The following is a 230,686-nucleotide window of genomic DNA, read 5'->3' as shown; positions in this document are numbered from 1 at the left end:
TTCTCTCGCAATGTGCTCAACCACTTCAAAGAGATATTCCCAGTCGCAGCGAATGTCACTATGTTATCGATTGGCGCGACAATTTATCAGCTGCTCTACACGCAACTGAATATCAATGCCTATGTAGCGATTACTTTGGTGATGCCGTGGATACGAGCAGGTACACAATTTATCACTGCTTGGGCGCACTCATCTGCTATCACCATTAGCCAAGCCATTGGTTCTAAACAGATGGCAGATCTCAGAAAGAACGTTGACGTGAGTATCGATATCGCTGTGATCATCTCTATTCTATCGATGCTCTTTTTTGTCGCTTTGAGTCTCTTTATTGGCGACATCTACCCCGATTTAGACAGCGCGACTTATGATGCTTTGACTGTGATAGCCCCACTTTATATATTTTTGCCTTTCGTACGTGGCTACAACACGGTTCATGGCCACGTGTTAAGAGCGCTAGGTAAGACCACAGCAGTATTCAAAATCAACTTCACAGGCCAGTGGATCATATCGATACCATTATGCGCACTGATCATAGTTGGCTTTGATGGTTCGATATTTTGGGCGTTTGCTATTCAACCTTTTGAAGAGATCGTTAAAGCACTGCCGTTTAGACACTTGGCGAGAAAATCACTGAATGAATTTGATGAAGAAAAAGCGAAAGAGTTGATGTACGACTAGAAAAAGACCGTCCTGCCCTATCACACAATGATAGGGCATGTCGTTTATGCTAGGTTTAGATTTGGACGGATCAAGTTGTAAAGATAAGCAAGCTCATCAGGGATACTAAACCGACGATTAATAACACCACCCGCCATGTGTGGATGCCCTCCTCCAAAACCAATACCACTATCGTTAAGCGCGCTTCGTACGACTTCAGCAACATCATTGTCCTGACATTCAGATCTAAGAGAAACATAAGTCCTTTGATAAAATCTCGCGCTCAGCACCACGACATCAATCTCATCGACTGTTAGGAGAAAATCACCGAGAACTCCAAGCATATTCTTAGGACATCCTTCCGGTAATGTAGCGAACGCGCTATTTTTGTCGCGCTTCATTGAGGCCAACATAGAATCAAAGTATTCCAGTTCTTGATACTCAATTTGGTTTCGGCAAATACCGTTTACAGTCACCATATCAGCGCGTCTCTGAAGTTGGAACAGCGCCTTGATATCCGCCTCACCTATCGACTGGGTGAAACTCCCCGTGTCAAACGTCAACCCCACCAGTAACGCAGTAGCAATTTTCTTAGGAATAGGCATCTTATAGTAGTTAAAGTAGTCCACCATAATCGTTGCCGTCGAACTACACTCAGTGCGTACATCTGAATACCAAACGTAACTCGGCACTTTCACATCGTGATGATCAATCACCGCTACTTCTAAGCCAGGTAGGTCCGTAACATTCTCTTCGCCGATACAACCGTCAATCACAATAATTTTGTCACTAGGCTTTAAATCTAGTTGGTGCGACTTTACGATTGGAATATCTAACCAACCAATCAGGTTGTGCAGTGAAACTCGGTCGATAAATCCCTGGTATGAAAGAAAAGGCTTAAATCCTTTTTGGCTAAGCAAATAAGCCATAGCATAGGCAGACGCGATCGCGTCATGATCAGGGAAATCATGAGCCTGAATAATGACTCGGTCTTCGGTATCTAACAATTCTAAAAATTGGTCAAACTTCTTTAAGTCCATTAGTCTTCTTAAAACCATCCTGTATTTTGCATAACCGACTCATTCTAAAAGTGAAAAACTGTCATTTCGCTCTAGATCCAATCCATTAAAACGCGTCAACCTCAAAATTGCAAACTGCTGTAAGAACAATTTCCCAGTCATCGATTTACAGAACTATAGATTTATTGATACCAGGGCCATATTAAACAAAAAGAGCGCCTATCACTGGCGCTCTTTCTCTATCTTATTGCTGAATCGTTTGATCGATGCTGTTATCGGCCTGAGTAGTACATACAGATCTTCACACCATCAAATTCGCGGATTTCAAATGGAATTTCATAAATTGACTCCATAATTTCCTTGTCAATAACCTCATCCACTTTGCCAGCTTTGATCACTTGTCCACGCTTCATCGCAACAATGTTATCTGAGTAACTCGAAGCAAAGTTAATGTCGTGAATAACAATCACCACCGCTTTATTAAACTCATGAGCTAAACGGCGCAGGGTCTGCATGATTTCGACCGAGTGCTTGATATCTAAATTATTAAGCGGCTCATCAAGAAAAACGTAGTCTGTGTCTTGTGCGACGACCATAGCGATAAACGCCATTTGACGCTGACCACCACTCAATTGATCGAGATATTTATCTTGGATATCAGTAATACTCAAGTGTTCCAGAGCTGTATCCACCACCTTATGATCATTGTCTTGCATTCTCCCTTGAGAGTGAGGGAAACGTCCAAAGCTGACAAGTTCACGCACAGTAAAGCGCATATTGATGTTGTTTGACTGTCTCAATACCGCAAGGTGCTTCGAAAGTTCTTTGGTATCCCACTCGGCAAGAAGTTTGTCGCCAATCAGAACTTCACCTGCATCACTATCTGTAAGGCGACTCGCCATTGAAAGTAGCGTACTTTTACCCGCACCATTGGGACCAATAATGGAAGTCACCTCCCCTTTCGGGAACAGAGCGCTAGCGTCATCAACAACGGTTGTCTTGCCATACTTCTTACTTAATCCTGTTAACTTAATCACTTCTCACTACCTTTATTGAATTCTGGTGCGTAACAACAAGAACATAAAATACAAACCACCCACTAGGTTGATAATAACGCTAACCGTGGTTCCAAAGCTCATCACTTTTTCTATGAACCATTGCCCTGAGACCAGCAGTGCAACCGCGAGCAAACTACTCGCAATAATGAGCACACGATGTTGATAAGACTTAAACATCTGACGAGCTAAACTCACGGTAATCAACCCAAAGAACAAAACAGGACCAACTAACGCTGTAGAAACGGCGACCATAATCGACACTACGACCAAGACGTATTGTGTTAAGCGCTTGGTATCCACGCCTAAACTGGTTGCGTTATCAACGCCAAGCCACAACACGTCAAGCTTCGGAGACATCCACCATAGCGCCAGCAAACACGCCCCCAAAGGCACAATGCTTAAGTAAACCAACTCCCCTTTTACATTGTTGAAGCTCGCGAACATCACATTCTGCAATACCGCAAATTCATTCGGATCGATAAGCATTCCTAGGAAGTTCGATAAGCTACCGAAAACACTACCGCAAACAATACCGATAAGAAGCAGCGTGAAGACATTGTTGCGTTTACTTTTGAAATAGAAATGGAACAAACCAAATGAGAAAAGCACCATGATGCACACGGAAAGTGTAAAGTTCGCAACCGCATCAACTACCCAAAAACTCAGGCTCCCAAATACAAACAACAACGAGACTTGCACTAACATATACAGGCTATCGAAGCCCAGAATCGACGGCGTCAGAATGCGATTATTGGTGATGGTTTGAAAAACCAAAGAAGACGTTGAAATGGCAATCGCAGCCAACACGATTGACAAGATCTTTGGTGTACGTAACTTTAGAAAAAACTCGTAGTTATCCCATGTAAGACCCTGTCCGATAAACACCCCGATCATCACGATGCAGACAACAGCCAATAGAGCCATTTTAATAGAATCACGCATTGGACTTGTCTCTCAAAATTAGATAAATAAAGATCAAGCCACCGAAGATGCTGATAACCATAGAGATCGGAATTTCAAAAGGGAAAATGATCACCCTTGCGAGCAAGTCACACGCTAATACCAGAATCACGCCCCAATACGCAGTCCAAGGCAAGATCTTCTTCATGTTGTCGCCCATCATCAAAGAGACAATGTTCGGTACAATGAGCCCTAAGAAAGGGATAACGCCGACGATCATCACAACCGACGAGGCACAAACTGCCACTAACGCAACGCCAATTGCGACAATTTTTTGGTAGTTTAAACCGATATTGCGGGCGAAGCTTTCACCGATACTGGCGGCACTGAATTGACTTGCAAAAATGTACGCCAAAATACAAGCCGGGACTGCGAGGTATAAGATCTCGTAAGTGCCCTGTAGCACAGTGGCAAAGTTCGCCATCGTCCACGCAGACATCGTTTGTACAAGATCGTATTTGTATGCAATGAAGGTGGTAAGAGACGAAACAACATTGCCATACATGATGCCGATCAACGGCACCAAAACCGCGTTTTTAAACTTCAGGTGCTGTAAAAAACGCACCAACAACATAGTGCCCAGAACAGCGAACGTGAAAATGAACCCCAAATAGTGCCATTGCGCTGCGCTGCCCAAGAAAACTAAACCGACAATATAGCCAAGCATCGCACAATCAATGGTGCCCATAGTCGATGGTGCAGCAAATTTATTTTGCACGATCTGCTGCATGATCAGGCCAGAGACACTCAATCCGGCACCAGCGAGGACAATAGCGAGCAAACGAGGAATTCGGCTTACGACATAAATAGAGTTAGCGTGGTCATTTCCGTTGAAAAAATCACTAAAGCTGATTTCAGCCACGCCGATCATCAAAGAAGCAACACATAGCGCAATCAGAAAGACAGCGGCAGCAATGGGTTTAAACATAAAAAATATTACTAAGGAAGGGTGAGATTAACCCGGAGCAAAATTTAAAAAGGGCCTATAAGAAAAGACTTATAAGCCCAATAGTTAAATGACGACTTATTGTTTAACAGTACGGTCGATGTCATTCAGCATACGTTGAGTCGCTGTTACACCACCACCAGCTAAGTACCATGCGCTTGAATCAATAAATACAATGTTGTCTAGCTTGGCAGCTGGAGTCTCAGCCACAAGCGCGTTGTTAAACAGTTGTTTAGCGCGACCTTCAGAAAGGCCAATCGCTTGTTCACGGTCTAATACGTAGATCACTTCTGGTTTCGCATCAGCGATGTATTCGAAAGAGATAAGGTTGCCGTGGCTGCCTTTGATTGGTGCAACTTTTGCGCTCTTAGATTCAACGAAACCAAAGTCGTCAAAGACAATAGAAAAACGACTACCTTTGTTAAACATAGCGATGTTGCTACCATTATTCATTAGCATCATTGCTGTCGTTTCGTCTTTGGTTACTTTCTGATTTACCGCAGTAATTTGCTGTTGAGTTTTTTCAATCAGCGCTTCTACTTCAGGTTGCTTCTCAAAAATATCACCTAATGTGCGCCAGTTTTTTTGTGTATCAGACCAGTACTTATCACCTTCCACGTAAAACATGATCGTTGGAGCAATTTGAGCGAGCTGATCGTAAACCTTAAGCATACGGTTTTCAGCAATAATCAAGTCAGGCTTAAGCATGTAGATGGCTTCGAAATCTGGTTCACTTAGAGAACCGGTATTTGTCGTCGTTTTTGCGTACGATTTTAAGTAGTCAGGCAATAACATATGTGATGCACCGACTGGAGCCACACCAATCTGATCCAAAACATCTAAGCTACCATAACCAAGAACAACAACACGTTGAGGTATACCCGAGACCTCCGTAGTACCCTTAATGTGTTCTACCGTCACTGTTTTTGCGTGAGCTGTCATGAATACCGACGACGCCAACACCAGAGTTAAGCCAGTCACTAGATTGCGAGCTGAGTTTAGTATTTTGTTCATTTCTATTCCTTTGCTGTTATGACGATTTTCTATCAAACACACGAAAGCGATTGCCGTGTCATAAACCGTACAACTGCGAGATAACGATTATTTAAAGTATGTCATTAACTTGACAACAAATTTGTAACGCAAGTGAGAATTATTATCAATAATATTCTCGAAAAGTTTGGTCTACAACAACTTTGTCATTTAGAAATGTAAATATGAGTATTACAAAAAAGAATAGTGCCTCTCTTGATCATACTTTTACTCGAGCAAGGCATACTTAAAGGAGAGAAGCTAACTCAGAAAGAATCTCAGGATTTATATTGAAAATAATCGAAATAATGCTTGAAATTTAGAAATCGAGGCGTATATTACACCACCTGGCTCAAAACATGAGCTGTTAATGCAACATCCCAGGCCAAGTTCCACAAAGACAGTTCGCGATACCTCGTTACACCGCCTCTGCGTCAGCTTTACTTCGATAGTCATTCAATAGCGTCATTTTTGTTCCAACACCCCAGTTAGTTTTTGTTTTAGCAGATCCTCGATCGCCAGCAAATCTATCTGATTAATTTCAATATTAATGTAATAAACACAAGGCACAGTTATGTCTAGAAGAACAACACGACAAATCCATTGGTATCAACTAACTCGCGAGAAATCGCTCAATAAATTTAAAGGTCATAAATGCTCAAAATCAAAATAGACTTATTAAAAGAAAACATCTCTTGGGTCACGGAGATACGACAATTAAACAGTGACATTTTGCATCGCCACATACTGCCAAGGCTACAGCACTCAAGTTATCTCATCGACTTCGAGTTTGATGAAAGAGAGAGTATCGGAACCATTATCTCGAACAGTGGACAGAAGCTAGGACATTTCACAGTCCTCTAGAGCAGCATCACTCTACCCTCCACTAGAAACATCGCCACGTTTCACTCGTAGCAACAACGCCAGACAGACCTAGTCATTTGCATTTCACATCGCGGCTTTTCGCTAACTAGGTTGTTATTGCCAGTCCTCTCAATACTAATTTCTTGTAGTCTCTGATTTATCACGAATCAGAAAACACCAATTAAGACAAAAATCCGAATAAAAAAGGGCGTCCGAAGACACCCGATTCATCGTTATTCGCTGTTTGAGCTATTAAAGCTTAGCGAATGCACCTTCCCATGAGTAAGTCTCACCTGCGAACTCAACTGTATGAGTTGCTTGCTGAACATCTTCAGCTTGGTTCGAGATACCGTAGTGGTAAGTGTTGCCAGAGGTGGTCTGAATGCGAACAACAGTCCCGACACTGTTATGGCCCACAACAGACACAGATTCTACAAGACCACGAGCGCCAACAGAGGCTTCGATAGACTCGTTAAAGTAACCGTGTGTTTCTAGTACAGAAGCGAACACATGGTTTTGACCCGATTGGCGCAAGATAAGTGCAGGCTCGCTCTTCAGGTTGAAGTCTGGATCGTTAGCGCCAGTACGAGCAAAAATCACTTCACTGCCTTCGTTAGCACTTGTTACTAGGCTGTAGTAGCTGCTGTCATGCAACCAGCTAACCAAAGAGCTACCGCTAACCTTGCCTGAAGCCACGTTCCATAGGTGCTGGTAACCGTTATCTTCGCCAAGTGGTTTAAGCGTTTTTTCGATGTTGTAATCGAAGTCAGTACGGATGATTTGGCCAGAATGGTGAACTGGTAAGTCGTACTGATGTTCAGCATCTGCTTCAATGCGGTACACATCAATCACTAGTGGCTTTTCAAACTCAGGAAGCTCCGCAAGAATCACACTGCGCTGCATATCAACACCTGTGTAGTACTCAGAGATTGTGCCGCTCATGCCTTGTAGAGACTGATCGTCTGCCACAAAGAAGTGCTTCTGACCAAACTTAGACTCAGCCAATGCTGTATCGAAGTTGTTTTGAGTTTTTTGGTCAACCGTTACTGTGTTATGAGCAACCGTCTGCTTACAGTAAGACTTGTTCTCTGGGATGTAACGACCGCCAAACTTAGGCTCAACGTTTACCCAGCGACCGAAGCCGTAATCGTGCAGAACTTCGTGACCGCGGTTGAACACACTTAGGTGTAGGCCATCGTAGTGACCGTGGTCTAGCGCAGAGTGGTACTGATGGTCGCTGCCATGCTGACCAAACCAAATCAAAGCCATTGTGTCATCGTCTTGCTCATCACGGTGACGAAGGATGCTCACGCCGCCTTTCTCACCTTTCGGACCATCAGTCACAAACAGGCTACCCCAGTTGAATGGTTTGATTTCGTCTGCTGCTTCAACCGCGTTTGATAGTGTTTTACCTGAGATATGAACCCATACGTCTTGCTGGTGATCAGCCATGCCAAGTAGCGTTTCAGTTTGCTCGTAGCGGTGGTAACACACAGATGTTGCCATGATCACGCCTTCATCGTTGATAGAAATCGTCTTCGATGAATCGTTCAGCGCTGGTAGCGTACCGTCTGGGAATGCCGTCTTAAATACCGCATAAGAGGTTGTCTTGATTACTGAATCGTTGAATTCATAAATACCAAGCTCAGGTTGACGACGCTCGATTGCCTCTGCGAACAAGTAGATTGGACGCAGTGAGAAACGGTGGTAGTAAGGACCTTCCATGTAGTAACCGTCTGGCGAGAACAGTTGGTCTAGCTGTGCTAGGAAACCGCCGCTCACTTTATCTAGCTTAAGGCCGTAAAGCGCTTTATCTACCGATTCTTGATCGTTAATTGCGTAGCCACAGATACCTACAGCCGCTACTGCCCATAGACCGTGGTTGTGCACGATGTCGAAGTCGTGACCGTATGTCACAACGAACAGCTCGATCATCTGCTTGAATAGGTCGTTTTCGATCAGCGTTTTTTCATCTTCAGAAATCGTGTGGTAAACACAGCTGTATGCGCACGAAGCGTATAGCATCCACATGTTTTCGTTCAGTGTTTGGTGGAAGATCTTACCCGGTGGGTTTGAGTCACGGCTAGTGTTGCTCTCTAGCGATGGGTACACCTTCGCGTAAGCCGTTAGCATATCTACGATGTAATCACGGTATTTTGTCTCTTCTGTGATAAGGAATAGACGACCCGCTAGATCCATATGGATGTAGTTTTGCTTATGACGGTTGTGTTCGTAACCGCCGCCCTCGCCGTGACCCGGAACTTCAATACCTACTTCTGCCATGTAAGCGTCAGTTTGGTTGATATCGCGAGTAAGTGCTTTTCCTAATAGGCTATCCTTGCCAAGTTCTTTACGAAGCTCTGCTGCTTCTTCAAAGTTCAGTAAAAGTGGTTGATAGCTCATTATTATTTCTCCTGACCAGCTGCAGTTGAGTCAATTAGGTTCTCTTCTAGAGAGTAGAAACCTGTCCAGCTGTACGTTTTGCCATTTAATTCGACTTTGTGTTCAGTAGTGTCAGTCGCACCCAGTTGGTTGCTGATCATCACTGTCACACGAGAGGTATTTGTTTCAATTTCAACAACAGAGCCGATGTTGTTGTGCGCAAGTACTTTAATGTCTTGTACTTGACCGCGAGCGTTTACTGATTGCTCAAACTCTTCGTTGAAGTAACCGTGCGTCTCTAAAACCGAAGCAAACAGCGTAGTTTCGCCTTTGCTACGTAGAATGAACGCTGGCTCTGAACGTAGGTTGAAGCTTGGGTCATTCGCGCCAGAACGAGTAAAGATAACTTCACCGTTGTCGTTCGAGCTTGTACCTAACCATGTGTAGTAAGTGTTGTTTTGTAGCCAGCTCACTAGTGCTGTCTCGTTCGCTTCGCCACTTGCTACATTCCATAAGTGTTGGTAACCGAAGTCGTCACCTAATGTGTGTAGCTCTTTGTTTGTTTGGTAATCGAAGTTAGTACGAACAATCTGCCCTTCATATTGGTGAGAGTAATCGTATTGATGCTCACCTTTTTCTGAATCTAGGCGGTATAGGTCTAATAGTAACGGAGATTCTAGGCCTTCAAGGTTTAGCATGAACACACTGCGTTGCATGTCAAAACCATCGTAGTGATCGTTCGCAAATGCGCTCATACCGTTGATTTTTTGATCTTCTACTTTGAAGAAATGAGGCAAGCCGTGAACAGAATCTGCACGCTCAACATCAAAGTTGTTCTGACATTTCTCATCAATCGTTACTGCGTTGTGCGCAATAGTTTGACGTGCGTAAGACTTGTTTTCGTCTAGGTAACGGCCACCGAATTTTGGCTCAACGTTCACCCAACGACAGAAGCCGTATTCACGCAGCACTTCTTGACCACGGTTGAAGAAGGTAATACCCAGTGTATCGAAGTTGCCGTGACCCATGCCGTGTTGGCCGTAGTTCATCACTAGCTGCGACACATCACCTTTGCTGTCTTGCATACGGATGAAGCCTTGCGCACCGTTGTGACCTTCTGGGCCTTCATTCAACTCAACACTTGGCCAGAAAGGCATACCAATTTCTTTTTCAGCCGTTGCCGCTTCATACGCTTTAGAAAGCTCTAGACCACAAGCATGCATCCATACTGCGTCTTGAATTTTCGCCATACCTAGAATGTTTTCGTCAACCTTGCCATCCACTGCATAGTGTTTGCTGTAAACACTAACCGCGACTTGTACACCCATGTCGGTAATGCCCATCGTACGTGAAGCATCGTTCAGTGCTGGGAATTCACCATTAGGGTAAGCTGTTGAAAGCATTGCTTGTACTGTATTGCCGATCACGCCACCTTTGTAGTTGTAGATATCTACTTCTGGCATATGACGGTGAATCACCTCTGCGAATACACACGTTGGGCGAATCGCGTAACGGTGGTAATAAGGACCTTCCATGTAGTAACCAGAAGGTGCAAACAGTTGAGAGATTTGCGCTAGGAAACCGCCAGTGTCGTTACGATCAAGACCGTATACAGACATCTCTAGGTACTCGCGTTTACCCAGTGCTAGACCACAAATACCCACAGCTGCGACAGCCCAGATACCATGATTATGGATGCGGTCAAAGTCATGTGCGTACTTAACCGTGAACATCTCAAGCATAGGTTCGAAGATACGAGACTCGATATTGTCACGCTGTTCTTGCGTCAAAGTAGACTTAACGCACGAATACGCCAAGCTAGTGAACATTAACCAGCAATGTTCGTTTAGAATTTGGTGGAACAAGCGACCCGTTGGGTTCGTGTTCTTTTGAACATGAAAATCAAACGTCAGGTATTTATCTGCGTATACTTCCAATAGTTCAGTAACGAAATCAGCGTACTTCTGCTCTTTAGTGATAAGGAACAAACGACCAGCTAGGTTCATGTATGTGTAATTTTGTTTGTGACGGTTGTGCTCGTAACCACCCGCCTCGCCATGCCCTGGCACGTCAATAGGCAAGCGCATGAAGGCTTCCAGCTCTTTTTGATTCGCTGCGATCGTCTTGCCCATTAAACTTGGACGACCAACTTCTAAATGAAGTGCTTCAATTTCCGCGTCCGTTAGTAGTATTGGTTGTGTAGTCATGTTCTTTATCACCCTCGATGAAGAGTTTCTATATTTGAATTTCAATCTAATTCTTAAACTTTCATATAAAGTAATACAATATGAGGTTTAATCCCACCTATTCATCGTGAAATGATGAGCAGAATCACATAAATCTCACTAAGCCCTTGATCTAAATAGCCAATGATAATTACCAGAGTTCTGTTAAGTCTTTGATTTTACAACGCTATACAAAGTAGCGCTTGATCAATATCACACATTTCTAGATATATTGTATTACAATTAAACCTAATCACTTATGATGGATACAACTTAATGAACACATAAAAAATTACACGCTTTGGAGACACACAATGAACGCATTCTTTATCAATAACGAGCAACCTTGGGAAGAGTTAGGCGGCGGTATTAAGCGTAAGATCGTGGCGTACACTGACGATCTAATGGCTGTACACCTATCTTTTGACAAAGGCGCGATTGGTCACCCTCATACTCACGAAATTCATGATCAAATTGGTTATGTAGTTCGCGGTAGCTTTGAAGCTGAAATCGAAGGCGAGAAGAAAGTCCTAAAAGAAGGTGACGCATACTTTGCACGTAAGCACATGATGCACGGCGCTGTTGCTCTTGAGCAAGACAGTATTCTTCTTGATATCTTCAATCCTGCTCGCGAAGACTTCCTAAAATAATTAATAGCGCAACCTCAGTTGCTAAGGTAAGCACATGAAATCATTTAATATCGCGGTCATTGGCGAGTGTATGGTTGAGCTACAGAAAAAAGATGATGGGCTTAAGCAAACATTTGGTGGTGATACACTTAATACGGCTTTGTACCTATCTCGCTTAACCCAAGATCACAACATTAAAACAAGCTATGTTACCGCACTGGGCAATGATCCATTCAGCCAAGATATGCTGGATAAGTGGAATGCAGAAGGCATAGACACGAGCTTGGTCAAGCAGATCGATGACAAGCAGCCTGGTCTTTACTACATTGAAACCGATGAAACGGGCGAGCGTAGCTTCTACTATTGGCGCAATGACGCAGCAGCAAAATACTTGCTTGACGGTGACGATGCATCATTAGTGCTTGATAAACTCTTCTCTTACAACGCGCTTTATCTAAGTGGTATTACATTAGCGATTCTGACAGAGACAGGTCGTACCGCCTTATTGACGTTTGTGGAAGAGTACAAGAAACAAGGTGGTCAAGTTATTTTTGACAACAACTTCCGTCCAAAGCTTTGGAAAAATGAAGAAGAAGCGCAATCTTGGTATCTACAACTGCTTAAATTCACGGACATCGCGCTACTGACTTTCGATGATGAGCAAGAGCTTTATGGCGACACATGCATTGAGCAGTGTATTGAGCGCACAACGAAAAGCGGTGTTAAAGAGATCATCATTAAACGTGGTAGTAAAGACTGCCTAGTAGTTGAGGCGGATGCTGCGCATTATGTTGCTCCTAACCCAGTAGACAACGTTATTGATACCACAGCTGCTGGTGACTCCTTCAGTGCTGGTTTCTTAGCCAAGCGCTTCTGTGGTGGCAATGCCCGTGACGCTGCGTTTGCAGGCCACTGTGTCGCAGGCGCAGTGATTCAGCACCAAGGTGCGATTATTCCAAAAGAAGCTATGCCAACACTGTCTCTGTCTTCTTAACTTGGTGTGAGCATGACGTCATGAAGCGTCATGCTATGCTCAATTAAAGCCGAAGATTAGACTGAACAATAGATTTTAAGGCACTGATAATTAAAAATTTATCGGTCAATTTATACGTGAGATATTATCCATGACGACATTAAATGAACAACTGGCTAACCTGAAAGTTATTCCTGTAATCGCTATCAACCGTGCTGAAGACGCTATCCCTCTAGGTAAAGCGCTTGTTGAAAACGGCATGCCATGTGCAGAAATCACGCTACGTACAGAATGCGCAATCGAAGCGATTCGCATCATGCGTAAAGAGTTCCCAGACATGCTAATCGGTTCTGGTACTGTTCTGACTAACGAGCAAGTTGACGCATCTATTGAAGCGGGCGTTGATTTCATCGTAAGCCCAGGTTTTAATCCACGCACGGTTCAATACTGTATCGACAAAGGCGTTGCTATCGTTCCTGGTGTAAACAACCCAAGCCTAGTTGAACAAGCAATGGAAATGGGCTTACGCACACTTAAGTTCTTCCCAGCAGAGCCTTCAGGAGGCACAAGCATGCTTAAAGCTCTAACAGCGGTTTACCCTGTTAAATTCATGCCAACTGGTGGTGTTAGCTTGAAGAACGTTGACGAATACCTATCTATCCCTTCTGTACTTGCATGTGGCGGTACTTGGATGGTTCCAACCCAACTCATTGATGAAGGTAAGTGGGACGAGCTTGGCGCACTTGTACGTGACGCAGTGAATCACGTCGCAAAATAATTCATTTGATTGCATATTATCTTCAAAGCGAGCCTATTGGTTCGCTTTTTTGGTTTAAGCTACTTCTGATTCATACTTCGATAGGATGACGATGTTTGAAGTCACGCGCCTAAGGCTCTTGTTTTTAGTCGCTTTAAGAACCACCGCAACCTACTTTTTTTAAGAACAAACTTCTAATCCAAAATGGATAATCATTATATATTCTCAACAACGAAGTCACACTCTTAACATCTAACTCTATGATTTAAAATGGAACCAATGGTATTACAAATTATCACAAACAAAAGACATTAGTTTTGTAAATCAATCTTTACAAAATCATTTTTAAAGCCCCGTATGTCATGGCTTTGTCAATATTTTCATGTATCAAAAAGCTCTTGGTTTGGATCACAATAAAAGCATATTGTAGTACAAATATACCTATAAAAGAGTAATCTAGGAGTCAGTTAATGATCACACTTAAAAGGCTGAAAAAATGACTATTGATACTCTTGTTGTTCTTGCCTACTTCTTCTTTCTTGTAGCCATTGGTTGGATGTTCCGTAAGTTCACAACATCGACAAGTGATTACTTTAGGGGTGGAGGCAAAATGTTGTGGTGGATGGTTGGTGCAACCGCCTTCATGACACAGTTTTCAGCATGGACGTTTACAGGTGCCGCAGGACGCGCGTTCAGCGACGGTTTCGTCGTTGTAATCCTATTCTTAGCCAACGCATTTGGCTACTTCATGAACTACATCTATTTTGCTCCAAAATTCCGCCAGCTTCGTGTTGTAACAGCAATCGAAGCAATTCGTCAGCGTTTTGGTAAAACTTCAGAGCAGTTTTTCACTTGGGCTGGTATGCCTGACAGCCTGATTTCAGCGGGTATCTGGTTGAACGGTCTTGCAATTTTCGTTGCTGCTGTATTCAACATTCCAATGGAAGCAACCATTGTGGTAACAGGTCTAGTTCTCATGTTGATGGCGGTAACTGGTGGTTCTTGGGCCGTTGTTGCATCTGACTTCATGCAGATGCTTGTTATCATGGCTGTGACAATCACCTGTGCAGTCGCAGCATACTTCCACGGTGGCGGCCTCAGCAATATCGTTGCGAACTTCGATGGCGACTTCATGGTTGGTAACAACCTGAACTACATGAGCATCTTCATTCTGTGGATTGTATTCATTTTCATTAAACAATTCGGTGTAATGAACAACAGCATCAACGCTTATCGTTACCTATGTGCAAAAGACAGCGAAAACGCACGTAAAGCAGCGGGCCTAGCGTGTGTGTTAATGATTATTGGTCCACTGATTTGGTTCCTACCTGCTTGGTACGTAAGTGCATTCATGCCTGACTTCGCAGAACAATACGGTTCAGTTGGCGCAGATGCCGCTTACCTAGCATTCGTACAAAACGTAATGCCAGCAGGTATGGTTGGTCTTCTAATGTCAGCAATGTTCGCAGCGACCATGTCTTCTATGGACTCTGGTCTAAACCGTAACGCAGGTATCTTCGTGATGAACTTCTACAGCCCAATCGTTCGCCCACAAGCGACACAAAAAGAGCTGGTAGTAGTAAGTAAAGCAACAACGGTAATGATGGGCTTCATCATCATCGGTATTGGCTTGTTCATCAACTCACTGCGTCACCTAAGCCTATTTGACATCGTACTGAACGTTGGTGCATTGATTGGTTTCCCGATGCTTATCCCTGTACTTCTAGGTATGTGGGTTCGTAAGACTCCAGACTGGGCTGGTTGGGCAACACTGATTGTAGGTGGCTTCGTTTCTTACATCTTCGGTATCTCTCTACAAGCTGAAGACGTACAGAACTGGTTTAACCTAGAACACGCACTAACGGGTCGTGAATGGTCTGACTTGAAAGTAGCACTGAGCTTAGCAGCACACGTTGTGTTCACTGGTGGCTTCTTCCTTGCGACAACACTGGTTTACAAAGGTCGTACACCGGAGCGTGAAGCGGAAGTTGAGAAGCTATTCGAGAACTGGAACACACCGGTTGTGGCAGAGTCTCAAGAGCAACAGAACCTAGACACAAAACAGCGTTCAATGCTTGGTAAACTAATCTGTACTGCAGGTTTCGGCATTCTGGCAATGGCTCTGATTCCAAATGACATCACTGGTCGCGCTCTATTCCTACTGTGTGGTTCGATTGTACTGTCAGTCGGTGTGCTACTGGTTAACGCCGCTCGCGGTGGTGTAAAAAAGCTCGATGAGCCAGCGGCAATGAAATAGCATAATTCTTAGGTAAACATTACCAATGAAATCAAAACGCCCAAGCAGAAGTGCTTGGGCGTTTTTTATCGTTTCTTAACTCTTAACTCTTAACTCTTAACTCTTAACAGTGAAGAGCGTTTCTTTGCCATGAAACAAAAGACATTTATGGGTTAGGGCCCTATTGTGTAAGTGCCTTCGCTCTAAGCTTTTGGTCTAATTCGTACAAGTGTTCTGCGGCTTGCATATGTTGATGATAATCCGCAAATTTCTCACGCTGCTCCGGCGTCATCTTACAAGTTTCATCCACCAGCATTAGCGTCCAATACAACTTAGTCGTGCGTAGCATTGCCAGTAGTGGTTTCAACACCTCTTTTTCGTAGACTTGAATCAGCTGTTCGATCCACGCTTCACGTTCGTCTTCAGTTGAAATTGAGCCTTCAATCGCGGTAATGACGTTTAAATATTTTGTGTTCGCCTTGAGCTTGTCCATGACGGATTCCGTCTCTTTGGCCAGCTCTTCGAGCTCTTCTCTGATCGCAGCGATCCAACTCGCCTGAGTGAGTGCGTCAGCGTCAATTGTCTCAATATCAGATTTAATACGACGCTCAACGTCCTGCTGTGTTTGCTTAACGACAGAACGGACTTTTTGAAAAGGAAGTTGGTACTCCTTACCCAGCTCAGTGATCAATGTGTGAAAACCACCATTGGGTAAATGTAGGTTCTCCTTAAAGGTCGCCAAAGCTGCCTCTTGCTTGGATGTAAGGTTACTCATTCTCTGTCCTTTAATCTCTTCTTACTCTCGACGGACTGCCAAGCATAACATCATCCGCCCACTGTTTTGGAGAGAGCCTTTCTATAAGAACCTATTATCTCTTTAAGTGACGAGATAATAGGCACCCTAAGTATTAAATGGTATAACTCATCACAACGAATCGTCGATGCTACACCTGCTCCTGCGAAACAGGCTCGGGTGATAATTTCGCAACTGCTCCAACAACGAACTGTTTTCTCAAATCACTATGATTGGGATTTTTGCAATAGCTTTGTGTTATACCAATCTCAATTTAAAGCTTCATTGATTTCGTCATACCCGCTTCAGCGTGCCCTTTAAAGTTGCACGCAAATTCAACGTTATTGTCACCGTGGAAGTGCCACATAAATTGACGAGCCTTTTTAAGTTCTACGACAATAGAGTTCTTGGTGTCATGTTCCATACCCGCCATTGCTGCCATCATTTTGCGGTGACTCTCTAGTTCTTCCTTGCTGCCAATCGAGAATTCATGAGGCTCATTGCCTGCATTCATTACCACAAACTGCACCACATCGTTTGGCTCGATCTTAACTTCTTTTTTGAAAGTGATGGTTTTGTCGTCATTGAGGACCACATGAATCACTTTGTCTGGTTTAGCGCCATTCGCTGGCATCCCTACACTAGATGTACGTTGCATTCCCATCATACTCGAGTGATCCATAGTAGAATGGTCCATCATTTCATGATTCATCGAGCTGTGATCCATCTTTCCATGGTCCATTTTAGAGTGGTCCATCTCTGCAAAAGTAGAAGAAGTGAATAGAGTTAAGCTCAAAGCGATAATTGTCTTTTTCATAATATTTCCTAATGTTGTTTTGACCCAGCGAAAGTCGCACTGGGCCATTTAATTCAATAATTCAGAGAGAACCTATTTCAGATCTCGCTGTTTCCACAAAACAAAAATGGCGGGGATCACCAACAGAGTCAGAAGTAATGCTGAGGCCATGCCTCCTATCATTGGGGCTGCAATTCTCTGCATGACTTCAGAGCCTGTACCCTGCCCGAACATTATGGGAATCAAACCAATGATTACCGTCAGAACCGTCATCATTACAGGACGAACTCGTAAACCAGCCCCTTCACGAATCGCATCCAGCAGATCGTTGTGCTGCAGCGGTGTGTGCGTATTCTCGTGGTCTAGTTTTTTGAAATTCCACGCTTGGTTGAGATACACCAACATAATCACTCCTATCTCCACTGCAACGCCAGCCAAGGCAATAAAACCAACGCCTACGGCTATCGAGAAGTTGTAGCCGAGGTAATGCATCAACCACACCCCGCCAACCATCGCGAGCGGTAAAGTCAGCATGATTACCATGACTTCTCCAACACGTCGGAAACTCAAGTAAAGTAAGAGCATGATGATTGCAATAGTGATTGGCACCACAATGCTCAAGCGCTCCTTCGCTCGCTCCATATATTCGTATTGCCCAGACCAAGCCAACGAGTAGCCAGCAGGAAGTTCTAGTTGTTCTGCCACGGCACGCTTGGCATTTTCGACATAAGTTCCTAAGTCACGCCCTGCAATATCGACAAATACCCAACCATTTGGACGCGCATTTTCCGTCTTGATCATTGGCGGACCATCTTCGTAACGCACGTCAGCGACGTCGGCTAACGCGATGCGCGCACCATTCGCCGTTATTAAAGGCAGGTTTTGCAACTTGATCACCGAATCACGATACTCTTGCGGGTAACGAACATTAATCGGATAACGCTCTAAACCTTCTACCGTCTCACCGACATTCATCCCGCCTACCGCTGTTGATATCACTTGCTGTATTTCAGCGATGTTTAGGCCATAACGCGCAGCGGCTCGGCGATCAATGTCGATAGTGACATAACGACCACCGGCTACACGCTCCGCATAGACAGACGCAGTTCCCGGTAAGTCATTAAGAATAGGTTCAATATCTGCCCCTATCTTCTCGATGACTTTCAGATCAGGTCCTGCAATCTTGATCCCGATTGGAGTCTTAATCCCTGTCGCCAACATATCGATACGAGTTTTGATTGGCATTACCCAAGCATTGGTTAGGCCCGGGAATTGAATCAGGTTATTGAGCTCATCACGCAGCGATTCCGGCGTGACACCGTCACGCCAGGTGTCTTTCGGTTTAAACTGAATCACCGTCTCGATCATGGTTAGTGGCGCGGGATCGGTCGCTGTTTCTGCTCGGCCAATCTTGCCCCACACCGTTTCGACTTCAGGAATGGTTTTAATCAACTTGTTGGTTTGTTGGAGTAATTCACGCGCTTTACCTATCGAGATACCCGGATAGGTCGTCGGCATGTACATCAAATCTCCTTCATCCAGCGGTGGAATAAACTCGCTGCCTAGCTTACTGGTTGGGTAATACGCAGATGCCATCAAAGCCAGTGCGACCACGATGATCGTTTTCGGGAAACGCAAGCTTAGATTAAGCAATGGGCGATATAGACCGACCAAGCCTTTATTGATTGGATTCTTATGCTCAGGGAGGACCTTACCGCGAATGAAGTAACCCATAAGCACAGGCACTAAGGTAATCGCTAAGCCCGCAGACGCCGCCATTGCATACGTCTTAGTAAACGCCAGCGGTGAGAACATCTTGCCTTCTTGACCTTCTAGAGCAAACACAGGCACGAAACTCAACGTAATAATAAGCAGTGAGAAGAAAAGCGGTGCCCCCACTTCTTCAGCAGCTTTACCTATCACTTGCCACCGATTGTTATCATTCAGCGGCGTGCGCTCAATGTGTTTATGCACGTTCTCAATCATCACGATCGCGCCATCAACCATAGCGCCGATAGCAATTGCGATCCCGCCTAGAGACATGATGTTGGCGTTGATTCCTTGCCAGTGCATCACGATAAATGCCGACAAAATACCAACTGGAAGGCTCAATGCGATGACTAATGATGAGCGAATATGGAATAGGAATAACGCACACACGATAGCAACCACCAAAAACTCTTCGGCAAGCTTCTGCCAAAGGTTTTCTACTGCCGAATCAATCAAGGTTGAGCGGTCATAGGTCGCAACAATCTCAACCCCATCCGGCAGGCTACGTTGTAACTCATCAAGCTTGGTTTTTACTTGTGCGATCACCTCACTGGCGTTCTCACCAAAGCGCATAACGATGACTCCGCCAACGGCTTCACCTTCACCATTAAGCTCTGAGATACCACGACGCATTTGAGGGCCAAGATTCACGTCAGCAATGTCACCAAGTAATAACGGTGTACCTTTAGCGGTCACTTTCAAAGGCAGTGCTTTGAGATCATCAATACCACTTAAATAGCCCGACGTGCGCACCATATGCTCAGCTTCTGCCACTTCAATAACCGATGCGCCTGTTTCTTGGTTACCGCTTTGAATAGCACTATTGACCTGCTTCAGTGTTAGGTCGTAGGCACGCAATTTAGCGGGATCAATTTGCACTTGATACTGCTTAACCATGCCACCAACCGTCGCCACTTCAGACACACCATTGACGGTTTGCAGCTCATACTTTAAGAACCAGTCTTGAAGGCTACGAAGTTCCGCCAGATCATGCTGACCAGTTTTGTCTTGTAGAACGTAACTGTAGATCCAGCCCACACCGGTCGCGTCTGGGCCAAGTGTTGGCTTAGCACTGGCCGGCAGCTTAGGCGCGACTTGGCTGAGATATTCCAATACCCTTGAACGTGCCCAATACATGTCAGTGTCATCGTTGAAAATGATATAAACGTACGAATCACCAAAGAACGAATAGCCCCTAACGGTTTCCGCACCGGGTACTGCGAGCATTGCTGTAGTAAGCGGATAGGTCACCTGATCTTCTACCACTTGCGGCGCTTGTCCCGGATAGCTGGTTTTGATGATAACTTGCACATCAGAAAGATCCGGAATGGCATCGACGGGCGTATTCTTCACACTGTAGAGGCCACCTAAAGTCAGAGCGATAGTGGCGACAAGCACCAAGAATCGATTGCTGATCGACCAGCGAATAATTGCATTAATCATCACTACTCCTCAGCCGACTCAATTTTTTTCAACACGTAATCCGTGCCTGATTTCACCACCAGGAAACGCACTTTTTGTCCCTCTTTGTAATCATCAAGTGGAATGTCATCGCTAGCGGTGAAATTCATCTCTCCGGCTTGCCACTGCCACTCATCAACAGCTTGGTGATTGACTGTGATCATGCCAAAATCAGCCATCAGCATGGTGATATCGCCTTCGACCCAGACTTCCGTCGCCAATGTGTTATCACTTTGGCTCACTTCGGTGACTTGGAATTGCCCTGAATCCGTCTTCTCCATTTTAAAATCGATCGCCTGACCGTTCGCTAAGCCAGATAAATCAACCTCATCAGAGAAGGTAAAGTCCATTACCATTCCTGGCCAATCCCACTCTGGAACCGGTTGATGCTCAATAGTTGCCATGCGGTGCCCCACCATTAGATTAGTGATATTGCCTTTTGCCCACACGGAATCGCTCATCTGCATTGGCTCTTCATTGATTGAAGAGATTCGAGACAAATCTGCGGTTTGGCTAGACTCAGAATCCAACATGAAGTGAGCAGACGTAACGACGCTCACACCCTGCTCGAGACCTTCAAGTACTTCGACACGATCGCCCGCTTCGCGCCCTACACGAATACGATGTGAGCGATATTTGCCATCACCTTCAGACAACACCACTCGCGTCATGCCACCCGAGTGAATCACCGATGAGCGTGCTACTGTCAGGACTTGATCGTCACTTTCTGGTTTGAGCGTGATGTTGGAGAACATATTGGGCTTTAGCTCACCATTAGGATTGGGGAACTTAAGCCGCACTCGCAGTGTTCGAGTGGTTGGATCTAGGATTGGGTAAACGTAATCCACTCGACCGCTCCATTCGCCACCCGGAACCGCATCTAACGTCATCGAAGCTACAGTGCCTTGCGAAATCCAATGTGCTTGACGTTCAAACACTTCTGCATCAACCCAAACTTCTTCCAACGGGCCGGCGCTAATGACCGCTTGAGCAGGAGAAAGATAACCACCCTCTCGAATGTTTAAGGTTGCGATAACCCCATCGGCTGGCGCTTTTATCTCTATGGTTTGCGATGCTTTGCCACGTCTCACGATTTGATTGATCTGTTGTTTATCAACCCCCAAAGAGACCAGTCGTTCCTTAGCACCTGAGATCATACCTTTACGACCCGTTGTGTAAGCGCTCAACAGCTCTTCTTGTGCCTTAACTAACTCTGGAGAATAGAGTGTAAACAGCACCTCACCCTTAGATACCGTTTCACCTACCGCATTAATAAATAGGTCTTGAACCCACCCCGCCGCACGGACGTTGGTCTGCCACAGACGACTTTCATCAAAGGCAACGTAGCCCACCGTCTCTATTTTTGGCGTCAAAGGTTCTAACATCACAGACTCGGTTTTTACCCCAAGGTTGTTCTCCACTGAAGGGGCAATGGTGACCGTTCCCGGTTTATCTTTTTTACCTGCCAAGTCATCAGCATAAACAGGAACTAAGTCCATCCCCATTGGTGACTTACCCGGCTGGTCTCGTTGATAATTCGGATCCATCGGGGCAACCCAATAAAGCGGCTCATCTGCGGTTTTTTCTGACATTTCTCCACTCATAGCAGCGTGGTTCATCGGGAAAAATTGGCTCGCACCAACACCGATTGCTGCGCCAACGACAAGAGCAATACTTGCGACTGTAAATGATTTCATGATGTTTCCTTATTGCGCTTGTGGCGTTGTCTTTGATGATTGAGAAGGCTGGTGATATGAGCCACCAATAAGCGCAGCCAATTGGCTGTTAACTATGTTTAAATCGGTGATTAATCTCTGCTGTTCTAGCTCGATATTGAGCGCGTTAGTCATAGCAGTGATCACGTCATTAAATTGCGCAGTGTTATTTTGATAACCGCGTTCAACGGCCTTTGTGGTTGCATCAACTTGAGGAATAAAGCTGTTTTGATAACGTTCGATACGCTGAGATAGGTTGTCTCTATCCACTAAGAGCGCATTCACTTTAGCGTTCATTTGACTAAGAAGCGTCTCTTTCTGAGCTCGGGCAGAGCCCACTTGGTACTGAGCAGCTTCAACACTCTTGTCTTGACGATTACCCGTGAATAGCGGGATATCCATGGTCACAAAGGCGCTGACCAAATCTGACGCCGGATTACCTTGCATATTATTCGCTTGTCGATAGGCATACATCACCTCGACACCGAACTGCGGTAGATACGCTTGCTCTGCAATCTCTACTTGCGTTTCGTTGACGGTGATAGCCGTATCCGCAGCACGAACCATAGGGTGTGATTGCAATAAAGCGTAGTATTGGGATTGACCAACGTAAGGCTTCAACTGGCCTTCTAAAGCACGCCAACTCAAGGCGTTACTGGCGTGAATAGATTGAGGTTGTGCGCTTGGTTGTGACGCATCGGCAGCAACATTTGCCTGTGATGAACTCAACCAGTCTGAACCCAACCACTCAGAAAGCTGAGCGATAATTCGACGCTGCTGTTGCTGATTTGCTTGCAACTTTTCATCAAACTTAGCAACATTCAGTTGAGCGTTGAGCAGGTCCTGAGCTTCGCTGTTACCGATCCCATAATTGGTCTCAACAAAACGCTCAAGCTCTACCATTAAACGGCGCGTTTCTAACAAGGTTGAACGTGCAGCTTGTTGATAACCCAGCTCCAACCATAGTGTGGTAATGGTGTTGGTGATTTCTCTCTCTCGAACAGCAACTTGCAAGTCAATACCATCCGCTTGCTGACTTGACTGGCGCGCCTTTAAATCCAAAGTCGATCCACGTTCAAACTGCTGCATTAATCCGACCGAAATATTGGTCATTGGATCTTCGTCGAACTTAAAGCTATCGACAGGAAGACCGCCAAAACCCACTTTTAGTTTTGGATCACTGAGGGTAGCTGAAGCGACACCCGCATGACGAGTCGCTTGAGATTGCGCGATGATCTGCTGACGTCCGCTATCACGCTGCAAGGCTTGGTCAATAAGCAATGCTAACTGGCGCTCTTGGGCTTGTAGAGTCTCTACTTCGCTCGCAAGTACTGCACGACTTCCGTTTGTAGAGGTATCTGCCTCATTTGACGATGCTGCCATCACAAATGCAGGCATCGCTATCAAGCTGGTGCACATTGGCAGCACCAACCATCTCGATTCAATATTCACAAGAATAAATCCATTTTGTGGCGTTAAAACAACGCATAGATCGCACCTAGGCTCAACCTCGTAGGTTGGTCATAGGTAATGAGATTTGGGAATTGTGAATTAAGCGGAAGGCGGTCTTAGAATAGACTGAATGCGCGCAACTTTATTACCAATAATCACAGAGTGATAAGGGGCAAGCGAGTAGGCAAAACTAGATAAGGAATTGATAGGTTGGATTGGATAGGACCAACTTAGGCAGATGGACACACAGCAATTGGCGCCCATATCCCCACCATGTGAGCAATGAGAAGTCTCATGTTGTCCCATATCATGCATAGATTGATCATCACTAGAAACATCGCACATTGAAGACATTGCATGAGTCATCATACTCGCGTGATGGCAAGACATCGTCTCTTTATCCATCATCTGCATTTCCATGGTTGACGCACTGGAGACAGACGTCGACATCAACATCGCAAAGATGCTGAAGATCGTAATCCAAAATGTCTTAAGTGAATGCGTCATAACCAATCCATATATTTTGAACCGTCACTATAAAGGTTACCCCAAGGGTAAGGTCAACGATTCTTTAGAGAAATATAGCCCTAATATTGATTGAACTCCCTTAAACACCTATCGTCAACTTCACTGATTGTTAACTCTGACACCATAACAATATGTTACTAAGCACACATCAAACCACTCAAAAACTCTAAAACCAGTACTCAAAGACAACAAAACGCCTACAAGTGACACATTAATGTTACATTTTACATGCTCTTACATCTTAAATGTGAAATACTCTACGAGTACTTACAGGCAAGAATACAGTGAAACGCGGATTATAAGGATGTATATGCGTCAACTATCTATCTCTTTAAGAGTGAAACTGGGTTATGCGATCTGCTTACTCTTTTTCATCATCTCGGGCTTTGTTAGCTTTCAAGGGATCCAAACCCTGTCTAACGGTTTTAAACACTACAGTCTATTGAGTGGGCAAGCGGCAGAATCCAGCAATATTGAGACCCACTTTTTACAAATGCGCCTCACCTCCGAGCGCTACCTAGCAACGCTTGATGACCAATATCAGCAAGCTTATCTCGCCAATAAAAGCGACATCGACCAACAACTGCAATCTTTACTCAGCCAAACTCAACACGCCGATAGCTTAGAACGCCTGTCTCAGGTTCAACAGAGCATTACTGCCTTTGACCAAGCTTATCAATTGATGAGTCAAAGCCAGCAATTAATCCACCAGCTAGTCACGGTTGAGATGGTGAAAAGAGAAGAGAACGCGCTCAAAGCGGCTCAGAGCCTACTTTACGAGTCTTATAATAACGACGACTCCAACGCGAGCCTATACGCAGGGATGCTGATGGAGAACTTCTTAGCCGCGAAAATCGCAGTGCTAAGCTACTCAAACGACGGTAATCCAAAGACCTACGAAACAGGCCAAGATCTGTTTGAATATGCCCTACCCGGCATTGAGGGTGACATCCGCTCTCTAGAGTCATCAGATTACCAAGCAGAATTAATCGATAGCTTCACCGCTCAGCGCGAAGCCTACGCAACGGGTTTTGAGCAAGTCCACCAACAGAAACTTGAGAACGCACAGCTTCAAACCCAGCTAACCAGCTTAGGTGATACCCTCGCCATTGCCGTATTAGATGCACAATCTATCATCGAGCAACAGAAAAACGCACTTATCCCAGAGCTCGAACTCAGCGAAGAGCGTTCAATTCAGATCATCGTGTTACTCACAGGCATTGCATTATTGGTTGGGACTACGAGTGCGATTCTTGTCACTCGCTCTATCAACAAGGGGATCGCTCAGGTTAAAGAGATCACCAATGAGTTGGCACAAGGTAACTTGAGTGTTGACGTTAAAGTCACTGACCAGAACGAAATTGGTCAGTTGCTGGAGAACATGAAAACCACCATCGAGTCGCTGCGCGATATCGTTCAGCAAGTAAATACTTCCAGCTTGCGTATTGGTGAAATGTCAGAGTCACTCGACAGCGTGACCACAACGGGTTCAAACAACGCATCGCGACTCAATGACGAAATCATCAACATCTCATCAGCTGTGTCTCAGCTCGCATCAAGCACATCAGAAATCGCATCTAGCGCTAATCACGCCTCTGAAGTAGCAAGCCAAGCGACTTCAAACGTTGCGATGGGTTTAACAGAAGTAGACAAAACCCTGCAAGAGATTGGTCAAGCTGACGAGCAGATGCAGCTGAGCAGCCAGAAAGTGAGCGACCTGCATGCTGAGTCGATGAACATTGGCGCAATTTTAGAGGTGATTCAGGGCGTAACCGAGCAAACAAACCTGCTCGCACTGAATGCTGCGATTGAGGCTGCGCGAGCTGGTGAACAAGGTCGTGGCTTTGCCGTGGTTGCAGATGAAGTACGTACTCTAGCGAAACGTACTCAAGAGTCTGCTAGCCAGATCAATGATTTGATCACCTCATTGCAGCGCGGCGCTAAAGACGCTCTCGAGTCGATCAAAGAGAGCCATGGCACAGTATCTCAAGCTTCGACGCAGGCGCAGCAGGCCTCTCAAAACTTGCATGTGATTAACCAACATATTCAAGACCTTAACCAAGCAAATAGCCAGATTGCAGCTTCGGTCGATGAGCAAGATAGCCTAACTCGCTCTCTAGGTGACAATGCTCAAGGCGCGAATACCATCGCCCAGAGTAACCAAGAATCTGTGGCTAAAATTTCGGAAGCGGCGAGCGATCTTACTGAGGTCGCACATCACCTTAAGAGCCAAGTTGACCGCTTTAAAAGCGCCTAGCTTGTTCCTTAATCACGGCCAGTTGAATCTATACCAATAAAAAGAACCCCGAGTTGATAAGACTCGGGGTTATTGTTTTTGGCTTCAGAGTTCTTTTAATCAGTTAAACTGTAAGCAAAGTAATCAAGCTTTAGACAAGCAGTCAGCATCGCTTGCATCAAGTCCTTGCTGCCAAAACGCCACTTCCATGCGTGTCGCCGTTTTAAAGATGTGAATCAAGTTCTGTCCACGTTGGCTATTGATATCAATTTCCGCCAATAGCTGGTCGAAATACTCAGCTCCTGCCGCTACGCCACTTTGGAACTCTTCGCCACCGTATAACTCAATCCAGCTGCGGTATGGATTACCTTCCAAGACTGTTTTAGGGTCTTCCAGCAGTGCTTTGCCAATCACTGCATAACCAATAGAGCATGGTGCCAGTGCTGCGTAGAGATCAACCAAATCGCCCGTCATACCGGCATCCAGCACATAGCGTGTATACGCGACAGTCCCAAAGTCTTCCGGCTCATTTTCTAAGTCCGATTCAGTCAGCCCCCACTGCTCGCAGTAAGTCACGTGATGACCAATTTCAGAATCCAGCAGTGCATGCACACTTGGCAATGCACGACGCATATCCGCCAGCGTATTGGCTTTGTAAATCGCTAACGCATAAGCACGGGCATACTGTTTTAGGAATAGAAAATCTTGCTTCAAGTAGTGAAGAAAACACGGCTGAGGCAGAGTACCTTGAGCCAGCGTTTGCACAAACTCATGTTCGGTATAGTCCTGCCAATCTTGCTGACAAGCTGTGATTAAATCTTGATATTTCATAATGCTCCTTATTCAAACGTCGGTACGTAGTCAGCCGCTTTTGGCAATGATTTGATGATGCCTTTGTCGTACATAAACTGTGCGTAATCATCGTAACGCTTAAGATCGACGGCCGATGGGCGAAGTGCAAAACGCGTTAGAGTGTCGTTCCATGCACGCTGGTTCAGCTCGTTGTTAAGAGTGTCTGGCGAGTAAGCTACAAACTGTTTCCAAGATTCGGTTGGGTGGTTCACGATGTAGGTCGTCGCTTGCTCTAGCGCTTTGTTGAACGCTTTGATCGCCGCTTCATCACGTTTGTTCGCGTTAGCAACAAAGATCAGCTCGTCGTAAGCAGGTACACCGTGCTCTTCTGGGAAGAAGGCTTTTGCTTTGTAGCCTTCCAGAGCCAGTTGGTTGGTTTCGAAGTTGCGAAGGCCGCCCCAAATCGCATCTACTTTGCCTGATGCCAGAGAAGAAGAGAGTGCCCAACCCACATTGATGGTTTGAACGTCGGTAAACGCAACGTTTTCCTGCGCTAGCATAGTGCCGATCGTCGCTTCTTCGTTACCCGCAATAGCAATACCAATCTTCTTACCTTTAAGATCGGCCAGTGAATCATTCTTGCCATTGTCCAGAACCATTAGCGTGTTCAGTGGTGTTGCGATAAGCGTAGAGGCTCGCACTAATGGAAGACCTGCTGCCACATCCATCGTTAGGCTCGGCTGGTATGTAACGGCAAGATCAACGCGCCCTGCGGCAACCAGTTTGGCTGGGGTGCTTGGGTCTGCTGGCTCTTGAATTTCAACTTCTAAGCCCTGCTCTTCAAAGTAACCACGTTCATGAGCAATCACGATAGGCCCATGGTTCGGGTTTACAAACCAATCTAGCATTAGCGTTACTTTAGTTTCATCTGCCATAACATGACCTGAAACCAACGAAGCCATTAGAGCAGCTGCGCTCATAAATTTACTGTTTTTCACGATTAACCTTTCCTTTTGAACTTTCTATTTTTATAGATTTTGTTTAGTTGTGGCTTTCCCAAGGGATCGCCTTTTTTAGTAATTTGTCTGTGACAAAGTAGAGTGAGATAGAGAGCACAGCTAAGATAAATAGCGCAGCAAACATCTCATCAATAATCATTCGTGCGTTAGCTTGTAGCATCAGGTAACCAAGCCCTTCACTTGAACCCACCCACTCACCGACAACCGCACCAATTGGTGCAATCACTACAGCCACACGCACACCTGATGCCAAAGTCGGCAGTGCCGCTGGCAGCTGAATATGACGTAACCTTTGCCATTTGGTGGCGCCCATAGTTTGAGCCAGATCGAGATAACCACGTGGGGTATTGCGTAAACCGTCGTAGCAGCACGTAGTCACTGGGAAGAAAATAATGATCGCCGCCATCACAACCTTCGAAGCGATACCGTAGCCAAGCCACAGCATCAGTACCGGCGCAATTGCAAAGACAGGAACAGCCTGACTTGCGATAAGAATAGGCAGCAACCAACGCTTAAGCGGTTCGAATAACAACATTTGCAGTGCGAAGAACAATCCCATCGATAAGCCAAGTAGCAGCCCCAGCAGGATCTCTTGGGCGGTCACCCATGTGTGCTTCAACAACACGTCATAGCGTTCAAGCAGCTTGTTAAACACTTCCATCGGAGCTGGCAAAATAAAGCTCGGCATTTCAAACACCACAACCACCAACTGCCACAAACCCAGAATAATTGCGGTGCTTATCACGACACGCAGTAACGGGCTCATAGAGCGATCCTTATGGTTCAATACCGATTGAGGCTTGGTTAGCGCTTGGGAACTATGCATAGTCTTGCTCCAACTGCTCTAATATTTTCTGCTGAATGCTCGCGCACTGACCATCTATGGTTCTTGGGGGCAATGTTGTCGGAACTTGCAGTGATTGAGCAGATGCGGGTGAGCCTTGCAGCATGTAAAGGTTGTGTGCCAAGCGCACCGCTTCTTGTGGGTCATGAGTAATCAAGACCACGGTTTTATCTTGCAGCAAGTGAGCCGCTAAGGTTTGCAGTTTGTGCCTTGTTACCGCATCTAACGCGGAGAAAGGCTCATCCATCAATACGATAGGTTTGTCTTGCATAAGCGTTCGCGCTAATGCAACACGTTGACGCATGCCACCAGACAGTTGTTGTGGCATAGCGTGAGCGTAATCAGCAAGCCCAACCGATTTCAGCAAAGACAAAGCTCTTTCGTGGTTGTCTGCATCGCTCGAAGCACCTTCCAAGCTTTGAGTGTCTTTCCCAGCAAAGCGCTGGCTTAGACATACGTTATCAATCACCGATAACCAAGGCAGCAGCAGATCTTGCTGTGCCATGTAGGCAACTTTGCCCTCTAGTGATTGACCATCACTCGTCTTCACAACACCTTGCCACTCAATGTTCTCACCCAATAGACCAGCGAGATAACGTAAAATGGTGGTTTTCCCGCAGCCACTTCTGCCCAATAACACGGTCCATTGAGATGCAGGAATCGATAAGCTCAGGCCTTGTAACGTCGACTGTTGGTTATCGAGATAACGAATGCTGGCGCTGGTGATCTCAACGCCAAAAGATTTAGCGGACATCAGCATGACCTGCGTAGAAGTGATTCACAGGTCCGTGCCCTTGACCGACATTTAACTGATCTGCGTGGGCAATCGCTTCCGAGATATAGCGCTTACCAAGCTCAACGGATTGAGTCAGCTCATTCCCTTGCGCAAGGTAAGAGGCGATAGCAGAAGAAAGCGTGCATCCCGTTCCGTGAGTGTTCTTGGTTGGGAAGCGTTTTGCGCTGATGAGAGCAGTGCTTGTTGGCAAAATCATTAGGTCATTGCTGTTTTCGTCTTGCTCTAAGTGGCCACCTTTCAACAGCACTGCTTTCGCACCCAACGCGCGAAGTTCTTCAACCATATCTTGCATGTCGGCTTCGCTTTCAGGAACAGGTTTCCCAGTCAATGCAGCACCTTCCGGCAAGTTAGGTGTAATGATGTCGGCAAGTGGAATAAGCGTTTCTTTCAAGGTACTGATGGCTGACTGCTCAAGCAACAAGTCGCCACTGGTCGCAACCATTACTGGGTCAATAACCAGATGTTTGGGTTGATACTGCTTAATCTTATCCGCTACAACCTTGATGATGTTTGAATCTGCCAACATGCCGACTTTGACCGCAACGACGTTCAGGTCACTGAATACTGCATCAAGCTGGCTTGCAACATGATCTAATGGAATCGGAAAGATGGCGGAAACACCTTGTGTATTTTGCGACGTGATTGCAGTGATCACTGAACATGCAAAACTACCGGTCGCAGACATGGCTTTGATATCGGCTTGAATACCCGCGCCGCCGCCACTGTCTGAACCCGCAATGGTTAACACAATTGGAGTGCTTGAAGAAATGGACTGAGTGTCGATTTGGGTGCTGGAATGCTGTGTCATGGTCGCTCCTACCATCTAAAAGACGCAGGAGAACTGAACTAAAACCGAGATGGCAGGCACCAGAGATCGAAGGATCGATGGAATGAAAGTCGGTACCGCATAGGTTTTAGTATCAATAGTTCCCTACGCCAGTACTAACTGAATCAGGTTCAACGGGTCTCGAAATTCGATCTCAGCAAATACAACATGGTGTAATTGCCCCCCGACTATTTGCGTCCATACTAACAGCACTCTTGAGAGTGAGGTAATCATTTTGCAGATTATTATTTACTAAAGCGTGAACGAAATCGTTTTTGTGCGCAAATTCGTCAGGTATTTTGCGTTGTTCACTTTTTATCTCTTATCTTTAATCAACACTTCGAGCTCGTCGTTGTGCGCCTCAATTCGGTTTCTACCTCGCCAATAACGGCAAACGACTTTATCTACTCTAGATTTGTTCTCCTTTAACGGCCTTCAAAAACAACCTGATTGAAGTCGATCCAGCCATTAGTAAGAAGATCCATCGCATTCACCTTATGAGAGATTCTCATATCTTGCGCGCATTGAAAAAGAGGAATATAGATCGCTTTTCGAATCAATTCGCGCTCAATTCGCTGATAACCTTGTACACGCTTACTTTCATCAGATTGAGCCAAATTATCAAAGACTTGCTGTTCGAACCAAGTCTTTGATTGCTTATTCAGAGTCGCCGTCACGGTGTTAGTGCACAACAACCATCCGAGCCAGGAACTCTCTTTATGTTCACCAAACACCTCACCAGAAACAATAATATCCGCTCTCGATTGTCGCTCGAGTTGGTCAAATTCAGGGTATGGCAGTACGGTGAGGTTTGAGTTTAAACCATACTGACACAGCAGCTCAGTGATGTTTTCAGCCGCTTCAATATGCCCAGGCAGCTGATAAGTTAACACCTCAAGCGGTACCTGATTCGCGAAAGACAAGTCCACTGCTTTACCAAGTTTTAAGGGTTCAAGGCTTGTCATTCCTGAGGCTCGTCGATAAATCATAGTGTCTCTCACACCATTCATCGGCAAGAATTGCAGCAACTGTTGGATGTATCGACGATGCTTTGCCAACGTCATCCATGCGTTGTTTGCACTGTTTAAACAAGCGTAGATACAGCCCTCTTCCCACTGTTGTACCTGTGTGAATTCATCAGCAATATCCGGGGCAGAGCTGCCATGCACAATATCGCAATGCATTTGAAAATCATTTGCAGATAAGCCCATGTTCCAGATTTCTACGCCATCTAGCCAAGGTCGATAGCCATGATAATGAGGAGACGCAGTCAGTAGCGTTCGATAATCGGTTTGCTCTGCCAATCGAAACGCTCCACTTCCGACTATCGAGCCGTCGCTGTTCAATTTGGAAACGGATAACGCGCCATGCGCCATCAACCTTGGCAGATAGTGAGACAAACGCTTAGAGCGGATTCGTAAGTTGTGCTCGTCGACCACAGAAAACTCATCAATGAGTAAGAACAGACCTCGACTCACCGAGTTTGACGAGATGATCGACTCATAAGCTTTCTTCACATCATATGCGGTAAGTGCAGAGCCGTCCCAGAACTTAAGTGATTTACGCAGTCGAACCTTCAGCGTATCACCTGTATGCACCCAAGTTTGTGCGAGATCCCCCTCCAACTGGCTTGTATCTCTATTGAAGCGCAACAGGTTCGCATAGAGGTAGTCAGCAATGTGCCGTTCAGTACGTCTAGATATTTCACAAGGGATCAAGCTGTGGGTCGCTCGATAAAAAGGGATCATGAGGATGTCTCGATTGCTATCTTGCTGTTGGTATTGACTCACAAACTCGGCAATAAACTGATCACGATCTTTACTTCTTATTAGGTTCAACGCCTGATCAGCTTTTCCCTCATTCATCCAAAACTTAGCCTGTTCGATTAATGTGGTGTGTACCGACTCTTTAAGGAGAAGTTGAGGCAAATTACCTCTGCCAACACCCGATTTCCAATCGATGATCGACTCTTCCACCAGCCTTTTGATGACCAACTGAGCGTTACGACGTGTGCAGTTCAACGCTTTCGTAATGTCATCCAATGAAATCGGTGTCCATCGACCTATCTCAAATCCAAAATCTCGCAAAAATACCAAAGCTAACCAATAGCGCATAAAGGTGAAATCCTAAAATTATATTTCTATTTTTCTTCATCTTTTATTTTCAAATAATAGCCGTGTTACAAAAAATAAAAAGGATATTTAGATGAATACGTTAGCTGAGTCTCATGGCTCTATCTGGAAGAATAGAACCTTCGTTACACTATTTAGCAGTGCTCTGTTTGTTAGCTTTGCAAGCCAAATCTACACACTTGCATTACCGTTGTTAGTGTATGAATTGACCCAGTCCTCTGAGTGGATGGGTTGGATGAGAGCCATGGAGTTTCTGCCCAATCTATTGCTGGCTCTATTTATTGGCGTGTGGGTTGATCGCAGTGATAAAAAGCAGTGGTCGCTGAGCATGTTACTTGGTCAGGCTATAACGGTGTTTATCTCGTTCCTGGCGGTTGAGTTCCTAGCAGAGCCATTATGGGTTCTGTTTCCATGTGCGTTCTTAATGATGGCGTTTAACTACGGCTACCATAATGCGCGTATGTCGATTCAGAAAAGCGCGCTTTCCCATGAAACTCAAAATGTGGCGACAGCTCGAATGAGCTCCTTGGGCAGTTTTATGGAAACCGTTGGGCCAGTTCTTTCAGGGGCTATCATGTTGCTGGCGACCATTCATAACGTCTTCATCGGTGTTGCGCTTTTGATGCTATTGGCTTTTTGGCAGCTCAAAAGGCTCGACGTAAAAACACCCATCAACAGAGACAAACAAAGCACTTTCAGCGCCATAAAAGAGGGGTGGCAAGCACTACGCAATGAGCAGAACATGTGGCTAATTACTCTTGCAGTCATGATCATCAACACAACAGGTGCCGTATTCTGGATTCAGGCTATCTACTATGCCAAAGCAAATTTAGGATTGAATGCGGTGGGAGTCAGTTACCTCATCGTCGCTTCTGGCCTTGGTGGTCTCATTGGTGCATTCAGCGCCGACAAATTACGCAAAAAATGGGGGCTGGGATGGCTTCTCATTATCTCTATCGCACTCGAATCCATCGGGTTTGTTATTCCACTGGCCATGGAGAATCAAACAGCACTTATTGCCGGGTTCTTTTGGGTGTCCGCTGTGGGTTTATATAGCAGCATCTGTATCTGGAGTTACCGCCAAGAAGCCTTTGATGTCAGCGTTCTCGGCCGAGTAAACGGGTTAACAGGCTCGCTATTCAAACTCCTAATGCCATTTGGTCTTGCTGGTTCAGGCTATTTAACATCATTGATTGGTATTGAATGGTTGTTCGTCGGATGCTTTGCCACACAGCTACTAACCGCATTCTGGTTAATGACGACCAGCGTCCGTTCTATCCGTTGATGGTATAATCAAAGGCAAAACGCCCAAAACGAATTTCGCTTTGGGCGTTAAACAGGTACATTGCGCTAATAACTAAGGCTTTTAGTTTTGATCAATTTCTAACTAGACTCACCTTAACTCAATAGAGGCTGATGTTATTAATGAACCTTGAAGACCTCAATCGCACTTCGTAGGTCTGTGGTTTGTTGATTCACAACCTCCGTCGAGCGCGTATTGTCAGACACGCCTTCAACATTAGTAGTTGTCGTATCTCGAATTACCACAATATTCTGCGCGACTTCATTACACACCATACTCTGCTCTTCCACCGCTGCTGCAATCTGTGTGCTGCTGTCCAAGATTTTCTGCATCTCGTCCATCACGGCTTCAATTTGTTGGTATGCCACTTGCGAGGATTCTACGCTCAACGTGCCTTTAGTACGACAACCTTTCATAGTCGACACAACCGCTTGAGTTTGGCTCTGCACTGAAGTGATGATGCTCGAGATCTCTTCTGTTGACGTTTGGGTCCGACTCGCTAGGGTTCTTACTTCGTCTGCAACAACCGCAAAGCCGCGGCCTTGCTCACCGGCACGTGCTGCCTCAATCGCAGCATTCAGTGCTAGCAGATTTGTTTGCTCCGCAATTTCATGGATCACACCGATAACAGAGCTAATTTGAGAAGAGAGTGCTGATAAATGCTCGATCTCACTCTCTGCCGATTCTAACTCATTAGACAGCTCTGTCACCGTCTGCTTGGTCGATTCAATTTCAACTAAGCCCTGCTGCGCAACCGTAAACCCTTTTTGTGTGTTGCTCGCTGCATGCTCTGTCGTAGCTGCAACTTCCTTGATGGTTTCCCCCATCTCAGTGATGGCGGTTGCAACGCTGTCAGTTTCAAGCTGTTGTTGTTGTAACGAAAGTTCTGTTTGATGACTGTTAGATCTAAGCTGCACCGATACCGCTCCTAGGTTCTCGACACTGCTTTGTACCTGAGTAATCAGACTCTCAATACTCACAATCAGCGTATTCGTACCCTTAGCAATATCACCGATTTCATCGTTAGATTCTGTTGCTCGCAACGTTAAATCATGATCGCGTGCCACTTGGCTAGTAATGAGATTTAAATTAGAGATACTGCGTTGAATGCTGTTGATCAAGCCGTAAGACAACAGAACAAGTGTAATAATGACGAAAGAGAGCGAAATCAAAATAAACTGGTTAATCGAAGACTGTGCAGACTCAATCTCTTGCTCAAACTGCCTCTCGACACTTTCGAAAATACGGTAGATATCATTGTAGAGGTAATCAGACCGAGCGATGATGGTTAAGGCTTTGGTTTCGTCCACTCCATAAATCGGCACTAACGACTCAAACCCTTGTTGGTATTGCGTTATTTCTTTCAGCAGCTTTGGCATATCATCCACAACAACCTCAAGTTCAACAAGGTGAGCGAGTAAAGACTGTGAAAGCGCATTGAAACGATCGTACTCCGTTGAAAACAGAGCAGACAAACGAGTATCAGACGAATTCAAAAACTGAAGCTCTATCCTTTTCATCTCTTGTAGTGAAAGCTCTAAATCTTTCACCTCAATCAAGGTTTTTTCTAGTTTTATCAGTTTTAAGTTACTGATTTCAGTGATCAATACGATAACGATAAGCGCACTGCTCGCTAGACCAGTCAGGCCAAAAAGTTTATGTTTTATTTTCATCAAGCAATTCCAAAGCAGCAATACCGACAGAAGCATCTATTATTTATATTCTTCGCTTCTTTAAAGACCACCCGGCCAAACGTTACTACTTTATAAATTTCTTGTTACATTTATTCAACCATTTAAAATATGAATGTGTTTCATTTTTGAGAACAGTGCTAAATAAACGTTTGGATTCTGAATAACTTTTATTTTTTCGAGTTACTACTCAAATTTTTAATTGGGAATATCAGCCATTAAACGGGAAGGGATTTTATCGATTTGAATAAAAAACCACTTGTCGAGTGCAAGTGGTTTAGAGTGTTCAATACCATTTCAACGAGCTTTGTTACTTGTCATCCAATCGACTTTTAAACTCAAAGACTTTTTCTGCACAGACATCTACACAGCGACCGCAACTGATGCAGTTTTGCGACATTATTCGTCTATCCCCTTCTTTCAAAGGTTGGCGAAGTATCTCTGGCTCGGGACATACATAAATACAGTCCATGCATTTATCGCAGTCTTCGCGACGAACTGCTTTTACGCGAATCACACTCTTACGACCAATCACACCGTACATAGCACCCAATGGGCATAAATGACCACACCACCCGTGTTCAACGAGCAGTAAATCGACGATAAACACTAAGACTATGAGAATCCATCCTGCCCCCATACCAAACACTAAGCCTCGATGCAGGGTCGCCACTGGATCAAGCCACGCCCATAAAACCGTGCCAGTGACTGCGCTGCCCACCAGCAACACACCGATTAACCAGTAACGGATTTGCGGTGACCAACGGTAACTCGCTTTCAAGCCCATTTTTCTGCGAAGCCAAGCAGCGGCATCGGTAACAATGTTCATTGGGCAAACCCAGCCACAAAAGAGGCGCGGCGCTGCGATCAAGTAGAAAGCAATCACTATCCCCGCCCCCGTCAGAACCGTGAGTTCAGGGATATGACCCGCTGCTATGGTTTGCATCACAATCAAGGGGTCGCTTAAAGGCACGGTGCCTAAAAGCAGGCTTGATGATAGGTTACCTTGCAGGATCCCCCACGTTGGACCAGCGATAAAACAGATCATAACCGCAATTTGACATAACCGTCTGAGAACAAGAAACCGATGTGCTCGCCACCAGCCTAAAGTCTCGATCGCTTCTTTACCTGCATTCTTTGCTAGATTCTTAGCCATTATGATTCCCCTTCTTCAAGGAGTTTAGAGACTCAAGTGCATCAGTGGGAATCACATCTTCAACCGGCGCGTTGTTGAGATCTCTATCGACCTCTTCCCAGCCTAACTGGTAATGTTCACCTAACTTACCCATAGCTAAGTTGGTCGGAATCACCTTAATTGCAGATACGTCGAGGACACAAGCCTGCTCACACTTACCACAGCCAGTACAAGCATCAGAATGCACGGTCGGTATCAACTTCGCATGGTATCCGGTTCGATCATTGCGGACGTGCTCTAATGTGATCGCTTTGTCGATTAGCGGACATACTCGATAACACACATCGCAACGCAAACCACGCCAGTTAAGGCAGTTCTCATGGTCGATCAATACCGCCGTACCCATTCGCGCATCATCGATATCTTTAAGTAGTGGGTCCAATGCACCGGTTGGGCATTCCACCACACAAGGGATGTCTTCACACATCTCGCAAGGAATATCTCGAGCATTAAAATAGGGAGTCCCAGAATGGAGTGGCGAAAGCAGTGTTGCCAATTTTAACGTGTCGTAGGGACAAGCTTGAACACACAAACCACACCTCACACAGGCCGATTCAAACGCTTCGCCCTCTAATGCGCCTGGCGGTCTCACTGGAAGACCGGTTGTATCTCGCGCTTTGCTTTGCATGGATTGCAACCCAAGTACAGTTGCCGCTGCGCCGACACCTGCCGCGGTTCTTGCGGTGTCACGCAGAAAGCGGCGACGACCTTCAGAGAATTTTGGTTTCGATGACTTCATATACCACCCACTACGTACAAAGGTGTAGCAACCTTGCTCGTTATTGTTTGTTATCCATAGACTCACCTTACGAGCCTTTTCAGTAAAAAGCCCATAGTCTGTAGTCTTTGGTAATTGGGTTATCTATAAAGGATGGTATGAAAAAGCCATTGACTCAAATCAATGGTTCACAATTAATACACAAAAGTAGTAGGGATATTTGTCAGCATGATCACATAGTTAACGACAGGTTGAGGAAAAATAATTTCTACGCCTCAACCAATATGCACTAAAGTTTATAAAGGGAATGATTTTATTAGATGGGAGCGCTAAATGGTATCTCGGAGACGTTTGCTACAATTTTTTTCAATTGTATTAGCCGTTGCTATTTTGTACTGCATTCCAATCTACAATAAACAGAAGCCGGAGTTATATACAATAACCGTGGCCGTTTCTGAGACCCCACTAAGCGCTCCATTTTTTGTCGCACAACAACAAGGTTTTTTCAGAGATAACGGACTAGATGTAAAAATAGTCCCTTGTTTTGGTGGGGTTAAATGTGCTGATCTACTGAAAAACAAATCGATAGATTATGCTACTGCTTCTGAAACCGTCGCTCTATTCCAGTACGACAAAAACAGCAATGTAGAGATTGTATCAAGTTTTGTTAAATCTTATAACGACATGAAACTCCTGACACTTGAACCTGTTGGATTAAGAGAAATAAAAGATCTATCCAACAAAAAAGTGGGAATAGTAAAAGGTAGCGCTAGTGAGTTTTATTTTGATCTACAGTTGATATCGCAGTCATTGCAAGAGATTCCTGTTGAACGGGTTTATTTGGAACCGAATCATGTAATACCTGCTCTTTTGTCCTATCAAGTAGATGCAGTTTCAATTTGGGAACCTTATGGATTTTTGTCTAAAGTGAAGTCTACCGTGCCCGTAAACAATATAGGGGTGAGTAACATTCATCAGCTATCTTTTAATCTAATCAGAAAGAAGAAGGAAATCTACGATTTAGATAAAGAAGTGGTGTTGCTACATTCATTATCAAACGCTATAGACTGGATGAACGATAACAAAGAACCCGCTATTTTGCTAGTTTCTAAGAAATTAGAGGTCAACATCGAACAAATAAGATGGGGATGGGACGATTACCTATTTTCACTAACGAATGATATTTCACTGATTTCAAACATTCAAGCTCAATATAGATGGTCGATTATAAATAAAAAGTTGAATAGTAAAAATCTAGATGTCAGAAATATTATCACGAGAACAAGTTATGATATTTATCAAAAAAAGGTTTATGAATGATGAAAAAATCACTTCTTGTTAAAATGCTAATTTTTTGCAGTCTGAATATTTTATTAATATGTAACCTAGCTGTAGTTTTGGGTTATCAATATAAAACCAATAATGAAAATAACCTTAACCATTTATTAATCATAGAACTTCAGTTGGATGTAGACCTTTTAAGGTTATACCTTCAAAATTATGCCTACTACCAAGACGCTAGTAGTTTAAATGAACTGTTAGAGTTACAGGAAAGATTGAGCGTATCATGGAATCAAAAGGATAAGTTTGTATCAAATAACCTCCACGATAGACTAGATCAATTAGAAGATTTACTTAGCAACGAAGTTAGCTTCAATAAAGAAAAACGAATAAAACTAGAAAAAAGAGAACTAGTCGAGAGAGATAGCATAATAAAATCTAGGATGAATATTCTAGTTCAAGAGATGCAGCAGTTTTTAAACCAATCACATAAAAAATTGATCAAAAAGGAAAAGTCGCAACTGGTCAGCATTATGAAGTACTACACCCCCGCTTTGATAGTACTTTCGATAACATCAGTCATTGTTGCTTTCTTGCTTCTCAAGAGCTTCATCAAAGGCTCCAAATCTTTAAATCTGGGCTTTAAACACTTAAGAGATGGAACACTGGATTACAGCATAGATAAAAGTGGATTAGACAAAGAATTCCAAGAAATATGCAATGAATTTAATGAGATGACAAGATTACTGCATCAGAATGTCGTCAGCAAGCAATCAATGCGTTTGGAAATAGAATCGCAAACAAAATTACTCAAACAACAAAAAAGAAGACTTCAATTACTGGCAGAAAAAGACCCTTTGACAGGCGCTTTAAACAGGCGGGTATTGGAGCGTGAGCTTGTTAAGTCGATGGACAAAAGTGATCGCACAGGGTTAAACCTAGCCGTGGTTTTCATTGATTTAGATAGATTTAAAGAAGTTAACGATACTTATGGGCATGATGCTGGCGATATAATCCTACAAGAGGTATCGAAAAGGCTGATTGAAAGCACAAGAAAAACAGATATTATTAGCCGTTTTGGAGGGGATGAATTTGTTGTTGTATTGGATTTGCTTACATGTGAAGAGAAGACAACTAAAATAGTATACAAAATTCTTTCGGAAATTTGTAAGCCAATTGAATATGATGGAAACCAGTTATCGGTAGGTGCGAGTATTGGCGTTGCTTTCTACCCCAAAGATGGAAGAGATGTGTTGAAGCTTGCTGATAAAGCGATGTATGAAGCAAAATTAAGCGAGCAGTCTAAAGTCGTTTTATATAAAGACGATGAATTAGGTTACAATCAGGCAATTTAAAACAAGAATGCCCGTCTACTTCTCTGACTGGCACTCTTTTTTATCGCTTAATTGTAAACGGTTTGGTGTCTCAAATTATTTGAGTTACATCTCGGAAATAATCCAGCTAAGTCAAATCAATCTCTAAACGACACAGCCGAATAGCCTCTGTTCGACAAGCGTTTGAGGACAAAATAACTCATACTGAACCCACACCCTGCTATGAACAATGTAATCACGATACTCGCACCACTTGGCAAGTCAAAATGAGCAGATGCAGCAATGCCTGAAAGAATACCGACAGCGCCAATTAATGTGCTAGCGATAAAGAACTTAGCGCCTTTTAAAGCCGCCGCACACAAGGCAGGTATAACCAACAGCGCAAACTCTAAGTAAATACCGGTAAGCTTGACTGTAATCGGCATTAAGATAGCAAATATTAGATAGAAACCACTGCCTTCCATAAACTGGGGTTTCCACCAAATGAGCAGCACTATGGCTATGGTCATTAACGCTAAAGGAACGACGTCATCCCAAGTAGCCCACAATAACTGCCCATTTAGGATGCCTTGAATGAAATCGGCACCGTGCGGATCTTTACTCACAAGCAAAATGGCAAGTGAGGCCGAAACCACAAACAAGCTGCCGATCATGGGTTCTAGATGTTCTTGATAACGCTTTTCCATCAGGGCGATAGATCCGCAAAGTATCAAAGACATGAGCCACGGACCAAGCATTTCACCAACAAACGACCCGGATAGAAACGCATATTGGTTGAGCCAATAGTGACTCAGAGCAGCACCTAATGCAGCGACTTGTGCAACAGCGAGATCAATAAAAATAATCTGTCTTTTTAGCACTTGTTGACCAAGTACCACATTGCCAACCAATGCAATCAACCCACACAATACGGCTGGTAGTAGCCAGTTGTAATCTGCCATCATTTGTCTGCTGCCTAACTGTTAATTTATCTATTTCGCCACTAACTTGTCGAGTAGTTGATCGATCACTTTGTCGATCAGCTCGTCAAGGCTTTGGCCTTTTTCGACGCTCAAAGGTAACTCAATCACTGGTTTACCTGTGTGCTGGTGCAGCCAATTTGCCGGACGCTTATCTTGGTGCGAAGAATAAACAATAGCATCAAACGAATCAGCATCCAGTTTAGTCAGAGATTGCAGATGCGAAGTAGTTGGCGAGATCCCTGGTTTAGGCTCGAGATCGCCCACTTGCTTCATACCTAACCAATCGTATAGATAACGATAGGTTGCGTGATAACCGACCACATGCTTGCCTTCTAACGGCGCCGCTTTTTCACTCCATTCTTCTAGCTTTTTACGCCATTCTAAACGGAATCGCATACCATTGACTTGATATTGTTGCGCGTTGTCAGGGTCGATGCTTTGCAGCCGCTTAGTGACCTCACGAGACAGTGGGATCATATCGGTTACCGCAAATTGAACATGCGGATTACCATGAGCGTGAATGTCACCCATACTACGGTCAACGTGGTTATGCGTATCGAGCATGCGAACGTAATCGGCAGCATAGATCATCGTTGGTTCACCGTTTTGCACTGCGCGGTTACTGCTACGTGTCTGCAACATGGGCAACCAACCCACTTCAAGCTCAGCACCAGAACACATTGCCATATCGGCTTGACGCATTTTGGCAATAAGCGAAGGGCGAGCTTGCACATAATGCGGATCTTGCTTAGCAGTTGTGGCAGAGTAGATCGTCGCTTCTGGAGCGTGACTATATATGAAAGCTTGCCACTCTGGTTCGCAAACGAAAATATTGAGTGCGAAAACATTAGACGAAAAAATGGCAGCTCCTGCTGCCATTAACGCCTTACCTTTTAAAGACCAAGACTGATTAGAATGCATGTGCGCCGTGAGCTCCGAATGTCATGTTGTACTGTAGAGTGAACACGTTGTCAGTGCCTTGAGATCGCCCATCCTTGATGCCTTCAACACGTGAGTATTGTGCGCGAATCGTACCAAAGTGAGATGAATCCCAAGCGATCATTAGGTCAACTTCACGCTCTTGCGTATCGTGGAAACCAATATCAGGTCCGTGGTTATGAGTAGTGCCATGATGGTGATGCTCATGACCGTAGTAGCTGCCCGCTTCGCCATAACGGATACCTGCTGACCAGCTTGGATTAAAGCGGTAAACACCAGACACATAATAAGCATGCAGATTATCAGCAGCGTCATGGTACTGCTCGTCTGCAAGAGCATCCAGAATCATGTATTCCGTCGCGAGTGTGAAGTTATTGTACTTGTAGTTACCGTCTGGCGCCCACTTCCATACAAAATCTGCTCCATAAAGGTTTTTACCTGTTACTGCGGCACCATGACTGTGATCATGGTCGTGCTCATCACCGTGCGCATGATGGTCGTCAGCGAAATCATGCTTCATACCATTTCTGTTGTGTAGGTAACTTAGGCCGAACTGCCAGCTTGATGAATCAGAGATATCGTCACCGATTTTGAATGTCGTCGTGAACACACCAACATCAGATCCATCACCATCTGCTTGCATTTTTTCGCCAGTCAGAGCTTCAGCACCAAATTTCACATACATATCTGTTGGTAGAATTAAGTTTGCTTGAACACCGTCATCGTAGTAGTGAGAACCCAAAAAAGTACGGTAAGCCGCTGGGCGTTCAACAAAACTGTCTGTATGTAGGTGTTGGTTATTTAGGTAACCAAAATCTGACAGGAAACGACCCGCACGCAAGCTAAGGCCATAAGGCATCGCAGTTGTTTGAACAAAAGCTTCTTCAAGCAGTAGCTCGGTGTGATCGCCGTGGCTTTCGATTACAGTCGTTAGGTTACCGTAAAACTTGTCATCGATGTTGGCAGACATGTTTAACTCTGTGTGACCAAGGCCAAAACCTTCACCACGCTCAGAATTATTACGTTGGCCGTCTTGGTAATACCCGTCTAGTACGATACCGATCTCTGGATTAGACAACGTGTTCGCAAATGCTGAAGACGCTAATAAGCTGCCAACAATCAAAGAGCAAATTTTCAATTTCACAGGTTTGATTCCTCTAATTTAATACATTTGTACAAGATTGCGGGCAATACTAATTGCAATGTTATAACATAACAATACTATTTATCTTTGTAATTGTTTCAATTTGTAAAAATATCAAGTTTGAGTTTTGATACGTTGATATCTACACAAATTTATACAAGATTGATTGCTATTAATTGAGCTCTGTACAAGACGAATTAAATTGGTGCGTCTGGCCCTTGGTTCTTCATGATGAATAGCGGCAATATTTTGTTGCTACGAGATACCCTAGGCCAAGCCGATATCAGTGTGACAATTCTCACTTCGCGCCTGATCACCTATCTGAAGCAATTCTCCATAACCCTCTTTCAAATCTGTAACCTGCCGCCACAAATTTTTTTAGTCGGCTGTCGCCACTCACCAAATTTCAGGTAAAAAAAAAGGTTCATCGCGGCTTTCCGGGGAAAGCCGCTTTTATCTTCAAGAAGAAGTAGTCAGTATCTCGATAACCATATCCCATTCGCTTAATTAGCTTTATCTTGTTGTTTATCCCTTCAAGCGTGCAGGTATTTAACGGATAACTTGCCGATGCGATAACCCCGTGAAGATATGGTCTGAGTTTTCGTGCGAACTCTTTTAATGGCTTAATCCCACTCTCTTGCACTTGTTCCCACCACGCGTCCCAGAGCCCCTTAGCGTGCCCTTCTGATTCACAATACCAAAGCTCTTTGAGTTGTGCTCCGAGTATATAAGTGGTCATTAAGTCCTTATTGATATTCAATATTTCACTAAGATAGCTTTCTTGGCGTGTATTTAAGTTGCCTCTATTTTTCAGCAGTACCCAGCGTGAACGCTTCACCCATTGCCTCGCTTTTTTGTCTTGCTTAAGTTTGTTAGCTTGGTCGACTCTAACTCTATCCATCACCTCGCGACCGAACTTAGCGACAACATGGAATAAGTCGTAAACGATTTTTGCGTTCGGACAGTGCGCTTGAACTTCAAGATCGAAAGCCGTATTCATGTCCATCGCGACGGCTTCGATATTTATCCCATGCTCGCCTAATTGCGCGAAGAACGGTCGTATGTCTTTGCGGCTACGACCTAATCCTATCCAAATGACTTGGTGAGTTTTAGCATCAGCGATGACCGTGGCATATCGATGTCCTTTAAAGATGGCGAACTCGTCCATGACGAGTTGCCTTAGATCTTCCCATTTTATTGACGGTACAACTTGTCTAAGCCGGCGTTTATCTATCTCTTTAATTGTGTGCCAATGAACGCTCGTTAACTGGGAGATATGCTTAATAGGGAGAAGAGGTAATAGTTGTTCTATATAGCTTTTTAGGCGCTTCGTTATGCGAGCATAAGGCTCTAACCAAGATAGAGACTCTGTTTTTATGCCGCAGTCGCGACACTTAATCCTTCGAGTTTGAACGGAAAGTTCAACTGGAACACCGAGTAACATGGCATCCTTTACATGACGCCATTGATACTCATGGATAGCTTCGGCTTCAAGACCACAGAGGCATTTAGCTTCAGAGTTAGGTTTAAGAGTAAGGGTAATAAGTGTTGCTGTCTGGTGAGACTTTACTATTTGAAAGCCTTCCCAGAATGAAGATAGGAAAGTATGATTCGGCATGGAAACGGTAGTTTGTGTATGATTTTTGTTTGGCGACTAAACCATATCACTTACTACCGTTTTTGTTTTAAGTTCCCGCTAATCCGCGATGAACCAAAAAAAAGCCACTCCAAAGTGGCTCAATTCTTACAAATTAAAACAATCGTTTTAAACGTTACTCTTTACCGAATACGTTGTTCTCTTGCTCTTGTACACGGATGAAAGTTGTACGCTTAGTTAGCTCTTTAAGCTTTGCTGCGCCTACGTATGTACAAGTTGAACGTACACCACCAAGGATGTCAGAGATAGTGCCGTGAACAGAACCACGGAATGGAAGTAAAACAGTTTTACCTTCAGCTGCGCGGTACTTAGCAACACCACCTGAGTGCTTGTCCATAGCAGATTGAGACGACATTCCATAAAATTTCATGAACTTCTTACCGTCTTGCTCTACTACTTCACCGCCTGACTCTTCGTGGCCTGCTAGCATACCGCCTAGCATTACGAAGTCTGCGCCGCCGCCGAATGCTTTTGCAACATCACCTGCACATGAACAGCCACCGTCACCGATGATCATACCGCCTAGGCCGTGTGCTGCGTCACCACACTCGATGATTGCAGAAAGTTGAGGGTAACCAACACCGGTTTTAACACGTGTAGTACATACTGAGCCTGGGCCAATACCCACTTTAACGATGTCAGCACCCGCTAGGATTAGCTCTTCACACATGTCACCTGTTACAACGTTACCTGCAGAGATAACTTTGTTCGGGAATTCAGCACGTACCTTTTGCACGTACTCTACTAGGTGCTCTGAGTAGCCGTTTGCGATATCAACACAGATAAAGATCAACTCTTCAGATAGCGCCATGATCTCTTTTGTTTTCTCGAAATCAGCGTCAGAAGTCCCTGTTGATACGAAAACATTGTTTAGCGTCTTCTTGTCTGCTGATTTTACGAAGTCAGCCCACTGCTCTACTGTGTAGTGCTTGTGTACCGCTGTCATTACTTCGTGTTCTGCAAGAGCCGCTGCCATTTCAAAACTTGCAACAGAATCCATATTTGCTGCAATAACAGGAGTACCAGCCCATTGACGACCGCTGTGCTTGAATGTAAACTCGCGGGTTAAATTTACTTGAGAACGACTTTTTAGTGTTGAACGCTTCGGGCGAAACAGTACATCTTTAAAGCCTAACTTAAGTTCTTGTTCGATACGCATGGTGTTTTTCCTTGATTCATAAATGTATGTGTCACTCGCACGGTGCGTTGTAAAGTCGTTGGCAGACGAGTTTACTTTTCTTCGGACACAAAAAAACCGGAGCGTTGGCAGACGCTCCGGTTTTCAGCATTATAGGTCGTGATTTATTTACAGCAAGTCTGATATTTCATTTTTTTTTATGCTATCCTCTCAAAGATTCCATATCCGAAACTCCCTCTCTTTCTCAATATTTCAGTTATTTACTTAGATATTAACCACTTAAGCGCACAACATGACGCAAACTTATGCTTCTTTGCGCAAACGTTTCCTAAGCACCCATTGCAAGATTGTCATCTTATTTACATTTCTGTGAGCTAGACACGTCAACAAAGTCATTTTCCAGCCAGAAAATAGATGTCAAAACGCAGTACTTTTCTTAACTTTCTTGTTTAAATGTCGAAAAAACCATCACTGTACAGTCGTTCTTTTCACTACACGATCGTTTGTAAAAGTCGTTGTTAAATGAAGATGGTGAAATTTCAGTGTATGGACGGGTTCAATGACACGACCGACCTATACATAATAGGTAGTAAATGGTGTTAAATGATAAACGTAGCTAACAACGACAAAGGCACGCATGATCGCGTGCCTTTCTTTACAGGTCTTGTATATGGCTCTTTTAAATTGAAACTAAATGCTCTTTTAAACTGAACAGCCCTATAAACCGAAGGTCGTTACTGACGAGCAACCAAAGCTTCTGCCGTCGCATCTTGAATAGAAAGAAACAGAGATGTTACTTGACCAGTTGGAGAACGCATCGGGTTCAGTGTCACGTTCTGGTACATGAAATCTGCTTGCTGCGTAACAGGTCGTACGTTGCGACACTTAAATAGATATGGGCGTTGTTGCCATGTAATGAAACTACGACAGCCAAGATCATAAACGGGTTTCGTTTTGAGACGGAACCACTCTTCTGGGATCTCAGGAAACAGTTCAAAGATCGATTTGCCAATCGCATCATGAGACTGTTTACCACTGTGGTGCGTCATAAAGCCATTCCACACTTGCACGTTGAAGTCTCGGTCGATCACAACAAGCCCCATGTCGACATTTTGAACCATATCAACCATCCAATGGAACTGCTCAAACTCTGCAGGTAACTGAAGCATATTAGAACTCCTCCATTAGGTAAGACAGCTTGTTATCTAGTAGCGGTAACGATTCATCTACAAACATAAACAATAGGTCGCAGCGAATTGAGGTGCCTTCAATGTTGTAGCTTACCTCAAAGGTCATGGTCTTCTTAAACGAGCCACTGGTATTGGCAATCACAGATTCGATTGGAATATGTTGCCCTAGCAGTACTGGAGAGCTCTGGAAGAAGCGAACTTCAGACTGTTCACCTAGGCCATTTAAGAAAGAGCCGACAAGAATGTTGGATACATCCATAAGCAGCTCTAACTCTTCAAGCTCTTCACTGTCCGTTGGCACTTTCATCAGCTTCTTGAGATCATTTACACTCGAATCACTCAAAAGAACCAATGCTTCTCCAGCGATACCCTCACCGCTGAAACCTTGGCAAACACCCGATACCTGATCATTGTCGGCAAGATCACGCAGTGCCATGTGAAGTTCACTCACTTCAAAGATATTTACGTTAGGCAGTGGTAGATGAACAAATACATCAAAGTGACGGGCTAGCGCGTCTGCGGCGCGACCAATTGCAACGTTTGCCACTTCCATGTAGATATCGCGTCTGCGCAGAATAGGAAGCTCTAGCGGAGCTGGTGTCACCAATTGTGGTTGCTTAGTTGGCTCAACCAACTCACGAAGAATGGCTTTTAGCGCTTCTTGGTCGATTGGTTTTTGCAGGAAAGCTTTCGCCCCAAGATCCATAACTTTCTGTTTGGCTTTGGGCTGAATATCACCAGACACAACGACGACAGGTGTCGTATTACCCAAACGCTGCATCTCTTCTAATGTCCCATAACCATCCAACTCAGGCATGGTCAGGTCGAGGAACATTAATTTAAACTCATTACTCGCTAATTCTTCGAGTGCATTTAACCCATGCACTGCGAAGGTTATGTCAGCATTTAAAGATGGCGGTAAAGAGCGAGCCATCTGTTTGCGGGCTAAGGCAGAATCATCACATATAAGAACTGGAAACGACATTAATGTACCACCAATGATTGAAGCGAATAACAGCGAGTGTAACAGATCCTTATAGTATAAGGTACGGGTTGAATCTATTAATATGGTGATTGCAAGTCAGATAACCAGAAGTTTTTGCTATGTTTGTGAGATCAAGATATGCAGTCAGAAACCCTTAATATAAAAGGGTTTCTTATCAAATCGAACGGCGTCAATTAAACAGGAAAGTTAAGCAATAGTATTTGATAAATAGAGTCAAACCGCTATCAAGGTTGGTGATAAAATCGGTCAACTAAAGTTGATACGTTGGCCATAGAATCAGTAAGGCAAAACGTAAAATGACAGCAAAAACCAGAAGCGCAATACCTAAGCGATACCACTTATATTCCGAGACACTCATAGGAATACGTTTATAGAACATGGTAATCACACCTTTCCAATCAGAACTGCGCTTCCCGTATTGCATTACACTCGTCAGTACAAAAAGAGCCCCAAGTACCAACATCCCTTTCTCGGCCCAAAACAACCCTACTTCCATTTGTACAACCTCTTTCCTTAAGTCCTCCATACAGTGTAATCAGCTTATGCGAGGGTTTCTGTACGACGTTGGTCTAAGTTGTACAAACGGGATTAATGCGCCAACTGTGCCGAGCAATCTAAAATGCGCTGCTTTCTGAGTTCAACCACCAGCAGGATCAGTAATAAAATCCCTGTCACGCCAAGGCCGATACCAATACCGCCCCAGATACCCGCAAGCTGATAGTCCGGCATCAGATACCACGCCGCTGGTAGACCAAACACCCAGTAGCCAATCGCTGTCATCACCGTTGGCATAGAGACGATTTTCATACCTCTTAGCAGGTTAATCGCCAGCAACTGCCATGCATCAACAATAAAGCAGAGAGCCACCACCCAAATCACCGAAGTTAGCAGCGTCGACATGGTGTCGGTGCCGTCATCAAGTTGGAATAATTCCGCAATGGCTTCAGGCCACGCAATAAAGACACCGCACAACACCAAGCTCAACAGCGAGACCAGAATAAAGCTCTGAACTGAGGTTTTCTTAATGCCTTCAATATTACCCGCACCAAAATCACGACCGACCAATATTGCAGCTGCCTGAGAGAAACCAAAGTTGAAGTTCCAAGTAAAGCTTAGGCACTGAAGTAGAATTTGGTGCAATGCTAATGAGGCGATACTGATGGTCCCTGCCATGAGCGTGCCGCCATAAATAAGACCATGCTCCAGGATCGCCGCGACCGCGATAGGCAAGCCCATCAATAGCAGCGGAGCCATCAACTTGACCGAATACTCATCCAAGTGCAGCCAAGGGGCGAACGGTTTAAACTCGTCACGCTGAAATACCCAAAACGTATAACCTATCATCACAACAAGAGCTGCAATCGCGGTACCTAAACCAAGCCCCGTCAATCCCATACCCAACTCGAATGTCATAAAGTAGCTCACAGGCACATTAAGAATGACAGTGGCTATCGACATGATCAAAATAGAGCGTACGTTACCAAAGGCGCTGGTTAATCCACGCAAAACCAGTAATAACAATGATGGCAACATCACCCACTTAAGTGCATGAACGTACTCCATCGCAAGAGTAATCACCTCTGGCGGTTGCTTAGCCATTTTAAGGATTTGAGGCGCAAACCAGAAGCCAGACATCAAAGCAGCACTCATGACAAACGAAAGCATGACTGCGCCTTTTACCGCCAGGCGGATCTGTTGGTTACCAAAGTCTGGACGCGCGACTCTCTGTCCGTACGCGATAGCAATTAAGTTTGCGACGCAGCCGACGGTGCTGCTGGCAATAAGAAAAATAAAGAAGTAGATCGAGGCACCCAAACCACCTGCAGCCAGCGCAGATACGCTAATTCGAGACATCATCCATACATCGGTCAAAACCAATGCCATTGATATCAATTGTGAAATGATGAGCGGGAATGCAAGTGCGAGTATTTTTTTCATGAGAGCCTCTTAAGATTTCCACAAACCCTAAGGCTTTTATCACTAGCCTTCAATTGATATATCTGCCACTCTTACATTCCAAAAACTCATGCGAGTATTTTATGACCCCATATCCGAATCTGCCCTATTCTCACAATGGACTACGCGCCTTTGAGTCTGTCGCTAGGCTTATGAGCTTTACGCTGGCTGCAGACGAGCTCAATGTCACCCAGAGTGCAGTAAGCCGACAAGTGAAACAGTTAGAAGACGAGCTAAAAGTGTCGCTGGTGCGTCGCAAGCATCGCGCGATTGAGCTGACACCACAAGGCAATGAGCTATACCTTGCGCTACGTGAAGGTTATAGCAATATTGAATCTGTACTTGCCAGTTGGAAAGAGCCTAAGCAGAAACGAATCGTCATCAAAGCGGCGCTCAGCTATGCCACGCGCGTGTTGATCTCTAAAGTTAGACAGCTTAATGAGAGATACCCTGATTACGAGATCGTGATTATTCCTGTTATCGAGGAGGATGAAGCGCTTAACTACACCGATTACGATTTGTTGATTTTCCACACTCAATTGAAGAACCACTACGACAACAAACCCGGCATCCGTGTATTGCGCGAAGAGTTTATGGCACCAGTCTGCTCGCAAAGCTTAGTGACGGATGATCTTGATTTGGACTCAATCCTAACCTTGCCTAGGTTACACCCGACTCTTGATCATACAGACTGGAAAGCATGGTTGTCGGACGTGGCGTATCCACCGACAACGCCTGTCAGAAATACTAGCTTCCTCTCCCTTGATTTGGCATTGAACGCCTGCCTCTCTGGACAAGGTGTTACCGTCACTGACTTGTTGTTGATCATCCCTGAGTTAGAACGTGGTTTCTTATATTGCCCGCCAAACGCAAAAATTCAGCACAGTGCATGGACGTACTACCTGCATCAAAATACCAAGAGTGCGGTCATTGATGATCTGATTGAGTGGCTTATTGAAGAGAATGAAAACGAGCTGACCAAGTTAGAAAATCTCGCTCAGAAGAATAATTGGTATGGTGTGATACAGAGGTAGAGATATAGTGAGGTAGCAACAAAAACACCCACAAGCTGTCATCAATGTTGATGTAACTTGTGGGCGAGAGTTATTTGAATAAATCGCTCAATTTTGGAGTGTTAAGCCACTTTCTTACTCACCTCAAAGCGACCGATGAGTTGCTCCAGACGGCCTAAGGCATTCCCCATCAGAGTCACACGACGCGCCAATTGCTGAGTCGAGGTTTGCAGGTCGGAGATTGAACGTTGAGCTTTGTCTGCGGTATGGCCGTTCTGTTGACTGTTTTCGTCGAGTTTTGACATGGTCGCAAACAGCTCAGCAACAGCGACCCGCATCTGCTCACTTCGAGCACTGGAATCGACCATCAAGTTCCCTCGACTGACGTTTTCTACTCCTTGCTCCATAGACGCTACAGCACTGCGTGATTTGGCATGCAGCTCTTTCATCAGATCGCCTATGTGGTTGGCCGCCTGTGAAGTACGATCAGCTAGGGTTCTAACCTCTGATGCCACTACCGAAAAGCCTCGACCATGCTCACCCGCTCGCGCAGATTCAATCGCCGCATTGAGAGCTAATAAATTGGTTTGTGCCGTGATATCCGTAATGATGTTGATAATATCAGAGACCTTACTCATCTCGTTATTCACTTCGTTAACACTGGTCGCTGAGCTTTCGACAATATGGCGCACAGACTCCATCCCTTGCGCCGCCTGCTTGTACTCCTCTTCAGCGCTTTCAACAGCATGTTTCATCACCGTATCCATTTGAGTCGCTGAAACCGTCGCATTTGTGATTTCACTCTGCTGGTGCTGGCTCAACTCCAGCATATTGTGTAGTGAATGCGAGGCGTCATCACTAGCTTGATTCATCACCACACTGCGCCTAAACATCGATTCTGACACTTGGCGAACCTCACTGCTGGCATGGATCAGTTCACTGATGATCCCATCAAGATTGTCGATAAAGCTGTTGGTCCAACGCCCTAAACTGCCTAATTCATCGCTGCTGAAGGTACTGGGATCGAGTCGACGACTGAGGTTACCGTCCCCTTCAGCCAGTGTCTGCATTACCATCGTCATCTTGCTCATTTTATTGACCAGCGGTTTAGCACTAAACGCTCGAAACAGACCAAGGCTCAACAACATACAAACAACCATTAAGCTTGCCTGTATAAAAGGAGATAAATCAAAAAGGTGAGTCAACAACAGAGGTAGGAAAAGGGTGAAAAGCATACTGCCAATAAAGTGTTTCGATAACGTGTAGCTAAGGCTTCTATCGCGGTACACCTCTTCCAAATCTGACTCACACATCATGCCGAACTTATCTGGTGAGCCATCGAGCTGAAAAGTAACGCCCTTACCGATCACAGGAATGTGTCGGTAATCGGAATAACCGGGGTACTCAACAAAGACATTATTACCTTTCTTAATCGTCTCTCTTACTCCTGGGTGCAACTGCTTGGTCGCGGGATCAGTAAAACGAATTTCAAACTCGGTATGATGCTGAACTTTCACCACCCCCCAATCGGTATTGATACCCTGCTTGAGGTTTTCACCATGTGAGAAAGTGTTGTCTTCAAATCGAGAACGGGATAGTGCGACACCAGCCTCAATACGTGGATCGTGATTCGACTCCACCATAAAGATATAGTTGTCCCCAGACTCACTATAGATGTGCCCCGCTTCACGCTGGATAATATCGCCAATCACATCGTTTGGTACTCGCCCGCACAAACATAATCGCTTGCCATCTTCACGTGAGAACGGTACATAAAACATCAGTGTTACCTGGTCATGAAACGACGAACTTGAAGCACCAACTGATAACGTTCGTTCATCGACATAGGGACCATGAAGGTAGCGCTGCTTTAAACCTTGGTTAAGCGCTTTGGGGTCGGTGAGCGTGTAACCAACATGATTACTGTAGCTCGATGCTTGGGCAATGCCTCTCTCGTCCACGACCGCAAGTTCTGATATGTCTGGACTACGATTGAGGAGTCGCTGTAAAGTTTCCGCCGTTTGCTGTTCCGTTCTACTGGCTACATACAACGCAGCATCTTCGAGAAAGTCCCATTGGTTCTTTACCCAATTGTTTAGTAACTGTACCCGTGTCTCCGCAATACTTTCGAACGTCTGCTCTAACTCCCTAGTGCGCGTTCGATTTAAAAAACAGGCCTTTCTCATCGCAATCTTACCCGTTGAGCCAAACCATTTAAGCCAATGACGTTCCTGATCCGTAAGGTTCATCTACATTCCTTGTTTTGTTTTACATCTATATGTAACAAAGCAATTTATAGACCATATGAAAAAGATGGCTTTGATTAACTTGTATGATTAATTTACATACAGATCAAGCAATTACACTCCCTATTTTAGTGCAACGCGATCACCAAACTGGTGCATCGATGGAAAAGTTCGCCCGAAATATATAGAAAAAAACAACTCAAAAATTGGAACGCTAATTCCATTTTTATGACGAATAAATGACATTTAATCGATAAACTTCACAGCTAGCTTATTTAGATGCTATTCATATTGATCCATATCAAACCATGTTAAATTTCAATTGGTTAAATAATGACTGCCGTCAATTTATTGATAAGGCATCATTTTGACACTTATAAGATAATACGCGCCTTATAAAACAATAAATTCTTATAACAAATACAAGGCAGTACGTAATGAACAATCATGATGAAAGAGTTCGCTTTTCAGATACGGATAGTCTTATTTCGACCACCACGCCAGAAAGTAATATTACTTATTGTAATGAAGACTTTTACCACGTTGCTGGCTACAGCGAACAAGAGTTGTTAGGGCAACCTCACAACCTTATTCGCCACCAAGACATGCCTAAAGAAGCTTTTGCTCAGCTTTGGCAGTACATCCAATCGGGGAATAGTTGGATGGGTTTGGTGAAGAACAAATGTAAAGACAAGGGTCACTATTGGGTCTCTGCGTTTGTTACGCCTATTCGTAACTCGGATGGATCGGTACATGAATACCAATCAGTAAGAACACAACCCACTGACGGCCAAATTGAGCGCGCTAAAACGCTTTACGCTCAAATGCACGCTGGAAAAGTTAAAATTCGAAGAATGCGCTGGCTTCTTAGCTCATATGCTCTTTTGGGACTACAAGCACTACTGGGGGTAGCACTTATTGCTAACGTGATCCCAACAACGGTGGCTGCTATCGCACTACTAAGCACAGTCCTGGCTCAAGCAGGTTGCGCAGCGATGTTTAAACAACGTCTATCAACCATCCATAAGCTCGCCAAAGAGCATTACGATAACCCAATCATGGAAAAGCCCTATACCGGTTACTGTGATGATCTCTCTCCTATTGAACTCGCAATGCAGATGAAAAGCGCAGAGCTACGCGCCGTGACATCACGCGCTTCGGAAACCTCTACCGATCTGATTGATTCAGCCAAACAAGAGCTGGCGAACCGCCGGAGTATTGATAATGAGTTGGGTGAACAAGATCTCGCAACGGATGCGATGGCAGTTTCAGCTGAAGAGATGTTAGCATCGATCGATGAAGTTGCTCATCAAGCCAAGCAGAGCGCTGATTTCGCGATCAACGCACAAGATCAAGCGCAACAAGGTGCTTCTACTGTAGAAGAAGCCGCACAAACCGTGCATGAACTTAGCGAGCACTTAACAGGCTCTAAATCCGCACTTGAGCAACTTTACAATGACGTGGATGGCATTGAAGCGATTCTGTCAATGATTCAAGGTATTGCCGAACAGACGAACCTTCTCGCACTCAATGCTGCAATTGAAGCCGCACGTGCGGGTGAACAAGGGCGCGGGTTCGCCGTGGTTGCTGACGAGGTTCGAGCGCTTTCTGGCAAGACAAGTTCTTCCGTTGAAGAGATTCGCTCGCGTATCGAAATTCTGCAAAACACGGTCAATCAAACAGGTCGCTTTATCGAAGAAGGTATCCACTCATCTGAGGTTTGTGTTGAAAAGTCCCAGCAAAGCCGCGCCTCTTTTGAAGCAATTGTGAAAGATCTTATATCGATCAACGAGCAAAGCGCTCAAACCTCTCAAGCGATTGAGGAGCAAGTGCAAGTCACTCACGGGATCAATGACCACGTAGTGCGAGTCAAACAAGCGATCATCGAAACTCGTGAATTATCCTCGACTTCAGTAAGACGCGCAGAATCTCTCGCGACACACCTACAAAGTCTCAAACGCCTAGTGAATCAATTTAATCATTAAGGTTGAATCGCATAGATTAAAGGCTGATATTCTAATGAACATCAGCTTTTTTTTGTTTGGTAGCCAACTTAAGCCGCTTTATCACTCTCGTGTACTTATCTAAACCTCAACATTTTATGTATGTGTTGATGAAGCTCTATTCGTTCGACACGAGCGCGTTTTATAGTCATGCAACCAGCAACAAAGTAGACCAATACAGAGCCCCCAAAAGGCGCTACCGATTCCCATTAGGTTGATGCCAGAGGCAGTAAATAAAAAGGTAAACAGTGCGGGTTCTCGATAGTTTTCATCCGCCATTGATACTGACAAACAATTTAGTAAGGTCGGCATCACGGCCAAGCCAGCTATCGCAATCACTATCGCTGTAGGTACTGCACTGAACAAAGACACCAAGGACATACCTAGGACTGCTGCCAGAAGATAAAACACGCCCATTGAAATGCCTGCCATATAGCGCGTTTTAGGATTGTCATCCGCATTAGGGCCCATACAAATAGCCCCCGTAATTGCCGCTAGATTAAACGCAAATCCCCCCAAAGGCGCGAGTAAAAGACCGGTCACACCCGTCGTGGTAATGACCTTTGAGGAATCCACTTGATAGCCATTGGCTTTTAATACCGCGAAGCCCGGCAAATTTTGCGACGCCATAGTGACAATAAACAACGGGATACCAACACTGATCAACGAAAAGAATTCGAAATCAGGAAAAATTACTACAGGGACCGTCAAACCAATGGAAACGTCACTCAAATCAAGCTTCCCCATCACAACACACATACCCAAAGCCACGGCAAAAATTGTTGGGATCAGCAAATTTCCTAACCAAGCTCTTGCCAAAATAAACATGGTGAGCATCACTAAAACAATCTCAACTTCTTTAATGAGAGAGGTAAACAAGCCCAAACCAAATTGCAGAAGAATACCCGCGAGCATCGCTGAAGCGATCGATGTTGGTATCTGCTTAAGGATCTTCTCGAATAAACCCGCCATTCCCACTAAGGTGATTAACAGTGAGCTAAAAAGAAACACTGCGACGGCTTGATTCATACTCAGCCCTTCAAGGGACGTGATAAGTAACGCAGCGCCAGGTGTCGACCAAGCCGTGACGATCGGCTTCTTATAGTAAAATGAGAGCAAAATCGTCGTGGCTCCCATTCCGATCCCTAATGCCCAGAACCATGATGCGACTTGCTCATCCGTTGCGCCTGCGCTCATCGCGGCCTGGTAAATGATTGCCGCGGCGCTCGCATAGCCAATGAAAACCGCAATAAAACCGGTCGTGACATGCGAAAGTTTTAGCTTAGTCATGTTATTTATTCCCTACGTGCGTTATAACGTCCATAGGATTAATCTAGCACTTGTGCGTTATAACGCACAACTTATTTATCGAAAAAATTTGTTGAGAAAGTATGCAATCAGAGATAAAGGTGGGTGACAACCTAAGGCGCCTTCGCAAAGAGAAAGGTTGGAGCCTAGATAAAACCGCGCAAGCGACTGGGGTGAGCAAGGCCATGCTCGGACAGATCGAGCGTGGAGAATCGAGCCCAACCGTGGCAAAACTGTGGCAAATCGCGTCGGGTTTCGAAGTTTCATTTTCCAGCTTTATTACCACTAGCTCGAACAATGAACTGACGAGTCTCTTTAGAGATGCCAACGAACTGAGACGTGAAGAGTACAATATCGGCTTTTTCGTCAGTCTATTGTTCCCGTTCGAGCCAGCCTTAGGCTTTGAGGTCTTCGAACTCACTTTGGCACCTGAGTACCAACATAAGTCTGACCCACATAACTTGGGTGTTACCGAACATATCCTATGTATTTCTGGAGAGATGGCTGTCTTTTTTGATGGAGAGTGGCATTCATTGCAAGCGGGTCAAGCCGTTCGCTTCAATGCCAATCAAATACATGGCTATAAAAATACCGGTCAAGACAACGCTGTGTTCCACAACATTATCCATTACCCAGATAGTAAGCAGTAACATCGAATATATTCGTTGAGTAGAGCCACGATTAAACCATTCGTGGCTCTACTTTTTATGCTTCACAAGCAGACTTGGATTGTCGCAATGTCCGGTGTAGCACGACCAGCACAGGTAACAAGAGAAAGCCTGTCGTCACGATCGCAGCTCGTAGTGTGAAATACGTTCCTATCGCACCAACGGCTGGCCCGCCAACCATTTGCCCTAAAGCATTAGTTTGCCCTTGTATCGACAAAACAGTCGCTCTGACGTTAGACTCCGCATGTTGGTTGATCCAAGTCTGTAGCAACGGGGTAAGAAGCCTATGAACCATGCCTACAATCCAAAATGCAACCAGCCCTGTAGCTAAACTCGTCGTCATCCCGTAAAGGACGATTCCTACAATAAGAATGCCGTAGAGACCCATAAAGGTTTTAACAAGCGATGATTGGCTATCAGTGTTGATATAACGCCGAATGACCTCCGTGACACCTATCGCTAGCAGCATAGAGACAGCACTGATTAAACCAAACCAAACGATAGGATCCAAAGGTCCAATCGGCGGTAGTGTGATATTTTCAAGCAAGTGCGGTGTCCAAAGCCTATCCCAACCTTCACCAGCTAACCCCATAATCAAAGCAATCGCTAAAATCGCAAGTAATGTAGGTTTTCCGCGAACAAGTTTTGCTCCCTCTCTTGTGGTTCGTATTGTCGCTTGCCAGGAGTCGCGTTCTGCTTTTGGCGCAGGACAAAATCCGTTTTCTGGCATAAACAAACAAAGAAAGACAGCAAGCAGTAGGTACAGAGTCCCACCAAGGATAATCGGCCAAGTAATATTGAAACTCGCTAAAAGTATACTTAGACCAATCCCAACCAATCCCCCTACTTGAGCCATTTGATTTCCACGCAAAAACACGTGGCTTAAACTAGGTCTCTTCCCATCTGGCAGTAGTGTTGTCTCGTCTGCAATCCAAGCTTCCGTCGCTCCGCTGAGGAAAGTCGAACCGATCCCCCAAATCACCTGTGCCAACAATATCATTTCAAATTGAGGAAAAGCCCCTTCGATAATAAATCCGACACCAAGTAATACAGTCCCAATAATGACGGATAAGCGTCGACTATAAACATCTGCAATAACGCCGGTTGGAATTTCAAACAACAACACACTGGCTTCAAGCACCGTACCAACCAAGACCAGTTGTAACGGAGTTAGACCCACCACTGTCGTATGGTAAACCAAGTTCACGGTGACAATGAGTGAGAAAAACAGCCCTGTCGACCCTTTCATAATGAGATAGACGGAATAGGCTTTTAGCGCTTTCATAAGTACGTCAAACCCGTAGCGATAAACTGGCCGTGATGACGGCTTGAGAGCGCGAGTATCTTTTTCATGAGTCAGATCCTGTGAGATATTTAAGACCACCCCCGCAGTGCGAGGGCGACGGGCAATACTAATGAACCAGTACTGACGAATAAACTGCATATCAGTAACTAAATAATTTACTCATGGTAAACAATAGAACTTTAGTCAGGGTCGACGTCTTCTTATACTCACAAAAACAAAAAGCGAGCTCTAGGCTCGCTTTTAACTATATGATTTTATTGTTTATTACAGCAATTCAACCGACTGCTTAGCAATAACAAATTCTTCGTTGGTTGGGATAACCATTGCTACTGCATCCAGCATCTCTGACTTCGCGATGATACCTGCAGCACCAAAGCGGGCATCTTCGTTGCCTTTCTCGTCTTCAACAAAACCTAGAAGTTTTAGGTTTGCTAGGATTTCGCGACGAATTGGTAGAGAGTTCTCACCGATACCACCTGTGAAGATAACAGCGTCTAAGCTGCTTAGTGGAATCATGTAAGAACCGATGTATTTTGCAACACGGTAAGTAAATACTTCAAATGCTAGCTTCGCACCTTCGTGACCGTTCTCCATCGCCTCTAGGATGCCACGTGCATCAGAAGTTAGGCCAGATACGCCAAGGAAACCAGACTTCTTGTTTAGCGTTTCGAATACTTTTTCAGTCGTCCAACCTTTCTTGATTAGGAACTCGATAACACCTGGGTCTAGGTCACCAGAACGTGTACCCATCATTAGGCCCGCTAGTGGCGTAAAGCCCATAGATGTATCGACTGATTTGCCATTTTCAATTGCACACACTGATGCACCATTACCTAGATGAACAGAGATAAAGCTCGCCTCTTCAACCGGCTTGTTCAGCATTTTTGCTGCTTCACGGCTTACAAAGTAGTGGCTCGTACCGTGGAAACCGTAACGACGGATACCGTACTCTTTGTAAAGCTCACCAGAAATCGCACCTGTAAATGCTTTTTGAGGCATTGTTTGGTGGAACGCTGTGTCAAATACAGCAAATTGAGGAAGATGAGGGAACGCTTGCATAGAAGCTTCAATACCTTTTGCACCTGCTGGGTTGTGCAGAGGTGCTAGGTCAGACAGGCTTTCGATTTCTGCCAATACTTCATCGTTAATACGAACTGTAGAAGTAAATTTCTCACCACCGTGGACAATGCGGTGACCAACAGCAACAAGATCGCTAGAGAAACCAAGTGTTTCCATCAGTGCAACGATACGAGTAATTGCATGTTGATGGTGGTTGTCAGGAGCAGTAATCGCTTCTTCAACTTTCTCACCATTGTGTTTCCAACTAATTACCGCTTCTGGAAGGCCAAAACACTCGCCTAAGCCACTAACAACTGCATCACCTGTTACGGAGTTGATAACAGCGAATTTAAGAGAAGAACTACCTGAGTTAATAACCAGAACAAACGAATTAGACATTGGATATGGATCCTGTTTCAGTACGAGTTTGATGAAGATTTTACTTCAATTTTATTTAAGCCCATTATTCAATAATTTTTGAATTTATCAACTTTTGTTTTGGATATTTAACTAAATTAACACAAATTAGTTGATCCGAGTCATTAACTGGTTTTTTTTAGGCCTAAAAATTAAAATATAGTTGAATACAACCAAGTGTATATATTTATAAATTATACGCATTGCACTCAAAAACACTCTGCCTGTTATTAATATTCCCAAGCTAAATAGGTCACATATCCAACAATAGATTAGACAATGTAGCGTGAGTAAATGGTAGGCTTGCTCAGCGTAGATCACCGCTCCATTCGAGATTTTTCTATAGATATCCGATTGTTTTTCAGTCTTTGAAAGGGATAAAACTCAAACCGACAAAGTAACAGGTACAAAAAAGCCGAGCTAGATGCTCGGCTTCCTCTAATTTATACGAGGTAATCTCTAAGATTAACCTTCGCCACGGTCATTGCGACGACCACGGCCGCCATTGCCGTTACCATGGCCACGTTCGCCACGGTAGTTACCACGGTGATCGCCACCACGGTTACGGTCGAAACGACGCTCGCCATCACGGCCGCCTTCGCGGTTGCCGTCACGGTTACCACGGTAGCCGCCACGTCCGCCTTCGCGGTTACCATCGCGATTGCCGTCACGGTTGCCACGGTAACCACCGCGACCGCCATCACGACCACCACGGCCGCCGTTACCACGACGTGGCTCACGGAAATCGTTGAAGTCTACAACCACTGCGCCCGCTTCTTTTTGACGGATGCGTAGTTTGTTTAGCTTACCAGCAGTTTCAGAGTTCATCGCTTTTGGAAGCTGAACGTAAGTTGCTGCTTGGTCTAGTTTGATAGCACCGATAGAACCTTTAGTTAGGCCTAGTTCGTTTGCTAGTGCGCCAACGATGTCTTTAACTTGAACGCCTTGCTCGCGACCAACTTGCAGTTGGTATGTATCCCAATCTTGGCTGTTGAAGTCACGACCACCACGGCCACCGTCACGATCGCGGTTTTCACGACGCTCTTTGCGACGGTTCTTATCGCGCTCGATTGCAGCGATCATTGGGTCTTCGCCAATGTAGAACAGTGGGCGCTTACCTTGTTGACGCTTAAGAAGCATTGCAGCAAGAGTCGTTGGGTCGATCTCTAGGTTTTCTTGTAGCTTAGCAACTAGCTCAGCGAAGTTTTCTAGAGACTTATGCTCTTTCTCAGCTTCAAGTTCTGCACCTAGCTTAGCTAGACGAGCTTCAGCGACTTTGTCACGTAGAGGAAGTTGGATTTCTTCCATTGATGACTTAGTTACGCGCTCAATAGTGCGAAGCATACGGATTTGGTTAGTGCGAACTAGAAGGATCGCTTTACCTTTACGTCCAGCACGGCCAGTACGACCAATACGGTGGATGTAAGATTCAACATCGAATGGGATGTCGTAGTTGAATACGTGAGTAATACGTGGAACGTCTAGACCACGTGCAACAACGTCAGTTGCGACTAGGATATCGATAACACCTTCTTTGATGTGATCAACAGTACGCTCACGTAGCGACTGAGGAATGTCACCGTGTAGTGCAGCAGCTTTGAAGCCACGTGCAGATAGCCAATCAGCTAGACGCTCAGTGTCTTGACGAGTACGTACGAATACGATTGACGCGTCAGTCTCTTCAGTTTCAAGAAGACGAGACATCGCTTCGTCTTTCTCTACACCTTTCACAACCCAGAAGTTCTGCGCTACTTTATCAACTGTGTGGTTAGTACCAGCAACGTCAACTTTCGCTGGGTTACGTAGGTAACGATCAACGATAGTCTTAACCATTGGAGGCATAGTTGCAGAGAATAGTACACGTTGTGCAGATTCTGGAGCTTGTTCAAGGATCCAAGTAACGTCATCTACGAAGCCCATTTTTAGCATTTCATCTGCTTCATCAAGAACAAATGTGTGTGCTTCATCTAGGTGTAGACGGTCACGAGTTAGTAAGTCTTTAACACGACCCGGAGTACCAACAACAATGTGAGCACCGCGGCTTAGAGCACGCATTTGGTCAACGATTGAAGCACCACCGTAGATTTCAATAACCTTAAGGCCTTTAATGTCACGACCAAGGTTTTTGATTTCCGCAGCAACTTGAATCGCTAGCTCACGAGTAGGAGCCATGATGATTGCTTGTGGTTTATGTTGGTTTAGGTTGATTTTGTTCAGTAGAGGCAGAGAGAATGCTGCTGTTTTACCAGTACCTGTCTGTGCTTTACCTAGTGCGTCTTTACCTTCAAGAAGAAGAGGAATTGCTGCCGCTTGGATTGGAGTTGGAGATACGAAACCCATGCTATCAAGAGCTGAAAGGATGTTTTCGTTAAGTGCTAATTCATTAAATTGAATTACAGATTCGGACATTGGGATCCCACTATATTAAGTAAACAAAAGGTCCCGGGAGCTCTACCAATTCCAATACTGATCCTATCAGATACTGATTCCGTTCAGTTGCGAAGCAGTAATAAAACGCATCAAGCCATTAGGGACGTCTAAGGGAGGCGGATTATTCCTTAAATGCATAAAAAAAGCCAGAAAAAATTGAAATACATCACATATTTTTCTGATTTACTGAATTTTTGGCTATCTTGTCATCAAAATTTGACGTTAACCCATTCAAATGAGGGGCTATCGTGCAAAGTCACCCACATTCGTTGTCACCATTTAATTTGCGCTGTCACGTGCTTTAAGTAGTAATCAGGCCTCGCAATGATTATAGTGTGCTCAATTGTTCTCGTAAGATAAAAGTAAGATGTTTCAAGATAACCCTCTACTCGCTCAGCTTAAACAACAAATCCAAGAAACACTTCCTAAAAAGGAAGGCACAATCAAAGCAACAGAAAAAGGCTTTGGTTTTCTAGAAGTAGATAGCAAGACTAGCTACTTTATCCCGCCACCGTATATGAAGAAGTGTGTTCACGGTGACAAAGTGGTCGCGATCATCCGTACAGAGAAAGAACGTGAAGTCGCTGAACCAGAAGAGCTAGTAGAACAAGGTCTTACTCGATTTATCGCTCGCGTTAAGCTTTTCAAAGGCCGTCTAAACGTTGTACCTGATCACCCTCAGCTTAAAAAGCTGCAACTAAAAGCCAAGGCGAAGAAAGGCCTAAACCCTGAAACGCTAAAAGAAGGCGACTGGGTTGTTGCTCACATCGTTCAGCACCCATTAAAAGGTGATAACGGCTTCCTTGCTCAGATCTCAGAAAAGATCACCGATGCCGACGACAAAATCGCACCTTGGTGGGTAACGCTTGCTCAAAATGATCTACCAAACAGCGAACCTGAAGGCATCGATAACTGGCAGATCAATGACGATGCGGATTTAGAGCGTATCGACATGACGCACGTACCTTTCGTGACTATCGATGGTGAAAGCACCAAAGATATGGATGACGCTCTGTACGCGAAGAAAAAAGAGAACGGCGATTTCGAACTGACGATTGCCATTGCCGACCCAACGGCTTACATCTCACCAGATGATGAGATGGATAAGGTGGCACGCGATCGCGGCTTCACGATTTACCTACCGGGACGCAACATCCCGATGTTGCCACGCGATTTAGCAGACAACCTATGTTCACTGATCGAGAACGAAGAGCGTCCTGCACTTTGCTGTACAGTGACTGTCTCTAAAGACGGTGTGATTGGTGACGACATTAAATTCTTCGCTGCCAACATCAAGTCTCATGCTCGCCTAGCTTACGACAACGTGTCCGATTGGCTAGAAACCGGCTCGTCAGAGAAGTGGCAACCAAGCGAAGAGATCGCAACCATTGTTGCTGACCTACATGAGTTTGCTAAAGCTCGCTCAGCATGGCGTGAAGCGAATGCTGTCGTATTCCCAGACCGCCCTGACTACCGCTTTGAACTAAGCGAAGACAATGACGTAGTAGCCATTCACGCAGACATGCGTCGTAGTGCGAACAAGTTGGTTGAAGAAGCAATGATCAGCGCGAATATCTGTGCTGGCCGAGTGCTAAAAGATAGCTTCAATCAAGGTGTGTTTAACTGCCACGCAGGATTTAAAACAGACAAACTGGCAGACGTGCTTGAGCTAGTAAACCCACAAGCGGAAACACCGTACACAGAAGAACAAATCGCTTCTCTGGAAGGTTTTGCAGCTCTGCGCCGCTGGTTAGGTTCACTTGAGAGTAACTACTACGACAACCGTATTCGTAAATTCCAAGCGTACAGTGAAATCAGCAATGAACCAGCGCCACACTATGCGATGGGCCTAGATATTTACGCAACCTGGACTTCTCCAATCCGTAAGTACGGCGACATGATTAACCACCGTATGCTGAAAGCACACATTCTAGGTAAAGCACCTATTCAAACACCTGATGAAACGGTCGGTGAAGAACTAGCACTGCATCGCCGTCACCACGGTATGGCAGAACGTAACGTTGGCGATTGGCTATATGCGCGCACACTTGCTAATGCCCCAGCAGAAGAGACCCGTTTCCAAGCGGAGATCTTCGATATCAACCGTGCCGGTATGCGTGTACGTCTGCTTGAGAATGGCGCTGCTGCGTTTATCCCTGGCTCGCTCATTCTCGATAACAAAGAAAGAATTGAGTGCAACGGTGATATGGGCACTGTATCTATCGATAAAGAAATGGTATACAGACTGGGAGACGTATTAGAAGTCGTTCTCTCTGAGGTTAACCAAGAAAACCGCAGCTTAGTCGCTAAACCAACTCAAATCTTCGCAGATCTACCAAATAAAGAAGAAGTGAGCGAACAAGAAAGCTAATCCTCATTGAACAACTCTTCTAAAGGCGCTAATGATTAGCGCCTTTTTTATCGCCGTTTCTCAAAAATAACAAAAAGAGCAAGCTAGTTTTGCACATAATAATAAGCCACTTTTGCATACTGTTGCAGAAAGAGCATTTAAGCTATTAGAACGCCAAAGAAGTGTATATGCCATCGATCAATGTCACTCAATTTAGAAACTTTACGCCTAGGAAAAGGGAAAGGTACCCCGCTTCAAGAAATGGTATTTTTATCGTTCGCCAAGGCAGTATCTCTTTTACCTCCCCCAATGGCAATCAAGCTTCTCTCCAAGCTGGTGAATTCGCACTCTACAATTCGGGTGAAATACAAAACGTTTCAGTCCATACCGAACATGGCGAGTTCAACGCTACCTGTTTAGATTTCGACCTTTCTATCTTCCAAAAATTCATCAATCAATTTGATGATCTTGAATCAGTAAAAGCACCTGAGAAATACATCAAGTTCAACAGCGAAGAGCGCGAATTAGACCAGCTCAAAGAGACACTCTTAACGCTAGCGAGTGCGCCGAGTAAAAATGATTACGCAGTCACTCAACTAGGCTTGGCTTTACTCTCGTTAATGGTTGAGTTACATCCGCCCCTACTCGCAGTGATTAGCAGAGCTTCGAAGCTAACAGTGACGCAAAAGGTCATCACTTATATTGAGCAGAATATCGAAAACAATATCTCTCTCGATACCGTGGCAAGCAACATGGGAATGTCACCTGCAACCTTGAAGCGACGTTTGTCTGCAGAAAATCTCTCATTTTCAAACCTACTGAAAATCAAACGAATTACGCACGCCGCGACGCAACTGAGAATATCGACCAAATCGATCACACAGATTGCCTATGAGTCGGGATTTAAGAGTGCCGCACACTTCAGTACCGCATTTAAAACGTATCACGGGAAAACACCCAAGGATTTCCGTGCACTCATTGCACAAAGTCGCTTAAAGAGCACATGCGTTGAGACTTAAGGGACATAAGTCGGATTTAGAAAAGTCTTAAGCAGCTATGATAATAATTAGACCCAAAAGTAAGTTTTTGGGTCTTTTTCTATTTCATGGAGAATCAATTCCAAATCCTTGGAACGCGATAGATACGGATAAGGCCCCCAGAGAACCGAATCACCCTGCACTCCCTCGTCTAACGGCACTTCCACCAGCCAAATCGAGTCAGTAGTATCGAATACGACACGCGCGACATCATCTGTGTAGTCGCTATGGGATGAGTCGAGTAGGTAGTGAGCTTTCGAAAAAACGACACCACCCTCGCACTCTTCAAAGTGAGACTTTCCAAGCTCAACGGGCAAACTTTGGTTGCGTGATGTGCATAATTTTTCAGCACCATGTAGAAGTCGACTAAGCTCTATTTGTACTACCGACATCCACTCCCTCCTTGACACCCTTCATTTGGCGAACCGCCCTAAATAAAGCTTAGAACTGAACTCTTGGTTTGGCGAACAAGAGTTTATCAAATGTGAGCGCACATTTATGAATGTGTGAACCAAGCTACCATGACTTAACCGCATCTAATTTCACAAAAGTGTCATATTAGCTACCTATGATAGGCGGCAAATGTAATCCAATAGGAGTTGTATATGTTACGAGTCGCTCTTGCCTCTCTTTTATCCCTAGCTTTGTCTTCTCAGACCGTTCTGGCGCAAGAAACCACAATTTCAGGCTCGACCTCTGTCGCTCGTGTTATGGACGTCTTAGCCGAGGAGTACAATAAAACACACACCGACAACTACATCGCGGTTCAAGGTATTGGTTCAACAGCTGGTATCACCATGGTGAACAAAGGCGTTTCGGACATTGGTATGAGCTCACGTAACTTAACCGTTCAAGAGCAAACAGATGATTTAACGGTTAAACCTATTGCCTACGACGGCTTAGCTGTTGTGGTTAACCGCTCAAACGCTATCGCGAATATTACTCGTGAGCAGCTGTTTAATATCTACAAGGGTAAGATAACGAACTGGAAAGAGGTTGGTGGCGCAGATCAACCTATCGCGGTAGTGACTCGTGAGGCATCTTCTGGCTCTCGTTATAGTTTCGAAAACCTAATGGGACTTACCAAAATCATCAACGATCGTCTGGTTTCAGACATCAACCCAAACAACTTGGTTGTAAACAGCAACAGCATGGTTAAAACCATTGTAAATCACAACCCACACGCAATTGGGTTTATATCGGTAGGCTCAATCGACCGCTCAATTAAGGCGATATCCTTTAACGGTGTAGAAGCAAGCTCCAAAAATATCGCTAATCACAGTTATGAATTGGCTCGTCCATTTTTGATTCTTTACAAGAAAGAGTCGGTTTCAGATAAGAGCAAAGACTTTGTTAAGTTTATAACTTCAGAGCAGGGCCAAGATCTTATTGAAGAGTACGGATACACTCGAGTGAAATAATTCGAGCACAAACGAGAAAGAGAGAGCTAAGGCTCTCTCTTTTTTTTGAATCTTGTATGACGATTAGAAGTGAAGCTGAATTACTGACACGACAACCGCACCTGGTCGGCGTACGCCTTCAATCTCAACGCGAATTTCACGTTCAATCTCAAGACCTTTACGAATTGGCGTCACTTTCGTCAGAGTACTCTTAGCACGTACGTTATTACCTGATTTTACAGGATAAGGGAAACGTACTTGGTTCAAACCAATGTTCACCACCATTTTCGCCGTCGGAAATTGCGACTTATCTGGATCAACACTGTCTGTCAGACGTGGTAATAGAGACAGCGTGAGAAAGCCGTGCGCGATAGTTGTTTTGAATGGCGAGTCAGATTCTGCTTTTTCAGGATTTGTGTGAATCCATTGCATATCTTCCGTTACTTCACCAAACTGGTTAATACGATCTTGGCCTACATGAATCCAATCACCAGTATGGATCACTTCACCGATCTGAGCAGACAGCTCATCGTAAACCGCTTGTGCTTCAGGTTTTAGCTCGATCGGTTTCTCAACCGGTGCAGCTGGCTGGATCGGCGCATCTTCATTGACGGCTGGTTTATGGTGGTCGCGTACCCATGCAAAAAAGTGGCTATTTTGCGTGCGGTTCAGAAAATCGCCCCAGTACTCTCTTAGAGTTGGAGACATCCATTGCATAAACTCTGAGTGTTGTGGCGAAACACTTTCACTACGGTGTTTAAATAAATCAATGACCTTCATAAGAACCTCAATGCACAAAAATAACTTAACTTAACCCGCTAATTTTGAAACACTTCACAATATTGTGCAAACATTTTCGAGCATACACACGTTCACCGAAATGCATAATCACATTAAATATCAATGATTTATTTAAAAAACGCTATTTTATTAGAAGATCATGTTTAGAGTATAAACTCAATGATACATTTGAATAATTGGTATATAGAGCTCAATTTATATTCTTTTTGGATATAAAAAAGGCTTAGCAAATGCTAAGCCTTTTGTTTCATGTAGTTAATATCAACTCGCGTTATTCATCATCGAGAGGAATAAGTTTGGTATTTCCGCCATGGGCTTTCTCACGTCTGCGCTGAACAAACGCATAGAAACCAGGAATGAGGAACGTACCTGCTAACAACACACATAGCAGACCGCCAATCAATGAAATACCCAGCGAGTTTTGACTCACGTGGCCAGCTCCCGCCGCGAAGATCAATGGGAAGATACCTAAGATAAACGACCAAGAGGTCATGTTTACCGCGCGGAAACGCAAGGTTCCTCCTTTTACTGCCGCATCATCAATAGGCACATCTTTCTCCTCGCGCTCAACTTTCGCGAATTCCACAATCAAAATAGCGTTCTTCGCCGCCAGTGCTATCAGTAGAACCAAACCTATCTGAGCGTACAAGTTAAGTGGCGTGCCTGTGAGGTTAAGTGCTAAGAAAGAGCCCAACGTGGCCACTGGCACCACCAATATAATCGCAATCGGAATTGTCCAACTCTCGTACTGCGCAACCATGAACAAGTAGATGAAGATCAGTGCCAAAGCGAACGCGAAGATAGCTTGGTTACCCGCTAATACTTCTTGATACGCCATGCCTGTCCACTCGTACTGGTAACCCTGTGGAAGGACTTCTGCAGCAACTCGTTCCATTGCGGCAATCGCATCACCACTTGAGTAACCTGGAGCTGGTTGACCTTGAATCACAGCACTACGGTACATGTTGTAACGCCACGCTACATCAGGTTCAAAGATCTGCTCATGCGTTACCAGTGTACTCAATGGGATCATATCGCCCGATGAGGAGCGAACATGGAAGCGTTGCAGGTCTTCCATACTATTTCGATGGTCACTGTCGGCTTGCATGGTTACGCGGAAGTTCTTACCAAACATGGTGAAATCGTTCACATACATTGAACCTAGGTTACCTTGCAATGTTTGGAAGATTTCAGACAGAGGGATACCTAACTGCTGCGCTTTTTCGCGGTCAATGTCCACGTAGTAGTGCGGAACGTTGGCACGGAAAGTACTAAAAGTACGTGCAATTTCAGGCTGCTGGTTAGCTTTCTGAATGACGTCATCCATTACCATCGCAAGATCGCTTCGGCTACGGCCTAATGTATCTTCTAGTACAAACTCAAAGCCAGATGCCGCGCCCATACCTGGAACTGCCGGAGGTCCCATCGCAAAGACTACTGCTTGTGGCAGTTCCAGTGCAGCGCGACCGTTAATTCGCTGAGAAATCGCTTGTGCTGAATGCTCTCCATCGAGTGCATTACGCATATCCCAATCGTGCAGTTTGATAAACAGCGACGCACCATTTGATGCTGATGCACCCGTCATAAAGGCGTAGCCGTTTACCAAAGTAACACCATCCACTCCAGGCTCTTGCTCTACCATTTCCAGTAGGTGCTCAGTCACCTCTTGTGTTCGAGACAAAGAAGCAGCATCAGGCAATTGCACATTAACCAGCAAGATACCCTTATCTTCCTGAGGAACGAACGCTGTAGACGTTGTCTTCGAGAAGTAAGTGACTGCAGCCAATGCCACAACGAAGAAGGTAAACAACAGTACGCCTTTCTTAACAAGGAAGCCTGCGACTTGACCGTACTTCTTGGTCACGCTTTCTAGACCACGGTTAAATGCTTGATACCAACGCGCTGTGTTACCGCCACCCTGTTTCAGAACCAGAGAACACAATGCAGGAGACAGCGTCAATGCGTTGATAGACGAAATCACAACCGCGATACAGATAGTCAGTGCAAACTGGCGATACATGATCCCGGTGATACCCGGAAGCATTGCCACAGGGATAAATACCGCTAACAGTACCAAGGTAGAGGTGATTATCGGCCCCGTTACTTCTTTCATCGCAATCAGTGTCGCTTTGCGAGGAGAGATGGTTGGATCTTTAGCCATTGTGGTATCGACATTTTCGATAACCAGAATCGCATCATCCACCACGATACCAATCGCAAGGATCAAACCAAATAGGGTAACTGTGTTGATGGTAAAACCGGTCATCTGCATCACTGCAAAAGTACCAATTAAGGATACCGGAATAGCAACAACAGGAATCAAAGTCGCACGCGCACTACCCAAAAATAGATAGGTTACAGCGATAACCAGTAAGATAGCTTCAATAAGCGTTTTAACAACACCTTTTATCGATTCAGCAACGAACACTGTGGTGTCGTAACTCGCCTCGTAAGCAACACCTTCAGGGAAGTTTTTACTTAGATTCTCCAGCATCGCCATGACCGCTTGGCCACTTTCTAACGCGTTAGCATCTGACTGCAGTGACAATGCTACGATTGAAGCGTCTTGACCACGATATTTGCCGTTACCATCGTAAAACCTTTTACCTAACTCTACACGCGCAACATCTTTCAAATAGACCGTTGAGCCGTCTTTATTTGCGCGAAGTACGACATTTTCAAACTCATCAACCGTTTCTAGTCGGCCTTTTGTTACCAAGTTGAACTGCACTTCTTGTGCGTTGTTATAAGGCGCTGCGCCAATGCGACCAGCCGCGACTTGAACATTTTGTTCCGCCAGCGAACGATTCACATCTGAAGTAGTGATATTGAGGTTAGCCATTTTTTCAGGATCTAACCAAACACGCATTGCGTATTCACCACCACCAAGCACATTCACTTCACTAATACCAGTCACACGGGCTAACTGGTCTTTCACATTTAAGTTGATGTAGTTGATCAAGAACTGATCGTCATACTCACCATTTGGCGAGTAAAAGTTCAATACCATCAACAGGTCAGGTGAACGCTTTTTAACGGTTACACCTACCATTCTAACTTCTTGTGGAAGTTTCGATTCAATCTGGGCAACTCGGTTTTGTACGTTAACCTGAGCCATATCTGGATCAGTACCAACATCAAAGGTCACGTTAAGGTTGTACGAACCATCGTTGGCACTTTTAGAAGACATGTAGATCATATCTTCTACACCATTAACCGAAGTTTCTATGGGGTCGGCTATCGCCTGTTCTACAACCTCAGCACTCGCGCCTGTGTACGATGCAGATACACTTACCGAAGGTGGGCTAATTTTTGGGTACTCTGCTACAGGCAGAATGGCCAAAGAAATTGCCCCAGCCAGTGTCAGAATAATCGAGATAACAAGGGCAAATTTGGGCCTTTGAATAAAGAAACGACTTAGCATAGTTGTGTCCCTTACTCTGTTTTCTCAGAAGCTGAAGTCTGAATACTCACTGGCATTCCATTTCTTACGCGCTGTAGACCTTGCGTGATGATCGCATCGCCCGTTTCAAGACCAGAATGCACAATCACGCCGCCTTCAACCTGACGACCCATATCGATATTACGACGCTCTGCCACTGGCGCACCCTCGCCTTCAACAAGCACCATCACAAAGTCACCTTCAAGGTCAGTCTGAACAGCGCGGCGCGGAATAGTCACGACGTCGATCTCTTGCTTGTCACGAAGGTTGACACGCACATGTTGTCCCGGCAAAAGTTGCTGATTCGGGTTATCGGCAATCGCACGCATCGCGATAGTCCCGGTATTAAGGTTAATACGGTTACCTAAGAAATCTAGCTTGCCTAAGTGCTCAAACGCCTCACCATTCTCAAGAATAATTTGCACTTCAACACGGTCACTATCACTGCTGCCATCACCTTCAATACGGTCCATACCCAACGCCAAGCGTTCACGTTCGCTAATGCTAAACGATGCATGTACTGGGTCTAGACTTACCAACGTAGTCAATACGCCAGAAGATGGAGATACGAGATCGCCGGTGCTCACTTTGCTGTCGCTGATACGGCCTGCAAACGGCGCTTCAATGCGGGTATGAGAAAGCTGAACATTCGCTGAGTTCAACTGAGCTTTACTCGCTTCAAGCTGTGCCTGAGCACCCAAAAGCGTAGCAGTAAGAGCATCGAATTCAGATTGAGAAATACTGCCTTTCGGAAGCAGGTTTTTACCGCGGTTGAAGTCGAGTTCAGCTTTTTTAAGGTTAGCATTCGCTTGTGCTACCGAGGCTTTCGCACTAGCTACTTGTGCTTCAAAAGAGGAAGGCTCGATGGTGTAGAGCAACTGACCTTTCTCAACCATTTGCCCTTCTTTGAAATGACGGTTTTGAAGGTAGCCTGAGACCTGAGCTGTAATCGCTGTGTCTTCTACGGCTTCAATACGACCAATATAAGACTTGCTTTGTTGGTGAGGAATAACATTAACATCCTGTACAGCTACGAGAGGTAAAGGCGCTTGTTGGGCGTTTTGGGCATCTTGCCCACAGCCGACAAGGATCATAGAGCTGGCCAGAGCGGTCAGGAGTAGCTTTTTACGCATTGGTATACCATCGTTAGTTAAAAATAGAACAGTATAAAATCTACGTAACACAATTGCGACCATTGTCCGAGGAATATCAATTATCACCGGTCAAAATGTTTCAACATGTAAATTGCAACCAGATGCGCATAAATAGCTTACAATTACGCTACATTTTCCCTGAAAATCTTAGGCTTATACTTTTAGTCTGCCGAGATATTGTCTAACATGATGACTCTTCATATCTAAAATATCTCTTATTGATCGTTAAGGTAATGTACATGATTTCAAAATGGGCTAAGCGTTTTTACCAAATGGCCGAATTGGTCGGCTCATGGAGCAAGGATCCTTCGACTCAAGTAGGTGCCGTAATCACCAAGCACAACCGCATTGTTTCTGTTGGCTTTAATGGGTACCCACATGGTGTCTCCGATAGTGCTGACACCGATGCACGTGAGATGAAATACCTGAAGACACTACACGCTGAAGAGAACGCAATTCTGTTCGCCAAGCGAGATCTAGACGGATGTGAAATTTGGGTGACACACTTCCCGTGTCCCAACTGTGCAGCGAAGATCATCCAAACAGGTATTGCTGCCGTTCATTGCCCAGCTCAAAGTGAAGACTTTTTGTCACGTTGGGGCGACAAGATTAAAGTTAGCCAAGATATGTTTGAACAGGCCGGCGTACAAGTAGATTGGTTGCCGGTAGAAGAACTCAATTAACTCAGAACAGAGTTTAATGATTCAGGTTACTCACCAATATTAACAAGCCGATGATTGAACAGCCCTCCAATAGTTGGACACCAATTATTGGAGGGCTTTTTATTATTCATTAAGCAGAGGCTTTTCTGGAAACGCTTGAGCATAGCTTTCCATGAAGTCACGACGAATCTCCTGCTCTATATGGGAGGCTTGTTCTGTCGGACAGAAAATAATGAAATGCACGACTTGTTCTCCCGTGGCTCCACTCGAGACATGAATATGTGGCTCAGGCCCCGGAAGATCTACCCCAGCATGACGTTCAATTACAGCATTGTAACGGCGTGCAACTTCAAAAAAGTGCTCACTGTGCGCTTCAATCTGTTTGAGCAGTCCCGGAAACAAGGGGTACAAGTTGACAAAATCTTTCACCACAATAGAAAAGTCGTGATAAACATAGCGCTTCATAAAGTTGAGGTTCTTTACTGGATAAGTAAAAAACATACTGTTAGGTAGCGTGGCTGTTTTGCCCGTATATTGATATTGTCCGTGGTGCAGGTCAATTTCCTGAATCACGGTTGCCATCATATTGTGTTCAATCACCTGACCACTGATTTTGCCTACTTCGATCCAATCACCAATTCGAAAAGAGCGCGAACTTGCCCTCTGGATTGAACCGGTAAAACAGAGAATAATCTCTTTCGATGCCACAACAATTGCCACCGCAATCGCAGTTAATGACAACGCGAACTCACTGATTTCCGACTGCCAAAGAATAAACAAGATAACCACTAGCAGGGTAAAAGTGCCATTCTTTGTGCGAGACATCCAGTTACGCTGATTTTCAGAGAGAAAAGCAACGTCACCTCTGATTTGAGATAGCGTTATTCGACGAATAATTAAAACAACAGCGATAATTAATGCACTGAACAGGCCTTTGTGTGATAACAAAAAATCGACCACTTGCCACATTTTTTCCATTACAACTTCCTTTGGAATGATGATGACTTAAGCTAATAAAAACGCCCATTATCTGAGCGTTTTTGTTCATAAGACACAGCGCCTTTTAGGCTATCATTTTATTTTTGCCGAAGTAATAAACTCGCCAAAAGTTTCAAACCAAATCACAACCAAAGAGATAAAGCCGTCATTCTTATTCTATTTTTGATATTGAGCCGCGGTATTTTGAGACAACTCTACAATCACTTTAACAGCGAGCTCCATACCCTGAACCGTAATGAACTCGTGAATACCATGGAAGTTGTAACCGCCAGTGAAAATATTCGGGCATGGCAAACCCATAAATGAGAGCCTTGCACCATCCGTACCGCCACGAATTGGTTTTATCATCGGCTCAACGTCACAAGTGATCATCGCCTGTTTTGCTAATTCAATAATATGCTGATGCGGCTCAACCATCTCTTTCATGTTGAAATAGCTATCGGTTAGCACAAGCTCTACGCTACCCTTCTCTAAACGACTATTTAGCTCAGCAACTTTTTGTTGCATGAAGGCTTTACGTTGCTCTACGCCCTCGCGCTCAAAGTCACGAATAATGTAGCCTAACTCTGAGCGCGCGACACCCATCTCCGCAGATTTGAGGTGATAGAAACCTTCATAACCTTCGGTGCATTCCGGTGTCTCTTCCGCTGGCATCATCAATTGAAATTGCGCTGCGATGTTCATCGCATTGACCATCTTTCCTTTCGCTGTGCCTGGGTGAACGTTAACGCCATGACAGATAACATCCGCACTTGACGCGTTAAAGTTCTCAAACTCCAGCTCGCCTACGGGACCACCATCAATGGTGTAAGCCCACTCAGCACCAAACTTTTCTACATTGAACAAGTTTGCACCACGACCGATCTCTTCATCAGGTGTGAAGCCAATGCAAATGTCACCATGTTCCAATTCAGGATTCGCTTTTAGGTAAGCAATCGCTGTAATGATCTCAGCAATACCTGCTTTATTGTCGGCACCAAGCAACGTCGTACCGTCAGTCGTAATGAGATCGTGACCGTGCAATTTGTTGAGGTCTGAGTACTGCTCTGGGTCTAAACACTCGCCATTACTACCAAGTTGTACCACACCACCTTGATAGTCACGTATTAATTGTGGAGCTACATTGGCACCCGATGCATCAGGTGCGGTATCCATATGCGCTACAAAACCAATCGCAGGTACTTGATGGTCAACATTAGACGGTAGTTTTGCCATCAAGTAACCGTTACTGTCTAAGCTAACATCACTCAGCCCTAGTGCAATCAGCTCTTCCTTTAACACCTCTGCAAAGGTCATTTGACCACTGGAGCTTGGGCACTGTGCATTCGAAGGATTAGATTGAGTATCGTAGGTCACGTACTTTAGAAAACGTTCAACTAACTGTTCCATAACTTGTGCTCGCCGCGGTTTTATTGAATTGATTCATCAACATGATTGGGATTCAGGTAGACTAAGACTTGAGAAAAATTGTCTTGAAACTGTTGATGCATGAACGCTCATCTTACGCCTCTAAGGGATATGCGATTTGCTCCAAATCATTTTTCTGCGAAATGAACTGAGTACCCTATACTCTAAACCAGAGGGTTTCGTCAGTTACTTATTGCAAGAGGATGATAAACGGTCGTTTTGTTCGTATTCTACGCCCTCCGCTCTCAGCCTAAAAAAAGAACAAGACGGATGATGATCACAGTTTATCCTTCAAGCAAACTATGTCATACGTTACATGAGGGTTCGATTATGACTATCAATAAGTACTATGTTTTTGCTCCTCAAGCGACTGAGGAACAAGTTAATACGGCATCGACAGACAAAGAATCTCAAAGACTGGAAGCTTTAAGACAGGTTCAACAACAAGGTGGCATGAGTACAGAGGACTAAAGCAGTCTAAAAACTACTCATTCACTTAGATCCGTATCACGCCCTGACTTATCCATGCAGGGCGTTAGTTTCTCAACCTTTTGCCTTGATTCAAATAGCTTTTCTCTAAATTCAATCGCGTAGACTTGTCCCCTCTTACGCTTCATTCAACCACTCTAAACATTGTTAAAAACCGTACCCGAACGTGTTTTTTTATGTTACTACTTTGTATTCCAACTCACGCCACTCGCAATTTATTCTTCGTCAAAATTCTCATCTGCGGTGGACGTATAACAATAGGAATCCAGCAATCAATGGAATATTCAAAGTTAGGAAGCAGCCAAATTCCAGTTTCCCGCATCTGTCTTGGGAGCATGACATGGGGCCTGCAAAATACGCAACTGCAAGCCGACCAACAGATCGAGTATGCACTTAGCCAAAGGATTAACTTTATCGATACCGCTGAAATGTATGCGGTCCCGCCGTCTCCAGAGACTTATGGCAAAACAGAAGAGATTATCGGCGACTGGTTATCACGCAACCCTCAGCGCCGTAGTGAATTGATCATCGCAACCAAGATCGCCGGTGCAGGCCTGCCTTGGGTCCGTGGTGGCGGTCCTATTACTGGAGAAGCGGTAATTGCCGCTGTCGATGCGTCATTGAAGCGACTCAACACCGATTATATCGACCTCTACCAACTACACTGGCCAAACCGCGCAACACCGCATTTCGGTAAGCACTTCCCAGGTCACATTTCGTTTAGTGATATTGATCGCCAAGAACACGAAAACCAAATGCTAGAGATCCTTCAGGCACTAGCAAGCTGCATTAAAGCAGGAAAGATTCGTCACTGCGGTCTGTCTGACGACACAACTTGGGGGATTAATACCTATCTCAAGTTGAGTGAAAAACACGACCTACCACGCATGGTGTCGATTCAAAATGAGTTCAGCTTACTGCACGCAAAAGATTGGCCATATTTGATTGAAAACTGTGTTCATGAAGACGTCGCTTACCTACCATGGTCACCACTGGCAGCAGGTATGCTGAGTGGTAAGTACATTGATGGAGCGCGCCCTGCGGGCAGTCGTTGGACATACATGCAGCGTAAAGGCATTTTCCGTGACACTGAAATCGCTAACTCGGCAGTGAAAGAGTACGTGGAAGTGGCGAAGACCCATGGCTTTACTCCAAGCCAACTTGCTCTAGCATGGTGTAACCAAGTTGATGGTGTTACATCGACGATTATCGGTGCAACGAATCTAGACCAGTTGAAAGAGAACGTGGCGGCGTTCAGTAAGCCTCTGTCGGAAGAAGTGTTAGCTGATATCAACACCGTATTTAGACGCTACCCAGTACCTTACTAATTCGCGGTCACGTCACCCTACGTGGTGACAACAAAGCTAAAATGAAACCGAAAGTGCATCGAGAGGTGCACTTTTCTTTTTAATCTCGCGAGCATTTCACTCTCCCACTTTGTGTTCCCTAACCTTTGCTCTATAATGCGCGGGCTTATATCTAGGATAAAAACATGATTTCAAAAAACCAATTAAAACTCCTTCGCGCCTTAGGTCAAAAGAAGCAACGTAAAGCACACGGCTTGTTCCTTGTTCAAGGAGAAAAGAATGTGCTTGAGCTAATCGACAGCGATCTAGTGGTAAAGAACGTTTTTGCCACAGCCGAATTTCTGTCACAAAACCAAGCAGCACTGAGAGAGTTCGATTGCGTTGAAGCTTCCCTAGATGAGCTAACGAAAGCCAGCACATTGGTGAGCAACAATGCCGCTATTGCAGTTGTTGAGATTCCATCATTCGAACTTCCAAAAGCAAACGGGCTGATGATCGCACTTGATGGTGTCTCTGACCCGGGCAACCTTGGCACCATCATTCGTGTTGCTGACTGGTACGGCATTAAACACATTGTGGCGAGCAGCGATTGTGCTGATCCTTACAACCCAAAAACCATCAGTGCAACAATGGGGAGTTTTGGTCGTGTGCAAGTGAGTCAAACCGATCTACCAAGCTACTTGGAACAAGCGAACCTACCGGTATACGGCGCATTTCTTGAAGGTGAGAGTGTACACCGCACTGAGTTTTCAGCTAACGGTATCCTATTGATGGGTAGCGAATCTCACGGCATTCGTGAAAAAGCGGCTCAATTCGTGACAGACAAGATCACGATTCCAGCTTTTGGTGGTGCAGAGTCTCTTAATGTAGCGATGGCGACCGGGATCATTCTCGACAACATGCGTCGTCAGCACAGTTAACTTAACTCAACGACGTCTCGTATCTCGTATCATGAGATAGTAAAAAGGGTTGGCATTTTCATACCAACCCTCTAAATCATTCTGTTTTCTATTTCTCTAACATACCTAGTTTATCAGGTACACCATTCCACTTCTCAGCTTCATCCATTGCAGGCTTCACTTCCGTCTGCACAGGCCACAGCTCGGCTAATTCTGCATTCAACTCAATGTAGATTTGCTGATCTTCTGGCACTTCGTCCTCTTGGTAGATCGCTTGGGCATCACATTCCGGCACACATAGGCCACAGTCAATACACTCAATTGGATTGATGACCATGAAGTTTGGGCCTTCATGAAATGCGTCTGCGGGACAAACCGCCACACAGTCAGTGTATTTACATTGGATACAGTTATCGCCGACGACAAATGCCATGATGCTCTGCTCTTAAGTTAGTCAAAATTGAGGAATGGGGATAATACTCATCCCAAGACAAAATTCAATATCATCGCAAGGGAATATCATCTCTAATTCGCTTCTGCTTTCAATTTATTATGACAGAGAATTCAATTTCTCGTAAAATGCGCGCCATTGTGAGCGAAGCACTCTCTCAACAACTATGATGAGATCCGCAATGCCAAGCTAAGACACCTATAAAAACGAGACATCTATACATGATACGTTTAACCGAAATTAAACTTCCACTCGACCATGAAGAGCACGAGATCCAAGACGCAATTGAAGCGAAACTGGGTATCACTGCTGATCAGGTTATCTCTTTTAATATCTTTAAACGTGGCTACGATGCTCGTAAGAAAACAAAGATCCTTCTTATCTACACTCTCGATGTCGCTGTAGAAAACGAAGAAGCGCTACTCGAAGAGTTTGTGAGCGACCCTCACGTGAAAGTAACGCCTGACATGGCTTACAAGTTTGTTGCACAAGCGCCTGAAAATCTAACTGAACGCCCTGTCGTTATCGGTTTCGGTCCGTGTGGCCTATTCTCAGCGCTTATCCTAGCGCAAAGCGGCTTCAAGCCTATCGTTGTTGAGCGTGGTAAAGAAGTTCGTGAACGAACTAAAGATACCTTCGGTTTCTGGCGTAAACGTACTCTCAACACAGAATCAAACGTACAGTTTGGTGAAGGTGGTGCAGGTACATTCTCTGACGGTAAGCTATACAGCCAAGTAAAAGATCCAAAACACTACGGTCGTAAAGTTATCGAAGAGTTTGTTGCTGCTGGCGCACCTGAAGAGATCCTATACGTAAGTAAGCCGCACATCGGTACTTTTAAACTGGTGACCATGATCGAAAAAATGCGTGCGAAAATCATCGAACTTGGTGGCGAAATTCGCTTCAGTACACGTGTTGACGACATCCACATGGAAGATGGCCAAATCACAGGTCTGACGCTATCTAACGGCGAAGAGATCAAATCTCGCCACGTTATCCTAGCGGTAGGCCACAGTGCTCGCGATACATTCGAAATGCTGCACGAGCGCGGTGTCTACATGGAAGCGAAGCCATTCTCTGTTGGTTTCCGTATCGAGCACAAACAATCAATGATTGATGAAGCGCGTTTCGGTCCAAATGCAGGTAACCCAATCCTTGGCGCTGCGGACTACAAACTGGTTCACCACTGTAAGAATGGTCGTACCGTTTACAGCTTCTGTATGTGTCCAGGCGGTACTGTGGTTGCCGCAACTTCTGAAGAAGGTCGCGTTGTAACTAACGGCATGAGCCAATACTCACGCGCCGAGCGTAACGCGAACAGCGCTATCGTTGTTGGTATCGACCCAGATCGTGATTACCCAGGTGACCCACTGGCAGGTATCCGCTTCCAACGTGAATTGGAAACTGGCGCATACGTACTAGGTGGTGAAAACTACGATGCCCCAGCACAGAAAATTGGTGACTTCCTGAAAGGTCGCGATCCGAGTGAGTTAGGTGATGTTCAACCATCATTCACGCCGGGTATTCACCTGACAGATATCTCTAAAGCGTTGCCTGATTTCGCAATCGAAGCAATTCGTGAAGCAATCCCAGCGTTCGATAAGAAGATCAAAGGCTTTGCGAGTGCAGATGGTCTACTAACAGGTGTTGAGACTCGTACATCTTCGCCTGTTTGCATCAAGCGTGGTAAAGATTACCAAAGCATCAACCTGAAAGGCTTCTACCCTGCTGGTGAAGGTGCCGGTTACGCAGGCGGTATCTTGTCAGCGGGTATTGATGGTATTAAGGCTGCAGAAGCATTGGCTTTATCTATGGTTGATCAGGCATCTAAAGACAACGCTTAGTCTCCCTATTAACCAATTCGCTGAAAAGGGCTCAATGAGCCCTTTTATTTTTCTAGATTCAGTTAAAATAGAGTCGTTCCATGACTCTACTTTCATAAATACAGAGGCTCCTATGCCATTTTCCAAACTTGGATTAAGCTCCCCAATTGTTAAAGCCGTTAATGCACTCGGCTACGATAAACCGACATCTATCCAAGAAAAAGCAATTCCTATTGTTCTTTCTGGTCGTAACCTTATCGCCGCAGCACAAACCGGTACTGGTAAAACCGCGAGCTTCGTGTTGCCGATTTTGGAGATGTTAAGCAAAGGGACGACTCAGCGTAAAAAACGCATTCGTGCTGTGATCTTAGCGCCAACTCGTGAGCTAGCCGTTCAGGTTGATCGCAACATCAAAAAGTATGCGAAGCACCTTAACCTAACCTCATTGGCAATGTACGGTGGTGTTGAGTACAAGCATCAGAAAGAGCGCCTCATTGAAGGTGTCGATATTTTGGTTGCGACGCCAGGTCGTTTGATCGATATGTACGGTCAAAAAGCGGTGTACTTTGAAGAAGTAGAAGTGTTAGTTCTTGATGAAGCAGACCGCATGCTAGACATGGGCTTCATTGAAGACATCAACAAGATCATCGCACGTCTTCCTCAAGACGTACAAAACTTGCTGTTCTCGGCTACTCTATCGAACCCAGTTAGAGATCTTGCTAAGAGTGCTATTCAAGAAGCGGAAGAGATCTCAATTGCTAAGCATGCCGCATCGAAGGCCAACATTGAGCAGTGGTTAGTTACTGTTGATAAAGACCGTAAATCAGCACTCCTAAGCCATATGATCCAAGAAGGAAACTGGGAACAAGTACTGATCTTCATTGAGACCAAACATGGTGCAGCCAAGTTAGTTTCTCAGTTGGAGAAGCGCGGTATCCACGCTGAGTCTTTCCATAGTGGTCGCAGCCAAGCGATTCGCGAGAAAGTCCTAGCTGACTTCAAAAAAGGGAAAGTAAAGTTCCTTGTAGCAACTGGTGTAGCTGCTCGTGGTATCGATATCGACAACCTGACTCGCGTAGTCAACTACGACCTGCCGTTCCCAGCGGATGACTATGTACACCGCATTGGTCGTACTGGCCGTGCAGATGCTTCAGGTGAAGCGATCTCATTCTTATCAAAAGATGATTTCAAGAACCTATGTATCATTGAAAAGCGCCTCGGTCATTTGATTGAGCGCCGCGTGATTGAAGGCTTTGAGCCGCGTAAGCCTGTGCCGATTTCTGTATTAAACTTCGTGCCTAAACACAAAAGAGAACAACAGAAGTAACGCAATCAGTAAGAAGCGAAGTCATTTGGCTTCGCTTCTGTTTTTCCTTCTAGCGTTGATTTAAGGAAACACTATGATCACTCCAATAGCAGTTAGGCTAACCCGAGGCCAAGACCTCAAACTGTCGATTCAAGAATTGGTTAACCAACACCAAATATCAGCAGGTACCATCGCCTCTTGTGTCGGTTGTGTCTCAGCCATCAGCCTTCGACTCGCCAACGCTGACCAAACTCTACAAATTGACGCGCCATTTGAGATAGTTTCGGTAATGGGAACTCTAACGCCCAACCACCAGCACATTCATATCTCAGTAGCAGACGAGCAAGGAAAGGTCATCGGCGGGCACCTGCTAGAAGGCACACTTATCGCTACCACGGCTGAACTTGTCTTACACACACACCCTGAACTCGCATTTACCCGTGAACATGATGAGTCGACCGGTTATACCGAACTTGTCATCAAATAAAATCGTTACTAAACCATTTTCATCAGGAACCATTATGCCGTCTTCTTCTGCCCAGGGTATTACCAACCCCGATTTCGCTTTAATGCAGAAGATCTCAAAAACCAGCAAAACCGCTGTATCAAAACTATTGGCAAACCAAGTGAGCTAGCCCTTCATTCATGCTTTTGACTATTCAGTCACGGGCACCAAACTACTTCTGTAAGTCGATTAGAGTGGACTTTAATGTACTCAGTTCATCCATAAAATATTGCCATTGAGTGTCGTTACTTGATTGTGCAATGAGCATTAAATACTTCGCTGAAATGGCACTATTCTTCTTCAATTTTTCAGGTAATGTGTCCGGGTAATAAGATTCATTGTTCAGCAGCAATTGCATGATTGTCACCTGAACAAATGGTAAATCGACTTTTTTCTCGACGAGTTCTGATAGTGCTTGATAAGTATTCTTCTGATATTGGTGCCAATCAGGATTTGTATTTACCCACTCGTTAGCCCAATTTTTAATGATGGTATCTTGCTCTGAGTTTATATCTCCGAGCCAGCGCTTCATCCTCTTTCTTAATCGTTCGGAATAAAACTCGCGAGCCGCTTTATCATCCAAGGATAAACGCTCATCATAATATTCCTGTTGCTTCGCTTTAAAGTTTTTCAAAAACTCTTGGTCTTGTTCCGATGACAGCTGCAAGCTTAGTGCATACAGGTCTGGCGAAAACTCAGTCACGATAGCTCGAATATGCGTTCTAATTTCGTTGCCTTGTTGTTGAATAAAATCAGCGGTGATTGATTGCCGTCTTTGTTGCTGAATATTATTGAGTTGCTGAATATACAAAGGAAGCTGAGTAGACTTGTGCCACTGCTGTAAGTCTTGTAGGCGACTCTCTAACTCTGATTCCTGAGCGGAGCTTAAAGGGACGAGGTCTTCAATATACGAGATAATGAACCAATCAATATTGTTGTAGGCAAATTTAGTGGCACACCCAAATGTGGCAAGGCTTGCCAATATAACCGCTAAATATCGATGAACTTTCATACAACCCCTCTGTTCGTAACGTTTACTCACAGACAGTTTAGATTGTTGTGCCCCATTTAGCCTGATTTATAAAGAAATTAAGAGATGTACTTGCCAAGTGCTCTATTTGGGTAAATGCTTAAAATAAAATTAATCGTTGGCAGTGATGATTTTCGTAATTTATTGACTAATAGATAAGCAATCAAGTGTACAAAAAGGTACGTTATTTGCATAAAATCTCGAAGGTCAGTATTTGGGAGGCAATCTATGGCCGCTATTCCTCATTATTCGAGCGAAATAGAATATGAGCTTTGCTATTTTGAAGATGGAAAAATAACCACAGTAAGGATATTAGCGAACAATCGTCAGGAAGCTATGAATTGGTATCTTGGTGAAGGTAAGCATATCAACGATCTCTATTCAATCCGCCCAGATGAATAGAGCTATGTGGAGAGTCTTAACGGCACTTTGAACCAAAGTGCCGTTAAGGCGTTACAATACTATGGCGTTCGAATTACTTGAGGATTCGAGCTCGGAACTGTCTTCCCTTCATCTTTCCAGATTCAATCTTACGTAACGCTTTCTTTGCTACTGACTTTTCAACTGCAACATAGGCACGCATTGGGAAAAGGTTAATCTTACCGACCGACTTACCTTCGATACCACCTTGACCTGTCAATGCACCCAAGATATCGCCTGCACGTAACTTCGCTTTTTTACCGCCGTCGATCTGAATCGTCACCATGTTTGAGTAGTATGGCTTCGCGACTGGCTTAGCTGGCAGATCAGATGGCTCAATCGGCATATCCATGTACTCGTCGATTTGAGCAACACGATACATCTCTTTCTCACTGAAGAAGCTACAAGCAACACCCTTACTACCTGCACGGCCAGTACGCCCAATACGGTGTACGTGTACTTCAGGGTCGCGTGACAATTCGAAGTTGAACACCGCGTCTAGGTTATCGACATCCAGACCACGAGCTGCGACGTCTGTTGCCACTAAGATCGAGATACTCTTGTTTGAGAATTGAACCAGTGCTTGATCACGTTCACGCTGCTCCATGTCACCATGTAGCTCAATCACACTGAAACCGCGATGTGCTAGTTCATCTGTTACGTTCTGAACTTCTTTCTTAGTGTTACAAAATACAACCGCTGACTCTGGCTGATGATGAAGTAACAATAACTCGAGAGCATCGTCACGCGCTTCTGTACCCTCTAATTTATAGAAATGTTGCTGAATGCTTGAATGATCGTGTGTCGACTCGACTTTCACCATCTCAGGGTTATTCATAATACGATCAGCAATAGACTTGATCTGTTTTGGGAACGTCGCACTAAAGAGTAAGGTTTGACGCTGTTTCGGCGCTGCATCAATCACTGCGTCAATTGCATCTTGGAAACCCATTTCTAACATGCGATCAGCTTCATCTAGAACCAAGGTATTCAGCTCAGATAGATCGATACGACCACGCTCAAGGTGATCAAGAATACGACCAGGTGTACCGACAAGAATGTGAGCACCATGCTCCAGAGAGCCAATTTGAGGTCCCATTGGCATACCACCACAAAGCGTCAGTACTTTGATGTTATGGATACCACGAGCCAGTGTGCGAATCTCTTTCGCCACTTGATCAGCCAATTCACGTGTTGGGCATAGCACCAGTGATTGAACACGGAAACGCTTAACACGAAGGTTTTGTAGCACACCTAAACCAAAGGCGGCGGTTTTGCCTGAACCCGTTTTACCTTGGCCGATGACATCTTTACCACCAAGAATAGAAGGCAAGCTCAGTGCTTGGATCGGTGTCATTTCGGTATACCCCAACGAATCCAGAGTTTGAATAAGTTCTGGTTTTAGGGCAATTGAAGAGAATTTTGCAGTGGTCACAGGACAATTCCAGCTAATGAAAAACAGAGTGCATTATGAGTGTTTTGAGAAAATATTCCACTCAATAGTAGCCGTTGTTAATTTACTGGCCAATAAAGAGGGTGAACGTACTTAAATTCTAGCACCCTCCCCCTTCCATAAAGCTTATCGCGCTTCTGGATACTAAAAAGTAACGAAAAAGCCAGCTTTGAGCGCTGGCTTAGTATACGACGTCAGTTTCAGTCTATGGCACACCGTGACCTTTCGATGCTACCCAAACTCGATACCACTGTTCTCTTGTCAATTCGATGCTCAACGCATCAATCGCCGTTTGGACACGCTCAATTTTTCCTGAGCCGATAATAGGTAGTGGTTTTGATGGTAGGCGACGAACCCACGCATAAATCACTTGATCGATACTTGCTGCACCAACCTCTTTGCGAATTGCTTCCAGTTCATTCCGAACTCGAACTGCTTGCTCGCTCTTACCTGTAAACAGTTCACCACCAGCAAGGCAAGACCAAGCCATTGGACGAACACGGTTCATCTGAAGTTGATCGAGTGTACCGTCATGAGCCACTTCGAAGTTAAGTGGATTGATCTCTACCTGATTGGTCACCAAGTGCTTACCAAGGCGCGATTGCAAAAGCTCGAACTGACGAGGGGTGAAATTAGACACTCCAAAGTGTTTCACTTTACCAATTTTATAAAGCTCGTTGAACGCTTCTGCCACTTCATCGGCATCCATCAGTACATCGGGTCTATGGATAAGAAGGACATCAATTTCATCAACGCCTAGACGCTCCAAAGAGTTGTTCACTGACTGATAAATATGCTGAGCACTGGTGTCGTAGTGATTGATCTTACGATCGGGAGTATGGCCTCCACACAAATTAATGTCGCATTTAGTGACGATCTGAATTTGTTCACGCACGCTTGGGTCTAAAGCCAGCGCTTCACCGAACAACTTCTCACACTGGTAACCACCATAAATGTCTGCATGGTCAACCGTTGTTATTCCGAGATCGATATGCTGCTTAAGGAAGGTAAGACGCTGCTGTGGAGTCATGCCCCATTCGGCCAAACGCCAATATCCTTGAACCAGCTCAGAAAAGTCTGGACCTTGTGGCGCAATTGTTACTTTTGTAACCATAGGTTATCTCCTATATCAGTAATAACCGTATCCTATGCTTATTTAATTATAGCCTCAAATTAATAAAGACTTTGCCGATATGACCCACTACAAAAATGTGAGCTTGTTACAAAAACTTCGTTAAAAAGCGATAGAACTGTTTATCGCTTAAGCCTGCTTTTTGTGAGTTCGATGACGATCTCTTGATCTCGATGGCTCATCATCACAACCGCCGATGCATTGCCCGGCCAATACCAAATCATGGATTTGTTGTCTAACATCGAATTCGATGATGGCGCGACGTTAAGGAACGTCACCAATGCGTGATCGACACTGTGTGGACTATTTCCTTGCTCATGGGCCAGCTCAAGCTCCTTCAACACATCGAAGGTAACACCGTCGATGGTGGCGGACTTAAGTTGTAAACCATCTTTACGCAAATAAAGTTGCGCCTTGGTATCATTTAGCTGAGTCTTAGGGAAAGAGAGTCTGGTAGAAAAGACCTTTCCTTCCATCAACTCAAGTTCAACGAATACTTTTAGATCATAGTAGTTCGTCTCATCACTGCACAACAAAGTCCCCTCGACTTCACCACAATCAAACAACTCAGCATCGTGCATCAAGCTTGTTGCGTCTGGAGCGCTAGGGTCACTATTAAATACAGTTCGAAACCACCAGGACTCACCAGCCAGTGTTACATGACTATAGAGAAGTGAGAAAGAGAGACAAAAAATTGAAATGAGTTTCACGGAGAACTCCTTATCTAAGATTCCCCCAATTATACGTTGCTAAGGGTTAACTATGTACTAAACACAGAGAAGCACAACGCTATTCGTTCGCTCCTTCGGCTTCAGCCAATGCAAACTTAATCTCATCAGAAGAGAAACCTTTACGAGTGAGCATAGCGTATGCCTTGGCTCTCTCTTTATGATCACTCACATCATAGGATTTCTTTTGCAGTTGTTCTAAACAGCTCGAATAGAAATCTAACTGATCCTCATTGACCAGCCTGTCGACAAGTTCGGTGATGCCACTAGTATCTATTTGACGCTGCTTAAGTTCTTGCTTAATCGCTGTTAGACCTTTGCCTTTACGAGCATACTTCAACACCTCCTTTTCCAAATCCGCCTTTTCCGCCTTTATCTGAATGTTGGTTTTCAGGTTCGAGCTATTCGGGTGTTGGTCGATGGCGATCTTAACTTGTTGATAGCTAAATCCACGCTTTTGCAAAGTCGATACTAGCTTCTCACGGCTCATGTTGAAGTCACTGTAGTAATTGTTGATTCGATCATTGAGTAGCGATTGTTCGTCAATATTCTTGTCACTCTTAACCTTATTGATCGCATCGTAAATATCGGAGTCTTTCAGTCCTTTCTTCTTTAGCTTTTCAACAATGTAGGCTGAGCCGAATTCACCGAAAAACGACTGCTCAACAAACTGCTGAGCGAAGTCTTGATTTGATTTCAGATACCCAAAGTTACGCAGCCTTTGAAGCACTTCGTCGATCCACTCTTGATTATCCGTTTTAACCTTCAACTTTGAGACAAGCTCATGCTCTGTCATGTCTCTCTGAGTAAGATGCCACATCGCAGAGTTCATGACACTCTCAATGCGTGTCGCTTTTCTGATTCGAGGTTTTTGCTCTGAATTGTCCATGTCGCCGTTCTTTACTGATTCAATCTACGGCTATCATACCGAAGTTTTTGGCCTAACAGTCATTTATCGTCTGGCACTCACAATCAAAAAAATAGACGCCAACTTAGGCGCCTATGGTGATTTTCATTTTCAACCGCTCGATCTAGCTCTGCTCATGATTATAAATATGCACATCGCGTTGAGGGAATGGAATGGTAATGCCTTCCTCATCGAATCGTTTCTTGACAGTTTCTGTCACATCCCAGTACACATCCCAGTAGTCGTCGGTTTTTACCCAAGGTCTAACTACAAAATCCACTGATGAGGTGTTGAGTGTATGCAATTTGATCATATGCTCTGGTTTTTTCAGTACTTTAGGGTGATTGATGATGATGTCATTCAACACCGATTTCGCTTTATCGATATCATCGGAATAGCCAATCCCGAAGACCATATCTACACGACGCACACGTTCTGCTGTGATGTTATTGATCACATCACCCCAAATTTTATTATTCGGAATCACTAAGCGCTGATTATCAATGGTCTGAACTGTGGTCGACACTAGGCTCATGTCTTTTACTGTGCCTTGCACTCCGGCCACTTTCACCATATCGCCGACGTCATAAGGGCGATAGATAAGAATCATCAACCCAGAAGCGAAGTTAGAGAGTGTGTCTTGCAATGCAAAGCCGATAATCACACCTGCAACACCAAAACCGGTTAACAAGGGGGCAAGTTCGATACCAATTTGAGATAGCGCAATCAGCAAGCCAATGAAGACAACCGCTTTGGACGCGATTGAGACAAAGAAATCTTGCATCAAGACACTGAAGTCCATCTTTGAGTGAGAGACGCTCTTTCTCACTGTTTTTCTAGCTAACTTGGCAAGTAAACTCGTCGCGTAAAGAATCCCCAAGAACAGCGCAAGCTTCACCACAAACGATGGAGTATTCTCAAACGCCCATGAACCAAAGTTTCTTACCCAACCTTCTAGCAATTCACGAGCAACACTCCATTCCAACACATCCGCGTTAATATCACCGGTCGTCGCTAATAGTACTCGTTTGAACGACGTAACATCGACCCCATAAGGTTCCATGAGCGAGATGGTTTCTTCGAGACTCGCCACCATCACACTAGTCCGCTCACTAAATCGCTCTAGCTCGCTATTGATAGTTGTCTTCTCGTCCGCGCTAACGAATCCAAGACGTTTTTCCAAATCTTGGCGTTGCGTATCCGTGTACAAAATAGCATTGGTTAGATATTCAGACCGAACAATGAGCGCGTTTTTCAACTTCTCTTTCGACGCCGTTACATCAATTCCACGCTCGCTCGACCAAGTCAGTGTTTTGGCGAGTTGACGATAGTAGTCATCCATCATTCCGATACGCTTCTGAACGACTAATTCTATACTCTTTTTCTCCTCGCCCTCTGTGGTTCGATTCTGCTTACTCAAAGTTACGATCTTGGCTTCATTCATTTCGAGCAGTTGCTCCAGCATCGCCACTTGCTGCCCAAGAACCTTGTCCACCAACTCTTTGTTATCCGAAGACAACTGACTAAAAAGTTCATCACGTAATGCCTGGTTCTTGCGTCTCAATATATCTTCTAAAAACGGCTTCTCTGCCTCATGAGCAGACTGCAGTTCCGTTAACTCCACCATTAACTGGTCTTGAGTTTCTGATATTTTCTCGATGCTTTCTGCAAAACTCACAGACGTTACCAGAGCCAGCACCAACAATAGATATCGCCAAAAAATTATCATCCTTAACCTCTAATAAAGATCGAAAACCACTTTTAAGAGTAGTGAAAAGAACATAGATAACAATTATTTAAATGGAATTAATTCAAATATCATTCAGAATTACTAGAGAGTTCAATAATTTGAGAGTTTCAATCTAAGCAGATGATCTGTAGAGTAGCGCCCAGCAAAAAAACGTGACTCTATGACAAGCTATAATAGAAGTCGCTAAACAGTAAAATAACGAGTAATGAAGATGAACAACGAACTTGAAATTATTGATTCTTTGGAAGAGCTAGAGAAGTTTCTAATCGACGTAGAATCTGGCGGTCTGGGCCTAGAAGGTGTTGAAGGCGTAGGTATGGCAACTAACAACTCTGACGGTCGTCACTTCGTTGCTGCGTTCAACAGCAGCCACCAAGTTCTGTTTGCTCGCTGGATCACTGATGATGTCTACGAAACGGGCAAAGATTTAGTGCGCAACGGACCACGCCGAGCTCACTAAATTAAACGTTTAGAGCCAGCCTAAGGGTTGGCTTTTCTATCCCCCCTCGATAAATTCTCTCTTCAAAACCATCGTTTTTTCAGTCAAATACCCTATCCATTCAACTTGTTACATTTGTTCTACGCGTTAAACACGATTATGACTTGTCGAGTGTTCATTTATTCACTACCCTTGTTCACTCAATTTTATAATGTGCAGGACTCTCCTCTGTCTGTTTTACCTAACTATCATCAAACCCAGCAGCGCTCCCTTTGGGCTTTAATGCTAACCGGGTTAGTCATCATGACTTGCTTGGCGTTTGGTCTATCTCAAGGTAAATCATTCTCTAAGCCTGTACTTTCAATGGCTGATTCAGCTCAAGCTCCGTCATCTGTTGAATCCACCTCAGAGATGCAGTCGCTGTTCAACAATGTATTTGGACCTGAGGCTTCTAAGTCTTTAACTTCTCCCGATAAGAGCAGTTGTAGTCAGTCCAAAAGCCTACCTTCTTTTTCAGCGCCACTGACTGGCTGGGTTCTGCCCCTCACTTTCTTACTTGTTATTGCACTCGTTAGTGCGCCAAGATCATCTCGAATCCCAGCGAATCATGATCGAACTGCAAGAACAGTTAAAAACCGTATTCATTTAGAGCACTGTATATTTAGAGAGTAGATAGAGGGCCTCTCACCCTTTTTATTTACTTTTTGGAGATACATTTGTGTACAACACACGAACCCATAGCGTTGCTGCACGTTTAGCAACCCTCACTCGTACATGCGTAAAATTTCTGACTACGTTGTTAGTACTGCTGCCTATGCTGGCTTCTGCTCAAAGCACAGGCTGGATAAGCGCACCTGAGCATCCACCCGTAAAAATGCGGATGATGTCGACAGGTGAACAATCTAATGACGGCAAAATCATTCAAACCGTCCTCGATGTCGAACTGTCTGGAGACTGGAAAACCTATTGGCGTAGCCCTGGTGAGGGTGGTATTCCGCCAAGTTGGGACTGGTCAGAGTCCAGCAATATTGAGTCTGTCGAATGGCATTGGCCGATTCCGAAATATTACGAACAATTAGGCGTGATGACGCTCGGGTATAAAAAGCACGTCAGCTTCCCTGTAACACTGGCGCTAAAAGATCCGAATCTACCTGCGCTGTTTCGTGCCAACCTGACGTTCCCATCGTGCACGACCATTTGTGTACTTCACGACTATGCGATCGAGTTGCCAATAGATGGTCAATCACTCGCACTTGATGAGCAAGCCATGTTCTTGTTTAACCAAGGCATGAGTCGCTCACCTAAATCTGCTTATCACGTATCTAACGAACAACTTTTCTGGGACAAAGCCAATCAGCAGCTAGTTGTTCAACTCGACAACGATCAAGCTTGGGATAAGCCACAAGTCTTGATTGACGGTGAGTCTGTCATTGATGATTTCTTCGCTCAACCTGCTGTGTACATAACAGACAACACTCTAACCGCAGTGTTTGATGTTTCTAACTGGTTAGGCGAAGTCGACCTAACTGAGCGAATTGTTAACGTAACCGTTGCAGATACCAGCTTCGCAGAAGAGTTGTCAGCTCGCGTGGGAGCCCAACCTATAGTGTATGAAAATACCATTCAGGGCTTCTGGGTTATGGTCGGCTTTGCGCTGATTGGGGGCTTGATTCTTAATATTATGCCTTGTGTTCTGCCCGTGCTTGGCATGAAGCTCAATAGCATTGTCCAGAACCAAGGTGCGCCTAACAAGCACATCCGACTATCCTTTATCGCATCGGCTTCAGGCGTCATCACATCATTTGCGATTCTCGCCACTGGAATGACGCTACTCAAACTGGGGGGCAATGCCGTTGGTTGGGGTATTCAGTTCCAGAGTGTTTGGTTTATCGCTTTGATGCTGACGATTACATTGTTGTTCTCACTCAATCTACTCGGCTTATTCGAAGTCAGACTGCCATCGCGCATGAACACTTGGATGGCGACCCAAGGGGACAACTCGCATTTCGGTCACTTTGTGCAAGGCATGTTTGCGACCTTGTTAGCGACACCTTGTAGTGCGCCGTTTTTAGGAACTGCCGTCGCTTATGCGCTTGGTGCGAGCTACATTGAACTGTGGGCAATCTTCTTAGCCTTGGGCTTGGGTATGAGTTCTCCGTGGCTACTGTTCGCGCTGTTCCCAAGCCTAACCAAGTTGCTGCCAAAACCGGGCAATTGGATGAATCACGTCAAGCTTCTGTTTGGCTTAATGATGTTTATGACCAGTCTTTGGTTAGCAAGTCTGCTCAAGCCATTTATCGGGTTGTTTCCGACCATTGTGCTCTGCACGACTATTTTCATCGCAGTGCTGATCTGGGTAGGAATTAAGCTCGGACGCAAAGTAATGGTGCCCTTAATTGCGATCACGACCATACTGTCTGGCGTCGGCTTGATTGCCGGAAGCGTGACGGCTGAACACTGGAGAACACCTATTGTTGACGATCTTGCTTGGCAGCCACTGGATGCTAAGCAGATTCCAAAGCTAGTCGCTCAAGGGAAAACCGTGTTTGTTGATGTCACAGCTGATTGGTGTATCACCTGTAAGGCCAATAAAGTCGGCGTGATTTTACAAGACCCTGTCTACCCTCACCTACAGCAACCAAACATAGTATTAATGAAAGGAGACTGGACCACACCAAGCGAAAGTGTGACGGGATACTTACAAAGCAATGGGCGTTACGGCGTTCCATTCAATATTGTATATGGACCGAAGGTTCCAACAGGTATACCACTGCCAGTTATTTTGAATGGGGATACTGTGGTTCAAGCGATTAACACTGCGAGGTAATCATCATGACTAAATCAAACCAATCCAAGCAGGGTGATCAAACTGAAAATAATGAGCAGAAATGCCTAGGTCAGCGCATCAAGCGTTGGTCAAAAGAGCTGCTTTCGATCTTGCTGATTGTCGGCGTGATCTCGGCGGCAATGGACTTCTATCGGTCACAATCCATGCCTCAAGGTGACGCTATTGCTATGGTCGGTACATCGATTCAAGGAGAAGAGATCGACTTGATAGAGTTGAGTAAACAGGGAGAGCCAGTGATCGTCTATTTTTGGGCAACCTGGTGTGGTGCTTGTAAGTTCGTCAGCCCGAGTGTCAATTGGTTAGCTAAATCTCGCAATGTCGTCTCGGTCTCTCTGTCTTCAGGTCCTGATGAGCGTGTCTCTCGTTACTTGCAAGCCAAGGACTACAGCTTCGATGTGCTCAACGACACCAGCGGGCAAATTGGCCGTGACTGGGCGATCAGTGTTACACCGACCATCGCCATCATAAAAGATGGAGAGATCAAAAGTATTACAACAGGTGTCACTACACCGATAGGTATTTGGCTGCGTGCTGCTTTGGCATAAATCAACCAAACCGATAACAACGCCACTCTTGCTAAACTGAGGAGTGGCCTCAAAAAAGAGAATCAATAATGAAGAAACAACTACTGGCTAGCATCGTTCTGAGTGCTCTGTTTTCAACGACGGCACTGGCAGCACTTAGCCCTCAGCAAGAGCAACAACTGGAAGAGATCAATACCTTTTTAAAAGATAACCCAGAAACAATTGCGGGCCTGCACACTAGCCTACAACAGTACTTAGCAAGTAAAGAGCAAGCAGAGAAGGCACAAGCAGATAGTCAAGAATGGCTCTACAATAATCCGGCTCACCCGATTATGGGTAATCCAGAGAGCAAAAACATCATCATCAACTTTACTGACTACAACTGTCCTTACTGCAAGCGATTAGAGAAAGCGCTTGGACAACTGGTAGAAGAGGAGAAGGACCTTAAAGTCATCAACGTTTACGTGTCGTTCAAGCAACAAAAGCTCGACAAGATAGAAACCAACTCTGCACTCTATGCGATGAACGTTTGGCAACAAAAGCCCAAAGCATACACCGAAGTTCATGACCTGCTTGTGGCAAAGAGCGGCCTGCATACTACCCGCTCTTTAGAAGCAGTAGCGAAACGCACAGGCACTGAAGAGTTGCTGAAGTCGACACCGGATCTTGATTCGGCTCTGGCCTCCAATCATCAGATATTTTCAGCGTTGGGCTTAACGGGTACACCAACAATGATCATTAATGGGCAATTCCTTCCGGGATACATGCCTTATGACAAGCTTAAAGACGTCGTAGACCAAGCGTTTTAAGCAGGCATAAAAATGGAAGCAAATCCCGCTTCCATTTTTCGTCATCTCAATGCAATCAAAGTGGTTTCAAAGTGTCATCATTAGTCCACATAAATTTCACTTACAACGACTAACTTAAAGGGTGTTGAGACAAAGAGCTCAACACACATGCCTACTCTATGGCCACTGTCCTTTAACCGAGCGCTGCTCGGTTTTTTTTCTGCTTGGTGTACGCTTTCTATCTAACAGAGTAAACGAGCAACCAGAGCACCCGGCTCCCTTAGAGCATCAACATTGTAGCTCAATACATGCCCTTTCGAAGGTGATAGGTAGCGGCGGCATTCATTGCCGAACGCATCGTATTGAATCGCTAACAAGTCACCTGCGACAACCTGTTGTAACAGAGAAACTTGAGGCAATACAAAGCCACCAATATCTGCACGAATAGAGACGACGCTGTCACCTGCAACCCAATCGATATCCGGTAAGGCTGCAACGTCACGATTCTCGCTCAACATATCGTAGTAGCTGAGTATGTTGAACACGCCATCTACAGCACGCTGAATCATCTCTGGTTGAGTCACTTTACCCATGCCCACTTCAACAGTGATACTTGGAATGCCACTGCGGTTCCAAACCGTTTCCAAAATACCTGGATCACCCGGGTCGTTCAGAACACAATCCGGTTTCATTAGGCGCGCCATTTCAACACACTGATCAATACGATAGTCAGCAAATACGTACAATGGGTAGACTGCACCGCGGGTTTGAGTGTGAAGATCAACAGCAAACGTCGCATTATGTTTGAGTAGATGCTCCCACAATGACGCAACAAATCGTTCAGCCGCCAAGCCATGTGCGTCACCGGGGAATAAACGATTCAAATTGGCAGGGCACGACCCCGGGTCCGATGACACGAAGTCGCGACTATGATTCAGCAGGCCCGGTAAGTTGACCGTTGGCACGATTGTTACCGTTCCTTTCAACCCCTTCCCTATCAATTCTCGAATAATCTGTTGTGCCGCGAGCACGCCATTCAGTTCGTCGCCATGAATCCCCGCGGTTATCATCAACTTTGGCCCTTCCTGGCTCCCTTTGAAAACAGACACTGGCATGTTTTTAGGCTGACCGAGTCCATCACTGGTCACTTGAAACCAAAACTGATGCTCTCCAACCGGGAGATCATCAACATTAAGAGAGGTAATTACCTGTCTTCCTTGTAACACATCTCCTAAGTACTCTGTTTTCATTCGGTTTCCCCGCTGTTACGCCTAATTAATCCATTTACTACAGTCTGAATCATAACCTAATCGATCCGCAGAACAACCCTTAATTCTGTGAATGAATTGAGCTATAACAATAAGTTACCTATAGCGTCGATCGCCACCTTAGATGCGAATCACACGTCAAAATCCTTGATGAATAATCGACTAACCGTGCACGGACAAAAATAGAAATGAAATAAAAATGCAATGAAATTAATAACTAACGAAAAGTTCCCTATTCACGAAAATGTAATTTTTCAGAAATGAAAGCTTAATTTGGCTGCTCTACATTAACCCCATCCCGAAAAGAACGAGCACAACGCTCACGGAATTTACAATACAAGGTAAGTGATTATGAAAAAGGCAGTTCTAGCTTCTGCAGTGGTAGCAGCACTAGTTTCAGGTTCATCTTTGGCAGCAACAGTTTACAGCTCTGACGGCACTGAACTTAAAATCGGTGGTCGTGCGGAATTCCGCGGTGATTTCATCGGTTCAGGTGGTAAAGAAATCGACGGTACGATGAAAAACAAAAGCCGTTTTCGTTTGAATGTTGGTGGTACAACTGAAATCACCAGTGGCTTATCTGGTTTCGGTTTTTACGAAGCCGAGCAAGGCGTAAACTCCTCAGCTGACAACGATGAAACTGATAATTTTAAACAACGTTACATGTATGCAGGTTTTGAAGGCAACTTCGGCGCAGTATCTGTAGGCCGTCAAGATACAGCTGCAGCTCAAATCTCAGAAATGTCGGATGTTACTATCTACTCTGGCGACCAAAAAGCATTCATCAATGCAGGTGACGAGCAAATCAATAACACGTTTGTATACGCATACGATGCTGATGCTCTCTCTTTAAAAGCAAGTTTAATCGCTGGTGAAGAGAAAGATACTGACGGCTATGGTATTTCTGGTATCTACACTCTACCAATGGGCTTAGGCTTCGGGCTTGGTTACTCAGGTAACGACAATGGTGCTGGTAATGGCTCTGCTACAGCTGTAATTGCTGGTATCAACTACAAAATGGATGCTTTATACCTAGGCGCTACCTACACAATGGGTGACTTAGACGACAAAGCAAAGACTGAATTCTCTGGTATAGAAGTTGCGGCTAAATACAAGCTAACAGACCAATTTGAACTGGCTGGTTTGTACCAAAAACAAGAAAAAGATTCAGCACAGAACGTAACGGTAGACACAGCTGACTTCTTTGAATTAACGGGTACTTATAAGTTCAACAAGTCCATTCGTACTTACGTTGCTTACCAACTAAACAACCTTGATGATGTAAAAGTTGCAGGTCTAGAAACACAGAGCGAAGATTCACTTCGCCTAGGTGTCCGCTACGACTTCTAATCTAGTCTTCTAGACAAAACCTCTAAAAGCTGAGCAAGTGCTCAGCTTTTTTGACTTCTTCAATTAATTTGACCAAGTTCATCAATGCTTTTTCTGGTTTCATTGCGTTAAATCCGTATCATACGTAAACCACATCAATGAACCAGAAACATTATGTCTCAACATCACCCGATTCAAGGCGCAAGCTGGATGCTAACCGCTGGCCTTGCATTCGCGATCATCAACAGCTTAACTCAAATCGCCAGTATTCATTTTGGACTCGCTTCGACTACTGTTGCTGTAATTCAATACGCTATTGCATTCTTTGCGATTCTTCCTTACTTGCAAACGTTAGGGATTCGCAGAGCCCTGCAAACCAACAATCTTAAAATGCACATCGCACGCGTATTCTTATCAGTTATTGGCATTCAATTATGGATATGGGCCCTCGCTTACCCCGTCCCTATTTGGCAAGGTATTGCACTGCTGATGACCTCCCCACTGTTTGCGACTGTGGGTTCAGGGCTGTTCTTAAAAGAGAAGGTCGGCAAAGCGCGCTGGGGCGCGACGCTCGCTGGCTTTGCTGGTGCAATGATCATTCTTGAGCCGTGGGCCGATGATTTCAGCTGGGCAACACTATTACCCGTCGGTGCCGCATTTTTCTGGGCATGTTACTCGCTGATGGTGAAAAAGCTATCTTCTGACGATAGCCCTTCGACGATGGTGGTATACCTGCTACTGCTTATCACACCATTTAACATTCTTTTGGCAGCACCTGAATGGCAAATGCCGAGTGGCTTTAACATTTGGGCGATTCTTGTTGTTATCGGGGTACTAACTGCGTTGGCGCAATGGGCAATAGTAAAAGCGTACTCAGTTGCCGATGCGTCTTTCGTTCAACCTTTCGATCACGCAAAATTACCTCTTAACGTTTTGGCTGGTTGGATTGTGTTTAGCTGGGTGCCACCTGGTCGCCTCTGGCTAGGTGCTGCGATCATCATCGCCTCCGTCGCTTTCATTACCCATTGGGAAACCAAGAAAGAGCGATAAAACAGAGAAACACCAATATATTTAAATTTCTTGGGAAGAAAAGTAGGAGCTTATCGTTCTATATTTACAAGAGATTTGAAACGAGGATGTCACGATGAGCAAACCAATAAAAATAACCTTGTATCGTTGGGGTGGAAGCTGGGGACCGTTTAAGGTCAACATCCCTTGCGGTGAATGTACCCTTACGAAAGATATTCTGCAGGACACATTTGATAATGAATTGTCCGATGTTGATATCGAACTAGAGGTGAAAGATTGGCTGTCTCACTGGTGGGAGCCTTTGAGATATGGTGCTTGGCATGCGCCAATACTTATCGTCGAAGGTAAAGTCGTGAGCCAAGGTGAAGCACTCAATCGCGGTGTATTAGTGCAGTCTGTGATCAAAGAGTGGACTGAGCGTGACACGCTGAAAGGCAACATTGTTTATGGTAAAGCGACCTGCCCTTTCTGTGTGAAAGCGAAGAAAATGCTGGATGAAGCAGGTATCGAATACCAGTACCACGACGTTGTAAAAGAGAGTGCTGCACTGTACCGGATGATCCCTGAAGTGAAGGCGCACATTGGACAGAAAACCCCCGTTACCGTGCCTCAAATCTGGCTAGACGGTCAGTACATTGGTGGTGCTGACAACCTAGAAGCTTGGATGAAAGAGAAAGGGCTAGATGCCATTCCAAACAATGTGGTTGATCTTTCTAACCAATCTACAGGCTAACATCGAATCAAAAGATCGCGTTTAGCATTTTGTGTCCATCCACAGAGAGACGTATCAATAGTGATGGCGTTTAAACTGATGCTATGTTGAATACGCAAAAGGCCTTAAGCATTTCGCTTAAGGCCTTTTAAAATCCTTTAAGATCAATGGCTAGTTCGCCATTTTCTTCATCATTCGTTTAACGAATGAGATTTTCTTCTGTTTTGGTTTGCCATGTAGCGCTTCGTGCATCATGTTTTTCGCCACAATATGACCCACGTAAACATTGCCTAATTCGTAACTCATAATAATCACCACAGATGTAATAAAATTTCTTTATGTGGTAATTTTACACCTAAAAGACCCAAAAACAAGATTTAAATCACATTTTTTAGTAATTTATTTACACAGCCGTGATTAATCGGCTCATCTGTATCGACAAAAAAACTCTACCGAAGTAGAGCTTCATTTTTAAGCTATTTTTAGGCCAGACCCGTATAGATAGTCTCGATTAGCTGCGTTTAGGTTGACGGTACGTTTTACCTGCCGTTTGATACGTTTCTTTCTGCTTAACACCAAACATTGAGTCAAAGAACCACGCTGCGAATTTGATCAGATCGTCGCCTTCATTAATTACATGCTCAACAAACTCTTGCTCTTCACCCTGCTCATTCTCTTGTTGAGTAACATGGTAAATACGCTTTTCGTTCTCAACTTCAGCCAGCGCAAATTGACCGCTTAATGACGCTGCTGCTTCTGCCACTTCACTCTCTTCGCTGCTCTTTAGCAACTCTAGAGCTTGAGGAAGCGTCTCAAGATCACAGATAGCCTTTACCAATGTTTCGAATTCTTTATGCTGCATGATTTATTTACCTATTAAATGAACCCGCACATTGTAAGAAACAGCGTCGTTAAACTCAATCATTACGATGCATACTGCTTCGAACGGCTACTCTGTTCGACACCACGCTTACTTGAGGTAAACAATACTAAACCCATCACACTGCCTGAGATCAAATAGAACCAACCGAGTTGAACATGAGTCGTGACCCAAGTTTCAACCAAGTGCCCGCCTAACAACCCAGCCAAACACATCTGGATTGAGCCTGAGAGTGCAGATACCGCACCCGCTTGTTTTTTGTGGGGCTCAAGAAGCATGCTGATCGATAGTGGAAAAGAGAGCCCTTGTGCGATAGCCAACCAAGTAAATGCCCACACTAGATTAAAGATCGTCAGTTCACTCATCAATAACCAAGTTCCAGCAGCAAAAATGATCGTGATCGCTACAGCCATCAGCTGAGAAGTTGAGAAGCGCTTGTTGAAGATATTCAATAGCACGCTCCCCATCATCAACCCAGCAGAAGGAATGATCATCAGAGAGCCGTAATCCGCTGTACTCAATCCAAGTTGCTTTTGCATCAAAAACGGGAACAGAGACAACGTTACTAAGCTCGCAAGATAACTCACCCAGTTATAACTCGCACTGCCAACCACTTGGCGATTTAACAGCAAACTTCCGTAGTTCTTAATCACGTTTTTCCATTCAAAGCGACTCTTACCATAAGGCAAGGTTTCTGGCAGGACAAAGTAACCCAAGGTGTAAATCGCAGACAGATACATCAATACAAACAAAAACACCGACTCCCAACCTAAATGAAATGCAATCCAGCCCCCAAAAACAGGTGCAATGATTGGAATAATGGAAGCCGTCAGTGAAATGTATGAGAGCGCTTTGGTCAGTTGCCCGCCATCGTAACTGTCTCTGAGCACACTGCGCCCCAATACCGAGGCACTACCTGCACCCAAGCCTTGTAATAGACGGCCAAATTCTAGCGCAGCAACGCTATCTGAAAAGAAAAAACAGATCACCGTACCAGCCAGGTAAACACCTTGACCAAGCAAAAATATTGGCCGACGACCGACCGCATCAGACATAGGACCGTAAAAGAGCTGAGATGTACCAAAACCCACTAGAAAAAGTGTCACAAGAAGTTGAACATCGACCTGAGAAATATCCAGATCCGATGAAATGAGTGGCAATGATGGTAAGTAGATACTCACACCCACTTGCCCAGTAGCGATGATCATCATCGCAAGAAGCAGTGGCGTCTTTTTAAAATCAGATGCGTTCAATATCGTTCCTTTTCAGTTAAATTTTTCCCTATAATGAGTCTACATTCAAAGCTGAGCGATGATAATTAGCCAATTTGGAATTAGATTAAGTCTTACTGGGAACGAATATGGATTGGATACTAAACGTTAAAAGTTACATAAAAGTGGTTGAAGAAGGCAGCTTCAATGGTGCGGCACGTTCACTGAACACCACCAGCTCCGCCATCAGCAAGCGCGTTAACTGGTTAGAAGATCGTATCGGAACTCAGCTCCTTAAACGCACTACTCGTTCTATTAGCCAGACAGAAGCTGGAGCGCTGTTTTATACTCGCTCAAAAGCACAATTAGAAAACTGGCAGTCCATCGTTGACGAGACACGCTCTGTTAACCAGACCCCAGCAGGTTTATTAAAAATCGGGGCCACCATTGCAGTGGGTTCTAAGTTTTTGGTGCAATATCTTGATGATTTTTTGGAGAAATACCCGGATATCAAGGTCCAACTTATCACCACAACTCCCGGTCAAGTACCGGAACTCAGACTAGATTTAGTCATTAGCCGAGAGCTAGAACAGCTCAACTCACTTGCGTTTAAAAAATCCCCACTGTTTGAACACAAAGCCGGCTTCTATGCAGCGCCGAACTACTTAGAAAAGCACGGCACTCCACAAGACATTGGCGAACTAGAACGGCATAATTCGTTAGTTTGGGGGGAGCGCATAGACCGAGAAGTAAGGCTAGCAACAGGTAAACGAATTACCCTTAAAGGAAACTTTGCGACCACCAACCCAGAAGCGCTCTTCCATGCAGCAAAACGGGGGATTGGTATCTTGCTAACGAACAGCACTATCATCAAAGAGGATCTTCAACAGGGCAACTTGGTTCGTATCCTACCAGACGTCACTGCGGATGAGCTGATGGTTTATGCCTACTACCCGAAACTCGACTACTCTCACACTCTGACCACACTGTTTTTGGATCATTTAAAAGATCGTTTACGACAAGAGGGAAGCCCTCTTTATTAGCCACTCCACAACCCAACGGTTAGTGAGAAAAATTCTCAACACTATTTGAAATCTGATTAATACGCACCATACTAATCAATGTGCATATACTGAAATTAATAAGCTACGGCTAGGAGGTGCATATGGCATACGTCCATAATCGCACTGAAATTAAGCTCAACACGGTTGGTCAACTCCTCGAACTCGACGGATTGGATCTTCTAGAATCTGCCGTTTTGAGCCTTCACAGCGCTTACGATACCGAGTACACAAGCCTCGTTGAACGTAAGTATTTTCCTGATCAAATTTCACCGATGATCATTGCCCACGATCACCACATCCATCACGACAGAATTAACCCTCTACATCGTGAATTGTATCAAGAAGCCGTTCGCCATCATCACCCAGATAGTCATGCTGCGAGACACATCGTTAACCTTCTACCATCAGAAGCTTTTACACAAGTCGTTAAGACAAGCCATTTATTAGCAATCCCGACCAAAACACCAAGCGGTGAAGTCATGGGGGTATTACTGTCCATATTTAAGACTCCCGTAGACCAAGATCACCAGCAAAAGGTGATTCAGCATCATCAGCTCTTTGCCAACATCATGACCCATACTCTCAGAGAGATGTGGTTCAATGATCGCTCAGAACAACTCGTGCACCAGCTCAGTTACGAAGTCTCTCACGACAGTCTCACAGGTCTGCTCAATCGCTCTTGTTTAGCGGATACATTGGAGTCGATTACTCAACAGAATAACCCGTCTTTCACCTTAGCAATTCTCGATATCGATAGCTTTAAAGCCATCAACGATACGCATGGCAACTACATTGGAGATAAAGTTTTGCAGAAGCTGGCAGACATTCTGAAAGCGGTCGTGCCAGAGAAAAATCTAACTTTCCGCACCGCAGGCAATGAGTTCGCCTTTATCACTTATCACTCCGACCCTTTCTGTGTTTGCGACGCCATACTCAGAGAGCTTAAACACAGTCGAATTGGCAGCTCGTTGCAACTTGATTTCAACATCAGTATTGGTTTAGCTCGCTCTCAAGACGGAATGAAGGACATTGAGCAACTCATCTTTAATACCAGCCTTGCGTTGAAAGCATGTAAACAGACGCCGAATACCCGTGTTAAGTGTTACGACACACACCTCAGTGCAACTTATCACCGTAAGGCAGAGCTTGTAAGTGCGCTAAAAAGTGAACTTTCTCAACCGATTGATCCGCGTTCAGAACAAGGTTTATATGTTGCGGTTCAGCCAATCGTCAGTGCTCAATCCCAACACTGGGATTATTTTGAAGTCCTCGCTCGTTGGCACACGGAAAAGCACGGCAATGTTTCTCCCGTTGAGTTTATCAATGTCGCTGAAGAGTCGGGGCTGATTGTCGAACTGGGTGAAAGAGTCATAGAGCTCGCGTGCAGAGCGAAAATGCTTTTAGAAAAAGAGTTAGGGTATCCAGTGAAGCTCGGTATTAACTGCTCAGCACACGAATTACATGACAGCCAGCGCTATCTCAGCTACTTAACCAAAATGATCAAACATTTTCATTTCGATAAGCGCGATTTTGTCATTGAGCTAACAGAAACCGTGCTTCTCTCCCCGACCGAAGAGACAAAAAATGTGCTCAGTGTTATGAGGCAGCAAGGCTTCACCATCGCACTCGATGACTTTGGCACGGGCTACTCAAGCTTGAATTACATTCATAGTTATCCAATTGATTGTATCAAGATTGATGCGACCTTCATCAAAGGGTTACTGACCAGTGACACCGCAGAGAGCGTGGTTTGGTTGATAGTACAATTAGCAAACCGCTTAGGCGTATCGCTAGTTGCAGAGGGCGTTGAGCATAAAGAGCAGCTTGAAAAGTTATACGCTATGGGATGTGATCAGATACAAGGCTTTTTCTTCTCTTGCCCCCTACCTGCACACGACATGATCGCTAAAATCCACGCGTTACCAACGACGGATTGCGCGACCAATTGACTAGGTGATATTGAATCGAAGCAGAGACGAAAACGTAGAGAACTTATACAAATAAGCCGTGAACAGTTAACTATTCACGGCTTACATTTGAGCTGCCCATGACTTAAAGGCTAGCTTGTTGCTTTAGCAAAGCATCTGCTTTGTCACGCAGTGCAAAAAATTCCGCTCTCTCTTTTTTTGGCACTGAGTTTGCCATCGGAATATTCGCTTTCATTGCATCAACTGGGCGACCACGTTCAATCAATTCATAATGAAGGTGAGGTCCCGTCACGCGACCTGTCTTACCCGATAATCCAATACGCTGCCCACGTGACACTTGCTGGCCTTTACGCACCAAGATCTTACTAAGATGGAGGTAACGCGTTTTATAAGTGCTGCCGTGTTGAATCACCACATAGTTACCCGCATACGGGTGCTTACGAGTCATAATAACAACACCGTCACCAGTCGACTGCACAGGTGTACCAATGGGTGTCGCAAAGTCAGTACCATTATGAGGTGAAATACGCCCAGTTACTGGATGCAAACGCTTAGGATTAAACTGCGAGCTCAGGCGCCAGTTTCGACTCACCGGATAACGCTGAAAAGCTCTTTGTAGGCTATCACCCTTGGCATCATAATATTGGCCATCGCTGTGTAAATAAGCAGAGACTAAACGCCCGCGGTTAACTATCTTCACCGCTTCAATTTCGCGTTTACCTGTCGCGACACCGTCAACATATTGCGCACGTTGTAGTACCTCAAAGGTATCACCGGCGCGTAAGTCACGGCTAAAATTAAGCTTGTCTTTTAAAAGAGAGACAACTTGGTCAATCTCAACGCTACTTAAACCGAGTTTATTAGCTGACGTTGAGAAGCTTCCATGAATAGCACCCACCATTGGCTTCTGCTTCCACTCACCAGGGATAGAAATATCTTCAAACTCATAACTGCCGTCTTCAAGGCGGCGATATACAACCTTATCGGCAACGTTGAAGCTTAACTCCATCTTATCCAGGTTATTCGTCTCCTCATTTCGCCAAAAGCGGAGCTGATTACCCGGCTTTAGCGTATCAAGAGCAAGATAGTTTAGATCCGTCTCCATCACACTCATCATCGACTGATAAGAGAAGCCTAACTGAGTGAAAATGCCGCTCAGACTATCACCAGTTTGAATCTGATATTCAAATGTCGGTGGCTCAATCACGTTATGAGATGGAGAGAGAATTGACTCAATCACAGTCGAGTCTGGTAAGTTGAGTTCAATAGTTCCGGTTAAACTCGATTGGGACGAGTTGATCGCGACGCCAATTAAAGCGAATACAGGCAACCCCAAAATGGTTATCTTTTTTACGGGCGAAAGCGCAGTAAACGGAGATGAAAATAATTTTGAATACACGGTAAACAGGTCTTTCTACGATATAAAGGTCATAGGATATGCTTTTCAAACGCATAAATCATCAATACATTGTCATAATATGATGGGAATCTTACTCGATCATGCTAAGTCATTGAGTTATTGTCGCCGAACTCGTCTGTATCCATTCATTACAAAAATAAAAAAGCAGAGACATTTCAGCCTCTGCTTTATAACTCATTAAAGTGTTGATCCCAGTTATGCGCTCGCCGTCGATACTAAACAGTTATCTTCGCCAAACTCGTTCGGGATATAACTGTCAGCATTGGCATCATTGACCCACTGCTGGTCGTCTACTAGATAGCGGAACTGAAACTCTCCGCCCTTTGGTAGACGGGTCTTAAACTTGTAGACTTTTCCTTTTGCCAATTTCTTCATCGGCGTAGCCTTCCAGTCCAGGAAATCAGCGACAATAGACACTGAATTCGCCTCTTGAGCCTCTAGTTCAAAGGTCACTTCTACTTCGTCTTTGGTTTTAAAAAAGCGTTTGTTAATCATTCGCAAGCTCCATTTGTAAAAATCGTCCAACACAAAACCGATTTGTGTCTAAATTTCAGTCAACTATCTAAGATAATATGTAATTTAGCTCACATAAACAACAAAACAATGCACGATTAAAACCTTTAATGCAGTTCAATTGATTGCTTATTTACTGTAAAGCTCGATATCACTTTCTCATCTGGCGCCTCTGCGTAGGATTGTTGAGCACTGTGTTGGTTAAAGCTCACCAGCCCCTGATAACTGTTTTGAGCTTCGCCAGCAGCATTTGTGATATCCAGTGTTGCTAATTGGATGCGGTCACCTAAAAGAAGCTCATCCACCAACACTACACGACTGCGTGCTTTATCAAATTTAAACAGTGCTAAGTAGTGGAACACGCCAGAGCCTTGATTGGAAACCCACATCGGTGCGACAAACATCTGATCTTGTCCAACAACGAGTGCAACAATCTTATCTGTAGCCACTTGCACCGTGCCGCGCTCCGCCCCAGAATCGTATCGACCAGAAGCGATTTGCTTTGAATCCATATATTCATCAATAAAAGCAAAAGCTTGAGTTTCTGGTACTTTAATTGTCCAAGGGTTGGTTGCTTTTAGATCAAACACCCGCTCAACCACAGGATCGTAGCTCACTTGAGATGAGGGGAATTTGGCCAGTATCTCTTCATCACTCAAACTAAAGCGATAAAGACCCGCGACAATCACTACCACCAGCATCACAATCGGGATCAACAGGATCAGTGGAATTGGTAAAATTTTCTTTTTCATGAACTTCTATTCTTTGATTTTCATCGACTTGTGCAGACCTTAAATCGCTTTAGTATAATTAGCAATATGAGCTTAACTAGAAAGCGAGTTGTGCATGAATACAAACAAAGCAAATGATAAAGCGGTAAGAAGTTGTGAATGTCGTTGTGGTGCTACCAGTTTGGTCTGTCGCGGCGAGCCACTCAGAACCTCAGTATGTCATTGCTACGAGTGCCAAAAAAGAACAGGAAGTGTGTTTGGGGTACAAGCTCGATTTGCCAGCGAACAAGTCACTCTGAGTGGCGAAGTCACCAGTTTTTCACGCATCAGCGATAGCGGTAATGAAGTCTACTATCAATTTTGCCCAAAATGCGGCACCACCATGCTATTGCAAACCACTGGAGCTCCCGATGCCTTTATCGTTCCACTTGGCCTTTTCAAAGAGCGGGACTTCCCTATTCCCAGTTTCTCCGTCTACGAAGAGCGCAAGCACGGCTGGGTTAAATTTGATTGTGAGATAGAACGTTTTAACTAAATCGCGATTGATTGCCTAAGATCAAACTCTCTTTAGGGACAACGCTAGCGTTACATTTTGCTAGCGTTATAATCCGCCTCTTCTTTCATTCATCAGGCCATACACATGATCTCAAAACTCCCTCGCTGGATCGAATATGGAGCACTTCTGCTTGCCGGACTGGCAGGCAGTGTGAACGCAATTGGCCTGCTTGGATTTCAACATCAAGCGATTTCACACATATCGGGCACTCTCTCTTTGTTTGGGAGCAGCCTACTCACCCCATCATTGATCTCTTGGCACCTGCTGTTAGTCATAGTCAGTTTTATGCTTGGCGCTGCGTTTAGTGGTTTCTTTATCGAGAATCAGGCTCTTAAACTAGGCAGACGTTACGGCATAGCACTATGTATTGAAGGGGCGTTGCTATTCACCGCTTTGTGGTCATTGCTAAACGGTTACGCTTACGGTCAATACTTCGCGTCAGCAGCATGTGGACTTCAGAATGCAATGATCACCACCTATAGCGGCGCTATCATCCGCACCACACACATGAGCGGCATCATTACTGATCTTGGCATTATGATCGGCGCGCGCTTAAAAGGAACACCTTTCGATCGCCGCAAAGCAAAGCTACTGCTCTTTATCGTAATTGGCTTCTTATCAGGCGGTCTAGTGGGTGCTTGTCTGTTCCAAAAGTTCGAGATCACCGCATTGGCCTTTCCTGCTTCTTTTTCATTTGTGATCGCGTTTGTCTACTGGCTGTATCTGTACCGCCAAACGAATAAGCTAGATATTTTATAAAAAACTAGCAACATAACTAAAACAAAAGTAACATCTACGAAACTTTATACTAGACTTTCTGGCAATGGCAGCATGCTGGTGGTGAATATTTACCGATCCACAATGAATAGTATTGCAAGTTGTTTTAATACTATGTAGTCTTGCCGCCAATGAGAGAATAAGGATGTTTAGTGCATAAAAATGCCAAGGATGTGGCTTTTTACGAGTAGATATACGAGAACTATACAATGTCTAACAACATGAACACTGCGAATACTGAAAAATCAAAAAGCAGTTTCTGGATTTTCTTAATCCCATCGCTCATCGGTTTATTCTTATTCATGGCGCCTATCAGCTATGAAGGTGATCTAACCATCCCTGTTGCAATCCTTGCGAAATCGATTCAAGCCGTTTTTGGCGATGTTTTGGTACCTGCAATTACAGCGATTGTTGCTTTTATGGCGTTCGCGTCCATTTGCACTAAACTTTTCAAGCCCGCGTTTATTCAATCTAGCCCATTCTTGAACGGCCTATTCAACCCTTCGCCTTTATGGTTGGCGGTACGCGTTATCGGTGGGGCGGCTGCGGTAATGACTTTCTTCCAAGTAGGCCCAACGGCGGTTTGGGAAGAGAACACTGGTGGACTAGTACTCGAGGGGCTACTGCCGACACTATTCTCTGTTTTCATCTTTGCAGGCCTTCTACTGCCTCTACTACTAAACTTTGGTCTACTAGAGTTATTTGGCACACTACTAAGTAAAGTAATGCGCCCTATCTTCAACCTACCAGGCCGCAGTGCGATCGATTGTATGGCATCTTGGTTGGGTGACGGCAGTGTCGGTATCTTGCTAACCAGCAAGCAGTACGAAAACAAGTTCTACACGCAGCGCGAAGCGGCCGTTGTTGGTACGACGTTCTCTGCGGTATCTATTACTTTCAGCCTTGTGGTTATCGCACAGGTAGAGCTAGAGCACCTGTTCCTACCTTTCTACGCAGCGATCTGTTTAGCCGGTTTCGTTGCGGCAGTTGTGATTCCTCGCCTACCACCACTAAGCATGAAAAAAGACACATTTATTGATGGTTCAAAACCACAAGAAGATGCTGATGCTATCCCTGAAGGTCACAGTACTTTCTCTTGGGGTCTTGAACTCGCGGTCAATAAAGCGTCTCAAGTGAAATCAGCGAAAGGTGTCTTCGGTGAAGGCGTTCGCAACGCAGTAGACATGGTATTTGGCGTACTGCCAGTTGTAATGGGCCTAGGTACTATTGCTCTTATTATTGCCGAGTACACCTCTATCTTCGCTATTCTTGGTCAGCCTTTCATTCCATTCTTGGAGCTACTGGGTGTACCTGAAGCCGTTGCAGCGTCTGAAACTATTGTGGTTGGTTTTGCTGATATGTTTATCCCTGCAATCCTTGCCGCTTCTATTGATAACGAGATGACACGTTTCGTGATTGCAGCAATGTCGGTCACACAGCTCATCTACATGTCTGAGGTCGGTGCACTATTACTTGGAAGTAAGATCCCAGTTAACATTTTCGAACTGTTTATTATCTTTATTCTGCGTACCTTAATTACGCTTCCAGTTATTGCTGGTATCGCACATATGATATTCTAATTACGAATTATGCAAATAGACTCAAAGCCTCACTTCACGTGAGGCTTTTTTATTTCCCCGCCCAAATCAAACCACTTGCATATTATTTCACCAAAGTTTCATTTATAAATTAAATTATTTTGAGTCACATTTAATTCCGCTCTCCTTACCACTCGGGATAACCACCCAAGCCTTATGCATCATACCTATACAAACGGTTAAAAAACTTCGAATACAAGCCTATGAACTTTAATGAAAAAATATTTTGGCCCATAGAATATTAAGTTCTACTATGTTTATCTCGCTGCCACTTTGTAATATTTTTGTGAAAATATCTTCAAGTAAAAAATCTATTTGCCGATATATATAGAACAATAAAAACAATAGTTAATTTAGTCTTCGCAAAGCCTGTGAGAAGGGGAATACTCAATGAAATTTAGCCATAAGGTGGTCGCTGCATCATCGACCTTACTGCTAGTCACAGTATCGCTACTGTCTATCCAACAACTATACACTGTTCGAGATGCGGTCGAGAATCATGTCAATGCCAGCCTCAAGGAGATGGTTGCAGGTGTGAAAAATACCGTTGTATCTGAAATGACGGCCAAAAAAGCACTTGCCCAATCGACAACCGAAGTTATCGAAATTGCACCGCAAGATCGTGACTACGTGAAAACTATTTTGGAAAAACCAAAACTAAAGAACAGCTTTTTGGCAGTGGGCTTCGGTTATGAAGCCAACGGATTTGTTATCGAAAATGATGACGGTTGGGATGCAGGTCCAGACTACGATCCTCGCGTTCGTCCTTGGTATATTGATGCGAAAACAAAGAACTCTCTTGTTGTAACAGCCCCTTACGTAGATGCATCAAGCAAGAAAGTGATCATTTCTGTAGGTACCCCCGTTAAAGATAATGGCCAGTTCACCGCTGGTATGTTCTACGACCTAGAACTGACCAACTTAGCGACATTGGTGAACAAGGTGAACTTGTTTGACGCGGGTTACCTATTCCTAGTAACAGCAGACGGCACGACCATCGCGCATCCAGAAGCGAAAAATAACGGTGAGAAGCTATCGAGCTACCTACCACAAGCTTCTATTCGTGAAGGTTCACAGAGTATCGAGATTAATGGCAAGTCTTACCTAGTAAGCTTCACGCCAATCCCAAGCGAAAACTGGTACGTAGGTGCAATCCTAGATGAAGAAATCGCTTTCCAGACGGTTTCTGAGCTGAAAAATAGCTCTATCATCTACTCTTTGATTGCTGTTGTCCTAAGCGTTATCGCGCTAACCGTTCTGATTCGTGTGCTAATGCGCCCTCTGGACGCGCTCAATGAAGCGATCAATGACGTGGCAAGCGGCCAAGGTGACCTGACTAAGCGTCTAGATACCAACACGGATAAAGAGTTCTCTGAGCTTGCGAAAGGCTTCAACACCTTTACCGAGAATCTTCAAAAACAGATCATTCAATCAAAAGCAATTGGTGTTGAAATCAAGTGTGGTACTGAAATCATCGTCCAAGGTGCGAAAGAGTCTGCACACGCGATGGGCACACAATTACAGGAGCTCGAACAGCTAGCAACTGCAATGAACGAGATGGCGGTAACGGCCACTGAAGTCGCAAATAACGCGCAAGGCGCAGCAGCAGCGGCTCGTGAGGCTGATGAAGCGACACTTGATGGTACTTCAGTCGTCAGCGATACAACGCAAGCGATTGGCAACCTATCTTCGCGTATTGACCAAGCGGTAGCAGAAGTAGAAGTGCTTGAATCTGCAACTGCCAACATCGAAACGATTTTGAAGGTAATCAATGAAATCGCCGACCAAACGAACTTGTTAGCACTGAACGCGGCGATTGAAGCGGCACGTGCCGGTGAGTCTGGCCGCGGCTTTGCCGTTGTTGCTGACGAAGTTCGTACACTCGCGCAGCGCACACAAGAGTCGACCACTGAAATCCGCAACATGATCGAACAACTTCAGGCGGGTGCAAGCTCTGTATCGAACGCGATGAATCAGAGCAAAGACACAGCAACCGATGCGGTTGAGCGCGCCCAAGAAGCGAATTCTGCACTTGAGCGTATCCGTGATGCCATTCAACGCATCTCTGATATGAATATTCAAATCGCATCTGCGGCTGAAGAGCAGAGCTTAGTAGCGGAAGAGATCAACAACAACACTGTTAAGATCAAAGACCTATCAACTCAGGTATCCGAGTCTTCACAAAAAGCGAACGAAGCGATGCAAGTTCAAACGGATAATGTTCGCCAACAAGATGAGCTATTGAATAAGTTCACCGTGTAATATTGGCGAATAGACAGCGACCCCATTGTTTTTGTTATGTCTCGTCCTCAATGTGTAAACACATTTCAGGACGAGACATTCAGCAAAAAAGGCCGGTTTGAAAGATTCAACCGGCCTTTTTAATGTGAAAAAATGGTACAGGTGTGTGGCTAACCCTGCTTCCCTTTCGGGTTGGTAAGCAGCATCAAACAACTATTGGCCTCTACTTTGAGCTTCAGCATTTTCTCGTTGCTCTCAAATACCTTGGCCGAAAGCGTGTCAGTCACTGAACCACACCAAGTTAGATTGGCGTTTTTACTGCGCTTTGACTTGTTGATCACCACGATACCTTTATCGCCACGAACAAACACCAACAAGTCGTCATTCGCTTCAACGACACGCATCGTTTCTCCATGGGTACAGTTGTGGAACTGGATCATGGCACGCATGTATGGGGCCTTCCAATCATTAAGCCAGCGAGGGTGTCCATTTCTGTCTTTAATACCACTGGTATCAAGTTCGCTGTAAATCAGAGGCACACCTCCATCACGTCCCAAGATGAATGCGGTCGCCAACTTCTCAGCATCTTCATCCATCACGTACTCTAAGAACACGTCATTATTTGGGATATCGTGTGTCACCACAAAGGTAATCGCTCGCGTATTTGAGAGAGCTTGCCCGAAACAATATGGGTTAATCAACGACTTAAAGCTTCCCTTTTTATCAAACGCTTTAAAGATGGTGTTAAACAACGGGAAATCGTAAGCGCCTAGACGAGTATGCTTGAGATATGGCTCTAGAAACAGCTCATACTCTTCTTCTGTCGCACCGCCATCGGTAATGATCTCACCAAAGATATGCATATGCTCACAAATATCTTCCGTCCATACCTTACGCAGATGCGCTAAGGTCATGTGTTTAGCTGCGTCGATACGAAAGCCTTTTACACCCATGGCTTTCAATGCCTTCAAGTAGCTACGCTGTTGTTCAACAACATTTTCATTATCCAACAAAGTTGGTAAGCCTGGATCGGTAGGACCGCCAGTAATACGGCCATTTTGAACTTCCCACTTATCGCGCCAGTTCTTAATGCCGAATGCTTCAACAAAGTCATTCTCATCAAATAGTGGCTTTGATAAGTCACCGAAAAGGCGAATCGATTCGTAGTACTCTGAATGTTTCTGGTAATCGTCGCGATCGTTTTGATTTGGGTACGTCAAGTCACTACGAATACTCGACTCATTGGCCATATGATTAAAGACCACATCAACGTAGGTTCTGAGGCCATGCTGTCTTAAGGTATCGACCATTGCAGCAAAATCTTGGGTATCACCCAACTGGTTATCAATGACACGGTAATCTTGGGGTTGGTAGCGCTGCCACCATTGGGTTGGTTTCTGTTGTGGTTTGTTCCTGTCGCTACGCAGCGACTTCATTGCTGGTGAAACCAATACTGATTTATAGCCTAATTCTTGAATCAGTGCAGCGTTATCCGCGATGTCTGCATAACGCCAATCGAAGGCGTGTAAAATAACATCCGTAGCTGGTTGGTTTAACATTGCTGAACTCTCCATGTGGTTCTCCTACCAAACTCAGTCGCAACCTTAAACTACAGAGTAAAAGACGAAGGTTGCAGATAAATTCTCTCTAAGAATGGCGTTCATTATATTGCTATGCCTAAGATTTCCATCCTCCTACCTAGCAAGGGCTTAGGGGGATAACACAGGGCGTAGCCTAAAATATCGCATAACATTAGGGATGAAGAACTCCGCCATATTTGAGTAAAACTGGCTTCAGGTATCAAAAAAGGAGCGTATTTACGCTCCTTTATATTCCATTACATGCTTAATGACTAGGTACGGTACAACACTTTAATCTTCTGTCACTTTCACCAAACACGAACTGATGTACATACACACTCCTTACGGCGTAGCTCCTGAGTCTGAGCTTCGATAACCGATAAAGAGACCTTAAACGTATGTGTGTATGTGTTCTGGTTCAGCGTCTTAAGACGGACGTTAAGGGAGAAGTCTCACTCTCTCTTAGATAAACTGGCTTTATGAGCATGGTTCCTGTGTCTACCATATGACGCAGCCATATAGCAGGGTACGCTAGAGAAAGTTACTGCCTGATAAACCGAACAAGTTCTGCCACTAAGAGACAATACAATTACCAAGGCGCATTAGAGGCATGGTGAGATACTGAGGGGGTCGCTTGACAGCTCCCTGTTTATTTCCCATGCTCTTACGTCTTGATGAATAGTGTCTTGAATTTGTTGAGGATATTCACACATGACCCATTTATCAGAAGAATCACGAAAGAAGATGCTCAAGAGACGCAGTGCTAGGCGCAAGAGCAGGAAGCTAACTGATGAGGCAAGACGCCTTAAACTGGATGCTACGTACTGGATGAAGCTATCTAACAAGGAGCGTGAAGAAATACGCAGGGCAGCACGCAGAGCAGCAAAGGTTAGAGAGCAAGCAATACTCAATGACCCAGCTTACATTGAAAGACGTCTCGATATGGCACACCTGAAATACATTCAGAAGCACCACTACTAAGAAACTGCACAGCGACCACTTACAGGCTCTCTGATTGACGTAGAGAGCCTAACTTAAGCCAAGACACCTGATTGTACCAAGGCAAACACACAAGCCCTCAAAGAGCCTTACAGAGAGCCATTGTTTATAAACCACTCAGCGTCTCAATTCTTCTCAAATCAAATATAAAAAACACTGTTCATAAAAATGAGAACTCCTAGAAGTACACCAAATCAGACGCATATAGTTACCTTGAGGTATGCTGCATGTCATTGTGATGGCCGTACAGCCAACCTGATGTATTAACTAAGAGTCCTATTCAATTGTACGGGCTACTCGTTACGGCATCTTCTGAGCCTCAAGAGCATTCAACCCATAAGTCGCCAGCTTCGACACCCAAGATGTTGGGAGATCGTATTCCAGAGCAACCGTTGAAATAGCCTGTAGCTGCAAAGCCTTGTATCGTTCAGGGTTCTTCACCGCATACCAATGGTCGTGCTGAGTAATCCTGTCGAACTCTCTCAATGCAGGCAATGCGTTATCGCGCACAGCCTTAGCAAGACCATCCAGTAGCTCTGGATTCACCGTGTTCTGACCAATGATGTACATTCCACGTTTACGAATTGATGGGATTACTTCCTTGCTTATCCACTTACGAAACGGCTTAGCTTTCTTCTTGCGACTGCGCATGAGTCCTTCATATAGACCCGCCTCCGTCAGAACTGAAGTGCTTTGGTCACCCCGAACCGTACCATAAATAATGGTATCCTTTTCGTCATCATCTACTACACGAGTGAACTGCTCTGCATCCCGATAACCCAGAGCCTTTGCTACGTCTGTCGCTATGAACAAGACCTCGCCGTTCTCAGTTGTCGTTGTTCTTAGAGTACCGTATGTGTCACTTAGAAAAGGCATAATGCTGGTGGTTGTTTCTTTATAGTTTTCTTTAGAATTAGTCATTTTGTGGCGTTCTCATTAGGATAAACCCCTAGACGCCCCTAAGACGCCACGCCACATGGCATAAGCGCCTAGAGGTTCAATCTAATAAGGTCTTAGTGGAGTTAAATTTGATGCTCAAGGTACATAAACGGTGATGGAATAATTAGCTTTTGAGCCTCCACCAAGACACAAGATGTACCCTAAGTTTGATAGCTTTTTCAGGTAAGAACGGACAGTCTTGTCTGAGACATTTAACATCTCGCATACGTCTGATAAAGACACAATCATTCGATGTCTGTCTCCTTGGTTCTCCCTGAGCACTTGATAGCTGTAACGTAGACGCTGAGGGAGTGCTTGAGGGTCTAAATCTGGCTTACGAAGTGGAATGCGGAGGTGTTTAGCTAGCCTGCTCTGAATCTCACAGATCGCGTAGAAGTAGTTCTCAACGTGAGACTTACTCATTGGTTGCCCATAGATAGCAATCTGGCGAGCATTCAACGCTTCAGATAAAACCTTTTTGTCTTGGTTCCTTTCATTCTTCCAAAGACTGAACAAGTGAATTGACGGGACACTGTGCCTCCGAGCTGCATCTTTAAAGACCTGGCGGATATCGAAACACTCTCCAGAACTCACGTCGCATGCAAACTCTGGTAAATCGCGTAATTGATAACAGTGGCGAAGAGCATCATGCACTGACTTAAATTCCTTGATTGGTAATACGCTCTCATAGCTATATGGCGTAGATTGCCCCATCAACTCTCGCTGACGTTTTCGATAAGCGTATTCCTCTTTCTGCGTAAAACGCGAGCGGTCTATAGCCGTAAGTGAATAATTAGAGCACTGTCGTTTCTCGCTCAGTTCTGTAGACGCGATGTCGCCTACCATTTCAAGTTGCATGGCATAGTATTCATAGTCTTTCATTTGTGGCGTTCTCTAGGATTCGTAATGGTGACGAAGAGATACCTATCGGCTCACTTAGTCAGTTAGCTAGAAGAGTTCGTAGCGTTGGGTTGATTTTTTTTTATGGGTGAAAAAGAGACACTGTCACGATAAAGCAATCAACTTTTCACTAGTCGTTAGTGGGAATTGTTTGTCTTTCTCTTAAAGGGTGGGAGTAATAGCTCTTTGCAACAGAGTATTATCAATCATGAACTCAAACATTCTTCTTAAAGGGGTAACTTAGTGAAGTTTGTTAACAGTGAGCAAAAGTAAAATAGCCATAAACGCAGTATTTATTCATGCCGAAAAAAAGCGAGCCTCTTTGTGGGAGACCCGCTCTTATATGAACGCTGTGTAGCTACCAGTTCAACTTAATCTTCTTCCTCTTCTTCCTCATCATCAAAGTCGATGTCATAAGGGTACAGAACAACCTCATCTTCAGGGATTACAGGCTCACACGCTTCAAGCTCATCCTCATCAACAAAAGGTGTTGCCATGATGACATTCTTGAAGTTGTTATCTGTTATCCACTCCGAGTTCCATACCTGCTCGTGAGGGTCTGCATGTAAGCCAGACACAATGGAACAAAGCGTCTCACGGTACTGAATGTCGTCATTAATATGGTATGAAATACGCTGCAACCAGATATCTAAAATCCCAGTACCCAAGATCGGTTCGAACTTGTCTTTTACTAACTCTATCAGCTCAATCTTCTCGTCATCTTCTTCAACGAACCTTAGAACATTACTCAAGACCAACGCACAAGAAGCAAAGGTTCTTGGGTTATGGAGCATCATGTCTGCAATGATACTGACTATAGGACGGACATCTTCTTTCAGCTTCTTCATTCGCTCAAGGCGCTTGTTTATCTTCGCAAGGTATCTATCTAATTGACCCGAGTTCTTGTGCTTCCTAGAGAAAATAGCGAGCTTTAAGAGCGTCTTCTGGATAGTGGTAGCTGCCACTGTCTTACCAAACACCATCAAAGCCTCTTGTTTATCAGGCTTCATAGAGTTGAAGATGACGTCCTCAGATAAAGAAGTCTTAGACGCATTAAGCTGTAAACCAAGACCCTGTAGGATAACCGTAAGATGGCGAGCTATCGCCTCAGCGTCCTCCTTACTGTTCGTGAAGACACGGTAATCATCACGGTATCGAATGATGTGATAGTCGTCGATGCCCTCATCATCCAGCTTCTCTCCTAGCAATTCATCAGCATACCCAAGGACAATCTCCGCAATAAAGTCCATCAAAGCGGAGCCTTGAGGAATACCGTTAGTCTGACCCCAGCGCATCTGTCGTAGGGCATAATCTATACGGTTTCCAAGGTTGGCATTGACACCTCGTATAGGCTTAGCGACTTCTTTGGTGTGAATAGCCCAAGGAATCGAATGCGTGTAGATAGACGGATAAAAACTAGCAATATCAGTTGTGAAAAGGTACTTGAACTCAAGAGCCTTATTAATTGACTCTTGCTCTACATCTCGCCACCAACCATTTACTGTTTCAGCGGTATCAGAAGTGTCTTCATCGTCTGACTCCCTAGGTAGGCTGACACAAACAATCTTCTCATTACCTTGGAACTCATCGAACCTTTGTACCAACTGTTCCCATTCATCATCTTTTGTAATTTCATGGGTTAAGTGAGCGTATATAGCTGGATGGATTAACTCAAAGGGACGCCATGAGTAGTGACCGTCTTTGTTTGTCTGTAAGGTATAGTTGGCACCCTCAAAGTTACATGCGTCTTTGTAACCAATATCTTTGATGCCGTTTGGTTTTTGATTTAGGTCGGCACTTACAGCCTCTAGGAGTGGCTCGAAGTCGAAGTAGATTGGTAGTGGGAAGCTACAATAACTCTCGTGCTTAAGAAAAAAATCTTTAGCTTCTTCCGCTGTCATTTCTGTTACTAAAGTCATGATTCTGGTCTCGAACTTGAAAATACCGACACACTTTAATATTCATTCAGTAGCAATGTCTCATATTGCATTATCAAAACGAGTTAAAGCTCAAATATCTAGGCAATCAAGACATGAAAAGGCAGGGAATGAGAGCGAAGATAGACGCCCAGTAAAATAAGCGGGAACATAGGGTCAACATAAAGGCAGGCGTGTACAAGTCCTCACATACCAGAAAGCCCCACGATGTGAGGCTCAATGTATATCTAATTCGGCTAATCAGTTATCAAGCAGTCGATAGACTGTCGCTCGACCAACTCCCAGACGCTTTGCAATTGCTACCATGCTTAACCCCTCTCCTTTTAAACGCTCAACATCTTCGCGAGTAGCTGTCGTAGCTTTAGGGCGTCCTAAGTGTTTACCCTCAGCCTTGGCTGCTGCGATGCCTTCTCGCTGTCGTTCTCTAATAAGTTCTCGTTCCATCTGAGCAACACTCGCTAGAATGCCCAGAACGCCACGCTGAGCGGCTGTAAGCTCTCCGTCAAAGCGCATACCCTCTTTATGGAATACAATGCTTACGTTGCGTTCTGTGAGTTGTTCTACCAGTGTGACGGCGTCTCCAGCACCAGAACGGCAGACACGGTCAAGACTATGAATATGTAGAGTGTCTCCAGCTCGTAGGTACTCTAAGCAAGCCTGAAGTTCAGGACGCTCGACTGTCTTCGCTGATAACTTCTCTTCAAACACACGGTCAAGCTCTACTCCTTGAAGCTGTCGCGCAGTGTTTTGGTCTACAGTGGAAACACGGATATAACCTACGTTCTGCCCTCTGGAGCCATGTGTCTCAATACTCTTCTCGTCTAAAGAGTTAGAAGACTCCGCACTCTCCCACTCTTCCAGATACTTGCGAGCATGAGACGCACCACAACAGAAAGACTCTCCTGTCCATTCGTTTGTAGCAGTGAGTGAGCCAGTAGGTAGCTTCTCAAGTACAACCACTAGGTCATTGTCCAGAGTGATAGTTAATGGTGAGCCTGCTTTGATTTGGTTAGCGTTGAAGTATGCAGCCATGATGTGTGTCTCTTAATGTGTCTCATAATCTCTAAGAGCTTTTAGATTAACAGTGTCCGAAATTAAAAGTCAACCTTTTGAGACACAAAAAGACAGACCGATGAGACAGTCTCCAAAGGTGTACTTATGAGACACTGCCATTAAATAGAGGATGACATTGTGCTTTAGCCTTTGTTACACCAAGGGTGCTCGTTAAGTGAGTGCCCTTTGTAAATACTCAGGATAGGAATGATGTCCCCCTTAATCTAAACAATGGGCGTAAGCATTGGTTATATCCTTAAGATGCATAGGTAAGGCTAGGGGCTTAGTGATTTATAGGAAGACATACCCAGAAACGAGTAACATCAACGCTGTGTCTAGCCCAGTGTCAGGTTGTCTACCACCTCCCCGTCAACATTCTTCAATAAGCAAGCCCATCCCCCGCAAGTCGAGCATGGGTGTACCCCAAAGGGCGTATGGGGGAGATAGGGACGAAATCGTATATCTACATATTGCGCTTAAATTTTTAACAGTATTTTCATTTAGGGTCTTTGATATACCCAGAAAGTCGATGAGAAGACCAAAGGTGTTCAATTTTAAATACCCATTAGCAGTTCCTCTCGTAAAATCTGGAAGACTGTCATAACCAAAGACCTTTAGATTTCACAAGGAACAATGTTCGTTATCCGTAGCACAGCCACTAACGGTCAAATAACAAGCAAAACTTCCAAGAGACCCAAGCTATAAGAGACACCAACAAGTTCCTGCCCTGAGTTCGCCATTGAGTCCCTACTTTGAGTTAACACAAAATTCCTTACTGCAAGACTTCCTATTTCTTCTGTCTCCTTAAAGCAAATACTACTTAGAGCCGACTTAGTGTTAGACCTATGTACATAGGAGACACTAAGCTCTTACTGTATTGATTATCCTATAAGAAGAATAATCTTCTTCAGTTGAACATAGATAAGGAAGTCTTATTTGAACTCGAAGCAAGACACTGAAATAGTGAGGGTCTTCGAGCTGACTAAGAGTAAGAACTCAATGTGGGTGTCCCCTATATAGCTTGGGTCTCTTGGAACTTTTGCGCAAAGTTTAATCAGGAGGAAGGAACCCAGTGTGTGCGCCCTATATAGCTTGGGTTCCTTGGAACTTTCGGTCAATCTTTAAGCAATAAGCCTTAAGACAGCCTAGGTGTGATGAAAGGATAATGTCTTTTTAAGAGTAGAATTCTTCTAGGACTTTATCAGCCTCATTCTCCTTGTCTGCCAGTCTCTTCTGCTTGTACTTATCATGCTCTATCACGAACTCAGTGAATGCACCGTCTACCCACTCAAAGCTCTGCTCATAGCCCGAGACCACCTCAACACGCTTAGTCTCTCCGGTAGTCAACTTGATGTCGATAAAGCCTTGGAACTCTGCGTCTTGGAACTCAATGAGCTTCTGTGTCTCATAATAATCAGCTTGACCAAGAGTTATGCTTTCTAATCTTCTATTGAGAAGAGCATTCACTCGGTATCTGGAGTCTTCATCGTTACCAACGTCTTCCAGCACTTGCTGTATCTCGTCAATGTGGTCACGCATAGCTGAGAGCTTAATGTCCTCTGCGTGTATCTGAGACTCTAGCTGACATACAGACTCTTCAAGACCTGCCTTTCTCTGTTCTGCTGCATTAAGTCTCTCCGCCAGAGCTTTGCTGGTGGGTAGAAGTAGCAGAGCCTCTAGCGCATTCTCAGTTTCCCTAGACACCTGCTCAAGCTCAACCATAGCAAGACTTAACGCCTCCTCAAGGTGTTGCTTTGAAGTCTGAACATGTGTGGAGCTAGATGTCTCCCAGTCAAGTTGGCGTAACGCAAGCATTGTGATTGTTTCAGTCGCCTTATAGTGCCAATTCTTAGCCACACAATCCGAAGAGCGCAACTGAGAACAACGGAGGCTACGGTATGTCACCCCTTTAACTGTCGAGCTATTCAAAGCTAACCCAGAACCACAAGAACACTTCAGAAGACCCTTGAACAAGTTCACCATAGCACCGTTTGAATGACGTCCTTGCGATGTTGCCTTGCTTGACTTCAAGGTATGACACTGAGCATAGAGTTCTTTCGATATGATTGCAGGATAATAGTCCTGAACCTCACCTCCGTCAGGTACATCTCGTCCATTCTCACGCTTCAAAGGCTGCATGATGCCAATGACTGATTTCTTATTTAGAAGATTACGAACAGTCGTATGTGTCCAGCTCTTAGACTTACCCCAGTATGGGACTCCTAACTCATTCAGTCTTACAGCAATAGGCTTAAGGCTCATACCCTCTGCGTACCACGTAAAGACATCTCGGACGATTTGAGCTACGTCCTCGTTTATGATGAAGTGAGTTTTGTCATTTGACACGGTGAGCCATTCAGGACACTTTCGGGAGACGATGACACCTTGGCGCATCTTGTCTTTGTTCCTGCTCTTAGCATCACGAATGCGCTTGCTCTTCATCTCGGACTCATCATGAGCACGCTGAGCCGTCATAGCCCATACCATGAGGTCAACCATTTGGTTGTCGGAGTCTTTGGTGTAGAGTCGCTGGTCACTTAGCGTAAAGATGGAGACACCGAGGTCAATAAGTTCAAGCATTAACCTGATGGACTCATTAACTTCCTGTCTTGATAGGCGGTCTATATTTTCAACGATGAGAACAGAGTGAGGCTCAACACCCCCACTCTTAGCTAACTGGATAAACTCACTTAGAGCACCAGTGTGACGGTTAGAGCCTTTCCAAGCACTAACCCCTAAGTCACTGTAGTTCTTATCACTTAAAGTCCAACCACGGGCATCACAAACTGCTTGAATTGCTTCTTGCTGTCTGGTCGCACCGTAGCCTTTAAGCTGTTTCTCCGTTGACAGTCGCGTATAACTGTATGCTACTATCACATTCGGCCTCAGTCTGTTGTTTAGGGAATGCGATAGAGTACCTTGACTACATGCCAACCAAATTTGGTTTTCACTAAGTGAGGTACGAGTGTTTCTCCGGTAAAGCACACTTTATCGAACTGAGGCACCATTTGGCCCTTTTTGAACTCACCTAAGTCGCCGCCTTTTTTACCTGATGGGCAGGTTGAATACTTCTTAGCAAGAGTCTGAAATTTAGCACCTTTTTTCAGTTGCTTAATGATGTCTTCTGCCTGTTCTTTATGCTTCACTAAAATATGAAGCGCTGCTGCGGTTCTTGCCATGATCTTTCTCATTGTGTTGCGATGTGGTGATTTTAACTCAAGACTGACCATTCTTCACTTCATTAAGCTAAGCTAAGCCCAAAACAAGGGTAAAATTGATTAAGTCCCTTGCCGCAGTGCGTGATTCCCTTTACATTGCTTTTTATAAATAAAAAAACAACGACGAAATCAGGAGACAACAATGGCGAAAACGATCAGTAAGGCGAGCCAGTCTCAGGGGATGCTTATGTTTAAGCTATCTTTGACTCAGAGTTTTGCAATCGGCACGTTGAAAGTGAGAGAGATCGTTCCTTTTCAACCAATGACTCAGCTGCCCTACTCACACCACCATGTTATCGGGACTGTCACTATTCGTAATCTGACTGTTCCTGTCATTGATATGTCGGCTGCGGTAGGCTTTCGTCCAATTTCACCTCAAGAGTACCAAAGCTGTGTTTTGATCGTCACAGACTGCTTGAGAACCGTTGTTGCCTTCTTAGTCCGTTCTATTGATAAAATCATCGAGTGTGATTGGCGTAGTATCGAATCGCCGCCGTCAAGCGTTGGTCAAAATGTGTTTGTGACTGGTATTACACGCTATCAAGATCGCATCGTACAGATGCTGGATGTCGAACTACTGCTATCAAAAATCTACCCAGAATATGAGAACGCTCAGATCCCAATGTTGACAGACGTTGAACGTGAACGGCTCAAAGCGCTCAATATTCTTTTGGTTGATGATTCACTCATCGCCAGAAAACAGCTCTCTGATGCACTAGATAGCATCAATATTCCTTATAGCATCTGCAATAATGGTATGGACGCGCTGAAAATGATGCGTGAACAAGCGCAACGTGGGCACGCGATAGACCTTCTGGTAAGCGATATCGAGATGCCTGGACTCGATGGCTATGAACTTGCGTTTGAAGTGCAAAATGATGATTCGCTGCGCCACGCTTACTGTATCTTGCATACTTCACTGTCGAGTGAAATCTGTGTGGATAGAGCTCAGCAGGTAGGTGCACACGAAGCGCTAGAAAAGTTCAATGCAGGTGAACTGATCGAAGCGATGCTTAAAGGCGCAAAATCGTTAGAAAAGGCACCTAAAAAGCAGCAAATTACGATTTAACGGTGGAAATCAGCCCATCGCTATCCTGAGTTTTATTTCTTCGGCATTGTGTAGCTTTTACTCACAAATTCTACCTCTTCCACACCTTCGATGAAATTGGTTAGCGACGCTAAAGCATAAAGAGTATTGGCAACTAAGTTGGCGTATTTGAACAAGATATCAGCAGGTGATTTTTTGCCGCTGTGTTCGATCGCCACCAGCGCTCTGACCACTTTCTTTGCTTGGCAACGCGCTAAGTGCAACTCACTGGCAACTCGGCAACCTCCCGGCAATACAAACCCTGAGAAACCGCCCTCTAAACGCTCACGTATCGCATGATAGTCGACTTTAAGTTCACTCAACTCTAACTCAGTGATTGCCAGCTTTCCTCGAACCGAACCATTCAAGTGATAAACATTCGGCTGCAGGCGAGTTAATACGTCGCGAACCTGTGGTTCGAGATCCATGGTAAGAACTAAGCCTATGCGACAACAAAGCTCATCGGAAAGGATCTCAAAGTCGCACGCTGGACTCTCTTCGTAAATAAACGGATAACAGAACTCATCCCAATCTCGGCTTACTGGTTTCACTTAATGCTCCTAATAGGTATCTCGCGCACACTATTAGATAATACCTTGGCAAAAGCAAACATAAACCCAACCTTAGGCGCATAAAAAAGGCCCTCACCACAAGCGAGAGCCATTTACCAATCAAGCAAAAGTTCAGACTATTCGTTCGGTACTTTTTTGTGACCTTCTTGTAGGTGAACGAAGTCCACTAGATCATCGCCAGATACTTGGTATGCTTGACCAAAGCCTTTAACGAACAGGCCGTTTTCAGCTTTAAGGTTAAACAGTGAGAAATCTTGAAGTTGGCTTAGACCATCAATGATCTCCCCAAAACGGTCCTTCATTTGTGCGATAACTTGAGTCCAAAGTTCACTCTCACGCTCAACGACTGATGCCGTTGCATCAAACGTGAGACGCTTGCGCGCATAAAGCTGCTTTGAGCTCTCTTCGTCTTCAATCATCATCAAAGACACGTTCGGGTTCGCTTTTAGGTTACGGGCATGACGTGCAATATCAGAAATTAAAACAAAATAGCCCTCTTGGTTTTGAACGAACGGCGCATAGCTCACGTTTGGGCGACCTTCTTCATCAACAGTAGCCAGCTGTAGCGTACGACGCTCTTGACGAAACTCTTTGATCTCTGGACCTAAGCGGCCTTGAAGACGTTCTTGTTTTACTTGCTGTTCCATGGTGATTCCTTATTTACTTTCTCTAAATTATTATATTCTTAGCCAAGGAGAAACTCCGATGTCTCTTCTTGGCTCGCTCTAATCGTTGCTTATCTCAAGTCGCGAAACATGATAATTAGCCTCGCGCTTTCAACGCGTTGAAGCGTTCTACTTGGTCAGCAATAAGCTCACGTTTCTCATCACGGCCTAAGTAAATCTTAAAGATGTTTTCGCCAGTCTCGCTGAAGAAACCAAAGTAGTGACTCTCGCGCCCCATGAATGGTTTGCTCACCAACGCCACATGTTTAACGTTGTCTAGTTTAAGGTGACCATGAAGCTCGCCCTCTTTGCCCATTAGGTTGTAGTAACCACGAGCCACTTTACCTTTAGGGAAAGGCGCTTTAACTTCAAAGATTGAACCGAACGAGTGAACGATCGTCGTTACTGGGCCCCAACCAACAAGACCTTCAAGGATCTCTTGAGCACGAGAGCCGTCTAGCATCACAGACATATCGCCTGGGAGTGCAGCGACGACTTCTGCTTCTGTCACGTTCAGCTTTTCAGCAATAGCTGTAGGGAGTAGCTTGGGTTCTTCTTCGAGAATATGAGCGACGCTTTGCTCTAATGTTTCGATCATCTCTACCGTTGTATCTGTCATTGAATTCATTTCCATTATTAATTATGCGTGTTTCTTTACAGCATGAGGGTGATGAGCAGGACGCGACTGTCTTGCTTGTGGATTCGCTTCAAAGTAATCCACATTCAAAACTTGAATAACGCTTTGCACTAATGTCACAGCCCAAAAGCTGCCTGCAATGGTTAAAGTTAAGTAGTCTTCAGACAATTCGACCAGTCCGTTACTTTGCCAATGCGAAAATAGAGGCTTTAAATAATCAAACGTGTCTTGTCCCATGAAGGTCGCCAGTAGGCTTCTGCGTACAACTCCGGAATCAAAACCCGCTTTCAGTGAAGAGAAAATAGGTTCAAGTTCGCTTTGCTTGGTCATCATGGCGATTGGACGCTCACCACGCTTAACCGAGTCCATGTAAGTCTCTAGCGTTCGATGTTGCATGATGCCGTGACCACCAACATTACCACCGGCACCACAACCGACAGGCAGTACTTCGGCGTATGTCTTAGCTAAGCTGTTGTAGATACTGCGTTCACGATTGTCACGAGCCCAATGATTCACACTGAGTTTCTTAACTTTGTGTTTTTCCATAAACTCGACGCCAGCCAAATACATGCTTGCTTTATCAGGGGTTGTCGCAGGAGGCGGAATCTTACCTTTATCAACCAAGTTCAGCATTGGTGCATCACCACCCACGATCAGTTGGTATAGGTCAATACCGTGTGCGCCAGTCGATATGTAATCGTGCAAGTCTTGCTCAAACACATCCATGGTTTGGTGTGGCAAACCATAAAGTAAGTCGAGTACGATTGGGGCTTGCTCAGTTTTACTTAATGAGCTGATTCTCTCTAGAACCACTTCGCGATCATCTAGTCTTTTTGCGCTGCGACGGACTTTGGTATTGAAGCTTTGAATTCCAAAAGAGAATCGGTTAAAGCCACCCTCTAGCGCTCGGTCAAACATTTCATCACTGAAACGGTTAATTCTCCCTTCGAGAGTCATTTCCACATCGTTCGCTAATGGGAAATGCTCACGAATCGCTTTGCCCAACAGCTCAACTTGCATTGCAGACAAATCCGTCGGAGTGCCTCCACCAATGTAAACCGCATGGAAAAGGCCAGATTGAGCCCAAGGTGTTTTTGCTTTTTGCTTCAACTCAAAAAGCAAGGCTTCAAAATAATCGTCAACAAGTTTGCGGCTAGCAGCGTTCTGGAAAAAATTACAAAAAGTACAACGTACTCGGCAAAAAGGAATGTGGATATACAAACAACGTTTATCCTGTTTCTTTCCTTCTTTTAGCATCAATTCGTCGAACAAATTCAACTTCTTATCTTGAGCAATGGGAGTCGCACTTCCACCAGCGTGTGCCGAGTGCTTTTTTGCAAACGCAAAACGCAGCGAGGCTGGCGTTGAAACACCCAAAATAGATTGGTCAAATTTATAAATATCGAGAGTCATATAAATTACCTAAACGCTTACCGAGCCAAGCTTGGAAGACTATTCGCTAAAAACTGAGAGAATCATAAATAGCCTGAAATGATAATGCAATTGATAATTGATCTTATTTAGATTCTAAGCAATAATCGGTATTAGATTTTCGTTTAGGTGAAGGGTTAATTGTGAACGTTCCAAGGTATGTCATAGCAGGGGGAGCCTCATTGGTGATTCATGCTGCGTTGTTGTTTGTCGCGCAAGAATCAAAGGTATTTGCTATGCCAGCTGGCGCAGAATCTAAAACTGTTGCTCTTAACTTTAAGCCACAAACTCAACGGTCCGTGAAACGTGAAAAAACGGTCACCGAACCCGTTGAATCAGAAGTCACTCCTGAACCTGAAATAACAGAAACGCCTGTAGAACCCACACCACCTCCAGTAGCAGAACCGAAAAAGGTTCAGCCGAAAAAAGAAGCAATCACTAACAAGCCAAAACCTGAGCCAAAAAAAGATCTCGTCAAAAAGCCTGAACCTAAACCGCCAGTTGAAAAACAGGTAAAGAAAAAACCTGTACAGAAAAAGCCCATAGAAAAAAAAGTGGTAGAAAAGAAACCTGAGCCGGTTAAGCCACAACCTGACAAGAAAATCGCCGAAAAAAAAGTCGAACGTAGCGAACAGAATAAAGCGCAGCCGCAGCCCGTAAACCAAGGTGTAACGAATGTAGAGCCAATATTAATCACTAAACCAAGTTTCAGTGCTCGACCGGTGCCGCCTAAATACCCAAGACAAGCGAGACGCCGTGGCGTTGAAGGGGTTGCGACTTATGAGATTTGGCTTGATGAAGACGGCAAGCAAGTTAAGCAAGCGTTAGTGAACTCTTCAGGTGCGCTACTTCTCGATAAGGCCGCACTCGACGCAATCAAAAAATGGCAATTTTCACCACACACCGTAAATGGTCGAGCAATCGCTCACCGTGTACAAGTACCTGTTCGTTTTAAGTTGGACTAAGACATGCAACAAATCAGTTATTTACAAGAGCAATTAGGCCTAATGACGTGGCCATTGCTTATCTGCTCAGCGCTTACTGCAATGATCATCGTTGAGCGTATTTTCCAAGTGATGTTAAGTATCGGTGTTGGACGTCGCGCTATTCGTAAGGAGCTTCACCAGATCTCTCCAACCGACACTCATCAAATTGAAACACTCGCTGTAAATTTGTCCAATAAGCGCCCACTGCTCTATAAAGGTGTTTCGATGGTGCTGGCTCATCACTCTTTTTCTAAGGGGTTACGTGAAGACGCTGCGGGGATCTGGCTTCAAGAGAAACGCCACCAGCTACATGCGGGGTTACGACTACTGGGGTTGATCGGCGTTATCAGCCCACTGATCGGCCTACTGGGTACGGTTCTTGGTTTAATCGAGATGTTTAAAGGCGTTGCTGCCACAACAGGCAGTATCACACCCAATGATCTAGCCGATGGACTTGGTCTTGCAATGCGCACCACCGCGGCAGGCTTGATCATCGCTCTTCCTGCGATTTCAGGTGCACAACTGCTAGGTCTATGGGCCGACAGAGTATTGGCTAAATTGGAGCACACTCTGAACTACGTCAACGTGTGGCTAGAGGGTATGTCGATGCAACCAACCACGACTCAAGTTACCGCATCACAGCAGACCGCTACAACGGAAGGTGCGCGCTAGTCATGATCAAAGTCTCTCAGAATCACAATGCATCAAGCTTAACGCCTGATCTGACACCTCTTTTGGACATCATCTTTATCGTAATGGTGTTCTTGCTTCTTACTGCTTCCGTGAAGTTGGAGTCATTGGACGTTGAGTTACCGAGTAATGACAGCAGCAATGTGTCTGAGGTGCACAAAGACTCGATCAGCGTAAACCTGCTTAACCGCGAACCCTACTGGGCAATCAACGGCAAAGAGTACATTGATTGGGAGAACTTTAAGTTGGCGCTACTTGAAGAAGTCGGTTCTGGTGATAGCAAAAAGCCAATCATCATTGGTGCGGACAAAACCGCGGATGTGCAGAACCTCGTTAAGTTGCTCTCCTTCCTACAGGACAACGGTATCCCTGCAACGCAACTGCTGACTGAAGGCGAATAAGCAGCCGACGTTAAACGGAAAGCTTCAAAGGCGTGGGCACCAATCTACGCCTTGTAAACATTTCAAATCATGTCGGCCAAATATGCGGACCGACAAAAACAGACAATAAGAATAGAATTATGAATACAATTAAAGAGCTCAATCACAATCACTCAGTCAAAAAGCCGCTTAAGAAGGGGCTACTTTCGATGGCAGCGCTTTTAGGTTTCTCTCTCGCGACTCATTCAGCGATTGCAGCCGACGATGCGCACCAACAACGTATTATCAGTGCCGGTAGTGCTGTCACGGAACTTGTATTAGCTCTTGGCGCCGACGATCAACTGGTCGCAATTGATGTTACTAGCCGTTTCCCGCAATCAGACAAACTTCCTAAAATTGGCTACCACCGTAATCTATCAGCAGAAGGGCTTATTGCTCTGCAACCGACCACTCTGATCGGCTCTGATGAAATGGGTCCAGATACGGCAATTTCTCAACTCAAATCAGCAGGTGTTGCTGTTGAAATCGTTAACACAGAAGCAAGCGTAGATGGTCTACTTAAGCGTATCGACCAAATCGCAAAGATCACTCACACGCAAGAGAACGCGACAGCGGTCAAAGAAGAAGTAAGTAAGAAGATCGCTGCGCTTAAAGCGAACCAAGTTCCTCAAAACGAAGCTAAGAAAGTTCTGTTTCTATTGATTCACGAAGGTCGACCAGCCAATGTTGCTGGCAGTGAGACCACTCCAAACGCGATCATCGAGCTTGCGGGTGGTATTAACCCAGCGGCTGAAAGCTTAACGTCTTATAAACCACTATCTATGGAATCTATGGTTGAGATGCAACCAGACGTTATTCTTGTCAGTGGCCGTAGCTACCAAAAAATGGGCGGAGCAGACGCTATTTTGAATTCATTACCAATGCTAGCGGCTACGCCAGCGGGTATGAATAAGCAGATCATCACCGTCAACGGTAGCGCACTAGTTGGTGGTCTTGGCTTAGCAAGTCTTGCCGAAGCAAAACGTTTAAACGCACGTATTTATCCACAATAACTGATTGTGCGTTTAGTTTAAGGCTCTCATTATGCTGTTAAGAACCATACCTTTAAAAACATCAATGGTAGGCTTTGGTATCGCCCTAGTCTTCATTGCTCTGTTTTCGATTACTGTTGGACCAATGAACATTAGCTTGAGCGACAGTGCGGCAAGCTTGTTTAATCCAAACAATGAACTCGCGCCTCACATCAATCTGGTGATCCAAGAAATTCGATTGCCACGAACCATTCTGTGCATGGTGATTGGTGCCATATTGGCGCTATGTGGCGCAGTGATGCAGGGGCTGTTTCGAAATCCACTCGCAGAGCCGGGAATCATTGGCGTTTCCGCAGGAGCGGCATTAGGGGCAGCATTGGCTATCGTTATGTTCTCTGAGTTGAGCCTTAACTACCCAGGTTTCATGAACTTTGCAGCAGTACCAGTGTTCGCCTTTCTTGGCGGCGCATTAACGACACTCTTGGTTTATAAGCTAGGTACAGGTAAGTTCGGAACTTCCGTGACCATCATGCTGCTGGCAGGTGTGGCGATCAGTGCCCTTTCCGGTGCTGGTATTGGCTTTTTAAACTTCCTAGCTGACGATCAAATGCTTAGAGATCTCTCATTATGGTCAATGGGTTCATTGGCAGGCGCTAAATGGTCTGGGATTGTATTGGCTCTTATGACCTTGGTTGTGCTGTTTATCTTGTTCTATCGCCAAGCGATGTCGCTAAACGCACTTCTCCTTGGTGAGTCAGAAGCGCAACATTTGGGTATTCCCGTTCAGAAACTAAAACGCCAGTTGATCTTACTAACAGCTGCAGGTGTGGGTATTACCGTTAGTCTCTCAGGCATGATTGGATTCATTGGCTTAGTGATTCCTCATCTTGGTCGCATGCTTGCAGGTCCTGACCACCGTGTACTGCTCCCTCTATCTGCAGTCCTAGGCGCACTATTGCTGACAGCCGCTGATATGTTCTCGCGTGTGGTACTGGCACCAGCCGAGCTGCCGGTAGGGATCGTAACGGCCATTATCGGCGCACCGTTTTTCCTATATCTACTATTTCAACAAAAAGGGAGGATTCTGTAATGCACTCCCCAGCCATCAAAGCCAGCGAGATCCATGTAAAGTTTGGTAGTAAAGTAATTCTCGATAATGTATCCATTGAGATTGAAGCGGGAAAAGTGACAACACTTCTTGGCCCTAATGGTGCTGGAAAAAGCACCTTGCTCAAAGCATTGTGCCAAGAAATCGAAAGCCAAGGTCACATCGAGTACTTTGGCCAAGAGAGAGCCCTTTGGTCACCGAGCACGCTAGCGAAACATGTGGCAATGCTCCCACAACACAGTACGCTCACTTTCCCATTCCTTGCAAACGAGGTCGTAGAACTTGGCGGTATTCCATTGCAAGAATCTAACCGAGCAGTGACTAAAATCGCACAAGAAAAGATGAATACGGCAGACGTGTCTCACCTAGCTGATCGTCTCTACCCATCACTGTCTGGTGGTGAGAAGCAGCGCGTGCATTTAGCGAGGGTGTTGACTCAACTGCATCACTCAGGTGTTCAGACTGTATTGATGCTGGACGAGCCCACCTCGGCACTCGATCTCGCTCATCAACACAACACATTGAAAGTTGCGCGCAAAATGGCAGACGAACAAAACGCAGCGGTGATTGTGGTGTTACACGACTTAAACCTAGCCGCGCAGTATTCGGATCGTTTATTAGTGCTGAAAGATGGGCAATTAGTGTGTGATGGGCCCCCCTGGGACGCACTAACACCTGAGATGGTTGAAGAGGTCTATGGTTATCGAAGTATTATTGAAAAGCACCCTACGATGAACTTCCCTCAAGTCCACCCTGCTGGCTAAAAACACGAAGAGCACCCAAAAGGTGCTCTTTTTAGTTTCTAAAGGCTTAAAACGTCATTCACGTGCATTTAAGCTATTGTTCAGTTCAACAATAGATATTGTTACTGTAGATTTCGATAATCCCGAATGATTACTTGTAACAAATTCAATCGTCCGCCTCGTTGCTTCTGGAACCACGGTGAGAGCCAAATAACGATGGGTTTCAAAAGCAGCAAGCATAAAAAAGCTCCTTAAGAGGAGCTTTATTTCGGTGGACTATTTGCTCATTTGAATGAGAGACTTACCAATTAACCACTCTAGTTCTTTGCCGCTTGTTTCGCCAAACTGAGTTTCAGTCAGTTTGTACAGGCGGTCAATACCGTTTGCAGCGAACTCATGTGCGCTCTCAGAAGTAACGATGTGGTGGAACAGCAGACGTAAGATTGCTAAGAACTCAGCATCTTCCAAGGCTTTGATCCAGCTTTTAGAAAAAGCATCTAGACCATTTTCAAAATCGATATGTTCCATGAACATTTTGAATATACGACCATCAAGCGCTGCCGTAAAATCTGTCTTCTTTGGAAAGTGGTGGCTAATACCAGTACGAGAAACACCCGTTTGTTGACTCAACGTCGTGTAGGACATCTTGTCATAACCCAGTCTCAATAACTGGTCAACTACGGCATCCATAATTTTCTGGATAGTGATTTCTGTATCTTCTTTACTACGCTTTGGCATATTCAGGCTCTTCTTTTTGTAAATCCATCTAACTCATCAAATGAAGTCAGAATGAAAATCATTATCAGCATTCTGCAAGCAAGGGGCTTATCATGAGTACTTACACCTAAAAGCACGAAAGCACTCTATACAACTAGTTTTATATCATTGCGTCTTTGCGCACTTTATTAACTAGTCTTCGTAACCCACCTTACCGTTCTAAAGCAGTGTGTAAAAATAACTGCTTAGAATATGAAATACGAAACAATAAATTCATTATATAAATAACTATCAAGCGATAGATACTCTTATAAAATCATTCAGGGTGCAACTAACTGAATGATGTTCTGACAAATTAATGACACTAATTTTCAGAAAAATATGAGATTGATCACACCCATATTCACATTTATAAAACGTCATGCTCATTGACTTCCTTTACAAACAACATAGCATACCAATGCGATATAGGCCAAAGGATTTAATTTTTGTAGATACAGATCAAATTGCTCGGTAAAATAACCTCAAATTTTGTAAGAGGATTAGTTATGAACCAAGATGTTGGCACTAATGATGTGTGCGAAGCTTGCGGTTGTGCAGGTGAAATGGGCTTCATCATTAAAGAAGGCGACGATGTAGCAGAAGTTGTGATCTACGGTAACTCGAAAGACGCGATGGAAGCAGAGCTAACTAAGTACATTGATTTGGCTAAACAAGTTTCAAGCAGCGTTGAGTTTGAATCAACAGAGCTAACAGAAGAAACTAGCGAACTGCGTACTCGTTTCAAGTTTGAAGTGAGCGCAGAGAAAATTATCTTTGAACTGAAAACACGTTCAATTGCGCGATAATAACGCACTCTACTCTAGTGATTAAGACGAGCCTATTGCTCGTCTTTTTTTTCAAGCGTTTTCCATGATAGTGCGCCATTTGTCTCAAAGTCATTCTGTTTAGTACATTGAATGACAACACCGGAAATTTCCAGAACGGCCCCAAGACTATAGGTCTTGTCATCGTAATAGCAGACCCTTGGGTGCGTATTCTTTTGTGAAACAATCACTGCCTTTTTTGCGGGCACTGAAATAATATTATCGGCGTAAACGTTTGTATTCATCCCAAATAGACCCGATATTACTGTCAAAGATATGACTTGAATTGCATTTAATCTTTTCACTTATATTTCGCTCTCTGTTTAATTGGCTAAATTTAACAATTATCGGCAATATTTCTGGGCTCGTATTCAATTTCCGATATAGTAAGCGCAACTCTGTTAGAAGATCGCCATTATGCTCAGAATTGTCACATTGCTTGCGTGTTTACTCACCATACCAAATAGTATCTCCCAACCTCTCGATCACTATCAAATATTGAATCATCTCGACAATTACGGAAATCTGTACCTGCGTAACAAACCTTACACCGAGCTACCAGCAGGGTTAGTTGTCAAAGGTAATTTAAATATAGAGAAAACCTCAATCAAACAACTGCCGAAAGAACTAGAAATTGGCGGCAGTCTGAAAGCAGCGAATAGCTTGCTCAGAAGTGTGCCTACAGGAACCTCTATCAAAGGTTACGCTAACTTGCTAGGAAGTCAGATCCAGAGTTGGCCAAAGGGTGTCAAAGTTGGCGGCTTTATCAACTTCACCGATACTCCTCTGACAAAACTACCGAATGGTTTTCGTGTTAAGGGTGACTTGAGTTTGATTCGGACCCCTCTAACCGAACTGCCAAACGGCATCGTGGTTGAGGGAAATCTCTATATTGGTGGTTCTTCGATTACACAGTTTCCAGACGTGATGACGGTGAATGGCAATATCTATCTTGGTGGTAATACCATAAACAAATGGCCAACGACGTTGAATCTAGGTGGCGCGGTAGCGCGCTAGTCACATTGGAGCTTGAGACTTTGCCATGTAAGGCGATCAAAAAAGGAGCATCACGCTCCTTTTTAGTTTTGCCCTTGGCCGTCAAACTCTTAGGCTGAACTTAACCGACGTTCTTTACTGGGTTAGCATAGCTATCAATTAGGTACTGATGCGCACCTTGAGGAATGCTGGATAGTTTTTCTTCAAACTCACGCTTCACTGCTTCTGTAATGCTGTCGTCTTCTTTGCCTGCTGCAAGAAGATTGACAGGGAACAGTTTATAATTCTCGTGAATTTGACGGTCAATCTCTTCCGCCAATGCTTCTGGCGTCTCAAAATCTTGGTCGATCACAGAGCCAAAGCCAACGTGCACATGGCCTTTATTGCCCACAATACCTTGAATGATGCTTTCGATATCTTCAAATTCACCTTTCTCGTATGAGCCATTAACGTCCTTTTCAAACAGCTCTAGTGCTTTTGCCGTATCACAAGGGTCATTTTCATAAGAGATCGCAACCGGTACAATCTTCAATGATTTCACATATTCAGCGAAAGTAACTTTCTGTTTACGACCTTCGACATGGAACATCTTTAGGATTGCTGGATCAGTAAAGTCGTTACCATCTTTTGCACGCCCCTCTTTCTGCGCAATCCAGATAGAGTTGCCCGTATCTAGAGAGTGCTTGATATAAGAAGAGAGTTGGCCAAGCGCTTTCATCATCTCACGCGGGCCTTTTAAAGAGCGCTTAACAATAAAGCTTTTGTTTAAACGCATAAGCTCAGTTGCACATGGCTTCTTAAGCAGATTATCACCAATCGCAATACGGCATGTATTGTGGTTTTGCTGATGCAGTGCATAGTTCACCAAAGCCGGATCCATAGCAATATCACGGTGATTAGAGACAAACAGGTAAGACTGATTTTGTTCTAACGCTTCAAGCCCTGTGTAAGTCACACCTTTAGTTGTGTTCGCTAAGGTATCACGAAGGTATTTCTTCACTTCGATCTGGATCGCTTCAACGCTCTGTAACTTACTCCACTTCATTTTTAAGTAAACACGCAAGATTGGGCTCATGATCGCTTGGAACCAAGCTGCGTGGTTAGAAAAACGATAGTTTAAGATCGCGCTGATGAACTCTTCATCATTAATTAAGCGATCAAGTGCCGCAGGAATTTCGTCGTCATTATAAGGACGGATATCAATATATGGATCGGTCTGAGAAGTCATTTTTCACTACATCTAATAAAAAGCTGGCTCATTCTACGCATTGTTTTGCTTTCTCGCAGCTACAGAACCCATACTTTTGACAAGGTCTGACCAGAAACATGAGTTTTGCCAGCATTATTGTTGGCATCTGAGAAAATTAACGGTAACCTAAGCGGTCGCAAAACTAAGGACCTTCTATGAACTTCGCTATCGAATACACATCGGCTCACTACTCCCACCTAGAAATAACTCCTAGAAAAAAAGCGGTAAAACATAGCCTTGTATACGTTGAAAGTGGATTAGTTTTAATTAAGGTCGGTAAGCAGGAACACGCAATTGAGCCAGACCAAAGCATTTGGATCCCGTTTGATTGTTTGACTTCACTCACCTACTTTCCGAATACGCAAATCGCCCGTGTCGACTTTTCTGTACGCCTGACCGATGCGTTCCCTAAACAAGCGGGCTACGTTAACCAAACACCACTTTCACAAGCTCTATTAGATAAGTTAGCGACCTTAGCATTTAAAAACAAAGACACCAATAATACGTCTTCAACATGTAAAGAGCTGTTAGCAGTAGTTAAGCAGGAAGTGTTGACCTTTAAACCATTGCTGTGTGAAAGCGAATTATCGCAACGCTTCAACCGTTGGAACATTGAAGACTCACCACTATCTCAAGAGCAAACCTTAGTGATGGTGATGCGTGAAGCGAAAAAACGTATGCAATCTGGTCAGAAGAAAGAAAAGGTAATTGATGAGTTGTTCTCGGGTCAAACGGAAGAGTTCGAGCAACTATGTATGTTGGTGTTTGGCGATACGCTATAAGCTGACATCAGTTAGCCCAAACAACGAAAAAGCCGCGAACTGTCCAACTTTATGTGGTAACTCAGTGTCGCGGCTTTTTTAATTCGGCGTGTTTTTCGAGGTTTATTTGCTAGAGACAGATTTTCTAGAATCTTGGTTACAGGGATGGACTCGACTAAAACGGAAACTCAATCTGCATCATCATGTCGGCTTCTCTTGCATCATGCCAACGATAATCAAATCGCATACGCGGTTCGCCTACTGACTTCTCACCAAACCCGATGCTCAGTTGCAAACCGTGATTTAAAAGCCACTCTTCTGTGGTCATGTCGTACTTTTTGTCTTCGAGATCTTCTGGAAACCACATGCCCAACCCAACATAGTTCGAGCTAATACTTTGAGTGATGATGGGTGAATCTTTAGTTTGCAGTACCCAATCAGTCCAGTAGTCGTTTGAAGATGCTTCTGTTTCATCATTAAACCCACTCAGGAGCAGCATTGTTTGGCTGAAGGTTTCGAGGCTATCCGAAAAATCGAGGCACGTTGTTTGGTCATCCGAGTCGAACATTATTGAGTCTAAGCTAAATAGGTCACACTCAGCATGCGCATGCAAGCTGAAAGTAACGACGAAGCTAGTCGTTAAAAGTGCTCTTTTTAGCATAGTGCTCTGACCTCTTAGAGTGAAGAATTACATTGTCTTATACAGCCCACCGTCTTGCAAGATATTTGTAACTGACTTTGTACTCAAATTTGTAAAATCGTCACCATTTATAATCGCATTACGGATATCGGTACTACGAACCTTAACTTTTTCTGGGCAAGCCATCACAGACCAACGCTCAGTTATCTCGTCAGACTTATAAAAAGACGAGAACTTAAAAAAGTTATCTGGCCCGATGACAAAAGTTATATCGGCCGTTGGATGACATTCTTGAAGCTTTTTTAACACTGCATACGTCGTGACACTCTCACCCGGGGTATACAAACTTTGCTCTACTAAAGATAGTTCAACTTGCTCAATAGCCAAGTCATTGATAAATGCCTCAACAAGCTGACATCGAATATCATAGTCCAGCATAGCTTTCCCCCACGCGTGAGCAATGCTCGGAACAAGTAAGATTCGGTCGAAGTGCACCAAAGACTCAATGACACTTTTATGCCCTAAACTTGGTGGGTTAAATGCACTACCAAAAACCGCTATTTTTTCCATCGCTTGTCGCTGCCTTCTTTTATCTCACTGTGTAAAGAGGTTTTTATCTCTCTTGATTTCGGTATGATAACACTAGATTTCAATTTGCTTGCAGGAAAGGAATACTAATGGAACAGTTAATTCGTGATGAAATGCGCGTTCTACCATCAATTGACGCTCAATTTGAAGTGGATCGTCGTGTCGAGTTCATCAAAAACAAATTACAACAATCAGGATGTAAGTCTCTTGTACTGGGTATCAGTGGTGGCGTTGATTCAACAACATGTGGCCGACTCGCTCAGCTAGCAGTAGACAGTCTTAACGAATCAAGCAACAGCAACGATTACCAGTTTATCGCCGTTCGCCTGCCTTACGGTGAGCAAAAAGACGAAGATGAAGCACAGCTTGCGCTCTCTTTCATCCAACCATCTCAATCTGTATCAGTAAACATTAAAGCGGGCGTTGATGGCCTGCATGCCGCGTCTCATGTTGCGCTTGAAGGCACAGGTCTTCTTCCTACTGATTCAGCTAAGATTGATTTCGTCAAAGGCAACGTAAAAGCTCGTGCTCGTATGATCGCTCAATACGAAATCGCAGGTTACGTTGGTGGCTTAGTTATCGGTACTGACCACTCGGCAGAAAACATCACTGGTTTCTACACAAAGCACGGTGACGGCGCATGTGATCTTGCACCACTGTTTGGTCTAAGCAAACGTCAAGTTCGTGAGCTGGCGGCAACACTAGGCGCACCAGAACTTTTGGTGAAAAAGGTCCCTACAGCTGACCTTGAAGAACTGGATCCTCAAAAAGCAGACGAAGATGCACTGAACCTGACTTACGACCAGATCGATGACTTCCTAGAAGGCAAAGAAGTGTCTAAAGAGGTCTCTGATCGTCTAGTAAGCATCTATCAAGCGACGCAGCACAAACGTCAACCGATCCCGACGATCTACGACTAAGCTCAAATTGGTCACGCCGTATTTTGCGTGCCTAATTAGCTCAAAACTCGCAAAGCAAAAGGCCGACGGTGAAGTTCACCGTCGGCCTTTTCATTATGTTTTATCACTAGGGCCTATTGATACCAATCGTAGTAAATAACTGCTCACCCTAGCTTGTTAAAATGCTCGATAACTGCGTTAGAATTTTTGATTGTAGAATAACTACTTATCGAAAAATGCTGCCTTGTTCTCAAGCCTTTTTCCTGCGCTATTTTTGATCACTTACTTACTGTGATTGGTATGACCAATTAGCAATTAAGCCACAACCTAGTCGACTACTTCGATGTCGGTTTGTGGTACGCAGCAACATGCCAATACTTGCCCCATATTACGCTCATGATCTTGCAGCGCTGGAACATCAGGTTGATGCACTTGCCCAGATTCTAGAGTCACCTTACATGCTCCACAGAATCCAGCTCGGCAGCTTGAGGCAATGGAAACACCCGCCGCTTCCGCTTGGTCAAGCAAAGTACCTTGGTTGTTGCCCTCAAACAGATAACCATTAACGCTTAACTGCAGAGTTTTCACCACTTCTTCCGTTGCGTGGTTAACACCAAACGCTTCTTGATGGTAATGCTGTGGATTTAAACCCATTTGAATCAGCATCTTTTTAGCATTGTCCATAAAGCCATCTGGGCCACAAACAAATGCTTGGCGTCGATGCAGGTCATCGATCTTCGCGATATGAGAAACGCTCAAACGCCCTGACAAACCTTGCCAACCTTTAGCTGGCTGACTTAGCGAATAGATCACCTTTAGGCCTGGGTGCTTATCCGCAATTTCCTGAATCTCTTGTTGATAAGGGATATCCAACTCGCTGCTGCACTGATGATAGAACACCACGTCTTCTACTTGGTTGTGGTCGGCAAGATAACGCAGCATTGAAAGCATAGGCGTTACACCGCTACCTGCAGAAAGCAGCAGCAACGGATGATTGGGATTCTCTTCCAGATAGAAAGCACCATCTGGATTTTGCGCGACCAACGTATCGCCGACTTGAAAATGATCATTAAGCCAATTTGAGATTCGGCCATCATTGACACGTTTTACCGAGATTGCAAGGCGACCGACGCGTGATGGGCTCGAAGACAGCGTATAACGACGAGATATCTTTTCGCCATCGATGGTCATCTCAATCGGTAGGTGCTGACCCGGCTGATAGCTAGGTAGAACTTTGTCGCCTTTGGCAGGCTCTAACCAAAACGTTGTAAAGTCGCGCGCGATCTCTTCACGCTCGACACAGGTAAGATGCAACGACTCGACCCACGTATCTTCATACTGCTCTTTAGGTTTGGTTTCTAGCACTTCAATCTGATCGCCTTCCTTAATCACACCTTCGTTTTTCGCTACAAGATTCTGGCCAAAGAAAACACCACCAGTTTCATCTGCGCGGAATTGAGAGAAGGTATTCAGTGGCTCTTTTGAAGGGCGGAACTCACCTTTATCTACATCAACCGTGGTTAAAATACAGCGCTGACACGGTTTCACCGCTTCAAACTCGACTTCGCCGATTCGAATGCGCTTCCAACCATCTTCACCAAATGCTTCGGTATTCGAGACGACTAAGTTGGTACGAAATTGATCCATAGTATGCAGCTCTGGGCTACGACGGTTTAGCTCGGCCAACGACGCTTCGCTGATAATCAGAAGTGGATAACCATCAGCAAAGCTCACGTTATGTCCGAGCTTCTCACGCACACGGTTAGACTGTTCACCAGTAAACAGTAACTCGACACGTTGTCCAAGCACGTCACTGAACCAATCATCTGCGGCATCATTGGTGGTGTATGCGGTGAAGCTATCCTTCCAAACCGTCGCTGGTGTTTCCTGCATCTTGAACTCGCTATATTTCACACGCAGTGCAGGCTTACCTTCACAGGTGAAAATCAAGCCATCCGGTTGCAAGCTAGAAGACACTTTCACCATTTGCGGATACTTACGAGCCGTTACCATTGAGCCATCCGCGAGCGCCAACATAAAGCGTCGGTCAAAACTCAAACCTTGTTTTTCTACCCATGCACTTGATAGCGAGATCCCGCCAACTGATTTAACAGGATAAACATTCACCTGAGAGAGATAAGGACTTTGAGCTTCCGGGGACTTTGACATAACGACTCCAATGTTATTAGATTTTTAACAATGCTAACAAAAGCGCCCTGTTTTAGGAACTCACTCACGCTAAACACTTGATACTCAGCTATTATATTGAGAAGTGATCAAAATACGCTTTTCCCCCTCAACTGTTTCATAAGTTTTGTCTCCTTGTGGATGTGTATATTTATCACGCAGCGAGACTAAACTTTGAAACGTCATTGAATAGAAAGGAATTATCATGAATAAGCTTCTCGTCATTATCCTGTGTGTTCTTCTTCCACCGCTTGGCGTTTTCGTCGCTCGCGGTGCTGGCAAAGACCTAGTGATCAACATTATTCTCACGATCTTCTTTTGGGTCCCGGGAATGATCCACGGCTTGTGGGTCGCGACTCGATAATCGTATGCCTTTAATACAAATCAACGCGTTAATCAGAACGTATCGAAGGGTCTAGCGATGAAATAGTAAAAATAGGATGAAATAAAACGGCTTTTCCACTATCATCCTGTCGCCTAAACGTAAGCGATTGCTTTCACAGATTTCGCACCGTTTAGGCTCCAACTACATAACATTTCAATTGGTGGGAGCTTTCAATGACACAACTTACGATTACTCGTCCTGACGACTGGCACGTTCATCTACGCGATGGCGAAGTACTGAAAGATACCGTTCGCGATATCAGCCGTTACAATGGTCGAGCGTTAATCATGCCAAACACTGTCCCACCTGTAACTGATACAGAAATGGCGCTGGCTTACCGCGAGCGTATCATGGCAGAAAAGCCAAGTGAGCAGTTCGAGCCACTGATGGCACTTTACCTAACAGACAATACAACTCCTGACGAGATCCGCAAAGCGAAAGCGTCCGGTGCAGTAGTGGCAGCGAAACTTTACCCAGCTGGCGCAACAACGAACTCGGATTCAGGTGTGACGTCTGCAAAGAACATCTACCACGTACTAGAAGCTATGCAAGAAGTAGGCATGTTGCTATTGGTTCATGGTGAAGTAACCACTCACGACGTTGATATCTTCGACCGTGAGAAAGAGTTCCTAGATACCGTTCTAGCACCTATCGTTAACGACTTCCCTAACCTTAAGATTGTTCTAGAGCACATCACAACCGCTGATGCGGCGACATTCGTTAAAAACGCCAACGAGAACGTGGCTGCAACCATCACAGCACACCACCTACTGTACAACCGTAACCACATGTTGGTTGGCGGCATTAAGCCACACTTCTACTGCCTACCGATTCTTAAGCGTAACACCCACCAGCAAGCGCTAATTGAAGCAGCAACAAGTGGTAGCAAGAAGTTTTTCCTAGGTACAGACTCAGCACCTCACGCAAAAGGCGCGAAAGAATCAGCGTGTGGCTGTGCAGGTTCATACACGGCGCATGCTGCAGTAGAACTTTACGCAGAAGTGTTTGAGCAAGAAGGCAAGCTTGAAAACCTAGAAGCTTTTGCGAGCCATAACGGTCCTGATTTCTACGGTATACCTCGCAACACTGACACTGTGACTCTTACCAAGGAAGAGTGGAACGTTGCAGAAACGATGCCGTTCGGTTCAGACATCGTCGTACCAATCCGTGGCGGTGAGACGATAGCGTGGACAGTCAAGTAACCGATTTTGGGTTTGCCCCTGTCTAAAGGGGAAATCACATAAGATCAAAAATGCCGCTGACTTTTTTTGAACAAAGTCAGCGGCATTTTTAATGAAGCTAGAAGCGGCTGAGTAACCTGGCAACCCATTCAACTTTGCCATACTCCAACAAATCAAATGCCGTGAAAAAGATGGCGCAAATCACAGCAAGCTTTAACAGCCGAATAAGAATTAACATGATTTTTCCTTTGGGATCCCCTCCCATTCTAAATTCTGCGGATAGAATAAGTCTTTTGTGTCAATTGTTCATCAACATCTTCCTAATTGATTGTTTTACTGCTTATTGCCCTTTATCCTCTACACATAATTAGGTCAAATTACAGGACATGGATATGCAAACCACTTCGACTTACCCTATCGGAATTGCTGGACAAAAATGGGGCGAAGCTGAACGTCAACAATGGCGTGAAAGCCAGACAGTCAAACGTGAATATCAACAAGAAGTCGTGCCTAAGATCAAAGCACTGGCTGAACGTTTCGACGTAGAGCAATACGGCACACTCAGCTATGACGAAGCACGCTTTCCTCTGTTCGCAATCAAAACCAAATCTTGGGACGAAAATAAGCCAACGGTACTGGTTACAGGTGGTGTACACGGCTACGAAACCAGCGGTGTTCATGGCGCGCTGAAGTTTGCAGATACACAAGCTGAACACTACAGCCAATACTTCAACATCGTTATCGCACCTTGTGTGAGCCCTTGGGGTTACGAAGTGATCAACCGTTGGAACCCAAACGCTGTCGATCCAAACCGCTCTTTCTACGACAATACGCCTGCAGAAGAGTCAGCGAACTTACGTGCACTCGTCGCTTCTCTTCCACAAGAGGTGTTGATGCACATTGACCTTCATGAAACCACAGATTCTGACGAAACTGAGTTCCGCCCTGCTCTAGCTGCTCGTGATGGTCTTGAATACATCGAAGGTATGATCCCAGATGGTTTCTACACCGTGGGTGATACAGAAAACCCGCAGCCTGATTTCCAGGCAGCCGTTATCGCTTCTGTAGAAAAGGTTACTCACATCGCACCAGCGGATGCTGACGGCAAGATCATCGGTTCAGAGGTGACTCAACACGGCGTAATCAACTACCCAATGAAAGAGCTTGGTCTATGTGGCGGCGTAACCAACTGCAAGTACGGTACAACAACCGAGGTTTACCCAGATAGTGACAAAGTGACTGACGAAGAGTGTAATGATGCTCAAGTTGCGGCAATCGTGGGTGGCTTGGAGTATGTGATTAAGCATGAGCTAAGCGCTTAGTTTAGTGCCTAGAATAATAAAAGAGCGACTCGCATAAAATGCTGTCGCTCTTTTTTGTCTCTGCTATTCAGGATTATCCTTTATCGCTAAAGTCACTTCACAGTGCGAAACTAAACCCTAGGCTGTAATCATCGCCGTTTTTTGCTGTGTATTCTTTGTCTTCGCTGCACGCAGTTGGTCGGCCTTTCTCATCACCTTGTACCAAGCTAACCCAGTGTCTGATGCCTGAAGAGTAGCTCTCTTCTGACTGACCAAATGTGGTACATGTTTCTAGCTGAATATCTTCGATATTTACAAGTTCTAGACGACCAGTGCCAGCGCGAGCGCCAATCGTAACCTCTACGTGTGTGCCGCTTTCGTCACGGAACAGGATTGCTGAAGGCTTAGATTTGTCGCCTGCGTAAGCCACAAAGTGCTTCGCTCTTTTCAGACCCGTGTGTTCACCGTTCTTAAAGTAGACTTGAACGTGACGGTAATCGATCTCATAGCTCACTGCATCCTCATGCGAACCGCTCTCTAGAGGGAAAAGCGTGTCTAGCAGTTGCTTCGCCATGCGTTGTTTTTCCATCTGTTTGTCCGCTTTAACCATTTCGACAGCAAAGACAGCTTCAGCGATAAAGGTAGAATGGTTTCTGTGTAGTTCTGTTTTATCCAATGTAAGCATGTTCATAGTCTTTCCCTCGTACGGCTTTAAATTCCATCTAGATCAAAAAGCTTAATCGACCCGTTTTTAATTGATTATTGCGTTGTGATTTGCAGTAACTAAAGACTACATCGATTTTAGAAACAATTTCACAACAAAAACTTCACAGTGTTAATTTTACAGATTTTGTCAATTTTACAGCGCGAGATCATCCTAATCAGAGAACCTAAAACTGATTCAAAACCCTTCCTATATCACTGAAATTAAAAACAAAAAAAGCCGCACTAATGAGTGCGGCACCTTGGGCTTGGTTAATAACAGGGATTTTACAGTTTCACTTTTGTGTGAAATTCGTTTTATTAGATTTCTGTTATCTGGTCGATTCCTTTAACTTCAAGCGCATTGCATGAAGGACAGGTTCAGTGTAACCACTCGGCTGAGCACAACCTTCAAAAACCAACTGACAAGCAGCTGAGAACGCAATGCTGTTTTCAAAATCATCCGCCATGTTACGGTAATTTGGGTCACCTGCGTTTTGCTCATCAACCACAGCAGCCATTCGCTTCATTGTTGCCATCACTTGCGCCTCATCACAGATACCGTGACGAATCCAGTTTGCAATGTGCTGACTTGAGATACGCAGTGTTGCGCGGTCTTCCATCAAGCCAACATCATTGATGTCTGGCACCTTAGAACAACCAACACCTTGGTCAATCCAGCGCACCACGTAACCCAGAATACCTTGGGTATTGTTGTCAAGTTCACTCTGAATATCTTGAGCAGTCAGCTTTTGGTTACCTAGCAATGGAATCGTTAGAATGTCGTCGACACTCGCCCTTACACGCTCACGAAGCTCTTTTTGACGACTCGGTACGCTCACTTGGTGATAGTGAAGTGCGTGCAGCGTTGCTGCAGTCGGTGATGGAACCCATGCTGTGTTCGCACCCGCTTTAGGATGACCTAATTTAGCTTCCATCATCTTGGCCATGTTGTCTGGCTCTGGCCACATGCCTTTACCAATTTGCGCCTTGCCTTGTAGGCCACACGCTAAACCGAGATCGACGTTTTGATCTTCGTACGCGCCAATCCAAGTCATGGTTTTCAACTGTGCTTTTGGAGCAAACGGGCCCGCTTCCATGCTGGTATGAATCTCATCACCTGTGCGGTCTAGGAAACCGGTATTGATGAATACCACACGGTCTTTCGCGGCACGGATACACTCTTTCAAGTTAACCGAGGTACGGCGCTCCTCATCCATAATGCCCACTTTAATCGTGAAACGCTCAAGACCTAGGGCATCTTCAATTCGACCAAACAACTCATTGGTAAACGCCACCTCTTCAGGGCCATGCATCTTAGGTTTTACGATGTTAATGCTATTGGCAGTCGAGTTTTGGTATGGGCTGTTACCCTTCAAATCATGCATTGCGATAAGCGAAGTAATCATGCCATCCATGATGCCTTCTGGTACTTCATTACCGTTTTCGTCGATGATTGCTGGGTTAGTCATTAGGTGCCCAACATTACGCACAAACAGCATGCTTCGGCCTTTCAGAGAGATCTCTCCGCCGCTAACACTGGTGTACTGACGATCTGGGTTGAGGCTGCGAACAATAGTCTTACCATTCTTCTCAAGCGACTCTTGTAAGTCACCTTTCATCAAGCCTAACCAGTTTCGGTAAGCGAGTGCTTTATCTTCACCATCTACCGCAGCAACAGAGTCTTCACAGTCCATAATGGTCGTGAGTGCCGCTTCAACCAGAACGTCTTTAACCCCAGCAGCATCTACGCTGCCGATAGGTGCACTCGGATCAATTTGGATTTCGATATGAAGGTTATTGTGTTTAAGAAGAATACAAGAAGGTGCACTTGCCTCACCTCGGTAGCCGATGAACTGACTGTGTTCGATAAGCGTAACTTCTTCACCATTCTCCAGCGTTGCGGTAAGAGTATTACCTTTGCTGACATTACTGATGCTGTATTTAGTGACGTCTTTGTGGGAAACACCGTTTAATGGCGCTGCTTCGTCTAGAAATTCGCGAGCATACGCAACTACCTTGGCACCACGTACTGGGTTGAAGCTACCCCCTTTCTCTGCGCCATCTTCTTCGCTGATCACATCCGTGCCGTAAAGGGCATCGTATAGGCTACCCCAACGTGCGTTTGCTGCATTAAGTGCAAAACGCGCATTCATAATAGGCACTACAAGTTGTGGGCCTGCTTGAGTTGCGATCTCTGGTTCTACGTTTGCTGTGGTGACTTCGAAATCGTCACCTTCTGGAACAAGGTAACCAATCTGTTGTAGGAATTGCTTGTACTCAACCGGAACCAGCGTTTGACCAGCACGCTCTTGGTGCCACACATCAATTTGATGCTGAAGGTCATCACGCTTAATCAATAATTCTCGGTTCTTTGGGGCAAGGTCTTTGAGGATATCAGCAAAAGACTGCCAAAAATCTTCGGCGTTAATGCCTGTCCCCGGAATGACCTGTTCATTAATTAACTGGTAGAGGGTGCTATCAATGTTCAAGCTTCCCTGTTGAATACGACTGCTCATAAAATCTCTCTCAAATTAACCGATGACTACTCAATAAACTACGTAACGGACCAAAATTTAGCTAATTTATGCCATTTATATTGAATATTCATGAAAAAAATACCCATAAATCGGGGCTATCCTGTCACGCCGCTCTCTATTTCACTAGCGACACTTTTAATCAAACGACGCATCCATTGATGGTCGGGGTTACTCTGCAATAACGGACTCCATGCCATCTTCACCTCAAAAGGTTCAATAGCAAATGGCGCAGGCTTGATCAGCAAATTAGGATTGTTCCTTTGTAACTGAGCCGCCTTTGTTGGAATCGTCAGAATCAGATTCTTCTGTTGAGCAAAGAGAATGGCCGACAAATAATGTCGCGTAAACACTGTGATGTTTCTCGTTTTACCGATGCGCATTAGTGCCTCATCTATCCACCCCAATTTCTGTGCTTCACTTGGGTTGATCCCGACGCCAGTACCCATTCCCGTCTTGCTTACCCAAATATGTTGAGCTTTTAAATACGACAAAAGGCTAAAGTCATCGGCAATTGGGTTGTCACAACTAAACAAACAGGAGAACCCGTCGTGCCAAAGGCTCATCTGATGGAAGGACTGAGGGATGTTGTCAAAACGGTTGATAATAATATCAACGGTGCCCTGTTCTACGTCCTGATAACTCACGTCACTGGGCGTCATAATATCGAGACGAATCTTCGGCGCGATCTCACTAAGTCTTCTTAATAAGGGCTGAATAATTGTCGATTCTGCGTAGTCGCTCGCCATGATTCGGAACACGCGTTCGCTGTCTTCCGCCCGGAATTCGGTGGTTGGCTGCAATGTCTTCTCTACATTAGCCAAGATATTTCGAATCAACGGCTGAAGCTTCTGGGCGCGCTCCGTCGGTATCATTCCTTCACTGGTTCTCACCAATAATGGGTCCTCTAAAAGGTCACGCAATCGACGAAGCCCATTACTCATGGCTGGCTGAGTAATACCCAATTGTTTAGCTGCACGAGTCACGTTTCGCTCTCGCAATAACATGTCTAAATACACAAGTAGATTAAGGTCTATACGAGCAATATTCATATAAAAAATACCGAATATAATAACTATAAATTAACAAAATTATCACATGTGTGATTATTCTTTGTCCATAGCAAAGTTTTAATCCAAGCCAAATTTGGCAAACATACCCCACGTGAAACTAAGGAATAGTTATGTCGCAAATCACACAAGATATCGAAATGATCGAAGTTGCAAAACGTGCTGCTGGTGCTCCATGGGATGCTATCAACCCTGAATCTGCTGCTCGTATGCGTGCTCAAAATAAATTCAAAACCGGTCTAGACATTGCGCAATACACGGCAGACATTATGCGTGCAGATATGGAGGCTTATGACAAAGACAGCTCTCAATACACTCAATCTTTGGGTTGCTGGCATGGTTTTATCGGTCAACAAAAGCTGATTTCAATTAAAAAGCACTTTGGCGGTAAAACAGATCGTCGTTACCTATACCTTTCGGGTTGGATGGTTGCGGCACTACGTTCAGAATTCGGCCCTCTTCCAGACCAATCAATGCACGAAAAAACGACCGTTGCTGGCCTAGTTGAAGAGCTATACACATTCCTACGTCAGGCAGATGCACGCGAATTAGGCGGTCTGTTCCGTGAACTAGACGCAGCACGTGAAGCCGGTGATGTTGCACTACAAGACTCTATTCAAGACCAAATCGACAACCACGTAACACACGTTGTGCCAATCATTGCGGATATCGATGCAGGTTTCGGTAACGCGGAAGCGACTTACCTAATGGCTAAGCAGATGATTGAAGCGGGTGCTTGTTGTCTACAGATTGAAAACCAAGTAGCGGATGAGAAGCAGTGTGGTCACCAAGACGGTAAAGTAACGGTACCTCACGCTGACTTCCACGCGAAACTACGTGCACTTCGTTACGCTTTCCTAGAGCTAGGCATCGACAACGGCATCATCGTTGCGCGCACTGACTCACAAGGTGCAGGTCTAACCAAAGAGATCGCGGTAGTGAAAGAGCCAGGTGACCAAGGTGATATCTACAACTCTTACCTAGATGTAGAAGAGATCGATGTAGCAGACATGAAGCAAGGCGACGTTTGCTTCAACCGTGACGGCAAGCTTGTTCGACCTAAGCGTCTACCTTCAGGCCTATACCAATTCCGTCAAGGTACGGGTGAAGACCGCTGTGTATTTGACTGTATTGAAGCAATCAACGCAGGTGCTGACCTACTTTGGATTGAGACTGAGAAACCACACATTGGTCAAATCAAAGAGATGATGGATGGCGTTCGTGCAGTACACCCTAATGCGAAACTGGTTTACAACAACTCACCATCATTCAACTGGACACTCAACTTCCGTCAACAAGCATACGATGCAATGGTTGAAGCTGGTGAAGACGTTTCTGCATACGACCGCGCTAACCTAATGAGTGCTGAATACGACGAAACTGAATTGTCTAAGCGTGCTGACGAAAAGATCCGCACATTCCAAGCAGATGCATCTCGTGAAGCTGGTATTTTCCACCACCTAATCACGCTACCAACGTACCACACTGCTGCGCTATCTACAGATAACCTAGCGAAAGAGTACTTCGGCGACCAAGGTATGCTGGGCTATGTTGCAAACGTTCAACGTAAAGAGATTCGCCAAGGCATTGCTTGTGTTAAACACCAAAACATGTCGGGTTCAGACATGGGTGATGATCACAAAGAGTACTTTGCTGGTGAGAACGCACTGAAAGCTGCGGGTGAGTTGAATACTTCACACCAATTTGACTAATCGCTTAACGAGCTTCCTCTCTTCTTCTCCTGGTGAGAGAGGAAACTCTTCTGACCAAGCTTTTATCCCCCGAAAGCTTGGTATCAAATAAATAAAACGCGATTTTTTCAAAAGCCAGATTTGCGTGATAAGCCACTGTTCCTTCCCGCTCTTCTGGCTAAACTAATACCATTCATGTTGTTGAGAGTGCCTATGACTTCTGTACCTACCTACTTACAAGATGCAAAAGAACTGCTAACTGACGATGGCTTTGCAACCGGTGATATTTGGTATCACGGAACCTCTTCAGCCTTGCTTGCTTCAATTAAAGGTCAAGGGCTAAAACGCTCTGGAGACAAAGCACTGAATGAAGCAGCACAGAAAACAATGGCCACGATTGGCAATAACTACACAGAATCGACAGAGCCAGTATTCCTGACTCAAAGTAAAGAGCTGGCTTACTACTGGGCGCAACAAACGGTGCGTGAACGTAGCGTGCGTTTCGAAGGTGATGAGCAACCTATCGTACTGGCGGTTAACTTATCAGAAAAACAACGAGCGAAAGTAAGACCGGACGTGGGTGCAATGAGCCTATTAATGATGAGTATCGGCGAGAACTTCATGGCCCACTTAGCTAAGGTATACCAAGAGTGTGGTATTGAAGGACCGGATATTGATCTTCGCTCCGCAGATCGTATGGACTACCAAAATAAGCTCGGCATGGCGTATATCAACGAAGACATCAGTCGCGCATGCATCAGCGAAGTGCTTGAGCCTGAAATGGCTGACTGATTGCTATCACATTAAGCCGTATAGAATTAAAAAGAGGACTCATTAAGTCCTCTTTGTCGTTTTGGTGCTGCTAATTTTCTTAGCTAAATCGCCTAGGTAGCTGTCAGACCGCTATTTGGCGCCAATGCTACTTACCACCAATGCTTAGACGCGCGAAGCGCACATCTGGAGCAAAGAAGGTGCGGCTATCATTGCTGAGTTGGCTATTACCTATAGCATCAATTTCTTGCAGCATCTTGTAGAAGTTACCCGCAACCGTAATACCACGAACAGGTTGGACTCGCTCACCATCTCGACACAAGAAACCACTCGCACCAAATGAGAAGTCTCCACTTACCGCATCTGCTCCCGAACGGACACCTTGCAGTTTCACCAGCTCTAAGTACTCGCCCGCTTTCACTTCTGCTACGCTACTTTGGCCTGTTGTAATCACACGATGATTTGCTGATACATCTAAGCTCGACTTAGCACCACGCGCAGCACTTGCTGTCGATGTTGCACCTAGGTAGCTCGCTGTTTGGCTGTTATGAAGTAGTGTATTTAACTGACCATCGACAATAATCGCATTGTCTTGAGTCGCAAAGCCTTCGCTATCAAAGCCCGCAATCGCCATACCATTCGGCATATACGCTTTATCGGTGAACGACAACAATTCACTCGCGATACCTTGACCTAACTTATCACCGAGTGGCGTAATGCCTTTCATGGCACTCACACCAGAAAATGCACTATCAAATGCACCGAACAAGCTGCTAAGCGCATTGATATGGAAAATCGCTGAGTAGTTCCCAGTAGCGACTGGCGCACCATCAAGCAGATCACGAGCTAGGTTGTAACCTTCTTCAATGCAGTAGGCTGGCTGCAACTCATCGAAGCGACGACCTACTGACATTTTGCCCGCCATTGACTGCTTACCATCTTTCTCAAATAACGTGTAGGCATAACAGTTAAACGAACGCTCAAAATGCTTACACAGAGAACCTTGAGTGTTAGCAATGATCAATTGTGACTCACCATCGCTGTAACCATTGTAAGGCGAGCTCTTTGCGTGCGGTTGACTCACCACACCTTGTTCAAGCGCCAAAGAGAGCTCGATTTTTTCATCAACCGACGTTGTGTCTTGTTGAGCAATTTCAGCCACATCCGTCGTAATTGTGCTGTTCACACAGCTAATGGTTTGATGTTCATCCTGCTTAGAGAAACGAGCACTCTGCAACGCGTTCGTCAGCAGTAGATCAAGGCTTGGTTGCTCTAGCGATTCCGAGTAACTGGTCGCGACACGTGCATCTTTGACCACACGCACACCCAGAACTTGGCTTGAGCTCACTTTATATTCATCAAGCTGGCCTTGGTTCGCTTTAAGCGAGAAACTATTGCTGCTGTTAACGATAACGTCTGCTTCCGCACCTTGTCGTTTCGCTTCGGCAAGTACATATTCGACGGCATTAAGAAGTTGTTGTTCTTGGCTCATTAGTTACCGCCTCCTACTAGAATGTTATCGACCTTCAACGTAGGTTGACCAACCGTCGTCGGTACAGAACCACTCACAGAACCACACATACCAGGTGCTAACGCCATATCTTGTCCAACCATGCTGATCTCTTTCAGCACTTTAGGACCAGTGCTAATCAAAGTTGCTGTCTTCAATGGCTTGGTGACCTTACCATTCTCAATCAAGTAAGCTTCACGGACCGCAAAGTTAAATTCACCAGTGCCCGGCTGAACAGAACCTCCGCCCAGCTTCTTCGCGTAGATACCACGTTCGATGCCTGCGAACATCTCATCAAGAGTGTGCTTACCCTCTTCAATGAAGGTATTACGCATACGAGACGTTGGCGCGAACTTGTAGTTTTGACGACGACCCGATCCCGTCGGTTCATAGCCAGTTTTCATACCGCCCATTTTGTCGACCATAAAGCTGGTGAGCTTACCGTCTTTGATCAGCTGAGTACGCTGTGTCGGCATACCTTCGTCATCAACGTGAATAGAGCCCCACTCATTAGTCATGGTGCCATCGTCCACTGCATTTACCGCAGTGTGCGCGATCATTTCACCCATTTGGTCATGGAATACAGACGCTTTTTTAGCCACAGAAGTCGTCTCTAGTAAGTGACCACATGCTTCGTGGAAAATGACTCCACCAAAACCATTACCTATCACTACTGGCATTTCACCAGACGGACAAACATCCGCACCCAGTTTAATTAGGGCTTGCTGTGCAATACTTTGACCCAGCTCTTTGGCATCTAACTGCTCACTAAACTCCCAGCCAGCAAGTGCGCCCGGACCTTCCACACCAGAAGACTGCTCAGTACCTTTTTGAGCGACTGTGTTACCCGAGACACGAATGTAGTGACGAGTATCGTCAACGTGAAGGCCTTCTGAGTTGAAGATAGAGACTTGCTGCTCGCGTTGAAGCGCACTGCCGATAAACTGACTAATGTACTCACTTTCTGCACGCGCCGCTTTGTCCGCTTGCAGTAAGAACGCAATTTTTGAATCGAGGTTCGCGTCTTTGCTCAATGGCATACGACAGCCATGCTGCACTGGGTAACGGTTCAGATTCAGAGCACCTGCAGAAGCAATTTGCTCACGTTTATCTTTTGCCGCCAGCAGGGATGTTACGCGTTTTAGTTCATTCTCATCGGTACTGTTGGTGTAGCCATAAAGGACTTTATGACCGAAGAAGAGGCGGATACCGATACCAAAATCGATGCCCGAATTAACCTTGTCCACTTCACCAGACGCAATTTGTACGCTGCTGGTTTGGTGGTGTTCAACGAATAGCTCTGCGAAATCAGCCCCTAAAAAGAGAGCGTGATCGATCACCACTTTCGCCGTTACAGAATTAAGCATGAAATCTCCTTGCTCGTTGATATTCCTAGCCAATCTAGCCTACGCATCAGCGCCTCTTCATTATGCGATTCAATCGTTTACGGCACTGAGGATATGTTGGCAATGCGTGAAACTTTAACATTATTTTTAGTGTATGCTCTAAACAAAGCCGAATTTATTAAGTTACTAAAAAGCTAAATTCTTTACACCGAGTGTAAAAACCCTGAAAGGTAAGCGATAACTTGATCCGCTAAAGCGGAATACCGTCCTTATCTCGATAGCATTAAAAAGACTTCCCAATGAGCGCCATCATTACGGATGACACGGGCTCCGCGAATCCCAAGCCATGTAAACCTCATTATTTCATAACCTTTTTTGTCGATGCACAAAACCAAAACTCGGAACAAAATAGGCAGCACCTTATACCTCATTTACGCCGGTAATCAGCGCTAAAATAGTCATCAGAAAGACAGCGAGACCGAATCCGGAGTAGCCAGTATGAATGATGATGCCAAACACCTTCTTAACCAGCTTTGCGCAGAATACGATGCCCTTTCTAAGACCTGCCAATCTCGACCGTTTCCCGAGTTTTCCGAAACCATACACACCGAATTTGGTCATTGCTTCGTACGCTGCCCTGTGGGAAGCCAGCGCTTCAGCATTGTGTCGGTTAACTTCTCCCCCTCTGTCCGCAGTCAAGGTGTACTGACTGAGTTCATCGACTATGTAAAACGCTCGCCTTACCACTATCGAGGAATTGAAGTCGCCATCATCGAAAACAGAAGGTTGGCGCAGCATCTATTGTCCCTAGGTTGGCGATACAAATCTCTGTTCACCAAACTCTTTCGCTCTAAAAGACCAACGTTAGTACAAGATTTTTAGACTCTACCACTGTCTATCACAGGCGTAACTCTCATGACTTCAGGTGAGAGATCTGCCGCAATCTACCCACCAATATCGGCTCAAGAAAAGTCGTTAAGTTTGATTAGCAAGTCATTAATTATTCGGGCTTAATCGCACCACTCTCCTCGTTTGTGAGCTAAAATTTTAAGTAACTCAATTTATAAGCGTTACTGCTAAAACAAACCCTAGGGAGAGGTGATGGAAAGGCCACTCGTCGCACTTAAACGTGCCAGTAAAAGCTTTGTCGATGGCAAAGAAAACCATCAAGTATTAGAAGATGTCGACTTTGCACTAGAGACAGGTTCAAGTGTAGCTTTAACCGGTGCCAGTGGGAGTGGGAAGAGTACTCTACTGAATATGATTGCTGGATTTGAACCGCTCTCTTCTGGTGAGCTATGGCTTGATGGCGATAACACCAAACTCTGGAAAGACCCACACTGGAGTCAATTCCGCCATCAAAAACTCGGAGTAATCTTTCAGCAATTCAACCTATTAACGCCCCTGAATGTAAAACAGAACATCGCCTTTCCACTACATCTGAATCAACAACAATGGAATGACTGGTGTTACTACTTGGTCGAGACACTTGGCATCAGCCAACTGCTCGAAAGACATGTATCTGCGCTATCCGGCGGCCAACAGCAACGCGTAGCGATTGCACGAGCACTGGCACACCAACCCAAACTGCTGCTCGCCGATGAGCCAACAGGCAACCTCGATCAAAAAGCCGGTATCGAAGTGATGAAACTACTGAGTGAAATCACAACCAAAGGAAACACAGCAGTTCTACTTGTCACCCACAGCAACGACTGCGCCGAGTTTATGCAGACACGCCTGCGCCTTGAAAACAGTGAGCTGCACAACGATCAGCGAGTACGTCCAAAAAGCCAAAGCGACCTCTCATATGAAGCACGCTAAAGTTAACGCTTTTAAATTCAGTCATACCAAGCTTGCGCTGAACCTGTTCGCCGCCCACTATCGGCAAGCGCCCCTTCAAGCTGCCGCTATTTTGATTGGCATTGTATTAGCCGTGACCTTATTTGTTGCAGTACAAGCCATCAACCTCAATGCTAAGCGCAGTTATGCCGAATCTACTGAACAACTGAGTGCGCAAGCGCAGAACCTAATTATTCCACCAGCAGGGCAAAACTACTTACCGGAGTCGCTTTACTTCACTCTCAGACAACAAGGATTGAGCGCTGCGCTGCCTGTAATTGAAGGAAGAGTGAGAGATGAGCAAGGTCGCCGTTGGTCGATACAAGGCAGTGAACTGATCACTGCGATCACATCACGTTCGCGATATACATCTGGCAATGATTACAACGTTTCTCTGTTCGATAGCCTACTCCCGCTTCCAGAACTGTTAGCCGGCAAGCCCATCGTGATGATGAGCCAGTCGCAGTACCAAAATATCGGTGAAATCGACACATTGGTATTGGACGACATTAAAACGCAAGTCGCGGTTTTACCCGATGAATGGCAGCTCGGTAGCCGAATGTTGATGGATATTGGATTTGCTCAGAGGTTACTCAACAAACAAGGTCAACTCAGTTACATCGCCGTTTTCAATTTAGGCAATGACACTCAAGCTACTTGGCAAAAATACATTAGCGACCAAGGGCAATGGATAACCAACAATCAAAGCACCGATTTAGGCTCTCTCACCGACAGCTTTCATCTCAATCTAACGGCAATGAGTTTGCTCGCATTCCTAGTCGGACTGTTCGTCGCTTACAACGGCGTAAAATACAGCTTACTCAAACGTAACCGACTGCTCGTGCAAATTCAGCAAGCCGGAATAGCGCCCACTCTCGTCCTCTCAGCCTTATTGGTCGAGCTCACCATCTTAGTGGCTATTGGTGCCTCAATTGGCTTTGTTCTAGGTATGCAGCTCAGTCATTGGCTGCACCCAACGGTTGCACTTACCCTCGAGCAACTTTATGGCGCGACGTTACTGCCGGGAACGTGGCAGTGGCAATGGTGGGCTCAAGCTCTACTACTCACTTTAGCAGCAACACTACTTGCATGTTGGCAACACTTTAAGCAGCGAGTGCAACAACCGCTCTCTTCCCATGGCGGGTATTACCAAGCGCCAGATTCATCCAATGAAGACCAACTGTTCATTGCGGGCATGTTACTCATAATCACGGCATTAGCTGGGCTTTGGCTGAGCGAACATCATCGTTTCACTATGGCATGGTTAGGGCTCTTGGTGGTGTCGATTCCTCTATACCTTCCGAAAACACTGATGGTGTTGGCAGTTTGGTGTGAACAGCGCACGCATTCTGGATTAATGCAGTATCTGTTTGCAGAGCTGCGAGAGCTTATCTCCCCTCTTTCTCTGGCGATGATGGCACTGCTGCTTGCCGTGACCGCCAACATGGGGATGAATACCCTAGTTGGCAGCTTTGAATCAACACTCAAACAGTGGCTTGAACAACGACTTCATGCTGACATCTATGTCAGCCCGTCTCAAGGGGAAATCGCCAATGTTGAGCTAGCTTTAGAACAGTTTGAGAACGTCCAAACTGTATATAAACAGTACTACGTCGACGACAACCTATATGGCTTACCCATTTTGCTCGGCACCAAAGACAAAGACACTTTAGAGCAGACCATGGTGTTTCAATCTCGGCTTGATGACTTTTGGTCACGTTTCTATCAAGGTGAAGTCGTCGCCATTAGCGAGCCAACAGCAGTGAAACTTGGGTTATCACTGGCAAGTGAATTTACGCTCGACGCGATTCCAAACAAAGCACTCATCGTCGGCGCTGTTTTCCATGATTACGGCTCCCCAAATGGCGAAGTACTCTTGGCGCCGCAACTGTGGCGAGAAAGCGGTTTTACTGATTTACCTACCAGCCTTGGTATTAAAGTCTCCGGCAATCCAAAGTTGGTTTATGAGCAGTTACGTAAAGATCTAAACCTGCACCCAAGTCAGCTCTATGACCAAGCGCAGATCAAATCCATCGCCTTAGATATATTCTCGCAGACGTTTGCCATCACCCGAGCGTTAAACGGCGTTACATTGATGGTTGCTGTGATCGGCCTGTTCACCGCCTGTTTTATGTTGCTCGATGCGCGCAAAGCCGCGATTGCAAGGTTGTATGCACTTGGTGTGAATCGTAAAAAGCTGATGACGATGGTGATCGGGCAGATTGCCGCTCTGGTTAGTTTTACTCTGGTGATCGCCTTACCATTAGGCGCTTTGGTCGGTTATGTACTCACGGATATTGTTACCCTGCGCGCCTTTGGTTGGAGCTTGAACTACCTATGGAATTGGAGTGATGCACTGAGCATGGCTGCCGTGACCATTGTGGTCGGCGTGATTGCCACCCTGATACCGCTTTGGCGGTTAGTCAGTAAACCTGTCGTCTCCAGTCTGCAAAGTGAGGTTTTGTAATGATTCACCCCATCAAACTCTGCACACTTATGCTACTTGCTCTGGCACTGGTTGGTTGCGAAGAGCAGCAACCTCAAACCATGGGAACACTATTGGGAAGTGCTGAAAGCAACCAATCACAAGATGACCAGTTCACTCCCGTTACAAAAGGAGTTGAAATCCACTTCCCAGCAGACCACCAAGCCCATCCCGACTTTCGCCATGAATGGTGGTATTTGACCGCCAATTTAACCGATGAAGATGGGCAATCACTCGGTGTACAGTGGACCCAATTTCGCTTCGCAGCCGCTCCACCATCTATTTCAAATGAAGCCAAGAAAACGCAATGGCAAAGCAGCCAGATCTACATGGCGCACAGTGCTGTCACTACGCAGAAAAAGCACTACGCAGATGAAAAATGGTCTCGTGATCACGCAGCTTTGGCAGGTGTCGATACTTCGCCATTTCGTGTTTATCTGGATGATTGGCAATGGACATCGTCAACCGATGAGCTCTTTCCTGCCACGTTGAATGCAAATTCCGAACAATTCGGTTACTCGCTTACTCTCAACAGTAGCGCGCCTTATCAAAAGCAAGGTAAGCAGGGATACAGTGTAAAAAGTGCCGATGGGCAGGTGGCTTCCTACTACTACAGCCAACCGTTTATTGATGTTTCTGGAGAAGTCACCCTTGATGGCAACACGCATCAAGTTTCCGGCAAAGGTTGGATAGATAGAGAGTGGAGCTCGCAGTTCTTGCTTGATTCACAACAGGGCTGGGATTGGTTTGCATTAAGGCTTAATGATGAAACCAGCCTAGTGGTATTCCAACTTCGCGACTCTGAAACAGGAAGCGCAAGTTACTCTAATGCACGCTTAATGCATCAAGACGGTTCAGGTACAGCCATTACACAAGATGAGATTGTAATGCGTGTAAAAGAATACACGGAAATCGACAACCGAGACTACCCAACGGAGTGGACAATCTCGATTCCAAATCACGCAATTGAACTCACCGTTTCAGCGCTCAACCCTAACGCAAAAATGCCGCTGTCAGTCCCATACTGGGAAGGCCCAGTCACCATCCAAGGCTCCCACTCTGGGGCTGGGTATATGGAGCTAACGGGTTATTGACTAAGGGCATTAGATTTTGGGTTTATGCCGTTTATCGTCAATTTGACTCCTCTCTTGTGTGGAATGGGACCAAGAAGATGCAAATTATTGTCGAGATATCTCCATTTTCTTACAACAATCGGTTCTTATACTGCTCTGGCGTTTGTCCGGAGTACTTCTTAAACATTGAGATGAAAGGGCTGGCTTGGTTATAGCCTAAGGTGAGAGCGACCTCTTTTACCGATTGACCATTACGTAGAAGATCCATTGAGTAAAGATAACGGACGCGTAAGCGCCACTCGGTGAAACTCATCCCCAATTCACTTTGGCAATGGCGCGATAAGGTACGTTCTGTGGTATGAACGCGCTCTGCCCAATCCTTAAGAGAAATTTCATCGGTGGGATTCTCCTCAATCGCCGCAAGGATTGGGGCTAGGTATTTGTTATCGGTTGATGGTAAAAAGTGGTGTTCAACTTGTCGCTCTGCCAATTGATCAAGCAGCACTTGCACTAAACGTTTGTCTGGTTCGCGTTCTGCAACATTGATATTCCTTTCACGAAAATCATCGATAATCGACGACACGATCGGTGTGATCTTTATTAGACTGGTCTTTTCTGGCAAGTGTTGTGTCAGCTCAGGTGCAATGTTCAAGGAACAGTAATCCAGTGGTTTACGATTATAGCTACAGTGCATAACGCCAGCTGGTACCCAAATGGCAAGGTGTGGTGGTGCTAAGAAACGCGTTCCTTCCGCTTCCATCTCTAAGATTCCACCACTAATCAGTTGTACTTGCCCCCAAGGATGGCTGTGAACTCGGGTTTCTGTATTAGAGAGAAACGCTTCGAAATTCATAAATACGTTGGATGGTGCCTTATCAATTGATAAGGAAGGGTGAAGATTTCTTGGATGTTTTTTCAAACTTGTCTTCCTATCGCGTTCGATGTCTTTTTAAAGATATCTGTTATTGTAACGACCTGTCAAACTATGCACATTAACTCATTCTGCGATGGAGCTCACATGTCATATCTTCTGCCATTTTTTACTGTTTGTATTTGGGGTGCCAATGCCATTGTAAATAAGATGGCAGCGAGCGTTATCGAACCAAGCGCAATGAGTTTCTTTCGTTGGTTTGTCGCTATGCTCATTCTTACACCTTTCTGTTTGCCAAGTGCCATTAAACAGTGGCCTGCCATTAAGCCGAATCTGACTAAGCTAGCCTTTCTTGCCTTGCTGGGAATGGTGCTGAATCAATCTCTTGGCTACTACGCGGGCCTCACGACCAGTGCATCAAACATGGCTCTAATTACGTCATTAGTGCCGTTGATTAGCATCTTCTTGAGCGTTCCTCTGCTGCACAAGTCCATTTCAGGACTGAGCATTGTCGGTGGCGTACTATCGCTATCGGGCTTGGCGTTTATGCTAGGTAAAGGTGACCCACTGTTTTTCTTACACCAAGAGCTCACCCAAGGTGATGGCTATATGTTGATTGCCGCTCTTGTTTACGCCGCTTACTGTGTACTACTTAAACGTTGGAAGATGCCGGTAAGTAACTGGGTAGTGATCTACATGCAAGGCCTATTTGCGGTCGCTATGTTAACACCACTATGGCTATCGAGTGCTCAACTGGCACCTTCTGAAGAGTCACTGCCACTTATCGCTTACGCTGCAATCGCCGGCTCAGTACTGGCTCCTTGGATGTGGGTAAAAGCGATCGATGCGATTGGCGCAGACTCGAGTGCTATGTTCATGAACTTGCTACCTGTTGTCGCAGTCGTCCTTGCTGCCACTTGGCTCGGTGAAACGATTCATGATTATCACTTAATGGGCGGCATAATGGTTATCTCTGGCGTCATTATGGCGCAGATAAAAAGAAAATCCGTGGTCAAAGGCGCGATTCCCCAACAAGGCTAGTGAATTAGGTCAATCATTAAAGACACCGAGCTCAATACTCGGTGTTTTTTTATATCTGCCCCAGTTAATTCTCCTAATACCTATTGCGTCGATATTTCCCCGCTCAACCCGCAAACTCTTCTTTTAATTCCTACGACTAAAGTATATGTTATTGGTAAGTAACATAGTTGTTGCAGTACAACATAAGAATAAAAAGGACTAAAAATGAGCAGTAGTCAAAATGGAAAGCGCGACGTAACCCTGCGTTTTTTAGCGGAGCCCGGAGATGTAAACTTTGGTGGTAAAGTTCACGGTGGTGCCGTGATGAAATGGATCGATTTAGCAGCATACGCTTGTTCAGCAGGTTGGAGTGGCAAATACTGTATTACGGCCTATGCCGGTGGTATTCGTTTTGTTGCACCGATCCACGTAGGTAACTTGGTCGAAGTCAGTGCAAAAGTGATCTACACAGGTTCCTCTTCAATGCATATCGCGATTGATGTACAAGCCAGCGACCCCAAAAACCTTAAGAATCGCCTAACGACCCACTGTATTGTTATCATGGTTGCGGTTGATGAAAACGGCTTACCAACCAAAGTGCCAGAGTGGGTACCAGAAACCCAAGAAGATATTGAGTTACGCGACTCTGCCGTTCGCCTCATGAACATGCGTAAAGAGATTGGCGAAGAGATGGAAGCGCACGTCAAATATCTGAAATAAATCTTAGGGTTACACACTTAACCATTGAGTGTGTAACTTCACTTTCTCTGTTCACTCATTGTTCAAGTCATGAGTCTGTAAAATATTATAATTGTAATAAAGTCGTCATTTAGCTCTGCTTAAATACTGCCATCTATCATGGACACGACTGTATTTCTGGAGCACCTCTTGAGCGTTACGCGCACTACTTTGAGTGAATCAACCCTAAACAATCTTAAGGCAGTTGAGTATCAATGGGTAAGAACCCTATACGTAGAAGGCTACAACAACGAAGAGATCAATCACTATATTCAAACCTGTTTTGGTGGCGATAATACCTTCGCAGACCTCTTTAGACGCGTTGCATTAGACCAAGAGAGTATCTACGTTCTACTGCAACACCTTGGCTGCGCTCCTTCCAACAGAGAATTCTAACCTAATAGATTTCAGGCGTTTATATATAGCAAACTATTGATAAGCGCCTACTCCCCTTACTGATTTCACTTTCAAACTGACTTGCCAGACAATTTTTATGCAACATTAATCACTGTTACATGGCTTTCATTGAAGTCTTCCGCAGTGAGCTTTGACCAAAGTATCAATTCCCATTCGTCTATTTATACTGACTGTACAACTAGAGGGTATGATGATCGACTGATGAGTATTGTTATCAAAACAATGTGCAAAGCATCTCTTCTCACACAAGCCAAGAAGCTCTTGAAGAGCGGTAAGGTCATCTGAAAAGACCGAATTTTTTCAGATATAAAAAAACCCAAGTAAATACCTGGGTTAGAGTTACAAAAACCACTAATCATTGAATAGCGTAAGGAACCTGATTAGTAGCCAGCTATGCGTAACCTGAGGGTTATTTTTATTACTGATCGGCGGCCAAACCAAAATGATGTAATAAAAATGCCAATATAGAGCGACCTTGCGGTCGCTCTTTGTCTTTCTTATAAGCCCTAGCTTATCCTTTTACACCACCTGCCGTCAAACCACCAACTAACCAACGTTGTGCTAATAGGAAGACGATAGTGATAGGAAGTGCCGATAATACTGCTGCTGCCGCAAAGTCACCCCATAGGTAGTTTTGTGGGTATAGATACTGCTGCATACCAACCGCTAGCGTGTAAGAGTTCACGTCTGAAAGCAGGATAGATGCAACCGGAACCTCACCGACAACACCGATAAACGATAGAATAAATACTACCGCTAAAATAGGCACTGACAGTGGTAATAGTACCAAACGGAATGCTTGCCATGGCGTCGCACCATCGAGTGCTGCCGCTTCTTCTAGAGAAGTATCAATCGTTTCAAAGTAACCTTTGATTGTCCAAACGTGTAGTGCAATACCCCCTAGGTAAGAGAAGATAAGACCACCGTGTGTGTTCAAGCCTAAGAAAGGAATGTACTGACCTAGTTTGTCGAACAAAGCGTAGATTGCAACCAGTGCAAGTACCGCTGGGAACATCTGGAAAATCATCATCGCTTTTAGAATCGTCTCTTTGCCTTTAAAGCGCATACGAGCGAATGCGTAAGCCGATGTTGTAGACAGTGCCACAATCAGGATTGATGTGATACCTGCAACTTTTACTGAGTTCCATAGCCAAGTTAGTACTGGGAATGGAGGTGGTGTTACCGAGCCGTCTGCGTTAGTTACTGGGATACCCAGTGCCAGTTTCCAGTGCTCCAGTGATGGGTTCTCTGGAATCAAGCTACCTGTTGCAAAGTTACCTTCACGGAACGAGATCGCGATGATCATCAGTAGTGGGAAGATAATCAGTGCTAGAAAGCACCACAGCGCAATATGCGTTGCCCACACTCGGTATTTCAGGCTTTTACCTTGTACCATAGCCATTGTCGTGCTCCTTAATCTTGAGACAGTTTAGTGAAACGAAGGTTTAGTAACGCTAGGGCACCTACTAGTAGGAAGATAAGCGTTGCGATTGCACTTGCTAGACCGAAGTCTTGACCGCCGCCGCCTTCAAACGCGATTCGGTACGTGTAGCTTACAAGCAAGTCTGTGTAACCCGCAGGTTCAGAAGTACCAATCATGTTTGGACCACCGTTCGTCAACAGCTGAATCATTACGAAGTTGTTGAAGTTAAATGCGAATGCTGCAATCAGTAGCGGTGTTAGTGGTTTAATCATCAACGGGAACGTAATGCGCTTGAAGTTATCGATGAAGTTAGCACCATCAATCGCAGACGCTTCGTATAGATCATCAGGAATCGCCTTCAATAGACCCATACATAGGATCATCATGTAAGGGAAACCTAACCATGTGTTTACGATAAGCACCATCGTTTTCGCTAAGATTGGGTCAGAGAACCAGTTCGGCTTAAGACCGAAGATGCTCTCTAACACCATGTTAATTTCACCAAAGCTTTGGTTAAACAAACCTTTAAAGATAAGGATTGAGATAAACGCTGGAACTGCATAAGGCAGAATCAGTAGAACACGGTATACAGCACGGCCTTTCAGCTCCTCCCACTGTACGATGTTCGCAAGAATCAAACCGATCGCTAGAGTGAAGGCTACCGTACAAATCGAGAAGACAACTGTCCAAATAAAGATGCTGATGAAAGGTTCTTTGATGCCTTCATCTTTCCAAACACGCTCAAAGTTAGCCGTACCGATTTCAACCACGAAGCCCGGAGAGATGGTGTTACCAATGAATGCACCATTCTCATCAACTGGCTGGTAGAAACCCACTTCCATATTGGGTTTTAGAGTTTCACCCGTTTCGTTGTTGTATAGCGTTTCGCCATCGTCTTGCATTGTGTATAGCGGAACCACAGCAGCAAACTTACGTAGGCCGCTCATGCGGATGTCTTCACCTGATGGTAGGTGGAAATCAACAGCACTGATTGCAGTACGATTTTGGATAATTGTTTTGATTTTCTCTTTTTCGCCTTGAGCAGAGTCGATCGCTTTCAGATCCATCTCACTGACGTTCAAACCGTCTAACGAGAACTCTTCAGTTGCGAGAAGTTGCTCACCATCTTTAACCACGATTTGGTGGCCGTTGTCTGTTTTGTACAGAGTAAATGGGAAGCTTTCACCGCTTTGGAACGTACGGTCCAGTAGGACAGTTTGCGTACGTTCTAGCGAAAGTTGGTTTTTTGCACTGTAGTTAGTGAACGCAAGGCCGACGGTATAAGCCAAAGGGAAGAGAATGAAAAGGATCATTCCGGCAATACCAGGGTAGATATAACGGTGTGCGTAAGTTTTCTTGCTACCGAAAACGTAAAGAGCTAAAGCCGTTAGGATCACCGTAAGCAACGCGAATGCGAGCTCACCGCGAGAATACATTAGGATGGTAGCGTAGCCATTGATTAAGCCAACGCTACCAAGCAATCCCCACTTAATGAAGACGCTTTTACTTCCTGGAAGGCTTGTTGGTGCTTGAATAGCATCTGTACCTTGAACTGACTGCATAGAGGAACCTGCTAGCGATATATAAAATAGAAAAGTAAGGAGGGGTTACCCCCTCCTTAAAAGGGTGTTTCGTCGATATTATTTAGTCATGCGTGTTTCAGCAGCTTTAAGTGCTTGGTCTACAGTTTGACGACCGTCAACCACGTTACCAATTGCCTCTTCCATGCTGTACCAGAACGTTGTGAACTGAGGGATGTTAGGCATGATTTCACCATTCATCGCGTTGTCCATTGTCGCCGCGATACGAGTGTCGCTATCTAGTTGGCGTTGGAAAGAGTTAAGCGCTACAGCACCTAGTGGCTTGTCGTCATTTAGGCTCTTCAGACCTTCGTCAGTCAGCAGGTAGTTTTCCATGAACTCAACCGCTAGGTCACGGTTTGGAGAAGCCGTGCTGATACCACCAGCCCATACACCAACGAAAGGTTTAGATGCTTTACCGTTGAATTTAGGTAGTGTTGCAACACCGTAATCTACGCCAGATTTCTCGATATTTGCCCAGCCCCAAGGACCGTTGATTGTCATTGCAACGTTACCAGCAACGAACTCAGACTCTGCTACAGAGTAGTCCATATCTGCAGAGATCACTTTGTCTTTAACCATTTTCTCGATAAAGCCAAGAGACTTCTGAACACCGTCGTTCGCTACACCTGCGTCTTTGATGTCGTAACCTTCAGCCGTTTGTTTAAATGCGTAACCGCCGTCAGCTGCTAGTAGAGGCCATGTGAAGTAAGCACCGCCACGTAGAGGCCACATGATCGCTTTTTTGCCATCTTTTTGAAGCTCAGCGTTTAGTGCTGGGATCTCTTCCCAAGACTTAGGTGGGTTAGGAACAAGAGCTTTGTTGTAAATTAGAGAAACTGACTCAACCGCTACTGGGTATGCAATTGTTTTACCTTTGTAAGACACTGCGTCCCATGCGAAGTCTACGATACCTTCTTTGGTCTCTTTAGAAGGTTTGATATCCGCAAGAAGACCCGCTTCTGCAAAACCACCGAAACGGTCATGTGCGTAGAAAATCATGTCTGGGCCGTCACCCGCAGCTGCAACTTGAGAGAATTTCTCTTCTAGTTTGTCTGGGAAAGCGACAGTAACTTTTACGCCTGTATCTTCTTCAAAGCGTTTACCTACTTCTGCCATGCCTTCGTAAGCTTTATCACCACCTACCCAGATTGTTAGTTGGCCTTCTTCGATAGCAGCGTTTGCACCGAAAGAACCCAGAGCAACTAATGTACCTAGAGCTACAGCGCTTAGAGCGTTTTTCATGTTAATATCCTTTTTATATTTATACGTAGGGCGCATTCATTTAAGACGAGCCAGTTTTCGATAGATATGATCTGAAAAAACCGTCTTAAGCTCATCATCCTAGCCACTACGCCCTAGCTATTATGGCTTAAATTCGTGATCACCATCGGGTCGGATTAGAGAGCAAAATCACAAAAACCGTAAGCACCGTGATCAACATCACCGTTGTCCGGTGAATTTATTTGAAGTGGATCGCCTATTACGTTTCACCCCCTTTATCTACTCCTCCCCTCCTACTCCCCCTCGTTAATTTTCCATTGGGAGGATGTACTCTTTCTTGGATTAACCGAAACTGCAGTCATCCAAGAGTGGATAGTAAGAACCCTTTACCGGCAATTGTTTGTTGCTTCTATATAGACCGAACAATATATGTTGGCTTGCATTGCCCGCTTTTGTCTTAAATTAAGCATCAAGCTAAACCAGTGATGGCATCACGGGGGAGGTTTAGCTTGATGTGGGGGAAAGAGACATCTGCTTGGCTATGAGGGTGTGTTTGGGTGTATTGACGATCTGTTGAAACCACCAAACACACCCGTTTTTTCTTACACACTCAATGCTTACCAATTCCTACAGTTACTGCTGACCCAATAATTTCTTATAATGATAAGCAGTAAGTTTTAAAATTTGATCGATCGAGGACGAGCTAGATGGCGAGTGTCACGTTAAAAAACGTTTATAAATCATATGGTGATGTACAGATTTCTAAGGACGTAAACTTAGAGATCAACGAAGGTGAATTTGTAGTATTCGTTGGACCATCAGGTTGTGGTAAATCGACACTATTACGCTGTATCGCAGGACTAGAAGATATCACTTCAGGTGATTTGTACATTGGCGACGAGCGTATGAACGACGTTGAGCCATCAAAGCGCGGCGTGGGCATGGTATTCCAATCTTACGCTCTATACCCTCATCTAAACCTTTACGACAACATGTCTTTCGGCCTTAAGCTTGCGAAAGCAGACAAGGCTGAGATCGACAAACGTGTTGAGCATGCTGCTGAAATCCTACAGCTAGGTCACCTACTAGAGCGTCAGCCAAAAGCACTTTCAGGTGGTCAACGTCAGCGTGTTGCTATCGGTCGTACTCTGGTTTCTCAACCAAATGTATTCCTACTAGATGAGCCTCTATCTAACCTAGATGCGGCGCTACGTGTTCAGATGCGTTCTCAAATCACTAAGCTTCAACGTCAGCTTGGTTGTACCATGATTTACGTAACGCACGACCAAGTAGAAGCGATGACGATGGCAGACAAAATCGTTGTTCTTGATGGCGGTTACGTTTCTCAAGTGGGTAAACCTCTGGACCTGTACCACTACCCTAAAAACCGCTTTGTTGCAGGCTTCATCGGTTCACCTAAGATGAACTTCATGTCGGTTCACATCGAAGCAGTGGAGTCTGAGCGTGTCATGGTTCAATTGTCCAACGGCATGACTTTCTGGGTCCCAGTCGATGGCACGACAGTTAACGTTGGCGACCGTATGTCACTGGGTGTTCGCCCTGAACACTTGCTATCTGCAGAAAACGGCGATGCAACCATCGAAGGCGAAGTGATGATTGTTGAGAAGCTAGGCAACGAAACTCAGGTTTACCTCAACCTAGAGAGTGCAGATGCTGACGTTATCTTCCGTCAGCCAGATACATTAGACGTTGAAGCAGGAGACAAGCTTGCTATCGGTATCCCAGCGCACCGTTGTCACCTATTCCACAGCGACGGTAAAGCATGTCGTCGTCTGTTCGTAGAGAAAGGTACAGAGTAGTAGATTTAAACGTATATTGCCCTATCAAAATCCCTCCTCGTGAGGGATTCAGATTGCTGACGAACCCCACTTTTTGAAGTGGGGTTCTCTTTTTCGAGCGGCCGTAGGCCGCGATCGCGATATTTTTTTATTATGCGAAGTTTGGAAGAGCCCAACACTTAAATTGGCATCTAGACGCCATAATTTGACGTATTTGGGACATATTTAGCCCTATTTTTTGTAAATAGCTCACCACCAAGGCTATCTTCTTGATGTTTTGAGCGGCAGCTGCCAACCAACATTGCATTTGCACTTTCGAGAGCCCGCGGAAGCGGGCATAACGGTGACCATGGTGCTGCTTAGCGTCGGCGAAGCTCCGCTCTACCGTCTCACTTCTTCGCCTATACGTCTTTTTCCATAAGGTGAGAGCCGCATTTGGTTGGCTCTATCCATCGCGTCCGTATAGATGTGTCTTGTAATGACTTTCTTCATATTTTTACTTTGCGTACAGTCATCTCTCATTGGACAGAACGCACACTCTTTCGGGTCGGAGTGATACTCACGATACGCATCTCTAGACGTTGTTTTATAGATGAGCTCTTGACCGTTAGGGCAGCGGTAACTGTCTCGCTCTTCATTGTAGATGAAGTGCTTTTTCTTGAACGCATTCTTTGTTCTCGATGGTCTGCGATAACCGAACACGCCTAAGATATTTCGACGCTCTAATGACTCAGCGACTGGCGCAGTGAAGTAGCCCGCGTCGAGTCCAACGGCGATTGGATTAAGGTTAAATTGCTCTAGGGTATAGTCCAGACGCTTCACATAAGGTTGAGAGTCATTGATATTACCTGCTGTGACATGGGTATCTAAGATAATGCCATGCTGTCCATCCACTGTACGGTGGTCGAGATAGAAGAAGCCTTGGGGCTTATTATCTCGAGTCATGAAGCCACTTTCCGGGTCGGTAGTACTCGTTTTGGTGTTCTTAGTTTTAGGCTCAGCGGTACGTGACTTTAGAGGTTTCTTACCCTCTTTCTCTCGGTCTAGCGCGACATCTTCATCGAGCATATCAAGATAAGCACTGGCGCGAACCTTAGTCACTTTGTTCGTGTGCTTATTTTTGTTGGCATTGGCTTTTAGGTGCGTGCTGTCAGTAAATAGTTCTTGGCCTGCGACCAAACCTTTCGCCATTGCCTGCTCTACGATATTGATAAAGATACGCTCAAACACATCGGTACCATTAAAGCGGCGAATACGGTTTTGGCTGAGTGTCGATGCATGGATAACTTTCTCTGTCAGTGACATACGCAGGAACCATCGATAAGCGACATTGACTTCAATCTCTTTCACGAGTTGTCGCTCGCTTTTTATTCCGAAGAGGTAACCAAGCAGGATGATTTTAAACAGGCGTACAGGGTCAACAGGTGGGCGACCGTTGTCTTTACAGTAGAGGTGAGCGACTTCATTACGGATAAACTCGAAGTCGATGGCTTTATCTATCTTACGAACTAAATGGTTCTGAGGAACGAGCTGTTCCATGGTGACCATTTCGAGTTCATATTGTTGAGGTGAAGACTCTTGAAGCATAGTGAGATATCCATATTTCGATACCCCTATTAGATCAAAGGTCTAGCTTGAAAGCTAGACCTTTGTCAGCAGTCTGAATCCCTCCTCGTGAGGGATTTTCTTTATCTTAAAGACGGGCTTTGAAAGTCCAACCAGCGCCCACAAAAAAGGTCCAGCACTCGCTAGACCTTTGTCATTCTTCAGGGGTTCCCCAAACACCTACCCAGTTAGTGGATTGGTGTGTTCTTTTGGTTGAACTTACCGAAGTGCTCTTCCAGTACTTCTGGTGTGAGTTTACCTTCCGCTTCTAGACGTTTAAGCTCAGCAACAACGGCTTTTTGCTCTTCTAGTGACGGTAGTTTCACTTCTGGCTCGTCGCCCATCTCTTGAGACATAAGCTCAAGTTCTTTTTCAAAATCGCTCATGATTCTTTTTACCTAAACATTAATACTAAGACAATTTTACTCATTTCTAAGCAATGATGCTAGGTGCTTTGGCCTTACCCTGTAAAACCGAGACAAGGCCAATACGCAAATCAATATTTTAAAACTAAAAGCTTAAAGCTTAAAGCTTAAATGAGCCAACCATCTTATCAAGACGAGAAGAGAGCAGGCGTAACTCTTGGCTTGCATCTGCTAATTGTTCAGCTGTACCCGTCGTGACTTCGTTGATTGCGTTAATCTCTTCAATGTTCTGATTGATGGTGTGAACCACTGTTGATTGTTCTTCAGTCGCTGTCGCCACCTGAGTGTTGCGATCTGTGATGTCTAGGATGCGATCAGAGATACCCCCTAACACTTCAACCGCTTCATCGGAAGCTGTTACACCCTCCAGCGTAATGATCTTACCGGAACTCATTGCCGTCACTGCGTCTTTCGCATCGCTCTGCAGCTGGTTAATCATCTTCTGAATCTCTTCCGTTGAATCTGCAGTACGACTTGCTAGGTTACGAACCTCATCTGCTACGACCGCAAAGCCACGACCTTGCTCACCAGCACGCGCCGCTTCAATCGCTGCGTTGAGTGCCAGTAGGTTAGTCTGTTCAGAAATGTCACGAATGACACCAAGAATTGAACCAATGTCTTGAGTGGTAGATGCTAGCTGCTCGATCACCTGACCTGTGCTCTCAATGTCTTGAGCCAGTCGGCTGATTGCATCTTTCGCTTTGTTCACCACTTCACGACCAACTTCAGTGTTGTCAGATGCTTGGGTCGCTGTTTCTGCTGCAGTTGCCGCGTTAGACGCGATTTCGCTGATGGTCATCCCCATTTGGTTGATTGCTGCTACTACTTGAATGGTTTGATCACGCTGCTCTTGGCTGTTGTCATGCGTAATGTGCGCTTTGCTTGATACGCTTTCCGCCGCAACTTGAAGCGCTTGGCTGGTTTCGCACACCTCTTTCATCGACAAGTGAATTTTTTCAATAAAGCCATTAAAGCCTGCAGATAACTGTGCAATTTCGTCATTGCCTTTGACTTCAATACGCTGCGATAGGTCACCATCACCTTTACCTAGGTCAGTAAAGCGCTTTGAAAGCAGTTTAATTGGCTTGGTAATACTGTTTGCCAATAGGAAGCCCATAAGGATAAACACTAAAGCAACAATCACCGTCATGATCAGCATCTTCTGTGCGGTTGCATCCAGTTCAGCAAATACTTCAGACGTTGGAACCACACCGATAACAAACCAGTCCATTGATGCAACATAAAGGCTGGCAACAAACAGCTCTTGGCCTTGGAACTGAGTCGTTATCAAGTTAAAGCCCGACTTGTTCAGCAACTGGCTTGCTTGCGCGCCGTATAATTGCTGTAGAGATGAATCGCTGCGCGCTCTGTCACGGTGAATTTGTACATCACCTTGACTATCGGTTAAAAAGACAAAACCCGTATTCTCAATCTTAAAGCTGTTTAACAAGTGAACCATGTCATCCATCGACTTAGACAATCCAGACATCGCTTTGCCAGTAGATTGCTGATAGTTCGCGAACATCTTCACTTCGCCATTCGCTTCTTGGAACATGCTCACCATGGTCGGCTGACCAGATTGGGTAAAGCCAAAGAACCAGCCATCTTGTTGTTGGTTAAGTTGGCGTAAAAAGCCATTTTGGTTCCAATAGTAAGCCGTTTCGCGGTTTGCTACCGAGGCGTCGTTTAACTGATACTGGTTACGAACGTTATTAAGCTGTTTCACTAGCTTGGCTTCAACTTCGGCATCGCGATAAGTGGACTCAATCGCATCTGCAATGAACTCATTCGATGCAACTTGTTCAGCCGCAAGCAAAAGTTGCGATACTTCACGATCTATTTCGCCATTGATGCGCTCGAGTAAGCCAGGAAGCTCGATATCCACCAAGCGGTGACTTAATACATCTCTAGCTTGGCGCTGAGCCATTACACCAACGATGATCGTTGACGCCAGTACCGCGAAAGTAATTCCGGCAACCACTTTCTGCTTAATACTCATTGAATTTAAATTGAACATCTCTCTACACCTAAATTTGGCAAGTAAACTTGCAACTCACTTACATCGGCTGATTATGAATAAGCTTTAGGGAATGGCGACACTCAAGCCACAAACGCCAATGACCTTTAAGCAAACGTTTGGAGCAACAAATATTGCGCCCAATATGCGTGTAAATGTCACTAAAAAGCTGAACAACAAGGTGCCTTTCTGTCGAAAAAACAGCAATTATTTTAATTTTCATGGCTGAATTGGATACAAAACCACCAATCAAAATCAGTTCTCTGTCAGTTCTCAATATTCTGCGGAACTTTTGGCTAGATTTTCTAACCAAGTAGCTAATACACTGTGATTACACAGAAAACTTCAATTTTGATACAAGATACGCCGAGACAACGTCATGCATTCAAACGCGTTCAACACACTGAAAACTTATCTAGAGGCTCAAATCATCGGACAACAAGAGCTGGTGAAACAACTAATGGTTGCACTGCTCGCTGATGGTCATATTCTGGTTGAGGGGCCACCCGGTCTAGCAAAGACTCGCGCCGTTAAGTCACTTGCAGACTGCGTTGAAGGAGACTTCCACCGTATTCAATTTACCCCAGACTTATTACCTGCCGATCTAACCGGGACAGATATCTTCCGTCCTGAAACTGGTGACTTTACCTTTCAGGCAGGACCAATATTTAACTCTTTAATTCTTGCCGATGAGATCAACCGAGCGCCAGCGAAGGTACAAGCCGCAATGCTCGAAGCAATGGCAGAAAAACAAGTGACTGCTGGGCGCAAGACGTACCCACTACCAGAGCTGTTTCTAGTCATGGCGACGCAAAACCCGATTGAGCAAGAAGGTACCTACCCGTTACCAGAAGCACAACTCGACCGCTTTTTACTGCACCTTGATGTCGCTTACCCAGATATGGAAAGCGAACTAGCCATTCTTCGCTTAAATCGAGGAGAGGCGCAAGGCCAAGCACTGACTCAACCAGAACCAGAACCCATGCCGCAACAAGCCGTATTTGAAGCGAGACAAGAAGTGCTGAATGTGCACATGGCTGAGAGCATTGAGCAGTATATTGTGCGACTGGTTATGGCAACTCGTCAGCCAGAGAAATACAGCCCACAGCTTGCTCAATGGTTAGAGATGGGGGTTAGTCCTCGTGCCACCATTGCGCTTGATCGCTGTGCGCGTGCTCACGCTTGGTTATCTGGCCGTGACTATGTCACGCCTGAAGACGTACAAACGATGGCCTTCCCTGTGCTACGCCACCGTCTATTGCGCAGCTACCATGCACAAGCTGAAGGCATTACACCAAATCAGGTGATCACTCAACTTATCTCTCTTGTTGGCAGCGCGTAGTTTTTAGCATGAATCAACAACTCCCTCGGCACAGTAACGGTGTGTTACTCAGCTTAAATGAACTTTTGCAATATAAAGCTCAAGCGATTCGTTGGTTGCCACCAGCCAAAAGCCTGTGGTCGCAGCTCAACGGACAACATGAAAGTCGCAGTAAAGGCATAGGTATGAACTTTTCCGAGGTTCGTCAATACCAAGCAGGCGATGACATTCGCAGTATTGATTGGCGTGTCACGGCCCGCACCGGCAAGCCGCACACTAAGCTATTTTCTGAAGAGCGGGAGCAACCCGTCATCCTCTATTTGGATATGTCGAATAGCATGATGTTTGGGTCGACTCTTATGTTAAAGTCGGTTCAACTTGCCCATCTCACTAGTCAACTCTGCTGGCTGACGATCGCTGGCAAAGACCGAATAGGTGCTGTTATCGATGATGGTCAGACGCTAACAGAGATCAAACCGAGCGCCAGCCATCAAGCGCCTTTGCGTATCTTGCAGCAGTTGATTGCGATTAATAACCAATCTGTGCAATCGTCTAGGCTTACTTGTCAGACAGATTTTGCAATGGCACTCAAGTCATTGAACCGACTCAGTCCTAAAGGCAGCGACATAATTTTCTTAAGCGATTTCAGCCGCTATCAGGATAGTGACTACTCACTATTAAATCAGATGCGTCAACACAACAAGATGCGATTTGTTCACTTCTATGATCCTTTAGAGCAAGGTAATACCAACTTTAAAGGCATGAAGCATGTCAGCGATGGTGAGCGAACTCAATGGTTTAACTTCTCTTCAAAAGCAGAGAAGAACAAGCTAAGGACCGCTTTTGAAGAGCATCAACGACAGATCAAGGATCTCTGCTTACGTCTTGCTATTCCTCATAGCTCAATCACCAGTGCAGAGCCCTTGATGAAGCAAATTTCAGGGGGCAAGCATGACGCCTAAATTAGACCTCAACCCCGTTATTACACCCGAAGCGCCACATTGGTGGCCACTCGCTTGGGGTTGGTGGTTCCTTGCTATCGCCGTTATCGCACTCGTTGTGATTGGTCGAATGCTTTACAAAAAATATAAGCAGGTTCGCAAGGTTCAAAAAATCGCACTAACTAAGCTGACTGAGAATAGTGCCCTTTCACCCGCAGAGGCGCTTGCAACAGTTCGTCAAGCGGCAATGAGCTACTTCCCAAGAGAAGCGATCGCCTCTTTGCAGGGAGAACAGTGGTATCAGTTTCTTGATGCGCAGTTAAAGTCACCTCGTTTTGTTGACCATAGCGAGGCGTGGCAACAAACTCTATATCAAAGCGAGCAGGTTGCAATCGATCCCTCAACGCGCGACATGCTAGTCGATGACTGCATCTATTGGGTCCGCCATGCACTGCCACCGAAGAGAGTTCAATTATGAGTAATTTATTGAATATTGAATTTGTGTGGTGGTGGCTGTTTTTGCTATTTCCGTTACCACTGCTTGTACTTCGTTTGGCACCTGCTGCTAAGCCGACAGACACGCTGACACTGCCCTTTTTGCCTAGCAACACCAACGGTAAAGCGCCTAGTACTCGCCTACCTAAAGTTCTAGCCTCGATGATATGGCTGATGTTGATTACGGCCAGTGCCAGACCCGTCTGGTTCGGCGAGCCGGTTGAGTTTCAACCTAAGCACCGTGATTTGATGTTGGTGGTCGATCTCTCTTACTCAATGAGCCAAGAGGATATGGCGTTTAATGGCGAGTACATCGATCGCTTGTCAGCGGTAAAGCGCGTACTTAGTGACTTCATTGATAAACGCAAAGGAGATCGCGTCGGATTAGTTCTATTTGCCGATCATGCTTATCTCCAAACACCTCTGACACTCGACAGAAGCACACTCAGCCAGCAGCTTAATCAAGCCGTGTTAAGACTTATCGGCACTCAAACAGCGATTGGTGACGGCATCGGCCTTGCTACCAAAACTTTCGTCGACAGCGATGCGCCACAACGAGTGATGATCTTGCTCAGTGATGGCAGTAATACCGCTGGTGTTCTAGACCCGCTTGAAGCTGCGGATATTGCTAAGAAGTTCGATACCACCATTTACACCGTTGGCGTGGGCGCTGGCGAAATGGTGGTCAAAGAGTTCTTTATGTCACGTAAGGTGAATACTGCCGAAGACCTAGATGAAAGAACTCTGATGGACATAGCAGAGCGAACCGGAGGCCAATACTTCCGAGCGCGTGACAGCCAAGATTTGGCGACCATCTATGACACGATTAATAGTTTAGAGCCAATATCAGGCGCAACTAAGGTATGGCGCCCACAGCAAGAGTGGTTCCACTGGCCGCTTACAATTGCTGTCGCTCTATCACTGATTTTGTTAGTCATTAGGAGAAACAATGTCTAACTTTACCTTTATCTATCCAGCTTGGTTGCTCGCTTTGTTTGCGCTGCCTGTGATTTTAATGCTCGCGCGCCGTAACCGAAAGCAAGGCTTACTTGCGCCACACATCGCGCAGTATCTAGACCCAGCGAAAGCAACCTACTCACGCAGCAAGCTATCACTTTTCTCAATCTGGTGGGTCATCACCATCATCGCGTTGGCGGGCCCGAGCTTTAGCACCAGCGAACGCCCAAGTTTTGAAAAGACGCAAGCGCGAGTTTTGATCATGGATATGTCGATGTCGATGTACGCCACCGACGTCAAACCTAACCGATTAACCCAAGCTCGTTACAAGGCGTTGGATCTGCTCTCTCAATGGCGTGAAGGAGTAACAGGCATGGTCGCTTACGCGGGTGACGCTTATACTGTCAGCCCTCTTACTACCGACAGCGCGACCATCGCAAACCTCGTCCCTAACCTGTCACCAGATATTATGCCTTATCAAGGTGCTGATGCAGCCAAGGCGGTTGAGCGAAGTATCGAGATGCTGCAACGCGCCAACGTCTCTCAAGGCGATCTGATATTGATCGCTGACGACATCGACGACTACGAGAAAGGAGCGATCAATGACCTGCTTTCTGGTACACCTTGGCGCTTGTCAGTTTTGGCCGTTGGCAGTCGAGCTGGTTCACCGATCACGATGAGCAATGGCTCCATGCTCACTCAAGATTCAGGTCAAACCGTAATCGCCAAAAGCGACATCGACAACATGCGTTCAATCAGCCAGTCTAACCAAGGTGTGTTTGCTTTGGTGCAAGCTGACAACTCAGACATAGAGACAATCACTCGGTTTATTGAATCCCATAGCCTAGCCGCTGAAGTTGAGAAGACGACACAAGGTGTCACTAGCCGCGTTAATCACGGCTTTTGGCTACTGCCGTTGATTCTATTTCCTGCGTTGGGGCTGTTCCGACCGGGCGTGATTTGGAGTGTGTTAGGTGTTGCACTATTGGCGACTCAACCCAATCCAGCATTGGCTAGCCCTTGGCAAACCGATGATCAGATAGCCCATCAATACTATGAACAAGGTGACTTTGAGCAAGCAGCAAAACTGTTTACTGATCCGGAATGGAAAGGGGTCGCTCAGTATCAAGCCGGACAATACCAAGAGGCAGAAAACACACTGTCTGCGTTAGATACAGAGCGTGCGCGCTACAACCACGCCAATGCTCTTGCACAGCAAGGTAAGTTCGAATCCGCAATTGACGAGTACAAACGCATCCTTAAGGACAACCCAAACCACACTTTTGCTAAAAGCAATTTAGAGCTTCTGGAGCAACAGCAACAGCAACAGCAACAGCAACAGCAACAGCAACAGCAACAGCAACAGCAACAGCAACAGCAACAGCAAGATGATGATCAGAGCCAATCTCAAGATCAAGCGGACCAGCAAGGTCAGCAAGGTCAGCAAGGTCAGCAAGGTCAGCAAGGTCAGCAAGGTCAGCAAGGAGAAAATGACCAAAACAAGGGAAGCTCGTCAAGCCCCCAAGACCAGTCACAACAATCGGCTTCAGATTCGAGTAGAGAACAGTCTCAGCCATCAGCAAACCAAAACCAAAACCAACAACAAAGTGGCAGCAGTGGTGACGACCAAACATCATCGTCTGAACAGGAGCTATCGCAGGAAAACGGTAGCAATGCTAATCAAACCAAAGCTGATGAAGAGGATGAAAAACAAGGCTCAAGCGCCTCGGCTACGCCGACTGCAGCCCAGCAACAAGAGTCTGATTCCGAAGGTTCGCCGCAAATGGCACATGCTCAACCCTCAGAAGCTTCGCAAGACCCAGACCGTAAAAAACTTGAGCAAGTCGAGAGCGCGCGCGACCCAAGCCGCTTGCTTCGAGCTCAAATGATGTTACAAGCGCAACAACAAGGCGCTCCGAATAACCAATCGAAAAAGTGGTAACCATGCAACGTATTCATACACCATTTTTGACACTGCTGTTCTCACTTCTCATGAGTGTTTTCAGTAGCCATACAGCTTACGCAGCGACAGCCGTTGCCAGTGTTAGTGAGAATCAAGTTACTCAAGACGAAGTATTTCTATTAAGAGTTTCAACCGATGAAAAAGTGAGCTCAGACGCTTTGGACCTGACTGCGCTTGAAAGTGACTTTTACATTGGCAGGCCAAACTTTGGTTCTTCGATTCGCATCATCAATGGCAGCCGCACCGTTTCAAGCGAATGGACCATCACCCTGGCGCCACTGCGACTGGGTAAGTTAACCATTCCAGCCTTTGATATCGAAGGGGCACAAACTCAACCGATTCAAATCAATGTCGCTCAAAACAGAGCCGCACCCACACAAGATCAGATGGCTGAGTTCAAACTCGACCTGAATAGAGATTCCCTTTATGTTGGTGAAGTGGCGATTTTGGATGTAAAACTGATCATCAAGGCTGACCCAAGACGCTTACAGGAGCCGCGCATTGATCCACCGAGCTCTTCGAGCCTAAAGGTTGAACCTATTGGTGAATCAAAACAGTACCAGGATGTATACCATGGCAAAGAGGTGACGGTCGTTCAGCAGAGCTTTGAGATATCGTCAGATACTGCGGGTAAGTTTGAGTTGCGCGGGCCAAAGTTGACAGGTGCGGTGGTCTACTCTGCTAACAACTCAAACAAGACGCGTCTGTTCCAGCTCGATACGCCCGTTCAAACGCTACCAGTTGAGGTATTGTCCATTCCAGGCGATGCTCATGGAGATTGGTTGCCAACAGCTGACTTGAGTATCAAGCAGATTTGGAGCATTAACGATACTAAGCTTACTCGCTCCCCAGAACAATTAGATCTAGAAGCCGGTGATGCCTTAACACGCACCATTACTATAAGTGCTAAGGGCATTAAAGCTCACCAGTTGCCAAGTGTTAATGTTCAGTACCCAAATAGCGTACGTGTTTATGAAGAGAAACCTCAGTTTGGCAAAACCGACTCAGGAGACAATCTTGTTGTCTATAAACAGGTATTAATTCCAAAATCAGCAGGTACTATTGAGCTTCCAGGACTGGAGCAAGCTTGGTTTAACACTGAAACCAAACAGAAAGCCACCAGCCAAATTAAAGGGCTTACCTTAAATGTCACTGGTAATAACGATGCGCCAGTGCAGGCTCCAACATCAAAAGATAAACCAAATAACGTTGAAGTAGTAACCACTGACCACGCAGGTATTTGGCCTTACCTAACGGCGCTTTTTGCCTTTTTATGGCTATTCACTTCTGTGATTGCCTTAAGCCTATGGCGTAAAAAAGGTTCAACGAGCACAGTGACACCGAAAGTCGTCGGTAAAGATGATGGACTAGCTGAGCTTATCGACGCAGTTCAGAGAAAAGATGCACTAATGGCAAACGCCAAACTCAGTCAGTGGCAACAAGAGAACCCAGATCTTCCGCAACAGCACCTGGATACAGTGAAGAAAGAGATCGACAAACTCAACCAACACCTATTTGGTCCGCAAGCGGATGGTGAGGCTGGTTGGTCACCAAACACGGCCATTGACGCTATTAATGCAGCCAACCGTAATCGTACAGCAAAAACAAGTGACCAACTTGCGGCTTTATAGCTTGTCGTTAGAAGCTTAAATACAGATAAAACTAAGCCCCTGAGTTCAAGGTAGACTCAGGGGCTTTTCTATTAGGCCATATAATCTAACAAGCTAGTGCTTGGCTAATAAAATGTCGCCTCAATCTGGCTATTTTCAAATGCTGATACTACACGATTCCGTCCTCGGTCTTTGGCTTGATACAGCGCCTTATCTGCCATGTCATAGAGTAAGTCAAAATCAAGACAATCCAAGCTCGCACTCAAAGAGGCAAAACCCACCGAGGCAGTTAAGTAATCGCTGGTTGAACTCTCACAGTGCGGAATTTGCGCCTCCTCGATACAGCGTCTGATACTGTCGGCACGCAGCCTGGTTTCGCTGTCACAAGTATCGACCATCAACAACATAAATTCTTCGCCACCGATACGGCAGAAGGTGTCATTCTCATGCAGAATATGGTCGCTTAAAATTTTTCCGACTGAACGCAGTGCAGAGTCCCCCTCCGTATGACCATAAACACTGTTGTACAATCCGAAATGATCTAAGTCGAGCAAGATCAAGCCAAACACGACCTTCTCATTGGGTCTGCTTGGTTCAAAGTGGGTTGAATTCAGATTTTCCAATACCTGTGCCAACATACGACGATTACCTAGGCGCGTCAGGGGGTCCAACTTAGAGATAACATCCAACTGCTCATTGGCCAGTTGCAGCTCTAAGGTTCGCTTTTTCACCTCTTCCTCTAACCTTTCGTTGAGTTCTTTAAGCTCTTCCTGCGCCATGGTTCTTTGCAAAGCTTCCGCCAGACTTGATGCGAAAATGCGAATCACTTCTCGAAGCTGAGAGGTTAATGAACTGCGCGTTAGCAGGTTATCCGCGGCAATAAAAGCAATCGGCACACCAGTATTACTGGTGAGTAGTGTCATCGCCGTCCAACCGACTCCGACGATTTTGTAGTCATGGTAGATAGGCACGGACTCTTCAAAAGCGACTTCGTTAGGACGCGATCTTGCTGCGGCAACAATGTCACGTTCAACCAGATCTGAGTGATAGTAGGACTCATCGACTATGTTACCTTGAATGTCAGTACCCCAAGTTCCCTGCATGTAGGAACACTCTTTATCGGTTAAGAACACGGCTAGACGATCAATACCAAGATGTTGAATAGCAAAGCTTACCGCCGATTTGCACACCGCACTCACGTTGTCACAACGGGATAACTCCACCATGCTAGAGTGCAACATGCGGATATTCTGCTCTTGACGTTTGCGAATGTAGATCTGAGAAAGTAGCGAGCCAAAAGACTCCAACATCTGTCTTTGATAACCGGTTATTGGGGCGCGATTAATATAGTTGTCCATCGCTATCCAACCAACTGGCTTATCCCCTTCTCTCAAGATCAGCATCCCATTCCAACCCTGCCCCACCACTTGACCTGCAGTATAAAGCGGCGCTTGTTCGATGATCACTAAATTGGTGTGGTCGTCAGAAAGCGCTTCAATGTACTCGCTCTCCAATTGGTGGAGATCATACTGAGTATGATGCTCGCTGTTGGTTTTACCGTTTTCATCAGTACCGTAAGTGCCACTAAAGCAGCGTTTCTTCATGTCAAGCAACATAAAAATGGCGCGATCAAAGCCGAGACGATCTCTGACGGCTTCAACCGAAGCTCTGTATAGAGCATCTAACGAATCTGGATTAGAAAGATCTAACGCCACTTGATGAACGAGCTTCATGTTCTCGACAAACTGCTCTCTGAGCTTAATTTCATCGAGGTACTGTGCTTCACGAGTGTCTCTATTTTTTATTTCGCTTGCCGCATTTTTTTCTGCACGAATGCACTGCCACCTCGCCGCGGCCAATTGCAGCACATCTCCTCCATCGCGAAAGGTTTGATTCGCTCTGTCAGCGGCGCAATTTTGAATAATGAGATAGGTTCGACAACTCGGACAGTTGTCTAGCATCAAAATAAAAGATTCACCACCGAGGGCATCAAAATGATCCCAATTACAGGTATTGATCGCCATTGGCAAAACGCCATCAGCAGTATCAAACTGAGAAACCCACGTCCAAAAAGTAGCAGGGTAATCATTTAGACTAGTAAGCTCACCACACTGGTATATGGGTGTGCGATTAGAGATGGAAGCCGGCTCGACAAATATACCAATACCGTGCGGGTCTAATAGATGAGACAAATATTCAAACAGAGAATCAGCTAAAAGGCGGTGGTCGCGAGTGGAAGATATTTGTTTTGCAAAGGCTTTTACTGGCACGACATTCCATCCAATGGTTGTAAGAATGTAACAAAAATACCTAAGCATTAATATGCAATCAATCTAAGACAAAATGAGATGTTAAGCGACTCGCAATTTCCTATTTTCCTTTACTACAAGCTCGAGAAGCGCGACAAAAATGGGATTTTCTGCCCAAATTTCCGTCGACAAAATGACATTCTTCGACTTACAAAAAAGCCCCACAAATGAGTGGGGCAAAAGTCCATCGCTTATTATTGTAGTGATATGCCAGTAAATTAAGCGCGGTGATGGCAAAGGTTAAAATTAACCAAAGTCACCATTTACATAACCCTTAGTACGGTCGTCTTTCGGGTCACTGAAAATAACTTGTGTGTCATCGTGCTCAACCAGTTCACCCATTAGGAAGAATGCAGTGCGGTCTGAAATACGACGAGCTTGTTGCATTGAGTGAGTAACGATAACGATGGTGTAGTTCTTTTTCAGATCTTCCATCAGCTCTTCGATCTTGTGTGTTGCAATTGGATCCAGTGCCGATGTAGGTTCATCCATCAAAATCACATCTGGTTCCATTGCGATAGTACGAGCAATACATAGACGCTGCTGCTGACCACCCGACAGACCAAATGCGTGAGATTTCAAACGATCTTTCACCTCATCCCAAAGTGCGGCACCACGCAGTGATCGCTCTACGACTTCATCAATGTACTTCTTATCTTTGATACCTTGGGCGCGCAGACCGTATGCCACGTTCTCGTAAATGCTCATTGGGAATGGGTTCGGCTTTTGGAAAACCATACCAACACGGATACGTAGGTCAGCAACATCGATGTCACCATAGATGTTCGTACCATCCATATCTAGCTTGCCCTTAATCGTCACGCCTTCGATTAGGTCGTTCATGCGGTTCAGGCAACGTAGTAGTGTTGATTTACCACAACCTGATGGACCAATCAGAGCCGTTACTTGGCGCGTTGGAATTCGTAGATTGATAGATTTAAGTGCTTGGTTTTCGCCGTAAAACAGATCTAGGTTTTCAATATCAAATTTGTTCATGTTCTTAATCTCTAAATTCTTAAATTCGTGTCTAACTTGATGCTTTGTCAGTGGGCTCTACTTGGAGCCCTGTACTAAGGGCATTTCACTGTTCTAAGCCCAGAAGTCGTTAGTACGTTGCTGTGTTAAAGCGTCTTGCAATTAGTTTTGTGACCATGTTGATCAGAAGAACAAGCACAATCAGGACTGTCGCTGTACCGTAAGCCTGGTTCCACTCATCAATGGTGAACAGCTCGGTAGTTAGCTTATATAAGTGAACCGTTAGGGTACGACCCGAATCCATTAGAGATTCTGGAATACGTGCCACCATACCTGCTGTTAAGAAAACAGGTGCTGATTCACCGATTACACGACCAATACTAAGAATGACCGAAGTTAAGATACCTGGCATCGCGCTCGGCAAGATTAAGCGCCAGATAGTGTAGATTTTTGAAGCGCCAAGGCCATAAGAACCTTCGCGGTATGTTTGTGGTACCGCCATCAATGCTTCTTCTGTAGTACGGATGATTACAGGAAGAATCAGGATACTTAGTGTTAGGGCGCCCGATAGAATCGAGAAGCCAAGACCAAGAATCGATACGAAGAAAGTCATACCAAACAGACCAAAGATGATCGATGGAATACCCGCCAATGATTCAGTACAGAAGCGAATAACTTTCACCAAACGACTACCTACTTTCGCGTATTCCGTTAGGTAGATTGCCGTCATGATACCGAGTGGTGCTGCCACCGCAATCGAAGCGATAACCATGTAGATGGTAGCAACGATCATTGGGAAGATACCGTGTTCAGTACCTGTACGTGTGTAGTTGTCCGTAATGAAGTTCCAATCTACGTGCTGTAAGCCATTAGAAAGGATGTACCAGATGATCCAAAATAGGAAACCGACTGTGACAGCCGCTGCTGCCCAGATAAAGGCATTTAAAATGTTGTCTTTATTCTGGCGAGACTGTTTTAATTTTACACGATCCATTTTTTCCACCTTCCGCTTACTTTGCTTTTTCGCGGTTTAGATAAAGTAGAGCACCATTTAGCATCATGATGAACACTAGAAGTACCACACCCGTTGCGTACAGAGCGTTAGCATGAACACCACTTGCGTACGACATTTCAATCGCGATGTTTGCTGTTAGTGTACGAGCAGAGTCCAAAATGCCTTCAGGCATCGCTGGGGCGTTACCCATAACCATGATGATTGCCATGGTTTCACCCAATGCACGACCGATACCTAGAATCACACCTGTCATGATGCCCGAACGAGCAGCAGGAACGAGAAGTTTAAAGATGGTAAAGATCTTAGAAGCACCAAGCGCTAGAGAGCCTTCTTTGTATGCGCGAGGTACCGCGCGAATCGACGTCTCAGATACTGTGATAACAGTCGGTAGAATCATGATACCCAGAACAATAATACCCGCCAGGATAGTGTTACCCGCTGGTACTGAGAAAATGTTCTGAATCATTGGAACAATAATGACAAGGCCGAAGAAGCCGTAAACCACCGAAGGGATACCAGCTAGAAGCTCAACCGCTGGGCGGATGATGTCAGCTAAACGCTTTGGTGCGATTTCAGCGATAAAGATAGCGGTCAAAACACCAACCGGTACACCCACGACAACCGCGCCTAACGTTGAAACGATAGAAGCAACAATCATGGTTGCAACACCATAAAGTGCTGGTGGCAGCCAGTTTTGGCCTAAAACGATGCCCGAGACGCCCGCTTCTTGGAATGCTGGGATACTCTCTCGAACGATGAAGTATGCGATAACTGCTAATGATACGATGCCGATTACAGCACTCGTTAGGAACAAGCCGTGGAAGATGCGCTCTTTCCAGTCAACGCGGCGTTTTTCGCGTAGGCCTGGCTTGCTGATCGCTTTTGCGTCAGTAGTCATAAGCTTTTCACTATTTGTTGCGATGGTCATAAAAATCTCACGGTTCTTGGCAATGGCGTCGAACACAATGGATAGAAAAGGCTCAGCCCGAAACGTTAGGCTGAGCAAACTTTAGAGTCCCGATAGGATTAGTTAACTGAGATGTAACCTTTTTGGTCAACTAGCGCTTGCGCGTCGTCAGTTAGCATCCAGTCTAGGAATTTTTGAGTTTCAGCTGATGGCTTGCCTTCTTTGTAAAGAACAAGGAATGGACGAGCAACTTTGTAAGAACCGTTCTTCACGTTGTCTACAGAAGCTTGGATGCCATCAATTGGAAGTGCGTTTACAGATGAATCAACCGTACCTAGAGAGATGTAGCCGATTGCGTATGGGTTAGAAGCAACCATTGTCTTCAGTGCGCCGTTACCGTTAGCAACTTGAGCGCGTTGAGAAATTGCAGAAACTTTTTTACCAGAAATCTTCATTTTTAGAGACATAATGTCTTCGAATGCACCACGAGTACCAGAAGCCGTGTCACGAGTGATAGCAACGATTGGCTTGTCTGCACCACCGACGTCTTTCCAGTTTGTTACTTCACCTTTGTAGATTGCAGTAACTTGCTCTGCTGTTAAGCCTGATAGCTTGTTTTGTGGGTTTACAACAACCGCGATACCGTCTAGAGCAACTGCTTGTTCTTTTAACGCAGGCTCCTTTTCAGACTCTTTTAGGTTGCGAGAAGACATGCCTAGGTCAGCCGAACCGTTCTTCGCAGCTTTAACACCTGCAGATGAACCAGGACCTTGAACTTCGATAAATACGTTCGGGTTTGTCTTCATGTATGTTTCAGAGAAAACTTCCATCAGTGGAGTTACGCTGCTAGAACCCACTGCAGAGATAGTTTCTTTAGCTGAAGCTGTATTAACTGTTAGTGCGCCTAGTAGTGCTATTGCACCGATAACTGTCTTTTTCATCACAATTTCCTTAAGTGGCGTTATTGCCGTTGTGTTTTACTTGAACGGTGCTCACTTTAAGTTTCGAATATGACAGTTGTGTTTCAGTAAATTGAAGCCTATGTGACAACTGAAATTTTTGTCTTTATATCACTCCCCTCTTTTGTCACTTCATTACTAAGCCTTTGTTCCGAAAGTACTCTTTCCTAGAATAAGTAAGCCAATTAAACCTACATATCTTTTTCACTCTTCTGTAATATGTCGCATAACTCACAATAATCATCAATATAAGTGAGTGATTAATCAGCATATTGATTACTAAATGTAATTCAACATGGATCGCACATAACAAAATGTAATCTTTTATTGATTGAAGTGTCAGTCTCATTAGTTAGAATTCAGTTTCAACACAATTAAATAATAATAATTCTCAATTACGCATTACCAAGAGGACCTATTCATGCGCCAGTCACTCAGCGGCTTATCCATTAAAATACAAATTTTACTCCCCGTGCTTTTCTCTGTCGTGCTACTGCTAACCGGAGTCATTATAGGAGGTGAGAAACTTGAAGAAGCTTTCCAAGATGTTTCAACAGCAACAGACAACCTGATTATTCATAAAGAAGAACTGAGCGACATCGTCGATAATAGCTATGGTATGCGTATTAAAGCTATTTACAGCCTATTTAATCCTGACGATGTCTCGACGTTAATCGACACACTGAATCAAAAGCGCAACGAGAATACGCAACTGCTTAACTCTCTTAATACTGTACCTGGACTGCAGGATGAAGTAGCAGCAATGCGCAAGGCAATGGGTCACTATGTCGACTTCTCTCGCTCGACCATGCTTCCTTTACTAAAAATCAAACACGGTAATGGCGTTCCACCAAGCGGCTTTGATACCCAATATCAAATCGCGAGTGACCAATATCGTCAAGCTGGCAATGATGTGGTAAAAGCGATTAACAACCTATCTAAAGAGCTCAACCTTATCGCGCTAAATCAGGTCGAGACAAACGGCGCGAAACATGACACCACATTGACGTCATCGAAAATCGGTCTTGTCGTCATTCTATCTATTGCGCTAGTTATTAGTTGGACGCTAGCGGGTGTGATTGTGACACCTATCCGCGAGCTTCAACAAACCATGCGTGAAGTCGCTAAAGGCAACCTTTTGGTGAAGGCAAAAGCCGAAGGCAACAACGAGATCACTCATTTGGCTCAAGACGTTAACCAAACCGTTGATCAACTTCGTGAAACCGTCGGTTCACTATCCCGCATCAGCATTGAGGTGGCGTCTGCATCAACAGAACTTGCTGCAGTCATGACTCAATCTAGCGTCAATTCTGATCAAGAGAAGCAAGAAGTAGAACAAGTAGCCTCGGCAGTTAACCAGTTAGAATCGACAGCAACTGAAGTGTCATCCAACGCTCAACAAGCCGACAATGCTTCAAGTCAAGCTAGCCAACTGACAACACAAAGCTTAAACATGTTTGAAGAGAGCGCGCGGGCAAGCGAAAAAATGTCTGCTCAATTAAACAAAGCCGCGGATGTCGTTACCTCTTTGAAAGAGCAATCAGAACAGATTGGTAAAGTCATCGAAGTTATTGAAAGTATCTCTGAGCAGACAAACCTACTCGCACTGAACGCAGCGATTGAAGCGGCTCGTGCAGGTGAAAGTGGCCGTGGTTTTGCCGTGGTAGCAGATGAAGTTCGTATGCTTGCGGCACGTACTCAAGAGTCGACCAAAGAGATCCAGGCGATTATTGAAGAGCTACAGACTCAATCTGGCCAAGCAAATGAAAGTATGCACTCAAGCCTAGCTATGCTTGAAGATAGCCAAGCACTTGCGACTAAGGTGAGCAGCTCTCTGAGTGACATCAACAACGCGATAGCCGACCTAAACAGTATTAATACTCAAGTTGCAACAGCATCCGAAGAGCAAAAACAGGTAACTTCAGACATCAACAATAACTTGAGCACGATTTATGAGCTGGTAAGCCAAAACGTCACTGGTATTACTCAATCTGCAGCCGCGGCTCATGAACTGTCTGGGCTATCAGAAAGACAGAAGCAGGCACTGAATTACTTTAAGGTCTAATGCCTTATCATAACGGTAAATCCGTTTTGGTCAGCGAGTTATATTCACTTGCTCTGGCTCGCAAAACGGAGTTAAAGAGAGGCCGTGGTCGCGTCTAACTACCACGGCCTATTGGTATTCTTGGTCTGGATTAGTATTCTTGGCTTAGTTTATTTATCCGTTCATTCAAGCTTACTATCATGAATTCGCTCTAGCGCCTCTACTCGTTTTATGTGTTGCTCGGTAAACAGATCGTTTCTCAACAAAGCAACTTCCTGTGCTTGCTGATCAGCACTCAAATTTGGGTTATCCAGTATCGTCTCTCTTTGAGAAATAAACCGTTGGAAGTCGCTATCAAATTGCGCACGTTCGACGTCTAATGCACTTAAGCGTTGTGCAGCATTTTCGCCGACAATCTCTACTCGGTTAAGGTACTTTTGCTGGTTATCTAAACTATTTTCGTGGCTAAGCAGAGTTAAGGTTAAAGTGTTTTTTTGCGTTTGTTGAACATATTCAGGTTGGAGACTTAATACCTCAAGCCACTGCTTTTCAAATTCAATTGGGTCAGTATATTCTTGCCTCAGTTTCAGTTTTTCAATCGCTAACTCACGCATTCTATTTTCATGTGCAAACAGCAACTCTTGTTCACCCGCAGTAAAGTGATAGGCCTGCTGATCCAACAACAGTTCGTGTAACTCTGTCAGTTCTTCAATGCTTAAATTAGAATAATTATTCGAAAAATCTATCTGCTCTAGCGCCGATTTGTACTCCAAATATTTTTCAAATAATCGATCATCTATCACGCTATTAGGGACGATATCATTGAAGTCAGAGACATTTTCTTTGACCTGATTGAGGTCAATATCAACCATTGCTGCCATAAAATAATCCATCGTATCTTTGGCAGAACTTTGGTCGATCTCTGTGTCACTTTGAGATTCACTCTTAAGGTGCTTTGCCGATACGGCTTGTGCTCGTGACTGGCTTTGATAAAAGACCGCACTGAGACTTCCTACAGCGATCATTGATATCAGTAACAGTGTGGCCTTTTTCATTGATTAACTCCTTCAATAATAAAGGTTTACAAGCCTGCAAGCTTGAGGCGATTGGCGTGTTGACGATAGAGAGTGACAGGGTCTGTTTCAAAAAGGTGGTGAATCCCTAACGTCCCGTTGATTTCATCCAAGTGATTCATTTTGTAGTTGTCGCCAATCACACGACCTAAATGAGCACTGCAAGTCCCCACTAGACCATCACTAGGGCCATCAAACGCTAAACCTAGAATTGTCATTGCTCCATCGGTTGGGTCGAGCAAGTTGGTAAAGGTCGACGACCCCGTCCAAGAGTAGTAGTAGACACCATTGCTCGCTTGCCATTCGCCATCTCCACACACCGATGTCGGTACACCTTCTGGGTAATGCTGATTGAATGCTAGAGAGCCTTCTGTCGTCAGTGCTTCTAATGAAGCGAGCCCATCCTGCTCAAGATCACTTCCGCCTGAAAGTAAGTTAATCAATGTGGTGAGGCCACCAGCCAACTTAACGGCAATCGACTCAGTAATGGATCCCTCTGTGACATTACCTCGCACCAGATCAGCAACTTTAGAACCTTTATGAACCCCACCAACACTGGTAACCGATGCCACAAGATCTGGCCTCACTGAGCCTACGTATCTTGCAGTCGGACCGCCATGACTATGGCCAACTAAGTTAACTTTCTCCGCTCCGGTGACGGCAATAATGGTTTCTACTTGCGCGAGAAGCTGCTCACCCCTCACCTCCGAACTGTTCGTTGCAGAGACCTGAGCGACATAAACGTCAGCCCCATCTTTTGCTAGCGATTCGGGAATACCATAGAAGTAATCGACACCAGCTAGCGTATCGAAGCCAAATAACCCATGTACCAGTACAATTGGGTACTGAGTTTGTGTGTACCCTGAATGTTCCAGTGGTGCAGTACTCGTTCCAGCGTTTACACTGGCGCTTCCCATGCACAGAGCCGCCATCAGCATCATCTTTTTCAACGTCTTTCTCCTTAACTAATTAGACCTCGGATGAGTTGAAAAGCTAGGAGAGGATTTCTGAAAATAGAAATTTATAAATTAAGAATCGTGAGCAATAACTATCATTCAACATCTAAATTAAACATCAACCACTGATTCACAAGAGTGTAACCCCTACGATTCCGCCTCTATTAACACTCTACCGCTATTAACACTCTACCGCTATTAACACTCAGCAGCTTGATGACTCATATATATTTAAGATATTGTTTTTTATCAGATTTAAAATACACCCAACTACAGCGACTCATAAATACATCGCTCCCCATATTCTGATGGATTCAATGTCGACCTTCGACTTTTAAAGCCCTCATACGGCTTAGATAAAAGAAAACCGCCATTAACGGCGGTTTTCTTATTTATTCATCGTCAACTTTAGGGGCGACTTTCTTTTTAGGGATAAAGACAGAATCACCCACAGCCACATTTTGGTGGAAGCTCTTATCGCGCTTGACTGGTTTCTTCGGCGTTTTCTTCACTTGTGGCTTGTTAGCCTTCTTAGCAGGACCGCCTTTCTTGAAAGCAGGCTTACGAGGTTTAATACCTTTAAACTTACCTTTCAGTCCTTCAAGTACCGAGAAGGTAAGGTCTTGTTGCAGGTAAAGTTCTACACGCTTGAAGCTGTCCCAGTCTTTTGGACCAACCAAGGAGATTGCATCACCTTTGTTACCAGCACGGCCAGTACGACCAACACGGTGAACGTACTCTTCCGTGTGTTTAGGCATATCAAAGTTAATCACGTGACTCACGTTCGGGATATCAATACCACGAGATGCAACATCTGTCGTCACCAAGATCTTGTACACTGCACGCTCAAACTGACTCATGATCGCGTTACGTTGTGTCTGATTAAGGTTACCGCTCAATGCCACCGCTTTTAGCTTCTTCTCGTTCAGCTTTTCTGTCAGACGATCAGTATCAGCACGTGTTGCCGTGAAGATCATCACCTGACGGTATTCTGCTTCTTCCAAAACACGATCAAGAATCGCTTCTTTATGATCAAGGTGATCACATAGGTAGAATTTCTGAGTGATGTCTAGGTGCTCTTCATTGGAAACACCGATTGCGATACGTTTCGGCGCATCTAGCATTTCGTTAGCAATGCCATTAACTTCCGCGTGATCCAGCGTTGCTGAGAACATCAGCGTTTGACGACGACGATGCTTAGCTGCATTAGCAATGCGACGAAGCTCTGGAGCGAAACCCAAATCAAGCATACGGTCTGCTTCATCTAGGATCAGAGTCTCAACACCATCTAAAAACAGTGAACGATGCTCTAGGTGGTCAGCAAGACGACCTGGGGTTGCCACGATAAAACGCGGGTATTTACGCAGTGCTTTCACTTGATCGTTAAAGTTTTCGCCACCAAGAATTAACGCTGCATCGTAAGATAGACCACCAAGCATACTGCGAAGTTCGCCATACACTTGCTTTGCCAACTCACGAGTTGGAGCCAAGATTACACCACGAGGATCACGGGCAGAAAACGCTTTTGTTTTTAATGCTTTGTGAATCATCGGCAGTACAAACGCCAATGTTTTACCTGATCCCGTTTTTGATGAAGCCAATAGATCCTTACCGGCAATAGCAACAGGGATCGCTTTCTGTTGGATCTCTGTCGCTTTCTTAAAGTCATAATGTTTTAAGTTCTTCAGTAAGCGATTATCTAAGCCTAAATCTTTAAAGTGCAAAGGACTCTCCAGTCTTAATGGTATTGAACAAAATTAATTTAACGTGACATGATACCGCGAAACCCCTTTATAAGGATAGAGATCACAGAAAATTTATCATACCTTTCAGCGCGCGTTCTATCATGAATACTGCAAGTTCATGTTGTGCATCATGAAGATAGAGAGCTTAAAACACAGAGGCTTTTATCATTCTCATTTTTGAGAATTAATGTGACACCTTGATAATTACATCAATAAATTGCAATTTTTCCAGGGATCACTTTTGCGCTTGAGTAATTAGTCGCTACAATCAAAGTGAAGCGACTATATGATTAAGAATGTATAGCGCATCTTTTGATGATAAATAAGCAAGGAGTTCTTATGAATAAGGTGTTAATCGCAGCTGCAGCCTCTGTGTTTGTATTGGCAGGTTGTTCTTCGGATCCAGAAGACGCGACAATGTCTGAAATGGAACAGCTATCAAATCAAGTGGCTCAACTAAGCAGTGAAGTTGAAGCACTTAAGAGTGAAAAAGCAGACGCAGAAATGAAAGCTCAAGAAGCGACTGACGCAGCGATGGCAGCGAAAGAGGAAGCTATGCGTGCCAATGAGCGTATCGACAACATCGCCAGCTCATACACTAAGTAACATAACTACTGAATAGGTCTTTCGCCACTGTTTTGCAGTGGCGCTTTTATTTGTCCCTACATAACCTTAACCCAGTCGATTGAATTATCTCATTTAATGCCGATGGCGTAATGGGCTGGTTGTACCTACCATTGCTGAGTTGATGGCGCTATCTCTACAGGCACACCGTTCTGAGCAAAAATGACAGATTTGGCTTTCGAATTAGAGATATCGGCTGCATCTAGCCACCACTTCAACTCAATAGGCATCGTTAAAGACTTTTTAGAACCATCGCTGCGAGTTAACGGCTCATGTGCCTCAATAAAGACACTACGGTCGGGCTCCAATGCTACTTTAATCGGTTCATTGATGATCGTGACCTTTTCACCCCTATCCACTTTCTCAAACAGCCATTCAATATCTTTCGGCTCCATGCGAATGCAACCGGAACTGACGCGTAAGCCGATACCAAAGTCTTTATTGGTTCCGTGGATAAGATAATCTCCGATACCGTAAGCTAACCTTAACGCATATTCCCCTAACGGATTTTCTGGTCCGGCAGGGACGACTGGCGGCAGCTCAATGCCTTTACTCAAATACTCCTCGCGAATGGACTTCGGCGGTGTCCATGTTGGATTCGGTCGTTTCTGACTAATCGTCGTTATCATCTCTGGTGTATCCCGCCCTACTCGGCCTATCCCCACAGGAAACACATGCACAAGATTTTTCTCTGGTTCGAAATAGTAAAGTCTTAACTCGGCGAGATTGATGACAATACCTTCACGTGGTGTATCAGGAAGGATAAAGCGGCTAGGGATAGTCAGCACATAACCTTCCGCTGGCAAGAATGGGTCGACACCTTTGTTGGCTGCCATTAAAGACAAAAAGCCAATATCATACTCCTTAGCGATCAGAGCTAACGTTTCTCCAGCAACCACTTCATGGTGCTGTATTCGACCAACAACATGGCTGTCACTCGGAGGTAATTCAAAAGTTGCTCCAGTGCTCAAAGCGGAATAAAAGGCAGTGGTTAGCATTAACGCAATGGCAATGCGTTTTTTTGCTGTTCGTTTTATTACTACGTTACGAAGCGTTGAACTCAAGCGGTACGACATAAACAACCCTTTTTTATTATTATCATTTTAGATTACTGTTGAATCCTTGTCTCGACAATGCTCATAAATGGTGTTTCACATACGAATCACACCATTTTCGCTACTCCCTACCTCTCAAATCCACAAATCTCGACTTGGCAAAATCGATTGCCTCTACGCTTTCAACATTTTTAGTTATTAATGATCGAACAATGGTTGGAAACGCCTCTTTTTGTGACACGCTTCTCAAGGAACACCGTTTTAACTCGCTAATATTGCCTCAACGAAACGAATTCAATTCAACAGAAACGGTAATTGAAAATTCTGTTCCTATCATTACCGCTATAAATTTGGAGAACGACGATGGCTACACCTCATATTAACGCACAAGCTGGTGATTTCGCTGAAACTGTACTGATGCCGGGCGACCCGCTTCGCGCAAAATACATTGCTGAAACATTCCTTGATGACGTGAAGCAAGTTTGTGATGTTCGTAACATGTTTGGCTACACTGGCACTTACAAAGGTAAGAAAGTTTCTGTAATGGGCCACGGCATGGGTATCCCTTCATGCTGCATCTACGTTCACGAACTTATTGCTGAGTACGGTGTAAAAAATGTTATCCGTGTTGGTAGCTGTGGCGCGGTACGTGACGACGTTAAACTTATGGACGTTGTTATTGGTATGGGCGCGTCAACTGACTCTAAAGTTAACCGCATTCGTTTTAACGATCACGACTTTGCAGCAATCGCGGATTTCGGTCTTCTAGAAGAAGCAGTAAACCAAGCGCGTGCTCAAGAAGTACCAGTGAAAGTAGGTAACGTATTCTCTGCAGACCTATTCTACACACCAGAAGCAGACATCTTTGAGAAGATGGAAAAACTAGGCATCCTAGGTGTCGATATGGAAGCTGCAGGTATCTACGGTGTTGCTGCGGATCTAGGCGCGAAAGCACTAACAATCTTAACCGTTTCAGACCACATCATCCGTGGTGAGAAACTGAGCTCTGAAGAGCGTCAAAAATCGTTCAACGACATGATGAAAGTAGCTCTAGAAACCGCTATCAACATCTAATCATTGAATAACGGTACTTTGAAAAGCAATACCCCGCAGCCAAGTTCGCTTGGCTGCCCAAATAATCCCGAGGGGGCGATCGTGTCCAACGACGAGCTGCCAAAAGACGCGGACGGTTTACAACTCAACTTTTGTAAAACATTGGCGTGTGACAACTTTGGCTTGAGCGATGCAAAGCGTTACGTTTTGCAACATGCAAACCCAAAGCGTCCAGCGATGGTTTGTCGTGAATGTGGGGCTTTCCCCCCCTTACTTAACAACCATGAAGTTTTGAATGAACTTCATCGGCTTCGTCACCTACATAGTGACGGCCTTCCAGCTTGTCGCAATGATGATTGCGATAACTTTGGGCTTTCTGTTCACACTCACAAACACCTTTACCATGCTTTCGGCTATAGTGGAGATAGGCAACGCTATCGCTGCAAAGATTGTCAGTCGACGTTTGTTGATAAATGGTCAGGCTCTAACAAGAAACTGCAATTCCAAGAAAACCTCATGGGTCTTCTGTTCATGGGTTACTCTGTACGTGAAATATGCCGTAAGCTAGAGATCAACCCGAAAACCTTCTACGATCACGTGGATCATATCGCGAGCCGCTGTAGACGCAAACTGGCGATGATCGATGCACGCTGGGTGAATCACGCAAAAGATTACCAATTTGCGTCCCACTACCAACGCCTTCAGCCACATAGCAACAACGGCGTTTTATGGATCGCGACCGGTGAAGCCCACTCTGGCTACATTCTTTGCCAACACGTCAACTACTCTCAAAATGAAGAGCCCGTTGGCAATGTTGACCACAACCCATATGACTCTGTTGCTCGGTTCGTCTCAAAAGAGCACTCTTCCGAAGCTAACATAGAGTTACCAACCTCTTCTGACGATCTTAAAAAACGTATTGAGCAGCAATATCAAGTGATACTCGCTCGTGGCAATGTCGAAGACCCTATGGGTAACCTCACCTCTTTCAGCTATCCGTCTAAAGGGGCTTTGGTTCGTCCACCTTATACTTCCTATGCTCATTTCTTACATGTGCTAGACATGTGCGACGAGAGCAAGCCTGTTTCTATTTACTTACCTCAAGATCCTCTACTACGTTCAGCGGCATTGAGTGTCTGCCTACCAAGAATCCAAAACAACAACGTCAACCTGATGTATGTCGAAGAAGATGCCTTATGGGACGATCATCTAGGGTTTGATAAAATCGATGTTGTGCACATGAGTTGGTGGCGAGATCGTTGGGCGATAGCTAATCAAGGTGAAAAGCAAAAAGGTATCTGTTACTTAGCGGGTAACAACAGTCAACCAGAACATTGGTTCGAGCACGCTTCTCTTAAACAGACCAAGTTCTATCAACAGCGCTTCCAAGTTCTATTTGACGGCTTCATTAACGAACCAAGACGTAAACTGCGTCCTGCTGGTATCCTTCCTCTGCTCGATATCTTTAGAGCTTGGCATAATTTATGCTACCAAGATAAAGAGGGGCTAACTGCAGCACAACGCTTAAATGTTGCCGAACGACCTCTTACCTTGAAGCAGCTACTGTCGTAACAAAAAGCAAACCATCTAGCTGAATATGCTAGAAGTTATTGAATACCAAGTAATAACATGAGATAGCACTCATTAATCAACAAAGATCATTACTTGGTATCACCTCTTTGTTAGATAATTAGTGCTTATCCTAAATCACACATTTATAATGATGATATTATCAGTACGTTCGATAATAATGGACTTAAGCCTTGGACAAAAACCAGTATCTAATTGAAACAGAGCTTGAACAACTCAAAAAACGTATAGACTCGGAACCGGCCGTTGTCTTTGAAGTGGCTGAGCAATGCTTGGTGAGAGCAGAACAGGTTCTGTTTGAAGAGGGGGCGATTCGATCATTGATGTTGATGTCTCGTTGCTGCTGGAACCTAATGGACTATCGTAAAGGTTTAAAATGCATTAAGGAAGCGTATAAACGCCAAAGCCGACTCGATACTGATCTCTTTCTTCCTGAAATCCTTCACCTTCATGCACTCCAGTTCTGGGGTCAAGCAAAATACTACTCTGCTCAACAATATTGGATTAATGCGCTCGAACAATCCGCATTAGTCGACGAACTCGAAATCCAGATCGAATGTCTCATCGGGCTGGGTAATATCTGGCGTATCACTCATGAGTACATGCTCGCACGTTCGACCCACCAGCTTGCCGTAAAAGTGGCAAACAATAGCCGAATTGGGTGGCTAGAGGGGAAAGCGAGAATCCTACTGGCGTGGGATTACTATCTACTTAACAATTACGTTGAGATGCTATCAGTGCTTGACGGTGCGGAAGAAGCCTTAAAAAATCACCCCGACAACACATGGCATGCTGAAGTATGGGACTTTAGAGGGCTTGCCTTGCTTGGACTTGAACGCCTTGATGACGCTGAACAAGCGACCGCCAAAGCTCATAAACTTGCCGTTGAACACAACCTTGTGTGGATGAAAGCGCACTCTTTTATTAGTCGTGCCCGCTTAGAATTGTTGAGAAAGCGACCACATCAAGCGTCTGAACTACTCGCCCATGCGGAGCAGTCAGCCAACGAGTTTGATAATGGAGAACTACTCAGCCAAATTTGCTACCAACAGTCTTTGGTTGCAGAAGAGAACCAAGATTATCAAGCGGCACTAGTGGCGTTTAAAAAATACCGCCAACATTCGACCAACATGCTTCGTGAGCAGACTACGCGTGTCGGATTAGACAAAGCGCGCAGCTCCAAACGTCAACTCGAACAACGCGCTCGCAAGTTGATTAACCGTATTCGCGGCCAATACGAGTATGACCCAGAGAAACAACTTTCTCATGTGGTATCGGAGACATATTGGTGGGAGCAGCTGGTGCTTTTCAAAACTGAGCTTAAGCGCTCTAACCGCAGCATCATTATGTTCCAGCATGACGACCCTAGCTATCTCGACGTATGTACAGAACTCGCTCACACCTTCTGCAACCAAGAAGATTTTATCTCACGCTTGAGCGGTGAACGTGTTGCGCTCATGTTGGCCGAAAAGGGCAATGCTGCACAAGCTGTCTTCGATAAACTGACGACCATGCTCAACATCTATCCTTGGCACAGAAAGGGACTCAAAGGTGCGCCACCGGTTGTGACACTTCACGACATTTTGACCTTCCCGTTCACCTTAGAACAATTAGAAGAAGACGAAGCTGAGAAAGAGATTCATGGAAACGCTATTAAATAAGATCACGGACGCGGGCTTAGACCCTTCTTCTGTTTCTGGTGAAGAAGCGCTCATTTTCTGGGACCACATTCGCCAACACATCGCGACCACACAACAAGAGCAAGCACACTGCTACATTATTAGTTCTGAGTACCGCGCGGAATTGCAACAGAATCAAATCAGTATTGATGAACTGCGCGCAGCGCTCGATCTTCTCACTTTACCGAATGATGTTGAAGATATACTAACGATAAAAACGAGCCTGAGTAATCGCTTAGTTGAAACCAGTGACTACACTGCTGCACTTAACGAATTTATTAGCTCATCAACCATTGCCATAGAGCACGGGCATATTGACGAGTATGTGATGTCTATTTTAGGTATGGGTAACCTTTGTGATGCTTACGGCGACCACAACAGAGCACTGCGGTATTACCAAAAAATCAGCAGTATCGATCAAGCCATCAGTAGTCGACTACTGCGCTTGAAGTTCAAACTGCATATGGTAGCTAGCTTACTTCATCTCAATCGAGTCACTGCCGCAAGCGATCTGCTCCTCGAATGTGAAGAGCTGAGTATATTGGTGAGTAATAAGCTAGTGACCGCGCAGATCTCGCTCTACCAAGCCAAAGTTTATCGTGCTCAGAAAAAATATCACGATGCCTTACGTTGTCTATCTTCTGTGCAGTATACCTCGACCAATACACAGGCGAGTTGGTTAGCCACTATGATTCGCTTAGAACTCGCGCACTGCTTAGCCATCATCAACAAGCAAGAATACGCGAGTATGATCCTTGAAAGCACCAGCAAGAGAGTAAAAAGTTACTCATCGCCTGTGTTGGCTAAGCTCTTCTACGATTCGATGAGTGAAGTTTGTATGCACCAAGGGCGCTATAAAGAAGCGTTAGAGCATGAAAAAAAGGGCTACCGAATAGAAACTGATCTCATGAAACGGATCCCAATCAGCGAACTCGGCGCAAATCAACTTCGTCGACTATCCCGTTTCGATATGCAGTTAAAACTCATTTTATCGGAACAAGAGAACAAAGAGCTTAAAGAGACCACTGAGCAACACAAAAATGCCGTCGCTCAACTTCAGCAAGACGTGTTTACCGACCCATTGACAGGACTACATAATCGTCGATGGCTGGATGTGAAGCTCAAAGACCTTATCATTCACAATACGCCATTTGCACTGATGGTGGTTGATATCGACCATTTCAAATCAATCAACGATGAATTGAGCCACTTAGTCGGTGATAAAGCGATTGTGAGTGTAGCGCAGGAGTTAGCGGGCTACTTTAAATTCCGTGGCGCTTCTTGTGTGCGCTTTGGTGGGGAGGAGTTCTTAGTTATTCTAGAAAACGCCACTCAAGCACAAGCCGTTATGCACGCCGAGAATTATCGAGAGCGCATCTTCCAATTTGGCTGGCATGAAATATTGGGAGAACGAGGGTTAACCGTCAGTGTCGGCATAACATTACACCGTGATGGCGAGAACACGCAGCGCACTTTCTACCGTGCTGATAAGGCACTCTACCGCGCCAAAGCGAATGGGCGAAATCAAGTCTGTACAGAGTAAGCTCATCTGTACCGAGCACCTAGCGTGATACTTACACTCGACCAATAGCAGCCATGAAATAGAGAGGGTATCGCCTCTCTATTTACTCTCTACACACTCAAAGAAAAAACAGAGAAATACCACCTACAGCGCACAAAGTACCTAACAAACTCTGCTTGGATATGGACTCCCCTTTTAAGAGGTAAATAACCAAAATAAACACAGGACTCGTGGCAATCAGTGTCTGTGCAATCGCAGGGTTGGCGTGTTTAAGCGCAACTTGTTGAAGCCAGAGTGCGAGGAAAGTTCCTACGAAAATCGCACCTAATAGCCAAGCTTTGTCGTTTTTGCCCATCTGCTTTAAGTGTTTAGCCATGTCAGAAAATGGCTTCGGTTCAAAGAATCGAATCATTAACATCACCGCAAAAACACCAACAGCCAAACGAATCAAAGCACCGAGTAAAGGCGGAATATCGCCGGCGACCAGTGCATAGTGTGAAATGACCACACCGGATGCCTGACAAACACTGGCCAACAAACCGTAACCAACACCACTCCAATCAACACTTTGATCTTGCTGATTAGGCTGAAATACCACAAAGGTCACTGCAAGTGTGGTGATAATCACTCCAAGCCAGCTCTGTAGAGAGAGTGTGGCACCGAGCAACATTAAAGCCAACACGCCAGATAAAGGCGGTGCGAGCGATTCTAACAGCAGTGTCTTATTTGCTCCTATTCTTTTCAATGATGCAAAATAAGCGCTGTCTCCTATCGCGATTCCTATGATTCCAGATACCGCCAATACAAGTATATGATTCGACTCTAATTCGATCTCAGGCGCCGGCATCAGAGGGATTACAATAACCATCATTGCAGACGCGACTACCCCTTTGACAATATTCAACTGCATCGCTGAAAAACGGTGACTAAACTGACTGTAGATCCAAGTTGCCCCAGCCCAGACAATCGCTGCTCCGATTGCAGCGACTTCACCTATGTAACTCATTGACTCACCCGTTTGTTCACTATGTCTTGCTCCTTGGTTCAAATCAGTAAGTGCACACTAACAAAGTGCTACACTAGTGGCTATTCCTTGCCGAACAATGCTCGTTCTAGAAATCCCCCTCAAACAAATCATTTTTATAACAATTACTTGTGCGATAGCGTACTATATTGATAAACCACAAATATCATTACAAGGACCTGTTATGTTTTTAGACTATTTTGCACTAGGTTTGCTGATTTTTGTTGCACTGGTCATTTTTTACGGAATCATCGTGATTCATGATATCCCTTATGAAATCGCTAAAGAACGTAACCACCCTCATCAAGACGCGATTCATGTTTCCGGTTGGGTTAGCCTATTTACGCTTCATACTATCTGGCCATTTCTCTGGATTTGGGCAACGTTATGGCGTACGGACCGAGGTTGGGGTTTCGCTAAATTAGAAGAGGAACAACACGACACTCACCACCGTGTAGATGCGCTTATCGACCAAGTCACAGAACTTCAACAAGAGGTTGCAACGCTCAAACAAGCAGTAGCAACACAAGCTTCATCAGAAACTCCAAGCCAAGAAAAGTCTAAGAGTCAGGAGGTTAAGTAATGGATTTACTACTGATAATGACCTATGCGGCGCTCTGTATCACCATTTTCAAAGTGTTTAATATCCCTCTTAACAAATGGACCGTACCAACCGCGGTTCTAGGTGGCGTACTCATCATTGGCACCCTTATCCTGTTAATGAACTACAATCATCCATTCACTCAAATTGGCAACCAAGTCTACTCAACCACACCCATCGTTTCAGGTGTCAGAGGTAAGGTCATAGAGGTACCGGTTGAACCAAACAAACCACTGAAAAAAGGTGACATCCTATTTAAGATCGACCCTATCCCATTTGAAGCAGAAGTGGCGAAATTGGAAGCGAAAGTAAAAGAGGCAAGCCAAGGTGCGTTAGGTCTTGAATCTCAGGTTGCTGAAGCGGAAGCGGCAAAGATCAAAGCGATTGCAGAGCGTGACAAAGCTCAACGTGAGTTTTCTCGATACCAACGAGGCTTCAACAGTGGCGCGTTCACCGAGCAACAACTGGATACTCGTCGTCAAGCTTATAAAGCAGCGGAAGCGGCACTTAAAGTAGCGGAAGCAAGTCAAGAACAAGCACAGATTGCCCTCAATTCAGAAATAGGTGGCGAAAACACGGCAGTAGCTGGCTTATTGGCTGACTTACGTAAAGCACAATTCGATCTTGACCAAACGGTAGTTCGTGCCCCAACAGACGGCTACGTTACTCAATTGGCTCTGCGACCTGGTGTTATGGCGGTGCCGCTGCCACTCGCACCTGTCATGACCTTTGTTCACACTGAAGAGCAATTCTATACCGCTGCATTCCGTCAGAACTCACTACAACGTCTAAAACCGGGCTTTGAAGCTGAATTCCTATTCCGAGCGCTTCCAGGCAAAGTATTCAAAGGGCGCATTGAAGAGGTGCTTCCAGCTATTGGTGAAAGTCAATTCCAAGCGCGCGGTGCTCTTCTTGGTACTGAAGCACTCAAAACCAGTGGTCGCGTGTTCGTTAAGCTCACGATTACGGATGACCTTTCGGAGTACCACCTTCCAATGGGTACAGCGGTTGAAGTTGCGGTGTATTCTGATAGCTTTAGCCACGTATCCGTAATGCGTAAGGTTTTGATTCGCATGAAGAGTTGGCAAAACTACCTTTACTTAGATCACTAACCTCTCAAAACGTGCTCATTCGAGTGTTAACAGCAAAACCAAAAAGTCAGACATTGTCTGGCTTTTTAGTTGTCTGAGGTCAAAAACTCCTCATCTCCGTCACCCTTTAACCAAGCCCTTAACATATATAGACATCCAGACACTTATCTTTCCTTATGGCGTATTTCTACTGTATAATGCGCGCCTTATTTTTTGAATTTGCCTAAAAAATCGTCTTTAAGACTTCTTATAATTCAATGGCAAATAAACGCTCTTTATAAAGCAAATTTTTCATTTGAGGTTATCTATGAACTTTTCAGCGAAAACTGTCGTTGTCATTGCCATCGGCGCTGCCCTATATGGCATTGGTGGTCTACCTATGTTTGGTGTGCCTGTCTTTGCCAACACCACTCTTAAGCCCGCAATGGCAGTGCTTGCGCTGTTCTCTGTACTATTTGGCCCTATCGTAGGTTTCCTTGTCGGCTTTATCGGCCACTGGGTTACCGACCTTTTCGCTGGTTGGGGCGTTTGGCTAACCTGGGTACTAGGTTCAGGAATCGTGGGTATGGTCATTGGTCTATTCCCAGTAATGACTAAGAACCGCCTCGCTCAAGGTGAACTACCAATGAAAGATTTTGCCTTGTTCGTCATTTTAGCGCTAGCGGGGAACGTGGTAGGTTACGGCTGCTCAGCTTTCTTAGACACCATTCTTTACGCAGAACCGTTCACTAAGGTCTTCACACAACTTTCTATCATTGCTGCAGGCAACACCGTGCTGATCGCTGTTGTTGGTTTCCTAATTTTGAAATCTGTTGCAAAACGCAATAAGCAAAGCCGTAACCTAACAGAGGCATAAGCGTTTAATGACTATTGCATTTTCGAACTTCTCTTTTAGATATGAGTCGCTGGATAAACCGACGCTAAAAAATATCAATCTAAGGATAGAGAAAGGAGAGAAAATCGTCATTATCGGACCAAGTGGCAGCGGCAAGTCTACCCTTGGTCAATGTTTAAATGGCTTAATCCCTCACGCTACAAAAGGCGAAGTGAACGGTAAATTGGAGATGTCAGGCAAAGATTGCGCTAGCTTCTCTATGCATGACTTTACCGAACAAGTCGGCACCGTTCTTCAAGACACGGACAGCCAGTTTGTTGGTCTTAGCATCGGTGAAGATATTGCCTTTGCTCTAGAAAACCAACTGATGTCAAACATCGACATGTATCCGTTAGTGAAATCGACCGCAAAGATGGTCGACCTAGCAGACATGCTTGAACGTTCGCCTCACGACCTCTCTGGCGGCCAGAAACAGCGTGTTTCACTGGCGGGCATTCTTGTTGACGAAGTAGATACACTACTCTTTGATGAGCCGTTAGCGAGCTTAGACCCAAAGACGGGCAAAGCGGCTATAGAGATCATCGATCAACTGCATCGTGAAACCAACAAAACCGTCATTATTATCGAGCATCGTCTTGAGGATGTGCTGCATCGTCATGTCGACCGCGTTATTCTGATGGACCAAGGTGAGATCATTTCCGACTCGACGCCTGATGAGCTACTTGCGTCAGGACTTCTCGAAAAGCACGGGATCCGTGAACCGCTGTACCTTTCAGCCTTAAAAGCCGCACAGGTGCCACTTTCAGCAAAGGACACCCTTTCGAACTTAAAGTCTTTGGATTACAAAGCGTTTAGGCCAACAGTTCAAGGTTGGTTTAACCAGCGTCCACCAGCACAAGCTGAAAAGCAATATACGCCATTACTTGAAGTACATGGGCTTACGTACTCTTATGACGGTGAAAAGAACGCGCTTGAAGATGTCAGTTTTAAAATAGGCAAAGGTGAGTTTGTTTCGATCTTAGGCAAAAATGGCTCGGGTAAATCGACCATCACTAAGTTGATTATGGGTGTGATTGAAGCGGATTCCGGATCTGCTTACCTCAATGGCGAAGACCTGAGTACGCTCTCTATTTTTGAGCGTAGCCAGAAAGTCGGTGTGGTTATGCAAAACCCAAATCATATGATTTCACACCATATGATTTTCGACGAAGTGGCATTCGGTCTGCGTAATCGTGGTATTGATGAAGAGACCATCAAACAGAAGGTGGAGTCAGTACTGGGGCTTTGCGGCTTAAGCAAGTTCCGTCACTGGCCAATTGAGGCTCTAAGCTACGGACAAAAGAAGCGAGTCACCATTGCAGCTATTCTTGTTCTTGAGCCTGAGTTGTTAATCCTCGATGAGCCAACAGCTGGTCAAGACTATCGTAACTACACCTCTATGTTGGCGTTCATCCAAAAGCTAAACAAAGAGTTGGGGATTACCGTGGTGATCATCTCTCATGACATGCACCTGGTGCTTGAGTACACCACGCGCTCTATTGTTATTGCAGACAGCAAACTTATCGCCAACGCACCGATGACTGAAGTGTTTAGCCAACCTTCATTGTTAGATCGTGCCAACTTGTGTACCACCAGTATTTACGAACTTGCGACCATGATGAAAATCGAGGATACCAACGCATTTATGCAGTACTTCATCGACTACGAGAGAAGCGCAATATGAACGCCTCTAAGATAAAGTTTGGTATCAACTATATTGATACTCAGTCCCCACTGCACGCATTAAACGGCATCACTAAGTTTGCACTGTTTCTGGCCTGGGTAACGGTAGTACTGACCACCTTTGATCTGCGCTTAATCGTATTGCTGATCACGACTGGTCTATTGCTGCTTAGAATGACAAGAGTACCGGTCAGTGTTTATAAGCCACTGCTGATTGGTACAGTTAGTGTTCTGAGTTTGAATGCGTTGTTTATGTATCTGCTTGCTCCTCAACAAGGTACCGAGCTGATTGGTAGCGAACATATTCTACTGACTCTGCCGGGTAACTACTCTTTGAGCCAAGAGACACTGTTTTATCTTATAACAGTGACTCTGAAGTACATGAGCATGTTCCCTATTGCATTAATTTTTGTGTTTACAACGCACCCAACAGAGTTTGCAGCAAGCCTTAACCGCATTGGCGTGCCTTATAAGATCGCTTATGCAGTTAGTCTAACATTGCGTTACCTACCAGAGGTGAAAAAGGACTTCATCAACATCATGCATGCCCAACAAGCACGCGGGGTTGAGCTGTCCAAGAAAGCGCCGCTTGTAGCTCGCATTAAGAATGTTGCTAAGATCTTGGGTCCACTCATCTTTTCGAGTTTAGACCGCGCTGATGAGATTTCAAACGCGATGACACTACGTGGTTTTGGACGTCATAAGTCACGCACTTGGTTCAGTACAGCGCCGCTTAAGAGGGCAGATTACATCGCTCTGGTTGTTATTGTGCTGATTGTCGTTCTGGCAATTACCAAACGAGTATTAGAACCAGAGCTGTTTTGGTATCCCTTCTAATTAGCTCTCACTTTAAAATACTAAGTTATGCAAAGCCGCTTTTACCAAGTGGCTTTTTTTATTTGTTATTTTTAAAACTTATTTTTTCATAAAAATTAATATAAATTAATTGTTTCATAATTGCGATATCTTAGTTACCCGATTACCATACCCTAAATTCAGAACAGCATTCCAATATACATGGCTCGCATTACCCAACAACAGAAACTCGAAAACCAACAAAAGTACAATCAGGTCGTTCTAGAACTATTCTTAACCGAAGGTCATGAGTCGCTGACGTACGCACGTATCGCCAAAGAAATTGGCGTGAGCCTAACAACACTGCAAGGTTATTTTCCATCAACTCGCGCGATTAGAGCGGTACTACACGGCCACATTCTGCCAGTTCTTATGCAACCTCTGAATTTTTCTAGTGAAGATGCTTTCTACGATTCATGGGACAAAGCACTAGAAGAGCCACCATTTCAAAGTGTCATCAAACTGATTTTCTTTCATGCATCACAAGCGGAACCGTCTGACAGTTTCGATCTACATGCTGAGGGCGAATTTCGTGAAAAAGTTCGCGAGAGTTTTGGTGAAAATGCTAGACGAGTCATTGAAATCGTCATCGGCCGTTCACTTCTCAAGCTGACAGATTTCCGACCTAGCTAAATAAACTACCGAGTAGTGAGACTTAGAACTCGATAATTCAATACAAAAATGGGAGCCCTGAGGCTCCCATTTTGCTTTCATCTTACTGGATGATCTGTAGACATTAGTTCAACTTGTAGAACACTGTCGCCAATGGTGGAAGTCTTAGTTCGATCGAGGTATCTAGCCCTTCGCTCTGAACCGCTTCGATTTTAGCGACCTTTTTCACTTCAAAACCACTGCCGTGGTATTTAGCATCATCAGTATTGAGTAATAGGCTGTACTGACCCTGCGCCGGCACACCTAAGCGGAAGTGCTCGTGCGGTACTGGCGTAAAGTTCGATACCACCAATACGCGTTCACCTGATTCACTGATACGCTCATGAGCCAAGATACTCGCTTCCGCAGAGTCTTGAAGACGCCACTCAAAGCCTTTCGGGTCGAAGTCCAAATCATGCATCGCCGCTTCATTACGGTATAGATGGTTAAGATCTTTCGTTAGTTTTTGAACACCTTGGTGACGTTCGTAGTCTAACAAGAACCACTGTAATTGATCGTCGTGGTTCCACTCTGCTGTTTGACCGAACTCAGCGCCCATAAAGTTAAGCTTCTTACCCGGCTGTGCGTACATGTAACCCATGTAAGCACGGAGGTTAGCCGTTTGCTGCCATTCATCACCCGGCATCTTATTGTGAATAGAACCCTTACCGTAAACCACTTCATCGTGCGACAGAGACAATACGTAGTTTTCACTATGCGCGTAAACGAGTGGGAAAGTAATGGTGTCGTGGTGATATTTACGGTTAATTGGATCTTCTTGAATGTAAGACAAGCTATCGTGCATCCAACCCATATTCCACTTAAAGCCAAAGCCCAAACCGCCCATGAATGTCGGTGCGGATACACCTGGGAATGCCGTTGACTCTTCCGCAATAGTCATTGCATTCGGGAAGTGTTTGTACACCTCTTCGTTCATCCATTTCAATGTTGCGATGGCATCGTAGTTCTCATTGCCACCGTCGACATTTGGCACCCATTGGTCATGGCTACGTGAGTAGTCTAGGTAAAGCATCGATGCCACTGCATCTACACGAATGCCATCGATATGGAACTGCTCAAACCAATACAAAGCATTCGACACTAGGAAACGACGAACATGCTCACGGCCTAGATCGTAGATGTACGAGTTCCAATCCTGATGCCAGCCGCGACGCGGATCTGGATCGTGGAACAGAGGCGTGCCATCGAAGTTAGCCAAACCATGATCATCGCTTGGAAAGTGTGCTGGAACCCAGTCAAGCACCACGCCAAGACCGGCTTGGTGGCACTGATCCACAAAGTATTTGAAATCGTCTGGTGAGCCAAAACGGCTCGTTGGTGCAAATAGACCAACAGGTTGATAACCCCATGATCCGTAGAACGGGTGCTCTGAAACCGGCATCAATTCTACGTGGGTGTAACCAAGATCCGTTAGGTATGGAATCAGCTCTTTTGCAAGATCGCGGTAGTTTAAGAAATCACCATTAGCGTCACGCTTCCAAGAACCAGCGTGCAGCTCGTAGAACGACAATGCTTCTTTACGCTTTTCCGTTACTGGACGGCTTTGCCACTGGCTGTCTTGCCATTGGTAACGAGCGTGATCATAAGTCACCGACGAGAACGATGGGTATTGTTCAGAATAGAAGCCCCAAGGGTCCGCTTTGTGCGGTAGACCTTCGCCATTTGGACCTTTCAGTTCGAACTTATACTGCGCGCCCTCTTCTAGCTCAGGGATAAATAGCCCCCAAATGCCATAGTCAAGACGCTGCATTGGGTGACGACGGCCATCCCAAGAGTTGAAGTTACCCACTAAGCTCACCGCAGAAGCGTGAGGTGCGTAAACTAAGAATCGAGTACCAGAGATTGAATCCCCGTCACGCTCTAAGGTAATAAACTGAGCGCCCATGTGATGGTACATATCTTTTGGCGTATGCAGCGCTTCATAGCTCGCATACAATTCATGGTATTGATAAGGGTCATCTAAGATTTGCTCTACGCCTGCCCAATCAATCGCCAGCTTGTAGTGGGTAAAACGCAGATCACGCTCTTGCTTTAAGACAAAACCACTGTCGCCTTCTCGCATTAATTCTACACGAGGCTCGTCACCAACAATCAGCTCAACTTTGTCTGCGCCCGGGATCCATACACGTAATGCACCTTCATCAGAAGGAAGATATGGACCTAAACATGAGAATGGGTCTGCAAACGAAGCCTGTGATAGTTGGGTATATATTTGTTCTTGCTTTGAAATTGAACTCATTTCCAAAACCTTTCTCCCTAACCAAACATCCAAAAAATATAAAATAAAAATGCCCGCTATGGATGCGGGCAATATAACGACGATTTATTGTACCTGACGTACGAAAACCTTTGAGTGACCAAGATTATAGTTTCTTATGCAACAAGCAAAAATCTCAGTATTATCGGGCCACTCAAACATATTAGTTACCTGCTTTTTCACGAACTTCAGTCAAGCGAGAAGCAATACGGTTCACACCATCATGCGCAAAAATCTCATCAAGGTTCATCGATAACTTACGACGCCAGTTAGGGTATTCGTCTACCGTACCTGGAATATTTACTGGCTGATCCATCTCTAGCCAGTCTTCAAGCTGAACGCTTAATAGCGTCGAAGATCCAGCCGCAACGTGAAGTTGTAGCGCTTCTGCTAGGTAAGAGTCCATCGGTACTTGGCTCGCATCGCGACCTACACCATCCGGTAGGAAACCATGCCATGCCACAGAATCTAAGATGCCCTGCTTACACTCCAGTCGATCATCAAACAAACCATTCAACTGTTCTTGGTTCGGATACAGACCAATCTCTTGACCCATTTTCAGATCATCACAGTGCCAGAAACCACGCAGTGTCGGCATATCGTGCGTACACAGTGCCGCCATTGATTGTGATGCGTAGTGTTTTGGTGAAATAAAGCCACCATCTTCTTCCGATGTTTCAAAGAAGAATACCTTATATGAGTGAACGCCAGCATCCGCTAAGATGTCAACGATTTCATCAGGCACAGTGCCCAAATCTTCACCAATTACCGAACACTGATAGCGGTGTGATTCAAGCGCTAGGATCGCTAGCATGTCTTGTACTGGGTAGTAGATGTAAGCGCCTTGTGTTGCATCTTCACCTTTGGGAATCCACCACAGACGCAATAGACCCAGTACGTGGTCGATACGTAGTGCACCACAGTGCTTCATGTTTGCGCGTAGTAGCTTGATATAAGCATCGTAGCCCGTCGCCTGAAGTACTTCTGGGTTTAGCGGTGGAAGACCCCAGTTTTGACCTAGAGGACCTAGAATGTCTGGTGGAGCACCAATGCTTGCATCCATTACTAGGTTGCCTTCATCCGCCCAAGTTTCGCTACCGGAATCAGCAACACCTACAGCAAGATCACGGTAAAGGCCGACAGCCATGCCCTTCTCTTCTGCTAAAGATTGCGCATCATTGATCTGACAATCAGCGAGCCATTGTAGGTACATGTATAGGTGTACTTTCTCAATGTTCTCTTTGATGTATTTTTGAGTCGCCGGGCTTTCAAATGTGCGGTATTTCTCTGGGAATACAGGCCAGCCCCACATGTTTGAATCTTCTGCGTGAAGCTCTGCATGCAGTGCATCGAACGCTGCTTGATGCATTAAGCTATCACCGCCCTCTTCGACGAACGACAAGAATGCTTGTGCACGGTCGCTGTTTTTATCTAGGTGACGATGTTTGAATTCAGTGAATAGTAGCGGAAGAATGCTCATCTTCAGCTCAGACACTTCTGTGTAGTTAACCCAGTGAGCATCGCGCGCTTTCTGCAGACGCTGCTGGAACTCTACGCTACCTACTGTTTGTTGCGCTTCTGCACTCAACGCGAACTCAGGTACAGAGCTCACATCGATGTACAGGATGTTCAACCAGCGGCGTGAAGATGGGCTGTATGGGCTTGCACCTTCTGGGTTTGCTGGAAACAGAGAGTGAATTGGGTTAAGACCCACGAAATCACCGCCGCGTGAAGCGATGTCCGCCACAAGCTGCTTGAGATCACCGAAGTCACCGATACCCCAGTTGTGTTGAGTGCGAAGCGTGTAAAGCTGAACACTTGGACCCCAAAGCTTCTTTCCCTGCTCAATTGGGCTCTGTTTGAAACACGCTTTTGGCGTAATAATAAGCGTCATTTCGTAAGGCTTTTTACGGCGCTTACGACTCACCACAAGTTTGTGATAACCCCATGCCAAATCACTTGGCAATGCAAACACTAAAGGGCCACCCTCTGCACGTTCGTCTCGTACAACTTGAGATTGAAGATAGCCTTCAAGTACCTCTCCTTGCTCAGTTTCTAAACGCCAGCTGAACTCACTTTCACGAGCACTCACACCTAGATTTAGTGCAACCTCTACAGGCTCACCATCGCGCAAGACAAGAACTGGATCTAATACATCTTTCTTGTGTTTTTTCTCTGCTGACTTAAGCAGAGCGTCGTCGCTGCTTGTGTCGTAGCCTAATGAAGCCAATAGACGAGTTAGTGTTTCGTCAGATACTTGTGCTTCATCGCCCCACGCACTTACGTAACTGTCGGCAAGGTTTGCCATTTCTGCGACTTGTTTTAATACGCTTTGTTCTTTCATCGCTCTCTCCGAAAACGCGCTAGCATTTTCTATTTTGTAGGGTTATTTATCTAAGTTTATTAATTTTCAATTTAGCTTTGAGCCAACTAATTGAGCCAAGGCAGAAACTGCCTTGGCTAGTCTGGAGTCTATTAACGTTTAACCGCTTCTAGTTTCCAAATGTTGTTCACGTAGTCGCGGATTGAGCGGTCTGATGTGAACTTACCAACCAATGCGGTGTTAAGAATGGCTTTCTTAGCCCAGCCCGCTTGGTCTTTGTACTGCTTGTCCATCTCTTCGTGTGCTTTCACATAAGAAGCGAAGTCCGCCAGACATAGGTATGGGTCGCCGCCATCGAGCAGACTATCAAACGTCGCACGTAGTAGACCTGGTTGACCTGGAGTGAATTCTTCACCCGTTAGTAGGTCTAGTGACGCTTTCAGTAGTGGGTCTGCGTGGTAGTAGTCGTAAGGGTTGTAACCTTGCGCTTTCACCGCTTGAACGCCATCAACGTCTAGGCCGAAGATGTAGATGTTCTCTTCGCCAACTTCTTCGCGAATCTCAACGTTCGCACCATCCATCGTACCGATAGTTAGAGCACCGTTTAGAGCCATCTTCATGTTACCCGTGCCCGATGCTTCTTTACCCGCTAGCGAGATTTGTTGAGAAACGTCTGCCGCTGGGATAATGATTTCAGCCATGCTTACACGGTAGTCAGGGATGAATACCACTTTTAGCTTGTTGCCAATGCGTGGATCGTTGTTGATCTTCTCAGCAATCTTGTTCACCGCGAAGATGATCTCTTTCGCTAGGTGGTAACCTGGTGCTGCTTTCGCTGCGAAGAAACATACGCGTGGCTCACACTCGAAACCAGGTTCATTCAAGATACGGTGGTACAGAGATAGAATGTGTAGCAAGTCTAGGTGCTGACGCTTGTACTCGTGCAGACGCTTGATTTGTACGTCGAAGATAGCGTTAGTATCTAGCTCGATACCCATGTTCTCTTGAACCCAATCAGCAAGACGCTGTTTGTTTTCTTTCTTAACAGCCATGAACTCTTTTTGGAATTTCGCGTCTGTCGCGTACTTAGCAATACCTTCTAGCTGCTCAAGTTTCGCCGGCCACTCAGAACCAATCTTATCTGTGATTAGCGCAGACAGGCCTGGGTTACAGAACTTCAACCAACGACGTGGCGTAATACCGTTTGTTACGTTAGTCAGTTTGCCTGGGAAGATCTCGTTGAATTCAGGGAATAGGTCTTTCTTAACTAACTGAGAGTGAAGCGCCGCTACACCGTTTACTTTGTAAGAGCCGATTACACATAGGTTTGCCATGCGAACCATGCGGTGGAAACCTTCTTGGATGATAGACAGCTTAGCTTGCTTCTCACCATCGCCAGGCCACATCTTACGAACTTCTTGTAGGAAGCGGTGGTTGATTTCAAAAATGATTTCCATGTGACGTGGAAGTAGGCGCTGGATTAGCGACTCAGACCAAGTCTCAAGAGCTTCAGGAAGTAGTGTGTGGTTCGTGTATGCGAACGTGTTTGCACTGATATCCCAAGCGGTATCCCAATCTAGGCCTTTCTCATCGATAAGGATGCGCATTAGCTCTGGGATAGCGATTGTTGGGTGCGTGTCGTTCAGCTGAATAGTCTCTTGCTTAGGCAGATCCGCTAGAGCAAAACCTGCTGCTTCGTGGCGACGTAGGATATCGCGAACAGACGCTGCAGAGTGGAAGTACTGCTGCATTAGACGAAGAGTCTTACCTTTTTCGTGGTTGTCGTTCGGGTATAGAACTTTAGTGATGTTACCAGCATCGATTAGCGCGTGTTGTGCTTCGAAGTAGTCACCGTTGTTGAAGCTTGCTAGTGAGAATGGCGCAATAGCCTGACATTCCCAAAGACGCAGTGGGTAAACAGTATCTGACTCGTAACCAACGATTGGTAGATCCCAAGGCATTGCTTTAACAGACATGCCCGGAACCCATTTACGAACTTGTTTCCCGTTCTCTTCAACCACTTCAACGTGACCGTAGAAACCGATCTCTTGTGCCAGTTCTGGGCGAGCAATCTCCCAAGGGTAACCTTCAACGCCACGCCATGCATCTGGCGCTTCTTTTTGGCGACCGTCTTCGAAAGACTGCTTAAATAGGCCGTATTCGTAGTGTAAGCCGTAACCGACTGTTGGGAATTCTTGAGCTGCACACGAATCCATGAAACATGCTGCTAAACGACCTAGGCCACCATTACCTAGTGATGGGTCACGCTCTTCTTCTAGAAGATCCGTCAGGTTTTGACCTAACTCCTCCATTGCATGAGTGATTTGCTCGTAAAGACCCATGCTGATCAGGTTGTTACCTGTTAGACGGCCAATGAGGAACTCAAGAGATAGGTAGTTAACGCTCTTGGCGTTTTTAATCTTCTCATCATTTTCAGTAGCAAGCAGATCGAATGTTGTCAGTTCTGCTAGAGCACGTCCCATTGCTAGGTACCATGCGCGGCTGTCCGCTGTTTCTACTGTTGTTGCGTAGGTTGCAGACAGATGTTTCTTAACACTTTCTTGGAACGACACTTTATCAAAAGTTTTTTGCTGAGTTGCTTTCATTTCAGAAATCTCGCTTTTATTTTTTCTAATTCATCTGTGACATATCGTGCATGGTCACAATTAACTAAACATCATCCCGGTCTAACGGCTGACTAGGAGTAGATGAAAGGGCGTAGGGGGCGTACTGACGTTGGGTTAGTGATCTAAATCTCATGTTCAGCTCCAGAATAAAAAATAGGAGTGATTATGATCACAAGCCCCCGTTCCATAACTTAACTTTGAATGATGAAATTTTTGTTTACCTATTTTCACTTTCTTGCGAGTTCTGATATTTGGATCACGAAATATTTTTCTTATTCTCACCTTTTACATAAATTCACGTGTAGAACTGAGCAATATCACGATCGCAAACCACATCATTTGGTGATTAATGTCACATTTATAGGGCGTAGCTGAGTCAAAACATGCCACAGTGCAAGATTTCTGAGGCTGATCATGGTCTGTGCCATTTTTCTTCACGTAACATAGCCTCAGAATTAATTCATAACGGCTTTTGTTCTGATGGTCGGTTATACACAATCGACTCTCCCTATAGAGATAAGAGCTACGGAATAGGTAACCTTCGACATGTGGATCCCGTCTAAACTGACTCGCCCGGGGCGATTACACAACGCAATCTTAAGACCACGCGTATTAGATCTGCTGCAAAATGCCGACTGCTATAAGCTTGTATTATTCCGCTCCCCTGCAGGCTACGGAAAAACGACGATGGCCGCTCAATGGTTGGTGGATAAACCTAACGTAGGGTGGTACAGCATTGACGATAGCGACAATGACGCTTTCCGTTTCATCAACTATCTGCTGCAATCTCTCAATAAAGCGACGCAAAACGCCTGCCCTAACGCGCAAAAATTAGCGGAAAAACGTCAGTTCTCATCACTGCACTCCCTATTGAGTGAAGTGTTCGCTGAAATGGCGAACTTTCATCATGAGTGCTTCCTTGTACTCGACGATTACCACCTTGTTAACAATGACGATGTGCATGAAGCGATGCGTTTCTTCTTGAAACATATGCCAGACAACTTAACGCTTGTTGTCACGAGTCGCGGGACACCACCACTTGGCACAGCAAACTTACGCGTACGTGACCTGATGATAGAACTAGGTAACGATTCGTTGGCATTTGATACGGAAGAAACTACTCGCTTCTTTAATCAACGCGTTACAGACGGCGTTGATGACATCACTGCGGGCAGCATCTGTGCCTATGTAGAAGGTTGGCCTTCCGCACTGCAGTTGATAGCTCTACAAGCACAGCATCAAAAGCGTACACTTGCTCAATCGGCAGAATCGGTTTCTCACTTTAATCACGCCCACCTCTGGGATTACTTAGTAGAAGAAGTCTTTGATTTACTGGACAAAGAGACTCGTCACTTCTTAATGCAGTGCTCTGTGTTAGATCACTTTAATGATGAGTTGGTGTGTGCACTCACTCAACGTGAAGACGCACTAGGAATGATTGAGTCTCTCAACCGGTTTGGACTGTTTATCTACCCATTAGAGGGTGAGAAAAACTGGTACCGTTTCCACAACCTATTCGCTGAGTTTTTAGCTCACGAACGTCAAGCGCGCATCCCTCAGCAAGAAGCAGAACTGCACAATGCAGCCGCCCAAGCGTGGCTAAAACAGAACACGCCTCACCAAGCTCTTCGCCATGCGCAAAGAGCCAACAATGCTGAGTTAATTGTCCAGATCTTAGGTACTCACGGCTGGCAGATGTTTAACCAAGGGGAACTCTCTTCATTAGAGATGGCGATCAAACAGCTAACGCCAGATCAGCTTTACAGTGACCCAAAACTGTCGATGCTGCGTGCTTGGTTAGCGCAGAGCCAACACCGCTATGACCAAGTAGGCACACTGTTAGAAGAGGCAGAGTCTCAATATCAGGCCCGTAATATTGAGCTTGATACCCAGCAGCAAGGTCAGTACAACGCACTCCGAGCCCAAGTTGCCATTAACAGCAACGAACCTGAAAAGGCACTCGAGCTAGCAGAATTGGCACTAAGCCAACTCAATACTACCGTCTACCGCAGCCGTATCGTTGCCACTTCGGTTGTAGGTGAAGTTAACCATGTAATGGGCAACTTAAGCCGCGCATTGCCTATGATGCAACAAACCGAGAAATTGGCACGCCAATATCAGGTATACCATCAAGCACTGTGGGCGATTTTGCAACAGAGCGAAATCCTGATAGCACAGGGGTACGTTCAAGCGGCTTTCGAACTTCAAGACAGTGCCTTTAAGCTTATCGAAGAACATCAACTACAATACGTACCACTTCATGAATTCCTGTTGCGCGTGCGTGCTCAGATCTGTTGGTGTTGGAACCGCTTAGACGAAGCGGAGGAGTGCTGCTACAAAGGATTAGATATTCTCGGTCACCACTCGCCAAGCAAGCACCTGCACAGCTACTCTATGCTAGCTCGCATTGCACTGAGCCGTGGTGAAATTGATAAAGCGGCCAAATTTATCGACCAGATTCAGCACCTTCTGCGCCAATCCACTTATCATGTAGATTGGACAGCGAACGCCTCTCTTTCACTTCTACTGTTCTGGCAAGTGAAAGGAGATAAAGATTCGATTCAAGATTGGTTGAACGTAGCAGTTCGCCCTGAGTCAGCGAGTAACCACTTCTGCCAGCTCCAGTGGCGTAACATCGTACGCGCACACATCATGTTGGAGCAGTTTGAAGAAGCTGAAGAAGCCCTGCTATTTTTGAAGAGTGAGGCAAAACGCTCGAATCTCGTGACAGACACCAACCGCAACTTGATTGTTGAAGCGGTACTGCGAATCAAAACCAACGATGAAGAGAGTGCGCGCATTCTACTTGAAGAAGCGCTACACATGACCAACCAAACCGGTATGGTCGGCAACTTCCTTGTTGATGGTTCAACGATTGGACACATTCTTGATAAGCTGAGTAATAAACCTGGCCTAGGCGATCTAGAACGCCACCGTGCGCAACAGATCATGAAGGACATCTCAACCACCCAGCGCAGCCGCTCTGTGCACTTCGATGAAGACTTTGTCGAGAACTTGGTCAACCACCCCAATATTCCTGAGCTTGTGCGTACTAGCCCACTCACGCAACGCGAATGGCAGGTACTGGGGCTAATCTACTCAGGCTTTAGTAACGAACAGATCGCACAAGAGCTGGATGTGGCAGGGACAACCATCAAGACCCACATTCGTAACTTGTATCAAAAGCTGAATATCGCCAACCGTAAAGAAGCGATCAGTACCGCTGAGAACTTATTGCAGTTAATGGGATACTAAAGAGATTCGAGATTCGAGAAAAAAAACAGCTAGTCGCTAATGGTGGCTGGCTTTTTTTTGCTTATAAAACAGAAGACACCAACTTGCAGACAAAAAAATAGCCAACCGCAATATTGGCGATTGGCTCTATATATGTGTGAACAATAATTAGGTTCACTAACAACGTCAGTTGGCTAGGTGACCCTCGGCTTAAGAAGGGTCAATCTAATTAAAGCAGGATGCGTGCCAACTTTAAAAGTGCAGCTTTTTGGGGAGAACATCGCAAAAAACCTCCCTAAACAACACTAAAATTGCAAAACGCAATTGCATTATGCAAACAAAACGCAATATAAATAAGAAATCAATTTCACTTCAACAAAAGATAAATCAAACTGAAATGCAGCGTCAGGTTGATAAATCTGCTTCCTGACATGAATTTAATGAGACAGCCTATCCAGATTCTGTGAACAAAAAATTAAAGTGATCTCCCCTGAATGCATATTCATACTTTTTTTACACCAAAGTTTGTATACTGCTCCAAACCATTATTAACTCTTAGAGACAAATGAACTACTTAAGTACTTTTTTTAAAGGCATGGCGATGGGTGCAGCCGATGTTGTGCCTGGCGTGTCGGGTGGCACGATTGCTTTTATTACTGGCATTTATGACACGCTGCTAGAAAGCATTCGTCGAATCAATCCCGGTGTTTTAGGCATCTGGAAACGTGAAGGCTTCAAAGCAGCATTCGACCACATTAATGGCTTTTTCTTAATTGCTCTATTTGGTGGCGTATTCACTAGCATCGCAACCTTAGCAAAACTGATCTCTTGGTTATTGGTCGCGCATCCTGTGCCGTTATGGTCTTTCTTCTTCGGTCTAATATTGGTATCGGTCTTCCATATACTCAAGCAAGTTCAAAAGCGCGATGCAATACGTGGTCTATTTCTGTTACTCGGCATTGCTTTTGCTTATAGCATCACGGTTCTTAAACCACTGCATATGGAACCGACCAGTATTAATGTGATGCTTGCGGGGGCGATAGCAATCTGTGCGATGATCCTTCCTGGTATATCGGGGAGTTTCATTTTACTCCTCATCGGCATGTATACACCTGTACTTGCTGCTGTAAAGGGATTCCAAATTGACATCCTACTGCTGTTTCTTTCTGGCTGTGTAATCGGTCTGTTAAGCTTCTCTCACGTGCTTTCTTGGCTACTGCGCTCATTCCGAGATATAACATTAGTATTCCTAACAGGCTTAATGGTTGGCACCTTACCAAAAATCTGGCCTTGGAAAGAGACCATCAGCTGGCGCACGAACTCTAAGGGTGAGCAAGTGCCGTTGATTCAAGAGAACCTTTCTCCATTTGAATTTGAATCCATTACATCTCAACCATCACAACTGATTCTAGCGATAGTCATGATGGTGGCAGCGATTCTATTAGTGCTTGGTCTAGAGAAATTCGCAGAGCGAAACGGTCATCAATAGAGCAGTAGATAGTAATCAGTAGATAAGCACCCAAAGCGAAGCAAGCAGCTTCGCTTTTTTATATCCGATTTATCCAACGAACCCATTGATCAATATCCCGCTTAATCACCACAACAAAGCTTCTACCCTACGCACAAAATTGTTTTTTGATACAAGCACGTAATGAGCTTTGTGATACCATCGCCCCTCAATATAAGGAATGATGAGAGCCCCTATGCACCCAGCACTTAAGGTTGCGATGGTAAGCGCAGCGCTGCTTGCCGGCTTCTTTGGCCCACAACTACTTGAGCACATAAATCACGCTCTAGATTCTCAAAAAGAGCAAAACATCAGCCACTACTGCATGTTGAGTACGCAAGAGTGCGCTCAAGACTCGGTCACCATGGTGTTTGAGCGCGACACCGCTCAGCCTCTGGTGCCTGCTACTCTAACCGTCACTTGGGATGGCACCAGTTCAGACCAACTTCAGTTGTCACTCAGTGGTTTAGAGATGGAGATGGGTACGGCGAGATTTCAATTAAAGCGCACCGAAGGGAACACCTTCCAAGGTGACGTGATTTTACCTGTGTGTACCATGGACAAGATGACATGGCTCGGTGAGTTAACCGACGGTAACAATACGGTACACCCTGCAATAAGGATGGAAAGATGAGTAAAAACTGGTCACTCGCATTAGTCGTTGCATTCGTACTCGGATTCGGGATCAAAACCTACCTTGATGAACAGAGTAAAACTCAGATGCAACTAGAGAAAGAGCAACAGATCTCGGCAACTACCCTATTTGGTAAAGATAACCAACCGGTAGAGATCTTCGACGAAAATGATACTCGAGTGCGTATTGTGTACTTTGGCTTCACACGCTGCCCCGACGTTTGCCCCACGTCACTTGCCATGTTAGCTGGAGCGCTCAATCAGCTTTCTGAAGAAGAGGTTGCGAGCGTTCGCCCGATGTTTATCTCTCTAGACCCAGAACGTGATGCTGCAGAAGCATCTTATGAATACGCACAATACTTCCACCCGAATATGGAAGGATTAAGCGGCCCTCTTGATACCACAACAGCGTTGGCTCATAACTACGGTGTGATCTTCCGTAAGTCAGAGTTAGAAGGCTCAGAGCTTGAATACACACTCGACCACAGCTCATATTTCTACTTTTTAAAGCCTGATGGCACCTTGATTACTAAGGTCCCACATACGCTTACGCCAGCACCGATTGTTGATGCGATTAAAAAGCTATGAATAGAATGAAGAACTTGGACCGCTCTCACGATTAAGTGAAAGTTTCAGGTCAATTTCGCGCAATTAAAACCATGACAGCTTCTCGTTGTCATGGTTTTTTGTTAGAGTCGTCAAGCAATTTGAGATCGAGTGGTATGACATCGAGTTATATTACTACTGTCAATAACTCACCAAGGAGAACGTCCATGATTGTAATGAACCTATTAGCGCCCGTAGTAAAAGAAGCGTACTACTCGTAAGGCAACAACCACTTACTTTCCCTTACGACCAATAAGTTACTTCATGTATCTGTAACTTGTTATAAAGCATTGTGTAAACATCACTCACACTAAGCTGAAAAATCTATTACCGCCTTCTTTTACCCGGTTTGCGCTGCAGACAAGCACAAAACCCGGGGTCCTATCTATTGAATTCGACCCATATTCTCATTTTTTGACATCGCAATAGCGCCAAAGTCGCGAGTTGTATGTCGAGGTATAGCAATGAATTCTAAAAACGCATTTTCCGATCCAGTTTCAATCTCGCAACTTGGATGGAAACCTATTTTTCAACAACAGCTAACACTTGAAGATTACGAGCAAGAAAACTTCGCAGCTCGGATAATCGCACATCACCGGAGCGGTTATACACTTGCATCTGAGAAAGGAGAAATCCATCTCGCGATTCACCATGCCCTGCCCGCTATGACAGTGGGTGACTGGGTGATACTCAAACCCAACCAACAATTTGAGCGATTATTGGATCGCCAGTCACTTTTCAGCCGAAAGGCTTCAGGTACTCGAGTCGCAGAACAACTGATCTCGGCCAACATTACGACCGTGTTCATCGTCGTATCCTTGAACCACGATTTCAATCTAAGCCGTATTGAGCGTTACTTAGCACTGGCTAATGAAGCGAAAGTAGAGCCTGTCATCGTCTTAACCAAAAAAGACTTATGTGACGACTGGGAGACCAAAGTCAGCCAAGTTCAGACTCTAGATCCGTTGCTCATGATTGAAACCGTCAACGGACTTGATTTAGAGTCAGTTCAGGTACTCGCACCATGGTGCACATCTGGTGCGACTGTCGCTTTGATGGGCTCATCGGGAGTCGGTAAGTCGACAATCGTCAACTCTCTGATGGCCGAGCAAGCTCAAGCGACGGGTGGGATTCGTGAAGACGACAGCAAAGGTCGACACACAACCACATCACGTTCACTTCATTTGCTGAAAGACGGTGGTTTGTTGATCGATACTCCAGGAATGCGAGAGCTGCAACTTTCTGACTGTGCTGAAGGTGTCAGTGAAACCTTTGCCGACATTGAAGAACTTTCCATGCGTTGTCGCTTCTCAGATTGCCAACATCAATCTGAGCCTGGCTGTGCGATTCAACGTGCACTAGAAAGTGGCGAGATTACTGAACGTCGGTTTAAGAACTACCAGAAACTGCTCCGTGAACAAGCGAGAAACAGCGCAACGCTAGCCCAGCAACGCGCAAACTTTAAGCAGTTGACTAAGATGTATCGCAATGTTCAGAGCGAAAGCCGTCATCGAAAACAGTTTGATGATTAATATGCATACTTAGTCATCAAATAGCGAACTAAGATAAAGCCATATATGCTGCCGATGAGTGATTACTCGGCAGCATTTTTATATTTTAGATATCAATTCTGAATACATAGTTTGCATAACCATTTCTTGCCAGATCCAATCACAGACACATCAACTGAGCATGCATATTTGTAAAGATTTATATCTTATATGTCATACATAAATTTAACAATTAAAGCCAAAACACCTACACAGCGCAAACAATTACACTAAAATGAAACTAATCCTAGACACTGAGATTAATCAAGCTAATATGAGCGCCCATTCGACTAGTGTATAGTTCAAAATGGTTCAATTTTATAAAAGAAATATCACTATAATAAGTTAACAATTGCAGGTAATTTATGCAAAATCACAACATGTTCGCCCGCATCGCTCGTGGAAATCTTGTTCTTCAGATCCTTGCTGGTATTGTATTCGGTGTCGTTCTAGCCATGTTCTCGCCTTCGGCGGCTCAAGATGCAGGTCTGCTTGGTAGTCTGTTCGTAGGTGCGTTAAAAGCTGTAGCTCCAATTTTAGTATTCATTCTTGTTGCTGCTTCTATCGCCAACCAAAAGAAAGGTCAGCATACCCATATGCGTCCAATCATTGTGCTTTACCTGATTGGTACTTTCTCGGCTGCACTAACAGCGGTAGTTCTGAGCTTTATGTTCCCAACCACTTTAACTCTGGTTGCAGGTGCTGAAGGCGCAAACCCTCCACAGGGCATCACAGAGGTTCTACAAACTCTGCTATTCAAACTGGTTGATAACCCAGTAAATGCACTGATGAACGCAAACTACATCGGTATCCTGGCATGGGCAATCGGTCTAGGTCTTGCTCTGCACCACGCTTCAGCGACAACCAAAGCGGTATTCGAAGACCTAAGCCACAGTGTTTCACACATTGTTCGCTTCATTATTCGTCTAGCACCTTTCGGTATTTTCGGTCTAGTATCTGCAACGTTTGCAACTACCGGCTTCGAAGCGCTAGCAAGCTACGGCCAACTTCTTGCTGTGCTGCTAAGCTCTATGCTGATCATCGCACTGGTTATCAACCCGATCATCGTATTTGTTAAGACTAAGCAGAACCCTTACCCGCTGGTTCTTCAGTGTCTACGTGAGTCAGGTGTAACAGCATTCTTCACTCGTTCAAGTGCAGCAAACATCCCTGTAAACATGAACCTATGTAAGAAGCTTAATCTAGACGAAGATACCTACTCTGTATCTATCCCACTAGGTGCAACCATCAACATGGCTGGCGCGGCAATCACGATTACTGTACTAACACTTGCTGCAGTGCACACTATGGGTATTCAAATCGATATCTTCACTGCAATCCTTCTAAGCTTGGTTGCTGCTGTATCTGCATGTGGTGCTTCTGGCGTTGCAGGCGGCTCTCTACTGCTTATCCCACTGGCGTGTGGTCTATTCGGTATCTCGAACGACGTAGCAATGCAAGTTGTCGCGGTAGGCTTCATTATCGGTGTAATTCAAGATTCAGCTGAGACAGCATTGAACAGCTCTACAGACGTGGTATTCACTGCCGCTGTATGTAAGGCTGAACAGCAAAAGTCTGACGCTTAATCTCACATTAAGATTGCAAAAGGGGGCAGCCATTGGCTGCCCCCTCAGACTGCTGACAAAGGTCTAGCTTTCAAGCTAGACCTTTGATCTAATAGGGGTATCGAAATATGGATATCTCACTATGCTTCAAGAGCCTTCACCTCAACAATATGAACTCGAAATGGTCACCATGGAACAGCTCGTTCCTCAGAACCATTTAGTTCGTAAGATAGATAAAGCCATCGACTTCGAGTTTATCCGTAATGAAGTCGCTCACCTCTACTGTAAAGACAACGGTCGCCCACCTGTTGACCCTGTACGCCTGTTTAAAATCATCCTGCTTGGTTACCTCTTCGGAATAAAAAGCGAGCGACAACTCGTGAAAGAGATTGAAGTCAATGTCGCTTATCGATGGTTCCTGCGTATGTCACTGACAGAGAAAGTTATCCATGCATCGACACTCAGCCAAAACCGTATTCGCCGCTTTAATGGTACCGATGTGTTTGAGCGTATCTTTATCAATATCGTAGAGCAGGCAATGGCGAAAGGTTTGGTCGCAGGCCAAGAACTATTTACTGACAGCACGCACCTAAAAGCCAATGCCAACAAAAATAAGCACACGAACAAAGTGACTAAGGTTCGCGCCAGTGCTTATCTTGATATGCTCGATGAAGATGTCGCGCTAGACCGAGAGAAAGAGGGTAAGAAACCTCTAAAGTCACGTACCGCTGAGCCTAAAACTAAGAACACCAAAACGAGTACTACCGACCCGGAAAGTGGCTTCATGACTCGAGATAATAAGCCCCAAGGCTTCTTCTATCTCGACCACCGTACAGTGGATGGACAGCATGGCATTATCTTAGATACCCATGTCACAGCAGGTAATATCAATGACTCTCAACCTTATGTGAAGCGTCTGGACTATACCCTAGAGCAATTTAACCTTAATCCAATCGCCGTTGGACTCGACGCGGGCTACTTCACTGCGCCAGTCGCTGAGTCATTAGAGCGTCGAAATATCTTGGGCGTGTTCGGTTATCGCAGACCATCGAGAACAAAGAATGCGTTCAAGAAAAAGCACTTCATCTACAATGAAGAGCGAGACAGTTACCGCTGCCCTAACGGTCAAGAGCTCATCTATAAAACAACGTCTAGAGATGCGTATCGTGAGTATCACTCCGACCCGAAAGAGTGTGCGTTCTGTCCAATGAGAGATGACTGTACGCAAAGTAAAAATATGAAGAAAGTCATTACAATACACATCTATACGGACGCGATGGATAGAGCCAACCAAATGCGGCTCTCACCTTATGGAAAAAGACGTATAGGCGAAGAAGTGAGACGGTAGAGCGGAGCTTCGCCGACGCTAAGCAGCACCATGGTCACCGTTATGCCCGCTTCCGCGGGCTCTCGAAAGTGCAAATGCAATGTTGGTTGGCAGCTGCCGCTCAAAACATCAAGAAGATAGCCTTGGTGGTGAGCTATTTACAAAAAATAGGGCTAAATATGTCCCAAATACGTCAAATTATGGCGTCTAGATGCCAATTTAAGTGTTGGGCTCTTCCAAACTTCGCATAATAAAAAAATATCGCGATCGCGGCCTACGGCCGCTCGAAAAAGAGAACCCCACTTCAAAAAGTGGGGTTCGTCAGCAATCTGAGGGGGCAGCCATTGGCTGCCCCCTTTTTGTTTACTTCAATTCCTACACCACAGTATTTATCGATTCATGTTTGAAATTCAATGATTGTTTTTGAGCTAACTTTTCCAACTAGGCTGAACGGTCGACTGACTAAAATCGAGACTAGCAGCACCATTATTTGGCTTGTTAGGTGATGGATCAAACGGCACATGTGTGTAGTCACCCACGTCTTTTACTGGCTGCTGCTCCAACGCTGTGTCTTCTGCTATCTCTTCCGGCAAAACATCGATCCCCTCTTCTGTTTTTTTAGGCACTGGCACTTTACGTTTATAAAGTTTATTGAGCGCCTTAATAACGGAGTGTTTCGTTACGGATTCTTGAGAAAGTTTGGTCATAATAGGCTTGGTCAATGCCTGTAATCCGACGATCGAATCAACGCCAAGGTTCCCCCCAACTTTATCACGCAACGCTTTTGCAGGTTCATACCCAAAATGAGCCGATAAAAACAACCAGATGTAGGCGATAGCGTTGCCGTGCTCCCCCTGATCAATCCAAGCTTCACCGGCATGGTACATGGCTTCAGTATTGTTTTTTTCCGCAGCGCACTCTAACCAATAACAGCCGAGACCATGATTTTTTTCAACACCTAAACCATTCAGATAACTCAGGCCAAGCTTAATCTTACCATTGAGGTCGTGTTTATCTGCCGCCATTCTAAACCAATCTACAGCGTTTTCTGGGGAGTAATCTGAATTATCTTTGTCTAGGCACCAATCACCCATAAACAACATCGCTTCGGTGTGCCCACTGGTGGCTGCTTCTTCAATCAACGCATAACCTTTCGGTATGTTCTTAGTAGTGCCTCGACCATGTATCAACGCTTGCCCCATATTGAACTTAGCATCGGAATCGTTATCCAGCGCAGCAATCGCTAACTGCCAAAAGTTAGCCTGCTCTTTTAAGATCAAGTCTTCTTTACGTTTCATACTCAATCGCACGATGCCATACATGCCATTGACATTATCTTGCTGGGCCGCTTTCTCATACCAATAGAGCGCCTCTTTAATATTATTCCGTTCGGCTTCTTTGGCGAGATACAAGATTGAAGGTATGTGGCCGGTCTCGGCTTTAAAAAGACGATCTTTTTTCTCTTGAAGGCGTGCCTTCTCAATCGCCTTTCGATAAGCGACCTCCCTAGCCTTACGCTCCTGCTCCAATCGTTGCTTTCTCAGAGATAAAGAGAGCAGCCAAACGACGACTAAGATCAGAGAAAGTGCAGTTGCACCGATAGCGATGCCCATTGTGCTCATAACGTCCCAACTGTTTTTTGTTCAACTAGTATTATTGTTGTATCGATACTAGTCGATAAATGGAGATTAGTAGGCAAAAGAAAGAATCTATAGCCATCATGAGTTTAGTATCTCAGGATTCTTGTGCCATAAGAAGCTAAACCGACTTGTTCAGAATGAAATGCTAGTGGGTGATGTGATACTGCTTCCAACCCAAGCTCTTCACTTGGTACCACTGCAGAAACAGTCATCTCGCCCTTTAATCTTGTTAACCATCATACTCACTCTCGGCATATTTCCCTACTCAACATCACGAAACTGTTACTGTGCTATCGTTTCGTTTAGCAGCAAGGCTAGGCTAGTTGTAGGGATAACCTGTACCCAAAATAGTTACACTGTAACCAAGTGGTAGCTAAAATCCCTCTGGTCACCTCATTTATACGCCACTTTTTTGCTCAGTTTTACATTGTAAATCGGGGGCACCAAAATTCCTCGGCAAACACCAAATACAAAAAAGCGGCTTGAAACCCATGCCTCAAACCGCCCAAACTCACTGTTTTATCAATCTTACTACTTTTCACCCTGCATTCTTTCCCAGATAGTCGGTGACCCAATGTAATCTTGAACACAGCTAATGAACTCTTTTACCAACTTTGTCTGCTTGCGATGGGGGTACACGGCATAGATAGCAGTCTCTTCGGTTGAAATGCGGTAGTCGGGCAGCAATTGAACGAGCCCAAGGTCTTTCATTGGTGCGTGCAGATTGGACTGATCCATTAAACCATAACCCAAGCCATCACTGACACCCGAGACAATGGTACGTACATCACTCACCTTATAGTTGCCTTGCAGTGACAATACTTGGTAGGTATCGCCATTCGGCTGCTCACTAATACGCAATTGATCGAGCGTCATATCACCGTTGGTATAGATAATCGCAGGTAGCGACAACAGATCCTGTGGCGTTTGGGGCTCGCCATGCTCAGCGATAAAATCGTGCGATGCCACCAACATAAAGTGGCTATCTGCTATTTTTTTGGCAATAAGGTTCGACTCAATCAACTTACTGAAACGAAAAGCGATATCGATTTTTCCCGCAATGATATTGGCAATCTTATCGTCCAGAGAGAGTACGATCTGAACATCGGGATAGCGACGCATAAATTGAGTGACGATCGGTTGCAAATACTGCTGTCCAAAATAGATTGGTGAAGTGATCCGAAGCACACCTTTGGGTTCAGACTGATACGAATCGGCAATCCCTTGAATCTGATTTAAGGTGTCTTGCAGAACACGGGCTTGCGCTAGAATCTCTTCACCCGCAGAAGTCAGTGAAAACGATCGTGTAGATCGGTTGAGTAGCTGTACACCAAGGTCAACTTCCAAACGTTTAATTTGCTTAGACAGAGACGAATTATCCATGTCATGAAGCGCCGCCGCTTTGGTAAAAGATCCTTGCTGGACCACATCGAGAAATAGCAATAGTTGATTAGTATTTAACACATGACTCTCTCTAGAGAATAGATTCGATTAACGTTCGTCTTTGGGCGTATCCATCACTACCATGGTTGTAATAGACTGTACTTGAGCGCACTCACCCAGCACATCGGCATGAAACTTTTTATAACTGGATAAATCTTGAGTCTCCACTCGCAAAAGGTATTCGTTCGCCCCTGTAATGTTATGGCACTCAACGACCTCTTTTTCCAAGCTTACATGGTCTTCAAACTCTTGCTGTGCAGCTTTGCTATGGCTTGATAAGCCAATCGATACATACGCGACAAAACCAACCCCCATTAAGGTGTTATCGAGTATAGCTCGATAGCCCTGAATGATGCCTTGTCTCTCTAGTTCCTGAACGCGACGCAAGGTCGCAGACGGAGATAAACCGATGCGCTCCGAGAGCTCAATATTGGAGACTCTGCCGTCTGCTTTCAGCTCAAGCAATATCCTTTCGTCAAATCTATCCATAGGTGAATTTAATTGTGCAATTAATGAATTTAACTCGAATAAAAGCACATAATTGCCCAAGTTTCCACTTAGTATGAATAGTGACCGGTCAGACACAACTGTAATTTTCACTATTTAGGAACAACGCCATGCCTTTTGAACAACTTACCGCACTCGCGTTATTTGCGTTTGTCTCGACCTTCACACCGGGCCCAAACAACATCATGTTGATGACTTCAGGTGCCAATGTAGGCTTCACCAAGACCATTCCACACATGTTGGGTATCGCACTTGGCTTCGCCATTATGCTGCTATTGGTCGGTTTTGGATTGATGGGTTTGTTCCACAGCTTCCCTATTATTCATCAAGTGTTGAAGTACCTGAGCTTGGCGTATTTGGTTTATCTAGCGATTAAGATTGCCACCAGCGGCAAAGCAGAAGAGAAAGAGAGCTACAAACCGATGTCGTTTCTAGCCGCTGCAAGCTTTCAGTGGGTTAACCCGAAAGGATGGTCAATGGCATTGACGGCAATTTCTGTATATAGCACTGGTAGCTCTTGGGTTGAGCTCGCGATCATCGCCGCTATCTTTACCCTTGCTAACCTGCCATCAGTCACCTTTTGGACGGCAGCAGGAAAGCAACTGCAACACTGGCTGACCACGCCACTGCGTATCAAAGGCTTTAACTACGCAATGGCATTGTTGTTGTTAGTGTCGACCGTACCAATGATTTAAGTGTTTGCTGATTCACTTCTTACTGAATCTACAACCAGCTAGAGAGCGCCTCTTGAGGCAGAGTCAATATCGACTGTCCATGAGGCGTTAATGTCCACACAAACCCTAGAATATTCAGACCACAGCAGATGAAAAACAGCGTTTTAAAGGGTTGTTTTTGAGTCTTATGTCGAAACTGCTGCTGGGCTATCAACGCACCTAACCAACCCCCACACAACGCAAGCAGATGGAGCGTATTCTCTGGGACACGCCACTCACCTTTTATTGCCGCTCGCTTATCTTTTGCGTAAATAATATAAGTCAGCAGGCCCATCAACATATATCCTCCTAGCATCAGCTTTGAGCTTGAATAAAACACGATCGAAAGACTCACGATAAAGAGATAGGTAAACACAATTTTTAATGATGACGACAAGGTTATCCCCTATTGCGCAGCAGCTCACGAAGCTCAATAACTACGCCCTGAATTCTTATAGAAAGGATGAGTAATAAGCCCGTTATTTGCGCTAGCCTACTCGCCTCCCCCCTACATAACATGATGGAAGTTAAGGAATTATAACCATGTACAATAAAAAACATACCATCTATCAAGTCTTTACACGGCTGTTTGGCAACCAAAACACCAATAATAAACCTTGGGGAACAATTGAAGAGAACGGCGTTGGTAAATTCAGTGATTTCACCGACAAAGCACTGTCTGAAATTAAAGACCTAGGCATCACTCACATCTGGTATACCGGGGTCCCGCATCACGCGGTGATCAATGACTACCAAGAAGTGGGAATCACCCAAGATCACCCGAGCGTAGTCAAAGGCCGAGCTGGATCTCCCTACGCGGTCAAAGACTACTACTCAGTCAATCCAGATTTGGCAGATAATCCGGAGAAGCGCGTTGAAGAGTTTGAGGCTCTTATTAAGCGCAGCCACGATAACGGGTTACAAGTTATCATTGATATCGTGCCAAATCACGTCGCGCGCCAGTATCACGGTAACCACAATCCAGCTGGCGTTGAAGACTTCGGTGCCAGTGACGATACCGGTGTTGAGTATCACAGAGAGAATAACTTTTATTACATCCCAGATTCCCAGTTTGAGCTGCCGGATATCGACCCAGCCTTTACGCCACTTGGTGGAGAGGCGCACCCTAGCCTAGAAGTACCGTTCGTTGAAAAGCCCGCAAAATGGACTGGAAACGGCTCGCGCTTAGCTAAACCTAACTTCGACGATTGGTATGAAACGGTCAAAATTAACTACGGTATCAAGCCTGATGGCAGCAAAGACTTCCCTGAACTTCCGCATGGTTATGAAGATAAAGACTACATCGAGCATTACCACTACTGGCAGCAGTTTGATGTACCTAGCTCTTGGGTTAAGTTCCGCGATATTGCGCTGTACTGGATTGCTAAAGGTGTGGATGGCTTCCGCTACGACATGGCAGAGATGGTGCCTGTCGAGTTTTGGAGCTACTTAAACTCATCCATTAAAATGCGCAAGTCCGATGCTTTCCTCATGGCAGAAGTCTACCAACCGAACCTCTACCGAGATTACATTCGCCTCGGTAAAATGGATTACCTCTACGACAAGGTCGATCTCTATGATGGTCTAAAAGAGATCATGCAGGGAAAAGCATGCACCGCGATCATTCCTGAGATTCAAGGTAAGATGCAGGACATTGAGCACCACATGCTGCATTTCTTAGACAATCACGATGAACAGCGTGTCGCGTCGCCTGAGTTTGCTGGTAACCCAGAGATGGCAAAACCTGCAATGTTAGTGAGTGCTTTAATCAGTAGCTCTCCAACCATGCTCTATTTCGGTCAAGAAGTCGGTGAAGCCGGCGCTGAGAACGCTGGGTTTGGCCAGCCGTCACGCACCTCAATCTTTGATTACATTGGTGTGCCACAACACCAGAAATGGATGAACCACGGCAAGTTTGATGGTGGTCTTCTAAACGAAAGTGAGATTGCATTACGTAACTTCTATAAACGCATCATGAACTTCACGTTAGAGCACTCTTCAATGACAGGTAATTACGTCGATCTCTTTGCCAACGGTGAGCTCTCTGATACTAGCCACGCCTTTCTACGATATGACGCCAATGAGCTCGTTATCGCGACCAGTCGCTTTGCAACGCAGGGTAATGATTCGATTAAAGTGACCATCTCTGAAGAGCATATCTCAGCGATGAACCTCGCTGACGGAACTTACGCTTTGGAAGAGAAAATTGACGGTTTAGAAACGCAATCACTCACGGTAGATAACGGCATCGGGTATTTCAGTTGTGAATTGAAGCCATTAGCCGCATTAGCTTGGGTGTTGGAACTCAAGTAATTCGATATTTATGACCAATTATAAAAGAGCCAAACGGCTCTTTTTTTTTGATAATAATTAAGTGACACATAAAGCGCTAGTAATCTCACAAAAATTAGGCTGAGTTCTCATCCTATTTACTCATCCTCCCCTCTACGCCTTTTTAAAACAATCGTTAATTATATGTGTTATTGATCCAATTAATTATCGAATGACCTAATACAAAATGTGATTCTGTCACTAATAATTCTTAATTTCCGAATTTTAAATAACTTTGTATATAAGGCTCACAAATAGATCACCATATTCAACATTACGATATTCATCGAGAATAAAACTAATATGGATATAACTCGTGAATAAAAAAAACTTTAAACTCTCTACCCTTGCAAAAGCAATGCTGCCAATCCTTGCTGCAAGTGCGCTCAGTGCCTGTGGAGATGACAATGACAGCAGTTACACCGCACCAACACCGGGCACCTCTGTACCGGGTGAAGTAGAACTTGCACCTAACGTTGATCTGCCAGCCGCAGCTGCAACTCCAAGTGCCAATGAAGTTTCGCTAAGCTACATCGCGGATACCACGTCATCCGTGGCGCGCATGTCCACTATCACGACAGATTTCAGTAAATGGACTCTGGTATGTGGCGACAAGTCCTTTACTGCGACATCTTCAGATCAATTTGGACCAACTTGGTTAGTCGCTGCAAGCGAAGCCACCGGTAGTTGCAAGATCACCGATGGCAGCACTGAGCAAGCGTCGGTTAACCTTGATGCTTCTGATGCGGGTAGCACTGTTGGTGTAACCCATACGGGTGAAAAGGTTTCAG

General features: G+C 45.0%; 194 protein-coding genes, 1 pseudogene and 1 riboswitch (2 of these 196 running past the window's edge). Of the genes and pseudogenes, 92 read left to right on the top strand and 103 right to left on the bottom strand.

Features of this window, described 5'->3' with window-relative positions:
• Window positions 1-678, top strand: partial view of an MATE family efflux transporter gene (locus tag AC6I7V_RS18870; protein WP_420833821.1) — the 3' portion only. The gene continues 612 nt to the left of window position 1, outside the view; 678 of the gene's 1,290 nt are visible here — the last part of the coding sequence; its start codon lies off the left edge, out of view; it ends in the stop codon at window positions 676-678.
• A 44-nt stretch (window positions 679-722) separates the two neighbouring features.
• On the opposite strand, the gene AC6I7V_RS18865 is transcribed toward AC6I7V_RS18870, so the two are convergent.
• The 5 genes from AC6I7V_RS18865 to AC6I7V_RS18845 all read right to left on the bottom strand — a co-directional run bounded on the left by AC6I7V_RS18865 (window position 723) and on the right by AC6I7V_RS18845 (window position 5,654).
• Window positions 723-1,697 carry a DHH family phosphoesterase gene (locus AC6I7V_RS18865; RefSeq protein WP_498011886.1) on the bottom strand — a complete coding sequence of 325 codons (975 nt, stop codon included), beginning with the start codon at window positions 1,695-1,697 and terminating at the stop codon, window positions 723-725.
• A 251-nt stretch (window positions 1,698-1,948) separates the two neighbouring features.
• Entirely contained in the window at window positions 1,949-2,713 is a 765-nt protein-coding gene (locus AC6I7V_RS18860) for an iron ABC transporter ATP-binding protein (protein WP_498011885.1), read from the bottom strand.
• Window positions 2,714-2,725: 12 nt separating this feature from the next.
• The gene (locus AC6I7V_RS18855) at window positions 2,726-3,676 is read right to left on the bottom strand and encodes an iron chelate uptake ABC transporter family permease subunit (protein ID WP_498011884.1); all 951 of its coding nucleotides are present in this window, start codon (window positions 3,674-3,676) and stop codon (window positions 2,726-2,728) included.
• Window positions 3,669-4,622: an ABC transporter permease gene (locus tag AC6I7V_RS18850; RefSeq protein WP_372066307.1), complete on the bottom strand. Its 954-nt coding sequence runs from the start codon at window positions 4,620-4,622 to the stop codon at window positions 3,669-3,671. The genes AC6I7V_RS18855 and AC6I7V_RS18850 overlap by 8 nt, the downstream gene beginning before the upstream one ends.
• Before the next feature lie 96 nt (window positions 4,623-4,718).
• Window positions 4,719-5,654, bottom strand: coding sequence for a siderophore ABC transporter substrate-binding protein (locus tag AC6I7V_RS18845; protein WP_255231991.1), 936 nt, complete (start codon window positions 5,652-5,654; stop codon window positions 4,719-4,721).
• Window positions 5,655-6,326: 672 nt separating this feature from the next.
• Between AC6I7V_RS18845 and AC6I7V_RS18840 the strand changes: the two genes are divergently transcribed.
• Window positions 6,327-6,536: a hypothetical protein gene (locus AC6I7V_RS18840; RefSeq protein WP_255231992.1), complete on the top strand. Its 210-nt coding sequence runs from the start codon at window positions 6,327-6,329 to the stop codon at window positions 6,534-6,536.
• Between the two features lie 252 nt (window positions 6,537-6,788).
• Here the strand turns inward: AC6I7V_RS18840 and AC6I7V_RS18835 are convergent, their stop codons facing one another.
• Both AC6I7V_RS18835 and AC6I7V_RS18830 read right to left on the bottom strand, forming a co-directional pair.
• A complete protein-coding gene (locus AC6I7V_RS18835) occupies window positions 6,789-8,939 on the bottom strand; it encodes a heparinase II/III domain-containing protein (RefSeq protein WP_255231993.1) in 2,151 nt (716 codons plus the stop codon).
• A gap of 2 nt (window positions 8,940-8,941) precedes the next feature.
• Window positions 8,942-11,125 (bottom strand): heparinase II/III domain-containing protein, encoded by a 2,184-nt coding sequence (locus tag AC6I7V_RS18830; RefSeq protein ID WP_255231994.1) that lies wholly within the window; start codon window positions 11,123-11,125, stop codon window positions 8,942-8,944.
• A 332-nt stretch (window positions 11,126-11,457) separates the two neighbouring features.
• On the opposite strand from AC6I7V_RS18830, the gene AC6I7V_RS18825 reads away from it, so the two are divergent.
• From AC6I7V_RS18825 to AC6I7V_RS18810, 4 genes are all read left to right on the top strand, one after another.
• Window positions 11,458-11,793 carry a cupin domain-containing protein gene (locus AC6I7V_RS18825; protein ID WP_032552776.1) on the top strand — a complete coding sequence of 112 codons (336 nt, stop codon included), beginning with the start codon at window positions 11,458-11,460 and terminating at the stop codon, window positions 11,791-11,793.
• Window positions 11,794-11,827: 34 nt separating this feature from the next.
• Entirely contained in the window at window positions 11,828-12,766 is a 939-nt protein-coding gene (gene kdgK, locus AC6I7V_RS18820; protein ID WP_498011883.1) for a 2-dehydro-3-deoxygluconokinase, read from the top strand.
• Window positions 12,767-12,896: 130 nt separating this feature from the next.
• The gene (locus AC6I7V_RS18815; protein ID WP_255231997.1) at window positions 12,897-13,523 is read left to right on the top strand and encodes a bifunctional 4-hydroxy-2-oxoglutarate aldolase/2-dehydro-3-deoxy-phosphogluconate aldolase; all 627 of its coding nucleotides are present in this window, start codon (window positions 12,897-12,899) and stop codon (window positions 13,521-13,523) included.
• Window positions 13,524-13,998: 475 nt separating this feature from the next.
• Window positions 13,999-15,759 carry a sodium:solute symporter family transporter gene (locus tag AC6I7V_RS18810; protein ID WP_498011882.1) on the top strand — a complete coding sequence of 587 codons (1,761 nt, stop codon included), beginning with the start codon at window positions 13,999-14,001 and terminating at the stop codon, window positions 15,757-15,759.
• Between the two features lie 160 nt (window positions 15,760-15,919).
• Here AC6I7V_RS18810 and AC6I7V_RS18805 read toward each other — a convergent pair whose 3' ends face one another.
• From AC6I7V_RS18805 to AC6I7V_RS18780, 6 genes are all read right to left on the bottom strand, one after another.
• On the bottom strand, window positions 15,920-16,513 hold the full coding sequence (locus AC6I7V_RS18805; RefSeq protein ID WP_498011881.1) for a hypothetical protein: 594 nt from the start codon (window positions 16,511-16,513) through the stop codon (window positions 15,920-15,922).
• 292 nt (window positions 16,514-16,805) lie between these two features.
• The gene (copI, locus tag AC6I7V_RS18800) at window positions 16,806-17,348 is read right to left on the bottom strand and encodes a copper-resistant cuproprotein CopI (protein ID WP_498011880.1); all 543 of its coding nucleotides are present in this window, start codon (window positions 17,346-17,348) and stop codon (window positions 16,806-16,808) included.
• Between the two features lie 72 nt (window positions 17,349-17,420).
• Entirely contained in the window at window positions 17,421-20,540 is a 3,120-nt protein-coding gene (locus AC6I7V_RS18795) for an efflux RND transporter permease subunit (RefSeq protein WP_498011879.1), read from the bottom strand.
• A gap of 2 nt (window positions 20,541-20,542) precedes the next feature.
• The gene (locus AC6I7V_RS18790) at window positions 20,543-22,255 is read right to left on the bottom strand and encodes an efflux RND transporter periplasmic adaptor subunit (protein ID WP_498011878.1); all 1,713 of its coding nucleotides are present in this window, start codon (window positions 22,253-22,255) and stop codon (window positions 20,543-20,545) included.
• A gap of 9 nt (window positions 22,256-22,264) precedes the next feature.
• Complete coding sequence (locus AC6I7V_RS18785) at window positions 22,265-23,719, bottom strand: TolC family protein (RefSeq protein ID WP_498012376.1); 1,455 nt, start codon at window positions 23,717-23,719, stop codon at window positions 22,265-22,267.
• A 105-nt stretch (window positions 23,720-23,824) separates the two neighbouring features.
• Window positions 23,825-24,232, bottom strand: coding sequence for a hypothetical protein (locus tag AC6I7V_RS18780; RefSeq protein WP_498011877.1), 408 nt, complete (start codon window positions 24,230-24,232; stop codon window positions 23,825-23,827).
• A gap of 331 nt (window positions 24,233-24,563) precedes the next feature.
• On the opposite strand from AC6I7V_RS18780, the gene AC6I7V_RS18775 reads away from it, so the two are divergent.
• Window positions 24,564-26,510, top strand: coding sequence for a methyl-accepting chemotaxis protein (locus tag AC6I7V_RS18775; RefSeq protein WP_498011876.1), 1,947 nt, complete (start codon window positions 24,564-24,566; stop codon window positions 26,508-26,510).
• A 123-nt stretch (window positions 26,511-26,633) separates the two neighbouring features.
• Here AC6I7V_RS18775 and tenA read toward each other — a convergent pair whose 3' ends face one another.
• The 6 genes from tenA to AC6I7V_RS18745 all read right to left on the bottom strand — a co-directional run bounded on the left by tenA (window position 26,634) and on the right by AC6I7V_RS18745 (window position 32,880).
• Window positions 26,634-27,320 carry a thiaminase II gene (gene tenA / locus AC6I7V_RS18770; protein WP_498011875.1) on the bottom strand — a complete coding sequence of 229 codons (687 nt, stop codon included), beginning with the start codon at window positions 27,318-27,320 and terminating at the stop codon, window positions 26,634-26,636.
• An 8-nt stretch (window positions 27,321-27,328) separates the two neighbouring features.
• The gene (locus AC6I7V_RS18765; protein ID WP_419723813.1) at window positions 27,329-28,261 is read right to left on the bottom strand and encodes an ABC transporter substrate-binding protein; all 933 of its coding nucleotides are present in this window, start codon (window positions 28,259-28,261) and stop codon (window positions 27,329-27,331) included.
• Between the two features lie 61 nt (window positions 28,262-28,322).
• Window positions 28,323-29,066 (bottom strand): ABC transporter permease, encoded by a 744-nt coding sequence (locus tag AC6I7V_RS18760; protein ID WP_372066390.1) that lies wholly within the window; start codon window positions 29,064-29,066, stop codon window positions 28,323-28,325.
• Between the two features lie 52 nt (window positions 29,067-29,118).
• Window positions 29,119-29,898 carry an ABC transporter ATP-binding protein gene (locus AC6I7V_RS18755; protein WP_498011874.1) on the bottom strand — a complete coding sequence of 260 codons (780 nt, stop codon included), beginning with the start codon at window positions 29,896-29,898 and terminating at the stop codon, window positions 29,119-29,121.
• Window positions 29,888-30,748 carry a bifunctional hydroxymethylpyrimidine kinase/phosphomethylpyrimidine kinase gene (thiD, locus tag AC6I7V_RS18750; protein WP_498011873.1) on the bottom strand — a complete coding sequence of 287 codons (861 nt, stop codon included), beginning with the start codon at window positions 30,746-30,748 and terminating at the stop codon, window positions 29,888-29,890. Before thiD ends, AC6I7V_RS18755 begins: the two co-directional genes overlap by 11 nt.
• 103 nt (window positions 30,749-30,851) lie before the next feature.
• Window positions 30,852-30,963: riboswitch (TPP riboswitch) on the bottom strand.
• Between the two features lie 228 nt (window positions 30,964-31,191).
• The gene (locus tag AC6I7V_RS18745) at window positions 31,192-32,880 is read right to left on the bottom strand and encodes an ABC transporter substrate-binding protein (RefSeq protein ID WP_498011872.1); all 1,689 of its coding nucleotides are present in this window, start codon (window positions 32,878-32,880) and stop codon (window positions 31,192-31,194) included.
• A gap of 91 nt (window positions 32,881-32,971) precedes the next feature.
• On the opposite strand from AC6I7V_RS18745, the gene AC6I7V_RS18740 reads away from it, so the two are divergent.
• On the top strand, window positions 32,972-34,183 hold the full coding sequence (locus tag AC6I7V_RS18740; RefSeq protein ID WP_498011871.1) for an MFS transporter: 1,212 nt from the start codon (window positions 32,972-32,974) through the stop codon (window positions 34,181-34,183).
• A gap of 137 nt (window positions 34,184-34,320) precedes the next feature.
• Here the strand turns inward: AC6I7V_RS18740 and AC6I7V_RS18735 are convergent, their stop codons facing one another.
• The 3 genes from AC6I7V_RS18735 to napG all read right to left on the bottom strand — a co-directional run bounded on the left by AC6I7V_RS18735 (window position 34,321) and on the right by napG (window position 37,826).
• The gene (locus tag AC6I7V_RS18735) at window positions 34,321-35,874 is read right to left on the bottom strand and encodes a methyl-accepting chemotaxis protein (RefSeq protein ID WP_498011870.1); all 1,554 of its coding nucleotides are present in this window, start codon (window positions 35,872-35,874) and stop codon (window positions 34,321-34,323) included.
• 328 nt (window positions 35,875-36,202) lie between these two features.
• Complete coding sequence (gene napH / locus AC6I7V_RS18730) at window positions 36,203-37,048, bottom strand: quinol dehydrogenase ferredoxin subunit NapH (protein WP_498011869.1); 846 nt, start codon at window positions 37,046-37,048, stop codon at window positions 36,203-36,205.
• Window positions 37,041-37,826, bottom strand: a complete 786-nt coding sequence (gene napG, locus AC6I7V_RS18725) for a ferredoxin-type protein NapG (RefSeq protein WP_498011868.1) — start codon at window positions 37,824-37,826, stop codon at window positions 37,041-37,043. Before napG ends, napH begins: the two co-directional genes overlap by 8 nt.
• Window positions 37,827-38,156: 330 nt before the next feature.
• On the opposite strand from napG, the gene AC6I7V_RS18720 reads away from it, so the two are divergent.
• Together AC6I7V_RS18720 and AC6I7V_RS18715 are read left to right on the top strand one after the other, a co-directional pair.
• Window positions 38,157-39,125: an ABC transporter substrate-binding protein gene (locus AC6I7V_RS18720; RefSeq protein WP_498011867.1), complete on the top strand. Its 969-nt coding sequence runs from the start codon at window positions 38,157-38,159 to the stop codon at window positions 39,123-39,125.
• Complete coding sequence (locus AC6I7V_RS18715; protein ID WP_498011866.1) at window positions 39,122-40,441, top strand: diguanylate cyclase; 1,320 nt, start codon at window positions 39,122-39,124, stop codon at window positions 40,439-40,441. Before AC6I7V_RS18720 ends, AC6I7V_RS18715 begins: the two co-directional genes overlap by 4 nt.
• Window positions 40,442-40,557: 116 nt before the next feature.
• Here the strand turns inward: AC6I7V_RS18715 and AC6I7V_RS18710 are convergent, their stop codons facing one another.
• From AC6I7V_RS18710 to AC6I7V_RS18700, 3 genes are read right to left on the bottom strand one after another with little or no spacing between them, the layout of a single operon-like run.
• The gene (locus AC6I7V_RS18710) at window positions 40,558-41,361 is read right to left on the bottom strand and encodes a metal ABC transporter permease (protein ID WP_498012375.1); all 804 of its coding nucleotides are present in this window, start codon (window positions 41,359-41,361) and stop codon (window positions 40,558-40,560) included.
• Window positions 41,362-41,391: 30 nt separating this feature from the next.
• Entirely contained in the window at window positions 41,392-42,303 is a 912-nt protein-coding gene (locus AC6I7V_RS18705; protein ID WP_498011865.1) for a metal ABC transporter solute-binding protein, Zn/Mn family, read from the bottom strand.
• Window positions 42,293-43,465: a hypothetical protein gene (locus AC6I7V_RS18700; protein ID WP_498011864.1), complete on the bottom strand. Its 1,173-nt coding sequence runs from the start codon at window positions 43,463-43,465 to the stop codon at window positions 42,293-42,295. Before AC6I7V_RS18700 ends, AC6I7V_RS18705 begins: the two co-directional genes overlap by 11 nt.
• Before the next feature lie 225 nt (window positions 43,466-43,690).
• Here AC6I7V_RS18700 and AC6I7V_RS18695 point away from each other — a divergent pair.
• Window positions 43,691-43,824, top strand: a pseudogene (locus AC6I7V_RS18695) (site-specific integrase); the annotation flags it as partial.
• Window positions 43,825-43,889: 65 nt separating this feature from the next.
• Here AC6I7V_RS18695 and AC6I7V_RS18690 read toward each other — a convergent pair.
• From AC6I7V_RS18690 to AC6I7V_RS18665, 6 genes are all read right to left on the bottom strand, one after another.
• Entirely contained in the window at window positions 43,890-45,083 is a 1,194-nt protein-coding gene (locus tag AC6I7V_RS18690) for an ISL3 family transposase (RefSeq protein ID WP_498011863.1), read from the bottom strand.
• Between the two features lie 154 nt (window positions 45,084-45,237).
• The gene (locus tag AC6I7V_RS18685) at window positions 45,238-46,281 is read right to left on the bottom strand and encodes a GMP reductase (RefSeq protein WP_255232035.1); all 1,044 of its coding nucleotides are present in this window, start codon (window positions 46,279-46,281) and stop codon (window positions 45,238-45,240) included.
• A 713-nt stretch (window positions 46,282-46,994) separates the two neighbouring features.
• On the bottom strand, window positions 46,995-47,429 hold the full coding sequence (locus tag AC6I7V_RS18680; RefSeq protein WP_032552840.1) for a PAS domain-containing protein: 435 nt from the start codon (window positions 47,427-47,429) through the stop codon (window positions 46,995-46,997).
• Window position 47,430: 1 nt separating this feature from the next.
• Window positions 47,431-48,435, bottom strand: a complete 1,005-nt coding sequence (locus AC6I7V_RS18675; RefSeq protein ID WP_498011862.1) for a response regulator — start codon at window positions 48,433-48,435, stop codon at window positions 47,431-47,433.
• 271 nt (window positions 48,436-48,706) lie between these two features.
• Complete coding sequence (locus AC6I7V_RS18670; protein ID WP_032552842.1) at window positions 48,707-48,952, bottom strand: hypothetical protein; 246 nt, start codon at window positions 48,950-48,952, stop codon at window positions 48,707-48,709.
• A 92-nt stretch (window positions 48,953-49,044) separates the two neighbouring features.
• Window positions 49,045-50,394 carry an MATE family efflux transporter gene (locus AC6I7V_RS18665; protein ID WP_498011861.1) on the bottom strand — a complete coding sequence of 450 codons (1,350 nt, stop codon included), beginning with the start codon at window positions 50,392-50,394 and terminating at the stop codon, window positions 49,045-49,047.
• Window positions 50,395-50,495: 101 nt separating this feature from the next.
• On the opposite strand from AC6I7V_RS18665, the gene AC6I7V_RS18660 reads away from it, so the two are divergent.
• Complete coding sequence (locus AC6I7V_RS18660) at window positions 50,496-51,446, top strand: LysR family transcriptional regulator (RefSeq protein ID WP_498011860.1); 951 nt, start codon at window positions 50,496-50,498, stop codon at window positions 51,444-51,446.
• A gap of 101 nt (window positions 51,447-51,547) precedes the next feature.
• On the opposite strand, the gene AC6I7V_RS18655 is transcribed toward AC6I7V_RS18660, so the two are convergent.
• Entirely contained in the window at window positions 51,548-53,674 is a 2,127-nt protein-coding gene (locus AC6I7V_RS18655) for a methyl-accepting chemotaxis protein (RefSeq protein WP_498011859.1), read from the bottom strand.
• 434 nt (window positions 53,675-54,108) lie between these two features.
• Between AC6I7V_RS18655 and AC6I7V_RS18650 the strand changes: the two genes are divergently transcribed.
• The gene (locus AC6I7V_RS18650; RefSeq protein WP_498011858.1) at window positions 54,109-55,656 is read left to right on the top strand and encodes a methyl-accepting chemotaxis protein; all 1,548 of its coding nucleotides are present in this window, start codon (window positions 54,109-54,111) and stop codon (window positions 55,654-55,656) included.
• Between the two features lie 114 nt (window positions 55,657-55,770).
• Here AC6I7V_RS18650 and AC6I7V_RS18645 read toward each other — a convergent pair whose 3' ends face one another.
• Window positions 55,771-56,964: a benzoate/H(+) symporter BenE family transporter gene (locus tag AC6I7V_RS18645; RefSeq protein ID WP_498011857.1), complete on the bottom strand. Its 1,194-nt coding sequence runs from the start codon at window positions 56,962-56,964 to the stop codon at window positions 55,771-55,773.
• Between the two features lie 101 nt (window positions 56,965-57,065).
• Between AC6I7V_RS18645 and AC6I7V_RS18640 the strand changes: the two genes are divergently transcribed.
• The gene (locus AC6I7V_RS18640) at window positions 57,066-57,632 is read left to right on the top strand and encodes a helix-turn-helix domain-containing protein (RefSeq protein ID WP_261883504.1); all 567 of its coding nucleotides are present in this window, start codon (window positions 57,066-57,068) and stop codon (window positions 57,630-57,632) included.
• 55 nt (window positions 57,633-57,687) lie between these two features.
• Here AC6I7V_RS18640 and AC6I7V_RS18635 read toward each other — a convergent pair whose 3' ends face one another.
• The 3 genes from AC6I7V_RS18635 to AC6I7V_RS18625 all read right to left on the bottom strand — a co-directional run bounded on the left by AC6I7V_RS18635 (window position 57,688) and on the right by AC6I7V_RS18625 (window position 62,841).
• Entirely contained in the window at window positions 57,688-59,094 is a 1,407-nt protein-coding gene (locus AC6I7V_RS18635) for an MFS transporter (protein WP_498011856.1), read from the bottom strand.
• A gap of 126 nt (window positions 59,095-59,220) precedes the next feature.
• Window positions 59,221-60,414: an acetate/propionate family kinase gene (locus tag AC6I7V_RS18630; RefSeq protein WP_498011855.1), complete on the bottom strand. Its 1,194-nt coding sequence runs from the start codon at window positions 60,412-60,414 to the stop codon at window positions 59,221-59,223.
• Window positions 60,415-60,897: 483 nt separating this feature from the next.
• Window positions 60,898-62,841 (bottom strand): DEAD/DEAH box helicase, encoded by a 1,944-nt coding sequence (locus tag AC6I7V_RS18625; RefSeq protein ID WP_032552882.1) that lies wholly within the window; start codon window positions 62,839-62,841, stop codon window positions 60,898-60,900.
• Window positions 62,842-63,229: 388 nt separating this feature from the next.
• Here AC6I7V_RS18625 and rnb point away from each other — a divergent pair, with 388 nt between their 5' ends.
• Entirely contained in the window at window positions 63,230-65,233 is a 2,004-nt protein-coding gene (rnb, locus tag AC6I7V_RS18620; RefSeq protein WP_498011854.1) for an exoribonuclease II, read from the top strand.
• 167 nt (window positions 65,234-65,400) lie between these two features.
• Window positions 65,401-66,231, top strand: coding sequence for an AraC family transcriptional regulator (locus AC6I7V_RS18615; protein WP_498011853.1), 831 nt, complete (start codon window positions 65,401-65,403; stop codon window positions 66,229-66,231).
• A gap of 47 nt (window positions 66,232-66,278) precedes the next feature.
• Here the strand turns inward: AC6I7V_RS18615 and AC6I7V_RS18610 are convergent, their stop codons facing one another.
• On the bottom strand, window positions 66,279-66,641 hold the full coding sequence (locus tag AC6I7V_RS18610) for a DUF3024 domain-containing protein (protein ID WP_261883499.1): 363 nt from the start codon (window positions 66,639-66,641) through the stop codon (window positions 66,279-66,281).
• Between the two features lie 213 nt (window positions 66,642-66,854).
• On the opposite strand from AC6I7V_RS18610, the gene AC6I7V_RS18605 reads away from it, so the two are divergent.
• Complete coding sequence (locus tag AC6I7V_RS18605; RefSeq protein ID WP_498011852.1) at window positions 66,855-67,670, top strand: phosphate ABC transporter substrate-binding protein; 816 nt, start codon at window positions 66,855-66,857, stop codon at window positions 67,668-67,670.
• A gap of 63 nt (window positions 67,671-67,733) precedes the next feature.
• Here the strand turns inward: AC6I7V_RS18605 and AC6I7V_RS18600 are convergent, their stop codons facing one another.
• The 3 genes from AC6I7V_RS18600 to AC6I7V_RS18590 form a co-directional block, all read right to left on the bottom strand.
• Window positions 67,734-68,429, bottom strand: a complete 696-nt coding sequence (locus AC6I7V_RS18600; RefSeq protein ID WP_255232050.1) for a MaoC family dehydratase — start codon at window positions 68,427-68,429, stop codon at window positions 67,734-67,736.
• Window positions 68,430-68,721: 292 nt separating this feature from the next.
• Window positions 68,722-71,874, bottom strand: coding sequence for an efflux RND transporter permease subunit (locus AC6I7V_RS18595; protein WP_498011851.1), 3,153 nt, complete (start codon window positions 71,872-71,874; stop codon window positions 68,722-68,724).
• Between the two features lie 11 nt (window positions 71,875-71,885).
• Entirely contained in the window at window positions 71,886-73,025 is a 1,140-nt protein-coding gene (locus AC6I7V_RS18590; protein WP_498011850.1) for an efflux RND transporter periplasmic adaptor subunit, read from the bottom strand.
• A gap of 260 nt (window positions 73,026-73,285) precedes the next feature.
• Here AC6I7V_RS18590 and AC6I7V_RS18585 point away from each other — a divergent pair, with 260 nt between their 5' ends.
• Entirely contained in the window at window positions 73,286-73,729 is a 444-nt protein-coding gene (locus tag AC6I7V_RS18585) for a dCMP deaminase family protein (RefSeq protein WP_255232053.1), read from the top strand.
• 102 nt (window positions 73,730-73,831) lie between these two features.
• On the opposite strand, the gene AC6I7V_RS18580 is transcribed toward AC6I7V_RS18585, so the two are convergent.
• Both AC6I7V_RS18580 and pepT read right to left on the bottom strand, forming a co-directional pair.
• Complete coding sequence (locus AC6I7V_RS18580; RefSeq protein WP_498011849.1) at window positions 73,832-74,686, bottom strand: mechanosensitive ion channel family protein; 855 nt, start codon at window positions 74,684-74,686, stop codon at window positions 73,832-73,834.
• A 177-nt stretch (window positions 74,687-74,863) separates the two neighbouring features.
• Window positions 74,864-76,096, bottom strand: coding sequence for a peptidase T (pepT, locus tag AC6I7V_RS18575; protein ID WP_498011848.1), 1,233 nt, complete (start codon window positions 76,094-76,096; stop codon window positions 74,864-74,866).
• A gap of 348 nt (window positions 76,097-76,444) precedes the next feature.
• Here pepT and AC6I7V_RS18570 point away from each other — a divergent pair, with 348 nt between their 5' ends.
• The 3 genes from AC6I7V_RS18570 (at window position 76,445) to AC6I7V_RS18560 (ending at window position 78,830) form a co-directional block, all read left to right on the top strand.
• Complete coding sequence (locus AC6I7V_RS18570) at window positions 76,445-76,585, top strand: hypothetical protein (protein ID WP_255232056.1); 141 nt, start codon at window positions 76,445-76,447, stop codon at window positions 76,583-76,585.
• Between the two features lie 353 nt (window positions 76,586-76,938).
• Window positions 76,939-77,931 (top strand): aldo/keto reductase, encoded by a 993-nt coding sequence (locus AC6I7V_RS18565; RefSeq protein ID WP_498012374.1) that lies wholly within the window; start codon window positions 76,939-76,941, stop codon window positions 77,929-77,931.
• Between the two features lie 164 nt (window positions 77,932-78,095).
• Window positions 78,096-78,830 (top strand): RNA methyltransferase, encoded by a 735-nt coding sequence (locus AC6I7V_RS18560; RefSeq protein ID WP_255232058.1) that lies wholly within the window; start codon window positions 78,096-78,098, stop codon window positions 78,828-78,830.
• 88 nt (window positions 78,831-78,918) lie between these two features.
• Here the strand turns inward: AC6I7V_RS18560 and fdxA are convergent, their stop codons facing one another.
• Entirely contained in the window at window positions 78,919-79,242 is a 324-nt protein-coding gene (fdxA, locus tag AC6I7V_RS18555; protein WP_239839702.1) for a ferredoxin FdxA, read from the bottom strand.
• A 239-nt stretch (window positions 79,243-79,481) separates the two neighbouring features.
• Here fdxA and AC6I7V_RS18550 point away from each other — a divergent pair, with 239 nt between their 5' ends.
• From AC6I7V_RS18550 to AC6I7V_RS18540, 3 genes are all read left to right on the top strand, one after another.
• Complete coding sequence (locus AC6I7V_RS18550; RefSeq protein WP_255232059.1) at window positions 79,482-81,104, top strand: NAD(P)/FAD-dependent oxidoreductase; 1,623 nt, start codon at window positions 79,482-79,484, stop codon at window positions 81,102-81,104.
• 112 nt (window positions 81,105-81,216) lie between these two features.
• A complete protein-coding gene (locus AC6I7V_RS18545; protein ID WP_498011847.1) occupies window positions 81,217-82,410 on the top strand; it encodes a DEAD/DEAH box helicase in 1,194 nt (397 codons plus the stop codon).
• 73 nt (window positions 82,411-82,483) lie between these two features.
• On the top strand, window positions 82,484-82,876 hold the full coding sequence (locus tag AC6I7V_RS18540; protein WP_498011846.1) for a PPC domain-containing DNA-binding protein: 393 nt from the start codon (window positions 82,484-82,486) through the stop codon (window positions 82,874-82,876).
• Window positions 82,877-83,066: 190 nt separating this feature from the next.
• Here the strand turns inward: AC6I7V_RS18540 and AC6I7V_RS18535 are convergent, their stop codons facing one another.
• Entirely contained in the window at window positions 83,067-83,906 is an 840-nt protein-coding gene (locus AC6I7V_RS18535) for a DUF6279 family lipoprotein (RefSeq protein WP_498011845.1), read from the bottom strand.
• Window positions 83,907-84,152: 246 nt separating this feature from the next.
• On the opposite strand from AC6I7V_RS18535, the gene AC6I7V_RS18530 reads away from it, so the two are divergent.
• Window positions 84,153-84,326 (top strand): hypothetical protein, encoded by a 174-nt coding sequence (locus tag AC6I7V_RS18530; RefSeq protein ID WP_032550409.1) that lies wholly within the window; start codon window positions 84,153-84,155, stop codon window positions 84,324-84,326.
• Between the two features lie 73 nt (window positions 84,327-84,399).
• Here the strand turns inward: AC6I7V_RS18530 and dbpA are convergent, their stop codons facing one another.
• From dbpA to AC6I7V_RS18505, 5 genes are all read right to left on the bottom strand, one after another.
• Window positions 84,400-85,779, bottom strand: a complete 1,380-nt coding sequence (gene dbpA / locus AC6I7V_RS18525) for an ATP-dependent RNA helicase DbpA (RefSeq protein ID WP_255232063.1) — start codon at window positions 85,777-85,779, stop codon at window positions 84,400-84,402.
• Window positions 85,780-86,002: 223 nt separating this feature from the next.
• Window positions 86,003-86,911, bottom strand: coding sequence for an aldo/keto reductase (locus AC6I7V_RS18520; protein ID WP_498011844.1), 909 nt, complete (start codon window positions 86,909-86,911; stop codon window positions 86,003-86,005).
• Window positions 86,912-87,051: 140 nt separating this feature from the next.
• Entirely contained in the window at window positions 87,052-87,639 is a 588-nt protein-coding gene (locus tag AC6I7V_RS18515) for a hypothetical protein (protein WP_498011843.1), read from the bottom strand.
• A 79-nt stretch (window positions 87,640-87,718) separates the two neighbouring features.
• On the bottom strand, window positions 87,719-88,546 hold the full coding sequence (locus AC6I7V_RS18510; RefSeq protein ID WP_498011842.1) for a recombinase A: 828 nt from the start codon (window positions 88,544-88,546) through the stop codon (window positions 87,719-87,721).
• A 142-nt stretch (window positions 88,547-88,688) separates the two neighbouring features.
• Window positions 88,689-90,293: a mechanosensitive ion channel family protein gene (locus AC6I7V_RS18505; protein WP_498011841.1), complete on the bottom strand. Its 1,605-nt coding sequence runs from the start codon at window positions 90,291-90,293 to the stop codon at window positions 88,689-88,691.
• 232 nt (window positions 90,294-90,525) lie between these two features.
• On the opposite strand from AC6I7V_RS18505, the gene AC6I7V_RS18500 reads away from it, so the two are divergent.
• The 5 genes from AC6I7V_RS18500 to AC6I7V_RS18480 all read left to right on the top strand — a co-directional run bounded on the left by AC6I7V_RS18500 (window position 90,526) and on the right by AC6I7V_RS18480 (window position 94,934).
• Entirely contained in the window at window positions 90,526-90,774 is a 249-nt protein-coding gene (locus tag AC6I7V_RS18500; protein WP_255232068.1) for a hypothetical protein, read from the top strand.
• 261 nt (window positions 90,775-91,035) lie between these two features.
• Window positions 91,036-91,425: a hypothetical protein gene (locus AC6I7V_RS18495; protein ID WP_498011840.1), complete on the top strand. Its 390-nt coding sequence runs from the start codon at window positions 91,036-91,038 to the stop codon at window positions 91,423-91,425.
• Between the two features lie 142 nt (window positions 91,426-91,567).
• On the top strand, window positions 91,568-93,580 hold the full coding sequence (locus AC6I7V_RS18490; RefSeq protein WP_498012373.1) for a protein-disulfide reductase DsbD family protein: 2,013 nt from the start codon (window positions 91,568-91,570) through the stop codon (window positions 93,578-93,580).
• Window positions 93,581-93,585: 5 nt separating this feature from the next.
• Window positions 93,586-94,146, top strand: coding sequence for a protein disulfide oxidoreductase (locus AC6I7V_RS18485; protein ID WP_498011839.1), 561 nt, complete (start codon window positions 93,586-93,588; stop codon window positions 94,144-94,146).
• A gap of 68 nt (window positions 94,147-94,214) precedes the next feature.
• Complete coding sequence (locus tag AC6I7V_RS18480; RefSeq protein WP_255232071.1) at window positions 94,215-94,934, top strand: DsbA family protein; 720 nt, start codon at window positions 94,215-94,217, stop codon at window positions 94,932-94,934.
• Window positions 94,935-95,155: 221 nt separating this feature from the next.
• Here AC6I7V_RS18480 and AC6I7V_RS18475 read toward each other — a convergent pair whose 3' ends face one another.
• Window positions 95,156-96,163, bottom strand: a complete 1,008-nt coding sequence (locus tag AC6I7V_RS18475; protein WP_255232072.1) for a succinylglutamate desuccinylase/aspartoacylase family protein — start codon at window positions 96,161-96,163, stop codon at window positions 95,156-95,158.
• A 369-nt stretch (window positions 96,164-96,532) separates the two neighbouring features.
• Here AC6I7V_RS18475 and AC6I7V_RS18470 point away from each other — a divergent pair, with 369 nt between their 5' ends.
• The 3 genes from AC6I7V_RS18470 (at window position 96,533) to AC6I7V_RS18460 (ending at window position 99,272) form a co-directional block, all read left to right on the top strand.
• The gene (locus AC6I7V_RS18470; protein WP_498011838.1) at window positions 96,533-97,531 is read left to right on the top strand and encodes a porin; all 999 of its coding nucleotides are present in this window, start codon (window positions 96,533-96,535) and stop codon (window positions 97,529-97,531) included.
• Window positions 97,532-97,684: 153 nt separating this feature from the next.
• Window positions 97,685-98,560 (top strand): DMT family transporter, encoded by an 876-nt coding sequence (locus tag AC6I7V_RS18465; protein ID WP_255232074.1) that lies wholly within the window; start codon window positions 97,685-97,687, stop codon window positions 98,558-98,560.
• A 94-nt stretch (window positions 98,561-98,654) separates the two neighbouring features.
• Entirely contained in the window at window positions 98,655-99,272 is a 618-nt protein-coding gene (locus AC6I7V_RS18460; RefSeq protein WP_261883477.1) for a glutaredoxin domain-containing protein, read from the top strand.
• A 150-nt stretch (window positions 99,273-99,422) separates the two neighbouring features.
• Here the strand turns inward: AC6I7V_RS18460 and AC6I7V_RS18455 are convergent, their stop codons facing one another.
• The 3 genes from AC6I7V_RS18455 to AC6I7V_RS18445 all read right to left on the bottom strand — a co-directional run bounded on the left by AC6I7V_RS18455 (window position 99,423) and on the right by AC6I7V_RS18445 (window position 101,384).
• Entirely contained in the window at window positions 99,423-99,557 is a 135-nt protein-coding gene (locus tag AC6I7V_RS18455; protein ID WP_255232076.1) for a hypothetical protein, read from the bottom strand.
• A gap of 205 nt (window positions 99,558-99,762) precedes the next feature.
• Entirely contained in the window at window positions 99,763-100,113 is a 351-nt protein-coding gene (locus tag AC6I7V_RS18450) for a hypothetical protein (RefSeq protein WP_498011837.1), read from the bottom strand.
• A 62-nt stretch (window positions 100,114-100,175) separates the two neighbouring features.
• Window positions 100,176-101,384, bottom strand: coding sequence for a multidrug effflux MFS transporter (locus AC6I7V_RS18445; RefSeq protein ID WP_498011836.1), 1,209 nt, complete (start codon window positions 101,382-101,384; stop codon window positions 100,176-100,178).
• 107 nt (window positions 101,385-101,491) lie between these two features.
• Between AC6I7V_RS18445 and AC6I7V_RS18440 the strand changes: the two genes are divergently transcribed.
• Both AC6I7V_RS18440 and AC6I7V_RS18435 read left to right on the top strand, forming a co-directional pair.
• On the top strand, window positions 101,492-102,385 hold the full coding sequence (locus AC6I7V_RS18440; protein WP_255232079.1) for a LysR family transcriptional regulator: 894 nt from the start codon (window positions 101,492-101,494) through the stop codon (window positions 102,383-102,385).
• A gap of 122 nt (window positions 102,386-102,507) precedes the next feature.
• Complete coding sequence (locus AC6I7V_RS18435; RefSeq protein WP_255232080.1) at window positions 102,508-104,355, top strand: putative bifunctional diguanylate cyclase/phosphodiesterase; 1,848 nt, start codon at window positions 102,508-102,510, stop codon at window positions 104,353-104,355.
• A gap of 103 nt (window positions 104,356-104,458) precedes the next feature.
• Here the strand turns inward: AC6I7V_RS18435 and shyA are convergent, their stop codons facing one another.
• The 3 genes from shyA to AC6I7V_RS18420 all read right to left on the bottom strand — a co-directional run bounded on the left by shyA (window position 104,459) and on the right by AC6I7V_RS18420 (window position 107,019).
• The gene (gene shyA / locus AC6I7V_RS18430) at window positions 104,459-105,733 is read right to left on the bottom strand and encodes a peptidoglycan DD-endopeptidase ShyA (protein ID WP_498011835.1); all 1,275 of its coding nucleotides are present in this window, start codon (window positions 105,731-105,733) and stop codon (window positions 104,459-104,461) included.
• A gap of 216 nt (window positions 105,734-105,949) precedes the next feature.
• Entirely contained in the window at window positions 105,950-106,249 is a 300-nt protein-coding gene (locus tag AC6I7V_RS18425) for an isoamylase early set domain-containing protein (protein ID WP_255232082.1), read from the bottom strand.
• Window positions 106,250-106,374: 125 nt separating this feature from the next.
• Complete coding sequence (locus AC6I7V_RS18420; protein ID WP_498011834.1) at window positions 106,375-107,019, bottom strand: hypothetical protein; 645 nt, start codon at window positions 107,017-107,019, stop codon at window positions 106,375-106,377.
• A gap of 94 nt (window positions 107,020-107,113) precedes the next feature.
• Here AC6I7V_RS18420 and AC6I7V_RS18415 point away from each other — a divergent pair, with 94 nt between their 5' ends.
• From AC6I7V_RS18415 to AC6I7V_RS18400, 4 genes are all read left to right on the top strand, one after another.
• On the top strand, window positions 107,114-107,533 hold the full coding sequence (locus AC6I7V_RS18415; protein ID WP_255232084.1) for a GFA family protein: 420 nt from the start codon (window positions 107,114-107,116) through the stop codon (window positions 107,531-107,533).
• 105 nt (window positions 107,534-107,638) lie between these two features.
• Entirely contained in the window at window positions 107,639-108,313 is a 675-nt protein-coding gene (locus tag AC6I7V_RS18410; RefSeq protein WP_255232085.1) for a YoaK family protein, read from the top strand.
• Window positions 108,314-108,540: 227 nt separating this feature from the next.
• Complete coding sequence (locus AC6I7V_RS18405) at window positions 108,541-109,911, top strand: YjiH family protein (RefSeq protein ID WP_261883473.1); 1,371 nt, start codon at window positions 108,541-108,543, stop codon at window positions 109,909-109,911.
• A gap of 408 nt (window positions 109,912-110,319) precedes the next feature.
• A complete protein-coding gene (locus tag AC6I7V_RS18400) occupies window positions 110,320-112,191 on the top strand; it encodes a methyl-accepting chemotaxis protein (RefSeq protein WP_498011833.1) in 1,872 nt (623 codons plus the stop codon).
• Between the two features lie 149 nt (window positions 112,192-112,340).
• Here AC6I7V_RS18400 and AC6I7V_RS18395 read toward each other — a convergent pair whose 3' ends face one another.
• Window positions 112,341-113,744, bottom strand: coding sequence for an alpha-amylase family glycosyl hydrolase (locus AC6I7V_RS18395; protein ID WP_498011832.1), 1,404 nt, complete (start codon window positions 113,742-113,744; stop codon window positions 112,341-112,343).
• 717 nt (window positions 113,745-114,461) lie between these two features.
• Between AC6I7V_RS18395 and AC6I7V_RS18390 the strand changes: the two genes are divergently transcribed.
• Window positions 114,462-114,731 (top strand): hypothetical protein, encoded by a 270-nt coding sequence (locus AC6I7V_RS18390; RefSeq protein WP_258665399.1) that lies wholly within the window; start codon window positions 114,462-114,464, stop codon window positions 114,729-114,731.
• Window positions 114,732-115,049: 318 nt separating this feature from the next.
• On the opposite strand, the gene AC6I7V_RS18385 is transcribed toward AC6I7V_RS18390, so the two are convergent.
• The 6 genes from AC6I7V_RS18385 to ppiC form a co-directional block, all read right to left on the bottom strand.
• On the bottom strand, window positions 115,050-115,670 hold the full coding sequence (locus tag AC6I7V_RS18385) for a BRO-N domain-containing protein (RefSeq protein ID WP_498011831.1): 621 nt from the start codon (window positions 115,668-115,670) through the stop codon (window positions 115,050-115,052).
• Between the two features lie 114 nt (window positions 115,671-115,784).
• Window positions 115,785-116,570 (bottom strand): DeoR family transcriptional regulator, encoded by a 786-nt coding sequence (locus AC6I7V_RS18380; RefSeq protein ID WP_137283079.1) that lies wholly within the window; start codon window positions 116,568-116,570, stop codon window positions 115,785-115,787.
• A gap of 389 nt (window positions 116,571-116,959) precedes the next feature.
• Window positions 116,960-118,507: an RNA-directed DNA polymerase gene (locus AC6I7V_RS18375; RefSeq protein WP_258665396.1), complete on the bottom strand. Its 1,548-nt coding sequence runs from the start codon at window positions 118,505-118,507 to the stop codon at window positions 116,960-116,962.
• A 258-nt stretch (window positions 118,508-118,765) separates the two neighbouring features.
• Window positions 118,766-119,335 carry a recombinase family protein gene (locus AC6I7V_RS18370; protein ID WP_498012372.1) on the bottom strand — a complete coding sequence of 190 codons (570 nt, stop codon included), beginning with the start codon at window positions 119,333-119,335 and terminating at the stop codon, window positions 118,766-118,768.
• Between the two features lie 1,416 nt (window positions 119,336-120,751).
• On the bottom strand, window positions 120,752-122,455 hold the full coding sequence (locus tag AC6I7V_RS18365) for a recombinase family protein (protein ID WP_498011830.1): 1,704 nt from the start codon (window positions 122,453-122,455) through the stop codon (window positions 120,752-120,754).
• A gap of 20 nt (window positions 122,456-122,475) precedes the next feature.
• A complete protein-coding gene (ppiC, locus tag AC6I7V_RS18360; protein ID WP_498011829.1) occupies window positions 122,476-122,757 on the bottom strand; it encodes a peptidylprolyl isomerase PpiC in 282 nt (93 codons plus the stop codon).
• Between the two features lie 181 nt (window positions 122,758-122,938).
• On the opposite strand from ppiC, the gene AC6I7V_RS18355 reads away from it, so the two are divergent.
• Window positions 122,939-123,865, top strand: a complete 927-nt coding sequence (locus AC6I7V_RS18355) for a chemotaxis protein (protein ID WP_498011828.1) — start codon at window positions 122,939-122,941, stop codon at window positions 123,863-123,865.
• 32 nt (window positions 123,866-123,897) lie between these two features.
• On the opposite strand, the gene AC6I7V_RS18350 is transcribed toward AC6I7V_RS18355, so the two are convergent.
• From AC6I7V_RS18350 to hutW, 4 genes are all read right to left on the bottom strand, one after another.
• A complete protein-coding gene (locus AC6I7V_RS18350) occupies window positions 123,898-124,434 on the bottom strand; it encodes a cobalamin adenosyltransferase family protein (protein ID WP_498011827.1) in 537 nt (178 codons plus the stop codon).
• 137 nt (window positions 124,435-124,571) lie between these two features.
• Window positions 124,572-125,102: a heme utilization protein HutZ gene (hutZ, locus tag AC6I7V_RS18345; protein ID WP_498011826.1), complete on the bottom strand. Its 531-nt coding sequence runs from the start codon at window positions 125,100-125,102 to the stop codon at window positions 124,572-124,574.
• A gap of 115 nt (window positions 125,103-125,217) precedes the next feature.
• Window positions 125,218-125,739: a heme utilization cystosolic carrier protein HutX gene (gene hutX / locus AC6I7V_RS18340; RefSeq protein WP_498011825.1), complete on the bottom strand. Its 522-nt coding sequence runs from the start codon at window positions 125,737-125,739 to the stop codon at window positions 125,218-125,220.
• A 21-nt stretch (window positions 125,740-125,760) separates the two neighbouring features.
• Window positions 125,761-127,170, bottom strand: coding sequence for a heme anaerobic degradation radical SAM methyltransferase ChuW/HutW (gene hutW / locus AC6I7V_RS18335; protein ID WP_498011824.1), 1,410 nt, complete (start codon window positions 127,168-127,170; stop codon window positions 125,761-125,763).
• 161 nt (window positions 127,171-127,331) lie between these two features.
• Between hutW and AC6I7V_RS18330 the strand changes: the two genes are divergently transcribed.
• The 6 genes from AC6I7V_RS18330 to AC6I7V_RS18305 all read left to right on the top strand — a co-directional run bounded on the left by AC6I7V_RS18330 (window position 127,332) and on the right by AC6I7V_RS18305 (window position 132,147).
• A complete protein-coding gene (locus AC6I7V_RS18330; protein WP_498011823.1) occupies window positions 127,332-128,153 on the top strand; it encodes an energy transducer TonB in 822 nt (273 codons plus the stop codon).
• A gap of 3 nt (window positions 128,154-128,156) precedes the next feature.
• The gene (locus tag AC6I7V_RS18325; RefSeq protein WP_498011822.1) at window positions 128,157-128,846 is read left to right on the top strand and encodes a MotA/TolQ/ExbB proton channel family protein; all 690 of its coding nucleotides are present in this window, start codon (window positions 128,157-128,159) and stop codon (window positions 128,844-128,846) included.
• A 2-nt stretch (window positions 128,847-128,848) separates the two neighbouring features.
• The gene (locus AC6I7V_RS18320) at window positions 128,849-129,265 is read left to right on the top strand and encodes an ExbD/TolR family protein (RefSeq protein WP_408692845.1); all 417 of its coding nucleotides are present in this window, start codon (window positions 128,849-128,851) and stop codon (window positions 129,263-129,265) included.
• 188 nt (window positions 129,266-129,453) lie between these two features.
• A complete protein-coding gene (locus AC6I7V_RS18315; RefSeq protein WP_498012371.1) occupies window positions 129,454-130,296 on the top strand; it encodes a heme/hemin ABC transporter substrate-binding protein in 843 nt (280 codons plus the stop codon).
• A 31-nt stretch (window positions 130,297-130,327) separates the two neighbouring features.
• The gene (locus tag AC6I7V_RS18310) at window positions 130,328-131,365 is read left to right on the top strand and encodes a FecCD family ABC transporter permease (RefSeq protein ID WP_498011821.1); all 1,038 of its coding nucleotides are present in this window, start codon (window positions 130,328-130,330) and stop codon (window positions 131,363-131,365) included.
• The gene (locus AC6I7V_RS18305; RefSeq protein WP_498011820.1) at window positions 131,365-132,147 is read left to right on the top strand and encodes a heme ABC transporter ATP-binding protein; all 783 of its coding nucleotides are present in this window, start codon (window positions 131,365-131,367) and stop codon (window positions 132,145-132,147) included. Before AC6I7V_RS18310 ends, AC6I7V_RS18305 begins: the two co-directional genes overlap by 1 nt.
• Window positions 132,148-132,201: 54 nt before the next feature.
• Here AC6I7V_RS18305 and AC6I7V_RS18300 read toward each other — a convergent pair whose 3' ends face one another.
• Window positions 132,202-132,366 carry a hypothetical protein gene (locus AC6I7V_RS18300; RefSeq protein ID WP_498011819.1) on the bottom strand — a complete coding sequence of 55 codons (165 nt, stop codon included), beginning with the start codon at window positions 132,364-132,366 and terminating at the stop codon, window positions 132,202-132,204.
• Window positions 132,367-132,402: 36 nt separating this feature from the next.
• A complete protein-coding gene (locus AC6I7V_RS18295; RefSeq protein ID WP_255232100.1) occupies window positions 132,403-132,864 on the bottom strand; it encodes a TetR/AcrR family transcriptional regulator in 462 nt (153 codons plus the stop codon).
• A 527-nt stretch (window positions 132,865-133,391) separates the two neighbouring features.
• Here AC6I7V_RS18295 and AC6I7V_RS18290 point away from each other — a divergent pair.
• On the top strand, window positions 133,392-133,691 hold the full coding sequence (locus AC6I7V_RS18290; protein ID WP_498011818.1) for a YfcZ/YiiS family protein: 300 nt from the start codon (window positions 133,392-133,394) through the stop codon (window positions 133,689-133,691).
• 32 nt (window positions 133,692-133,723) lie between these two features.
• On the opposite strand, the gene AC6I7V_RS18285 is transcribed toward AC6I7V_RS18290, so the two are convergent.
• Window positions 133,724-133,954, bottom strand: a complete 231-nt coding sequence (locus AC6I7V_RS18285; protein ID WP_498012370.1) for a DUF1496 domain-containing protein — start codon at window positions 133,952-133,954, stop codon at window positions 133,724-133,726.
• Between the two features lie 172 nt (window positions 133,955-134,126).
• On the opposite strand from AC6I7V_RS18285, the gene AC6I7V_RS18280 reads away from it, so the two are divergent.
• Window positions 134,127-134,726, top strand: coding sequence for a hypothetical protein (locus AC6I7V_RS18280; protein WP_498011817.1), 600 nt, complete (start codon window positions 134,127-134,129; stop codon window positions 134,724-134,726).
• A gap of 100 nt (window positions 134,727-134,826) precedes the next feature.
• On the opposite strand, the gene AC6I7V_RS18275 is transcribed toward AC6I7V_RS18280, so the two are convergent.
• Window positions 134,827-135,933, bottom strand: a complete 1,107-nt coding sequence (locus AC6I7V_RS18275) for a 1-acyl-sn-glycerol-3-phosphate acyltransferase (protein WP_255232104.1) — start codon at window positions 135,931-135,933, stop codon at window positions 134,827-134,829.
• A gap of 176 nt (window positions 135,934-136,109) precedes the next feature.
• On the opposite strand from AC6I7V_RS18275, the gene AC6I7V_RS18270 reads away from it, so the two are divergent.
• A complete protein-coding gene (locus AC6I7V_RS18270) occupies window positions 136,110-136,736 on the top strand; it encodes an AraC family transcriptional regulator (RefSeq protein WP_498011816.1) in 627 nt (208 codons plus the stop codon).
• A 154-nt stretch (window positions 136,737-136,890) separates the two neighbouring features.
• Here AC6I7V_RS18270 and AC6I7V_RS18265 read toward each other — a convergent pair whose 3' ends face one another.
• Both AC6I7V_RS18265 and AC6I7V_RS18260 read right to left on the bottom strand, forming a co-directional pair.
• On the bottom strand, window positions 136,891-137,376 hold the full coding sequence (locus tag AC6I7V_RS18265; RefSeq protein WP_255232106.1) for a hypothetical protein: 486 nt from the start codon (window positions 137,374-137,376) through the stop codon (window positions 136,891-136,893).
• Between the two features lie 27 nt (window positions 137,377-137,403).
• The gene (locus tag AC6I7V_RS18260; RefSeq protein WP_255232107.1) at window positions 137,404-137,925 is read right to left on the bottom strand and encodes a nicotinate-nicotinamide nucleotide adenylyltransferase; all 522 of its coding nucleotides are present in this window, start codon (window positions 137,923-137,925) and stop codon (window positions 137,404-137,406) included.
• A 107-nt stretch (window positions 137,926-138,032) separates the two neighbouring features.
• Here AC6I7V_RS18260 and nadE point away from each other — a divergent pair, with 107 nt between their 5' ends.
• On the top strand, window positions 138,033-138,863 hold the full coding sequence (nadE, locus tag AC6I7V_RS18255) for an NAD(+) synthase (RefSeq protein WP_255232108.1): 831 nt from the start codon (window positions 138,033-138,035) through the stop codon (window positions 138,861-138,863).
• A 306-nt stretch (window positions 138,864-139,169) separates the two neighbouring features.
• Here the strand turns inward: nadE and AC6I7V_RS18250 are convergent, their stop codons facing one another.
• Entirely contained in the window at window positions 139,170-141,011 is a 1,842-nt protein-coding gene (locus AC6I7V_RS18250) for an MOSC N-terminal beta barrel domain-containing protein (RefSeq protein ID WP_498011815.1), read from the bottom strand.
• A 223-nt stretch (window positions 141,012-141,234) separates the two neighbouring features.
• On the opposite strand from AC6I7V_RS18250, the gene AC6I7V_RS18245 reads away from it, so the two are divergent.
• The 3 genes from AC6I7V_RS18245 to AC6I7V_RS18235 all read left to right on the top strand — a co-directional run bounded on the left by AC6I7V_RS18245 (window position 141,235) and on the right by AC6I7V_RS18235 (window position 143,917).
• The gene (locus tag AC6I7V_RS18245; RefSeq protein ID WP_255232110.1) at window positions 141,235-141,393 is read left to right on the top strand and encodes a YqaE/Pmp3 family membrane protein; all 159 of its coding nucleotides are present in this window, start codon (window positions 141,235-141,237) and stop codon (window positions 141,391-141,393) included.
• Between the two features lie 194 nt (window positions 141,394-141,587).
• Window positions 141,588-142,616: a dihydroorotase gene (gene pyrC, locus AC6I7V_RS18240; RefSeq protein WP_498011814.1), complete on the top strand. Its 1,029-nt coding sequence runs from the start codon at window positions 141,588-141,590 to the stop codon at window positions 142,614-142,616.
• Window positions 142,617-142,987: 371 nt separating this feature from the next.
• Window positions 142,988-143,917 carry a M14 family metallopeptidase gene (locus tag AC6I7V_RS18235; RefSeq protein WP_255232112.1) on the top strand — a complete coding sequence of 310 codons (930 nt, stop codon included), beginning with the start codon at window positions 142,988-142,990 and terminating at the stop codon, window positions 143,915-143,917.
• A gap of 97 nt (window positions 143,918-144,014) precedes the next feature.
• On the opposite strand, the gene AC6I7V_RS18230 is transcribed toward AC6I7V_RS18235, so the two are convergent.
• The 3 genes from AC6I7V_RS18230 to AC6I7V_RS18220 all read right to left on the bottom strand — a co-directional run bounded on the left by AC6I7V_RS18230 (window position 144,015) and on the right by AC6I7V_RS18220 (window position 148,187).
• On the bottom strand, window positions 144,015-144,587 hold the full coding sequence (locus AC6I7V_RS18230) for an aldolase/citrate lyase/malate synthase family protein (RefSeq protein WP_255232113.1): 573 nt from the start codon (window positions 144,585-144,587) through the stop codon (window positions 144,015-144,017).
• 343 nt (window positions 144,588-144,930) lie between these two features.
• Window positions 144,931-147,117, bottom strand: coding sequence for a malate synthase G (locus tag AC6I7V_RS18225; RefSeq protein WP_498011813.1), 2,187 nt, complete (start codon window positions 147,115-147,117; stop codon window positions 144,931-144,933).
• 116 nt (window positions 147,118-147,233) lie between these two features.
• Window positions 147,234-148,187, bottom strand: a complete 954-nt coding sequence (locus AC6I7V_RS18220) for a LysR family transcriptional regulator (protein ID WP_239839652.1) — start codon at window positions 148,185-148,187, stop codon at window positions 147,234-147,236.
• Between the two features lie 131 nt (window positions 148,188-148,318).
• On the opposite strand from AC6I7V_RS18220, the gene AC6I7V_RS18215 reads away from it, so the two are divergent.
• On the top strand, window positions 148,319-149,917 hold the full coding sequence (locus AC6I7V_RS18215; RefSeq protein ID WP_255232115.1) for an isocitrate lyase: 1,599 nt from the start codon (window positions 148,319-148,321) through the stop codon (window positions 149,915-149,917).
• Window positions 149,918-150,109: 192 nt separating this feature from the next.
• Entirely contained in the window at window positions 150,110-150,688 is a 579-nt protein-coding gene (locus AC6I7V_RS18210) for a hypothetical protein (protein WP_152469844.1), read from the top strand.
• 127 nt (window positions 150,689-150,815) lie between these two features.
• Here AC6I7V_RS18210 and AC6I7V_RS18205 read toward each other — a convergent pair whose 3' ends face one another.
• Both AC6I7V_RS18205 and AC6I7V_RS18200 read right to left on the bottom strand, forming a co-directional pair.
• Window positions 150,816-152,159, bottom strand: coding sequence for a TldD/PmbA family protein (locus AC6I7V_RS18205; RefSeq protein ID WP_498011812.1), 1,344 nt, complete (start codon window positions 152,157-152,159; stop codon window positions 150,816-150,818).
• A complete protein-coding gene (locus AC6I7V_RS18200) occupies window positions 152,159-153,544 on the bottom strand; it encodes a TldD/PmbA family protein (RefSeq protein ID WP_255232118.1) in 1,386 nt (461 codons plus the stop codon). Before AC6I7V_RS18200 ends, AC6I7V_RS18205 begins: the two co-directional genes overlap by 1 nt.
• A 477-nt stretch (window positions 153,545-154,021) precedes the next feature.
• Between AC6I7V_RS18200 and AC6I7V_RS18195 the strand changes: the two genes are divergently transcribed.
• The 4 genes from AC6I7V_RS18195 to AC6I7V_RS18180 all read left to right on the top strand — a co-directional run bounded on the left by AC6I7V_RS18195 (window position 154,022) and on the right by AC6I7V_RS18180 (window position 158,941).
• The gene (locus AC6I7V_RS18195; protein WP_498011811.1) at window positions 154,022-154,405 is read left to right on the top strand and encodes a hypothetical protein; all 384 of its coding nucleotides are present in this window, start codon (window positions 154,022-154,024) and stop codon (window positions 154,403-154,405) included.
• 219 nt (window positions 154,406-154,624) lie between these two features.
• Complete coding sequence (locus AC6I7V_RS18190; RefSeq protein ID WP_498011810.1) at window positions 154,625-155,344, top strand: ABC transporter ATP-binding protein; 720 nt, start codon at window positions 154,625-154,627, stop codon at window positions 155,342-155,344.
• Window positions 155,331-157,829 (top strand): ABC transporter permease, encoded by a 2,499-nt coding sequence (locus AC6I7V_RS18185; RefSeq protein ID WP_498011809.1) that lies wholly within the window; start codon window positions 155,331-155,333, stop codon window positions 157,827-157,829. Before AC6I7V_RS18190 ends, AC6I7V_RS18185 begins: the two co-directional genes overlap by 14 nt.
• Window positions 157,829-158,941: a lipocalin-like domain-containing protein gene (locus tag AC6I7V_RS18180; RefSeq protein WP_498011808.1), complete on the top strand. Its 1,113-nt coding sequence runs from the start codon at window positions 157,829-157,831 to the stop codon at window positions 158,939-158,941. Before AC6I7V_RS18185 ends, AC6I7V_RS18180 begins: the two co-directional genes overlap by 1 nt.
• Before the next feature lie 109 nt (window positions 158,942-159,050).
• Here AC6I7V_RS18180 and AC6I7V_RS18175 read toward each other — a convergent pair whose 3' ends face one another.
• Window positions 159,051-159,839, bottom strand: coding sequence for an AraC family transcriptional regulator (locus AC6I7V_RS18175; RefSeq protein WP_255232123.1), 789 nt, complete (start codon window positions 159,837-159,839; stop codon window positions 159,051-159,053).
• A 99-nt stretch (window positions 159,840-159,938) separates the two neighbouring features.
• Here AC6I7V_RS18175 and AC6I7V_RS18170 point away from each other — a divergent pair, with 99 nt between their 5' ends.
• From AC6I7V_RS18170 to AC6I7V_RS18160, 3 genes are all read left to right on the top strand, one after another.
• Window positions 159,939-160,832, top strand: a complete 894-nt coding sequence (locus AC6I7V_RS18170) for a DMT family transporter (protein WP_255232124.1) — start codon at window positions 159,939-159,941, stop codon at window positions 160,830-160,832.
• A 204-nt stretch (window positions 160,833-161,036) separates the two neighbouring features.
• The gene (locus tag AC6I7V_RS18165; protein WP_255232125.1) at window positions 161,037-161,531 is read left to right on the top strand and encodes an acyl-CoA thioesterase; all 495 of its coding nucleotides are present in this window, start codon (window positions 161,037-161,039) and stop codon (window positions 161,529-161,531) included.
• Window positions 161,532-161,699: 168 nt separating this feature from the next.
• The gene (locus AC6I7V_RS18160) at window positions 161,700-161,945 is read left to right on the top strand and encodes a hypothetical protein (protein WP_255232126.1); all 246 of its coding nucleotides are present in this window, start codon (window positions 161,700-161,702) and stop codon (window positions 161,943-161,945) included.
• 532 nt (window positions 161,946-162,477) lie between these two features.
• Here AC6I7V_RS18160 and malG read toward each other — a convergent pair.
• The 3 genes from malG to malE form a co-directional block, all read right to left on the bottom strand.
• The gene (malG, locus tag AC6I7V_RS18155) at window positions 162,478-163,368 is read right to left on the bottom strand and encodes a maltose ABC transporter permease MalG (protein ID WP_255232127.1); all 891 of its coding nucleotides are present in this window, start codon (window positions 163,366-163,368) and stop codon (window positions 162,478-162,480) included.
• Window positions 163,369-163,379: 11 nt separating this feature from the next.
• Entirely contained in the window at window positions 163,380-164,951 is a 1,572-nt protein-coding gene (gene malF / locus AC6I7V_RS18150) for a maltose ABC transporter permease MalF (protein ID WP_498011807.1), read from the bottom strand.
• 78 nt (window positions 164,952-165,029) lie between these two features.
• Complete coding sequence (malE, locus tag AC6I7V_RS18145) at window positions 165,030-166,214, bottom strand: maltose/maltodextrin ABC transporter substrate-binding protein MalE (protein WP_255232129.1); 1,185 nt, start codon at window positions 166,212-166,214, stop codon at window positions 165,030-165,032.
• A gap of 686 nt (window positions 166,215-166,900) precedes the next feature.
• Here malE and malK point away from each other — a divergent pair.
• A complete protein-coding gene (gene malK, locus AC6I7V_RS18140) occupies window positions 166,901-168,013 on the top strand; it encodes a maltose/maltodextrin ABC transporter ATP-binding protein MalK (RefSeq protein ID WP_498011806.1) in 1,113 nt (370 codons plus the stop codon).
• Window positions 168,014-168,143: 130 nt separating this feature from the next.
• Here malK and AC6I7V_RS18135 read toward each other — a convergent pair.
• The 3 genes from AC6I7V_RS18135 to AC6I7V_RS18125 all read right to left on the bottom strand — a co-directional run bounded on the left by AC6I7V_RS18135 (window position 168,144) and on the right by AC6I7V_RS18125 (window position 172,039).
• Window positions 168,144-169,579, bottom strand: a protein-coding gene (locus AC6I7V_RS18135; RefSeq protein WP_498010540.1) for an IS1182 family transposase whose coding sequence is annotated in 2 segments (ribosomal slippage) — window positions 168,144-168,406 and window positions 168,406-169,579 — 1,437 coding nt in all. Because the reading frame shifts where the segments join, the coding sequence is not laid out codon by codon here.
• 206 nt (window positions 169,580-169,785) lie between these two features.
• Window positions 169,786-169,983 (bottom strand): restriction endonuclease subunit S domain-containing protein, encoded by a 198-nt coding sequence (locus AC6I7V_RS18130; protein ID WP_032550492.1) that lies wholly within the window; start codon window positions 169,981-169,983, stop codon window positions 169,786-169,788.
• Window positions 169,984-170,122: 139 nt separating this feature from the next.
• A complete protein-coding gene (locus AC6I7V_RS18125; protein WP_498011805.1) occupies window positions 170,123-172,039 on the bottom strand; it encodes a methyl-accepting chemotaxis protein in 1,917 nt (638 codons plus the stop codon).
• 379 nt (window positions 172,040-172,418) lie between these two features.
• On the opposite strand from AC6I7V_RS18125, the gene AC6I7V_RS18120 reads away from it, so the two are divergent.
• Genes AC6I7V_RS18120 through AC6I7V_RS18095 form a run of 6 tightly spaced genes read left to right on the top strand, consistent with a single transcriptional unit; the run spans window position 172,419 to window position 179,347 of the window.
• Window positions 172,419-173,381, top strand: a complete 963-nt coding sequence (locus AC6I7V_RS18120; protein WP_498011804.1) for an AAA family ATPase — start codon at window positions 172,419-172,421, stop codon at window positions 173,379-173,381.
• An 8-nt stretch (window positions 173,382-173,389) separates the two neighbouring features.
• On the top strand, window positions 173,390-174,322 hold the full coding sequence (locus AC6I7V_RS18115) for a DUF58 domain-containing protein (protein WP_498011803.1): 933 nt from the start codon (window positions 173,390-173,392) through the stop codon (window positions 174,320-174,322).
• Window positions 174,312-174,779: a DUF4381 domain-containing protein gene (locus AC6I7V_RS18110; protein WP_498011802.1), complete on the top strand. Its 468-nt coding sequence runs from the start codon at window positions 174,312-174,314 to the stop codon at window positions 174,777-174,779. The genes AC6I7V_RS18115 and AC6I7V_RS18110 overlap by 11 nt, the downstream gene beginning before the upstream one ends.
• Window positions 174,776-175,753 carry a vWA domain-containing protein gene (locus tag AC6I7V_RS18105; protein ID WP_498011801.1) on the top strand — a complete coding sequence of 326 codons (978 nt, stop codon included), beginning with the start codon at window positions 174,776-174,778 and terminating at the stop codon, window positions 175,751-175,753. Before AC6I7V_RS18110 ends, AC6I7V_RS18105 begins: the two co-directional genes overlap by 4 nt.
• Complete coding sequence (locus AC6I7V_RS18100) at window positions 175,746-177,695, top strand: VWA domain-containing protein (RefSeq protein WP_498011800.1); 1,950 nt, start codon at window positions 175,746-175,748, stop codon at window positions 177,693-177,695. The genes AC6I7V_RS18105 and AC6I7V_RS18100 overlap by 8 nt, the downstream gene beginning before the upstream one ends.
• Before the next feature lie 2 nt (window positions 177,696-177,697).
• Window positions 177,698-179,347, top strand: coding sequence for a BatD family protein (locus AC6I7V_RS18095; protein WP_498011799.1), 1,650 nt, complete (start codon window positions 177,698-177,700; stop codon window positions 179,345-179,347).
• A 104-nt stretch (window positions 179,348-179,451) separates the two neighbouring features.
• Here AC6I7V_RS18095 and AC6I7V_RS18090 read toward each other — a convergent pair whose 3' ends face one another.
• The 5 genes from AC6I7V_RS18090 to AC6I7V_RS18070 all read right to left on the bottom strand — a co-directional run bounded on the left by AC6I7V_RS18090 (window position 179,452) and on the right by AC6I7V_RS18070 (window position 185,473).
• Window positions 179,452-181,596, bottom strand: coding sequence for a sensor domain-containing diguanylate cyclase (locus AC6I7V_RS18090; protein WP_498011798.1), 2,145 nt, complete (start codon window positions 181,594-181,596; stop codon window positions 179,452-179,454).
• Between the two features lie 285 nt (window positions 181,597-181,881).
• Window positions 181,882-182,631, bottom strand: coding sequence for a phosphate ABC transporter ATP-binding protein PstB (gene pstB / locus AC6I7V_RS18085; RefSeq protein WP_498011797.1), 750 nt, complete (start codon window positions 182,629-182,631; stop codon window positions 181,882-181,884).
• Between the two features lie 109 nt (window positions 182,632-182,740).
• Window positions 182,741-183,604, bottom strand: coding sequence for a phosphate ABC transporter permease PstA (gene pstA / locus AC6I7V_RS18080; protein ID WP_032550502.1), 864 nt, complete (start codon window positions 183,602-183,604; stop codon window positions 182,741-182,743).
• Between the two features lie 16 nt (window positions 183,605-183,620).
• The gene (gene pstC, locus AC6I7V_RS18075; RefSeq protein WP_255232140.1) at window positions 183,621-184,553 is read right to left on the bottom strand and encodes a phosphate ABC transporter permease subunit PstC; all 933 of its coding nucleotides are present in this window, start codon (window positions 184,551-184,553) and stop codon (window positions 183,621-183,623) included.
• Window positions 184,554-184,651: 98 nt separating this feature from the next.
• A complete protein-coding gene (locus AC6I7V_RS18070; protein ID WP_255232141.1) occupies window positions 184,652-185,473 on the bottom strand; it encodes a phosphate ABC transporter substrate-binding protein in 822 nt (273 codons plus the stop codon).
• Between the two features lie 439 nt (window positions 185,474-185,912).
• On the opposite strand from AC6I7V_RS18070, the gene AC6I7V_RS18065 reads away from it, so the two are divergent.
• Complete coding sequence (locus AC6I7V_RS18065) at window positions 185,913-187,556, top strand: methyl-accepting chemotaxis protein (RefSeq protein WP_255232142.1); 1,644 nt, start codon at window positions 185,913-185,915, stop codon at window positions 187,554-187,556.
• 161 nt (window positions 187,557-187,717) lie between these two features.
• On the opposite strand, the gene AC6I7V_RS18060 is transcribed toward AC6I7V_RS18065, so the two are convergent.
• From AC6I7V_RS18060 to AC6I7V_RS18050, 3 genes are all read right to left on the bottom strand, one after another.
• The gene (locus AC6I7V_RS18060; protein ID WP_498011796.1) at window positions 187,718-188,416 is read right to left on the bottom strand and encodes a lipase secretion chaperone; all 699 of its coding nucleotides are present in this window, start codon (window positions 188,414-188,416) and stop codon (window positions 187,718-187,720) included.
• A 200-nt stretch (window positions 188,417-188,616) separates the two neighbouring features.
• Complete coding sequence (locus AC6I7V_RS18055; protein ID WP_498012369.1) at window positions 188,617-189,549, bottom strand: esterase/lipase family protein; 933 nt, start codon at window positions 189,547-189,549, stop codon at window positions 188,617-188,619.
• Window positions 189,550-189,956: 407 nt separating this feature from the next.
• Window positions 189,957-191,288: a DEAD/DEAH box helicase gene (locus AC6I7V_RS18050; protein WP_255232145.1), complete on the bottom strand. Its 1,332-nt coding sequence runs from the start codon at window positions 191,286-191,288 to the stop codon at window positions 189,957-189,959.
• Window positions 191,289-191,648: 360 nt separating this feature from the next.
• Between AC6I7V_RS18050 and AC6I7V_RS18045 the strand changes: the two genes are divergently transcribed.
• The gene (locus AC6I7V_RS18045) at window positions 191,649-191,915 is read left to right on the top strand and encodes an Lpp/OprI family alanine-zipper lipoprotein (protein WP_255232146.1); all 267 of its coding nucleotides are present in this window, start codon (window positions 191,649-191,651) and stop codon (window positions 191,913-191,915) included.
• Window positions 191,916-192,040: 125 nt separating this feature from the next.
• On the opposite strand, the gene AC6I7V_RS18040 is transcribed toward AC6I7V_RS18045, so the two are convergent.
• On the bottom strand, window positions 192,041-193,009 hold the full coding sequence (locus tag AC6I7V_RS18040; RefSeq protein WP_498011795.1) for a L,D-transpeptidase family protein: 969 nt from the start codon (window positions 193,007-193,009) through the stop codon (window positions 192,041-192,043).
• 342 nt (window positions 193,010-193,351) lie between these two features.
• On the opposite strand from AC6I7V_RS18040, the gene deoD reads away from it, so the two are divergent.
• The 4 genes from deoD (at window position 193,352) to AC6I7V_RS18020 (ending at window position 198,853) form a co-directional block, all read left to right on the top strand.
• The gene (gene deoD, locus AC6I7V_RS18035) at window positions 193,352-194,062 is read left to right on the top strand and encodes a purine-nucleoside phosphorylase (protein WP_032550517.1); all 711 of its coding nucleotides are present in this window, start codon (window positions 193,352-193,354) and stop codon (window positions 194,060-194,062) included.
• Between the two features lie 81 nt (window positions 194,063-194,143).
• A complete protein-coding gene (locus AC6I7V_RS18030; RefSeq protein ID WP_255232148.1) occupies window positions 194,144-195,613 on the top strand; it encodes a lactate dehydrogenase in 1,470 nt (489 codons plus the stop codon).
• A 191-nt stretch (window positions 195,614-195,804) separates the two neighbouring features.
• Window positions 195,805-197,292 (top strand): tetratricopeptide repeat protein, encoded by a 1,488-nt coding sequence (locus AC6I7V_RS18025; protein ID WP_498011794.1) that lies wholly within the window; start codon window positions 195,805-195,807, stop codon window positions 197,290-197,292.
• A complete protein-coding gene (locus tag AC6I7V_RS18020; protein ID WP_498011793.1) occupies window positions 197,273-198,853 on the top strand; it encodes a GGDEF domain-containing protein in 1,581 nt (526 codons plus the stop codon). Before AC6I7V_RS18025 ends, AC6I7V_RS18020 begins: the two co-directional genes overlap by 20 nt.
• Before the next feature lie 97 nt (window positions 198,854-198,950).
• On the opposite strand, the gene AC6I7V_RS18015 is transcribed toward AC6I7V_RS18020, so the two are convergent.
• Window positions 198,951-199,838, bottom strand: a complete 888-nt coding sequence (locus AC6I7V_RS18015; RefSeq protein WP_498011792.1) for a DMT family transporter — start codon at window positions 199,836-199,838, stop codon at window positions 198,951-198,953.
• Between the two features lie 202 nt (window positions 199,839-200,040).
• Between AC6I7V_RS18015 and AC6I7V_RS18010 the strand changes: the two genes are divergently transcribed.
• From AC6I7V_RS18010 to AC6I7V_RS17985, 6 genes are all read left to right on the top strand, one after another.
• Window positions 200,041-200,439, top strand: a complete 399-nt coding sequence (locus AC6I7V_RS18010; RefSeq protein WP_255232152.1) for a DUF3302 domain-containing protein — start codon at window positions 200,041-200,043, stop codon at window positions 200,437-200,439.
• The gene (locus AC6I7V_RS18005) at window positions 200,439-201,569 is read left to right on the top strand and encodes an HlyD family secretion protein (protein WP_255232153.1); all 1,131 of its coding nucleotides are present in this window, start codon (window positions 200,439-200,441) and stop codon (window positions 201,567-201,569) included. Before AC6I7V_RS18010 ends, AC6I7V_RS18005 begins: the two co-directional genes overlap by 1 nt.
• Window positions 201,570-201,855: 286 nt before the next feature.
• Entirely contained in the window at window positions 201,856-202,404 is a 549-nt protein-coding gene (locus tag AC6I7V_RS18000) for an ECF-type riboflavin transporter substrate-binding protein (protein WP_032550524.1), read from the top strand.
• A 7-nt stretch (window positions 202,405-202,411) separates the two neighbouring features.
• The gene (locus AC6I7V_RS17995) at window positions 202,412-204,106 is read left to right on the top strand and encodes an ABC transporter ATP-binding protein (RefSeq protein WP_498011791.1); all 1,695 of its coding nucleotides are present in this window, start codon (window positions 202,412-202,414) and stop codon (window positions 204,104-204,106) included.
• On the top strand, window positions 204,103-204,942 hold the full coding sequence (locus AC6I7V_RS17990) for an energy-coupling factor transporter transmembrane component T family protein (protein ID WP_255232155.1): 840 nt from the start codon (window positions 204,103-204,105) through the stop codon (window positions 204,940-204,942). Before AC6I7V_RS17995 ends, AC6I7V_RS17990 begins: the two co-directional genes overlap by 4 nt.
• Window positions 204,943-205,122: 180 nt before the next feature.
• Complete coding sequence (locus AC6I7V_RS17985) at window positions 205,123-205,593, top strand: TetR/AcrR family transcriptional regulator (protein WP_498011790.1); 471 nt, start codon at window positions 205,123-205,125, stop codon at window positions 205,591-205,593.
• A gap of 103 nt (window positions 205,594-205,696) precedes the next feature.
• Here the strand turns inward: AC6I7V_RS17985 and glgB are convergent, their stop codons facing one another.
• The 3 genes from glgB to AC6I7V_RS17970 form a co-directional block, all read right to left on the bottom strand.
• The gene (glgB, locus tag AC6I7V_RS17980; protein WP_498011789.1) at window positions 205,697-207,877 is read right to left on the bottom strand and encodes a 1,4-alpha-glucan branching protein GlgB; all 2,181 of its coding nucleotides are present in this window, start codon (window positions 207,875-207,877) and stop codon (window positions 205,697-205,699) included.
• A 175-nt stretch (window positions 207,878-208,052) separates the two neighbouring features.
• Entirely contained in the window at window positions 208,053-210,233 is a 2,181-nt protein-coding gene (gene malQ / locus AC6I7V_RS17975; protein WP_498011788.1) for a 4-alpha-glucanotransferase, read from the bottom strand.
• A gap of 131 nt (window positions 210,234-210,364) precedes the next feature.
• Window positions 210,365-212,818: a glycogen/starch/alpha-glucan phosphorylase gene (locus tag AC6I7V_RS17970; RefSeq protein ID WP_255232159.1), complete on the bottom strand. Its 2,454-nt coding sequence runs from the start codon at window positions 212,816-212,818 to the stop codon at window positions 210,365-210,367.
• A 567-nt stretch (window positions 212,819-213,385) separates the two neighbouring features.
• On the opposite strand from AC6I7V_RS17970, the gene malT reads away from it, so the two are divergent.
• The 7 genes from malT to AC6I7V_RS17935 all read left to right on the top strand — a co-directional run bounded on the left by malT (window position 213,386) and on the right by AC6I7V_RS17935 (window position 223,512).
• Window positions 213,386-216,094 (top strand): HTH-type transcriptional regulator MalT, encoded by a 2,709-nt coding sequence (malT, locus tag AC6I7V_RS17965; RefSeq protein ID WP_255232160.1) that lies wholly within the window; start codon window positions 213,386-213,388, stop codon window positions 216,092-216,094.
• A gap of 544 nt (window positions 216,095-216,638) precedes the next feature.
• Window positions 216,639-217,562, top strand: a complete 924-nt coding sequence (locus AC6I7V_RS17960) for a polyprenyl-phosphate transporter (RefSeq protein WP_498011787.1) — start codon at window positions 216,639-216,641, stop codon at window positions 217,560-217,562.
• 214 nt (window positions 217,563-217,776) lie between these two features.
• Window positions 217,777-218,214: a hypothetical protein gene (locus tag AC6I7V_RS17955; protein ID WP_498011786.1), complete on the top strand. Its 438-nt coding sequence runs from the start codon at window positions 217,777-217,779 to the stop codon at window positions 218,212-218,214.
• Window positions 218,211-218,801: an SCO family protein gene (locus AC6I7V_RS17950; protein ID WP_498011785.1), complete on the top strand. Its 591-nt coding sequence runs from the start codon at window positions 218,211-218,213 to the stop codon at window positions 218,799-218,801. Before AC6I7V_RS17955 ends, AC6I7V_RS17950 begins: the two co-directional genes overlap by 4 nt.
• A gap of 482 nt (window positions 218,802-219,283) precedes the next feature.
• Window positions 219,284-220,351: a ribosome small subunit-dependent GTPase A gene (gene rsgA / locus AC6I7V_RS17945; protein WP_498011784.1), complete on the top strand. Its 1,068-nt coding sequence runs from the start codon at window positions 219,284-219,286 to the stop codon at window positions 220,349-220,351.
• Between the two features lie 383 nt (window positions 220,352-220,734).
• Window positions 220,735-221,955, top strand: a complete 1,221-nt coding sequence (gene sstT / locus AC6I7V_RS17940; RefSeq protein WP_032550540.1) for a serine/threonine transporter SstT — start codon at window positions 220,735-220,737, stop codon at window positions 221,953-221,955.
• Between the two features lie 121 nt (window positions 221,956-222,076).
• Window positions 222,077-223,512, top strand: a protein-coding gene (locus tag AC6I7V_RS17935) for an IS1182 family transposase (RefSeq protein ID WP_498011467.1) whose coding sequence is annotated in 2 segments (ribosomal slippage) — window positions 222,077-223,250 and window positions 223,250-223,512 — 1,437 coding nt in all. Because the reading frame shifts where the segments join, the coding sequence is not laid out codon by codon here.
• Window positions 223,513-223,689: 177 nt separating this feature from the next.
• Here AC6I7V_RS17935 and AC6I7V_RS17930 read toward each other — a convergent pair.
• From AC6I7V_RS17930 to AC6I7V_RS17920, 3 genes are all read right to left on the bottom strand, one after another.
• Window positions 223,690-224,874 carry a tetratricopeptide repeat protein gene (locus tag AC6I7V_RS17930; RefSeq protein WP_498012368.1) on the bottom strand — a complete coding sequence of 395 codons (1,185 nt, stop codon included), beginning with the start codon at window positions 224,872-224,874 and terminating at the stop codon, window positions 223,690-223,692.
• A 558-nt stretch (window positions 224,875-225,432) separates the two neighbouring features.
• A complete protein-coding gene (locus AC6I7V_RS17925) occupies window positions 225,433-226,365 on the bottom strand; it encodes a LysR family transcriptional regulator (protein WP_498011783.1) in 933 nt (310 codons plus the stop codon).
• A gap of 27 nt (window positions 226,366-226,392) precedes the next feature.
• The gene (locus tag AC6I7V_RS17920) at window positions 226,393-226,833 is read right to left on the bottom strand and encodes an Lrp/AsnC family transcriptional regulator (protein ID WP_261883396.1); all 441 of its coding nucleotides are present in this window, start codon (window positions 226,831-226,833) and stop codon (window positions 226,393-226,395) included.
• Window positions 226,834-226,961: 128 nt separating this feature from the next.
• On the opposite strand from AC6I7V_RS17920, the gene AC6I7V_RS17915 reads away from it, so the two are divergent.
• Window positions 226,962-227,546 (top strand): LysE family translocator, encoded by a 585-nt coding sequence (locus tag AC6I7V_RS17915; RefSeq protein WP_032550544.1) that lies wholly within the window; start codon window positions 226,962-226,964, stop codon window positions 227,544-227,546.
• 28 nt (window positions 227,547-227,574) lie between these two features.
• Here the strand turns inward: AC6I7V_RS17915 and AC6I7V_RS17910 are convergent, their stop codons facing one another.
• Window positions 227,575-227,961: a DUF1294 domain-containing protein gene (locus AC6I7V_RS17910; RefSeq protein ID WP_498011782.1), complete on the bottom strand. Its 387-nt coding sequence runs from the start codon at window positions 227,959-227,961 to the stop codon at window positions 227,575-227,577.
• A gap of 146 nt (window positions 227,962-228,107) precedes the next feature.
• On the opposite strand from AC6I7V_RS17910, the gene AC6I7V_RS17905 reads away from it, so the two are divergent.
• Entirely contained in the window at window positions 228,108-229,877 is a 1,770-nt protein-coding gene (locus tag AC6I7V_RS17905; protein ID WP_498011781.1) for an alpha-amylase family protein, read from the top strand.
• Between the two features lie 334 nt (window positions 229,878-230,211).
• On the top strand, window positions 230,212-230,686 hold the start of the coding sequence (pulA, locus tag AC6I7V_RS17900; protein ID WP_498011780.1) for a pullulanase-type alpha-1,6-glucosidase. The gene runs 3,944 nt beyond the window's last position; 475 of the gene's 4,419 nt are visible here — the first part of the coding sequence; its start codon is at window positions 230,212-230,214; its stop codon lies beyond the right edge, outside the window.

It is taken from the genome of Vibrio sp. KUL70 (assembly GCF_059725515.1).
The sequence above is the reverse complement of the archived record's forward strand: the minus strand, read 5'-3'. Positions and strand labels throughout refer to the sequence as shown.

Coding starts and splice junctions, on each gene's coding strand:
- AC6I7V_RS18865 (WP_498011886.1), bottom strand. CDS start 1,697: ATGGACTTAAAGAAGTTTGACCAATTTTTAGAATTGTTAGATACCGAA.
- AC6I7V_RS18855 (WP_498011884.1), bottom strand. CDS start 3,676: ATGCGTGATTCTATTAAAATGGCTCTATTGGCTGTTGTCTGCATCGTG.
- AC6I7V_RS18850 (WP_372066307.1), bottom strand. CDS start 4,622: ATGTTTAAACCCATTGCTGCCGCTGTCTTTCTGATTGCGCTATGTGTT.
- AC6I7V_RS18845 (WP_255231991.1), bottom strand. CDS start 5,654: ATGAACAAAATACTAAACTCAGCTCGCAATCTAGTGACTGGCTTAACT.
- AC6I7V_RS18840 (WP_255231992.1), top strand. CDS start 6,327: ATGCTCAAAATCAAAATAGACTTATTAAAAGAAAACATCTCTTGGGTC.
- AC6I7V_RS18835 (WP_255231993.1), bottom strand. CDS start 8,939: ATGAGCTATCAACCACTTTTACTGAACTTTGAAGAAGCAGCAGAGCTT.
- AC6I7V_RS18830 (WP_255231994.1), bottom strand. CDS start 11,125: ATGACTACACAACCAATACTACTAACGGACGCGGAAATTGAAGCACTT.
- AC6I7V_RS18825 (WP_032552776.1), top strand. CDS start 11,458: ATGAACGCATTCTTTATCAATAACGAGCAACCTTGGGAAGAGTTAGGC.
- kdgK (WP_498011883.1), top strand. CDS start 11,828: ATGAAATCATTTAATATCGCGGTCATTGGCGAGTGTATGGTTGAGCTA.
- AC6I7V_RS18815 (WP_255231997.1), top strand. CDS start 12,897: ATGACGACATTAAATGAACAACTGGCTAACCTGAAAGTTATTCCTGTA.
- AC6I7V_RS18810 (WP_498011882.1), top strand. CDS start 13,999: ATGACTATTGATACTCTTGTTGTTCTTGCCTACTTCTTCTTTCTTGTA.
- AC6I7V_RS18805 (WP_498011881.1), bottom strand. CDS start 16,513: ATGAGTAACCTTACATCCAAGCAAGAGGCAGCTTTGGCGACCTTTAAG.
- copI (WP_498011880.1), bottom strand. CDS start 17,348: ATGAAAAAGACAATTATCGCTTTGAGCTTAACTCTATTCACTTCTTCT.
- AC6I7V_RS18795 (WP_498011879.1), bottom strand. CDS start 20,540: ATGATTAATGCAATTATTCGCTGGTCGATCAGCAATCGATTCTTGGTG.
- AC6I7V_RS18790 (WP_498011878.1), bottom strand. CDS start 22,255: ATGAAATCATTTACAGTCGCAAGTATTGCTCTTGTCGTTGGCGCAGCA.
- AC6I7V_RS18780 (WP_498011877.1), bottom strand. CDS start 24,232: ATGACGCATTCACTTAAGACATTTTGGATTACGATCTTCAGCATCTTT.
- AC6I7V_RS18775 (WP_498011876.1), top strand. CDS start 24,564: ATGCGTCAACTATCTATCTCTTTAAGAGTGAAACTGGGTTATGCGATC.
- tenA (WP_498011875.1), bottom strand. CDS start 27,320: ATGAAATATCAAGATTTAATCACAGCTTGTCAGCAAGATTGGCAGGAC.
- AC6I7V_RS18765 (WP_419723813.1), bottom strand. CDS start 28,261: ATGAGCGCAGCTGCTCTAATGGCTTCGTTGGTTTCAGGTCATGTTATG.
- AC6I7V_RS18760 (WP_372066390.1), bottom strand. CDS start 29,066: ATGAGCCCGTTACTGCGTGTCGTGATAAGCACCGCAATTATTCTGGGT.
- AC6I7V_RS18755 (WP_498011874.1), bottom strand. CDS start 29,898: ATGTCCGCTAAATCTTTTGGCGTTGAGATCACCAGCGCCAGCATTCGT.
- thiD (WP_498011873.1), bottom strand. CDS start 30,748: ATGACACAGCATTCCAGCACCCAAATCGACACTCAGTCCATTTCTTCA.
- AC6I7V_RS18745 (WP_498011872.1), bottom strand. CDS start 32,880: ATGCGCTATTGGTTAGCTTTGGTATTTTTGCGAGATTTTGGATTTGAG.
- AC6I7V_RS18740 (WP_498011871.1), top strand. CDS start 32,972: ATGAATACGTTAGCTGAGTCTCATGGCTCTATCTGGAAGAATAGAACC.
- AC6I7V_RS18735 (WP_498011870.1), bottom strand. CDS start 35,874: ATGAAAATAAAACATAAACTTTTTGGCCTGACTGGTCTAGCGAGCAGT.
- napH (WP_498011869.1), bottom strand. CDS start 37,048: ATGGCTAAGAATCTAGCAAAGAATGCAGGTAAAGAAGCGATCGAGACT.
- napG (WP_498011868.1), bottom strand. CDS start 37,826: ATGAAGTCATCGAAACCAAAATTCTCTGAAGGTCGTCGCCGCTTTCTG.
- AC6I7V_RS18715 (WP_498011866.1), top strand. CDS start 39,122: ATGATGAAAAAATCACTTCTTGTTAAAATGCTAATTTTTTGCAGTCTG.
- AC6I7V_RS18710 (WP_498012375.1), bottom strand. CDS start 41,361: ATGGCAGATTACAACTGGCTACTACCAGCCGTATTGTGTGGGTTGATT.
- AC6I7V_RS18705 (WP_498011865.1), bottom strand. CDS start 42,303: ATGCATTCTAATCAGTCTTGGTCTTTAAAAGGTAAGGCGTTAATGGCA.
- AC6I7V_RS18690 (WP_498011863.1), bottom strand. CDS start 45,083: ATGCCGAATCATACTTTCCTATCTTCATTCTGGGAAGGCTTTCAAATA.
- AC6I7V_RS18685 (WP_255232035.1), bottom strand. CDS start 46,281: ATGCGTATCGAACAAGAACTTAAGTTAGGCTTTAAAGATGTACTGTTT.
- AC6I7V_RS18680 (WP_032552840.1), bottom strand. CDS start 47,429: ATGCTTCAGTTACCTGCAGAGTTTGAGCAGTTCCATTGGATGGTTGAT.
- AC6I7V_RS18675 (WP_498011862.1), bottom strand. CDS start 48,435: ATGTCGTTTCCAGTTCTTATATGTGATGATTCTGCCTTAGCCCGCAAA.
- AC6I7V_RS18670 (WP_032552842.1), bottom strand. CDS start 48,952: ATGGAAGTAGGGTTGTTTTGGGCCGAGAAAGGGATGTTGGTACTTGGG.
- AC6I7V_RS18665 (WP_498011861.1), bottom strand. CDS start 50,394: ATGAAAAAAATACTCGCACTTGCATTCCCGCTCATCATTTCACAATTG.
- AC6I7V_RS18660 (WP_498011860.1), top strand. CDS start 50,496: ATGACCCCATATCCGAATCTGCCCTATTCTCACAATGGACTACGCGCC.
- AC6I7V_RS18655 (WP_498011859.1), bottom strand. CDS start 53,674: ATGAACCTTACGGATCAGGAACGTCATTGGCTTAAATGGTTTGGCTCA.
- AC6I7V_RS18650 (WP_498011858.1), top strand. CDS start 54,109: ATGAACAATCATGATGAAAGAGTTCGCTTTTCAGATACGGATAGTCTT.
- AC6I7V_RS18645 (WP_498011857.1), bottom strand. CDS start 56,964: ATGACTAAGCTAAAACTTTCGCATGTCACGACCGGTTTTATTGCGGTT.
- AC6I7V_RS18640 (WP_261883504.1), top strand. CDS start 57,066: ATGCAATCAGAGATAAAGGTGGGTGACAACCTAAGGCGCCTTCGCAAA.
- AC6I7V_RS18635 (WP_498011856.1), bottom strand. CDS start 59,094: ATGCAGTTTATTCGTCAGTACTGGTTCATTAGTATTGCCCGTCGCCCT.
- AC6I7V_RS18630 (WP_498011855.1), bottom strand. CDS start 60,414: ATGTCTAATTCGTTTGTTCTGGTTATTAACTCAGGTAGTTCTTCTCTT.
- AC6I7V_RS18625 (WP_032552882.1), bottom strand. CDS start 62,841: ATGTCCGAATCTGTAATTCAATTTAATGAATTAGCACTTAACGAAAAC.
- rnb (WP_498011854.1), top strand. CDS start 63,230: ATGTTTCAAGATAACCCTCTACTCGCTCAGCTTAAACAACAAATCCAA.
- AC6I7V_RS18615 (WP_498011853.1), top strand. CDS start 65,401: ATGCCATCGATCAATGTCACTCAATTTAGAAACTTTACGCCTAGGAAA.
- AC6I7V_RS18610 (WP_261883499.1), bottom strand. CDS start 66,641: ATGTCGGTAGTACAAATAGAGCTTAGTCGACTTCTACATGGTGCTGAA.
- AC6I7V_RS18605 (WP_498011852.1), top strand. CDS start 66,855: ATGTTACGAGTCGCTCTTGCCTCTCTTTTATCCCTAGCTTTGTCTTCT.
- AC6I7V_RS18600 (WP_255232050.1), bottom strand. CDS start 68,429: ATGAAGGTCATTGATTTATTTAAACACCGTAGTGAAAGTGTTTCGCCA.
- AC6I7V_RS18595 (WP_498011851.1), bottom strand. CDS start 71,874: ATGCTAAGTCGTTTCTTTATTCAAAGGCCCAAATTTGCCCTTGTTATC.
- AC6I7V_RS18590 (WP_498011850.1), bottom strand. CDS start 73,025: ATGCGTAAAAAGCTACTCCTGACCGCTCTGGCCAGCTCTATGATCCTT.
- AC6I7V_RS18585 (WP_255232053.1), top strand. CDS start 73,286: ATGATTTCAAAATGGGCTAAGCGTTTTTACCAAATGGCCGAATTGGTC.
- AC6I7V_RS18580 (WP_498011849.1), bottom strand. CDS start 74,686: ATGGAAAAAATGTGGCAAGTGGTCGATTTTTTGTTATCACACAAAGGC.
- pepT (WP_498011848.1), bottom strand. CDS start 76,096: ATGGAACAGTTAGTTGAACGTTTTCTAAAGTACGTGACCTACGATACT.
- AC6I7V_RS18570 (WP_255232056.1), top strand. CDS start 76,445: ATGACTATCAATAAGTACTATGTTTTTGCTCCTCAAGCGACTGAGGAA.
- AC6I7V_RS18565 (WP_498012374.1), top strand. CDS start 76,939: ATGACATGGGGCCTGCAAAATACGCAACTGCAAGCCGACCAACAGATC.
- AC6I7V_RS18560 (WP_255232058.1), top strand. CDS start 78,096: ATGATTTCAAAAAACCAATTAAAACTCCTTCGCGCCTTAGGTCAAAAG.
- fdxA (WP_239839702.1), bottom strand. CDS start 79,242: ATGGCATTTGTCGTCGGCGATAACTGTATCCAATGTAAATACACTGAC.
- AC6I7V_RS18550 (WP_255232059.1), top strand. CDS start 79,482: ATGATACGTTTAACCGAAATTAAACTTCCACTCGACCATGAAGAGCAC.
- AC6I7V_RS18545 (WP_498011847.1), top strand. CDS start 81,217: ATGCCATTTTCCAAACTTGGATTAAGCTCCCCAATTGTTAAAGCCGTT.
- AC6I7V_RS18540 (WP_498011846.1), top strand. CDS start 82,484: ATGATCACTCCAATAGCAGTTAGGCTAACCCGAGGCCAAGACCTCAAA.
- AC6I7V_RS18535 (WP_498011845.1), bottom strand. CDS start 83,906: ATGAAAGTTCATCGATATTTAGCGGTTATATTGGCAAGCCTTGCCACA.
- AC6I7V_RS18530 (WP_032550409.1), top strand. CDS start 84,153: ATGGCCGCTATTCCTCATTATTCGAGCGAAATAGAATATGAGCTTTGC.
- AC6I7V_RS18520 (WP_498011844.1), bottom strand. CDS start 86,911: ATGGTTACAAAAGTAACAATTGCGCCACAAGGTCCAGACTTTTCTGAG.
- AC6I7V_RS18510 (WP_498011842.1), bottom strand. CDS start 88,546: ATGGACAATTCAGAGCAAAAACCTCGAATCAGAAAAGCGACACGCATT.
- AC6I7V_RS18505 (WP_498011841.1), bottom strand. CDS start 90,293: ATGATAATTTTTTGGCGATATCTATTGTTGGTGCTGGCTCTGGTAACG.
- AC6I7V_RS18500 (WP_255232068.1), top strand. CDS start 90,526: ATGAACAACGAACTTGAAATTATTGATTCTTTGGAAGAGCTAGAGAAG.
- AC6I7V_RS18495 (WP_498011840.1), top strand. CDS start 91,036: ATGCTAACCGGGTTAGTCATCATGACTTGCTTGGCGTTTGGTCTATCT.
- AC6I7V_RS18490 (WP_498012373.1), top strand. CDS start 91,568: ATGCTGGCTTCTGCTCAAAGCACAGGCTGGATAAGCGCACCTGAGCAT.
- AC6I7V_RS18485 (WP_498011839.1), top strand. CDS start 93,586: ATGACTAAATCAAACCAATCCAAGCAGGGTGATCAAACTGAAAATAAT.
- AC6I7V_RS18480 (WP_255232071.1), top strand. CDS start 94,215: ATGAAGAAACAACTACTGGCTAGCATCGTTCTGAGTGCTCTGTTTTCA.
- AC6I7V_RS18475 (WP_255232072.1), bottom strand. CDS start 96,163: ATGAAAACAGAGTACTTAGGAGATGTGTTACAAGGAAGACAGGTAATT.
- AC6I7V_RS18470 (WP_498011838.1), top strand. CDS start 96,533: ATGAAAAAGGCAGTTCTAGCTTCTGCAGTGGTAGCAGCACTAGTTTCA.
- AC6I7V_RS18465 (WP_255232074.1), top strand. CDS start 97,685: ATGTCTCAACATCACCCGATTCAAGGCGCAAGCTGGATGCTAACCGCT.
- AC6I7V_RS18460 (WP_261883477.1), top strand. CDS start 98,655: ATGAGCAAACCAATAAAAATAACCTTGTATCGTTGGGGTGGAAGCTGG.
- AC6I7V_RS18455 (WP_255232076.1), bottom strand. CDS start 99,557: ATGAGTTACGAATTAGGCAATGTTTACGTGGGTCATATTGTGGCGAAA.
- AC6I7V_RS18450 (WP_498011837.1), bottom strand. CDS start 100,113: ATGCAGCATAAAGAATTCGAAACATTGGTAAAGGCTATCTGTGATCTT.
- AC6I7V_RS18440 (WP_255232079.1), top strand. CDS start 101,492: ATGGATTGGATACTAAACGTTAAAAGTTACATAAAAGTGGTTGAAGAA.
- AC6I7V_RS18435 (WP_255232080.1), top strand. CDS start 102,508: ATGGCATACGTCCATAATCGCACTGAAATTAAGCTCAACACGGTTGGT.
- AC6I7V_RS18425 (WP_255232082.1), bottom strand. CDS start 106,249: ATGATTAACAAACGCTTTTTTAAAACCAAAGACGAAGTAGAAGTGACC.
- AC6I7V_RS18420 (WP_498011834.1), bottom strand. CDS start 107,019: ATGAAAAAGAAAATTTTACCAATTCCACTGATCCTGTTGATCCCGATT.
- AC6I7V_RS18415 (WP_255232084.1), top strand. CDS start 107,114: ATGAATACAAACAAAGCAAATGATAAAGCGGTAAGAAGTTGTGAATGT.
- AC6I7V_RS18410 (WP_255232085.1), top strand. CDS start 107,639: ATGATCTCAAAACTCCCTCGCTGGATCGAATATGGAGCACTTCTGCTT.
- AC6I7V_RS18405 (WP_261883473.1), top strand. CDS start 108,541: ATGTCTAACAACATGAACACTGCGAATACTGAAAAATCAAAAAGCAGT.
- AC6I7V_RS18400 (WP_498011833.1), top strand. CDS start 110,320: ATGAAATTTAGCCATAAGGTGGTCGCTGCATCATCGACCTTACTGCTA.
- AC6I7V_RS18395 (WP_498011832.1), bottom strand. CDS start 113,744: ATGGAGAGTTCAGCAATGTTAAACCAACCAGCTACGGATGTTATTTTA.
- AC6I7V_RS18390 (WP_258665399.1), top strand. CDS start 114,462: ATGACCCATTTATCAGAAGAATCACGAAAGAAGATGCTCAAGAGACGC.
- AC6I7V_RS18385 (WP_498011831.1), bottom strand. CDS start 115,670: ATGACTAATTCTAAAGAAAACTATAAAGAAACAACCACCAGCATTATG.
- AC6I7V_RS18380 (WP_137283079.1), bottom strand. CDS start 116,570: ATGAAAGACTATGAATACTATGCCATGCAACTTGAAATGGTAGGCGAC.
- AC6I7V_RS18375 (WP_258665396.1), bottom strand. CDS start 118,507: ATGACTTTAGTAACAGAAATGACAGCGGAAGAAGCTAAAGATTTTTTT.
- ppiC (WP_498011829.1), bottom strand. CDS start 122,757: ATGGCAAGAACCGCAGCAGCGCTTCATATTTTAGTGAAGCATAAAGAA.
- AC6I7V_RS18355 (WP_498011828.1), top strand. CDS start 122,939: ATGGCGAAAACGATCAGTAAGGCGAGCCAGTCTCAGGGGATGCTTATG.
- hutZ (WP_498011826.1), bottom strand. CDS start 125,102: ATGGAACAGCAAGTAAAACAAGAACGTCTTCAAGGCCGCTTAGGTCCA.
- hutX (WP_498011825.1), bottom strand. CDS start 125,739: ATGACAGATACAACGGTAGAGATGATCGAAACATTAGAGCAAAGCGTC.
- hutW (WP_498011824.1), bottom strand. CDS start 127,170: ATGACTCTCGATATTTATAAATTTGACCAATCTATTTTGGGTGTTTCA.
- AC6I7V_RS18325 (WP_498011822.1), top strand. CDS start 128,157: ATGCAACAAATCAGTTATTTACAAGAGCAATTAGGCCTAATGACGTGG.
- AC6I7V_RS18320 (WP_408692845.1), top strand. CDS start 128,849: ATGATCAAAGTCTCTCAGAATCACAATGCATCAAGCTTAACGCCTGAT.
- AC6I7V_RS18315 (WP_498012371.1), top strand. CDS start 129,454: ATGGCAGCGCTTTTAGGTTTCTCTCTCGCGACTCATTCAGCGATTGCA.
- AC6I7V_RS18310 (WP_498011821.1), top strand. CDS start 130,328: ATGCTGTTAAGAACCATACCTTTAAAAACATCAATGGTAGGCTTTGGT.
- AC6I7V_RS18305 (WP_498011820.1), top strand. CDS start 131,365: ATGCACTCCCCAGCCATCAAAGCCAGCGAGATCCATGTAAAGTTTGGT.
- AC6I7V_RS18300 (WP_498011819.1), bottom strand. CDS start 132,366: ATGCTTGCTGCTTTTGAAACCCATCGTTATTTGGCTCTCACCGTGGTT.
- AC6I7V_RS18295 (WP_255232100.1), bottom strand. CDS start 132,864: ATGCCAAAGCGTAGTAAAGAAGATACAGAAATCACTATCCAGAAAATT.
- AC6I7V_RS18290 (WP_498011818.1), top strand. CDS start 133,392: ATGAACCAAGATGTTGGCACTAATGATGTGTGCGAAGCTTGCGGTTGT.
- AC6I7V_RS18285 (WP_498012370.1), bottom strand. CDS start 133,954: ATGAATACAAACGTTTACGCCGATAATATTATTTCAGTGCCCGCAAAA.
- AC6I7V_RS18280 (WP_498011817.1), top strand. CDS start 134,127: ATGCTCAGAATTGTCACATTGCTTGCGTGTTTACTCACCATACCAAAT.
- AC6I7V_RS18275 (WP_255232104.1), bottom strand. CDS start 135,933: ATGACTTCTCAGACCGATCCATATATTGATATCCGTCCTTATAATGAC.
- AC6I7V_RS18270 (WP_498011816.1), top strand. CDS start 136,110: ATGAACTTCGCTATCGAATACACATCGGCTCACTACTCCCACCTAGAA.
- AC6I7V_RS18265 (WP_255232106.1), bottom strand. CDS start 137,376: ATGCTAAAAAGAGCACTTTTAACGACTAGCTTCGTCGTTACTTTCAGC.
- AC6I7V_RS18260 (WP_255232107.1), bottom strand. CDS start 137,925: ATGGAAAAAATAGCGGTTTTTGGTAGTGCATTTAACCCACCAAGTTTA.
- nadE (WP_255232108.1), top strand. CDS start 138,033: ATGGAACAGTTAATTCGTGATGAAATGCGCGTTCTACCATCAATTGAC.
- AC6I7V_RS18250 (WP_498011815.1), bottom strand. CDS start 141,011: ATGTCAAAGTCCCCGGAAGCTCAAAGTCCTTATCTCTCTCAGGTGAAT.
- AC6I7V_RS18245 (WP_255232110.1), top strand. CDS start 141,235: ATGAATAAGCTTCTCGTCATTATCCTGTGTGTTCTTCTTCCACCGCTT.
- pyrC (WP_498011814.1), top strand. CDS start 141,588: ATGACACAACTTACGATTACTCGTCCTGACGACTGGCACGTTCATCTA.
- AC6I7V_RS18235 (WP_255232112.1), top strand. CDS start 142,988: ATGCAAACCACTTCGACTTACCCTATCGGAATTGCTGGACAAAAATGG.
- AC6I7V_RS18230 (WP_255232113.1), bottom strand. CDS start 144,587: ATGAACATGCTTACATTGGATAAAACAGAACTACACAGAAACCATTCT.
- AC6I7V_RS18225 (WP_498011813.1), bottom strand. CDS start 147,117: ATGAGCAGTCGTATTCAACAGGGAAGCTTGAACATTGATAGCACCCTC.
- AC6I7V_RS18220 (WP_239839652.1), bottom strand. CDS start 148,187: ATGAATATTGCTCGTATAGACCTTAATCTACTTGTGTATTTAGACATG.
- AC6I7V_RS18215 (WP_255232115.1), top strand. CDS start 148,319: ATGTCGCAAATCACACAAGATATCGAAATGATCGAAGTTGCAAAACGT.
- AC6I7V_RS18210 (WP_152469844.1), top strand. CDS start 150,110: ATGACTTCTGTACCTACCTACTTACAAGATGCAAAAGAACTGCTAACT.
- AC6I7V_RS18205 (WP_498011812.1), bottom strand. CDS start 152,159: ATGAGCCAAGAACAACAACTTCTTAATGCCGTCGAATATGTACTTGCC.
- AC6I7V_RS18200 (WP_255232118.1), bottom strand. CDS start 153,544: ATGCTTAATTCTGTAACGGCGAAAGTGGTGATCGATCACGCTCTCTTT.
- AC6I7V_RS18195 (WP_498011811.1), top strand. CDS start 154,022: ATGAATGATGATGCCAAACACCTTCTTAACCAGCTTTGCGCAGAATAC.
- AC6I7V_RS18190 (WP_498011810.1), top strand. CDS start 154,625: ATGGAAAGGCCACTCGTCGCACTTAAACGTGCCAGTAAAAGCTTTGTC.
- AC6I7V_RS18185 (WP_498011809.1), top strand. CDS start 155,331: ATGAAGCACGCTAAAGTTAACGCTTTTAAATTCAGTCATACCAAGCTT.
- AC6I7V_RS18180 (WP_498011808.1), top strand. CDS start 157,829: ATGATTCACCCCATCAAACTCTGCACACTTATGCTACTTGCTCTGGCA.
- AC6I7V_RS18170 (WP_255232124.1), top strand. CDS start 159,939: ATGTCATATCTTCTGCCATTTTTTACTGTTTGTATTTGGGGTGCCAAT.
- AC6I7V_RS18165 (WP_255232125.1), top strand. CDS start 161,037: ATGAGCAGTAGTCAAAATGGAAAGCGCGACGTAACCCTGCGTTTTTTA.
- malG (WP_255232127.1), bottom strand. CDS start 163,368: ATGGCTATGGTACAAGGTAAAAGCCTGAAATACCGAGTGTGGGCAACG.
- malF (WP_498011807.1), bottom strand. CDS start 164,951: ATGCAGTCAGTTCAAGGTACAGATGCTATTCAAGCACCAACAAGCCTT.
- malE (WP_255232129.1), bottom strand. CDS start 166,214: ATGAAAAACGCTCTAAGCGCTGTAGCTCTAGGTACATTAGTTGCTCTG.
- malK (WP_498011806.1), top strand. CDS start 166,901: ATGGCGAGTGTCACGTTAAAAAACGTTTATAAATCATATGGTGATGTA.
- AC6I7V_RS18130 (WP_032550492.1), bottom strand. CDS start 169,983: ATGAGCGATTTTGAAAAAGAACTTGAGCTTATGTCTCAAGAGATGGGC.
- AC6I7V_RS18125 (WP_498011805.1), bottom strand. CDS start 172,039: ATGTTCAATTTAAATTCAATGAGTATTAAGCAGAAAGTGGTTGCCGGA.
- AC6I7V_RS18120 (WP_498011804.1), top strand. CDS start 172,419: ATGCATTCAAACGCGTTCAACACACTGAAAACTTATCTAGAGGCTCAA.
- AC6I7V_RS18115 (WP_498011803.1), top strand. CDS start 173,390: ATGAATCAACAACTCCCTCGGCACAGTAACGGTGTGTTACTCAGCTTA.
- AC6I7V_RS18110 (WP_498011802.1), top strand. CDS start 174,312: ATGACGCCTAAATTAGACCTCAACCCCGTTATTACACCCGAAGCGCCA.
- AC6I7V_RS18105 (WP_498011801.1), top strand. CDS start 174,776: ATGAGTAATTTATTGAATATTGAATTTGTGTGGTGGTGGCTGTTTTTG.
- AC6I7V_RS18100 (WP_498011800.1), top strand. CDS start 175,746: ATGTCTAACTTTACCTTTATCTATCCAGCTTGGTTGCTCGCTTTGTTT.
- AC6I7V_RS18095 (WP_498011799.1), top strand. CDS start 177,698: ATGCAACGTATTCATACACCATTTTTGACACTGCTGTTCTCACTTCTC.
- pstB (WP_498011797.1), bottom strand. CDS start 182,631: ATGAACAAATTTGATATTGAAAACCTAGATCTGTTTTACGGCGAAAAC.
- pstA (WP_032550502.1), bottom strand. CDS start 183,604: ATGGATCGTGTAAAATTAAAACAGTCTCGCCAGAATAAAGACAACATT.
- pstC (WP_255232140.1), bottom strand. CDS start 184,553: ATGACCATCGCAACAAATAGTGAAAAGCTTATGACTACTGACGCAAAA.
- AC6I7V_RS18070 (WP_255232141.1), bottom strand. CDS start 185,473: ATGAAAAAGACAGTTATCGGTGCAATAGCACTACTAGGCGCACTAACA.
- AC6I7V_RS18065 (WP_255232142.1), top strand. CDS start 185,913: ATGCGCCAGTCACTCAGCGGCTTATCCATTAAAATACAAATTTTACTC.
- AC6I7V_RS18060 (WP_498011796.1), bottom strand. CDS start 188,416: ATGGCAGCAATGGTTGATATTGACCTCAATCAGGTCAAAGAAAATGTC.
- AC6I7V_RS18055 (WP_498012369.1), bottom strand. CDS start 189,549: ATGATGCTGATGGCGGCTCTGTGCATGGGAAGCGCCAGTGTAAACGCT.
- AC6I7V_RS18045 (WP_255232146.1), top strand. CDS start 191,649: ATGAATAAGGTGTTAATCGCAGCTGCAGCCTCTGTGTTTGTATTGGCA.
- AC6I7V_RS18040 (WP_498011795.1), bottom strand. CDS start 193,009: ATGTCGTACCGCTTGAGTTCAACGCTTCGTAACGTAGTAATAAAACGA.
- deoD (WP_032550517.1), top strand. CDS start 193,352: ATGGCTACACCTCATATTAACGCACAAGCTGGTGATTTCGCTGAAACT.
- AC6I7V_RS18020 (WP_498011793.1), top strand. CDS start 197,273: ATGGAAACGCTATTAAATAAGATCACGGACGCGGGCTTAGACCCTTCT.
- AC6I7V_RS18015 (WP_498011792.1), bottom strand. CDS start 199,838: ATGAGTTACATAGGTGAAGTCGCTGCAATCGGAGCAGCGATTGTCTGG.
- AC6I7V_RS18010 (WP_255232152.1), top strand. CDS start 200,041: ATGTTTTTAGACTATTTTGCACTAGGTTTGCTGATTTTTGTTGCACTG.
- AC6I7V_RS18005 (WP_255232153.1), top strand. CDS start 200,439: ATGGATTTACTACTGATAATGACCTATGCGGCGCTCTGTATCACCATT.
- AC6I7V_RS18000 (WP_032550524.1), top strand. CDS start 201,856: ATGAACTTTTCAGCGAAAACTGTCGTTGTCATTGCCATCGGCGCTGCC.
- AC6I7V_RS17995 (WP_498011791.1), top strand. CDS start 202,412: ATGACTATTGCATTTTCGAACTTCTCTTTTAGATATGAGTCGCTGGAT.
- AC6I7V_RS17990 (WP_255232155.1), top strand. CDS start 204,103: ATGAACGCCTCTAAGATAAAGTTTGGTATCAACTATATTGATACTCAG.
- AC6I7V_RS17985 (WP_498011790.1), top strand. CDS start 205,123: ATGGCTCGCATTACCCAACAACAGAAACTCGAAAACCAACAAAAGTAC.
- malQ (WP_498011788.1), bottom strand. CDS start 210,233: ATGAAAGAACAAAGCGTATTAAAACAAGTCGCAGAAATGGCAAACCTT.
- AC6I7V_RS17970 (WP_255232159.1), bottom strand. CDS start 212,818: ATGAAAGCAACTCAGCAAAAAACTTTTGATAAAGTGTCGTTCCAAGAA.
- malT (WP_255232160.1), top strand. CDS start 213,386: ATGTGGATCCCGTCTAAACTGACTCGCCCGGGGCGATTACACAACGCA.
- AC6I7V_RS17960 (WP_498011787.1), top strand. CDS start 216,639: ATGAACTACTTAAGTACTTTTTTTAAAGGCATGGCGATGGGTGCAGCC.
- AC6I7V_RS17955 (WP_498011786.1), top strand. CDS start 217,777: ATGCACCCAGCACTTAAGGTTGCGATGGTAAGCGCAGCGCTGCTTGCC.
- AC6I7V_RS17950 (WP_498011785.1), top strand. CDS start 218,211: ATGAGTAAAAACTGGTCACTCGCATTAGTCGTTGCATTCGTACTCGGA.
- rsgA (WP_498011784.1), top strand. CDS start 219,284: ATGAATTCTAAAAACGCATTTTCCGATCCAGTTTCAATCTCGCAACTT.
- sstT (WP_032550540.1), top strand. CDS start 220,735: ATGCAAAATCACAACATGTTCGCCCGCATCGCTCGTGGAAATCTTGTT.
- AC6I7V_RS17930 (WP_498012368.1), bottom strand. CDS start 224,874: ATGGGCATCGCTATCGGTGCAACTGCACTTTCTCTGATCTTAGTCGTC.
- AC6I7V_RS17920 (WP_261883396.1), bottom strand. CDS start 226,833: ATGGATAGATTTGACGAAAGGATATTGCTTGAGCTGAAAGCAGACGGC.
- AC6I7V_RS17915 (WP_032550544.1), top strand. CDS start 226,962: ATGCCTTTTGAACAACTTACCGCACTCGCGTTATTTGCGTTTGTCTCG.
- AC6I7V_RS17905 (WP_498011781.1), top strand. CDS start 228,108: ATGTACAATAAAAAACATACCATCTATCAAGTCTTTACACGGCTGTTT.